Source organism: Microvirga puerhi (genome assembly GCF_020089865.1).
Classification (GTDB): Bacteria; Pseudomonadota; Alphaproteobacteria; order Rhizobiales; family Beijerinckiaceae; genus Microvirga; species Microvirga puerhi.
The window spans coordinates 1-228,877 of record NZ_JAIRBM010000007.1; the positions used below are offsets into that span (position 1 = coordinate 1).

The following is a 228,877-nucleotide window of genomic DNA, read 5'->3' on the forward strand; positions in this document are numbered from 1 at the left end:
CTCGGCGGTCAGCGTCGGCTATGCCCAGGCCCAGCTGGTCGAGAATGCCCTGCTCACCCGCCTGCGCCAGCCGCTGCTCACCTCCTCGCTGCCGCGGCTCGCCCAAGGATCGTATCCTGCCGCCTTCGCCGCCGATCGCCCCGGTCAGGCCGTGGCCCCGGTGGCGGTGGCACCGGTTCCGGTTGCCCCGCGCTATGCCCTGTGGGGCGAAGGCTTTGGCTCCTGGGGCCAGACCCGCTCGAACGGCAATGCCGCGGCCCTCGATGCCGCGACCGGCGGCTTCGTGCTCGGTGCCGATGCGCTGCTCACCGACGGCATCCGCCTGGGTCTGGCTGGCGGTTATCTCTCGACGTCGTTCGATGTCGATGCGCGGCTGTCCTCGGGCTCGACCGACAGCATCTTCGGCGCGCTCTACGGTTCCGGAAGCTGGGGCGCGGTCAACCTGCGCTTGGGCGCGGTAGTTGCGCAGCAGGACGTCGATGTGCGGCGCACGATCAGCTTCCCCGGCTATGCCGATGCGACCCGCTCGTCCTCCGACGGATCGAGCCTGCAGGGCTTTGGCGAACTCGGCTATCGCTTTGGATGGGGCACGGTGGCGCTGGAGCCGTTTGCCGGCGCCGCGGTGCTGCGGCTGTCGACGGAGCGCTTCCAGGAACAGGGCGGGGCTGCTGCCCTGACCGGGGTTGGCCGCACCTATGAGCTTGGCACCACGACGCTGGGGGTCAGGGCCGAGGCCCGGCTGAGTGCCGAGGTGCCTCTGACGTTCAAAGGGTTGCTCGGCTGGCGCCATGCCTATGGTGATGTCGAACCGCAAGCCTTGCTGGCGTTTGCCGGCGGGGCGCTGCCGTTTGCGGTCTCCGGGGTGCCGGTGGACCGGGATGCGCTCCTTGCGGAAGCGGGCTTGGCCTGGCAGGCGTCCGAGGCGATCAGCTTGAGCGTCAACTATGCCGGCCAGATCGGCCAGCGGGCGCAGGAGCACTCCCTCAAAGGCAACCTCACCTGGACCTTCGAAACACGGTGAGCGTGACGGACAACGTCCTGCCTTTAACGGTCCAAGATCTGCTCGACCAGACGCTCGCGGACGATGCCTAACGTTGCCGTGGAAGGTAATTATGCTTGGAACTGAGCCAAGGCGGCACGGATGAATCCAACCAACTGCTGCGCAGCAAGAGACAACGGGCGGCGACTGGACGTCAGCAGCCAAATATCCATGGATGTCTTCGGCAGGAGCGGACGACGGATTAATCGATCCGATGAATAATCCATGCCAACGAAGGGTGGGAGAATCGACACGCCGATGCCGTTGGCGACGAAGCTGCAAGCCGTCTCCGACATCGGCACTTCAATTTGATTACGCTTCTGGACCCCGCGCATTTGAAACGCCCGATCGATCGTCATCAGCGAGCAATCGTCTCTTTCCAAGGAGATGAAGGATTCGTTCCGCAGGTCCTCCACTCCGACCGTTGTCTTCTTCGCGAGTGAATGCTGTGCAGGTAAAAAGCACATAAGATCAAATCGAACGACGGCCTCGGCCGTGACGTCAGGATGATCGAACGGAAGGATGCTGAGGCCGATATCGACCTGCTGCGCCATCACGAGTTCCGCAATACGCGGCGAGCCACGGCTTTGAAGTGTCAGACGGAGATCCGGCTGTTCGGCAAGGAAGGGAGAAAGAGCTTGCGGCAGATAGCGGGAAGCCAGCGCGGGAAGCGCCGCAATCGTCACTTGACCCCATTCGCGATTGCGTACAGCTGCCGCCACGCGCTCGATCCGTTGCGTGCCGGCGATCAGCTTCTCCACCTCCGCTGCTACGAGGCGCGCCTCCAGCGTTGGAACCAGACGCCCGTTGCTGCGCATGAAAAGCTTGAAGCCGCAGCTCTCAGCGAAGCCCTTCAACAGTTTGCTGACGGCAGGCTGTGAAATGCCCAGGCGTTCGCCTGCATGAGTGACCGATCCCGTCTCCATGAACGCATGAAAGGCCTCTATCTGCCTGATATTCATCGCTTTTTCGCGCCCGTGATCCGGTGTTTCATGAGGTTTGGTTATAATGAACAGCAGAAAAGCAATTTGACAATCATATTCTGCGGGCTTCTAGTCCCTCTCCCGAGGCGATGCGCGAAAAACCTCGTCAGGCCTGCAACGTTCGGAACTGCGTGTTTGCAGCAATAATACTCAAAGGGACCAAGTGCGATGAAATCAGCCATTTCCGTGGGGACTTTAGCGATTCTGTTGGCGGGAGCGTCGCCTGCATGGAGCAGCAGCCTCGTCGTTTGCCTTGAAGGGAGCCCGGAGACCTTCAACCCGCAGTTGTCGAGCAACGCGACCACCAGCACCGTGACCGGTCAGATCTATGACCAGCTCGTCTCCGTCAAGGCTGGCAGTTCCGAACTCGAGCCAAGCCTTGCAGAAAGCTGGTCGGTGTCCGCGGACGGCAAGACCTACACGTTCAAGCTGCGGCACGGCGTGAAATGGCAGTCCAGCAAGGCATTCAAGCCGTCGCGCGATTTCAACGCAGACGATGTGCTCTTCAGCTTTGAGCGGATGATGAAGGCCGACAATCCTTACTACAAGATTGGCGGCGGAAATTATATCACGTTCAACACCAAGCTCGCGGACGTCCTGGCCTCGGTCAAGAAAGTCGATGACTATACCGTCGAATTCGCACTCAAAGAGCCATTGGCCCCGTTTACGGGAATCCTGTCTCACCAATCGCTCGTCATCCTCTCGGCTGAGTACGCGGCTCAGTTGCTCAAGGCCGGAACGCCTGAGCTCCTTGATCAGCAGCCGATCGGCACCGGACCGTTCCAATTATCCGTCTATCAGACGAATGCGACGGTGCGGTTCAAGGCGTTCCATGACACTTGGGGCGAGAAGGCAAAGGATCCGGCGCGTACGCCGAAGGTCGACGATCTCATTATGCCGATCTCCTCGGATGCTCCGGTTCGCTTGCAGCGTGCTTTGGCGGGCGAGTGCCATATTGCAATCGGGCCTAATCCCGCCGACCGGGAGGAGATCAAGAAAAGCGCCAAGCTTAATCTGGTCGAGACACCCGTCGCGTCATCTGGATTTCTCGATTTCAATTTCAAGGAGAAGCCTTTCCAGGACAAGCGCGTGCGCCAGGCTCTCGCATACGCAGTCAACATGAAGGGGCTCGTGGATATCGTTTTCGACGGGACGGGCGCGGTGACGGGAGCGCTGATCCCGGCTTCGCTCTGGGGGCATAATCCCGATCTCAAGGGGCATCCCTACGATCCTGAAAAGGCGAAGGCACTGCTAGCCGAAGCCGGATATCCTAATGGCTTCGAGACCCAGATCTGGGCGCTTCCCGTGACGCGTCCGTATATGCCGAACGGCCGCCGTGCAGCGGAGCTGATTCAGGCCGACTGGGCCAAGATCGGCGTCAAAGCCGAAATCGTGACCTATGAATGGGGTGAGTACGTCAAGCGCGCACGGATGGGCGAGGGCAAGACTGCCATGTTCGGAGGCATTTGGGACTTCCCGGATCCGAGCCAGATTCCGAACAACTATTTCACCTGCAATTCGCAGGGTAAGCCGAGCCCGTCTAACATTGGATCCTGGTGTGATGCCAAGTTCAACGATCTGATCGGCCGCGCGGGTCAGATTACGGACCAAAAGCAGCGTACCGAACTCTATAAAGAGGCGCAGGTTGTCTTCAACGACGAGGTGCCTGCCATTCTCTTTGGCAGCTCATCGGCGCTCCTCGCCGTCAACAAGTCCGTCGTAGGCTTCGTTCCGGCCGTCTTCGGAACCAGCCGCTTCTCGGGCGTGACTGTTCGCTAGCGGTACTTATTCCAAAAGATCGAAGGGGGAATTGCACTTCCCCCTTCGATCTTTCGTGACCGCGCGTCACACCTCTCGGTCTGACGCGCAGCTTATTTCCTCGTGTGGAGCTTGAAGATGCGTGTTGTCGTGATTGGCGCGGGAATCCTCGGATCCAGTGTCGCTTATCATCTTGCCATGAACGGCATCGAAGTTGAGATCATCGATGAGGTTCATCAGGGAAAAGCGACCCTGGCGGGAGCAGGCATTGTCTCTCCCTGGGCCACCAAGGTCACTGATCCCGAGTGGTATAAGCTCTATGGTGCGGGCGCGCGGTATTATGCAGAGCTGGTGGAGGGGCTGACGCGGCGTGGGGAGACTGATCTCGGTTACGGCCGTGTCGGTGCGCTCGTCGTCGCAGAGGACCGGAACGAACTCAACGCGGCTGAGCAGAGAATTCAGAGTCGCATCGTCGATGCGCCTGAGGCTGGCGACGTTCGGCGCGTATCGGCCAAGGAGGCGAAGCAACTGTTTCCGCCTCTTCGCGATGATCTCGACGGAATCTATATTCCCGGCGGTGCCCGAGTTGACGGAAGACTTCTCGCCGCCGCCATGACGCGCGCAGCCGTGGCCATGGGAGCGACGCTCCGTCACGATCATGTGTCGCTTGATCTGCAGGATGGTCGGGTGCGTTGCATCGATAGCAACGGCAGCTTGATCGAAGCGGATGAAGTCGTCGTTACCGCAGGCGCTTGGGCATCACAAATTCTTCGGCCCCTCGGACTCGAGCATCCAGTCCGCCCGCAGAGAGGGCAGATTGTGCATCTGCGTCTTGCTGGCGTCGAAACCCGTTCCTGGCCGGTCCTGCTGCCGATGACCAGCCACTACATGCTGGCTTTCGACGATTCCCGTGTCGTGATCGGTGCGACGCGCGAAGACAATACCGGATTTGACTATCGGGTCACGGCGAGCGGCCAGGCCGAGGTGCTCAACGCAGGTCTCGCGATTGCGCCGGGTCTTGCGACTGGAACCATCATTGAGACACGCATCGGTTTCCGGCCGGCCGGCGACAGCTTCAAGCCGATCCTCGGACGCGTCGCGGGACTGGACGGCCTCATTATCGGCAACGGCCTCGGGGCATCCGGCTTGAGCATTGGTCCCTACGCGGGACGCCTCTTGTCTCAGATCTGCATGGGCGAGAAACCGGAGATTGACACTGCTCCCTATGCTCCGGCGTCCGCCTGAGCCAAATTCCATTCAAAAGAAGGACAATATCCAATGACCGAAATCATCCGTCACCGGAAACATAAGATCATGCACGGCGCGGTGGAGCACAACGGAGTGCTCTATTTCGGCGGCCATGCGGCAAACGACATCTCAAAAGGGATGGCCGATCAAACGCGGGAAATCTGCGCGAAACTTGATACGTTTCTCGCCGAGCTCGGTTCCGACAAATCGAAGATTCTTGCTGCGCGCATCTATCTGAGCGACATGTCGCAGAAGGAAGAGATGAACAAAGCCTGGTTGGAATGGATCCCGGAGAATGACCTCCCGTCGCGTGCGACGATCGGCATCGCCAGCCTCGGCGATCCCAATCGCCTGATCGAGGTGATCATCACTGCTGCGCGATAGCAAGATCCGCGGCTAGCGCAGCGATACGAATTGGCTGCCGAGCCGTTTCTTGCCGGCAGCCAATTATCAAGGGGGCAGCTGAAGCCTGCTGCCGTGATCACACTCAGTCCAAAGGACGACATCGATGACGCAGAAGACCGGACGAGTGGATGATCGCTACTCAACCAACGAGAAATACACAACGTTGCGCGGGATCCACCGTGATGCTCAACGGCATCTGTCGGAGACCGAGTGGAATTACCTTTGGTGCGGCACTGGCGACGAAGTCACCCTCAAGGACAACGTTGCGGCGTTCGATCGCTATCGTTTCAACACGCCGATGTTCGCCGGCATCGACAATCCCGATACAAGAACGAAGGTTTTGGGATTCGATCTGAGCTTCCCGGCCTTTGTCGCGCCCTTCGGCGGCGAGGCTGTGTTTCATCCCGAGGGACACCTCGCGCTCGGGCGGGCGGCCCAGGCCGTCGGCATTCAGCAGATGGTGCCCGTTGCGTCGTCGCACTCGCTCGAGGATGTCGCAGCCGCCTCGTCCGTAGCTTCCGTGTTCCAGATGACGTTCGTCGGTGATGAAGACGCCGTCCTGGAGATGATGGAGCGGGCCAAGGCTGCGGGCTATAAGTATATCTGCGTCACCTATTCCCCGATTAGACAATGGCGGGAGCGGATGATGGAGGATCGCTTCTCCATCCGCGGAGAGAAAGGTCCTGCGAATTTCGGAGCAGGGCGGTCCGATCCGGCTGCGCTCGTCGAACTGCTGGATTTCACGCGCCCTCGCTGGAATTGGCAGCAGGCAGCCCGAGCAATTGCCCGCGCACCTCTGCCCTGCATCGTCAAAGGAATTACGAGCGTAAAGGACGCCCAGGCAGCGCTCGATGCAGGTGCCGCCGGGCTCTATGTTTCGAACTATGGCGGTCGCACAGTCGACCGGACGCCTGCTGCACTGGATGTCCTGCCGTCCATCCGCAAGGCGGTGGGAGGAGAGGTTCCGATCATCTTCGACTCAGGGATTCGTCGAGGGAGCGACATTGTGACAGCTCTCGCTCTCGGCGCGGATGCGGTGGCGCTGGGCCGCTTGCTTGCCCTCGGTCTCGCAGCTGATGGTGAGTACGGAGTGCGGCGGACTCTCGAACTTCTTCAGCGCGAATTCTGGACGACCCTTGGCCATTTCGGCTGCTCCCGGGTCGAGGAGTTGAGCGAGGCAAATCTGTATCAGCCGTAGAGCCCGCGTCTTGGGGCAGTGGCCACTGTCCGCCCTCGTTCGAGGTTGCGGCCAATGAAGTTCGGTTCGGACGCTGATGCCGAAGGTGCGTTGACGAGCCAACCACGCAGCCCTAGCGTGACGCGGCCATGACGGATTTCTCCATGACCCGTACCCTTCTTTGCTTCGGCGACAGCAATACTCACGGCACACCGCCGATCGTCACGCGGGGACAGCCCTACCGCCGCTTCGGTGTCGATACACGATGGCCGCGCGTGGTGGCCGCGAGCCTCCCGGATTGGACGGTGGTGGAGGAGGGTCTGCCGGGCCGGACGACACAGTTCCCCGATCCGGTGATGGGGGCCCATATGGACGGGCGCGATGGATTGAAGATCGCGCTTCAAAGCCATGGGCCCATTGATGTCCTGGCGGTCATGCTCGGGACGAACGACACCAAGACGCGTTTCGGGGCGACGCCCGAGAAGATTGTGGCCGGCATCGCCGGGCTCCTCGATATCGCCATGAGCCTTGAGATGCAGGAGCGGCATGGTGGCTTTCGTATTCTGGTGGTCTGCCCTCCACCAGTGCTGGAGCAGGGGCCGATCAGTTCCGAGTTTGTCGGCGCGCGTGACATATCGCTTCGGCTCTCTGCACTCTACGCTGCGCTGGCCAAGGCGCGGGGAGTGGGGTTCCTTGATGCCGGATCGGTCATTGAGGTGAGTCCCGTGGATGGAATCCATTTCGAGGACGAGGCACATCGCAGACTCGGATCGGCGGTGGCGAAGGCGGTCAGTCAGCTCTGACGATTGCGGGTTTCCTGAAGTCGCCCCGCATGAAGCGGCCGTCCAGATCGTCCCAAATTGTCAAGTCGGCGTCCCAGACGATCAAGCACGTTGAGTGAGACTTGGCATCGTGGATGCTGCACCTGTGTGTGCCTGCTTCATGGCAGATGCGCCGGAGACTTCTATGCGAGTCCGCAGCACCATTGCATTCTTGCTCGTGCCGATCGTTGCTATCACACCTGCGTTCGCGACGCCTGGAGTCACGACGACCAGCGTGAATTTTCGCTCGGGGCCTGGAACCAACTTTTCTTCTCTTCAGACCCTGGCCGCTGGAACTCCTGTCGATATCGGTGACTGTGAGTCTTCGGGCAGCTGGTGTGCCGTCACTGCAAAGGGGCGTAACGGCTTCATCAGCGGTCGCTATCTGAAGGAAAGCAAGGAGTCCGAAGGCTGGCCCCGCTCTTACGATGTCGGCAATGGCCGCATGGTTCTCTATCAGCCGCAGTTCACCGAATGGATTGGCTTCAAGACAATCGAGGCATTGGTCGCCGCCGAGTATGTGAAGACGCCCAACGCCAATCCGGTATTCGGCGTGATCGGCGTCAAGGGTGCGACGTCCTATGATGAGGATGCCGGAGAAGTCGTGATCAGCGACATCACGGTCACCGAGTTGAATTTCTCTGGTCTTGGCCGGGACGACCTGACGGCGCTTGCCGTGGAGACGGGCAAGATCCTGCCGACCGGCCCGGTCACCGTATCCGAAGCGCGGGTGGCCGCGAGCCTCGCCGAGCAGAAGCGAATGACGGATGTTACCGGGCTCAAGGCCGATCCGCCCCGGATCTTTGTGTCGACCGAACCGGCAATTCTCGTCCAGAGCGACGGCGAGCCTGCCTTTGCGCCCGTCAAGGGGAAGTCGGGCCTGTCCTTTGTAGTCAATACGAACTGGGATCTCTTCCGGAGCGACGAGAACAAGGCTCTCTATCTTCGCGATGACACGCACTGGCTGACGGCCGGCGCGATGAGCGGGCCCTGGACGCCTGTCACTGAACTGCCCTCGCTGCTGAAAGACCTGCCCGATGACAGCAGTTGGGCCGACGCTCGGGCGGCGATGTCACCAGAGCGCTATCCGGAAGGCAAAGTACCGAAGGTCACGACATCCGATGTGCCGTCCGAGCTTATCCTGTTCGATGGCAAGCCAGCTCTCCAAGATGTTCCGAAGACTTCGCTTCAATGGGTCTCCAATACGGAATCTGACGTCTTCTTCCAAAAGCCCACGAAACAGTGGTACGTGTTGCTCTCGGGTCGCTGGTTCCGCGCGCCGGAACTCACTGGGCCATGGACGTTTGCTACGCCCGATCTGCCGACCGATTTCCAGAACATTCCTGAGGACGCACCGTATTACGCCGTGCGCGCGGCGGTGCCCGGCACGTCGGAGAGTGCAGAGGCACGTTTGAAAGCCAGCATTCCCACTACGGCTCGAGTCACGACGGGTTCGATCACGCCGACGATCACTTATGCGGGCGACCCTCAATTTGCTCCCATCGAGGCCACCGATCTTGCTTATGCAACCAACACCACCGACACCGTGATCCGGGTGGGCGAGCGTTACTTCCTGCTTCAGGATGGAGTCTGGTTCGTAGCGAGCAACCCAAATGGCCCGTGGGAACTCGCCCGCGAGGTGCCTGACGCCATCTATGGGATCCCGACGTCCTCGCCCGTTTACAACGCCACCTATGTGCGCGTGTACGACACCGAACCTGACGCTGTTTGGTACGGCTATACCATGGGCTACCTGTTCAGCTTCCTGGCATGGGGCACGTATGTCTATGGAACCGGTTGGTCCTACCCTGCCTATTGGTACAATTGGCCCGGTTACGCCAATCCGATCTACTATCCGCGGCCGGCCACATGGGGAATTGGCGCCTACTACAATCCGGTTCGCGGCGTCTATGGCCGCTATGGCTATGCCTACGGGCCATACCGGGGTATCGCAGGGGTAAGGACCTGGAATCCAGGTACCGGGACTTATGTTCGCGGCGGAGCCGCATGGGGCCCGCGCGGCACTGCCGGTTTTGTCGGAGCATATAATCCACGCACGGACAGCGCCGGGTATATCGCGGGTGGGCGCAATGTGTATGGCGCCTGGAAGTCCGCCGGGGTCAAGCGCGGATCAGAGTGGGCGCGAGCGACGGCTCGGTCCACGGCGGCCGGTGGCTCTGCTCTGCGCTGGAACACATCCAACGGTCAGGGCTTCATCCGCGAGGGGCGGCGTGGCGACATTTACGCGGGTCGGGACGGCAATGTTTATCGCAATACCGGCGAGGGTTGGCAGCGTTTCGATGGCGGCTGGCAAAACGTCGCACGGCCGGAGCAAGGAGCGCTTCTCCAGCGCGGCGAGGGCCGAGAAGCGCTTTCTCCCGAGGCGCGCGATAGACTTCAGGAACGAGGCGGCGGCGAGGCGTTAAGAAACCTTGCGGGCGCTGGTGCCGCGGGTGCGGCAGGTGCTGCCCTCGGCCAGCGGTTGGCGACAGGTACGGATCAGAACGTCAGGGATCGCGCGGGGGCTGAAGCCGGTCGTCAGCGCGATGCGCAACGTGCAACGGCGCAAACACGCCCATCCGCTTCGGCTCGCCAGCAGGCGACGCAACAACGCGCGACGCCGCGACAGGGGACGTCACAGCAACGCCCCGCCGCAAAGCCGCGTCCCTCGGCGCAGCGGCCAGACGCGGCGCAGCCCCTGCCTCAGAATCTGATGCGGGATGTGCAGACCCGCAATCTCGGAAACCAAAGGCAGATGGCAAGCCAACAATTGTATCGGCCGCCGTCGGCACAGTTCTCTCGTGGGGCATCCTCTTTCTCCGCACAGCGGAGCTTCGCACCCCGGGGTGGGGGCGGATTCGGAGGCGGCCGTGGAGGTTTCGGAGGTCGCGGCGGCCGTCGTTAGACCCATGCACGACGATGGCTTTATGCTGCAACGGCAAGCGGCGGGCGTCCGATGTCGCCGATGTTGATGGAAGCGCGCCGGAAGGCCACGGAACTCCGACATATTGACTCATGAGGGAAACATAGCGTCGAGAGGCCTTTCCATGCATCCTGCTCTGATCCGATCAATCCTTGCGATTGCGCTGAGCTCAGCTGGCGGTTGGGCGATCGCGCAGCAACGGCAGTTCGACGGCCATTGGAATGTGGAAGCCACGCCGGAGAAAGGCGTCTGCAGTAGGGTTCATCATTACGCCGTCGTGATCGAAAACGGGGCCGTGCGCAAAGGCGCTCCAAGCAGAGCTAATATCACGGGCGGACTGGAGCCCGGTGGACGTCTACAGGGGAGCGTCCAGCGCAATAGGACACGGGTTGACGTAACGGGCAGGTTGAGCGGGCAATCTGGGTCTGGCGACTGGGCCGCCGTTGGAAGAGTGAATTGCTCAGGGCGATGGCGTGCCGAGAGACGCTAGAGCATTATTGGCGTAAAGACTGGGCCTCATTTCCACACGACGGGCGAGGTTCGACCGGCGCTTCGCTCAAGAAATCAGCACTGCAGCTCGCCTGCATCCAGACGCAAAACTGATGTTCGCTTGACGGACCGAAACCTAGGAAACTTCTTGGGTTGTGCTGGCAGATGCCAGCACAAGTGTTCAGAAATCGCGCTGGACGCGCAGGCGGCCTTCCCAGAAGTCGCCGAAGCTGCTTGCCTTATAAAAGCCGGTGGCATTGCCAGCCGCGTCGGTCAGTGAAACCGGTACGCGCCCGCGCGGATCAACGCGTGTATAAAGCACCTCGGCGCCGAGATGGAGACCGGTCACCGGCGTCCAGATCGTGTTGGTGCCGATGCGATACTCATTGAAGTCGACGATACCGGTCACGGTGCCAGCGGTGCCCGTAGCGAGGGTCGCGGTTGTTACGGGTATCACGAACTGGGCGCTGCCCGGGGCATCGAAACGCATCCATGAGCCGAACACGTTCGTCTGCCAAGCCGAAGTCCAGTTGTGACTGATGCCGCCCGCAATGCTATAGGCCCTGTTGGTCTTGAACTTACCCGTATAAGGGTCGACGAAGGCATCTGTGAAAGGCAGAGAAAAAGGTCCGGCCGAGATAGAACCGTTCCCGGGCGCGGGTGGACCGATGGGGCCTGCCTGACCTGCATTGAGGAAGCCTACGGCCCCATCCGTATAGGTCATCGAGATCCAGGCATTGTCGCCCGCGCCGAGGAACGGCAGATTGGCGTAGGCATCAAAGGCAAACGCAAAACCGTAATCCGTACCTGCATATGTCGGATTCGGCAGGCCGGTTATCGGGTTGATTACGGGAACCGTCACGCCGCCGGATGTCGTGACTCCAGCGAAGACATCGCGGATCTGATGCAGTGCGCCGGAAAGCTGTACGCCGCCCCAGGGCTGTTCGTAGCGCACGTTCCCGACGATGTTCGGCATGCGCTGACCGCCATACGTGAATGGAATCGGCGCAAAAACAGGCGTCGTTGCACCGGAGCCGAACAGCGGGAACGCTAATGTGTTATTGACGCGCCGCTCGAGGCTATCCTCGATCGATAACGTCGCGGAGAGACCATTTCCGAAAGAATAGGTATAGGCCAGCAGATCCACATCGGCGTTTGTGGGGTCGTCGAAGCGAAGATCGCCGAAGTTCGGTACTGGCAGGTTCGGATTAGTAAAGAACGACACCACGCGACCGGCAGTGAGGCCGCCGAACTGGACGTAGGCCTCCTGGATCTTCGGATTGGTCGTAACTTGCCCGGTATTTGTGAAGACGCCCGAGTTGCGATCGATCTCATAGCGAATATACGCACGCACCATGCCGTATGCTGTCATCGTCCGATAGTCGAGGTTCACGCGGCCGCGGGCGCGGAATCCGTCGATATCCTGAGCACGGGCAAATGGTTCGACGTAGCGATAGTCGGCACGAGCACGGGCTGAGATCCGTAAGCAGCCTTCCGTACCAGGAACGTAGAAGAAGCCCTCGCCGTAAGTTGTACAGACCCGAACGTACTCGACAGGAGCTGTGGCTTTGGCCGGAAGGTCGGCAGCCTGGGCGGTACAAGCCGCTATAAGTCCTGCAACAGAACCGCACACCAGAATTCGGATAGGCGCCATGCAATACGCTCCGAGATCAAGGCCACGCTTGTCATGTTGAATACTTAGGCTGATGGGCTGAGAACCGTCAAGCAGGCACCTTGATCCCCCCGCCGCGGCCAAGCGGATCCCATTTGTTGTTGCTTCTTTGCACCACTCGCCTCGGCCTGGCTATGAGATCAACTTAGGAGAACTTGAACGGCGATGATCTTGATGACCGTCATACTTGGGAAACAAATCGCATAGCCGATATCGGTTCTCTCTGTCGGAGCGAGGCGTCCTGCAGCGGCGACGATGGCGGGATTGCCGGTCGATCCGGCACAGACGCCCAGCAGCTCGTCGAAGGGGATGCGCATCAGATATCCACCAACCAGGACGACGAGGACCAGCGTCAGCAGCACTGCAGCCCCACCGATAAGAATCTGGATGCCGTTTGACGCCACCGTCTGCACGAAGGGGCTACCTGCCCCGATGGCGACCGTGCCGATAAAGACAGACAGGCCAAGATTTCTGACCACGAGGTTCGCGACAACTGGCATTCTCCAGCCAATTGGTCCGGTACGGCCCAGCCAGCCAAGAATGAGCGCCATGACGAGAGGTCCGCCTGCGACGCCTAGGCTGAAAGTGGTGCCGCCGGGCAGGGGGACCGGGACCATGCCAAGCAGGAGGCCAAGCGCAATTCCCACCCCGATCGAGACGAAGGACAATTCAGCATTGCCCTTGATGCTATCGCCAAAGTAGCGCTGAACCTCCGCCTTCTTGTCGGTAGGGACGGCAGCCACGAGCAGATCGCCGAATTCGATGATCAGATCGGGTGTCGCAATGAGCTCCAAATCCCCGCGGCGTATATGCGAAATCACGACCGGAAAGTCGGGAAGGGGTACGTCTCGCAAGGGCCGGCCGACAAAGGTCGGCTTCGAAACGTAAACCCGCACGACGTCGTAATTGGCTCGATCTCGACTGATGCGCCCCGGATCCTCCCGGCCCATCGATGCCTTTGCCTGTTCGATGCTTGCCGGGCTGCCGACAAGCAGGAGGCCGTCGCCCTCGTGCAGCCTTGTCCCTGGCACAGGTGGTGCATTGGCATGATGTTGCCGGACGGCGACGACCTTGACGTCGCTCGGTAATAGGACGGTCATTTCTTCGAGGGTTCGATCCTGGCATTTGGCATCGAGCGTCAGTTCTGCAACTCTGACATTCTGAGCAGGTGGCGCAAACTTGGGTTTGACCAGAGCAGCCATCATTGTCATCAGTATGATTGGACCGACTACGCCGAACGGATACGACACGGAATACCCGATGGTCGGTTCCTGGTTGCCCGCTGCCGCAAGGGCAGCTTGCAATGTCGGCGTGCTGGTCCCCGAACCGGCGAACAGGCCGGCAGCCGTTGCAAGGGAAATGCCGAGGGGCTTGGCGACGAGGAGAGAGACGCCAAGCGAGCAGATGACCGCTGCAGCTGCGAGGGCAATGTATTTCAATCCCGGTCCGCGCAGACTTGCAAAAAATTGCGGTCCGTATTGAATGCCTACGCCATAAACGAACATGACTAGGCCGAGAGTGCCGACGAGGCCGGGAGGCGCAGCCTTCGGAGCAATGGCTCCGATGAGCAGGCCGCTGAACAACACCGCGCCGGCGCCGAACGAAACGCCTGCGAACGAAATCTGACCAATTGCATAACCGACTGCAATTGACAGGAACAGGGCCAGCAATGGCGACGACTCGAGCAAGGTCCGAACGATATCGATCATCGCCATTTCCTATCTTGCGCGGCAGCCGGCATCACGAAATTGCCCTATGACCCGCGCAACCAAATCCGGTGACGGTGTTGGAGTATCCAAAAGCTCGTATTGGAGGCCCATGGTCTTCCACTTGAAGACGCCCATCTGATGGAAGGGAAGGACCTCGACCCACTCGACGTTGCTCATCGGGGCAACGAACCGGGCAATGCCTTCGATATTGGCCGGATCATCGGTAAGGCCCGGCACCAACACGAAGCGGACCCATACCGGCTTTCCAAGGGCAGCCAGGCGCTCAGCGAACCGAAGCGTCGGCTTGACATCCTGACCTGTCGTACGGCGATAGGTGGCCGGATCCCAGGATTTGATGTCGAGCAGGACGAGGTCCACATTGCGAAGATAGTCGTCGTCGGCTCTGGCCCCGAGGAAGCCCGAGGTGTCCAGCGCAGTGTGGAGGCCCATTCCTTTCGCGGACGCAAATAGGCGCTGTGTGAAGTGCAGTTGGACCAACGGCTCGCCGCCCGATATCGTCAATCCGCCTCCCATGGCGCGCAATGGCGCCGCATAGGAGGCCAGCGCGCGCTCCGCACGCTCGAAGGGGACGCTTGTGCCGTCTTTGAGATGCCATGTGTCGGGGTTGTGGCAATAGAGGCATCGCAGCAGGCAGCCGCTCATGAACACCGTGACGCGGATTCCGGGCCCATCCACGGTGGAACCGGTTTCGTAGGAGTGGATCCAGCCGAAGTCGCCCTTTTGATCGTTGAATTCGGCCGTCTCCGGAGCGTCCGGCGATTGAGCCAGACGCAAATCGTATCGGCTGTGTGCCCAGGGCTCATCGGCCATGACGTTAAGCCTCGCCGTGGAAAGTCCGGCTGATCACATCCATCTGCTGCTCCCGCGTGAGGCGAACGAAATTGACCGCATAGCCCGAGACGCGGATCGTCAACTGAGGGTACTTGTCCGGATTCTCCATCGCGTCGAGCAATGTGTCGCGATTGAGAACGTTGAGGTTCATGTGGAACCCGCCTTGGCCGCAATAAGTGTCGAGGACCTTCACGGCCTGTCCGATCTTTTCACTCTGGTCCAAGCGGTTGAAGCTTGGCGTCACCGAGACTGTGTAGCTGATGCCGTCCTGTGCATCGGCATAGGGCAGCTTCGCGACGGACAAGCAGGACGCCAGCCATCCGTGGCTGTCTCGGCCGTGCATCGGATTGGCGCCGGGAGCAAAAGGCTCGCCGGCCTTGCGTCCGTCCGGGGTATTGCCCGTATTCTTGCCGTAGACCACATTGCTCGTGATCGTTAGCACCGACTGTGTGTGGACCGCATTGCGATAAGTCGGGTGCTTGCGGATCTTCTTCATGAAGGTGGAGACGAGGTCGGCGGCGATGCTGTCGACCCGGTCGTCGTTGTTGCCGTACTTCGGAAAATCGCCCTCAATTTCGTATGCGACGACCAACCCGTCATCGCGACGAACGGGTTTGACCTTCGCATACTTGATCGCGGATAAACTGTCCGCCACGACTGAGAGACCGGCAATTCCGAATGCCATCGTCCGCAGGATCTGCTGGTCATGGAGCGCCATTTCGAGGCGTTCATAGTAATACTTGTCGTGCATGTAATGGATGCAGTTCATGGAATGAACGTATGTTCGCGCCAGCCACTCCATCATCCCGTCGAACTTTTCCATCACGTCGTCGTAGTCGAGGACGTCGCCGGCGACCGGCGAGGATGCCGGGCCGATCTGATCGCCGCTGACCTCGTCCCGGCCGCCGTTGATGGCGTATAGAAGGCACTTGCCGAGGTTCACCCGCGCTCCGAAGAACTGCATCTGCCCGCCGATGCGCATCGCCGATACGCAACAGGCAATCCCGTAATCGTCGCCCCAATAGGGCCGCATCAGGTCGTCGTTCTCGTACTGAATGGATGACGTTTCAGCCGAAACCTTGATACAGTACCGCTTGAAGGCGTCGGGAAGCTGCTTGGACCAGAGCACTGTTATGTTCGGCTCCGGGGCAGGGCCGAGATTCGTGAGCGTGTGCAACGTCCGGAAGCTGGTCCGCGTCACAAGTGCGCGACCGTTGAGATCCATGCCGCCTACGCATTCCGTCGCCCAATAGGGGTCACCTGAGAACAGTGCGTCATATTCCGGCGTCCGCAGGAAGCGCACGATACGAAGTTTCTGAACGAGTTGATCGATGAGTTCCTGTGCACCAGCCTCATCGAGGGTGCCACTCTTGAGATCTCGCTCGATATAGATATCCAGGAAGGAGGAGATGCGGCCGATCGACATGGCGGCCCCGTTCGCTTCCTTGACCGCGCCGAGATAGCCGAAATATGTCCACTGCACCGCCTCGCGCGCATTCGTGGCCGGCCGTGTGATGTCGCAACCGTAATTCTTGGCCATCGTGGCCAGGTCGGCCAGAGCGCGCATCTGCTCCGCAAGTTCCTCGCGCTCCCGGATGACATCATCGGTCGGCCACTTCGCGTCGAGCAGCGCCCTGTCGGCACGCTTGGCCGCCAGCAATCGATCCGTTCCGTAAAGGGCGACACGACGGTAGTCGCCGATGATGCGACCCCGCCCATAGGCGTCGGGCAACCCGGTAATGATGTGGCTGCGCCGGCACGCCATGATTTCGGGCGTATAGGCGTCGAAGACGCCGTCATTGTGGGTCTTCCGGTATTTTGTAAAGATTTCATGCACGATGGGGTCCGGTTCGATGCCGGCCGCCTTTAAGCCGGATTCGACCATGCGCAGGCCGCCATAGGGCATGATGGCGCGGCGAAATGGTACGTCGGTCTGCAAACCAACGATCAATTCGTTGTCCCGATCGATGTATCCTGGCTTATGGGCGGTCAGCGACGACGGTGTCTTGGCATCGACATCCAGAACACCCTTGCGAATTTCCTCTTTGAAATAGGGCTGTAGCTTTTCCCAGACAGCCTTCGTCCGCGCACTGGGGGCAGCCAGAAATCCCTCGTCGCCCTCATAGGACGTCACGTTGCGTTGTATGAAGTCGCGGACGTCGATCACATGCTGCCATCGCCCGGGAACGAAGCCCGACCATTCGCTGGCGGAGCCGTTGTCTGCGACATCCGGTGACGACGTCACGGCCGAAGGGGCTTTGGCCTGATGAACTGCTTTCACCTGGTCCGGAGAACCTGTGGGCGTCTGAGCGTCTAGGCCTTCCTGTGACATGGTGGCTTTCTCCCTGCGAAGACTTTGGGTTGCCCATTCGTTGCCTCGCTAGCCATCGGCATGCGGCCCAGCGGGCGTAGATATGCCGAAGGGGCGGGCGCAGTCGCCTCTTCGGTGCCTTAGTCCAGTCGTGAACGAGCATCGCAACCGAGCAAAATGTGCGGAGTGCGCTGCTCTCCGCACAGTCTCAGTGAATCAGCAGAGCGTCAGATTCTGAGCCAAACCTGCCTCGCTGGTTTCCTTGTACTTCGGATTCATGTCCCGGGCCGTATCCGCCAGTGTCTTGATCGTCGTGTCCAGATCGACGCGATGCCGGCTCGCGATCTCATTGGTCGCGATCATGAAGGCTGTCCAGGCCTTCACGGCCCCGAAGGCGCAGCGCTCGATGCAGGGAACCTGCACATAGCCGGCAACCGGGTCGCAGGTCATGCCAAGATGATGTTCGATTGCCGATTCTGCGGCATTTTCAATCACTTGGGGCGAGCTATTCTGCGTCTGCGCGATCAGGGCTGCCGCCATTCCCGAAGCGACGCCAATCTCGGCCTGACAGCCGCCTTCGGCCGCGGCAAGGGTCGCGTTGTGCTTGCACAGGTAGCCGACAGCTGCTCCGGCGAGGAGACCCTGACGGATCTTGTCCATTGGCACCGCGCGAGGACTCTGTGTGAGAGCATACACCACCGCCGGCATGACCCCTGCGGAGCCGCCCGTCGGTGCGGTGATGACTAGGTGCCCGCGGGCGTTTTCTTCGGATGCCGCCAGGGCGCAGGCCGCAACAAGCCCAATCGCGCGATCGCTCTCGTATTTCTCGTCCATCGCCCTTTCCCAGACGGTTGCCGCTTTCGAGTGGAGCTTGATCGGTCCAGGCAGGACATCGTCCTTATAGGAAAGGCCGGTCTTGACGGTGGCGAGCATCGCGTTGGCGATCTTGTCCAGGAAGGCGTTGATCTGGTCCTCGCTTTTTCCGGACACCGCGACTTCGTTCGCCATGACGACGTCGGCAACAGAGAGGTTGTTGTTCTCGGCATGCTGCCGCAACTCCTTCATCGTCGCATAGGGATATTTGGGCGCGCCTTTCTTGGGAGGTTGGTACCCCTTCCATTCGATGAAGCCGCCACCGACGGAATAGTATTCCTGCTCGTAAAGGACCTTGTCTCCCGCCATGAGTTGGCAAGTCATGGTGTTAGGATGCGGGAAGTCGCCCTTGGGTGCGTCATAGATGATGTCGGCCAGCGACAAGTTGAGCGTCTTTCCACCGAGTTGCACCGGATATGTTTGATCCGGCTTGACGATCATTTCGTCCAGGAAACGTGGATCGACGGTCGCCGGCTCCTTGCCTACGAGACCCGCCAGCGCGGCGCGCTCGGTGCCGTGTCCCTTGCCTGTGGCGCTCAGGCTTCCGAACAGATGCACCTTGAGACCTGTGGCCTGCGCCAGTTGGTCCGCCGGCAGCTTCGCGCAACGCTGATAGAAGTCGTATGTGATGCGCATCGGCCCGATCGTGTGCGAGCTCGAGGGACCGGGCCCGACCTTGTAGAACTCGTCCACCAAGGTCATGACCGGGCCCTTGGCTGCCTTGACCACGTCGAGATCGGGCGACAGGGCCGAGCTCATCTTGAGGCCGGCATCGCCTCCTGCGGCGGCCTTGGCTACCTGCTGCGCACCGGCTTCCGTTGCGGCTTGCTGCGCACGCGCCTCAGGAGTCCAAGTCGTTCCCGTCATGACAGCGGCGGCGCCAATTGCGGCGTTGCGCATGAGAAAGGCCCGCCGGTCGATACCCGCGGGAACCGGCGTCTCCGGCGATGCCGGACGAAGATCGTCATTTTTGGTTGAGTCCATCGTGACCGCACTCCTGTCTAGGCGCGGAGTTTTGGCAAAAGTATCGGACGGCCCCGCTGTCATTCGGAGACAAGGATATCGGGGTCGCTTCCAGAACTCCCTACAGCTCTGCTACCGTAACTCGACCCTATCGATATGCTTGACTGAGAGGGACAGCCCTTTGACAGTTTGAGACATGCCGAGACCGAGCCAGGAGCCTGATGGGAAGGTCTTCGTCCGCCCTGTTCCACCCATCATCTGATCAATGTAACTGAGCAGAGCTTCGCTCGGTGACAGCCAGCTCGGAGCGCGTATTCACCTGACTTGAGCAGGTCGAAGGCGTCGTTCATTACGAAATCGTAACTCCCGCGCAATGGAGAGGGCAGTCCGCCAAGCCTACAGTAATTATGCTTCAAGTACCAATCGATTTGCTGTCTTGCTTACCAAGTGGAGGATCCGGCGTGCCTTCAGACCAAGAATTGAATAACGAAAACGCTGAGACATTTTGTCCATCGGAATTACAGCAGATCAGAGACGCTGTGAACGAGTTGCGCGCATTGAATCCGACATGCGTATTAGCCGACGTTGTCGAGGAAAAACTGCGAGCGATCAAGGGTGATGCGCAACCCTTTCTGCCGGAATTTTCCGTTCAGGAACGCAGGTTCGGTTAGAGGAGGCGCGGACGGCGATCAATTCCATACCGACGTTGAAAAGATCACGGAGACGTGCCCTCGACTGACATAGCGAGGTGTAGGGGGAGGGACTTTCCCTCCCCATTATTGAGGCTCAATCGTAGAGGACTGCTGCGATCTTAGGATCGTTCATGTTCGACTTGTCATAATAGAAGAATCCCGTATCGATGACCTTATCGAGCTTCTCCCCTTTGAGCGCCTTCACGGCGGCTTCGACCGTCTTGTAGCCGATGCCGACCGGGTTCTGCGTGATGGCGCCCGCCATGAACCCGTCCTGGATCGCCTGCTTCTGCTGCTTACCGGAGTCGTAGCCAATGATGACGAGCTTTCGGTTCATTTCCTTGGCGCCGTTGACCACACCGATTGCCGAGCCCTCGTTCGCGCCGAAGATACCTTTGAGCTTCGGATTGGCCTGAAGAATCGACTTTGTGATCTCCGTCGACTTGAGATGATCGCCGGAGCCGTATTGAACGCTCACGATGTTGATCTTCGGGTATTTCTCCTTGATCCGGTTGACGAAGCCGTCACGCCGATCGATGCCTGTGCGACTGGTCTGGTCATGAACCACGAGGGCGATATCACCTTCGCCGCCGATGAGTTCGGCCATCTTGTCCGCTGCCAGCGCCGCTGCGGCAAGATTATTCGTCGCTGCGGTTGTGAGCGGGATATCGCTGTCGACGCCGGAATCGAAGGCAATCACCGGAATCTTGGCCGCCTGTGCCTTTCGTAACAGAGGAATAGCTGCTTGACTGTCAAGAGCCGCGAAGCCGATGGCCTTCGGGTTTTTGGCCAGAGCGGCAGAGAGCATGTCGATCTGCTTGTCGACCATGGTTTCGCTGTCAGGACCCTCGAACGTGATCCGCACGTCGTTGTCCTTGGCAGCTTGCTCGGCACCGGCCTTCACGGCCTGCCAGAATTGGTGTTGGAAACCCTTTGAAATAAGGGGAATGTAGGTTTCCTGCGCCGTCGCGGGACTGGCGAGGCCGATAAGAGCGCCGATGCCGATGGCACCGATCAGAGAGCGTCTATTCCACATGTTTTCCTCCTTGGGTCGTTATTTGTTGGTTCCAGTTCGCGAACTGGATAAGCGTCCATAAGAGTCGGTCAGTTGCGTGGCGTTGCCTCCTTCGTAGCCGAGGGGTGCGGTATCCTTAGCCTCTGCGGCGCAGGATGTCGGCATAGACGGCGAGAATGATGATGATCCCCGTCACGACGGTCTGCCATTCCTGCGCGACGGATAGGATTCTCAGCCCGTTCGTGAGCACGCTGATGATGAGCGCGCCGATGATCGTGCCGAGAATGGTGCCGCGCCCACCGCTGAGGGACGTGCCGCCGATGACAACGGCGGCTATGGCGTCGAGTTCATAGCCCTGGCCAAGCGCAGGCTGTGCGGAGTTCAGACGGGACGCAATAATGAGACCGGCGATGCCGCAGATCGAGCCGGAGAGCGTATAGACGATAATCTTCCAGAAATCGGTGTTGACGCCGGACAGACGAACCGCCTCCTCGTTGGATCCGAGGGCGAATGTATATCTGCCGAGCGCGGTCCGGGTCAGGATGATGCTCGAGACGATGGCGACAATGAAGAGGATGAGAACGCCGTTAGGGATCGGAAGAAATGGCAGGATTGCCCCGATGAGCGATTCCTGAGAAATCATGGGAAAGCTGGGCGTATCATTGAAATAGATGGGGCGCGTCCCGGAGATAACGAGCGCCAGTCCCTTCAGAAGCATCATCATGCCGAGTGTCGCAATGAATGGAGGGACCTTCATCTTGGCGATAATCGTGCCTGACACGGAGCCGCACAGGCCGCCGGCCGCAATGGCCGCGATGATGCCCACAGGCAGCGGTAGACCCCAGTAAGTCAGAAAGACGCCCGCAATGACCGCGCAGAAGGTCATCAAGGTGCCAACCGACAGATCGATGCCGCCGGTGATGATCACGAACGTGGCGGCAACGGCGAGGACACCGTTTACGGCTGTGGCCTGCAGGATGCCGATCAGGTTATCTCTTTGGAGAAAATTCTCGGAGGCGATACTGAAGACCGCCATCAGCACGATCAGGCTCGCAAAGGCGAGGATCTTCTGCCACGTGCCCTGACTGAATACGGCGGATTTCGTGATCGTTCCGGCTTCTTGTTCGGCAAGGGTCGTCACGTGGTTGATTCCCTTATCATCGCATCCGCGGCGTCTGTCGTTATGCTTTGTCGTTGCGTGGCGAGCCGCATGATGTCCTCCTGCGTCGCCCCTTCGGCGGGCAATTCACCGGTGAGACGTCCTTCGCACATCACGGCAATTCGGTGGCTCATACGAAGGATCTCGGGAAGCTCGGAGGAAATCATGACAATGGCGCGGCCTTGGGCGGCCAGGGCGTTCAGAAGCTTGTAAATTTCGTTCTTCGCACCGACGTCGATTCCGCGTGTCGGCTCATCGAAAAAGAGGATCTCGCAATCCCGCGCGAGCCATTTCGCGATCACGATTTTCTGCTGATTGCCGCCAGACAGAAACCGGACTTCCTGAGAGTCTGAGGGGGTCTTGATGCGCAACTGCCTGATATAGGCGCGCGCCGTCTCCCGGATTGCCCGGACCTTTAGAAAGACGTGCATGGAGAGGAAGCGGCCCAGGCATGGCATCACGATATTGGTCGCGACGTCCATGCCTGTCGCGAGCCCGAACCGCTTTCTGTCCTCGGAGAGGTAGCCAATGCCTAGCCGCACGGCGTCCTCAGGCGATCCGATTTCAACAGGCTTGCCGCGGACGAGGATTTCACCACCATCGATGGGATCGGCACCAAAGATCGCTCTCGCGACTTCGGTCCGTCCCGCGCCCATCAGGCCGGCAAAGCCAAGGATTTCACCCTTTCGCAAATGAAAGCTGACATCACGAATAGCCGAGCCCCGACTGAGGTTGCGGACCTCCAGCATGACCTCGTGACGCGACAGATCCGGAACTTCCGATTTCGTCTCGGTCAGGCTGCGACCAACCATCATGGAAATGATGGTGTCAATCGTCGTGGAGGCCGTCGGGACCGTTCCGACATACTCGCCGTCGCGCATGACGGTCACGCGATCGGAGATCTCCTTCAGCTCATCCATCTTATGAGAGATATAGACGATGCCCACGCCGTTGGCCTTGAGCTGGCGGATGATGCTGAACAATTCCAGTATCTCCGACCTGTTCAGGGCGGCTGTCGGCTCGTCCATGATCAGGACCCGGGATCTGAATGACAGGGCCTTGGCAATCTCGACCATCTGTTGCTTGGCGACGGTCAATTCGCCAACCTCGACGCGCGGGTCGAGCCTCAGGTTCATGTGTTCGAGAATATCCGCAGTATTCCTGTTGAGGGCGTCCTCATCAAGGAAAAGCCCGAAAGCGCGCCTCGGCTCACGGCCAATAAAGATGTTCTGCGCGGCCGTGAGGTCATTCATCAGGTTGAGTTCCTGATGAATGATGCTGATACCCAGATCTTGCGCAGCACGAGGCGAGGTGATGTCGACCGGAATGCCATCGATGCAGATCTCCCCGGCGTCCTTTTTGTAGATGCCGGCGAGGATCTTCATCAGGGTCGATTTTCCTGCGCCGTTTTCCCCCATGAGAGCATGAACCTCGCCGGGAAGGAGTTCAAACCGCGCCTGCTTGAGCGCCTGTACGCCAGGGAATGCCTTGTCCAGATTCGCGATTGTAACGAGCGGCATCATGGAGCCGCGCTCCTCGGACGGGCGGGCGCGCGACTTCGTGCCGGTGCGGTGATGGGCAGGACATTGCCCCTGATCCGCATATGCTCCTCCCGACCGCCACCCTTCGACGATCCGAGCCTCTTAGGATCCTACCCGACACTCACAGAGTGTGAGGGGACTAAAGATCCTGAGGCTTCCTCTTATGAAAAGATGATATTCATGAAGAACGAAACGAGGCAACTGAAATAAAATTTCATGTCGAGCTGGCGCCCCCAAAACGTGGCGACGGCATTTGCCGAAAGAGGGCCAACCGTAACGGCGATCATGTAATTACGTGTCATCGTCTATCGGGACGGATCCAGCATACTTGTCGCGAGAGGTCGATCTCAGGATTGCGTCGGCCGATTGCCTGCCGGGCGGAAGTGTCGGCGATGTGCCCAAGAGCGGCCCCGGTTCATGTAACTGTGTCTAGACCTGCTGCTCTCTGCGCAGCGTGATGGAATTTATCGCAGACTTTGATGCGTGGAAGGTCTCTTGCAATCTTGCTGACCCTTCAGGGTTGGCTAAGATCCGGTGCCGGTCGATTACCGAGGAGAACAATATGCTTTATCGCACAACAGCCGCCAGCTTCACACTTCTCACCATGATGAGTGTTGCCTCCGCAGAGACGCTCGTCGTCTGCACCGAAGCGAGCCCTGATTACCTTAATCCGCAGTTCTCGACGGCTAACACCTCCTTCGATGTCGCGGGCCAGATCTACAATCGCCTCGTTGAGGTCGAGCGGGGCGGTTCGAAGATCGTCCCTGGTCTGGCGGAGTCATGGACGATCTCGGATGACGGGCTCACTTATACGTTTAAACTCCGCAAGGGTGTCAGCTGGCAGTCCAGTCGCTCATTCAAGCCAACTCGGCAATTTAATGCCGACGACGTCATTTTTACGTTCCATCGCATGATGGATGACAAGCATCCATTCCATGGCGTAGGACGAGGAAGTTACGAGTATTATGCGAGTCTCGCGGCTCCCTTCATAAAGTCGATCGATAAGGTCGACGATTATACTGTCCAGTTCGTACTCAAAGAGCCACAAGCTGCGCTGCTTGGCGTCCTCTCCGTCGAGCCCATGTCCATTTTCTCCGCCGAGTACGCCGATGCCATGCAGAAGGCGGGAACGCCGGATCAGGTCGATCAGGCTCCGGTCGGAACTGGACCCTTCAGCTTCGTTGCTTACCAGAAGGATGCGACGGTTCGTTTCAAGCGTTTCCCGGAGTACTGGGGGGAGGCTGCAGGCTTACCGGATCGCACTGCGCAGGTGAGTGATCTGGTATTCGTCATTACGCCGGATGCCAGCATCCGCTATGCCAAGGTGAGGACCGGTGAGTGCCATATCGCGCGCTATCCAAATCCCGGTGATCTGGCGTCGATGAAGGCCGACGCCAATCTGAATGTTCTGTCCGGCACGATTGCCGATATGAGCTATCTTGCCTTCAATAATCAAAAGAAGCCGTTCGATGATCGTCGGGTTCGCGAGGCGTTGACCTATGCGACCAACATCCCGGCTCTCGTGGAGACGGTCTATCAAGGAACCGGCACGCCGACGGCAGCGCTCATTCCACCCACCCTGTGGGGGCATAGCGATGAGGTCAAGGTTCGCGCATACGATCCCGAGAGAGCCAAGAAGCTTCTCGCGGAAGCTGGCTTTCCGGACGGCTTCAAGACCACTCTCTGGGCTATTCCGGTGGTCAGGGCCTACATGCCGAATGGACGTCGTGCCGCCGAGCTGATTCAGGCTGACTGGGCCAAAGTGGGCGTGCAGGCCGAGATCAAGTCCTATGAATGGGGCGAGTATCTCAAGCGTACACGCCAGGGCGAGCACGACGTCGCCATGAGCGGCAGTACGTGGGATTATCCCGACCCGAGCCAGATCCTGACTTTGAGCTGGAGCTGCGATGCCGTCGCCACCGGAGGAAACCGGGCGCGCTGGTGCAACAAGGACTTCTCGGACAAGCTGGCTCGTGCGAACTCCATCAGCGACCAGGCCGAGCGCACGAAGCTCTACCTTGAGATCCAGAAGATCTTCCAGGACGACTCGGCGTCTCTTCTGTTTGCCAACGCCCAAGCATTCACGCCGGTCCGCAAGGAAGTCTCCGGCTACAAGATGCATTTCTTCGGTGGTCAGCCCTTCTACGGGGTGTCCCTGAAGAAATAGGCCGCGTGATGAAGCCCTATGTCCCGACGTAATTCGGGACATAGGCGCTGCGTGAATCCTAAGGGGTCCCAGGATCCTGGTTATGATGAGATGAAGAGAGCAGAAACGCTATGACGGTTGAAGTGGAATGGGCGCGAATGACGGCGCCTGAGCTCAAGGTTCTGGCAGGGCGCCCCAACGCATTGGCTGTGCTTCCAGTCGGCTCGCTTGAGCAGCATGGGCCGCACCTGCCGGTGATTACTGATACGGCGAGCGCCAGTGCAGCGGCAATCCGAGCGGCACGATCGGTCGCTCACGATATCCCCGTTGCCGTTCTCCCGGGGCTCTGGCTCGGCATGAGCGAACACCATTTCCCCTTCGGTGGCACCATCAGCCTCGACTATGATGCATATCATGGGATTCTCCGCTCCATCGTGCGTTCGCTCAAGGCTCTCGGCTTCAAGCGCCTTTTGATCGTCAACGGTCACGGCGGCAACATCGACCCGTTGGCAGTTGCCGTACGTGAGCTTGCGGTCACTTTCGCGATGCCGATTGTTGCGACGACGCCATGGATGCTGGTCCCGGACGAGATTGCGGCTATCGCAGAAACCGAAACACCCAAGCATGCCTGCGAGGGTGAAGCCTCCGTGATGATGGCGATCGCCGGCGACATCGTGCGGACAGACAAGTTCGACGAGGCGGTGCAGCAGGCGCCCAAACGTGTGGAATCGCCTCGCGGCTTCTCGCGTTTCTATTCCTTCTCCGAGCGGGCTCCGGTCACCGGTACTTGGGGAGATCCGCGGCCTGCAACCGCGCAGAAGGGAGAGCGCTTTCTGAATGCTCAGGCCAAGGTATTGGCGGAGAGCATGCTGGATCCGCATCTATGGTCGGTGCCGGACCCTGTCTGGCAAGAGGATCGCGGCCAGGGAACGACCTCCGGAAGAGCCGATCACGGTTGACTATGGTGAATTGGTTCTGATTTTCCGCAAGGATCTTCATCTGGTCACTGTCCCGCAACGGGCAGTGACCAGGCGGCAACATAGTCGCGAAACTCTCGCATGAATGTCGTGGCCAGTCCGGAGGCAGAGTGCTGAGGCGCGCGCAGAGCGACGAACCCCGCGTCGATGAACGGCGTGAATGGTTTCGCAACAATGCCCTTATCGAGGAACTCCGCTGCGGAGTAAGGATCGACGATACTGATACCGCCGCCTTCCGCGACGAGAAGGCAGGCAATGTGCGATAGGGGTGTTTCGAGCGAGATCCGCCGCGAAGTCCCTGCGAGAGCCGTATCGATCCGGGATCGAAAGAGAGTGCCTCGACCAATTCCCACGAAGCGTTCGTCGTGCAGGTCCTCCGGGGTGACGGACTGATGTCCCGCCAACCGGTGGCCTTTTGGCATGATCGCCACAGCCGCCAGGGGAATGATTTCCACCTCGAGTCCGACCCGGTCCAACGGACTATCGGCATAGCCGAAATCGGCCTGTCCGCCGGCTACGGCGTCCGTCACGAGGTGCGAGGGAATTCCACTGATCGAGATGTGGACATCCGGTCTGCGGATGGAGAAACGGGCCACAAATCGCGTCAGGAGGCTGCCGGCAAGAGCCGGCATTGCGGCGATGCGGAGTGAGCCGGCCGTTTGTGCGCGGAGGGCTTGGGCGAATGTTGCTATCCGCGATAGTCCGACGAACGAGCGCTCCACCTCGGCGAGCAGGGCCGTTGCCTCGGCGGTAGGGATGATATGGTTTCCACGCCTCTCGAAGAGCACAAGCCCCGTGGCATGCTCAAGGCTCTGGACGAGGCGGCTGATAGCCGGCTGGGTTACGAAAAGGGCCTCGGATGCGCTTGTTATACTCCCGGTGAGCATAACCATTCGAAAGGCCTCGATCTGGCGAGGGCTGATATCCACTTGTGGTGCCTAAGCATAATGTCAAAGCATGCTAGAATGAATAAAACTGATTTGACCTTATGGAAAGCTGCGCGTGATTGTTGCCGAGGTGCTTTCGGACGGGTCGGCATCGACCAGCCGTTGGCCGCTGAAACCAAGAGAGGGAGAGAGATTATGAACAGGTTGGGAGTCTTTGGGGCAGCTGCCCTCGGGATGTTGGTTGCCACCAGCGTGGCGGCGCAGGAGAAGACCGTGAAGATCGCCACCGAGGGCGCCTATGCGCCGTGGAACTTCACCGGTGCCGGCGGCAAGCTGGAAGGGTTCGAGATCGACCTCGCCAACGACCTGTGCGCGCGCATGAAGGTGAAGTGCGAGATCGTGGCGCAGGATTGGGACGGCATCATTCCGGCGCTCAATGCCAAGAAGTACGATGCCATCATGGCCGGCATGACCATCACCGACAAGCGTAAGGAAGTGATCGATTTCTCCATTCCCTATGCGGATACGCCAAGCAACTTCCTGGCGGCGAAGGACTCACCGCTCGCCAAGATGCCGGGGACCGGTTCGGCCTATAACCTCGGCACGCAGCAGGCGGATGCCGAGAAGGCGATCGAGGCCCTCAAGCCTCTCCTGAAGGGTAAGACCATCGGCGTGCAAACCGCGACGATCCAGGCCAACTTTGCCGACAAGTACCTGAAGGGCACCGCCGAGATCCGCGAATATAAGACCACCGAGCAGCATGACCTCGACTTGGCAGCCGGCCGCATCGATGGTGTGTTCGCGGGAGCCGCCCAGATCATCGGCACGCTGGAGAAGCCTGAGTTCAAGGATTATGCCGTCGCTGGGCCATCGCTCACGGGCGGCGTGCTTGGTGCAGGCATTGCCGTGGGCCTTCGCAAGGACGAGACAGAGCTGAAGAAGAACTTCGACAATGCGATCCAGGCCGCCATCAAGGACGGTACGATCCAGAAGCTCTCGCTGAAGTGGTTCAAGACCAACATCACACCTCAAAGCTAATGTTGGCCATGCCTAGCGGGCGCTTGCGAGCGCCCGCATCTGCGGGTGATGAGGAATGACAGTCAATCGACGATATCCGGACCCCGACATTGTCATTGTCGGCGGCGGCCTGATGGGCGCGTGCCTGGCCTGGGGGCTTTCGCAGCAAGGGTTGCGGGTATGCGTTCTGGACGAGGGTGATATTGCGCTCCGGGCATCGCGAGCGAACTTCGCCCTTGTCTGGGTGCAAGGAAAAGGAGTCGGGTTTCCAGCCTATACCGCCTGGACGAAAGGCGCGGCAGGGGCGTGGCCTGGGCTCGCTGCGGATCTCAAGTCCGAAACGGGGATAGATGTTGGGCTCGATCAACCTGGCGGCTTCACCCTCTGCCTTTCCGATCGGGAGCTTCAGGCGAGCGTCGATGCGCTGGAACGCCTGCACAATCAGCCCCACGCGGTAGCGCACCCATATGAGGTTCTCGACCATTCCCAGACGAAGTTGCGTTTGCCTGCGATCGGGCCTGAAGTGAGCGGGGCAATCTACTGCCCGCTTGATGGACACGTGAACTCGCTTCGATTTTTCAGGGCCCTGCATGCCGCCCTGAAAGTGCGCGGCGTGGATTATCGTCCAGGGCACGCAGTGGCAGCCGTCGAGCCGAAGGAGGGCGGGTTCCTGCTGAAGGGCCCTTGGGGTGAAGTTCGGGCTCCGAAAGTTGTTCTCGCAGCCGGGCTCGGCAATGCTCATCTCGCTTCCATGGTGGGACTAGAGGCACCGATGAAGCCCAGCCGGGGGCAGATCATCGTCACGGAGAAGGCGTCTCCCTTTCTTCGCTATCCCGTCGTCACGGTCCGCCAGACCGACGAGGGCGGCGTCATGATCGGCGACAGCGAGGAGGCGAACGGCGCGAGCCTGGCGATCGACCATGGAATCTCGTCTGTCATGGCGGACAGAGCCGTCAGAATGTTTCCGATTCTGGCGGACTTGAATGTCGTGAGAACCTGGTCTGCCTTTCGGGTCATGACGCTGGACAGCTATCCCGTCTACGAGCAATCTCAAACCTGTCCCGGCGCCTTCATTGCCATGGCGCATTCAGGGGTCACCCTGGCGCCGCAGCACGCTTACATCCTGGCGCGCGCAATCGCTGCTGGTGCGATCCCTCAGGATGTATCCGTCTTTGGAACAAGGAGGTTTCATGTTCCGGCGCGCGCCTGATCGTATGAGGGACCAAGTGACCTTCACCTTCGACGGAAATCCGATTGTCGCGGCCGCCGGAGATAGCGTCGCCGCTGCGCTCCTCGCAGCCGGTATCCAGGCCTGCCGCACGACACCGGTTTCGGGCGCACCGCGAGGGCCCTATTGCATGATGGGCGTTTGCTTTGAATGTCTTGTCAGGATCGACGGCGTCGGCAATCGGCAGGGATGTCTCGTGCCGGTTCGTGAAGGAATGAAGGTCGAGACGCAGAAGGGCTCGTATGCTCTGCCGGCGGAGGCCGGGCAATGATGGTCGGAGTAGAGAGCGCGCAGATCGGCAGGATCGACGACTTGGCCGGCGACTACGATGTCGTCGTCATTGGCGCAGGGCCGTCAGGGCTCCGTGCGGCGACAACTGCGTCGGAGTTCGGTGCTCAGGTGCTCCTTGTTGACGAGAACCAAACTCCCGGCGGTCAGATCTATCGATCCGTGCTGCGCGCTCAGGAGGCGGATCGTCGGCGGCTCGGAGAGGATTATTGGCGAGGGCGAGCGATTGCCGAAGCGTTTCTTCGCTCAGATGCGCATTATTCTCCTATGACAACGGCGTGGAGCATCGTCCCGTTTCACGGTGAATCCGGCGAGATCATCGGTCACGAAGTCGGAATTTCCGCAGCCGGAAAGACACGCCTGATCCGCACGAAGCAGATCGTGCTCGGCACGGGTGCGCTCGAGCGGCCCTTTCCTGTTCCCGGATGGACGCTTCCAGGCGTGATGACGGCGGGCGCCGCCCAAATTGCGCTGAAAGCATCGGGTTTGATTCCGGAGGGCCGGGTGGTCATCGCCGGAACCGGCCCGCTTCTATATCTCTTGGCTGCCCAGTTGATCGACGCAGGCGCGACGATTTCCGCCGTTCTTGACACGACACCGAAGGCCAACTGGCGGAAGGCCTTGCGCTACCTTCCGGAGTTCCTGGCTTCTCCCTATGCCATCAAGGGGATGAAGCTCCTTTGTAGCGTATTGCGGCGTACGAAGGTCGTGCGATGGGTTTCATCGCTTTCTGCGGAAGGAGAGGGCGCGCTGAAGGAGGTCGTGTGGCGTGCCAACGGGAGAGAGCAGCGTGTGCCAGCTGATATCCTGCTGCTGCACCAGGGCATCGTGCCCAATATCAACTTCTCAAACGCTTTGGGTTGCGAGCACGAATGGGATGAGCGGCAACTCGCCTTCCGACCGCGCGTCGACAAATGGTATAGAACGTCCGTTCCTGGAATTGCGATCACTGGGGACGGGGCGGGAATCCAGGGTGCTGAAGCGGCGGCGCTTCAGGGAGCGCTGGCGGGCCTCGGTTGCGCGGTTCGCCTCGGATTGATCGACATCGAAAGCGGGGAGCGGCGGGCAGCCCCATTAAGATCACAGCTCAGGAAGGCCTCGCGGGGCCGCGCATTCCTTGAGGTTCTGTACCGGCCGGCCGAGAGCTTCAGGATCCCTCAGAACCCGAACACCATCGTGTGCCGTTGCGAGGAGATTTCAGCCGGCCAGATCCGCTCCTCGGTCGATGCCGGTGCCATCGGGCCGAACCAGATGAAAGTATTCCTGCGCACCGGTATGGGGCCCTGCCAAGGACGCCTCTGCGGGCTGACCGTCACTGAGCTCATTGCGAATGAGCGTGGAGTAGGGCCGAACGAGGTCGGCTATTATCGCCTTCGCTTTCCCATCAAGCCCCTGCGGCTGAGTGAGTTGGCCTCCTTGCCGCAATCAGAGGCCGCCAAAGCCGCGGTTCTGGCTGATCTGGCCGACACGCATCCCCCGAAGAATGGTCGAGGTGAGCGTCTATAGGCAAGAACGCGAAGCCCGAGGATCTGCCTTGTTTTGGAAGGCGAATGAAAAAGTATAACGTTAAATTTTCATTGTCTTGCAAGATCCGGCAATTTCGTTGTTGGCCAGTCGTCCCCGCGATATAGTTCGCCTGCTATCTCAGGCGAGCGATGATAAGCAATCCGGCGAAATTCGGATCTGCGGATCCAAAGTTGACGAGTTCTGTCGGAGAACGTCGACAGATAACGGCGTTGTTTTATGACATCGTCGACTCGACCTTGCTCCTCAACACACTCGATCCCGAAGATTTTGGCGAGGCGCAAAGGGCCATTCACACCGCCGTCGCTTCCGTCGTCCGTCGATATGACGGGACCCTGGACCAGATTGTCGGTGATGGCGGATGTGCCTTCTTTGGCTATCCCGTCGCATCCGAAGATGCAGCGGAGTCGGCTGTCAGCGCAGCGCTGGAGATTGTGAAGCGGTGCAAGGCTTTGCAGGCGCAGGGGGAAGGCCCCTCGCTTGGCAGCGTCAGGGTTGGCGTTGCAACCGGTACGGTCGTGGTCAACGATCTGGTCCGCAATGACCTTCCGGGAGGGCATGAGGTCATCGGGTTGTCCGTCAATCTTGCTGCTCGCCTCCAGTCCTATGCGGCTCCCGACACCGTACTCGTCTCTGAGACGACCTACAGACTGACCCAAAGCGCGTTCGAGTACCGCTTCGGTGATACGATCGAGGTCAAGGGTTTCAGCGCGCCCCAACCGGTCTGGCAGCCAGTCGAAAAGCGGCTGGCCGATTCACGGTTTGAGACCAAGCGACGCTCGGATACGCCCTTGGTCGGACGTGCCCAGGAATCCGATATATGTCTGCGCTGCTGGACCGATGCAAAGGAAGGGAGAGGGCGAATCCTTTTTCTGACGGGCGAAGCCGGGATCGGGAAGTCGCGTCTCGTATCCGAGATCTCCCAAAATATCGATGGCGCACGATTCAATCGAAGACTGTTTCAGTGTGAACCTAGAGGGAATAGGCGCCCGTTCCATCCAGTGGTTGATCGCTTCCTTCGCAGCGTCAGGCAGTTTTCAGGAAGTGAGGATCTGACTCAAGGGGCTGCAAGGGCTTATCTCAGAAGGCTGGCGCCGGACGTGGGAGAGGAGGGTCTGGATGTCCTCTCGCTTCTGGCCGAGGGCGATCCCGGCGATACAGGTCTACTCGAGGTTCATGGTCAGGACTTCGGCCGCGCAGCCGTCGGTGCGATGATCGATGTTCTGACAGCGTGGACAAAACACAAACCGCAATTCATCGTTCTCGAAGACTTCCACTGGGCAGATGCTCTGACGCAATCGTTGGTGCGGGAGCTGGCTGACCGGATTGGCAATATCCCGGCGCTTCTGATCGTAACGTCCCGCGACCCGGTCGATCCTGCGCTTGCGGATCACTCCGCCGTCTCGTGGCAGGATCTTTCTCGTCTTTCGCCCAACTCGGTGGTTCAGATCCTCAAGGACATCTGGAAACCGCTGCCGGTGCCGCGAGGTCTGCCTCATTTCATTGAGCAAAGAAGTGAAGGTGTTCCTCTGTTCGTGGAAGAGGTGAGTCATCTCCTCAAGGATCGCCTAGGTCAGGCTCCCAGTACGCGGAAGGACTGGAGCGCGGTTTTGCAGGAGGGCGGCGTTTCAACACTCAAGGATCTTCTTCTCGCTAGGGTCGCAAGGCTTGGCGATGCGCGGCGGGTTGCGCAGATCGCGAGTGTGATCGGCCGTGAGTTCTCACGGCAACATATCCGAGCCATAGCAGGCGGGATATCTACGGACACGATTGATCGGCATCTGGCGGCCCTGAACGCCGGGAACATTATTCATTCCATCGATGGAGGCGGGGGACCATCATTTCGCTTTCGGCACGTGCTTCTGCAGGAGGCTGCTTATGACAGCCTGCTGAAATCCGAGCAGCGCGAGCTCCATCGCCGCGTCGTGGCCGCCACGAATAAGGCCGCCTTCCCGAGGCCGCCAGACGATGTCATGGCTTGGCACTGCGAGCGAGCAGGTCAGTTCATCGAAGCTGCGCAGTATGCGCTCGGCGCAGCTGAAGGTTGTGCCGTTCGTTCCGCCGTCCAGGAAGCTCACAACCTTCTGGCCTCCGCCGATACGTGCCTTTCACGCTTACCAGCCTCCACGCGAAAAGGGGACGTCGCGTTACGTCTGCTGGCCATCAGAGGCCCCATCGAGATGGCCCTCTATGGCAGTGGATCGCGAGAAGCGCGCCAGACCTATGAGGACGCGGTTGCCATTTGCCGAGGAAAAGGTCTAACGGATCGGGAGCAATGGTTTCCTCTTTACTGGGGATGGTGGGTCACGTCGCCGAATGCGGAAGCTGTAGATCGCTCTCGCGTGATCGTTTCCGATCTTGAGAACACGGCGGATTCGGAAATCAAGCTCCAGGCGTTGCACTGTTCCTGGGCAACGCACTTTCATGCAGGAAACCATCAGGAGTGCCTTCATTGCATCGAGCTGGGGCTGCTGCTCTATGATCCTGAACGAGCTGTCGTGAGCAGAACCAAGTATGGTGGCCACGATGCGAAGGTCTGCGCTCTTGCCGAGCGTGGGCAATCGCTCTGGTTTCGCGGAGACCGGGAAGCTGCGGTCGAGAGCGTGGAGGCGGCCTTACGCTGGGCAGAAGAGATCGAACATCTCGGGAGTATCTGCCACGCTCTGGATGTGGCACTACTTTTCCATCATTTCGAACAGAACCTTCCGGGAGTTTTGCGGCACGCCAAGCGAATGCGTGAACTGGCGGATCGGCACAACCTTCCTAACTGCGAGGCGAAGAGCGATATTTTCTCCGGATGGGCGCGCGCCCTGCAAGGAGAGGTGAAGGAAGGGCGTGATATCTTCGAACGCGGTTTGACCCATCAGCTTGCGATCGGGACCGAGGAAGATCTGCCGCTCTATCTCGATATGAGAGCCGCCACGCTCGAGCGAGAAGGCGACGACCAACGCGCCTTGCAAGCGGTCGAGGAGGCTCTCAATCATGCGAGACGGACAAGCAACGTCTTCTGGCTGCCGGAACTCTACCGGCGGCGCGCGATCCTCGGGCAAAGATGCAGTTGGGCCGCCGAGCGCGTACGTGACGATCTGCTGCACGCACTTCAACTCGCGCAAGAGCAGGGGGCCGAATTGATCGCGCAACGCGTGCGAGGCGAACTTCTGCGAATTGACCCTGGCGCGCAGCTCTGATGCGAATTCTTGCACCTCAGGCTTCCGCAGTTCCGGATCTGTTGGCCGTGGAGCAAGAGGCATCCGCCATGCGTGCGGATGGCGAGCCGCTTCGCAGATGGCTGAGCAACCTCCTCCGCCACCGTCATCGTTTTGGCATCACGCGGGTCGGCAGCTTGACTCGGTTGGATCGCGTCGGAGTTCCGGTGGTGCAAGTCGTACGGCCTCTGGCGCTTTCGAATGCCGTCTCCCAGGGCAAGGGCGTCGATATGGTCTCGGCGGCTGTTTCAGGCATCATGGAGACCATAGAGACCTGGGCGGCCGAGCGCATTCCGGAAGCTGCTTCTCATGTCTCCAAACACTCCGCCCTAAGCGCGGATTGGATGAAGTTGTTTTCTCCCTGGGCCGACAGCGTCGTGCATTCCGGCTGGGAGGCCCTCGATCTTCCGATGATCGATGGCTGGGATCTTGTTTCAAATCAGCGTGTGCCTGTGCCGCTGGCTCTTGTCGATACGATCTATACCTATCCATCGCCGCACCCGTCGGTATTTCCGCGTGTTACGACAGGACTCGGTGCGGGAGCGAGTCTGGTGGGAGCGATCGTGCAAGGTGCCCTCGAGGTCCTGGAGCGTCATGCTCTGACCAGAGCGTATCGAACGCCTTACTTCTACGAGAGATTCCAGATCGATCTCTCGACGATCAAAGATGGACCTGTTGCAGCCTTACTTCAGAGCCTGACGCAGTCGGGCCTGCTTGCGGCAGCGTGGCTCGCGAATGCGCCGGATACGCCGCCGGTCTATCGCTGCCATGTCATGGAAGCGGAATGGCCTCTCGAGCTGGCGCCGATGCCCGCGGAGGGATCCGCATGCCGTTTCACGTCCGATGAAGCGCTTCTGGCTGCTCTTCTGGAGGCCTGCCAGGCTAGATCAGCCGTCATTGCCGGAGCACGGGAGGATATGACGCGACGGATCTATCCCTCCGTCTACGAGCGCGAGCGCCTGGCCGAATGGCGCGATCAGATCCGATTGCCAGGTTCGCTGCCGTATGAGGCTGAACGGCAGACGCCACCAAGCCCTTCCACGATGCTCAAAGCCGTTGTCGAGGCCGCCGTGCGGGCAGGAGCTCGCGCAGTCATCGTGGTTCCCTTGTATGCAGATGACGAGCTGGGCATATACGTCGTTCGCGTGCTCGCACCGCCGCTGCACCTCTGGCCGAGCAGTCGACATGGATGAGCGAGTCGTCGTGTTTCTCGGTCCCACCCTGCCGCAGAAACAGGCACGAGATCTGCTCGATGCGCATTATCTGCCTCCCGTCGAACAGGGACATATCATTCAGGTCGTCCAGTCCCTCCAGCCGCGAAAGATCGTCATCGTCGATGGAGCCTTTGGCTCGGTTCCGACCGTTCGGCATAAGGAAATCCTTTGGGCGCTTGGCCGTGGCATTTCCATTTATGGGGCTGGGAGCCTGGGCGCCCTTCGCGCCGCCGAACTGGCCGGTTTCGGCATGAAGGGCCATGGACTCATCTATCGCTGGTACAGGTCAACTCCCTATGCCGAGGATGACGAGGTCGCGGTTGCCATGGCGCCTCCGGAGCTCGGTGCCGCGGCTTTGGGAGACGCCCTTATCGACATGAGGATCACATTCAGACGGGCCGCCCGCGCCGGAATCGTGTCCGAAGAACTTCGAGATCGTCTGGTAGAAATCGCTCGTTCCATCCACTTTCTCGAGCGCAGTTATTCTCAAACACTTTCGTGCGCGATGGTCGGCGTTGACGCGCAAGAGGCCTCGTGCCTGCGTGACTTGGACGAGTGGCTCCATCATCATGCCTTCAGCCAGAAGCGGGCTGATGCTGCCAGCTTGCTGCGTTGTCTGGCAACGGCGACCGATGGCTCGTTGAATGAAACCATCAACGTTCCGACGTTTCGATTGACCGAGGCTCTTGTCCGGGATCTTGAGGAGTCAGGCTTGAACGTCGGCGACTTGGAGGCGCAAAAGGAGTAGCAACCGTGGACCCAGACAGGAAGATGTGCCAAGCTTACATTCCTTCGGATGCAGAACTCTGTCATGGATGCTCCTTCCGCCGGTTGGCATGCCGCTTCCTCGGGAGCCCCGTTGCTGGGAACGCGGTTTCTCGTCTATCCGCAGGCGCCGTTTATTCCAGGTTATGAGGAGCCCGAGGCCGTCTGGATCTCGACGCCAGCCGGTGGCGTAGGGACGGGCCCGGAGGATCGCCGGATGTATGTGGTCGATCCTCTGCTGACCAAAAAGCCATATCAACGGCCGTATGCACCACCTTATGCCGGTGATCTCTATCCTCCGGCAGAGCCGGGACCGGACGGGCATTTCGATCACATTCCTCCTGGCTCCCGCCAGTTTTTGGCGGCCCACGCCTTCGCCTGCGTCAGCCGTGTCATCGATATCGCCGAAAGCTATCTCGACCGCGCGGTGCCGTGGTTCTTCCAGCCGACCTATGAGCGCCTGGAGATCGTACCGCATCTCGCCTGGACCAACGCCCAGTCGGGATATGGCTTTCTGGAGCTTGGAGAAGACGAAAGCCGAGACGATCCCTTTCCCTATGCCCTGAACTTCGACGTGATTGCCCATGAGACCGGGCATCTCATTTTGTTCGGCATTCTCGGCGTTCCAGAGAGGCTAGGGCCAAGCAATGAATACCTTGCCTATCACGAGTTCGCGGCCGACTTCGTCTCATTGATAGGCCTTATGCACTTCGATACGGCGCTGGACAGAATGCTGCGGCGCACGAGAGGCAATCTCTTCATCTCGAATGAACTCGATCGGATTGCCGAGTTGTTCGATGAGCGGCAGATTCGGAAGGCAAGCCATTCCTTGAAGCTGTCGGATGTCGGGACCGAGGTTCACGATCTGTCGCGGCCGTTCACGGGCGCGCTCTTCGATGCCCTTCTGGAAATCTTTCAGCTTATTCTTCTGGAGCGTGGATTGGCGTCCCTCGACACGCGGCAGCTCAGTTCGGTTCGAGAAAGCATGACGCAGTCCGATATCGATCGCGAGCTCATGGTTTCGAAACACGACTACCAGATCCGACATTTCGCCGTGAAATCGGCACTCCAGGAGGCTCGCGACATCATTGGTGACGCTTTGCTCGGCTCCTGGGAAGATCTGGACCCGGACAATTTTTCGTTCCGGCATGCGGCGCTGGCGCTTCTTTGGCGCATGGAACGAGGGCGGGGCCGGCGGTTCGCTGACAGGATCGAGGACAATTTTGTCTGGCGGGAGATCCTGTGACCATGACCTCTTGCACGATGCCACGGAGAGAATGAATGACCTACGGTCCCGACGTGCCGGCCCCCGGCCAAACGGATAAATTCGCCACGGACGAGATCATCCTTTACGGCGTCAAGCTCAATTCTGTCGATTCCTATGCACGCCTCGATTTGACGTGGCGGAGCGATTTTTTGCCGCCGCAGGAAACCGTGGTTCTTCAGCTGCAGATGCTGCATAGGAAAGGCAATGGTTCCTTTGCAGATTTCAAGAACAGTGAAGTCGTCATCGCTGCCATCTATGGCTATGCCTTTGAAGGACATTGCTTCCGGCCCGACAAGATCCGGATCTACGCCTTCTATTACAATGGGCCTGATTTGGGAGCGGTTGGCTGTGGATTTGATGAATCCACTCCTCTCAGCTCCAACAGCTATCGCATGTGGCGCCTGAAAATGCGCGCTCCGCTTATGGAAATCAGCGCAACGCTTGATACAGCCGAAGCTCTGATTTTGGACGCCAGTCTTCCTGGCAAGCGCGCGCCGAACACCTATGATAGTCGTATGCAAATGTCGCACAGGGGTGGGCGGCTCACCAGCTCATGATCGAAGAAGGACATAAGACGCCCTTTGATTGAGGCACTCCATCGTCTTCTCGGTGCGCTTCGGCTTCGATAAATGCGCGGGCTTCTTACGGGGACTTCTTCAGGACGTTGTCCCACTTACACGCGTCCGACTCTGCATCGGCGTCCTTAGCAATCGTGGATGCTAGTACCGCATCGCTCAGTTCGAGGGTGCAGGGACTGTTAAAACTCTCCTGGTGAAATTGGGCTGTCCAAGGGTTCGGGCGCAGACCAGCATAAACAACGACGTTCCCAGGGATGTCGTCGGTAGAGAAAATATCAACCTGTCGCGCATCGCCTGCTTCGATGTAGCCATTCCATTGAATGCCGCGGCCACTCATATCGTCGACCAGGACCCATTTGCGCGTTCCCGTAACCTTGATGGTGAGTTCGACCATCCATTCCTCCCATCCCAGGTTCTGCTGGCGACAAGGCTAAAGAAGTGCAGAGCAAGCCTGCCAACCCATGTGCATCTCAGCGTGACACAAGGTGGCAACAGCGTCGATTCACTCCAAAGAGGAGGCGCTGTCTCGTTAGACTCCATCCCGTGATGAGAAGGAAGGCGCTGGCCGTATCTTTTCTAAGCAGTGACGCGAAGCCCTCACCGGTGAGGGTCAACGTTCTGCGAGGACGCTCCCGCGGCGGGGGAGAATGCGCGAAGGCTGCTGACGATGCTTGCGGTGATGGCCAGGGCGGCGGCGATGGCCAGCGAAAGGCTCGCCGCGTTCTCGGACGCTGCGCTGAAGATCAGGGCGACCAACGCGGCGCCCGTTGTCTGTCCCACAAGCCGTGCCGTGGCCTGCATGCCGTTCGCACCTCCGCTGCGCTCCCGGGGCGCGCTGGTGAAAATCGCCCGATTATTGGGGGCTTGAAACAGACCGAAGCCTAAGCCGCACAAGGCCAATCGCCAGACGATATCGATCGTTGCGGTCTCGGTGGGCAACAGTGCCAGTGTGCCTAAGCCGACCGCCAGAATGCCAAGGCCAATGCCGCCGAGGAGGCCCGCGGAATGGCGGTCGGAAAGCCTTCCCGAGATCGGAGAGATGACGGCGGTAAGGAGCGGCCAGGCGGTCATGAGCGCGCCGATGCTTCCCTGGGACCGGCCCATCACGTTCTGGAAGTAGAATGGGAGCGCCACGTAGGCCATGGTCTGGGCGGCAAACGAGCACATGGACGTCATCACGGAGAGCGAGAAGATCCGGATCCGCAGCAGATCGAGGGGCAACATGGGAACCTTCAGAGAGCGCTGGCGCCGCACGAAAACGAATCCGAGAAGGACCGCCCCTCCAAGTTCAAGGGCGGCGACCGGCCCGTTTTCGAGGAGTGAATCAGCGCCGATGAGCAGAAGCCCGAATGTCAGCGCATTCAGAATGGCGCTGATCGTGTCGAAGGGATGCGTGGATTGTGGAGTGCGCGGCAGGACCTTGAACCCGACCGCAAGAGCCAGAATACCCACCGGAACATTGACCCAGAACAGCCAGGGCCATGATCCCCAGGACAGGATCGAGGCGGCCACCGTGGGGCCGGCGACCGAGGAGATGGCGACCATCAAGGCGTTGTAGCTGATCCCTCGTCCCAGGAGCCGATGAGGATAAATGAAGCGGATGAGCGCATTGTTCACACTCATGATTCCTGCCGCCCCGAGCCCCTGAACCGCGCGGGCGGCTGCCAAGCCGGGTAGAGAGGTCGAGAGCGAACATGCGAGGGATGCCAGCGTGAACAGTGCCAGTCCTGCGCAGAATACGCGCTTGTAGCCGAGAATGTCTCCCAGCGAGGCGATCGGCAGCAAGGCGGCCGTCACGGCGAGCTGATATGCGCTCACGATCCAAATGGCGTCGGCGGGGCGCACTTGAAACTCGGCCGCCAGGGTCGGAAGCGCGATGTTGGCGATTGCGCTGTCCAGTACCGACATCATGATGCCGAGGATTACGGCCGCGTGTGCCCAGGTTCGTTGAGGCTGCGGTATCCCGTCGGCTGCATCCATTGAGTGGTCCGTCCCATAGAAGCCTTGTGTGGAGGATGCGTGCGAGTTCGGCGAGGTCCGCGACGCGCCGGTTCCTCCTAAGGTGTTGTTCAAACTGTGGGAATGACCTTTTTCTACGGGCAGCAATAACGAGAGGGCATGGGTGCCTATTGGTCCCGCCTGAGTGTGAGATCCTAGGGACGAATCTAAGTCATCCGATCAGGTCACGCGCTGAAAAGCTCTGGACGTTCCGCTTCGACACGGGGCAGGGCGCGGAGAATTTCCGTGAGATGGTGGTGCATGGCATCTGCTGCGGCATCCTCGTCGCCAGCATCGATGGCTGCGATGATCGCGCGATGCTGGTCGATCAGGGGCCGCATAGCCTCCGGGCCGGGGAGGGTGAGTTGGCAGACGCGATCCATGTGGGCCTTGATGTCCCGGATCGCCTCCCAGGCCAATGCACAGCCTGCCCCCTCGGCCAGCGCGATGTGAAAGAGTTCATCGAAACGCTGGAATGCATCGTGATCGTCTTGGCGGGCCGCTGTCGCCTGCATTTCGAGCAGGTCGTCGATCCGTTGGCGACTCTGCCGATCGAAAGAGGAGCAGGCTTGGCGCACAATTGCTGTCTCCAAGGCTTCGCGAACGAAGCGGGCCTCCATCATCTTCCGGACCGAGATTTTCACCACCACCGTTCCGCGCTGAGGCTGAATTTCCACCAGGCGCGTGCGGGCAAGGCCGATCAGCGCCTCGCGAACCGGCTGTCGCGACACGCCATGGCGTTCGGCGATGTCATGCTCGGACAACCGGCTGCCGGGGGGGAGTTCGAGCGCAATGATCGAGCGGCGCAATTCGCTTTCGATGCGCTGGGCGGCGGATCCCCGGGTAATCGGAAGAGCGATGCTCAAAGCGTCCAATACCTTTTTTCGAAGTTGCCTTGTATGGAGGTGGATACTACCATACAAGTGTCGACCAGTCAGCCATGGAAAAATAGCGGCTGCAAAATAGCGGCGGCTTGGCCGTGTCCTGCCAAGGAATGCGAAATGACGAACGCCTTTGATCTTGCGGGGAAGACCGCCGTCGTGACGGGTGCCAATACCGGGCTTGGTCAGGCGATTGCCGTGGCGCTTGCACAGGCTGGGTCCGCTATCGTTGCCGTCGGTCGCTCGGGCATGGACGAGACGGAACGCCTGTGCCGCGACGCGGGCGCGCGCTTTCACAGCGTGAAGGCCGACTTGTCCAGTCTCGAACCGATCGAGCAGATCGTGGCGGAGAGTGTGGCGGCGGGAGAGCGCATCGATATCCTGGTCAACAATGCCGGAATCATCCGGCGTGCCGATGCGATCTCTTTCACGGAGAAGGATTGGGACGACGTGATGAACGTCAATCTCAAGACGACATTCTTCCTGACACAGGCCATTGCCCGGCGCATGATCGAGGACGGGCGCGGTGGCAAAATCATCAATATCGCGTCGCTTCTGTCCTTCCAGGGCGGAATTCGGATCCCATCATATACGGCAAGCAAGAGCGGGCTCGCCGGCTTGACCCGGCTGCTGGCCTGCGAATGGGCGGCGAAGGGCATCAACGTGAATGCCATCGCTCCAGGCTATTTCGTGACTAACAACACAGAAGCTCTTCGGGACGATCAGAAGCGCAGTAGTGAAATCCTCGCCAGGATTCCGGTCGGTCGGTGGGGTAATCCGGCAGATCTCGGTGGCGCGGCCGTCTTTCTGGCGTCGTCGGCGTCGGATTATGTTCACGGCGTCGTCCTGCCGGTGGATGGCGGCTGGCTGGCACGATGAAGAAGCTTGGCATGGATCGGAAGAAGAGCGTTTCGCCCTTCGACAGCGATGTTCAGGGAACCTGCAAGCGCCGGCATCCGGCGTAAGGTGGTTACTTGGCGACGTCACGAAGAGTGGCGCAGCGACGCTACTATCGAACACCGTTGCGGAAAATTCTCCTCCCTAGCGACACATGCGACATTCCGGCCTATACTGATAGGATGGGTCGCGGTTCCGCGTGACCGCTTGCTCTGGATGCCGTGGCCTCGACCAGCTGGTTCTCAGTTCTGGAGGAGCGCTTATGGCCAATTTCCATATCGTAGCCGGTGCAGGCGACGTTCCTGCCCATCCGGTTGTGCGCAAGATTTCGCCGGCAGATTTGAAGGACTCGCTGGTACGAGGTTTCGACGATTTCTGGGCCATGCCCTCTCACCTCGTCTTCCTCGGCTTGATCTATCCGATCGTCGGCGCATGCCTGGCCGCTCTTACCTTCACGAACAACGCTCTCCCACTTCTCTATCCACTGGCATCGGGCTTCGCGCTGATCGGTCCCTTCGCTGCCATCGGCCTTTACGAGATCAGCCGCAGGCGCGAACTGGGCCTGCCGACATCTTGGCAGGATGCGTTCGACGTGCTGCGTTCTCCCTCGATCCCTTCAATCATTGGGCTTGGTGTCATTCTGCTCGTGATCTTTCTGGTCTGGTTGAGCACGGCGCGGACGCTCTATGAATCCCTTTTCGGTTACGCTCCGCCGGAATCCTACACGACTTTCCTCAAGCAGGTTCTGACGACGCCCTCAGGCAGGCATCTGATCCTGGCCGGTAATGTTCTGGGGTTGATCTTTGCAGTCGTTGCGCTGAGCATCAGCGTCGTCTCGTTCCCGCTTCTCCTCGACCGGGACGTGGGCTTGGCTGTCGCCATCTACACGTCGGTCAAGGCGGTCGTCATGAATCCCCTGACCATGGCCCTGTGGGGGCTCATCGTGGCGGCGGCGCTGGTGATCGGCTCTATTCCGCTCTTCGTCGGTCTGGCGATCGTCATGCCGGTGCTTGGACATGCGACCTGGCATCTCTACCGGCATGTGGTGGAGCCTCCCTCGGGGGAGGAGGCCCATCCCGCGGTGTGAGCCCAACGTCTCCGATCGGACCTATCGGAGCCAGGGCGGGGCGCGGAAGATCGCGCCCCGTATCCCTCAGGATCCCAGTCCGAAGAACGAGAGCCGGGACAAAAGGGTGTAGTTGGCTTCGAGCACCATGATCGCCACGAACACCAGAACCGCTCCCAATGGCACAAGGATCGCATAGACCAGTGTCAGGCGTTCCCAGGCCATGTGCATGAAGATCGCGACGATCAGGCCCGCCTTCAGGAGCATGAAGAGTAGGATGAGCGAATATCGCAGCGCCCCTTCGAGTTGGAAGTAATCGATCAGATAGGAGCAGGTGCTCAGAACGAACAGCCATGCCCAGACCACGAGGTAGAGTTTGATCGGATGCTGTTGTCCCTGCGGATGTGCTGCTGCCTGTGCCATGTCAGCCTCTCACCAAAGATAGAACAGGGCGAAGATGAAAACCCACACCAGATCCACGAAGTGCCAATAGAGGCCCATGATCTCGACGGATTCATAACGACCTTTGCGGCTGGTGAAGAAACCTCGCCTCTGCGTGTCGAAATCGCCTCGCCAGACCTTGCGTGCAAGAATGAGAAGAAAGATCACGCCGAAGGTCACATGGGTGCCGTGGAAGCCGGTGATCATGAAGAACGTCGAGCCGAATTGGGCCGCTCCCCATGGATTAGTCCAGGGCCGGACGCCTTCGTGAATGAGCTTCGTCCATTCGAAGGCCTGCATGCCGACGAAGGTGGCGCCGAGCAGCGCCGTTGCCAGCATCAGAGCCGCCGTCTTGCGACGATCGTGGCGGTAGCCGAAGTTCACGGCCATGGCCATGGTTCCGCTGCTGCTGATCAGCACGAAGGTCATGATCGCAATCAGAAGGAGCGGCAGCGACGTGCCACCGATCGTCAGAGAGAAGACCTCGCTCGGATTGGGCCACGGCACCGTCGTCGACATCCGCGCCGTCATGTAGGCGATCAGGAAGCAGCTGAATATGAAGGTGTCGCTGAGGAGAAAGATCCACATCATGGCCTTGCCCCACGACACGTTCTTGAAGGCCTTGCGGTCGCTTGCAAGATCGGTCGCGATGGTTCGTAGGCCCGAGACGTTCGCTATGTCCTCTCGTACATCGGTCAGGGCGTGGTCCGCCATGAGCAGGACTCCTTCTATGTCAGAAGCTGACGGCAGATCGCAGCGACTTCGCCGGCCCAGCCGATCAGCACGCTCAGCAGGATGAGCCAGACGAGGAGCAGGAAGTGCCAGTATGTGGCGCAGAGATCCACGCTCAGGAGCAGCCTTTGAGGCGGCGTGCCGCGCCAAGCCTGGCTGCCTGTGCTGGCCAGCGCGATCAGTCCGCCCAGGAGATGAATGCCATGCACGCCGGTCAGGATATAGAAGAACGCATCGGCCGAGTTGGTCGCAAGCCAGTAGCCCTCGGCCATGAGCTGCCGCCAGGCGAGAAGCTGCCCGGAAAGAAAGGCCAAGGCCGCCAGTCCCCCCGCAGCAAGGCCAATCTTGAGTGCGTCCGCATCATCACGACGGGCGGCGGTTCTTGCTCCCTGGAGAGCGACGCTGCTCAGGATCAGCATGATCGTGTTGAGCCAAACGACCTGCGGGATGGGTGGCGCGCGCCAGTCCGGCAGCTGCATGCGCATGGCATAGGCGCTGATGAAAAGAGCAAACAGCGTGCCGACGACTGCCAGGAAAACCCCGAAGCCGATCTTGGCTGGGGAGGGCGCCGGCGAGAATTCTCGTGTGTCGTAAGCGACGCCCTGTTCCATCCAAGGCTTCGAGGCGATGCCCTGTTTCGCTAGCCACCATGCCGCGATGACGGCGAGCAGGCCGAGAAATACCAGGATGCTAAGCATGAGCTAGTCCCATCAGCGGCAATGTGTTCGTCGCGGGCTGATTTTGCGGGATGAAGTCCTGCTCGGCGCCGGGGACGTTGTAGTCGTAGGCCCAGCGATAGACGACAGGCTGTTCCTTTCCCCAGTTTCCGTGCGGCGGCGGCGTCTCGGGCGTCTGCCATTCCAGCGTCGTTGCCCGCCATGGGTTGCCACCGGCGACCCTGCCGTGGCGCAGGCTCCAGATCAGGTTGAAGACGAAGACCATCTGGGTTGCTCCGACCACCAGAGCCACGATGGTGATGAAGGCATTGAGCGTATGGGCCGAAGGTGGAACGAACGACATCTCGCCGATCTCGTAGTACCGACGCGGTACGCCCATGAGACCGAGATAGTGCATGGGGAAGAAGATGGCGTAGGCGCCCAGGAACGTCACCCAGAAATGGAGCTTGCCCAACGTGTCGTTCAGCATGCGTCCCGTCACCTTCGGATACCAGTGGTAGATGGCTCCGAAGATCACCAGGATTGGCGCGACGCCCATCACCATGTGGAAGTGGGCGACCACGAACATCGTGTCCGACAGAGGAACGTCGACGACCACGTTTCCGAGGAAGAGCCCCGTGAGGCCTCCGTTCACGAAGGTGATGATGAAGGCCAGGGCGAAGAGCATCGGCACCGTCAGGTGTATGTCCCCGCGCCAGAGCGTGAGGATCCAGTTGTACACCTTGATGGCTGTCGGAATGGCGATGATCAGCGTCGTGGTGGCGAAGAAGAAGCCGAAGCTGGGATTCATCCCGCTCACATACATATGGTGCGCCCAAACCACGAAGCTCAGCGCCCCGATGGCCAGGAGCGCCCATACCATCATGCGGTAGCCGAAGATGTTCCGGCGCGCATGCGTACTGATCAGGTCGGAGACGATTCCGAAGGCCGGCAGTGCCACGATGTAGACTTCCGGATGACCGAAGAACCAGAACAGATGCTGAAACAGAAGCGGGCTGCCGCCGCTCCGATCGAGGGGCTGCCCCATTTCGACGATGGATGGCACGAAGAAGCTCGTTCCCAGGGCCCGGTCGAACAGCATCATCACGCAGCCGACGAAAAGCGCCGGGAAGGCGAGGAGCGCCATGAAGCTCGCGGTAAAGATCCCCCACACGGTCAGCGGCATGCGCATGAGCGTCATCCCGCGCGTGCGGGCCTGAAGCACGGTCACGACGTAGTTCAACCCGCCCATGGTGAATCCGATGATGAAGATCATCAGGGAGACGAGCATCAGGATGATGCCCCAGTCCTGGCCGCCGGGCGTGCCGGAGAGGATGGCCTGCGGTGGATAAAGGGTCCAACCGGCACCGGTCGGCCCTCCGGGAGCGAAGAAGCTTGCCACCAGAACCAGGACGGCAAGAAAATAGATCCAGAAGCTCAGCATGTTGACGTAGGGAAAGACCATGTCCCTGGCGCCGATCATCAGCGGGATGAGATAGTTGCCGAAGCCGCCGAGGAACAACGCTGTAAGGACATAGACCACCATCATCATGCCGTGCATGGTGATGAACTGGTAATAGGCGTTGGCATCGATGAATGAGAAAACGCCCGGGAAGCCCAGCTGCAGCCGCATCAGCCAGGAGAGAACGAGGGCGACGACGCCGACCGAAAGAGCAACGATGGCATATTGGACGGCGATGACTTTCGCATCTTGGCTGAAGACGTACTTCGTCACCCAGCTCTTGGGATGATAAAGCTCAACGTCCTCGATCTCGGCGGGGATTATCGTTCCTGGACCTAGTGGGACATCAACCATCAGGACGTTCTCCTTGGCCCCTTTCAGGGGCTCTTCGATCGCACCTCTTCATGGCGATCCTGCCGCCCCTTGTCGGACAGGCTCGCTTCCGTTCATTCGGTCGGCGCGAGGCGCGCGAATTTCCGCGCTGTCTGCTCTTGCAGCCAGGCCTGATAGTCACTCTGCTCCTGGACCACGACGGTGCCGCGCATTTGAAAATGGCCCACACCGCAAAGTTCGGCGCAGAGAATGTCGAAGGTTCCCGTCCTGGTCGGCGTAAACCAGACATAGGAAATCTGCCCGGGCACCATATCCATCTTGGTGCGCAGCTCCGGCAGAAAGAAATCGTGAATGACGTCGACGGAGCGCAGGAGTGCTTTGACCGGCTTGCCGATCGGCAGGTGAAGCTCTCCGCCTTCGATGACGATATCGTCCTTCGAATTGGAATCGTCGCGGTTGATTCCGAGAGGATTATCGGGGCCGATGGCACGCGCGTCGGAGGTGCCAAGCTTGCCGTCAGGGCCGGGGAGCCTGAAGCTCCACTGCCATTGCTGGCCGACGATTTCGACGTCCGTCGCATCCTCCGGCACCGTAATGAACTGGTTCCAGACAAAAAGCCCGGGCGCCAGCATCGCGGCGACGCCGACTGCCGTTACGACCGTCAGCCATCCTTCGAGCCTCCTGTTTTCGGGCTCATAGATCGCCTGCTGTCCCGGCCGATGGCGAAAACGGAAGACGCAATATGCCATGAAGACGACGACCGCGACGAAGACGACGCCGGTGATCCAGAATGTGATGATGATGGTGGTGTCGATATAGCGCCAGTTGGAGGCGATCGGCGTCCACCACCACGGGCTGAAAAGGTGGAAGGCCACCGAGCCAATCGCGACCAGAACCAATATGAGCGCTACAGCCATTCTCGATTCATCCTCACCTGGAAAGGCTTAGGGCATGAAGTCGACGGCGATAACTTCTTTATACGCGAGGCATACGGCTAAGAAAAAGCTCGGGCTGCTTTCGATGTGAGCAGCGTCGGGCAGTATTCGCTCTTGCAGTGGATTTTCAATACACTACAGCGGAGAATAAACGGATCTTTCAGCTCGCTCGAAATCTACACCCAACAGCTTAGTTGGTCAACGAGCGCGGCGTTCCACCGCGGCTTGCGGAAGCGAGCCCATGCCTTCCAATCGGGAGGCTCCTGGCGATGCTTGAGAGGTCATCGCCGGCGACGATGCGATTCTCCCGTGTCCGTCAGTGCTGAACCGAATCAACCAGCGGAAAGCGCTGGACGATGCGTCCTGACGCATCGACGACTTCGAGATGCCAGCCGCGCCAATCCTCGGAATAGGACGGGTCGGCCGCGCGCAACTCCTCAATCGCTTCAAGGGCGGACGCCAAGGCGGCCTGGACGTTGGACACCTCCATCCCTTCTTCATCGCGGATGGCTTCCTGGCCATTTGTCAGATTGAAAAAGTAGCGCACAGGCAAGAACCAGTATCGATGAAGCTGACGCTTAAAGACAAGTGACAAGCGTCTGTCAATAAATTGCTGCAATTGATACACTATTGTCTAAATAGTTTGAAATTGTTCGTTAAATTGCCAAGCTCGCTCAGCCTTCGCGCTACGTATCTCCGGCGCTGATGTCCTCGGCATTTGCGAACAGGTTCTTGATGTCGACCCAACCCGTGCAGATCTTCATATCGGGCACGAGATAGGCGCGATCGCCGTCGAGTTGCTCGACGCGGCACTGGTAGAACCTCTTGTCGCCCGGCGGGCGATAGAGAACGGTCGAGCCGACGGCCAGCTCGTCGCCGCGAAGGGGAGCGCTATTCGCGGCGACGGGTGGGAGAGCTTCGATCGCGTCATCCGACGACGAGTAGGGCTTGCCGGCGCGGTAACGATCGAGCGCTGCAATGGCCAAGCGCGCCCGGTCGCGATACCGATCCGCGACGACTTTGAAGGGGCCACGCTCGCGGCCGGGGTACCAGGAATGGCCACCGGCCTTGGCAAGCTCGGCGGCAATGATTTCGACCTCGTCTTCCGTCATGTTTCCTCCGGGGGCCGTCAGCAAGGAGAGCAGGCGTGAGGGCACAAATATGACCGAGGCAAACGCAAGAACATCTCGGTCGTATCTTGGCGGGTTATTTCGACAATGACCATACAATCAAAGTCTTAGCTTTCCTTAAACACGTCGCTGAACTTGTGGGAGAGGCCGTGTCATCTCAGCATCAATTTCGTTGATACGATTGATCAAACAATCGCGCTGAATGCTGTGCCTCGCGTCTCACACGTTCTGTGAAATGGCCGCCGATTGACCGCGCACGCGTGGCGGCGCTTGGTGTTGAACCGTTCATGTCGTCCCTATAGACGCGGCGCGAAGGCAGGCGGAGCCGCAAAATACTTCGTCTGAACGCATCGGATCGTCGCATTTTCTGGTGTCGAGCCGACGTTCACTTCAACGTGATCTCGTGGATCCTCGTGTTCGTTGTCCTGTCGGACACCAACGCTCCACATCTACGGCGGCACGATCGCCATGACCTCCAGAGATGGAAGCGGCTGGCAGATTCCGCGCAGACGCTATTCGCCGGATGCGGTGGCTGGCGTTTCGGCAGGTTGCTGGCAGACATCGACCCAGTCTGCGCCGACGAGATCGGCCATGTGCTGCGGATCGATGCGGACCGCCGTGTGCGTTGCGCCAGCCGCCGGAACGACCTCGTCGAAGACTTTTAGCGAAATATCGCAATAGACGCGCAGGGGCGTCGCGAGGCCGAACGGGCAGACGCCGCCGACTGGGTGGCCCGTCAGCGCCTGGACCTGTTCCGCGTCGAGCATGGAAGCCTTGCCGCCGAACGCCGCCTTGATCTTGCGGTTGTCGAGCCGCACGTCGCCACGGGTCACGAGCAGGAAGCTGCGATCGCCCACGCGCAGGGACAGCGTCTTGGCGATGCGGCCGGGTTCCACCCCGTGGGCCTCGGCGGCCTGCGCGACGGTCGCGGTGCTCGTCGTCTTCTCGATGATGCGGATTTCCGGAGCCTTCTGGGCGAAGAAAGCGCGAACGGACTCAAGGCTCATGGCCGGGGCTCCTGCTCAGGTAAAACGGTGCCGGACGAGAACGGGTTCATGAGGCATAAACGATCCGGCCACGACTAGGGAAGGCCGCCGATCGGCCTCTACCTTGCCGGGGCGGACCGGATGTCCCATGTCCACGGGGCTGCGGGGTTCAACCGGGAGGCGGATATGAGGATCGGCATCATCGGCGCGGGCCATATCGGAGGCACCTTGGCGCGACGTTTCACGGCACTGGGCCACGATGTCTCTGTCGCAAACTCCCGCGGCCCCGAAACGCTCGGCGATCTCGCCCGGGAAACCGGCGCGAAGGCTGTCTCGGCGCGGGAGGCGGTACGCGACAAGGACCTCGTGGTCGTCACGATCCCGGAGAAGAATGTTCCCAACCTGCCGGCTCACCTCTTCGACGAGGCACCGAAGGATCTCGTGATCGTAGACACTTGCAACTACTATCCGCAGCAACGCGATGGGCGCATTGCGGAGATCGAAAACGGCCTCACGGAGAGCGGCTGGGTGTCCAAGCAGCTCGGCCGCTCCGTCATCAAAGCGTTCAACAACATCTACGCCGCGCATTTGCTTACAAAAGGGCAGGCGCCCGGGACGCCGGGCCGCATCGCCCTGCCGGTTTCGGGAGATGATCCGAAGGCGAAAGCGGTCGTCCTGCGGCTTGTCGACGAGCTTGGCTTCGATGGCATCGATGCTGGTGGGCTCGACGGGTCGTGGAGACAACAACCCGGCACGCCGGTCTATGGCACCGATCATGACGCAGAGGGTGTCAGGCGCGCCCTCTCGGAGGCGAAGCCAGAGCGTGCGCCGGAGTGGAAGGCCTGAGAATCGAGGTTAGGTGACCGGCTCCAGCGCCTCCAGCACGTAGCGGGCCACGAGTTCCGAGGATTGCGGATTCTGGCCGGTGATCAGATTACCGTCCTTGACCGCGAAAGCTTTGAAATCCGGTCCGCGCTCGAACCGGCCGCCGAGCTGCTTGAGGCGATCTTCCAGGAGGAAGGGAACCGCTTTCGTCAATCCGACGCTCTCTTCCTCGCTGTCGGTGAAGCACGAGACGCGCCGACCGTCGACCAACGGCTTGCCATCCTCCCGTTTGGCCGAGACAAGGCCCGCCGGTCCGTGGCAAACCGCACCGATGATCTTTCCGGCATCGAACATGGCGCTGACGATGCGAGCGAGGGTTGGATCGCTCGCTGCGTCCCACATCGGCCCGTGGCCGCCGGGCAGGAAGACGGCATCGAAGACGGAGGTGTCGATATCGACGATCGAGGGCGAGTGACGGGCAGCCTGCATCGCTTCCTCATCCGCCAGGAAGCGGGCGACGGATTCGGGAATGTCCTGCTGGCCCCTGGGCTTTTCACCGGATTCCGTCTCGGCCTGACTCGGAAGACTGCGCGGGTCGAACGGGATTTCACCACCCTTGATCGATGCCAACGTCACTTCCGCACCGCCGTCGAGAAGAGCGTAATAGGGAGTGGCGAGTTCCTCGAGCCAGACACCCGTGCGATGTCCCGTATCGCCCATGTGGTCGTGAGATGTGGCAATAACCAAGACTCTCTGACGCGACATCGTCTTCCTCCGGCTCGACACTGTCTCGGAGACAAACTGGCCGCTATGTTTCCGGCAAAGTTCGCGTTCCGACAGCCAGCTTATCTGTGCCGTTACGGCAGATCGGCAAGGCAAGAGGACCCACAAAGCCGTCCCAAAATGTGGCGAAGACGAGTAATGGTGGCTTCTTCATCCGGCTAAGGGCGCGGCAGAGCCCAGCCGAGATTACCCCAGAGTTTCCTCGAAGAACGTGAGGAGCCGCTTCCAATGGCGCTCGGCTCCCTCGGGGTTGTACTCGCCATGGTCGGGAACGGCCCAGCCATGTCCCATCCCGACGTAGTTTTCGATCACGTGATCGATCTCCGCCTCGCGCAGGGCGAGTTCGAGCCGGGCTGATTGATCCGGGGGGAAGCTCTTGTCGATCCCCGCCGAACCCACATACACCCTGGCCCTCATCGTTGCGACGTGACGGTGGGGGCTGTCAGGCGTGTCGGCGGCCAGATTGCCGCCATGAAAGCTCGCGGCGGCGGCGATGCGATCGGGATAGGCGGCAGCACCATTGAGCGCCCGCGCGCCGCCCATGCAATACCCGACCGTACCGATGCGACCCGTGGCGCCTTCTTGTTCCAGAGCCTGGAGAAACGCCCCGGTGTCGCGCTGCGTCATCTCCTGGCTCGTGCCCTTGATCATTCCCATCAAAGCGGTGCGGCTTGCCTCATCGGAAAACGCGGTCTTCGCGTCAAAGGGGCCATAGGCTCCAAACCGATAGAGAAGATCGGGGACGAGCACGATGTAGCCGGCATCGGCAAGGCGCTGTGCCATGCCTTCGAGTGCGGGACGGAGCCCGAAGGCATCCATATAGAGAACGACACCAGGCCGGTTGGCCGCCGGCGCTCGCCGGCTGATATCGGGATGCACGATCAGGGCCGGTGCCGACCCGTCTTGGGTCTCGATTGCAATCTTTCGCGTTGCCACGGCATTCCTCCCACGTGTTCGATATGTCGGGTCGTCACTTAAAGGGCCGGGCTGCTCGCTTCCCGCCGCAGGGCAATCCAGAAGGCGAGCTGGCCCAGAAGGCCGGTTCCGGCCAGCACGACACCGGCGGCCAAGGCCGGATTGCGGCCCAGCCCGGCCAGCGACGTACACATCGCACCGATAACCATCTGTGCAAAACCGTAAAGACCGGCTGCGGATCCGATCATTTTCGGATTCACGCTGACGGCCTTCGTCAATGCAGCAGGACTGGCCATTCCTGCGCCGAGGGTGAAAAGAAACATCAGGGCGAGGGTGGAGAAAACGGTCATCTGACCTGTGAGGACCACTGTCAGGAATGCCAAGGCACCCAGGACGCTGATCACGTTGGCGCCCACCATTAACCGCTCGATCGCCACGCGGCCGATCAGACGTCCGGCCAGAACGCTTCCGAGCGAGACACCGACCACGAGAATCCCGAGATAAAGCCCGATATCGTGCTGCGGTTGATGCAACTGATCGACGAAGATGAACGGGGCCGCCGCGATGAACGCATACATGGACGTGGTGGCGCAGCCGCCGCCGATGGCGAATCCGAGAAAGATCGGGGAGCTCAGCAGACGCTTGTAGTCGGACGCCAGGGAAAGAACGCTGATCGTCCCGCTGGGCCTGCCGGTCTCTGGAAGCAGCCTCCAGGCGAAGATCAGATTGGCAATGCCGAGGGCGCTCAGCACCAGAAAGATCGACCGCCACCCGAGCGACGCAGCCAAGGTGCCGCCGATGAGGGGTGCCAGCCCGGGCCCCACCGTCGCCATCAGGTTCATCAGGGCAAGCCGGCGCGCCGCGTCCTCGGATCCGGCCGTATCGCGCACCATGGCGCGGCCCAGAACCAGGCCCGCGCAGCCGCCAAGAGCCTGAACCAACCGAGCCCCGATCAGGACGCGGATGTCGGGCGCGAGGAGCGCGGCCAGCCCGGCAGCCGTGTAGAGCACGAGCCCTATTATGAGCATCGGCCGCCGCCCGAAGCAGTCGGAGAGGGGACCGTAGACCAACTGCCCGACTGCCAGCCCGATGATGTACAGGCTGATGGTCATCTGCGTGGCCGCGATGCTGGCGTTGAGATCCCGTGCCGCGACCGGCAGGGCTGGCACGAACATGTGCATCGCCAGGGTGCCGCTGAAAGTGATCAGCACCAGGAGCCAGAGCGCCGGACGACCTTGAGGAGATGAGATCACGCCGAGAGGAATCCGGCGAGAGCTTTCGGATCGACGTTGCCGCCGCTGATGATGACGCCGACCCTCTTGCCGCGGCAGGGGACGATGCCGTTGAGAGCGGCTGCGGCCGCGAGGCAGCCTGTTGGCTCGACCACGATCTTCATCCGCTCCACGAAGAAGCGCATCGCATCTACCAGCATGGCGTCGGACACCGTCACGATGTCCTCCGCCAGGGCCTGGATGATCGGGAAGGTCTTCGAGCCGAGATAGGTGGTCTGGGCTCCATCGGCGATCGTGGTCGGAACGGAAATTCGGACGATCGAGCCGGAGCGGAAGGATTGCTGTCCGTCATTGCCCGCCTCCGGCTCGACGCCGAATACACGACATTCCGGGGACAGCGCCTTGGCCGCGAGGGCGCATCCGGCCAGGAGACCACCGCCGCCCAGGCAGACGAGGAGCATGTCGAGGGGGCCGACCTCCTCGATCAATTCCTTCGCGGCGGTGCCTTGGCCCGCGATCACATCCTCATGATCGTAGGGTGGGATCAGGGTGAGACCGCGCTCGGCTGACAACTGCCGCCCAATGGCCTCCCGGTCTTCCTTGTAGCGATCGAACAGCACCACCTCGCCCCCATAGGCCTTGGTGGCCGCCACCTTCATGGCGGGAGCATCGTGAGGCATGATGATAACGCGCGGCACGTCCAGGAGCTGCCCGGCATAGGCGATGGCCTGGGCGTGGTTTCCGGAAGAGAACGCGACGACGCCACGCTTCTTCGCATCCTCCGGAAGGCGGGCGATGGCATTGTAGGCGCCACGGAATTTGAAGGCGCCGGCGCGCTGCAGATTTTCGGCCTTGAAGAACAAGGTCCCACCGGTGCGTGCATCGGCCGTCCGGGACGTCAGGACGGGCGTGCGATGCGCCACGCCCTCGATACGTTGGGCCGCGGCGACGACATCCGCATAGGTCGGCGAGGCGGGGAGAGGAGAGGGGGCATCCTGTCGAAGAGACGTGCTCATGGACCTTTTCTCTGTCTCGGAGGAAAACGATTACACGGCTTCCTCGTCAGGCTCAGGGCCGCGTGAAATCGTTTTCACGCACGCCGCACCGCGAATTCCTACAGCAAAAAATTCGCCGTGGCACTTTAGAAGCCTGCCAGAACCTCTGCATCTGGGGCATGGGAAAAGCGAATGGGCGCATGGCCGTTCGCGTGGGTGGAAGGCCCTTACGCCTTCGTTGCCTCCTCACGGTGGAACATCCGTTCATCCGCACGGTTCACCGAGCACCGCATTTCCGGGGGCGATCCCTTTAATTCTACGAGCAATAAGGTGCGCCATGGCTCAGACGGTCAGCGACTTCTTGGTTCAGCGCTTAGGCGAATGGGGCGTGCGCACCATTTTCGGCTACCCGGGAGACGGGATCAACGGCGTCCTTGGGGCCCTGAACCGGGCCGATGGCGCGTTCGACTTCATTCAAGTCCGCCATGAGGAGATGGCGGCGTTCATGGCGTCGGCCTATGCGAAATTCTCGGGAGAGCTCGGCGTCTGCATGGCGACGTCGGGACCCGGGGCAACCCACCTGATCACCGGGCTTTACGATGCCCTGCTCGACAATCAACCGGTTCTCGCCATCGCGGGCCAGCAGGCGCGGGCGGCCATCGGCGGGCATTATCAGCAGGAGGTCAATCTCGAAGCCGCGTTCCAGGACGTGGCCCGTGCCTTCGTCCATCAGGCCGCGTCGGCTCCGCAAGTCAGGCATCTGGTGGACCGAGCAATCCGCATTGCGATCGCCGAGAGGACCGTGACCGCTCTCATATTGCCCAATGATCTCCAGGAGGAGGCCTATAAGGACCCTCCGCGCAAGCACGGCACGTTGCATTCCGGTATCGGCTATGCGGAACCGAAGGTGGTCCCCTACGAGCAGGATCTAGAAAGAGCCGCCGACGTGCTGAACAGCGGTCAAAAGGTGGCGATCCTGGTCGGGGCTGGCGCGTTGCATGCGACCGATGAAGTCATCGCCATCGCCGACAAGCTTGGCGCTGGCGTCGCCAAGGCTCTCCTCGGCAAAGCGGCGGTTCCGGATGATCTTCCCTTCGTGACCGGGTCCATCGGGCTCCTGGGCACCAAGGCGAGCTGGGACATGATGAATGAATGCGACACGCTGCTGATGGTCGGCTCGAACTTCCCTTACTCGGAGTTCCTGCCGAAGGAGGGGCAGGCGAGGGGCATTCAGATCGATATCAAGCCGGGCTTGCTCAGCCTGCGCTATCCGATGGAGGTCAATCTCGTAGGCGACAGCGCCGAGACGCTCCGCGCGCTGCTGCCGCTGCTCGAGCGCAAGGCGGATCGTTCCTGGCGGGAGCGCATTGAGGCGAACGTCGCCGAGTGGTGGCGCGACCTGGAAGCCCGCGCCATGTCATCCGCCAATCCGGTCAATCCCCAGAGAGTGACCTGGGAACTTTCGCCCCGCCTGCCTGATCGGGTGATCGTGACGAGCGATTCGGGATCCTGTGCCAATTGGTATGCACGCGACCTGAAATTCCGCCGCGGAATGATGGGCTCGCTCTCCGGCGGGCTCGCCTCCATGGGGGCCGCCGTTCCCTATGCGATCGCCGCGAAATTCGCCCACCCGGACAGGCCGGTGGTGGCTCTCGTCGGGGACGGCGCCATGCAGATGAACAACATGGCGGAGCTGATCACGGTGGCGAAATACTGGCAGCGCTGGACCAACCGGACATGGATCTGCTGCGTGTTCAACAACGAGGATTTGAATCAGGTCACGTGGGAGCAGCGGGTGATGGAAGGGGATCCGAAATATGAGGCCTCTCAGAACCTGCCGAACGTGCCCTACCATAAGTTTGCGGAGCTGATCGGGCTCAAGGGCATCTATGTGGACGATCCGGACAAGGTCGGAGCGGGCTGGGACGAAGCCTTCGCCAGCGACAGGCCGGTCGTGATCGAGGTGAAGACCGATCCAAACGTGCCGCCGCTTCCGTCCCACATCAGCCTGGACCAGGCCCGCAAGTTCATGTCGAGCCTTCTCCACGATGATCCCGATCGGCGCGGCGTGATCGTGGAGACGGCCAAGCAGGTGATCGACACCGTCCTTCCCCATAGGGAATGAGAGCGGTCAGCGATCCTTGAATGCGTCGGCGATCTGGTTCATGCCGGCCCGGATCGCTTCCACGGCGGCGTTGGCTCCGGCGCTCAGGGCATGGCGCTGCGCCAGCCAGGCCGGATCGTTGTAGGTCAGCCAGACCCGGCCTTCCTCATCTTCCCAAGCGAGGGCCTTGAAGGGCAGGTCGATGCCGATGGTCTGGCGATCCTGCATCAAGGGCGTTCCCGCCCGAGGATTGCCGAAGATCAGCAGTTCGGTCGGGCGCAGGTCCATTTCGACCCGATCGGCGTTCGCCCCATGGTCGATGCGGGCGAAGATGGTCAGGCCCTTCGATTCCAATAGCGCCACCAGACGGTCCATGGTCTCCCGAACCGAGACGGGGCTGGGAATCGAGATCAGACCGTTTTCCGCCATGGGAGTCTCCAGAACGCGTTGGGTAGGGTATGCTTCCGCTTATCACGAAGGCTGGCCGGTGCCATAGATATCGGACAGCCGACTGCCCGGGGCTTATGGCCGCTACCTTCCGTCCATTTGACTTCCCCCCGGCTTTGAGAGACATGAGCGCGTTTCGGAGGGGTCCGTCCCCTTGCGAAGTTTCCCGATTCAAAGGCAGTGTCGCCGCCGGAGCTTTGAATGGACGGTATGGTCCCCCAGCAGCGCCTTTCCCTGCGCCGATTTTCTCTGGCGCAGGTGGCGAGTGCCTTCGAGCGGAGCCATTTCAGGCTCTGCCTTCTTCTCGTTCTCCTCTCCCTGGTCTGCTTCCTGCCCGGCTTTACGTCCCTCCATCCGATGGACAGGGATGAGCCGCGCTATGCGCAGGCTTCCAAGCAGATGCTCGAAACCCACGAGTTCGTGGACGTCCGCTTCCAGGACGAGGCGCGTTACAAGAAGCCGGTCGGGATCTACTGGCTCCAGAGTGCCAGCGTGGCCGTGGGGGAGGCTCTCGGAGTGTCCGAGGCGCGGACGACCATTGCTCTTTATAGGATTCCGTCCCTCCTCGGCGCCCTCGCGACCGTACTTCTGACCTATTGGGCAGCGCTGGCGTTTCTCGGGCGACGAGGCGCCTTTCTGGTTGCTGCCCTCATGGCCACCTCCATCATTCTCATGGTCGAGGCGCGGCTGGCGAAGACCGATGCGGCGCTCGCGGCCTGCTCCGTGGCAGTCATGGGCGGTCTGGCACGAGCCTATTTCGGGCGAGGGGCGGGCGTTCTGCCGAAGCGGGCTCTCATGATTTTCTGGGCCGGTTTCGCGGCCGGGATCCTGATCAAGGGGCCGCTCGTCCTGATGTTCGCGGGGCTGACGGCCGCGATTCTGTCCTATCGGGAACGGTCGTTCCGCTGGCTGCTGACCTTGCGGCCAGGGCTCGGCGCGGCGTTCACGCTCCTGGTGGTCCTGCCCTGGTTTATTGCGATTGCACTCAAATCGGGCGGCGCCTTCTATTCCGAGGCGGTCGGTCACGACATGCTGGGCAAGGTCGGTACGGCCCAGCGTTATCACTGGGCACCGCCGGGTTTCTATCTTCTGGCCTTCTTCGCTACGTTCTGGCCCGGTGCCATCTTCGCGGCAGCCGCAGTGCCTTTCGCTTGGCGCCATCGGCGCGAGGATGCCATCGCCTTCTGCCTCGCCTGGATCGTTCCCTCCTGGCTCGTCTTCGAGGCTGTTCCAACGAAGTTGCCACATTACGTCATGCCGCTTTACCCGGCGATCGCCATCATCACGGTGATCGCGATCCTGCGCCATTTCGTGGGACCGCACCGCCCTGGGGCCAAGCTTGCGACCGTCCTCATTCCGTTCATTCCCATTGGGCTCATGGTCGGGCTTTCCGTCGTCAACTGGAACTTCGACCACACTCTGCCCTATCGCGGTCTTCCGGCGCTGCTCGCCGCATCGCTGATTGCGCTCTATGCGTGGCGACTCTTCGTGCAAAACGAGGTTCTCAAGAGCCTCGGACTCGGATTCGTCTCCGCGGCATGTCTGTCGGTCGGTGTCTTCGGGTTTACGCAGCTCGATCTGCGCTCGCTGAAACTCTCGCCCCGGCTGGCGGAGGCTGCGCACAGCATGACATGCGATCGTCCCGTCGTTGCTACTCTCGGCTATCGCGAGCCGAGCCTGGTTTTCCTCGTCGGAACCGACCTGGAAATGCTGGAGACGGGAGAGGAGGCGTCAAGCTTCCTCAAGCAGGGCGGTTGCCGGATGGTTTTCGTGGAAAAGCGTTTCGAAGATGCCTTCCGGGCGGAAAACCAGCGCATCGGGCTGCAGCCGGCCCTCTCGACCCGGGTGGCCGGTTTCAATATCAACAGCGGACGGCGGCTCGATATCGGAGCCTACGCGGTCGGCCGGTGAGGTCGCGCCGATGACCAGAGGTGGCCCGATGGCCCTTGAACGATGATGGATCCCGTCCCGGCGCCCCGTATCAGTGTCGTCGTGCCCGTGAAGAACGAGGCGCCGAACGTTCTCCCGCTCGTGGAAGAGATCGAGCGCGCATGCGCGCCGCAAGGGCCATTCGAAGTGATCTACGTGGACGATGGGTCCACGGATGACACGACGGCGACCGTTTTGAAGGCCCGTGCAACGCGACCCTGGCTGCGTCTGGTGACGCATGAGGCGAGCTGCGGCCAGAGCGCCGCCGTGCACACAGGCGTTCATGCCGCACGCGGACCGATCGTCGTCACCCTCGATGGCGATGGTCAGAACGATCCGGCTTTCATCCCGAAGCTTGTCGCAGCCCTGAACGATCCCGTTATTGCCCTCGCCGCCGGTCAGAGGGTCGGCCGGAAAGGGGCCTATAAACGCTGGCAATCCCGCGTCGCCAATGCCGTCCGTGGCCGGGTGCTCAAGGATGGAACGCGGGACACCGGCTGCGGTCTCAAGGCTTTTCGTCGGGACGTCTATCTGCGGCTGCCGTATTTCGATGCTCTTCATCGTTTCATGCCGGCTCTCGTCAAGCGGGAGGGCTATGCCATCGCCCATGTGGACGTAGTGGATCGTCACCGCCATGCGGGCCAGTCCAAATATGGAATGTTCGACCGCCTCTGGGTCGGCATCCTCGATCTGGCGGGCGTCTGGTGGCTGATCCGCCGCCGGCGCCGGGTCCCGGTCACTAAGGAGATTTCCTGATGCTGATGCGCCTGTCGCACGATCTCGGCCTCTACCTCTACGACATCGTCGTGGCGCGCTTCGATGTGTGGGCCGCTTTCGGGGTTATCGCTCAGCTCGTCTTCGGGGCGCGCTTTCTGGTGCAGTGGATCGCGAGCGAAAAGGCCGAACGGAGCGTCATTCCGGTCGGTTTCTGGTTTCTGTCCATCTCCGGCGGCCTGATGACGCTCATCTACGGCTTCGCGCGGCGCGATCTCGTCATCATTCTCGGGCAGCTATTCTCGATCTTCATCTATGTCCGCAACCTGATGCTGATCTCAAAGGAAGCGAAGACCAAGGCCGAGGCGCGGGCGAAGGCCATTGCAGAGGCCGAGACGGAAGCCGAAACGGCGGCGGGATAGCCGAGAAGCCAGCCCGTCGCCGAATTGAAATCAGGCGGCCTTGGCGTCCGTTTCGCGAAGGCGCGCGAAGCCGGCATCGAGGTCGCGCTTGAGATCGTCGAGATCTTCGAGACCGATATGGAAGCGCAAGGCGTGGCCACCCGGCACCCACTTGGTTGCAGTCCGGTAGGTCGCGCAGTCGAATGGGATGACCAGGCTCTCGAAGCCGCCCCACGAATAGCCCATTCCGAAAAGGGCGAGGCCGTCCAGCATAGCTGCCAGGGCGCGGTCGGAGCAGGGCTTCAGGATGATCGAGAACAGGCCCGACGACCCCTTGAAGTCGCGCTTCCAGATGTCATGGCCGGGACAGGTCTCGAGCGCCGGGTGAAGAACCTGCGCCACTTCCGGCCGCGCTGCGAGCCAGCGGGCCATGTCGAGCGCCTGCTTCTCGTGCTCGCGCAACCGCAGCGCCATCGTGCGGAGGCCGCGCAGGCCAAGGAATACGTCCTCCGGACCGGGGCACATGGCGAAGGCATCGTACGTATCCCGCAGCGCGCTAAAGCAGCGCTCGTTGGCGGAGACGAGGCCCAGGAGCAGATCTGAGCCGCCGCTCAGATACTTGGTGCCGGCTTCGATCGCGATGTCGACACCGCGTTCATGAGGGGGGAAGAACAGCGGCGTTGCCCAGGTGTTGTCCATGATGACCACGGCGCCGTGCCGGCGCGCCACCTCGGCAATGGCTGGGATGTCCTGCATCTCGAAGGACTGCGAGCCGGGAGCTTCCGTGAAGACAACTGTCGTGTTCGGCCGGATCAGGGTCTCGATTCCGGCGCCGATCAGAGGGTCGTAATAGGTGGTTTCCACACCAAATTTCTTCAGCATTCCGTCGCAGAAAATCCGGGTCGGACGATAGACCGAATCCGTCATCAGGAGATGGTCGCCGGCCTTAAGGCAGGACATCAGCGCGACCGTGACGGCAGCCAATCCGGAGGGTGCGAGTACCGTACCGGCAGCTCCGGACATTTCGGTCCAGGCTTTTTCGAGCGAATCCGTCGTCGGAGTGCCTTTCGTTCCATAGGAATAGCGGCCCCGCCGGTGTAGGAGATCGTCGGTGGTGGGGTACAGGACCGTCGAGCCGCGGTAGATCGGCGTGTTGACGAATCCATGCTGCTCGGACGGGTCGCGTCCGGCATGAACGAGGCGGGTGCGTTCACCCAGATCGGCGAGGTTCGGTGGGGACTTGGTCATGATTTCGGGCGGTTGATGGAGGGTCTCCGATGTGAAGCTCCGCCCCGCTCGGCGTCAACCCCAACCGAAAGTGTCATCCATCAAGACTTGACCAGTGATCAATCATGGAATGTGATAGTTGCGATACCGTATCGCTCGATGACAGGGCGGACCGGTGTGGCAGGGAACTCGGCTGGGCTGCGAACTTTTCGCCGAGCCAAGTCTAACTTTGGGAGACTATATCGACATGAAAAAGGCTATCGCATCGATTGCCTTCGGCCTTCTGACGGCCGGCCTGATCTCGACGGGTGCTTCGGCCCAGGCGACCCTCGCTAGCGTCAAGCAGAAAGGTTATCTGACCTGCGGCTCGAACACGGGCTTGGCCGGCTTCGGCCTCCCGGACGCGCAGGGCAACTGGACGGGTCTCGACGTCGAGTTCTGCCGCGCCATCGCCGCGGCGATCTTCGACGATCCGACCAAGGTTCGCTTCATTCCGCTCGCCGCCAAGGACCGCTTCACGGCGCTTCAGTCGGGCGAGGTGGATGTCCTGTCCCGTAACTCGACCGTGACGATGTCGCGCGACACGCAGCTCGGCCTCGATTTCCCTGCCGTTAACTACTACGACGGCCAGGGCTTCATGGTCCGCAAGAAGCTTGGCGTGTCCTCTGCCAAGGAGCTGAACGGCGCCTCGATCTGCACCCAGCAGGGCACGACGACCGAGCTGAACCTCGCCGACTACTTCCGCGCCAACAACATGAAGTACGAGGTGGTGGCCTTCGCGACGTCGGACGAGACGTTCAAGGCCTATGACGCCGGCCGCTGCGACGCGTTCACGACGGACGCCTCCGGTCTCTATGCCGAGCGCCTTCGCGCCTCGAACCCGGACGATCATATCGTTCTGCCCGAGATCATCTCAAAGGAGCCGCTTGGCCCAGCTGTTCGCCATGGCGACAATCAGTGGGCTGACATCGTCCGTTGGACCTTCAACGCCATGCTCGATGCCGAGGAACTCGGCGTGACCAAGGCGAACGTGGACCAGATGAAGACCTCCGACAACCCGGAGATCAAGCGTCTGCTCGGCACCGAGGGCAAGTTCGGCGAAGCCGTCGGCCTGTCCAACGACTGGGCCGTGCGCATCATCAAGCACGTCGGCAACTACGGCGAGAGCTTCGAGCGCAACGTCGGCGAAGGCTCCAAGCTGAAGATCAAGCGCGGCCAGAACGCGCTCTGGACCAAGGGCGGCCTGCAGTACGGCCTCCCGATCCGCTAACGAATGCGGGGCATGGTGCCCGGATCGCTCCGGGCACCGCTATCGGTCGCGGCGGCTCGATTCGAGCCGCCTCGGTCGGAGAGGGACGGAGACGACCCAAGAACAACAAGTCATAAAGGATGGGTTCGGTGAATAGCGTTGTCAGCCAGGCGGAGCCGCCGAAGAAGTCATTTCTCTACGACCCGAAGGTGCGTGCGGCCTTCTACCAGATCCTTCTCGTCGTTGTCGTTACATACCTGTTCTATAAGGCTGCAACGAATGCCATCGAGAACCTCCAGAGGGCGAAGATCGCCTCGGGGTTCGGATTTCTCGAAAACACCGCCGGCTTCGATATCAGCCAGAGCCTGATTCCGTTCAGTGCAGCCGGCTCGACCTATGGCGATGCCTTCCTGGTCGGGCTCTTGAACACCCTTGTGGTGGCGGCCATCGGAATCGTGTTCGCTACTATTCTCGGCTTTGCGATCGGCATCGCGCGTCTGTCCACCAACTGGATGGTGGCGAAGGTCGCGATGGTCTACGTGGAGCTTCTGCGCAATATCCCGCTGCTGCTGCAGCTGCTGTTCTGGTACATCGCGGTGCTCGGACCGCTGCCGCAGCCGCGCAATTCCCTTGAGATGGGAGGCGGATTCTTCCTCAATTCCCGCGGCCTCTTCATGCCGCGTCCAATCTTCGCCTCCGACGTCTCGGCCATTCTTATCGCGCTGGCGATCGGTGTCGTGGGGGCGTTCGTATTCCGCCATTGGGCGAAGAAGCAGCAGGCGGCCACCGGACGGCAATATCGCGTCGGCCTCGTCACCCTGGGGCTCGTGCTCGGCCTTCCGATCCTGACCTGGATCGTCCTTGCGTTGACGGCGACCAACCCGATCGGTTTCGATCCACCGCGGAAGGGGACCTTCAATCTTCAGGGCGGCATGCAGATCCTGCCCGAATTCGTGGCCCTGCTCATCGGTCTGACCACCTACACCGCTGCCTTCATTGCCGAGGTGGTGCGTGCCGGCATCCTCGCAGTCTCGAAGGGCCAGTCGGAGGCGGCGGGCTCGCTCGGTCTGAAGCCCGGCCAGATTCTTCGGCTCGTGGTGGTGCCTCAGGCGATGCGGGTCATCGTTCCGCCGCTGACCAGCCAATATCTAAACCTGACGAAAAACTCGTCCCTGGCCGTCGCCATCGGCTACCCGGATCTCGTCCAGGTCTTCATGGGCACGGTTCTCAACCAGACCGGTCAGGCCATCGAAGTGGTGGTGATCACGATGGGCGTTTACCTCACTATCAGCCTCGTGACGTCGCTCGTCATGAATACCTACAATCGCCGCGTGGCGATCGTCGAACGGTAGGAGAGACACATGACCACCGCCGTCGACATGTCCCATTACGTCCGATCCGACAAGATCGAAGCGCTTCCGCCGCCGCGGCTGACGCGCGGGCCCCTGGCCTGGATGCGCGAGAATTTGTTCTCGGGCCCGGTCAATACGATTCTGACGCTTGTCGTCCTGTATCTCCTTTACGTGACGATCCCTCCCGTCATCCGCTTTCTCTTCACCGATGCAGTCTGGACGGGTACGGATCGGGCAGCCTGCCGCGAGGATACGGTCGGCCATCCGGTCGGAGCTTGCTGGGCCTTCGTGATCGAGAAGATCAACTTCTTTACCTACGGCTCCTATCCCGCGCCGGAGCGCTGGCGCGTCAACATCTTCTTCCTCTTGCTCGCCATCGGCGTGGGATGGCTACTGTGGCTGCGGGCGCCGCGTCGCGATCTTGGGGCGGTCTATTTCTTCTGGGTCTTTCCGGTTGCTTCCTACATCCTGCTGACAGGGGGAAATGTCGATTTCGGTGGGGGCTTCTGGCTCACGTTCGCGATCGCAGCCGTTGCCCTCGTCGGACTTCTCGTGGCTGCCGCCTACTTCCTTCAGACCTCAATGCGAACGGCCCTGATCATCGGTCTCGGCATCGTCGCGGTGATCGGGATCACGCTCGCATTTATCGAATGGGACTTCGGCCTCCTGCCGGTACCGACAGCCTTATGGGGCGGTATCCTCGTCACTCTGCTGGTGGCCACGGTCGGCATCGTGTTCTCGCTTCCCTTCGGCATTCTTCTGGCTCTCGGACGGCGATCGAAACTGCCGATCCTGCGTCTGGCCTCGGTGATCTTCATCGAGTTCGTCCGCGGCGTGCCGCTGATCACGGTCCTGATCATGGCGAACACGATGCTTCCGCTGTTCCTGCCGCCGGACACAGGTGTTGACCGGCTGGTACGGCCTCTCGTTGGCACCGCGATCTTCGCGTCGGCCTATATGGCGGAGGTGGTGCGTGGCGGATTGCAGGCCATGCCGAAAGGTCAGTACGAAGGCGCCATGTCCTTGGGCTTGAACTATCCGCAGATGATGATCCTGATCATCCTGCCGCAGGCCCTGCGGATCGTCATTCCGGGCATCGTCAATACCTTCATCGGCCTGTTCAAGGACACATCGCTGGTCTCCGTGGTCGGCATCTTCGACCTCATCAAGACCATCGAAGCATCGCGCATCGATCCGAACTGGGCGGCACCGACCATCAGCTACACGGGTTACGCCTTCGCGGCGCTCTTCTACTTCATCTTCTGCTTCGGCATGTCGCGCTATTCGATCGGCATGGAGCGACGCCTCGCAGCAGGCCAGAAACGGTGACATTCATGGCAAATCCAATGACAGCGCAACAGACCCGCTCCGCAGCTAGCCCGTCGGCGGAAGCCGTCGAGATGGTTGGCGTTCACAAGTGGTACGGCGAGTTTCACGTCCTGCGCGACATCAATCTGAATGTGCGCCGAGGCGAGAAGATCGTGATCTGCGGACCATCAGGGTCCGGCAAGTCGACCATGATCCGGTGCATCAATCGTCTGGAAGAGCACCAGAAGGGCCGTATCATCGTCAACGGCACCGAACTGACCAATGATCTCAAGAAGATCGACGAGGTCCGCCGGGACGTCGGCATGGTGTTCCAGCACTTCAACCTGTTCCCGCATCTGACGATCCTCGAGAACTGCACGCTGGCGCCGATCTGGGTCAAGAAGATGCCCAAGAAGGATGCCGAAGAGATCGCCATGAAGTACCTGACCCGGGTGAAGATTCCGGAACAGGCCAACAAATATCCGGGCCAGCTCTCCGGCGGTCAGCAGCAGCGCGTGGCGATTGCGCGCTCGCTCTGCATGAACCCGAAGATCATGCTGTTCGACGAGCCGACCTCGGCGCTCGATCCGGAAATGGTCAAGGAAGTGCTCGACACCATGGTCAGCCTGGCCGAAGAGGGCATGACGATGCTCTGCGTGACCCACGAGATGGGCTTCGCCCGTCAGGTGGCGGACCGGGTAATCTTCATGGATTACGGGCAGATCGTCGAGATGAACACGCCCAACGAGTTCTTCAAGAACCCGCAGCACGAGCGCACCAAGCAGTTCCTCGCGCAGATCCTGCACTAGGTCCAAGCAGTAGTTGGCTGCTTGTCGCGACGCGAGCGAGGTGAGGGAGAAGATCCATGCCGAACCCTGCCTTATGGGGATTGTTCGTCATAGCGTCGGCCGTGTTGCTGCTGACGCCCGGGCCGGCTGTTCTCTATATCGTCGCGCGCTCGGTGCAGCAGGGGCGCGCCGCCGGGCTCGTCTCCGTGCTCGGTATCCATCTCGGCACGATCGTGCACATCACCGCTGCGGCGGTGGGGCTCTCGGCGCTTGTCGTTTCGTCGGCGCTCGCCTTCGCGATCGTCAAGTATCTCGGAGCCGCCTATCTCATCTGGATGGGCATCCGCACCCTGATGGCGAGGGATGCCGATCCCGGCGCCCCTAAGGTGACGGCGGAGCCTCTGAAGCGGATCTTCCGGGACGGCTTCGTGGTCAATCTCTTCAACCCCAAGACTGCGATCTTCTTCCTTGCCTTCCTGCCGCAATTCGTCGATCCGGCGCGCGGCGCGCTACACTGGCAAATTCTCATCCTCGGCCTAACCTTCATGGGGCTCGGCATCCTGAGCGACGGTATGTTCGCGCTCGTGGCAGGGGCAGCTGGTGGCTTTTTGCGTCGCAACAGCCGCTTCCTGCGCCTGCAGCGCTGGTTCGCCGGAACATCGTTCATCGGCCTGGGCGTGACGGCGGCCCTGGCGACGCGCAAGTAGGCGTTTTCGCGCTCGTTAAGCCCTCCGCTGAAATCGACGCTACCGATACGCATGATGCCCGCATCCGGAAGCAAGTGTGGCTCGGATCCGCCAAGAGATATGACGCAAGGCGCTCGGGAAGGCACGCCCTGACATGATGCTGCGCTCTATCGGGACACGAATCCGACAGGTGGGCCGAAATCAAGCCCTCTTCGCGGGACCGGTCTCTACCGGTAGATCCTCGCGTGCGCCCCATTCTGCCCAGGAGCCGTCGTAAAGTGCCTTGGCAGGATGCCCGATGGTTTCCAGCCCGAGCGCCAGAATGGCGGCGGACACACCTGAGCCGCAGCTCGTGACGACCGGACGATGGGGATCGATACCTGCCTCTTTGAACGCCTGCGCAAGTCCGGCTCTGTCCTTGAGGCGGCCGTTCTCGACGATCTGGCTGAAGGGCAAGTTGAGGCTGCCGGGCATATGACCTGCGCGCAAGCCAGGCCGGGGCTCGGGGGCGTCGCCACGGAAGCGTTCGGCGGGACGACCATCGAGAATCTGAGCCGCGTGCGACTCCAGATCCGCTCTTACCTCGTCGAGGCTGGCGACTGCACCGGGGGCGAATGATGTTCTGAAGACCCGCGGCTCGCGCGGTCGGGCCGGGCCGGCTTCGACGGGGCGCCCTTCCGCCTTCCAGGCCGGAAAGCCGCCATCGAGGATCACCACGTTTTGCGCGCCGAAGGTCCGGAAGGTCCAGCGGACACGGGGCGCCGCAAAAAGACCCGCGCCGTCATAGACCACGGTGGTCATGTCCTCGCTGATTCCCATGGCGCCAACCGCCTTTGCGAAATCCTCGCCACGGGGCAGCATGTGCGGAAGTGGGGACTTGGTGTCCTTGACCGTGTCGATATCGAAGCGGATCGCGCCCGGAATATGGCTCGTCAGATATTCGGCCTGCGGATCGCGATTCTGTGTCGGCAGATACCAGGAGCCGTCGACGATCGCGATGTTCGGATCGTTCAGATGGTCTTGCAGCCAGGCGGTAGAGACGAAAGGTTCGGACATGGCGCAACTCGGCGGTTAGGGGGCAATGGATTCCGTTGGTTCAATCCACGAGCGACAGGCGCACGCGGCGGTTTTGCTTGCCCTTCTTCTCGATATCGGTGACGGCGACGGTTCCGATTTCGCCGGTGCGGCGTACATGCGTGCCGCCGCAGGGCTGAAGATCGATCCCCTCGATCTCCACGAGACGGACGCGGCCCGAGCCGCGAGGTGGCTTCACGGACATGGTTTTCACGAGGCCAGGATTCGCATCGAGTTCCTCGTCGGTGATCCAACGCTCGGTCACCGGTGCGTCGCGGGCGATAAGCGCGTTCAACTTGTCGGTGATCTCCGCCTTGTCGAGACCCGCATCGGGAATGTCGAAGTCGAGCCGGCCGTCGCCGTCGCCGATCGCGCCGCCCGTGACAGGATAGGGAAGGACGACGCTGAGGAGATGCAGGGCGGTGTGAACGCGCATGCGCTTCAGCCGCCGCGGCCAGTCGAGAGAAACGTCTACCGTGTCGCCGGGCTTCAGGCGCGCCGCAGCATCCGTGCCGACCAGGTGCACGATCTGCGTCCGGTCGGAGCTGTAGACGGTATTCGTGATGGCGAGGTCGTCGCTTTCGTGTCGGATCGTGCCAACGTCGCCCGGCTGGCCGCCTCCTTGCGCGTAGCAGATCGTCTGATCGAGAATGACACCGCCTTCCGGCGTGACGCTGACCACCTTCGCCTGACAGGTCTGAGCATAAGCGTCATCGCGGAACAGAAGCGTGGTCATCGAGGACTCCGGAAAAGCACCGATTGTCGGCCGTCGTCGCGGCGGGGTGCGGATGCTGGGACGGATGACCCGTCCGGGTCAAGCCGGAATGCGGTCTACTCGGCCTCGGCGCGCAACATACGGAACGCATGGAGTGCCCGCTCGCGGGCCTGCTCGTGATTCACGATCGGCCGCGGATAGGTGCTGCCGAGTTCGATCCCTGCCGGACCGAGAATCTCCTTGGAAGCCTCCCATGGCCTGTGAATGGCGGATCCTGGCAGGCCGGCGAGTTCCGGGACATAGGCGCGGATATAGGCGCCGTTGGGATCGAATTTTTCTCCCTGCGCGATGGGATTGAAGATTCGATAGAACGGAGCCGCATCGGGGCCTGAACCCGCGACCCATTGCCAGTTGAACGCGTTGTTCGCCGGATCCGCATCGAGCAGGGTGTCCCAGAACCAGGCCTCGCCCTGCCGCCAATCGGTCAGGAGGTGCTTCACCAGGAAGGATCCGACGATCATCCGCACCCGGTTATGCATCCAGCCCGCCTGCCAGAGCTGGCGCATGCCGGCATCGACGATGGGATAGCCGGTCCGGCCCTTCTGCCATGCGGCCAGAGCATCTTTGTCGGCGGCCCAACGGAACCGGCCGAATCGGGAATTGAACGGGGCTGTCGCCAGGTTCGGATTGTGAAACAGCTGTTGATAGCAAAAGTCCCGCCATACGACCTCGCTCAGGAATTTTGCCGTGTCGCTCTCCTGGCCGTCGTTGCGGACAGTCGACGCATGCCAGATCTGCCGAGGACTGGTTTCGCCGAAACGGAGGTGAGGAGAGAGGCGGGAGGTGCTGTCCTTGCCGGGGAAATCCCGCTGCCGTGCGTAGCCGGGCAGTTCCGTATTCAGAAAATCGGCGAGTTTCCTTCGCGCGCTTTGCTCGCCCGGATTCCATTCCGCCGCGAAGCCTTTCGCCCAGTTCGGCCGGCTCGGTTCGAGTGCAAGATCGTCGAGTGCCACGCTCGAATCGAGGAGGTCGGCAGGCCATCGGCCAGCCGTGATCGTGCGCGGGGCAGGCAGGGGAGGCGCCACCGATCGCATGGAGACAGCGCGAAGATACGGGGTGAAGACCTGAAAGGGCTTTCCCGCCTGATTCTTGATCTCCCACGGCTCATGCAGAAGCTTGCCGTTGAAAGTCTGAACCGTGATGCCGCGTTCGACCAAATCTTTCTTGATGCCGGTATCGAGAGCAATCTCGGCCGCTTCGTAGCGGCGATTCCAGAAGATCGAAGACGCATGGGTGACTGCGGCGATCCGGCTGACGATCTCGCTTGCGGAGCCACGGAAAAGAAACAGCTTGCTTCCCAATGCTCGCAGGTCGCTGTCGAGGGCGCTCAGCGACCCATGAAGCCACCATCCGGAGGCTTCCCCAAGCGGACGAATCCCCTGCGACGATTCGTCAAAAATGAAGAAGCAAAGAATCGGCGCGCCCGTCGCAGCCGCCGCCGTCAGGGCCGGGTTGTCGGAAATTCGATAGTCGTCTCGGAACCAGACGAGCGCAGGATCGGCCAAACGGGTCCCCTTGATGTCGGAATCGCGTGACGGCGAAGGATATAAAGGCTTGCCTCGATGGCGAGGTCCAGCTGCGGGAACGGGCAGGGCAGCTCGGCAGAGGCATTCTACGCTTGGGATCGCGGCCCTTCGGCCTTTCAGAGGGCGAGGCCATGTTGGCCCGTTGCGAGCTCTCAAGTCTTTGAATTTATTGAGAAGAAATTGGCTCCGGCGGTAGGATTCGAACCTACGACCAACGGATTAACAGTCCGCTGCGCTACCGCTGCGCCACGCCGGAATAAGCCATACCTTTAGCGAAAGGATCGGTTTTCCCTTTCGTCAGCCGCGGGGTCCGGAGATCCGGACGCCGTGTCGGCCCGAGGTGGGGTCGCATATACCACGGGTTCAGCGGGTTGCAAGCCCTTTGCGTCACTCTCGCGACATAAAACGGACAGTTGCTCTTTGAGGGAAACAGACAGTTGCTCTTTGGGCGCGCGCTCTGCTATGGAGCCCCCGTCGCGTTCGCGGCACGCCCCGGATGGCCTCGTGGCGGAGTGGTTACGCAGAGGACTGCAAATCCTTGCACCCCGGTTCGATTCCGGGCGAGGCCTCCATCTCTTTTCTGAGGCAATCCATGGTCGATTTCTCGCAAGCGCGCCGGACAATGGTCGACAGCCAGCTGCGCACTTTCGATGTGAATGACATTCCGCTTCTGGATGCCATGGGTATCGTGCCTCGGGAGCGTTTCGTGCTCCCCGGTCGTGAAGAGCTTGCCTATATTGACCAGAATGTCCTGGTGAGCGACGGCGCCGAGCCGCGCTTCATGCTGACCCCGATGGTTGTCGCCCGTCTGATTCAGGCTCTCGAAGTCGAGCCCGGCGAAAAGGTGCTCGATGTCGCCTGCGGCCGCGGCTATTCCTCTGCTGTTTTCGCCGAGCTTGGCGCGAAGGTGACGGCTCTGGAATCCGATGAGGCGCTCGCTCAGACCGCCCGGCAATGCCTCGAAGGCGCGGGATTCGGTGCTGTCGACGTCAGAGTCGGCCCGCTCGACAAGGGTAGCCCGCAAGAAGGGGGCTACAAGGCGATCCTCATCAACGGTGCCGTCGACGAACGACCTGAAGGCCTCCTGCATCAGCTCGCGGATCTGGGACGGCTTGTCTGCGTCAAGGGTCGTGGGCGCTCTGCACGAGCGATGATCTACATCCGCTCGGGTGACGCATTCAGCGAGCGCAGCCTCTTCGATGCCGCCGCTCCCAGTCTTCCCGCTTTTGAGGCGAAACCAGGTTTCGTTTTCTGATATACCGAACAGTGTCGCTTTTTTGCGCCACATGCTCATTATTCGCTTCTCCGCCGCCTCGTGCGATTGCGGTGGAGCGCCCCTTCAGTATTGTTTCGCTTTGAGTCGTTTTGGTTAAGAAATTCAATGTTAAGGTAAGCGGGTCAACCGCGATGGACCGATAGGCAGGTGGGCGTGAACGAGAAGCGATTTTTCACAAGGGGCCGAATATTCTTCGGTGCCATGACTTCGGTCCTCGTACTGGTGAGTGCGTCGGGCGCGTCGGCGGAGACGTTGGACAGCGCCTTGGCTCGGGCCTACGGTAACAATCCTTCGCTGAATGCGCAGCGCGCCAGCGTGCGCGCGACCGACGAGAATGTGTCCCGCGCCAAGTCGGGCTATCGGCCGCAGGTCAATGCCTCGGCTGATATCGGCCGCACTTATTCGAACATAAAGCGTCCGGCCACGGCGGGCTCCTCCGGGGGGGAGAGCTTTCTGACGCCGCGTGGCTACGGCATCGAGATCGATCAATCGATCTTCAACGGGTTTAGGACCGTAAACTCGGTGCGCCAGGCCGAATCGCAGGTCCTCGGGGCCCGCGAGACCCTCAGCAACAACGAACAGAACACCCTGTTCGATGGTGTGACCTCCTACATGAACGTCCTTCGGGACACCGCGATTCTCGATCTCCAGCGCAACAACGTCGAGGTTCTCGATGAGCAGTTGCGTCAGACCCGGGACCGGTTCAACGTCGGCGAAGTCACCCGGACCGACGTGGCCCAGGCAGAATCTCGTCTGGCGGCTGCCCGTTCTCAGGTAAGCTTGGCAGAATCCAACCTGCGCACCAGCATCGCCCAATATCGTCAGGTGATCGGTGTCGAGCCTCGCTCCCTGGCGCCCGGCCGCCCCTTGGATCGTCTGCTCCCGAAATCAGTCGAAACGGCCCTCAAGGTCGCGCTGAACGAGCATCCGGCCATCAAGGCGTCGCAGCATGGCGTCGATGTGGCTGAGCTGCAGGTCAAGATCGACCAGGGCGCGCTTGCGCCCCAGCTTGGTGTGCGGGGGCAGGTCGCGCAGCGATATGACAGTCAGATCGGCGGAGACCGGATACTGGACGCATCCGTGACCGCTCAGCTGTCGGTTCCGATCTATGACGGCGGCGTCGCCTATGCGACGACCCGGCAATCCAAGGAGACGGCCGGTCAGCGTCGCCTCGAGGCCGATTCGATTCGCGATCAGGTCCGCGCGGCCGTGGTCTCCTCCTGGGGACAGCTGGAAGCCGCTCGGGCGCAGATCGTCGCGGCTCAGGCCCAGATCGATGCTTCGGAAACCGCTCTTAACGGCGTCCGCGAGGAGGCCCGCGTGGGCCAGCGCACGACCCTCGACGTGCTGAACGCTCAGCAGGAATTGCTCACTGCGCGCGTCAACCTCATCACGGCGCAGCGTGATCGTGTCGTCGCCTCATACGCTGTTGCCCAGGCCATGGGCCGCCTGAATTCACGGGCCCTCGGCTTGTCCGTGAATCATTACAGCCCGACGATCCACTACGATCAGGTCAAGGATCTGTGGGGCGGTCTGACCACGCCTGACGGTCGTTAATCTATTCTTAAAAAAGGCGGGCAGCGTTGATTTCCGAAGCGCTGCCTCGCTTGCTTCTGCTCATGTCCATGAAATACTGAACGCCTCTGAAAGCGTTTGATTCTAACCCTTTGAGCGGATGCGGCGTATGAGTGCAGTCAATCCGAAGGCTCAAGAGCCTTCGATGGAGGAAATCCTGGCTTCGATCCGGCGCATCATCGCCGACGATCAGGAAGGACTGCGGGCCGTCGAGGCGAGCCGCGCTTATCCGGAGCCGGTTCCGTTCCGCACCGCGCGTGATTCCGGAGAGCGTTCTTCTCATCCTCAGGTCATCCCCCTCACGGTTCCTGATCCGCAGGAGCCGGAGGATATGCTCGGCCTTCTCGTCCACGGTGAGGCGGCGGAGGACACGCTCCCGCTCGATATCCCTTCTGCTGAGCCTTTCGAGATGGAGGAGGCAAGGTCCGAGGTCTCCGATCTTTTGGATGTGTATGTTGAGTCTTCTGAGCGGGAGACCCGAGGCGCTGGGATGTCGCAGGGGGCTACCGCTCCGGCGGATGGCGAGGACACGCTTCTGTCCGGCGTGGCCGATGCGGCCGTCGCAGCATCCTTCGGGCGGCTTGGCGCGACGCTGACGGCCAAGACTCCGCAGACGATGGAAGGCTTCGTCGCCGAGATGTTGCGTCCTCTCCTCAAGGATTGGCTCGACGAGAATTTGCCTGCCCTCGTGGAGCGACTCGTTCAGGCCGAAATCGAGCGTATTGTCCGCGCGCGTCGCTGAGTTGCGCGGGCATCGGTTGACTTCGCCCGATCCGTCCGGTTTGTAGCCGACATGATGCGCGCCGTTGCGCGCCAAACTGCCGGTATTCACCATGATGGACAAGACCTTCGATCCCGCTGCCGTCGAGGCGCGTATTTCTTCCCTCTGGGATGAGGCCGAAGCTTTCAAGGCCGGTCGTCCGGATCGCAAGGACGCGGCTCCCTATACGATCGTCATCCCGCCGCCGAACGTGACGGGATCGCTCCACATGGGGCACGCCCTCAACAACACGATCCAGGACATCCTGTGCCGCTTCGAGCGGATGCGGGGCCGGGACGTGCTCTGGCAGCCAGGCATGGACCATGCCGGCATCGCCACGCAGATGGTGGTGGAGCGCCAGCTCATGGAGCGCCAGATCCACCGCCGGGATCTCGGCCGTGAGGCGTTCGTGGAGCGCGTCTGGGAGTGGAAGGCTGAGTCCGGTGGCCGGATCAAGGACCAGCTCAAGCGTCTCGGCGCCTCCTGCGATTGGTCGCGGGAACGCTTCACCATGGACGAGGGCCTTTCCCGCGCCGTGCTGAAGGTCTTCGTTGATCTTTATCGGCAGGGGCTGATCTATAAGGACAAGCGCCTCGTCAACTGGGATCCCAAGTTCCAGACCGCAATCTCGGACATCGAGGTGCAGCAGGTCGAGGTGAAGGGCAACCTCTGGCATATCCGCTATGCCATCGAGGGGCAGCCCGGCCGGTTCATTACCGTCGCCACCACGCGTCCCGAGACCATGCTGGGCGACGTGGCCGTGGCTGTTCACCCGGAAGATGAACGGTATAAGGATCTGATCGGCAAGTTTGCCATCCTGCCGCTCGTGGGACGGCGCATCCCCATCGTGGCGGACGAGTATTCCGATCCGGAGAAGGGAACCGGCGCGGTGAAGATCACTCCCGCGCACGATTTCAACGACTTCGAGGTGGGCAGCCGCCACAAGCTGTCGCTGATCAACATCTTCGGCCCGGAAGCGCAGCTCAATCTCAATGGAAACGAGGATTTCCTCGAAGGTCTTCCTAAGACGGACGATCTCAAAGCAGTGCTCGCCCTCGACGGCCTGGATCGTTTCGAGGCGCGCAAGCGCATCGTCGCCATGCTCGAGGAGCGCGAAGTTCTTGCCCAGATCGAGCCGCATACGCACATGGTACCGCACGGCGATCGCTCGAATGCTGTGATCGAGCCATATCTCACGGATCAATGGTACGTGAACGTGAAGCCGCTCGCCGACCGGGCTCTCGCCGCAGTGCGCAATGGCAAGACCAAATTCGTGCCTGAGAATTGGGAAAAGACGTATTTCCAGTGGCTTGAGAACATCGAGCCGTGGTGTGTCTCACGCCAGCTCTGGTGGGGACACCAGATCCCCGCTTGGTATGACCCTGAAGGCAACGTCTTCGTCGCCTCGAGCGAGGAGGAGGCCAAGGTCGAAGCGCGTGCGAAGCATGGTCGCGACGTTGAACTTCGCCGTGACGAAGATGTGCTCGATACGTGGTTCTCCTCGGCGCTTTGGCCGTTCTCCACCCTCGGGTGGCCGGACAAGACGCCGGAACTGAAGCGCTACTACCCCACCAACGATCTGGTCACCGGCTTCGACATCATCTTTTTCTGGGTTGCCCGGATGATGATGATGGGCCTCCATTTCATGGACGAAGTCCCCTTCGACACGGTCTACATGCACGCCCTCGTCCGCGACGAGAAGGGCGCCAAGATGTCCAAGTCGAAGGGTAACGTCATCGATCCTCTGGAGGCCATCGAGCAATATGGTGCAGACGCCCTGCGCATGACGCTCGCCGCCATGGCGGCCCAGGGGCGCGACATCAAGCTCAGCCTCCAGCGCGTCGAAGGCTATCGCAATTTCTCGACCAAGATCTGGAACGCCGCCCGTTTCGCGGAGATGAACGAGTGCCGCCGTATGGCCGGCTTCGATCCGAAGTCCGTGACCGAAACCCTCAACCGCTGGGCGCTCAGCGAATGCGCCAAGGCGATCAATGAGGTCTCCGCCGGCATCCAGGCCTATAAGTTCAACGAGGCGGCGCTGGCAGCTTATCGCTTCGTCTGGAACGTGTTCTGCGACTGGACGCTGGAGCTCGCCAAGCCTGTGCTCCAGGGTGCGGATTCTTCAGCCAAGGACGAGACCCGCGCCACCATCGCCTTCATTCTCGACGAGATCTGCAAGCTGCTCCACCCCTTCATGCCCTTCCTCACGGAGGAGTTGTGGGAGGTGAAGGGGCAGGAGGGTCCGAAGCGCGAGTCCGTCCTGGCGCTCGCTCTCTGGTCCAACCTCGATCATCTCATCGATCCGAAGGCTGAGGCCGAGATTGGATGGGTGGTCGATCTGGTGACCGAGATTCGCTCCGCGCGCTCGGAAACGAACGTGCCTGCGGGTGCGCAGATTCCGCTCGCTCTAGTGTCGGCATCCGCTGATGTGCAGGGTCGGGTCGGCCGCTGGGGCGATATCGTGAAGCGTCTGGCGCGTCTGTCCGACATCACCTTCGTGGATGCAGCGCCCAAGAGTTCGATCCAGCTTCTCATTCGGGGCGAGGTCGCGGCATTGCCCTTGGAGGGCGTGATCGATCTCGCGGCTGAACGCGCACGCCTCGCCAAGGAGATCCAGAAGACGGAAGTCGACATCGGTAAGATCGACGCGAAGCTCGGAAATGCCGATTTCATCAAGCGGGCGCCGGAAGAGGTGATCGACGAGCAGCGCGAGCGCCGCGACGATGCCGCTGCGCGCAAAGCGAAGATGGAAGAGGCGCTGCGTCGTCTCCAGGATGCGTAAATAAGAACGTCATTCCGGGACGCACCGGAGGTGCGGGCCCGGAACCTATGACCACTAACATTGCAGGATGAGATGCTGCGGTAGGCGAGCATCTTGTTCGTTAGACTCAGTGATTATGGGTTCCGGGTTCCGCTACGCAGCCCCGGAATGACAGGTCTCTCACCCAATCACGAAATCGATCAGCAGCTTCATGTTGAGCGCCACGATCACCGCTGCGATTACCGCGGCGGCAGTCGTGAGCCAGCGCGGCGAGACGAGCGGGCCCATTTTCTGCCGTGACGCGGTGAGCGTCACCAGGGGGATGACTGCGAAGGGCAGTTGAAGGCTCAAGACAACCTGGCTCAGGATCAGGAGCCGCGCGGTGCCGCTCTCGCCGTAAGCGATCGTGACCGCGGCAGCCGGAACGATGGCAAGGCCGCGGGTAATGAGACGCCGAAGCCAGGGCGCCAGGCGGAAGTTGATGAAGCCTTCCATGACGATCTGGCCTGCCATGGTGGCGGTCACCGTCGAGTTCAATCCGCAGCACAGCAGGGCAATGCCGAAGAGCGTCGGCGCGATGGTCGCTCCGAGCAGGGGCGCCAGCAGCGTGTGCGCTTCACCAATCTCCGCGATCTCGGTCCGCCCGGTCTTATGGAACGCAGCAGCCGCGAGGATGAGGAGCGATGCGTTGATGGTAAGTGCGAACATCAGCGCGATGGTGGAATCGAGCGTCGCATAGCGCAGCGCTTCTCGTTTCTCTGGCAGTGAATCGCCATAGGCGCGCGTCTGGACGATGCCGGAATGCAGGTAGAGATTATGCGGCATGACCGTCGCGCCGAGGATGCCGAGCGCGAGATAGAGCATGTCCGGATTGCGCACGATCTCCGTCGTCGGCGCAAAGCCGCGCAGGACCTGCCCCCATTCCGGATCCGCCAGGGCGATCTGGACGCCGAAGCAGACGGCGATGACGCCGAGAAGCGCGATGACGAAGGCCTCGACCCAACGGAATCCTAAATTCTGCAGATAGAGGATGAGGAAGACGTCGAGGGCGGTGACCACCACGCCGATCTCGAGCGGCAGGCCGAACAGCAGGTTGAGGCCGATGGCCGTTCCGATGACCTCGGCTAAGTCCGTCGCGCAGATCGCAAACTCCGCCAGGGCCCATAGAACCCATGACACCGGCTTCGGATAGGCATCCCGGCAGGCCTGGGCGAGGTCCCGTCCCGTCGCAATCGCCAACCGTGCACAGAGGGCCTGGAGCAGGATCGCCATGACGTTGGAAATCAGCGCGACCGAGAGAAGGGCGTAGCCGTATCGTGAGCCTCCGGCCAGGGACGTCGCCCAGTTGCCGGGATCCATGTACCCGACGGCGACAAGATAGCCGGGTCCGAGGAACGCGACGGCGCGGCGCCACTTCGATCCAGGCCGGACTGCGATGGAGCGGCTGACTTCCGGCAGCGATGGCAGACGGCGAGCGTGACGCCAGCCGGCATCGGGAGCAAGGGAAGTGGGGCGCGGCGCGTCCATCGAACGTCTTTCTGCAGTTGCAAGTTATTTGCAACAAAAGGTAGTGGGGAATTCTGGCCGCGACAAGGGGTATTTTCCATCTCGCCTCCAGGCGGGGCCTCGATCCGGACCGGCTGGAGAACAGACACGGCAGCCCGCAAGGGACGGTCTGGGAACAGGGGAAGCGGTCCCGCGTGTGAGAGCCCGGATGAGGCGTGACAATCGACGCCGGTTTTGCTCTAGGTGATGGAGCAACCGGGACATGGTCCCGGGACCTGGGGAGTAGGCCATGCTCGAGAGCGTCCTGATCGCCAACCGTGGCGAGATTGCGTGCCGGATCATCCGCACCGCCAAGCGCCTGGGGCTTCGGACCATCGCGGTCTATTCCGAGGCGGACGCGGATGCGCTGTTCGTCAAGATGGCCGACGAGGCGCATCTGATTGGACCAGCTCCTGCCCGCGAAAGCTACCTGCGCATCGACCGGATCATCGACGTCGCCAAAAGAACTGGCGCGGCATCCGTTCATCCCGGCTACGGGTTTCTCTCAGAGCGAGCGGAATTCGCCGAGGCCTGTGCCCAGAACGGCATCGTGTTCGTTGGCCCGCCGGCCTCGTCGATCAGGGCCATGGGCTTGAAGGATGCAGCGAAGGCGCTCGTCGAGAAGGCGGGCGTGCCCGTGGTGCCGGGCTATCATGGAGCGCGCCAGGAAGCGGACTTCCTGCGCGCCAGAGCGGAAGAGGTTGGCTATCCGGTTCTCATCAAGGCGGTCGCCGGCGGCGGTGGCAAGGGCATGAGGCGGGTCGAAGGATCGGCCGACTTCGATGCCGCGCTCGAGAGCGCCCAGCGCGAGGCAACGGGCGCTTTCGGCGATCCGCGCGTCCTCATCGAGAAGTACATCCTCGCACCGCGCCACATCGAGATGCAGATTTTCGCCGATGCGCACGGCAATGTCGTGCATCTCTTCGAGCGCGATTGCTCCCTGCAGCGCCGCCACCAGAAGGTGATCGAGGAAGCGCCGGCCCCCGGCATGACGCCGGAGATGCGCGCCATCATGGGCAAGGCTGCGGTCGAAGCTGCGCGTGCCGTCGGTTATGTCGGCGCAGGCACGGTCGAATTCATTGCCGACGGTCGCGAAGGGCTGCGTCCCGACCGCTTCTATTTCATGGAAATGAACACACGGCTGCAGGTGGAGCATCCGGTGACCGAGGCGATCACCGGTCTCGACCTCGTGGAGCTCCAGTTCCGTGTCGCATCCGACGAGTCGCTGCCTTTCAGTCAGGACGATCTCACCACTGACGGACATGCGGTTGAAGCGCGCCTCTATGCGGAAGATCCCGAAAAGGAATTCCTGCCGTCCACGGGCAAGCTCTGGGCTTTGGACTTTCCGGAAGGCGAGGGTATCCGCATCGATACCGGCGTGCAGGCGGGAGACGAGGTGACGCCGTTCTACGATCCGATGATCGCGAAAGTCATCGCTCACGCGGAGACGCGGGAAGGTGCGTTGACGAAGCTCGCAGATGCCCTGGGCGAAACGCTCGTTGCCGGGCCGAAGACCAATGTCGCATTCCTGAGGAAACTCTGCGAGGCGGAGGAGTTCAGGGCAGGACGTTTCGACACGGGCTTCATCGACCGGAACCTCGATGCGTTGGAAGCCGTCGAGCAGCCGCATGACGACATTGCCGTCATCGATGGCGCCCTGACGCTGATGGAGCGTCAGGCAAGCGAGTTGCAGGTGTCGGAGTTCGGACGGTCCGACGAGGTTCGTTCGCCCTGGTCGTTCTCCGATGGCTTCCAGATGTTCGGAAGACGCGAGGGAAGCATTCCGCTTCTGGTCGATGGCAAGCGAGTCGACGCGCGCGAGATCTTTAGCCCAGAGAATGTCGGATCAAGTGTTGTCGTGATCGGCGATGCGAGGAAATCAACCGACGATCCAGAGATCTCCATCGATCGCGAAGTCGAAGTACCCGATGGCGTGTATGTCTTCAGGAACGGTCGCCAGACCTTGGTTCAGTTCTTCGATGCGTTTGATGTGGATCTCGAGCACCTGAACGGCGGCGATTCAGTCAGAGCCCCCATGCATGGAAAGCTCGTGGCCGTCTTCGTGAAGCCCGGCGACAGAGTCGAGAAAGGGCAGCGTCTCGCGATTGTCGAGGCCATGAAGATGGAACATGCCCTTGTCGCGCCGGCCGACGGAGAAGTGGCCGAGATCGCGGCGGAGCCTGGAGCGCAGGTGGCCGAGGGCGCGCGCCTGATCGTTCTGAAAACCGAGGAATAGGATGCGGCGCCACGTCCGCTTCTCCGCCTCCTCCTGCTGTGGTTCGATGATCTCATGCCCCTCCACCTGATCAAGCTCTGCGTCGGCTGCGATTCCATCACCGATCTCGAAGCATGGATCGAGGAGAACCGTGCGCATCACCGCCGGCTGGGGCGCGACTACGAGCAGACCCACACGACTCGCATGGTCCCCAAGCGGGCGGAGGAGCTTCTCGACTGCGGTTCGCTCTACTGGGTCATTCGCGGCCAGATTGCCTGCCGGCAGGCGTTGCTCGATGTCCGGCCCTTTACGGATGCGGATGGCATCGGGCGCTGCCGCCTTGTTTTAGAACCGAAGATCGTCCCCGTTGAGCCCAGACCCTATCGGCCATTTCAGGGATGGCGGTACCTCGTGGCCAAGGAGGCACCGCGGGACCTTGACGCGAGGGGCGGTGATCTGGCCATGATGCCGGAAGAAATGCGTCGAGAACTGGCCGAACTGGGGCTTCTATAATGGGACTGGGACGATATCCGCTGGCAACCGGCTCGGCAGCCGTATTGCTCCTGGCGACACTTGTGCCCGCTGCAGCCAAGGATTGTCGGATGCCGAAGGCGCCGGCAGGCATCACCCTTCAAGATTCGAAGGGCTGCCGAACAGAGCATCCGTCGAAGAGCGAGGGAGCGGCCTCTCGCGAGCGTCTTCAGGCGAAAGATGGATTCGTCGATCTCGGCGGCGGGACGCAGGTGCGAATCAGCGGCCGTGTCCGCGCCGAGGCAGGCTTTCGGTATTAGTCCTTCGATCCATCCTCCTTCATGGAACCGCAATGCCGCGATTCGCATTGGCTTTGCAGTACAGTTGAGTGGAGGTTGCGATGCTTCTTACCGCATCCGAAGGCCGGCACTGGCGTTACGAAGTCTGTGAGCATGCGGACGGATATCTCGTCCAGATGCGTGATCTCGAAACCGGCGACCTGGACGAAGAATTCTCCACCATCTTCAGAACGCTTCCCGTCGCATTCGCCTATGCGGAAATGTCCGCGGCATACGAGCGCTACGCCGCGTCCGAACTCGAACATGTCGAGGACGAGCAGATCGAATTCGACGTCGAGGTGACGGAGCGGCACTTCATCGACTTGAGCGATCGCCTTCACGATGTCGGCATCAACGGCGTCGTCGTGCAGGCATGGGAGCGCGAGCAGCAACGAAGCACGGTCCGGCTGCTGCACTAAACCGGATGCCGACTGCGCCACATTGATTCTCTGATGCGCGACTCGTGATGTGACGAAGGGCGCCGGACCGATTGAACTTCGGCGGCGCCTGAATCGTTATGATCTCGACATGGGACGGGCGGCTCCGTCCTCTTGTGCAACCCCAACGGGCGATTGCACCGGCTCGTCCGCGACGCCTCGTGTCTGGTGGCCATCGAGGGACCGCTTTCGTTTCAAATCCCGATCCACGATGCGCAATACACATATGCCCCGGGGCTTGACGGCCCAGGCCGCGCGAGGTTTCCCTTTCCGACCTTTTCAATTGACTTCTCTCCGCCCACATCAGGAGCGGGAACGAATAGATGATGCTTCTTTACGGGATCGCCGCTGCCGCTCTTGTTTGGTGGTTGGCCAAGGTTTTCGTCCGAACCGATGCGGCCGCCGTCGCCAAGGCGATGAAGATCGTCGGTGGCTTGCTGGCGCTGGGGGCTGCCGTCGGGCTCGGAGTTCGAGGACGCCTGGACATGGCGCTCCTGCTTGGCGGTTTCGGCGCGTGGGCTCTTGGATGGGGGGGCATCCGCCTACCCTGGCGTCAATTCGGGACACGGCGGGCCCGGTTTTCCCGAATCCGTTCCGCGATGATCGAGATGGAAGTCGATCATGCCAGCGGTGCGATCGGCGGAAGTGTCTTGGCTGGGACCCATGCTGGTCGCAGCCTTGCCGATCTCGATCAGGCTGCGCTTCGGCATGTTTATGAGGAGTGCCGCTCCTTCGATCCCGAAGGGGCTGCGCTCCTAGAGACTTATCTTGATCGCAGGTTTTCCAGCTGGCGTGAAAACGCTCAGCGCGATGGCGACACGCGGACGCGCACTCATGCGCAGGCGGGCGCGATGTCGAAAGAGGAAGCCTATCAGATCCTGGGGCTTCAACCGGGCGCGAGCGTCGATGAGATCCGACATGCGTATCGGACGCTCATGAAGAAACTCCACCCCGACCAAGGGGGGACGTCGCACCTGGCGGCCCGTGTGAACGAGGCCAGAGAGATCTTGTTGAGCCGACATCGCTGATACTCCACGCGCGATCCGGTAGGCCGGGAAGCGACAGCACGATACATGCGCCGTCGCGTGAGACTCATCGAAGCCGATTGACGCTTAAAATGGTCTTAAGAGCTGCGGGCCGCGAAGCAGGCGAAGCCGCTCTTCTTGAGAACCTTGCATGCCTTCTCGGCCTCTCCGGACTCGTCGAAGCCGGAGAAACGGGCCCGATAGAGCGTTGCGCCCTTTTGACTCACCTTTTCCGTGAAGGGCGAGGCCTTGGCCAGGAGACGGCCGGACTTGGCGCGGGCTGCATCGAGCATGGCCTTGGCCTTGTCTTCGTCGTCCGTCGCGCCGAGCTGGATGACCCATTCCGTGACGGCGGGGCGTGCCGTCTGCTTCGGCTCCGGTGTCTTCGGCGGCTCAACCTTGAGGGCGGCGGTCTTCACAGGCGCTTGTGTCGAGGCGGTCGCTGTCGGGGTGGCCCTCTCGATCTTGGCGAGGAGAGCGGCCTTTTCCTTATCGGTCGGGCCGTCGTCGTTATCGATGGCCGCATAGGCCTGGGTGTTCTGCGGCAGCGGCTGCGGGCCCTTCTGCCAACGAATTGCCGGGCCGGTCGAGGATGGGGTGGTCGTGCCACTCGCTCCGGTCGCGGAGGCTACAACGGGACGCAGGCTGTTCAGATCGAGCGGCTTCTTGGCGGGAGGAGGCGGGGCCGCTGGTTCCGGCGTCGCGTCGACCTTAACGCTCGGCGTCGCAGAAGCATCGGCGACGACGACGGGTTGTGAAGCGGGCTGCTCAGCCACTGCGGCGCTCTCGGAGATAGCGGGAGCCGTCCGCGCGCCGGCATAGGCACGCGGCAGCTGTTCTTCGATCAGCGAAGCCATCTGACGATCGCGGAGCGCGGCGGATTTGCCGCCGAGGACCACCGCGACGATGCTGCGGGACGGCGTGTTCACCGAGGTCAGCAGATTGAAGCCGGACAGGCGAGTGTAGCCCGTCTTGATGCCGTCGACGCCGTCAACTTTGCCCAGAAGGCGATTGTGGCCGCGGATCGTCCGCGAGCCGTACTCGAAGGAGGTCGTCTGGAAGTAAGCAAAATATTTCGGGAAGCGATCCTGGATGGCCCGCCCGAGAATCGAAAGATCGCGCGCTGTCGTGATGTTCGGCGGCGAATGGGGAAGGCCATGGGGGTTATAGAATGACGAGGCGTTCATGCCGAGCTCCCGGGCCTTGCGCGTCATCTGGCGCGCGAAAGCCTCCTCGGAGCCGCCCAGATTCTCGGCGACGACGACGGAGACGTCATTGGCGGAGAGCGTCACCATCGCCATGATCGCATCTTCCACCTCGATGGTGGAACCGGCCCTTACGCCAAGTTTGGTGGGCGGCTGCGATGCGGCGTAGGCCGACACTTCGAGAGGGGTGTCGAGACGAACTTTCCCGCGCTCGAGCTGTTCGAACAGCAGGTAGAGGGTCATGACCTTGGTGATGGAGGCCGGAATGCGGGGAGCGTCGACGTTCTGGCCGTCAAGGACCTTGCCGGTCTTCGTATCGACGACGATGGAGGCGTAGGGAGGGCTATAGCCGCCGCCGTGCGACTTACGGCGAGCGGCTTCGGCGGGGGAACTCAGAGTCAAGGCTATCGAGGCAGCGACGCCGACCACTGCAACCCATTTCCGATGACCGACCCAAACGCGAACCGAATCCATCCTGTAACCGTCCCTGTCTTCGCTGGTCTCAGGCTCCGCACCGGCCGCTCCTTATGGAGATCGTTGCCGGCGCAACACACTCTTGAAAGGTAAGAGGTTGCGGTTACGGGGGGGTTAACGGAGACGGTTACCAGGCGAAAGAATTGTGCACCGCACAATCTTGTTGACAGATTTTTGTGCAGTGCATATATCTATATTTGTCGCATCTGGCGAAGCTTTTCGCCAGCGAAAAGTTAACAGCTGAGGTTTACGATGATCCAGCCTTTCGACCAGTTGCAGAAGTTCAGCCAGGACCATTTCGACGCCACCGTGAAGGTGATGGGCACCCTTTCCCGGGGTGCGCAGGCCCTTGCGGCTGATTCCGCAGAATATGCCAAGACGTCGTTCGAGCACGGCTCGTCCGCTTTGGAGCAGCTCATGGGTGCCCGTACCCTGGACAAGGCCGTCGAGATCCAGGCGGATTTCGTGCGCAAGTCCTATGACGGGCTGGTCAGCCATACGGCCAAGGTCGGGGAGTTCTACTCCGCGCTCGCGACCGAAGCCTTCAAACCCTACGAAGGTCTGGTCCCGAAGGCGATCTGAACGCCGCGAGGCAAGACAGCGAAGAGTTTTGCGATGCCCGGCGAATAGCCGGGCATTTTGCGTTTTTGGCACATGAAAGATCTGTAGAGCGTCAGCCGCGAGAGCTTCTCGGATCGCTAATTGGCGCTAGGGCCAAGATGTCGCTCTTTCGAACAGAACTGCGACGACCCATCTGGTTGATCTAGCGAACCGAACGGAGCGACTATACATTTGGTGATGCGTCGCGGCCGAGACGAAAACCAAGGGCCGCGGTGTTATAGCCATATGAAGAGGGTCGGTCGAACAACCATGCTGCGGATACCACAGGGCGCTTCGGTTCGGTCGAAGATGTTTCCCGTGTCCGGCGCCGGATCACAGTCTCCCGGCGGGGACGACGGCCGAGCCGGCACGGCCATTGTCACAAAAGCCAAGCCCCGCACGAAACGACCCAACCTGTACCGCGTTCTCCTTCTGAACGACGACTACACGCCCATGGAGTTCGTGGTGCATGTCCTTGAACGTTTCTTCAACAAGAACCGCGAAGACGCGACCCGCATCATGCTGCATGTCCATCAGAATGGTGTCGGGGAATGTGGAGTTTTTACCTACGAAGTGGCGGAGACCAAGGTGACGCAGGTGATGGATTTCGCCCGCAAGCACCAGCATCCGCTGCAATGTGTCATGGAAAAGAATTAGCTGAGATCACCATCTCATAAAGGATAAGCCGTTGCCGAGCTTTTCTCGCAGTCTCGAACAAGCCCTTCACCGGGCCCTCGCCCTGGCCGGCGAGCGCCGTCACGAATATGCCACTCTGGAGCATCTGCTCCTCGCCCTGATCGATGATCAGGACGCGGCGGCGGTGATGCGCGCGTGCAACGTCGATATCGAGCTCCTCCGCCGCAACCTCGTGGAATATGTCGACACGGAGCTTGCCAATCTCGTTGCCGACGGACGGCAGGATTCAAAGCCGACGGCCGGCTTCCAGCGGGTCATCCAGCGGGCGGTCATTCATGTGCAGTCCTCCGGGCGCGACGAAGTGACCGGCGCGAACGTGCTGGTTGCCATCTTCGCCGAGCGGGAGAGCCATGCGGCCTACTTCCTGCAGGAGCAGGACATGACCCGCTACGACGCGGTCAACTACATCAGCCATGGCATCGCGAAGCGCCCTGGTCTCACGGAAGGGCGGACGCCCCGAGGCTCCGAGGAGGAGTCGAGCGAGCGGCCAACGTCGGAAGAGTCGGACACGCGAGCCAAGAAAAAGGGTGATGCGCTAGACGCTTATTGCGTCAATTTGAACAAGAAGGCGAAGGACGGAAAGATCGATCCGCTCATCGGCCGGGAGGCCGAAGTGCAGCGCACGATTCAGGTCCTGTGCCGCCGCCAGAAGAATAACCCGCTCCTCGTCGGCGATCCCGGTGTCGGCAAGACCGCGATCGCCGAGGGCCTGGCGCGCAAGATCGTCCGCGGCGAAGTGCCCGAGGTCCTGAAGGACGCGACCGTCTTTGCCCTCGACATGGGCACACTCCTGGCCGGCACTCGCTACCGCGGCGACTTCGAGGAACGCCTCAAGCAGGTGATGAAGGAGATCGAGGCGCATCCTAACGCGATCATGTTCATCGACGAGATCCATACGGTGATCGGCGCCGGCGCCACGTCCGGCGGCGCGATGGACGCGTCGAATCTTCTCAAGCCTGCTCTGGCCCAGGGGACCCTGCGCTGCATCGGCTCGACGACCTACAAGGAATACCGCCAGTATTTCGAGAAGGACCGCGCCCTTGTCCGCCGTTTCCAGAAGATCGACGTGAATGAACCGTCGGTGCCGGATACGATCGAGATCCTGAAGGGGCTCAAGCCGTATTTCGAGGAGTTCCACAAGCTCCGCTACACCAACGAGGCCGTGAAGGCGGCCGTCGAGCTCTCCGCACGCTACATCAACGACCGGAAGCTGCCGGACAAGGCGATCGATGTGATCGACGAGACCGGCGCGTCCCAGATGCTGCTGCCCGAGAACCGCCGCAAGAAGACCATCGGCATCAAGGAGATCGAGGCCACGATCGCCACCATGGCCCGCATTCCGCCCAAGACCGTCTCCAAGGATGATGCTGAGGTTCTGGCGAACCTGCAGGACACCCTCAGGCGCGTCGTGTACGGACAGGACAAGGCCATCGAGTCGCTGACCTCGGCGATCAAGCTGGCCCGGGCCGGCCTGCGCGACCCGGAAAAGCCCATCGGTGCTTATCTCTTTGCGGGACCCACCGGCGTCGGCAAGACCGAGGTCGCCAAGCAGCTCGCCCTGTCTCTCGGCGTAGAACTTCTGCGCTTCGACATGTCCGAGTATATGGAGCGCCATACGGTCAGCCGCCTCATCGGCGCGCCTCCCGGCTATGTGGGATTCGACCAGGGCGGTCTTCTGACCGACGGCATCGATCAGCATCCGCACTGCGTGCTCCTCCTCGACGAGATCGAGAAGGCGCATCCGGACCTGTTCAACATCCTGCTTCAGGTCATGGACCACGGAAAGCTGACGGACCACAACGGCAAGCAGGTCGATTTCCGCAACGTGATCATTATCATGACCACGAACGCGGGCGCCGCCGATATGGCTCGTCCGGCCTATGGGTTCACCCGGACCAAGCGGGAAGGGGACGATACGGAAGCCGTCAACAAGCTCTTCGCGCCGGAATTCCGCAACCGTCTCGATGCGATCATCTCCTTCGGGCATCTTCCGAAGGAAGTGGTGCAGAAGGTCGTCGACAAGTTCGTGCTCCAGCTCGAAGCCCAGCTTGCTGATCGCAATGTCACGATCGAGCTGACCGATGAGGCCCGCGAGTGGCTGACCGAGCACGGCTATGACGAGACCATGGGCGCTCGCCCGATGGCCCGTCTCATCCAGATGACCATCAAGACGCAGCTTGCCGACGACGTCCTCTTCGGACGCCTGAAGGATGGCGGTGCGGTTCGGGTCATCGTGAAGACCGACGACATCGGCCTTCAGACGCTTGGTTTCGAGTATCTCGAAGGGCCGGTGAAGCCCAAGCCCGAGAAAGATGTCGTGAAGCGCAAGCCCCGGGCGAAATCCTCTTCCGGGACGAAGGCGAAAAAAGCCGTGAAGCCGAAAGGGTCCGGTGGTAATGGTGGCGGAGGTATCCGCACTGTTCCCAAGGTTCCCCTGGTCAAGGCATGACGACCGAGCTTCATGAAGGGCCTCTCGAGGCCGCACCGACGATCGCGAAGCCCAAGTCGACCTGGCGCGAACAGCGCCGGGCTCGGCGGCGGCGGCGCGTATGGTTCGAGGAAATCCTGGCCTGGATCCTCGTACCGGTGATCGTCGTCGGCTGCTATTGGGTGCTGGAACTGACTCTGAACGCGCTAGGCACCTCGACCTCGACCATAATCGACGGGGTCCGTACCATCCTCCACGCCCTCTGAGGCTCTCGCCATTCAGAGAGCCGCACGAAATCGTGCGGCTCCTGCTATAATGAACGGCTTCGGCGATCACGAGCCGAACAAATCCACGTCGGTTTCTGTTCTCCGAGCGAAGAGCATTGGAGGGAGGGACATGACGCTGTCGATGACCGATCCAAGGCCGAGCCCGAAGCCCGCCTTTACCCCTCCGACCTTTCCAAGCACAACCTCCGAGTTCATCACGGTTCTGGCGCATTATCACCGGGCCGAAATCGCCCGCATGGCGGGCTGGCGCGACCGGATCGACCGCACGTCCAACTGGGCGATCACGGTGGTGGCGGCCATGCTGTCGGTGTCGCTGTCCACCTCGACGGCGCATCACGGCGTGCTCCTCTTCGCAATGGTGCTGGTGCTGTTGCTTCTGGTGATCGAAGCCCGGCGCTATCGGTTCTTCGACGTCTATCGCAATCGGGTGCGGAGGCTCGAGCGCAACTATTTCGCGCAGATTTTCGCGCCGGAGCCGGATGTCACAAACGAATGGCTTCAGGACCTGGGGACGGACCTGAGGCGGCCGGTCTTCCTGATCAGCCAGAGCCAGGCCGTCTCGCGTCGGCTGCGCCGCAACTATTGCTGGATGTTCCTGATCCTGCTGCTGGCCTGGCTCGTGAAGACCACTTTCATCAGAATGCAGGAGAACGCCTTGGACGCGCATATCGTCGGATCCGTCGGGGAATGGGTCCGGAATGCTGCTGTCGGCCCGATCTCCGGCTGGGTCGTGATCGGAATCGTGGCGCTCTTCTATGCCTGGATCGTGTATGCGTCCTTGCGCAAGACCAAAGGTGAGGGCGAACTCGCCTATGGCAATGTCCATGTTTGACCGACGTCAGACGGAGGAGCTGCCTGATCCGAAGACAGCGTGGCATGCACGCCCTCTCTGCTTGGCTGCATAGAGAGCTATATCGGCGCGGCTGATGAGGAGTTCCGGGCTTGCTGCCATATCGGGGCCGAGACACGCGATCCCGACACTCACCGTGACGCAGCCTCCGATCCCTGACGGATGTGCAATAGCTGCGTCTGCGAGGCTGGCCTGAAATTCCTGCGCGACGGTTTCGGCGCCGACCCGGTCCGTATCGGCGAGGATAAGGGCAAATTCTTCGCCGCCATAACGGGCCGCCACATCGTCCGGCCGCCGCGCCATTTGCCCTAGCAGGCTGCCGAAATGACGCAGAACCTCGTCTCCGGCCGGATGGCCTAGGGTGTCATTGAGTCGCTTGAAGTGATCGAGATCCAAAAGCAGCAGGGACATCGGCTCGCCTGTGCGCTGCATTCGACGCACGGCGCGTTCAAGAGCCGCGTCGAACCCACGGCGGTTGACTAGCTTGGTCAAGGCATCCGTGTCGGCGAGGCGCACCAGTTCTTGATTACGCCGCCACAGCTCGAGTTCATCCATTCCGATGGCGCCCAGATCCGACAGGGCCGAAAGATCGAATTCGGAGGCGTCCTGGGCGTCGCGCTTGAGAATGCAGAGGGATGCAACCGCTGCTCCATCCTCCGTCAGGAGCGGCACGCCGGCATAAAATCGAAAGGGGAGATGAGGAACGACCGGATGACCGGCGAGCCGCGGATCGGTCTTCATATCGCCGATCACCATCGCCTCACCGGACGCGATGACGAGCTGACAGACGCTTCTGTCCCGTTCGATCCATGGCGCCACCTTGTCCGCGCTCATGGACTTCATCCACTGGTATCTGTCGTCCATGAAGCCCAGGAAGGCCACGTCGGCCTCGTAGAACATCGCCGCAAGGCGCGTCAGCCGATCGAAACGTTCGTCCTTCGGCGTATCCAGGATGCCGCAGGAATACAGGAAATCGAGACGCTCGGCCTCGTTCTTTGGCGGTGGAGGCACCACAAACACATCGCGTCCCCTTCGATTCGGATCCTGTTCGGCCAAGGAACATTCGCCATTCGTGGGGATCCGTTCTAGGCCATGTCGACGGACGATTTCAATCGCCCGTGCGGTTCTTCGGCCCAAGGTCAAGCTGTTGGCCGGGACGAAGAATCTCAGTCTTCGTCCTCCGCCCGGTGGCGAAACGGCGTGGCGGTCGACAGTTCCGCGGCCGCGGCGGAAACGTAAGACCGCTCCTGATTAAGGTAGTCCTTCACCGCCTTCCTGAGCGACCGATCGGCGATATCGTGAGCCGACGAGGTGATGACCGGTCGGTATCCGCGCGCCAGCTTATGTTCGCCTTGGGCACCGGCCTCGACCCGGTCGAGCCCGCGGGAGATGGCGAAGTCGATGGCCTGATAGTAGCAGACCTCGAAATGCAGGAAGGGATGGTCCTCGATACAGCCCCAGTTCCGTCCATAAAGCCGCCGATCCCCGATCAGATTGATCGCGCCCGCGATATAGCGCCCGCCACGCTTGGCCATGACCAGCAGGATCCGGTCGGCCAATCGCTCGCCGAGAAGGGAAAAGAAGGTGCGGTTCAGGTAGGGGCGGCCCCATTTGCGTGAGCCCGTATCCATGTAGAAGGAGAAAAATGCGTCCCAATGCGCTTCGGTGATGTCCCGTCCGGTGACCCACTCGACGGAGATGCCATTCGCCATCGCATCCCGCCGCTCGCGGCGGATCGCTTTGCGCTTGCGGGAGGCGAGGGCGCCAAGAAAATCCTCGAAGTTCCCATACTGCTCGTTGAACCAGTGGAACTGCTGGTCGTCCCGGCGCAGGAATCCATGGGCCGCGAAGGCTGCAATGTCCGCTTCCTGGAGAAAAGTGGCATGGATCGACGAGGCGCCGGTCTGATCGCGCAGGGCCCTGAGGCCGGCAATCAGATGGGCGCGGACATGTCCGTCGTCATCCTTGGCAGCGAGAAGACGCGGCCCGTTGACCGGTGTGAACGGCACGGAGACCTGAAGCTTTGGATAATAGCGTCCTCCGGCGCGGGAATAGGCATCCGCCCAGGCATGGTCGAACACATACTCGCCCATGGAATGGGATTTGAGATAGCAGGGCGCTGCGCCGAGCAGGGCTCCCGCTTCGTCCTCCACGAGAAGATGCAGTGGCGCCCAGCCGGTTTTCGCACCGACGCAGCCCGAATCCTCGAGCGCTGAGAGAAAAGCGTGGGTAACAAAGGGATTGAATGGATCTTCGTCACCGGACGCATTGGTTCCGCCGACGGCGCATGCGTCCCACGCCTCAGCCGGAACGGCTTTCAGCCCTTGGGCGATTTTGACCTGAAACGTCACGATGGGGAGGATCTCGCTGATGCCCCTCTAAGCTAGGAGCCCGGCGAGATCCCTGCAATGGGTCAGAAAGCGCGCAGCCTTACGGCAGGAAGCCTTCGAAAACCATCTGATCCGCATACTTCTCGGCGCGTGCGCGATCCTCTGGATTGCGGACGGTCCAGGTCATGACGGGAAGATGTCCGAGAAGCCGGCACAGATAGGGCGGGGCCGATGGCAGATCCTTCACATGCCAGGACAGGAAGTGTGGCTGCGATTCTCCCAGATGCAGGAGATTCGCGAGATAGTGCTTCTTCTCCGGCGTCAGAATATCGTCCGTCTTCGAAGCGTAATGCAGCTCGGCGATGATGCCGCGCGTGACATTCGGCGCGAGGGTCTTGAGGGCCGCAACGATATCCGGATCGAATGACTTGATGACGAACGGACCCGCATAGTCGGACACGATCTCGCAGACGCGCTTGGTCAGGCGCAGATCGCCATCGAACTTGCTCTTGATCTCGATGACGAGCGGCGTGCGGCCTGCGATGTGATTCAGGAATTCCTTGAAAGAGGGAATTTTGTCCCCCTTCACGGAACCCGCGATGTCGATCTTCGTCAGATCATCGAGCTTGCGGTCGATGACAAGGCCCTGCTCGCCGGTGAGGCGGGCGAGATCGAAATCATGGAAGACAACGGCCTCGCCGTCTCCCGTGAGCTGAACGTCCAGCTCGAGCGGGAAGCCGCGCTCGATGGAGGCTTCCGCTGCGGCGATGGTGTTCTCGATGATGCCGTTGGCCTTGTTGTGAAGGCCGCGATGGGCGATCGGCTTCGCGACGAGCCAGCTGGGAGTACTCATTGGACTTCGAACATTCCTTCGACTTCGACACAGGCATCGAGCGGCAGTTCGGCAACGCCGACGGTGGAACGGGCATGACGGCCCTTGTCGCCGAGCGCCTCGACCATCAGGTCCGATGCGCCGTTCATGACGGGGGCGAGGCCCGCGAAGGTCGGGACGGCATTGATGAAGCCGCCGAGGCGCACGCAGCGAACCACCCGATCGAGGTCGCCGACGGCCGCCTTCAACTGCGCTAAGAGGTTGATGGCGCAGAGGCGTGCCGCCTGCTGGCCCACCTCTGGAGTGATCTCCGCTCCGAGCTTGCCCTTGTGCGCATCGGCCAGCTTGCCGTCGAGGCCGAGGCAGAGCTGCCCGGAAATGACGATCAGGTTGCCTGTCCGGACGAACGGCACATAATTGGCTACGGGTGCAGCCGGAGTCGGCAGGGTAATGCCCATGCCTTCGAGTTTCTTTTCAACAGCGCTCATGACAGCCTCGGATGGGATGATCCGGCCGTGTTGTGGCGGATGAGCCAGAGAGACGCAAGCTGGAACATTGCCGTGTCTCCCGGACCCTTCTATCTTTGTAAGAAGAGAGCCAGGAGGAACCATGCGTTCGCTGTTGACGGTATCGAGCCTTTCCCTCGCCCTTCTGTCGCCGGCCATGGCGGAGGGAAACAAGGCCCCCGTTGCGCTGGTCGCTCATCGGGCCATTTACGATCTCTCTCTCGTCCGGTCCGAAGGCTCGCGTGGCGTCGACAGCGCCAGGGGACGTATCGCGATGGACTTCGGCGGCGATGCCTGCGAAGGCTATACGCTGAAATATCGTCAGGTGACCGTTCTCAACAGCAGCGAGACGGGATCGCGTACGCTCGATACCCAAACGGCGACATTCGAGACCGGCGACGGCCTGTCCATGCGCTTCAAGTCCGTCTCCTCCGTCGGCGGGCGCAACAGTGACGGTGTCGATGGAAATGCGAAGCTCCTGCCTGATGGCTCCCTCGACGTGAATCTCAAGCAGCCAAAGCCGGCGGCCTTCTCCGCCGGAGGACGCGCCGTCTTCCCGACCGAACATCTCAAGAGGCTCGTCGAAGCGGGCCGCAACGGTGAGACGACGCTTGCCACCAAGGTCTATGACGGATCCGACGATGGTCGGAAGGTCTATGACACGCTCGCTGTGATCGGTCACAGGATCGACCCGGGAGCCGGCCAGAACCTTGAGGAAGCCGCCCGTCAGGACGTCCTGACGGCAGTTCCACGCTGGCCGGTGACCGTCAGCTATTTTCCCGAGGGATCGGGCGATCAAACGCCAGCCTACCGAGTCTCTTTCGAACTCTACGAGAATGGGGTCAGTCGGGCGTTGAAGCTCGATTACGGGGATTTCACCCTCAAGGGCGACCTTCAGAGTCTTCAAATTCAGGCTTCGCCGAAGCAAAGCACCTGTCAGCGCTGAGGCTTCCTGAGCGCCAGTCCCTTCTGCAGGGCGTCGACACCGAATTTCTCGCGGATCCGGTCGATGGCGGATTCCATGTGAGCCTGCTTGACGACGCTCTGGTCGGCGAGGTCGCCCTTGTCGGCCTCCGTTGCATCGCAGAGATCCGCAGCGCCGATCCCGATGAGCCGGTAAGCCGTGCCGTCGCAGGCGGTCTTCAACATCTGCCGTGCGGGCTCGAAGAGGCGCTGGGCGAGCTGCGTCGGCGGCAGGCCGGAGCGCGTGCGGGTGAGAAGCCTGAATTCCGTGTCCTTGAGCTTGAGCGTGATGCTGCGACCGGCAAGTTCCGCCGCCTTCAGGCGTCGTGAGACCTTTTCCGACAGGCGCCAGAGGGTGGGTTCCAGATCCTCGAAGGAGCGCAGGTCGGTATCGAAGGTGGTTTCCGCCGAGATGCTTTTCGTCTCCCGATCCACCTTCACGGAGCGATCATCCTGCCCCAAAGCCATGCGGGACAGGCGCTGGGCGTCGCGCCCAAGGGCCTCGAACAGCACTTTCAGGGGCACGTCCCGCAGATGCGCCATGGTCGTGATCCCGGCCTTTGCGAGGCGATTCTGAGCAGAGGCGCCGATCCCCGGAATGATCGAGACCGGCTTGTCGGCAAGAAAGGCCGCCGCTTCCTGCCGGCCGATGATTGCGAAGCCGCGAGGCTTCTCGAAGTCCGATGCAATCTTGGCCAGGAATTTGTTGTAGGAGAGGCCGACGGAAACGGTGATGCCGAGCTCGTCCTCCACGCGCTTGGCGAACTTGGCGAGCGTCATGGCCGGGCTGCCGTGGTGCAGGCGCTCCGTGCCGGAGAGATCGAGAAACGCCTCGTCGATGGAAACCGGCTCCACCAGCGGCGTCAGCTCGAACATCATCTCGCGGACGGCGCGCCCGGCGATGCGATATTTGTCGATGTTCGGCTTGATGACGACCGCATGCGGACAGGCTTGGAGAGCCTTGAACATCGGCATGGCGGAGCGAACGCCATAGGTCCTCGCCACGTAGCAGGCGGTCGAGACTACGCCGCGCTTGCCGCCTCCGATGATGACGGGCTTGTCCGCCAGGCTCGGATCGTCGCGCTTCTCCACAGCGGCGAAGAACGCATCGCAATCCACGTGGGCGATCGCGAGCGCGTCCCGCTCGGGATGGCGGAGCAGGCGAGGGGACCCGCAGGCCGCGCAGCGCTCCGCCGCAATCGCGGCGAGCGTCAGGCAATCGCGGCAAAGGAGTCCCTGGGTAGGCATCGGCGTTAATCGAACTCGGATGGCGAGAGGGTACGGTGTGCTTCCATGATGCGTTCCGGCTTCGTCTCCAGTTCCACCGCCAGTGCGATGAGGAGCGGTTCGTCGGCGGCAACATAGTCGAGGATGCCGGCCAGGAAGCCCGGCATGGCGGCGGCGGAGCGGATCGACTGGATCTGCAGGCCGGAAATCGCCAGGAAGCGCCCGAGGCGCTCCTCGTCATGGGCGATGCGGGAAAAAGCCTCCAGCGCCAGACGCTCCGCTTCCTCTACGGAAATTTTCTTCACAGGTGTTTTCATGCGCGGGATTTGCATTTCATCAATAGGTTTCAATCTAGGGTCATCATCGGATGAAGTGGCGAGCCGGAAAAGCCGGTTTGCAGCCTTGGGACAGCGGTAATGAAGAAGACCGTGCTCATTGTTGAGGATAACGAACTCAACATGAAGCTTTTCAACGATCTCCTCGAGGCGCATGGCTACGCCACCCTCAAGACCGGGCATGGCATCGAGGCCATGGAGCTGGCAAGAGCGCATAAGCCGGACCTGATCCTGATGGATATCCAATTGCCGGAGGTGTCAGGGCTCGAAGTGACCCGCTGGCTCAAGGCGGACGACGATCTGAAGTCGATTCCCGTTATCGCCATCACCGCCTTCGCCATGAAGGGCGACGAGGAGCGAATCCGGGAGGGCGGTTGCGAGGCCTATCTTTCGAAGCCGATTTCCGTGGCGAAGTTCCTGGCGACCGTGAAGACCTACCTCGACGCGGACAGCCCCCGGAACTGACGAGAGATCGGTGCTGCATTCGGTCACGGCGATACGGCCGAGTTGTCTCGACTTTTCCGACAAAACGATTCTTGTTTTCCACAGAACTCGTGATAGCCTCCCCGGAAATACCGCATTTGGGCGAGTTCACGCGCTTGCGTCGTCCAATGTTTCCTATATGTTCATGCTCCTAATCTCCACATTTGTGGAGCAGGCATGCCCTACGGATGCTCAGGTCCGCCGCATCTCCTGGGACTTCGTAGGCCCGGCCAGCTGGGGGCGGTTCGTTGCCTCCTCAACACCGTCACCAGCTGGCCACCTCACCCTTTAAATTCAATTCTCTGAAGGTCAGCACGAGGCCAACAATCCCGCTAGGGCTGTCGACCTCGTCTTCCCGCGATATTCCGAACCGCGGCCCTGGATAGATCGGGCTTTAGCGGCAAAAGGCTTGCGTGAAGCTTTCCGCTTCGCTTGCCGGCACATTGAGCGGAAAGGAATCGTTTACTAATTTTCCGGGGCGAATCTCATCAGGAGCCCCGATGCTGTCACCGGCTTTTTCCAGCACCGTTCTTCCGTCGCTCGGTTCCGGCGGTTCGGATATTCGAGTCGAGATGACGATTCCCGAAGAGCTCGGAACCGCCGTCGTGGAAGTCATGCACGGTCAGACGGCAAGTGGCGGACCGATTGGCACGGATCCCGCTCTTCATGATGCCCGGGGCCGGATCGCGGCGATCTCAAGCCTCGCGCCGCAAGAGGTTTTCGTCAGCGCAAGGGCCTGGCAGCTTCCATTCTAGTAGGTCGTATTGCCTGCGCCGACGATGCGTCGCGCTAGGAGGCGGGTGCTGTGATCTGCGGGCAAACCTCCGTTTGTGCTTAAGCAAACCCTAACGAGCCCTCCATTCCCTTGATTCCCGGTGCGTATTCGCCTCGTCCTGGAGCGTCGAGAGCGAGAGGGTCGCCAGTCCTTCCAAAGGAACCGCCCGGTCGGGCAGGCGCCTCTACGAAACTTTTACGATTCCAGAGTCATGGTCTTGCTTCAGTTTGCGTAAACGGAGGATCCTTCCATGACCGGACCATTGAACACGCAGGATACGATCACGGAAGAACGCCTTACCAAGGCGCTCGAAGTTCTATCCTCCGTTGTCGCCGAGCACGGCGACAAGCACCTGCCGCTTCTTCAAATGATCGAGGGGCAGCTGGCCCAGCTCCATGCTCGAAAGACGGCGCGCGACACCAGCCATGCTGTTTCCGGCCTTTTGGAAAAGGTGGCTTGAACCAAGGGGCAGAGTCTCGGAATTCCGACTGACTCATCCGCGCTCATGATGTTCCGGGATTGCGCTCGTTCTGGTTACTCAGCCAGGACCGTTGCACAACCTCGCCGATCGGCGCATCGTGAAGTCGCGGTTGTTTCTGCAGCAACGGTACGCAAAGCCCGGGAGAGGCACGGATGAACTGCCCTCCCGGACTTTTTCGTGCCTAGGCCAAACAAAAAAGCCGCCCCTTTTCAGAGGCGGCTTTTTTGTTTTGGAGAACCTGGAAGAGCCAGATTACTTGATCTTGGTTTCCTTGAACTCGACGTGCTTCTTCGCGACCGGATCGTACTTCTTCATGGAGAGCTTGTCGGTCATCGTGCGCGAGTTCTTCTTCGTCACGTAGAAATAGCCCGTGTCGGCGGTGGAGACGAGCTTCACTTTGATGGTTGCTGCCTTGGCCATGGTCAAACCTCTTGAAATCCGGTGCTTCGGCTGAAGGGTTCGGGCCGAAACGCAAAGGCCGGGCGAACCCGGCCGAAAATCCTGCCGTTCCCATGCCCGATTACGCCCGTTCCGTCAAGGGTTTCTCGGGTCGCGGGCGAGAACCGACGGCTTTTCGGGGGCCTAGAGTTCGTCCCGCATGAAACGACCCCGTCTCTGATAATAGAACGGAACCGGCAGCTCGGGGAAGAAACCCTTGTGGATCCTGGCTTCCAGCTCCTCCAGGATCTTCTGCGTGATCGGCATGAGATCGAGCGCCCTGGCCTTCTCCAGGGATACCCAGGCGGTTTCCACCAGCTCGGAATCGGGGCCGATAACGCCGTCAATCTCTGCCGCGATGGCTGTGCGGTCGATGGCGAAGAATCGGGTGTCGAAACGCCTGACCTGGCGGGGCGGCGTGATCGCCCGCGCGACGACCTGCAGGGCTTCTAGATCCGGGAGGACTCCGTGCTCGCGGAAGGCCGTCCAGGTTCCGTCTGGGGTATGCTCGGGCGGTCCGTATTCCCGCGTGCCGAGCAGAACACCGGTCTCCTCGAAAGTCTCGCGGATCGCTGCAAGAGCCAGGGCACGGCTGCGCAAGGGCGAAGGACGAGGCACCCGCGCCATCAGGGTCTGCTCCGCTCGTGGGTGAAGCGTTCCAGTCACGGACATCGACCGATCGCCGGTCTCGATGCGGCCACCGGGAAACACGAAGACGCCGGGCATGAACCGGTGCGCCATATGGCGACGCCCCATAAGGACCTTCGGGTGGCGGCCCTTGCGATCGACGATGATGAGGGTGGCCGCGTCCTTTGGGGTGACTTTCGCGTAGGCGGGATCACGCGCCTCTGAGGCGCGCCGGTCCATCTGCTCCAGTGTCTCCGTCACGCGTCGTCTCCTCGCTGTCGCTGGCGGTCTTGCGGGCACGGGCGGCCCCGAATCCATGCATGCCTAGCGCGTATTGCAGCCCGACGACAGCGCCTTTGATCGGCTGCATCAGAACGAGACACAGAACCAGAGTAAGCGCCGGCCAGATGGCGAGGTGGACCCACATCGGCCATTCCAGGCGCGTCTCGGTCATCAGGATCCCGTATCCGACGAGATGGCCGACGATGAAGATCGTGATGTAGGGAGGCAGGTCGTCGGCGCGGTGATGATGCATTTCGGCGCCGCAGACATCGCAGGAATCCACGACCTTGAGGAAGCCCTTGAAAAGCCGTCCCTCACCGCAGGCCGGGCAGCGGCAGGCAAAACCGCGCTTCATGGCCGTCATCCGGTTGGGGGGCTCTGTCGGCGCTGTCTCGGCAGTCCAAGGCATCATTCGTCCTTCGTCAGGCGCGATGGCGCCGTTTCACCTTCACCTTGGGCGCCGCACGGCGTCCCGACTTCTCGGTCTTCTTGGACGCCTTGGCGCCGCGTGATTTTACGGAACCGGACGGCCGACGGCTGTAGCGCCCCTCCGAGAGGAGCTCGAACCGCAGGGCTCCGGCGACCGGGGCGGCTTCTACCAGCTTGACCTGAACCTTGTCGCCGAGACGATAGGTCTCGCCGGTGCGTTCTCCGCGAAGCGAGTGGGTCCTCTCGTCGTAGCGATAGTAATCGGCTCCGATGGTCCCGGCAGGAACGAACCCGTCCGCACCGGTCTCGTGGAGCTTGACGAACAGGCCCGCCTTCGTGACGCCGGAAATCTGCCCGTCGAATGTGGCCCCGATCCGATCTGCAAGGAAGTGTGCGATCAGGCGGTCGATTGTCTCACGCTCCGCCGCCATGGCGCGCCGCTCCGCAGCAGAGATCCGCGCGCTGACCTCGATCAGCTCCGCCCGGGTCGTGTCCACCGGCAGCCCGTCCTTGCCGAATTTGAGCGCCCGGATCAGCGCGCGATGGACGATGAGATCCGCGTAGCGGCGGATCGGCGAGGTGAAATGGGCGTAGCGACGGAGATTGAGGCCGAAATGCCCGTAATTCTCCGCAGAGTATTCGGCCTGCGATTGGGAGCGCAGCACGACCTCGTTGATGAAGAGCTGGTGCTCAGTGCCGTCGACGCCACGCAGGATCCGGTTGAACAATTCTGGACGCAGGGCTCCCTGCGAAGAGAACTTCATGCCGATGGAGGCCAGGATCTCGCTCAAGGCCCGCAGCTTCTCCAGCGACGGCTCGTCATGGACGCGGTAGATCAGGTCCGACTGCGCTTTCTCCAAGCTCTCAGCTGCTGCCACATTGGCGAGGATCATGAACTCTTCGATGAGCCGGTGAGCTTCGAGCCGCTCGGGGACGTAGACGCGGTCGACGGTGCCGTCGGGCTTGAGGACGATCTTGCGTTCCGGCAGATCGAGAAAAAGTGGCTCGCGCACATTGCGTGCCTTCTTGGCCGTCTCGTAGGCGGCCCAGAGCGGCTTCAGGATCGGATCGAGGATCGGTCCGGTGATCTCGTCGGGGCGACCATCGATGGCGGCCTGAGCCTGCTGGTAGGAGAGCTTGGCGGCCGAGCGCATCATCACCCGGTGAAAGCTGTGGCTCTTCTTGTGACCGTCGGCGCCGAGCACCATGCGCACGGCGAGAGCCGGACGGGGCTGGTGCGGACGAAGCGAGCAGAGATCGTTCGAAATCCGCTCCGGCAGCATGGGCACGACCCTATCCGGAAAATAGACGGAGTTGCCGCGCTCGAGGGCTTCGCGGTCGAGCGCGGAGCCGGGCCGCACATAGGCGGCTACGTCCGCAATCGCGACCGTCACGATGAAGCCGCCTTCGTTGTGCGGATCCTCGTCCCGAACCGCATGGACCGCATCGTCATGGTCCTTCGCATCCGGCGGATCGATGGTGACGAGGGGAACGTCGCGCCAATCCTCCCGCCCGGCCAGGGTCGCGTGCTCCGCCTTCTCGGCTTCTTCGAGAATGTTCTTCGGAAACTCGCTCGGAATGTTGTGGGCGTGAATGGCGATGAGGCTGACGGCCTTCTCGGACTTCACGGAGCCGAGGCGTTCCTTCACCTTCGCATGAGGAAGGCCGAAGCGACCGTGCTTCACCACGGAAGCGGCGACGAGATCGCCGTCCAGTGCCTCAGCCTCGTCACCGGGACGGATCAGCAATTCCTGATCGCGGGCCTTCTTGTCCACCGGAACCAGCCGTCCGCCGCCTTCGGGCAGAGCGCGGAAGATACCGAGAACCTGCGCCTGCTTCTTGGCCACGATCTTGGTGACACGCCCCGCATAACGGTGAACATCCCCTGCCTTCAGGGGATCGACACGCAGAAGGGCGCGGTCGCCGACGCCGGCCACCGGCATGCCCGGACGCGGCTTGCGCACGGGCATGATGAGGATGGTCGGGATCGGCCCGTATTCTTCCTCGTCCCATTCCGTCGGCTCGGCGATGAGTTCGCCGTCCCGGTCACGGCGCTTGATGTCGGCCAGCACGATGGGCGGAAGCTGACCGGCCTTGTGAACGGTCTTGCCGCGCCGGTCGACGATGCCCTCGATCTCCAGATCTTTCAGGAGCTGCTTGAGCCAGATCCGGTCGCCGCCCTGGACATTGAAGGCACGTGCGATCTCGCGCTTGCCGACCTTGCCCGAGGCATTGGCGATGAAGGCGACGACATCCTCGCGGGAGGGGAGCGTGGGGGAGATCGATTTGGAGCGCTTAGCCAAGGAGATAACTCATCGGGATCATAAGGGCCTTGTCGCATGCAGACAGCGCCGCGACTAGCCTGCATGCGATCCATGACGACGCGCGAAGCGGAGCTTTGGATCCTATCATGCCGTTGGGGAATAAAAAAAAGGCCCCTTGCGGGAGCCTTTGAGGGACCGGCCCGTGGGGGCAGAATGAGCCGGTGATGCCTCTCAACGTAGAGGGGACGAGGAAGGTTCCGCAAGTTTTTAAATTTTTTTCGATTCTTCCTTTGGAGGTAGTCCGGCTCCCAGGGTCACCTTTACGGCCGTGGAACGAGCCTAAGTATAAAGGGGGCAAGTCCGGCGCTGTGCGTCCGACCGGAACCGTCGTCAGGTCCTATCCGCGAAGGAGGCCTTTCATGCTCAGATACATCGCCGTTCCATTGCTTTTCTTTGTGACACCAGCCTTGGCACAGCAGGTCCCCCGGCTCGACATTCAGTCCACCTGCAAGGCGGCCGTGGCTTTGGATGCGACGGACAAGAGCCCGGAGGCCAACTGCATGAGGGATGAAACGGGCGCGCGTGATGAACTCGCCAAACAATGGTCCAGCTTTGCCGAGCCGTTGCGAAAACGCTGCATCGAGGAAACCAGCATCGGCGGCTACCCGAGCTATGTCGAGGTGCTCACCTGCGTGCAGACCGCAAGCGGCAACACCACCGCACCGGCACCGACGACGACCTATCGCCGGCCGCGCAAGTGAAAAGCCGTCAGTCGGCCGACTGCTGAGCCTTCGAATGATCAAAGGTCCGTCCCTTGCGGGGACGGACCTTTGTTTTAGTCTTTGGAATGCGCTGACGGGCGACGTTCTCAGATGTCCAGGGCCGCCTCGTCCGCGAAGGCGGCGCGTTCCTGGATGAAGGTGAAGCGCGCTTCCGGCTTGTTGCCCATCAGGCGTTCTACCGCATCGCCGGTCTCCGGGCGCGCCTCGGCCTCCACCACGACCTTCAGGAGTAGGCGCTTCCTCGGATCCATGGTGGTCTCCTTCAGCTGTGCCGGGAGCATCTCGCCGAGGCCCTTGAACCGGCCGATCTCGACCTTGCCATTGCCCTTGAACACGGTCTTCAGAAGGCGGTCCCGGTCGGCATCGTCCCGGGCATAGGCCGACTTGGTGCCCTGGGTGAGCCGGTAGAGGGGCGGCACCGCCAGATAGAGGTGTCCGCCATCGATGAGGCGTGGCATCTGCCGATAGAAGAAGGTGATCAGCAAGGACGCGATATGAGCTCCGTCCACGTCGGCATCGGTCATGATGACGACCTTCTCGTAGCGCAGATCCGCATCCTTGTAGTGCGAGCCGGTTCCGCAGCCGAGAGCCTGCACCAGATCGGAGATCTGCTGATTTTGATGCAGCTTGTCCCGTCCGGCCGAGGCGACGTTGAGGATTTTTCCGCGAAGCGGCAGTACGGCCTGGGTGGCGCGGTCTCGCGCCTGCTTGGCCGAGCCGCCGGCCGAGTCACCCTCGACGATGAACAGCTCCGAGCCCTTGGCGCCCGCGTTGGTGCAGTCGGCGAGCTTGCCGGGCAGACGCAGCTTGCGGGTCGCGGTCTTGCGGGCGACCTCCTTCTCCTGGCGCCGGCGCAGGCGCTCTTCCGCGCGGTCGATCACCCAATCGAGAAGCTTGTTGGCCTGTTGCGGCGATGCGGCGAGCCAGTGGTCGAAGGTATCGCGGATGGCGCTCTCGACGATGCGGCCCGCTTCCACGGTCGCCAGCTTGTCCTTGGTCTGGCCCTGGAATTCCGGCTCGCGGATGAAGACCGAGAGCATGGAGGCGCAGGTCGCCATCACGTCGTCGGTGGTCACCGCCGCCATGCGCTTCTGCTGCCCGACGCGTTCAGCGTGGTCGCGGAGCGCGCGCAGGAGGGCAATCCTCAGACCGTTCTCGTGCGTGCCGCCCTCCGGGGTCGGCACCGTGTTGCAGTAGGAGATCGAGAATCCATCTTCCTGAGACATCCAGGCGACCGCCCATTCGAGCGATCCATGGCTGCCGGGCTTCGTGATCTTGCCGGAGAAGAGCTGGTCGGTGACCAGCTCCTTTCCTTCGATGTCGTGAAGCAGGTAGTCCTTCAGGCCGTTCGGGAACTTGAAGGTCGCCTCGGCCGGAACGTTGTCTGCGCCTTCGAGGAGGGAGGGCGCGCATTTCCAGCGGATCTCGACACCGCCGAACAGATAGGCCTTGGAGCGCGCCATCTTGAACAGGCGCCGCGGCAGGAAGTGAGCATCCTTGCCGAAGATCTGCGCGTCAGGCTTGAAGCGTACCTTCGTGCCGCGGCGATTGAGAACGCGGCCGACGGTTTCGAGCTTGGTCTTCGGAATGCCGCGCGAAAACACCTGGCGATACAGGGTCTGCCCGCGAGCAACCTCGACCTCAAGGGTCTCGGAGAGCGCGTTTACCACCGATACGCCGACGCCGTGAAGGCCGCCCGAGGTCTCATAGACCTTCGAGTCGAATTTTCCGCCGGCGTGCAGGGTCGTCATGATGACTTCGAGGGCGGATTTCTTCGGGAACTTCGGATGCGGGTCGACCGGAATGCCGCGGCCGTTATCGGTAACGGACAGCCAGCCGCCTTCCTCCAGCTCTACCTCGATGAAGCTCGCATGGCCCGCGACCGCCTCGTCCATGGAGTTGTCGATCACCTCGGCGAAGAGGTGGTGAAGCGCCTTCTCGTCCGTACCGCCGATATACATGCCCGGACGGCGCCGGACCGGCTCCAGCCCCTCGAGCACTTCGATGGTGGAGGCATCGTAGCCGCTCTCGCCCGGCGTGCCTTGAGGAGCGCTGCGGGCGGCGCGGGCGGACGCGGCTCTGCCGGACGCGGCGGCTCGTTTCGCGGGAGCCGAACCCCCGAAGAGATCGTCGTTATCCGTCATGGGGACTTTCGTCCGTGCTGATTCGCGTTTCTTGGCATTGCTTTTCATTCTTCAATTCATAAGAGAACAAAACATAAACGTGAAGTGCGATCATGCAGCAAAAGCCACAAAATCCACCTTGGGGGAAGCCCCCCGGCGCCACACCCTCCCCGAAAGGAGATCTTTGCCCGCGAAGCGGAACGGTTTAGGTGTTATTCACGTTGGCTCGTTACGCTTAGCGGAAGCTTAACGGAGAATCACGGTGACGATGCGGACGACCCTGGGAACGGCACAACAGCTCCACCTGAGCAGGGCTGCACGGACGGCCGGGGAAGCGTTCGCTTTCGACGAGCCGGAGATCCTGGCTCAACCTTCACAAGGTCGCTGGTCGCTCGGCCTCTTTATCGTAGCGCTCGCCATCGTCGCCGTCGCTGCGATCTATGTCACGGTCCGCTGACCGGATCATCGCTGTGAGTCATTGCTCCCATCGCGCCGCATGAACATTCGGTCGAGGAGGTCTTCGACCGGTTTTCCGAAAACCAGAAGCGTGAGGGCGAAGGCGCAGCCGAGAGCCGTGATCAGCCATCCACCGAGGCCTGCAGTGACGCCCAAAGCGGCGGCGAGCCACACCGTTGCCGCGGTCGTCAGGCCCTTGATCTCCTCCTGGCGCCTGCCCCGGAGAATGACACCTCCGCCCAGGAAGCCTAGACCCGTCATGATGCCCTGAATAACCCGGCTCGTGGATGCCTGTTCGAATTGCAGCCCGCCATAGACCGAACCCGATACGATGAGCAGTGCCGAGCTGAGGGAGACAAGCCCCAGCGTTCGCATGCCGACGGGCTTGTCCTTCAGGTCCCGGTTGAACCCCACGATCATGCCCGCCAGCATTGCCACCACGAGGCGGAACACGATCTCGATGGTTCCTGGCGACAGGTGATCCATTCGGGTCCTTGTTAGGGCATCTTGGCGGCCTTCGCGGAAGCTTTGCGGGCTACCGGCTTCTTGGCAACCGCCTTCGTCGCCGTTTTCGCTGCCGTTTTCCTTGCGGCTGTCTTCTTGGCCGGCGCCTTTTTGGCGGGAGCCTTCTTGGCTGCCGACTTGGTCGCCGTCTTGCGCCCACGCGCCGATTTTTTCGAGCCGCCCATGGCACGACGTGCATTGAGCAGTCCGATGGCCTCGTCGAGCGTCACCGCCTCCGCGGCGATCGCCTTGGGCAAGGTAGCGTTCGTCTCGCCGTCGGTCACGTAGGGGCCAAAGCGACCGGCTTTCACCACGATCGGCTTGCCGGATTCTGGATCCGCGCCCAATGGCCGGCCTGGATCTGCCGCTCCGCGACGGAAGCCGCCGCCGGCGCCGCTTTCCTTGGCGATGATAAGATCGATGGCACGGTTGCCCCCGATCTCGAGAACGTCATCGTCCTTGCCGAGATTGGCGTAGGTCTTGCCGTGCTGCACGTAAGGCCCATAGCGGCCGATGCTCGCGAGGATCGGCTCACCGGTTTCCGGATGCATGGCGACCGTGCGCGGCAGCGCGAGGAGCTTCAGGGCCTTGTCGAGATCGACCAGGGCAGGGGACATCCCCTTCGGAATCGACGAGCGTTTCGGCTTTTCACCCTCGCCAAGCTGTACGAAGGGGCCGAAACGGCCGTCCCGCAGGGTCACCTGAAGGCCAGTCTCGGGATCGTCGCCCAGGACCTTCACGCCCGGGGTGCCGCCGTTCTCGGAAGAGCCTTCACCCTCGCCGTCGATGCCGGAGGCCGCGAGCTGACGAGTGTATTTGCACTCAGGATAGTTCGAGCAGCCGATGAAGGCTCCGAACTTGCCGAGCTTCAGGGAGAGCTGGCCCGTGCCGCAGGTCGGGCAGGTGCGCGGGTTCGATCCATCGCCCCGGTCCGGGAAGATGTGAGGCCCCAGCAACTCGTTGAGCGCCTCGAGCACTTCGGCCGTGCGCAGCTCCTTGGTTCCACCGATGGCGGCCGAGAAGTCGCGCCAGAAGTCGCGCAGCACCTGCTTCCAGTCGATCTCGCTGTTGGAGATCCGGTCGAGCTGCTCCTCCAGGTCCGCCGTGAAGTCGTACTCCACATAGCGGCGGAAGAAGCTTTCCAGGAACGCCGTGACGATGCGGCCCTTGTCTTCCGGGACGAGGCGCTTCTTTTCGATACGCACGTATTCGCGGTCGCGGAGGGTCTGCAGAACCGCCGCATAGGTCGAAGGACGGCCGATGCCGAGCTCCTCCATGCGCTTGACGAGGCTCGCCTCCGAATAACGCGGCGGCGGTTCGGTGAAGTGCTGAGTCGCGGCGATGCGGCGGCGCTCCAGAGAATCACCGGCCTTCATCGGGGGCAGGCGACCCTCATCCTCGTCCGGATCGTCGTCCTTGCTCTCGTTGTAGAGCGTGAGGAAGCCGTCGAACTTCACCACCTGCCCGGTGGCGCGGAGATCGAGCTTGCGCGGACCGACCTGGGCGGTGACGTCGACGGTGGTGCGCTCCAGCTCCGCCGATTCCATCTGGCTCGCGAGCGTGCGTGTCCAGATCAGGTCGTAGAGCCTGGCCTGTTCCGGCTCCAGATATTTCGCGACGTGCTTGGGCAGGCGGCTCATATCCGTCGGACGAATGGCTTCGTGCGCTTCCTGGGCGTTCTTGGCCTTCGTCGTATATTTCCGCGGCACGCCGGGAACGTAGCGTTCGCCGTATTCCTTGCCGATGACCCGGCGCGCGGCCTGAACCGCCTCCGGTGCCATGTCGACGCCGTCGGTTCGCATATAGGTGATGAGGCCTACGGTCTCGCCGCCGATATCGACGCCCTCATAAAGCCGCTGGGCGATCCGCATGGTCTGTGCTGGAGCAAGGCCCAGCTTGCGGGATGCCTCCTGCTGCAGGGTCGAGGTCGTGAACGGCGGGTAGGGATGGCGCTTGGCAGGCTTCGCCTCGATATTCGCCACCGCGAAGGTCGCGAGTTCGAGGTCGCGCTTGAAGGCCTCGGCCTGTTCGCCGCTGCCGATGTCGAGGCGCTGGATCTTCTTGCCGTCCGCGCCGACGAGACGCGCATCGAAGATGCCGCCGTCCTTCGTGGCGAGCGTGGCGACGAGCGACCAGTATTCCTGGGTCTTGAAGGTCTCGATCTCCAGCTCGCGGTCGCAGACGAGGCGAAGCGCCACCGATTGGACGCGGCCGGCCGAGCGGGCGCCCGGCAGCTTGCGCCACAGGACCGGAGAGAGAGTGAAGCCGACGAGGTAATCGAGGGCACGGCGCGCCAGGTAGGCGTCGACCAGGGCCTGATCGATCTGCCTCGGCTGACGCAAGGCCGTCTGGACCGCATCCTTCGTGATGGCATTGAAGGTAACGCGCTCGACGGGCAGATCCTTGAGCGCCCGTTTTTCGCGCAGGGCTTCTATCACGTGCCAGGAGATGGCTTCGCCCTCCCGATCCGGGTCGGTGGCGAGAATCAGCTTTTCCGCCCCCTTGATCGCCTTGGCGATCTCGGACACGCGCTTGGAGCCACGGTCCTCCAGGGTCCAGACCATGCGGAAATCGGCCTCCGGGTCGACTGAGCCGTCCTTGGCGGGCAGATCGCGGATATGCCCGAAGGAGGCCAGGACCTCGTAGTCCTTGCCGAGATATTTGTTGATCGTCTTGGCCTTGGCAGGCGACTCGACGACGAGAACTTTCATGTGCGACTTCCCAAAGTAGCCGCGAGCAAAGCGCGAAGATACATGGCGGAACCGACGGTCAGCCCTTAGACCGTCGCGGGGCGCGATAAGTGGTGGATGATTGCAAACAAGTCAAATCCGACCGTTCGCCCTTAAATGTCATATGGTGGCGAAACCTCTGTCCAGCAAGATTTTTGTGGCCGGACCCAGATCGTTCGCCCCGATCATGCGGGAGGGCTGGCGCAGCCGGGTCAGGGCATAGGCCTCCGTAACCTCGGGCGGAGCGGAGCCGGCGAGGGCGGCCGTCGCGGCGAGGGTGAAGAGGCGCTCCGCGATCAGCCGCGCTTTCGCTTCGGCTTCTGGGGAATGGAGGGCGAGCAGGATGTCCCGGGCCGCATCCTTGGCGCCCGGAAGGTCGGCAATATTTGCCATGAGGCCCTCCAGGGCGACGGTTGCGGCCTCGGGTTCCCGTGTCTCCGCCCGGAGGATGTCGAGGGCGATCACATTCCCCGAACCCTCCCAGATGGCGTTCACCGGTGCCTCCCGATAGAGGCGCGGCAGGGGGCTCTCCTCGACGTAGCCGTTGCCGCCTAAGCATTCCATCGCCTCGTAGAGCAGGCGAGGCGCCGCCTTGCAGATCCCGAACTTGGCCGCGGGAGTCACAAGCCGGGCATAACCCGCTTCGCCGTCATTCGTGACGGCGCCGTCGAAGCTCCGGGCCAGACGCAGTGCAAGCGCCGTCATCGCCTCGTTCTCCAGGGCAAGATCGGCCAGCACGGCGCGCATGGCCGGCTGGTCGATGAGCTTCTTCTGAAAAACGCTTCTGTGGCGCGCATGGTGGAGGGCAAGGGCAAGTCCCATCCGCACCAGCCCGGCCGAGGCGACCGCGCAGTCGAGCCGCGTGAGCTGGACCATGTTGATGATGGTGCGAACACCGCGACCCTCGTCGCCGACCCGCCAGGCGAAGGCCCGGTCGAACTCGACCTCCGACGATGCGTTGGAACGGTTGCCGAGCTTGTCCTTGAGGCGCTGCAGGCGCATGGCGTTGAGGGAGCCGTCCGGCCGGAAACGGGGCATCAGGAAGCAGGTGAGGCCCCCCGGCGCCTGGGCCAGGACCAGGAAGGCGTCGCACATGGGCGCTGACATGAACCACTTGTGGCCGGTCAGCTGATACTCGTCCCCGGTCTTGGGCTCGGCGCGCGTTGTGTTCGCGCGGACATCGGTCCCGCCCTGCTTCTCGGTCATGCCCATGCCGAGAGTCACCGCCGTCTTTTCCCAGAACGGGACGAACCGCGCGTCGTAGTCGCGCGAGACGATCCGCGGGAGCCATTCCTCCAGAAGCTTCGGTGCGGCCGCGAGAGCGCCGACCGAGGCGTGCGTCATGGTGATGGGGCAGACATGCCCGCTCTCGACTCCCGCCGCCGTATAGATTCGGGCAGCGCGGGCGACATGCCCCTGGCCTGTCGGATGATCCGGGTCGGCTTCATTCCAGGTCGAGGCATGAAGACCATCCTCCATGCTCGCCCGCATGAGCGCGTGATAGGCCGGGTGAAACTCGACGGCATCGAGCCGGAAGCCGCGCGGATCGAACGCTCTGAGCTTGGGCGGGTTCTCGTTGGCAAGGCGGCCGAGATCGAGCCGCTCCATCGTCCCCCAGACTTCGCCGAAAGTCTTCAAACCCTCGGCATCGATGTCGATGCCATTGGCGCGCAGGGCGCTTAACAGAACCGGATCGGACGCAATCAGATCGACGTCGCCAAAGGGAGGCGTTTGGTTGAGGGCCGTTTGGGAGTCTTGATTCATCTCAGGTTCCCGCTGACACGCACCCTAAGGATATAGGGCGAGTCCAGGGAGAATAGCGACAAGACACTGCTTGGGTTGCAGACGGTTTCAGAGATTAAAGGCCGAGGGCCTTGCGCAATTCCGGAGCGCTTCGTTCGAGTTTCATGGCGATGGCCGGGTCGCGCAGAAGCGCTTCGGCGACCAGACGGCCTGCTTTACGTCCCGCTTCCACATCCGTGGGAAAATGAAAGCCGCACACGACGCGGCTCCAGCCATAATCGAGCCCCCGTTCTTCTAGTTCAGCCTTCCTTTCCGGTGCCACATGGGCGAGCAGGGCCGCAAAAAGGGTCCCGGTGCCCGCATGGGTCGAAGGAAAGGAACTGCTCTGAGGGAGCTTGATCGGGCAGGTCTTGACCTCCGTGCTTTCCTTGAAGGGGCGCGGACGGTCGAAGCGCTCCTTCACGGTGCCGAGAGCGGTTTCCAGGGCGACTGTCGCGTCCTTGAAGAGCTGGCGCGCCTTCTTCAGGGCATGCTTGTCCACAGTGGCGTTCATGCCCTCGAGAAAACGGGTCAGGGTCTGGCGGGCATCTTTGACGGCATTGTCTTCCCGGGTCGGCGTGCGTTCATGCTGCGCCGACAGGACGGCAGCGAGGTCCTTGGATACGGCGTCCGGACCGGGAGGTGTACCGATCTGCGCCGTGTCGATCGTGACCGTAAGATGAGCTTTGTCCTTGGCGACGGCGGGAGCAGTCGGGACCAGCGGGAGCAGCAGCAAACCCGCGACGAGAAAGGCGTGACGATGCATGCCTCATTGATCGGGCGGCATGCTCAAGCTGTCAACGCTCGCCGAGCGGCAACCGTGCAGATCTGTGAAGTTCGCGGACGTAAGGTCAGACTTCGCTTGCCGCCCTCACCGACAGCGCCTATAGCCATCTTTTTAAGATGAATAATCCGCACCCCTCCGTTTTTCCCCATCGACACCTGCTCGGCATCGAGGGGCTTTCCCCGTTGGACATTCAGGCCCTTCTCGATCTCGCGGATGCGCAGGTCGAGGTGAGCCGGCAAATCGAGAAGAAGAAGTCGACCCTTCGGGGCCGGACTCAGATCAACCTCTTCTTCGAGCCGTCCACCCGCACGCAATCCTCCTTCGAGATCGCCGGAAAGCGTCTCGGCGCCGACGTGATGAACATGTCGGTGGCGTCGTCTTCCGTGAAGAAGGGCGAGACCCTGATCGACACGGCCGCGACCCTGAACGCCATGCGGCCGGACCTGATCATCGTCCGGCATCATGCGGCCGGCGCGGTGCACCTCCTGGCGCAGAAGGTCGATTGTTCCGTGGTCAATGCGGGCGACGGCGCGCATGAGCATCCGACGCAGGCACTCCTCGATGCGCTTACGATCCGCCGCAACAAGGGCCGCATCCAGGGCCTGACGGTCGCGATCTGCGGCGACATCCTGCATTCGCGCGTGGCGCGCTCGAACATGATCCTGCTCGCCGCCATGGGTGCGCGGGTGCGGCTCGTTGCGCCCTCGACCCTTCTGCCGCCGGATATCGGGCGCCTCGGCTTCGAAACCTTCACAGACATGCGGAGGGGGCTCGACGGTGCGGATATCGTCATGATGCTCCGTCTGCAGCTCGAGCGCATGAACGGCTCCTTCGTCCCCTCCGTGAAGGAATACTTCCGCTTCTACGGTCTTGATCAGGAGAAGCTCTCTTATGCCAAGCCCGACGCGCTCGTGATGCATCCAGGCCCCATGAACCGTGGCGTCGAGATTTCCTCCGAGGTTGCGGATGGCGCCCAGTCGCTGATCCGCGAACAGGTCGAGATGGGCGTCGCCGTCCGCATGGCCGTGCTCGAGGCTCTCGCGAGCCATCTGCCGAACCGATGAGACACGCCATGAACGACAAACCTACGCTCTTCACGAATGCGCGCCTGATCGATCCGGCCAGTGGGCGCGACGAGCGCGGCGCGCTGTTGGTGCGGGACGGATTGATCGCGGACATAGGTCCACAGGTCGGCGTCGTGGCCGATGCCGAGGTTATCGATTGCAAGAGCCAAGTCCTGGCACCGGGCCTCATCGACATGCGCGCCTTCATCGGCGAGCCGGGTGCTGCCCACCGGGAGACGCTGAAGAGCGCCGGCGAAGCGGCGGCGGCAGGCGGCGTCACGACCATCGTGTCGATGCCGGACACAAGTCCCGTTCTCGACGATCCCGCCATCGTCGATTTCGTGACACGTCGCGCCCGCGACACCTCCATCGTCCATATCCGCCCGGCAGCCGCGCTCACGAAGGGCCTGAAGGGGCAGGAAATGGCCGAGATCGGGCTTCTGCGCGAAGCCGGCGCCATCGCCTTCACCGATGGGTTGCGGTCCGTCACGAATGCCCAGGTGATGCGCCGGGCGCTCACCTATGCCCGCGATTTCGATGCTCTGATCGTCCACCATGTGGAGGATCCGGATCTCGTCGGCACGGGTGTCATGAACGAGGGCGAATTCGCGACGCGGCTCGGCATGCCGGGAATACCTCGCGAGGCCGAGACGGTGATGCTGGAGCGCGATATCCGTCTCGTGCGCCTCACGGGCGGGCGCTATCACGCGGCGATGATCTCCTGTGCCGATTCTGTGGATATCATCCGCGATGCGAAGGTGAGGGGCCTCCCGGTCACCTGCGGCGTCTCCATCAACAACCTTGCATTGAATGAAAACGACATCGGCGATTACCGCACCTTCCTGAAGCTCTCGCCACCGCTCCGGCACGAGGACGACCGTCAGGCGATGATCGAGGCCGTGGCCGATGGCACCATCGATGTGGTCGTCTCCGACCACAATCCACAGGATGTGGAGACGAAGCGCCTGCCCTTCGCCGAGGCGGCAAACGGGGCCGTGGGGCTCGAAACTCTACTCTCCGCCGCACTCCGTCTCGTCCAAGCCGGACAGGTCTCGCTTCCGAATCTACTCCGTTCGATGACGACGCGCCCCGCGGAAATCCTTGGTCTTCCGGGCGGACGGCTCGAACGCGGCGCCCCGGCGGACCTCATCATGTTCGACCCAGATGCGCCGTACGTCCTCGACAAGCGCGACCTGCGATCGCTGTCGAAGAACACGCCTTTCGATGAAGCCCGTCTGGAAGGACAGGTGACGGTGACGATGGTTGCAGGCAGGATCGTGTTCGACCGCCGACCGAACTGAAGAGACGCGTATGTCCGACGATATCCACCTCCTGCATCTGCTGATCGCCCTGGTCTTCGGCTATCTGCTGGGCTCGATCCCCTTCGGGGTGATCTTCACCCGCATGGCGGGCCTCGGCGATATCCGCAAAGTCGGATCCGGCAATATCGGCGCAACCAATGTCCTGCGGACCGGCCGGAAGGGCCTGGCCGCGGCAACGCTCGTCTGCGATGCCTTGAAGGGAACGGTCGCCGTCGTCGTGGCGGGGCGGTGGGGACAGGACCTCGCGACCATCGCGGCGCTGGGCGCCTTCCTCGGACACCTCTTCCCGGTCTGGCTCGGCTTCAAGGGCGGCAAGGGGGTTGCCACCTTCATCGGCGTCCTGATCGGCCTCATGCCGCTCGCCGCACTGATCTTCGCGATCATCTGGCTCAGCCTGGCTTATCTCAAACGCTATTCGTCGCTCGCGGCCCTCGTGGCGACAGCCACGACGCCGCTGGTGCTCTGGGCTCTTGGCGAGCCGAAAATGGCCGGGGTGATCCTGATTCTGGTGGTTCTGCTGTGGTGGAAACACAGTGAGAACATCAGCCGCCTCGTGGCGGGCACCGAAGGCAAGATCGGGCAGAAGGGATGAGCGGCTCCCGTCTGGCGGACGAGCAGCGGCTGGATTGGCTTCGGCTGATCCGCTCGGAGAATGTCGGGCCGCGGACGTTTCGTGCCCTGGTCAATCAGTTCGGTGGGGCTGCCGCCGCGCTGGAGGCCTTGCCGGATCTCGCCCGCCGCGGCGGACGTCTGGTCCTGAAGGTTACGACCCGGGCCGAAGCGGAGAAGGAGATGGCGGCGGCCGTCCGGCTCGGTGTCCGCTTCATCGCCATGGGCGAGCCGGACTATCCAAAGGTCCTTCAAGCGATCGATACGGCGCCGCCGCTGATCGCGGTTCGCGGCTCGAGCGAGATTTTCTCGCGGCCTGCAGTGGCCATGGTCGGCTCTCGCAATGCATCGGCGGCTGGGCTCACCTTCACGGAACGCCTGTCGCGACAGCTCGGCGATGCCGGCTACGTGGTCGTCTCCGGCCTTGCCCGCGGCATCGACACGCGTGCTCACAAGGCGGCACTCGAAACCGGCACGATTGCGGTTCTGGCCGGTGGGCAGGACAGGATCTATCCGTCCGAGAACGAGCCGCTCGTCAAAGCGATCGTGGACAATGGCGGTGCCGTAGTGTCCGAGATGCCTCTCGGCTGGGAGCCGCGCGGCCGGGACTTTCCGCGCCGGAATCGAGTCGTGTCGGGCCTCTCCTATGGCGTCGTGGTGGTTGAGGCGGCCCGCCGTTCGGGCTCCCTCATCACAGCCCGCTTCGCTCTGGAGCAAGGGCGGGAAGTCTTCGCCGTTCCAGGCTCGCCGCTTGATCCGCGCGCTGAGGGCACGAACGATCTCATCCGTGATGGAGCCAATCTCTGTGCCGAGATCGAGCATGTCACGAGCGTGCTCGAACCGCTGGTTGCGTCCGGTCCGCGCTCGGACACCGGAATCGAGGAGCCGCGACATCTTGTAGCGACGGAAGAGCTGTGGGACGAACTCGATCTGCCGGGTGTTCCGCGCGCGCCTGTCGGAGAGGTGGCGCCCGAGGCAGAGGCACTTGGCGAGCCACACAATGGACCTGCAACCGTCGGTTTGATCGACCTCCTGGGACCATCACCGATCTCCGTTGACGACCTCGTGCGCCAATCCGGACTTTCGATCCGTATCGTCCAGATGACATTGCTCGAGCTGGAGATCGCGGGAAGACTGGAGCGTCACGGTGGAAATGCGGTTTCGCTCATTGCCGGCCGTTGACGTTCAACGCTTCTTGCCCGCGCTTTGCATGCTCCGCATCGCCTCAAGGCGTGCCATGTCGAGCAGATAGGCCAGCAGATCGAGGTTCGATCGCCGGGCCAGGAATGACAGCTCCGCCGTGAATTCTGCGATGTATTGCGCTGTCTCTGCAACGGAGGCGTCGTTTTCAAGATCGACAGACGCTCCCTGACCAGCGGGAGGTTTCGGCTTGCCGGCACGGAGCGGATTCTTCGACATGGGGCGCGTTCGCTGACCTGATTGCAAGAGACGCGCTTAAATAGCAGCACAACTCGAAATATTACAAGGTCACGATTTAAATCGAAGGTTGTAGGACTTTAGAGGAAGGCAATCAAAAGGGGCATGGAGACCATGGCGAGCAGAGTTTGGAGCGTCAGAATTTCCGCCATGAGCGCAGCGTTCCCGCCCATCTGCCGCGCCAGTACGTAGGCAGCGCTCGCGGACGGCACGGACGCGGCTACGATCGTCACGACGAGATCGTTCCCGGTGACGCCGGCCGTTCGCGCCAGCGTTACGGCAATGATCGGAAGCAGCAGGAGCTTGAGAGCCGATGCCAGAAAATGCGCAGGACCGGGCTTGGCGAGCCGGCGGATGTCTAGGCCAGCGCCAACGATCAACAGTCCCGATGCAAGAGCGGCACGGCCCGTCATGTCGATGAAGGCGGAGAGGGGCTTCGGCAAAGGTGGGGCGAGAAGGTTCAAAGCCAGTCCTACGGCGCAGGACCAGATGAACGGATTGGTGACGAACGAGCGCAGAATTTCATACGGGCTCTGCCGGGGCCGGCCCGCGTAGCTAATGAACACATAGAACGCCAGGAGGTTGAGCAGGGGCACCATAGCGGCGATGGCGACGGCGATGAGCGCGACGCCGCGTTGCCCAAACAGGCTGCCGGCCACCGCGAGGCCGATGAAAGTGTTCCATCGCGTCGCGCCCTGAAAGATGGAGGTGAAGCTCGGCCCGTCGATGGCGAGGTAGCGTTCCAGAGGCGGCCGAAGCATCAGCATGGCCACTGCCATAAGAAGGATGGCACCAACGAGCGCGCCGCCGACCCCGAGCACCGGCACGGAAGCCAGATCCGCGCGGGAGAGAGTGTCGATGATCAGGGCTGGAAAGAAAATCACATAGGTGATCCGCTCCAATCCGGCCCATTGCTTCTCGTCGACGAAGTTCGTGATCCGGGCAAGCCAGCCCGTCGCGATGATGAGAAAGGTCGGAATCAAACTGGTGAAGACGGGGGACATGGCGAGGGCCGATCGGGAACGATGGACGCGAGAAGGAGAGAATGTTGCGGAACTTCGCGAGGCGCTTCGCACATCGTGCGGAAAAGTGGACCCGGTTTTCCGCACTAACGATGCGCTTTTCAAAGAGTGGAGCATCGGACCCAAAAGTGCACCCACTTTTGGGTCCGATGCTCTAGACCGGATACAGGGTCTCGACAAGCGCCGCTCCCGCTATCATTGATCGAAAGGATTACTGGTCCCTGGCCCTGCTGCGAGTTTCGAGGCGTTCAATGATCCTGGTCACCGATACCATCGCGCTCGATGAATCCGAGATCGAGGAGACATTCATCCGAGGCTCCGGGCCCGGCGGGCAGAACGTGAACAAGGTGGCGACTGCGGTGCAATTGCGCTTCGATGCACGCCGCTCCCGTTCGTTGCCCGACCCCGTCGCCATCCGATTGATGAAGATCGCCGGAAGCCGCCTGACGAACGACGGCATCATCGTCATCACGGCACAGCGCTTCCGCACCCAGGAACGCAACCGGGAGGACGCGCTTCAGCGCCTCGTCGAGATGATCCGCCAAGCGACGGAAGTGCCCAAGCCGCGCCGCAAGACGAAGCCGACCTTGGCATCGAAGCAGCGACGGCTGGAATCGAAGTCGAAGCGCTCGGACATCAAGAAAGGGCGGGGCGCGAAGCCGAGCTTCGAGTAAACCTGCCTTTACAGGTCAGGCGGATAGGCGTGCTCGATCCCCCTGAAATCCGAGACCGCATAGGAACCGCCGCCCTTTTCATGCAAGGCATTCGGCCCAATCACCGCTTTTCCGTGTCCGCCCGGAATGTCGAGGATGTAGGTCGGCTGGCATAGGCCGGAGATCCGCCCGCGCAGACCTGCGACCAGAGACTGGCCCTCGGCGATCGACAGGCGGAAATGGCTCGTCCCGGGGGCGAGATCCGGATGATGCAGGTAGTAGGGCTGGATCCGCGTCTCGACGAAGCCGCGCATGAGTTCGGCCAGAACATCCGGATCGTCGTTGATGCCGCGCAGAAGGACCGACTGGCTCAGGAGAGCGATGCCCGCATCTGCCAGGCGGGAGCACGCGGCGCGGGCCTCGCTCGTCAATTCCCGGGGATGGTTGGCATGCACGGCAAGATACGTCGTCTTGCCGCTGCCCTTGAGCGCGGCAATCAGATCGGCATCGATCCGTTCCGGCGCGACCACGGGGACGCGGGTGTGAAACCGGACGATCTTGACGTGCGCGATGGCCGCGAGCCGCTCCGTGATCTCGGCGAGGCGACGCGGCGACAGAATCAGCGGATCGCCGCCGGTGAGGATGACTTCCCAGATCTCCGAATGCTCGGCGATATAGGCAAAGGCCCTGTCCATGGCTTCGGGAGACAGGGTGCCAAGTCCCTGCGGTCCGACCATCTCGCGCCGAAAGCAGAAGCGGCAATAGACCGGACAGACATGCACGGCCTTCAGGAGCACGCGGTCGGGATAGCGATGGACGATCCCCTCGACGGGACTGTGGGCGAGGTCCCCGATGGGATCCGCTCGTTCTTCCGGTAGCGTGACGAGTTCGGCGGCGTCCGGGACGAATTGCCGGGCAATCGGGTCAGCCGGATCGTTCCTGTCGATAAGATCGGCCATCGCCGGCGTGATCGCCACGGCGTAACGTTCCGAAACCCGCTCGACATCCACCGCCCGACTTTCGGTCACGAGGCCAGCTGCGACCAGGTCGCTGGCCGTCCTTAGAGTCTCCGGCCTGCTCATGGGGCGGTCTCTGCGACAGGTGCCCAGATCACCTGATCGATTCGCGAAGCGCCGGTGGCCAGCATCACGAGGCGATCGAATCCGAGCGCGATCCCGCTTGCCGGCGGCATGGCCGCGAGGGCGGCAAGGAAGTCTTCGTCGAGCGGATAGGCCTCGCCATAGACGCGCATCTTCTCAGTCATTTCGCTCTCGAAACGCCGGCGCTGTTCCGCGGGATCGGTCAGTTCTCCGAAGGCATTGGCGAGTTCGACGCCGCAGGCAAAGAGCTCGAAGCGCTCGGCTACCCGTGGATCGTGGCTCGTCGGACGGGCAAGCGCCGCCTCGGTGACGGGATATTCGTCGAGAATGGTCGGGCGTCCCTGGCCGAGATGGGGCTCGATTTTCTCCACCAGGACCTTGCTGAAGAGATCCGACCAGGTGTCGTCGGGAGCCACGCGCAGCCCGGCGGCCTTGAGCGAAGCCGCCAGATGCTCCCGGTCCATGGCGCCGTCCCGGTCGATGGATGCCAGAAGGTTGATGCCGGCAAAGCGGTGAAAGGCTTCGGCCACGCTCAGCCGCTCCGGCTCCCGGAACGGATCGGACGTGCGACCCTGGTAGGTGAGGGTACGGGTGCGGGCCTGTTCTGCCGCCAGCCCGAGAAGCTCGGCGCAGTCATGCATCAGGCTCTCATAGGGCTCATTCGCCCGGTACCACTCCAGCATCGTGAATTCCGGATGATGGAGGCTCCCTCGTTCCCGATCGCGGTAAACATGGGCGAAGCAGGAAATCTTCGTCTCTCCGGCGGCCAGAAGCTTCTTGCAGGCGAATTCCGGGGAGGTATGGAGAAAGAGCGGTGTCCGCGCCCCGCTCATGCCGAGGGCTTCGGTGGCGAAGGCATGGAGATGGGCCTCATTCCCCGGCGAGACCTGCAGCGTAGCCGTATCGACCTCGACGAAATCGCGCTCCACGAAGAAGCCGCGAAAAGCGGCCTGGATCCGGTTCCGGGCCAAAAGAAACGGCCGCCGGTCCGCATGGACGTGAGCGGTCCACCAGGGGGACGGCGCGGGCGAGGCGTTACTTCGGATCAAGGAAATCACTCGCGGGTTGGCCTGCAGGCTGGCGAATTTCGCAAAGATAGGCTAGTTGCGGCACCGAAAAGGTTTCTGTCGCGCCCCGACCGACCGGATGGTCCGGCTTCCGGGACGCGCCTATCTGTCACAAGGAAAGCTTCCCGTGAAGGTCATCGCCTCAACGCTCCGCAAAGGCAACGTCGTCGACATCGACGGCAGGCTCTATGTGGTCCTCACTGCCCAGAACATCCACCCTGGCAAGGGCACGCCGGTCACCCAGCTCGACATGCGCCGCATCTCAGACGGCGTGAAGGTCTCGGAGCGCTACCGGACCACCGAGCAGGTCGAGCGCGCCTTCGTGGAGGACCGTGAGCACACCTTCCTCTATGAGGATGGCGAGGGCTTCCATTTCATGAACCCCGAGACCTACGACCAGCTTGCCGTTCCGCAAGATATTCTCGGCGACCAGAAGGCCTATCTCCAGGAAGGCATGGCCGTGATGCTTTCGACGCACAACGGCGTGCCGATTGCCATCGAGCTCCCCGCCCGTGTCACGCTGGAAATCGCCGAGACCGAGCCGGTGGTGAAGGGCCAGACGGCCTCGTCGTCCTACAAGCCCGCCATGCTGTCGAACGGCGTCCGCACCCTGGTGCCGCCCCACATTACGGCTGGCACCCGGGTCGTGATCATGACCGAGGACGGCTCCTACGTGGAACGCGCCAAGGACTAGCCGCCCTTCGACATAGACCCGGCATCTCGTCGGGAAACCGTCGCGAAAGGATGGGCCTTTTCGGTGAATCCACGCCGAATCGCCCATCCTTTTCTTTATCCAGGAGCTTCCATGGCGAGCCTCGCTTTCAGTCCCATCAATCCTCTCGTTGCGGATGTCGGAAGCCCGCCTATCCCTGAAGCGCAGGCCTGGACCAAGCGTTACGACGGTGCTCGCGGTCCTCTCATCAATCTGTCGCAGGCAGTGCCGGGCAATGCGCCGCATCAGGGCTTGCTCGAACGTCTCGCCGCCACGGCAGGATCGGCTGCCGGCGCACAATACGGACCCATCAACGGCGACGAGGGGCTGCGAGAGGCTTACGCGGCCGAGCTTTCACAGGTTTATGAGGGAAAGATTGCAGCGGCGGATACGGCCGTGACGGCGGGATGCAACCTGGCCTTCTTCGCCACGATGATGCTGCTTGCCCGCCATGGCGATGCAGTGCTCCTGCCGACGCCCTGGTATTTCAACCACCAGATGAGCCTCGACATGCTCGGCATCGAGCCGCGTCCGCTGCCGTGCCGGGCAGAGGCCGGGTTCGTCCCACGCGTGGAAGATGCGGAGGGCCTGATCGACGAAAAAGTGAAGGCCATCGTCCTCGTCACGCCCAACAATCCTACCGGTGCGGTCTATCCGGCGCATGTCATCGAGGCTTTCGCGAATCTATGCCGCCGTCGGGGAATTTATCTCGTTATCGACGAGACTTATCGGGATTTCCTGCCAAAAGGGGTGAATCGAGCGCACGGGCTCTTTACCGGCGAAAGCTGGCGGGAGAACGTGATCCAGCTTTATTCCTTCTCGAAATCCTACGCGATTCCCGGCCATCGGATGGGCGCCGTCGTCGCCGATGCGAAACTGATCGAACAGGTGGCCAAGATTCTGGACTGCATCCAGATCTGTGCGCCGCGCACGGCGCAGAATGCTCTGTCCTGGGCGATTGACGCCCTGCGCGACTGGCGTGAGGTCAATCGGCACGAGATCAATACCAGAGCACAGGTATTCCGCCGTGCGCTGGAGCCTTTGCCGGAATGGCGCATCGAATCGGTCGGCGCCTATTTTGCCTATCTGCGCCATCCCTTCGACGGGAAATCCGCGCAGGCCGTCGCCGAAAAATTGGCCGTCGAGCGAGGAGTCTTGTGCCTGCCGGGAAGCTATTTCGGTCCCGGCCAGGATCAGCATCTGCGCGTCGCTTTCGCCAATGTCGGCGCGGACGTGCTCGCCGGCCTGACGGACCGGTTCCGCAATCTTTCCCTCTGACACTCTCCCTCTGCGCCGCTCAAAACTTGTCCCCGACCCTTGGCAGAGGGCTGGACGGGTTGTTACTCTCCGGTCCAACAGGCATCCATCCGATGCCAGGGATAGTAGTTTGACTGTTAAGTACGATGCGATTGTCGACGCGGAGGGAGATCGGCCGACTTCGCTAGCGGAGCCCATGAGGGATTCTCCATGGCGCGCGGATCGCAATCATATGCCAGAAGGCCGTCGGAATGGACGCCGGCGCCCGTCGCGCAGCTATGCGGCGCTCGACCTCGGCACGAATAATTGCCGGCTGCTGATCGCGGAGCCTGCACATTTCGGCTTTCGAGTCGTCGATGCGTTTTCGCGAATCGTGCGCCTTGGCGAGGGTTTGGGCTTCGGCAATCATCTGAGCGCGGATGCCATCGAGCGGACCATCGATGCCCTGCGTGTCTGCCGTGACAAGATGGCGGCAAAGGATGTCTTGCGCGCCCGTCTCGTCGCAACGGAAGCCTGCCGCCTCGCATCCAATGGATCGGCCTTTATCGAACGCGTGCGGAGCGATCTCGACCTCGAACTCGAAATCGTCGATCGCAAGACGGAAGCCTATCTGGCCGTGACCGGCTGCGCGTCCCTGGCCGATCCCAAGGCACACTCGGTGATCGTGTTCGACATCGGCGGAGGCTCTACGGAGATCGCGTGGCTCGACGGAGTTGCTCCGCATATGTTCGCCGATCCCTGCAAGCGCATTCGCGCGTGGGATTCGCTCCCAGTCGGCGTCGTCACGCTGGCGGAGCGTCGTGGCGGTATCGATGTGACGCCTGAGACTTTCGAAGGCATGGTCGAGGAGGTCACGGAGCTTCTGATCGATTTTGCGCTCGTGGCGGCGGAAGCGGGGCGGGCACCGAACTTTCACCTTCTCGGCACTTCCGGCACCGTGACCACCGTCGGCGGCATTCACTTAGGCCTCGCTCGGTACGATCGCCGCCGCGTCGACGGCATGTGGATGGACAATGAGGACATCACGGCCGTGATCGAGAGGCTGCTCGCCTCGGATTTTCAGCAGCGCGCGGCAAACCCTTGCATCGGGAAGGATCGTGCCGATCTGGTGCTTGCCGGCTGCGCCATTCTGGAGGCGATCCGGCGGGCTTTTCCCTCTGATCGGTTGCGGATTGCGGATCGCGGTCTGCGCGAAGGAATTTTGATGAATATGATGCGTGAAGACAGTGTCTGGCGGGAGAATCGCCGGTGAATACTCCCAAGTCCGGATCGGGCACCCGGACCCTGAAGCAGCGGGTCAAGACAGCGAACAAGCGCTCCCTTTCCTCACAGAAATGGCTCGAACGTCAGCTCAATGATCCCTATGTGGCGAAGGCCAAGCGCGAGGGCTACCGTTCCCGCGCCGCGTTCAAGCTTCTGGAGATCGACGAGAAGTATCACATCCTCAAGCCGGGGCAGCGCGTCGTCGATCTTGGCGCCGCGCCCGGAGGTTGGGCCCAGATCGCGGCGAAGAGGGTCGGTGCCAAGGGAAAGGTCGTCGGCATCGATCTTCTGCCGATCGATCCGCTTCCCGGGGTGGAGTTCATCCAGCTCGACTTCCTCGACGATACCGCGCCTGCGAAACTGATCGACATGCTCGGCGGCCAGGCGGACATCGTGATGTCGGACATGGCGGCCAACACCACGGGCCACAAGAAGACCGATCACCTGCGCATCATGGGCCTCGCGGAGGCGGCGGTCGAATTCGCCCGCGAGATTCTTGCTCCGGACGGCGTCTTCATCGCGAAGGTGTTTCAGGGCGGGACAGAGAGCCAGCTCCTTGCGGATCTGAAACGGGATTTTGCAGTCGTGCGGCACGTAAAGCCTGCGGCAAGTCGCGCGGATTCGTCTGAGCTCTATGTGATGGCTACCGGTTTTCGCGGCACTGCGAGGTAGGCGGCGTCCACCCGACGCGACCGTTTCTCCAGTGCGAAAACGAAGGGGAAGGGCGCATGGTCTATAAGGTGGGCATCATCGGTTTCGGCAAGATCGCACAGGATCAGCACCTCCCTGCCATCCGCGCGAATCCCAATTTCGAGCTGACGGCAGTCGCGAGTCAGCGCGGCCTGAAGCCCAACGAGGCAAAGCATACTTTCACGGATTACCGCGAGATGCTTCGAGACCTTCGGGATCTCGACGCCGTCGCCATCTGCACACCGCCCCAGGTCCGACATACCATTGCCCGTGAGGCGCTGGAGGCGGGAAAGCATGTGCTGCTCGAGAAGCCGCCTGCCGCGACTTTGAGCGAACTCGAAGATCTCCGGCGCATCGGTCACGACATGCGCAAGGTGGTCTTCACGACATGGCATGCGCAATACAACAAGGGCGTCGACATCGCTCGGGACACGCTCGCCGGGCGAACCGTGAAACGCCTCGTCGTCACCTGGAAGGAGGACGTGCGCCATTGGCATCCGGGCCAGCAGTGGATCTGGCAGGCGGGCGGCTTCGGCGTCTTCGATCCCGGCATCAACGCGCTGTCGATCGTCACCAAGATCATGCCGCAACCGGTTTTCATCAAGCAATCGGATCTCCAGTTCCCGGCGAACCGGGACGCTCCCATCGCGGCGGAGCTTCAGTTCTCGACCGGCGTGGAGGGGGCCGATCTTCGGGCCGTCTTCGACTGGCGCCAGACCGGCCCTCAGACATGGGATATCGAGATCGATTGCGAAGGCGGTCCCCTGATGAAGCTGTCCCTCGGCGGCCGGCGCCTTGAGGTCGACGGGGAAATCGTTGCGGACGAGAGCGACGATGAATATCCCCAGATCTATCGCCGCTTCGAGGAGTTGTTGGCTTCAGGACAGTCGGAAGTGGACGAGGCCCCATTCCGGCTGGTGGGAGATGCCTTCATGATCGGGCGAAGAGTCCAGGTCGAGCCATTCCAGGACTAGAATCGGCCCCTGCGGAACCTATTGCGCCGTATCGGCATAGTTTACGCACTCGCCTGCCGAGGCATGGCGGGAGCGTGGCGGGTGTTCGCCGGCATCGACAGACGGCCCATCGTCCGCGGCGCTGCCCCTCTCGGTAGGGCCTGAGGAGTGCGGACTTGAAATGGGGTCGATCAATCATGAAACGGCATCTTTTCCTTTCCACCCTTCTAACCTGCGCCATCGGAGCCGTCGGGCTGTCGGCGGCGCCGGCATCTGCGCTCACCATGAAGGAATGCAGTGCCAAGTATAAGGAAGCTCAGTCCGCCGGGACTTTGGGGACCATGAAGTGGAACGACTTCCGGAAGACGCAATGCGCTGCGAACGCACCGGGAGCCGCCGCAACGACGACGAGCCCCGCCGCGCCTGCTACCACCGGAGCCGTCGCGGCTCCTCAGAAGCAGCCGAGCGCCGTAACTGCTCAGCCGGCTGCGCCGGCCATGAAAGGGAATGCGGTCTTCCCGTCCGCCGTCTCGACGAAATATTCCTCTGAATCGGCCGGAAAGGCCCGCATGCATACCTGCCTCGACCAATACAAGGCCAACCAGGCCGGTGGCGCCAACGGCAATGGCGGCCTCAAATGGATCGAGAAGGGCGGCGGCTATTACTCTCAGTGCAATGCGCATCTGAAAGGCTAGCGAGCACCGCGCTTTGAGGTCGGTCGCAGGAACAGTCGTTCGCCGCGACCGACCGGTCTGTTCATCAGACCTCGTACTTCTTCAGGAACGCGACTGTCCGGCGCCAGGCGAGATCCGCTGCTTCCTTGTCGTAGCGGGCGGTGTTGGTGTCATTGTTGAAGGCGTGGTTGGCACCCTCGTAGACATAGACCTCATAGGTCTTGCCGGCCTTCTTGAGAGCTTCCTCGTAGGCCGGAATTCCTGCGTTGATGCGGTCATCCAGACCACCGTAGTGCAAAATCAGAGCGGCCTTGATCTTCGGCACATCGTCCGCTTTCGGCTGGGCGCCATAATAGGCAGCCCCTGCCGAGAGATCCGGGTCTGCCACCGCGAGGTTGTTGACCGCGCCACCACCCCAGCAGAAGCCTACGGCGCCGACCTTTCCGTTCCCACCCGACACGTTTTTCAGGTATGCGACCGCCGCCCGGCTGGAGGCGAGGATCTCCGGCTGCTTGAGTTCCGCGATCATGTCGCGACCCTTGTCCTCATCCGCAGGCGTGCCGCCCTTCGGAGACAGGTAGTCGAGCCCCAGCGCGATGAAGCCTTCGGTCGCCAGGCGCCGTGTCACATCCTTGATGTGAGGATTGAGGCCCCTGTTCTCATGGATGACCAGGACGGTGGGGAGCTTGTCGCTGCTGCCCTTGGGGCGGACGAGATAGCCCTTCAGACCCTGTACGCCCGGAATGTCGACCATTTCCGCCGTGATGCGCGGATCGTTCTCCTGGATGGTGTCGGCCTTGGCATAATTGTTCTGAAGGACGGGCAGAATGGCGGTTGCCGCCGCGACGCTGCCCGCGAGACTGGCGAGCCGGTCGAGGAACGTGCGGCGATTCATGCCGCCATGGGTGAAGTTGTCGTAAAGGTCGATGATGCGCTGGTCCAACGGAGCCTCCCAGGTCTTGGCGTCGGGGGCTCAACCTTAAGGCGCTTCGATCCCATCGCCCAAGCCGGTGGCGGGCTGTTGACGCTTCAAAGCTTTGTGACCGGACATCTCGGCTCCGGCATCGTGGGGCAGTCTCATGAAGGCGAAGGTCGACAGGCTTGCGATCGCTGCGACGATCCAGAAGGCCGGGCCGAAATCCTTGGCCACGATCGTCGGCGAGCCGTGGAGCTGGGACGCCGTTTCGAGGGCGAAGGCGCCGAGCGCGACACCCATGCTGAGAGCTAGTTGTTGTGCGACGCCCGACAGGCTCGTCGCCGAGCTCATGTCGCGGTTCGAGACCTCGGCATATGCGATGGCGTTGAGGCTCGTGAACTGCAGGGATCGGAAGCACCCGCCGACGAAAAGGATGATCATGATCAGCCAATGGGGCGTGGTGGGCGTGAAGAAGCCGTTGGCGGCGAGGAAAGCTGCGCCAATGATGGCATTGATCGTGAGAAGGCGCCTGAAGCCCACATGCTCCAGAATCCGCTTGGCCAGGGTCTTCATGAACAGCGCGCCGACGGCGGCGATGAAGGTCAGCGAGCCGGAAGCGAGAGGCGTAAGGCCGAAGCCGACCTGGAACATCAGGGGCAGCAGGAAGGGAATGGCTCCGATGCCGATCCGGAACACGGAGCCGCCGGTGACGCTCGCTCGGAAGGTGGGCAGCTTCAGGAGTCCGAGCTGAAGCACCGGGTGGGGCGTCCGCCGCGCATGCCGGACGAAGAGGACGAGGCTGATGGCGCCGATGATGACGCAGGCTCCCGAGATAATCGGCGGAATCAGGTGGCGTCCGCCCGACGCGAAGCCGAGCATCAGAAGGGCAAAGCCCGCGCCGGCCAGAACAAAGCCCAGAAAATCGAAGGGAGGCGTGTCCTCCTCCTTGATCTCGGGGACGAAGATCGTGGCCAGCACGATGCCGAGAACGCCGATCGGGATGTTGATGAAGAAGATCCAGCGCCAGTCGAAATAGGTGGTGATGAAGCCGCCGAGTGGCGGCCCGGCGATGGGCCCTATGAGCGCCGGTATGGTCAGGGTCGCGAGGGCCTGTACCACCTCGTTGCGCGGGACGCTCCGCAGCAGGACGAGACGCCCGACCGGTACCATCATGGCACCGCCTATGCCCTGAACGAAGCGGGCCAGGACGAATCCTTCAAGCGAACCGGCTGCGGCACAGGAGAGGGAGCCCGCCATGAACACCGCGATGGCAGCGCGGAAAATAGTCTTCGATCCGAACTTGTCCGCCATCCAACCCGAGATCGGGATGAAGATCGCGAGGCCCACAAGATAGGACGTGAGGGCAAGCTTGAGGGCGATTGGGTCCTCACCGATGTCCTGAGCGATCATCGGTAGCGACGTGGCGATCACGGTAGAGTCCGTGTTCTCCATGAACAGCGCAGTCGCGATGATGAGGGGGAGGAGCCGGGATGGGCGCATGACCTCTGGCACTTAGCGCCTTCGCGGCGTCTTGCAAAGAGTTGAGGCTGCACGGCAGATCTTCTTTTCCAACAGGGATTTACCGCTTTGCGAAAAGTTCCGCCCATGCTACGGACCCTCGCCAACTCGTCGCTGCCGACAGCGCGGATCCATTTCTCTCATCAAGGAGTTGGCCATGGCCTCAATCGCCGATCGTCTCATCGAGGGACTGACCTTCGACGATGTGTTGCTGAGGCCCGGACGCTCCGAAGTCCTTCCCGGCGAAGTCGATGTCGGGACGCAGCTCACCCAGTCCATCCGCCTCAATCTTCCGATCATCGCCTCTGCGATGGATACGGTGACGGAAGGGCGCATGGGCATCGCCATGGCGCAGGCCGGCGGCATCGGCGTCCTTCATCGTAACCTGGATCCGGCAGCGCAAGCCGAACAGGTCCGTCTCGTGAAGCGCTACGAGTCGGGCATGGTCATGAACCCGATCACCATTCATCCGGACGAGACTCTGGCCGATGCTCTCGCCATGATGAAGCATCATGGGATCTCGGGCATTCCTGTTGTGGAGCGCGGTCCCAGCGGCTCCAAGGGCAAGCTTGTCGGTATTCTCACCAACCGCGATGTGCGCTTCGCCAACAACCCGTCCCAGCCCGTTTCCGAGCTGATGACCAAGGACCGGCTGATCACCGTCCGTGAGGGCGTGAACCAGGACGAGGCGCGCCGTCTCCTCCATCAGTTCCGCATCGAGAAGCTTCTTGTCGTCGATGACCATTACCGCTGCATCGGGCTGATCACCGTCAAGGACATCGAGAAGCAGGTCGCCCATCCCAATGCCGCCAAAGATGAGCAGGGCCGTCTCCGCGTCGCGGCTGCGACGACCACCGGAGAGCAGGGCTTCGAGCGCTCCGAGCTCCTGATCGACGCCGGCGTGGACGTCATCGTGGTCGATACCGCTCACGGCCATTCCGTCCGCGTGCTGGAGAGCGTGACCCGGGTCAAGAAGCTTTCCAATGCCGTGCAGGTCATTGCCGGAAACGTCGCCACTCGTGAAGGCGCCAAGGCGCTGATCGATGCCGGTGCCGATGCCGTGAAGGTCGGTATCGGTCCTGGCTCCATCTGCACCACCCGCATCGTCGCAGGCGTCGGCGTCCCGCAGCTCACCGCCATCATGGAAGCGGTCGAGGCGGCGTCGGAAGCAGGCATCCCGGTGATCGCCGATGGCGGCATCAAGGTCTCGGGCGATCTCGCCAAGGCCTTGGCAGCGGGCGCATCCACGGTCATGGTCGGCTCGCTCCTGGCCGGGACCGACGAGACGCCCGGCGAGGTGTTCCTCTATCAGGGCCGCTCCTACAAGGCGTATCGCGGCATGGGCTCGGTCGGTGCCATGGCCCGGGGCTCGGCAGATCGCTACTTCCAGGCCGAGGTTCGCGACACCCTCAAGCTGGTGCCGGAAGGAGTCGAAGGGCAGGTGGCCTATAAGGGACCGGTCTCCGCCGTGCTGCACCAGCTCGCCGGCGGCCTCCGCGCCTCGATGGGTTATGTTGGGGCAAAGACCCTGCCTGAATTCCAGGAGAAGGCCCAGTTCATCCGGATCACGGGTGCGGGCCTGCGTGAAAGCCACGTACACGACGTGACGATCACCCGGGAAAGCCCTAATTATCCGACCCGCAGCTAAGCTTGAGCATTAAGGGTCGTCCATGAGCATCACCGCCGTTCTTCTCCCCGTCTTCGTCCAGGTCGGGCTGACCTTCGTCATCCTGTTCTGGATGGGGCGTTCCCGTTACGGAGCGCTTCGCGCGGGCGAGGTGAAGATTCCGGACATCGCCCTCGGCGAGCGCAACTGGCCGGGCGGCGTGCAGAAGATCGCCAACGCTTATCAGAACCAGTTCGAGCTGCCGGTTCTGTTCTATGCCATCGTGGCTCTGGCGCTGATTACCAAGAAGGCGGATCTCATCTTCGTCGTGATGTCCTGGCTCTTCGTGGTCACGCGCCTCGTCCATGCGGGCATCCATGTGACGTCGAACCGGGTTCCACAGCGCTTCAGGGCATTTGTGGCGGGAGTTCTGATCCTGCTGCTGATGTGGATCATCTTCGCCCTGAGGATCTTCGCCGCGGAACTCGGCGTCTGATCTTGGGACCGGCGGGCTTCGATCCGCCTCTGGTCCGTCTTTCGAAGATGTGCGGGATGGGGAGAAAGCCCATCCCGCCATCGCTTTTAGTAACGGCGACCGCTTTCGAGCTGGGTCTTGGCATCTGCGACCTTGCGCGGCGGCGGATTGATATCCGCAACGGGCGGCGGCGTCGTGGCACAGGCCGCAATGGCGAGAGTGAGACCGACGGCAAGAATGCGAGTCAGCTTGATCGACATCAGTAGAGGCTCCAAGTCCGCATGCGACATACATGCGCGTCTCTCCATACGATCCGGATCGCGACCGGACGGAGGTAACATCGTGTCTTTTCCACGGCCAAGCTTAGGTGTTGTATTCCTATGACACCCGCCGCCCGCATCGCCGCCGCCATCGAGGTCCTGACCGATATCGACGCTCGTCGCCGTCCGGCGACGGATGCGTTGAAGGACTGGGGCCTGTCCCACCGTTTCGCTGGCTCGAAGGATCGGGCCGCCATTGCGAGCCTCGTCTATGATGCGTTGCGCCGGAAGGCGTCGGCGGCGTGGATCATGGGGGATAAGTCGCCGCGCGCCGTCACGCTCGGCATGCTTCGTCTCCAGAAAGAATTGGAGCCGGACGCCATCGCTCGCCTGTTTTCCGGCGAGCGCTTCGCCCCTGAACCGTTGACAGATGCCGAGCGCGAAAGGCTCGCGAGTGCTAGCCTCGACGGAGCTTCCGAGGCCGATGCGGGCGATTTCCCGGAATGGATCGCGCCCTCCTTGCATCGCATGTTTGGCGAGGATGTGGTGCCCGAGATGCAGGCGCTGACGGCGCGCGCTCCCCTCGATCTGCGGGTCAACACGCTCAAGGTCGCGTCGCGGGAAGAAGCGCACGATGCGCTGCCGCATCTCGGTGCCATCGAGACGCCGCATTCGCCCCTCGGCCTTAGGATCGCCCCCGGTGAGGACGGCCGCGGTCCCGCGATCCAGGCGGAGCCGGAATTCCTGAAGGGCTGGGTCGAGATCCAGGACGAGGGATCGCAGCTCGCGGCGCTTCTGTCGGCGGTCCAGCCGGGCGAACAGGTCGTCGACCTCTGCGCCGGCGGCGGCGGCAAGACCCTGGCGCTCGCCGCCATGATGGACAATCACGGCCAGATCTATGCGACCGACAATGATGCCCGGCGTCTGGCCCCCATTCACGAGCGCCTGACGCGGGCAGGTGTCCGCAATGTCCAGGTCCGAACGCCGCGCGGCGGAGCCGACGCGATCTCCGATCTCGACGGGCGGATCGATTGCGTCCTGGTGGATGCTCCCTGTACGGGCATCGGGACGTGGAGGCGCAATCCGGACGCCAAATGGCGGCTGCGGCCCGGCAGCCTGGAAGTCCGGCGTAAGGAACAGTCGGCCGTGCTCGATCGGGCGGCCCGGCTGGCGAAGCCAGGCGGGCGTATCGTCTATGTGACCTGCTCCATCCTGCCGGAGGAGAATGACGACTCTCTCGCGGCCTTCCTCGATCGCACTGACGGATTCCAGCCTCTGTCGCATGGGGAAATCCTGGATGCCGCCGGTCTGGGGAAGCTGAAGGAGGTCCTTCGGCAAACCCGTTACGGTTGGCAGATGACCCCGCTGCGCACCAGTACGGACGGCTTCTACGTTGCCGTTCTCGTCAGAAGTTCATAAGTGAGCCGCATGCTCGCCACCGCCGCTTTCGTTCATAGGCCCAAGACTCATCCATGACCCAGTCCCACGACAAGATCCTGATCATCGACTTCGGCTCCCAGGTGACCCAGCTCATCGCGCGCAGGGTGCGCGAGGAGGGGGTCTATTCTGAGGTCGTGCCGTTCCAGAAAGCAGCCGAGGCCTTTAGGGAGATGAAGCCCAAGGGCGTCATCCTGTCCGGCGGTCCAGAATCCGTCACGATGGAGACCTCGCCTCGGGCGCCGCAGGAGCTTTTTGGCGCCGATGTCCCGGTCTTCGGCATCTGCTACGGCCAGCAGACGATGGCGGCGCAGCTCGGCGGTGAGGTCGAGGGCGGTCATCATTCGGAATTCGGCCGCGCCGAGATCGAGATCCTGACCGAGAGCCCGCTCTATCAGGGCGTCTGGCAGGTCGGGAAGAAATATCCGGTCTGGATGAGCCACGGCGACCGCGTCACCAAGTTGCCCGAAGGGTTCGAGCCTCTCGCAGCCTCGCCCAATGCGCCCTATGCCATCACGGCGGACGAAGACCGCAAGTTCTACGCGGTGCAGTTCCATCCGGAAGTGGTGCATACGCCTCAAGGCGAGCAGCTGATCCGCAACTTCGTTCGCGACATCGCCGGCTGTCGCGGTGACTGGACCATGAAGGCGTTCCGCGATGAAGCCATCGAACGGATCCGTGCCCAGGTCGGCAAGGGCAGGGTGATCTGCGGTCTGTCCGGCGGCGTCGATTCCGCCGTGGCGGCGGTGCTGATCCACGAGGCGATCGGCGACCAGCTGACCTGCGTCTTCGTCGACCACGGGTTGCTGCGTGCGGGCGAAGCCGATCAGGTGGTCAGCCTGTTCCGGGATCACTACAACATCCCGCTCGTGCACGTTCAGGCGCAGAACCTGTTCATCGATGCGCTCGAAGGCGTGTCGGATCCGGAGGTCAAGCGCAAGACCATCGGCAAGCTCTTCATCGATGTGTTCGACGAAGAGGCCCGCAAGATCGGCGGGGCGGACTTCCTCGCGCAAGGCACGCTCTATCCGGACGTCATCGAGAGCGTGTCCTTCACCGGCGGTCCCTCCGTGACCATCAAGAGCCATCACAATGTGGGTGGCTTGCCCGAGCGGATGAAGATGAAGCTCGTTGAGCCTCTGCGCGAGCTCTTCAAGGACGAGGTGCGGGTGCTCGGCCGCGAGCTCGGCCTGCCCGAAGCCTTCGTTGGCCGTCATCCGTTCCCCGGTCCGGGTCTCGCCATCCGCGTGCCGGGCACGATCACCCGCGAGAAGCTCGAGATCCTGCGCAAGGCGGATGCGATCTATCTGGACGAGATCCGCAAGGCCGGCCTCTATGACGATATCTGGCAGGCTTTCGCCGTGCTGCTGCCGGTCAAGACCGTCGGCGTCATGGGCGATGGGCGCACCTACGACCACGTTTGCGCCCTACGCGCCGTCACCTCCGTCGACGGCATGACCGCCGACTTCTTCCCCTTCGACATGACCTTCCTCGGCAATGTCGCGACCCGCATCATCAACGAGGTGAAGGGCATCAACCGCGTCACCTACGACATCACCTCCAAGCCACCCGGCACGATTGAATGGGAGTGAGGGAGAGTCGAGTCTGGAGCAGTACGTTGCAATTTTCCAGAGAAAAACGACGATTTGCGGGTAGTTCAATTCACTATCTGTATTGCATTTTCAACCAATGCCTTTGGTATCCTAAGTCATTGCTCTCTAGGATCTTTTCGAACATCGGTAATTTGCTGGACGCAAAAGTGATGGGTCAAGTTGAAGGTACTTTTGACGGTATTGTCCTTGTGGGACCTAACGCCCTAGAAACTTACCGCCACCCCCATTCATGATCTGACGATACTTTAATAGAAACAGAAAACTCCGTTTCGATGCCGTATTTTCAGTACCTTGGCTGAGCTGTCGGCGCCAAAACGGAGTGCAAATGGAGAGCGATCATTATTTCGATAGTGCAAATGAGGCTCTCGCCTTTTGCCGCGAGCTTACGAAAGCCGGGACGGCCGATCTGTTTCGGGGGCAAACGAAGGACTGGCCAAGGATCACGCCGAGCCTCTTTCGCGGGGACGATCTTCAGCGCGAAAAGGCTGTTGCAATCCTGACGCAATTTATCGAATGGGCGAATGCTGTACCACAGATGGGTCGCTATTGGGGGGACGATCAGCAGATTATCGCTATTGCCCAGCACTACGGAATACCCACGCCCTATCTTGATCTTACAACTGATCCCGAAACAGCTGCCATCTTCGCGGCCGTATCGAGCGAGAGTGCCCCTAATGTGCAGGCCGTCATCTATTGCTTCAGACGGGACGACCTCAAGAATCTGCCGGCTTTTGCCCTCCATGAGCTCGACGTTGCGAATTTGTGGCGTCTCAAGGCACAGAAGGGGTTGTTCCTGGAAGTTCTGACAGAATCCGACGTCGACTTGCTCCGCGCTTTCGCGATTCGAGTCCATTTCCCCGCGAGGCTCCTCCGCGAGGACGAACGGCGGACCATATATCCGCCGCGCAAGAGCGCCCTTGAGATCGTGATCGATCAGTGGGTGTATCGCCACATGATCGCTGACATGCTGGGCGGCTTTTCCGACTCAAGTCGCCGCTTCATGATCAGGCGCTACACCTATCCGGGCATTGCGCGATGGCGTGCTATGCCTGAATTCGCCCCTGGATGGATGAATTGGGAGGTCGGCTGGGTTTTCCAAGACGATAACGAGGTGATAAGTCCGGGATCGGACAGCCGCCGTCAGGTAGCGCTGCCGCGGGGGCTATCTATCCACGAGACCTTCAATTGCCTGGAAGCGCGTATTTCTGCCATCCTCGACCGCTACCGGACTGATAAGCAGCCGTTCGACTTCGAGATCGTGATCGATCACTATCCAGTCGAATCCCCAATAGCGACGGAACTTCTCAACCGTTGCTGGGACGGGCTGAGGGTTCATCCTTATCCGGAGCAGAGCATCGTTCGTTGCCTTGCTACAACCGCCGTAGCGCTGCTTTGGCGACTTGAGCATCCCGAAACGGATTGGGAGAAGTTACTGTGGGGTGAAATCAAAACGATAGATGTTGCACCAATCGGAGGTCATTTGGATTCTGCGATGGTTTCGAGAAAGAGCCTGATGGGAGCCTTTCATGACAGCTATCACGGAATCTTGACTGCTTATGCACGAAGAAGGGTCGCGGTAGACCCTCTTTTCCTCACAAACTATGTCGTCGATCCTTGGGTGCTCTTCGATTTCGGCAAATTCGCCCGGATGTTTGTTGAGGAATTCATCCCGTCATGCATCGGCTGGTATTGGAAGTCGTGCCTCGAAGGCGAAGATCGGCAGTTGAGCGATCTTTGGGCGATCTCTTTTAACCCTGCGCTGCTCGGTTTCGTCACCCTGTCGAGCTATCGCTTCCATTCACCAATCGCGACCGAAGTCGATGTCGATCATGTGGTTCTCATTTCGTCCGACATGGATGAGGATGATATTGAGGAGACATTCATCTCGTGCCTTCCTGCCATTCTAAGCGGTAGCAAACCCTTCACTGTGAAGTTTACCGATTATAGTGCCGATGCTCGCGAAATCTGGGAGATCGATGAAGTAATTGAACAGTGCCAGATGATCGTCAGAATTGGAGGCATCTCGGTGCTCGATGTCATTCCTGGGGTGCGTGACTTCGATACGCCCAAAGAGAGGCATCCTAGAGATATCTGGGAAGGTCAAGGGCTGGGTGCCCTTCACATCTGGGCTATTGCCAACAACCGACTGACGGAGATCAATGGTGTCCCCTTTGCCGAGATCCAAGACCTTTTTCAAGTCTTCTGGCGCGAACTCCTTGAAAGCAACGCTGAAATTGAACGTCGCGGACGAAACCAGCCCGACTGGCCCGGATGAGCCGAACATCGTGCGCGCGCCAACGGAATCGCCGAGATGGTTCGTAGCAACGAAGGATAGGCAGAGCCTGCGGCACAGCGGCACTCGTTAATACCGGCATGAGCTGCATGGCGTTTGAGCGTGCGCGGAAAAAATGGTAGCCGAACAAGTGAGTTATCATCGCTCAAAATGATGGAATGGGAGCAAACGACGGTGTCGAAACAGACGGTGACGATCTACGGCATCAAGAACTGTGACACGATGAAGAAGGCACGCGCTTGGCTCGATGCCAACGGTGTCAGCTACAGCTTCCATGATTACAAGGTAGCAGGTATCGATCGGGCGCGCCTTGAGACCTGGGCCCGCAGCGTCGGCTGGGAGACCCTTCTCAACCGGGCCGGAACGACCTTCCGCAAGCTGCCGGAGGCAGATAAGGCTGCTCTCGATGAGCGCAAGGCCATTGCGCTCATGCTCGATCAACCGTCCATGATCAAGCGCCCCGTCCTCGATGTGGGACGCCGTCTCCTCGTCGGCTTCAAGCCGGAGCAGTATGAGGCGGCGGTTCGGTAGCGACGCACCTTCTCATTCCCTTCACGTCATCCCGGGGCCGCGCAGCGGAGCCCGGGATCCATATCAGCTGACCATGCCGAAGGAAGCGAGCGGCTGCGGATGCGCTTTTCCTCGACAGGTCGTGGTGATGGATCCCCGCCTGCGCGGGGATGACAACGGGGAGAGAAAAACAAAAGGCGGGCCGCAAAGCCCGCCTTTGTCATTGTTTGCATCAATCGCTCTTACTGGATCTTCGGCGGTTCGTCGAAGTTCAGGGGCGGGAGGCCCGTATCGCCGCCTCCAGGGCCGATGCCCGGCACCAGAAGCTCGTCGAGCTTCTTCTGAACGGCTGCCGGGTCGACGGTCGTGCCTGCGGATTTGTAGTGCATGACCATCTGCGGGAAGGTCACCACGAGAGCCACCATGATCAGCTGGATGATCACGAACGGGATGGCGCCCCAGTAGATCTGTCCGGTCGTGATCGGCTCCATGCGTTTGCCCGTGACGCGGTCGATGTAAGGCTCTTTTGGAGCGACCGAGCGCAGGAAGAACAGGGAGAAGCCGAAGGGCGGGTGCATGAACGAGGTCTGCATGTTCACGCCGAGGATCACACCGAACCAGATCAGGTCGATTCCGAGCTTTTCCGCGGCGGGCCCGAGTAGCGGGATGATGATGAAGGCCAGCTCGAAGTAATCGAGGAAGAAGGCCAGGAAGAAGACCAGAAGGTTCACGACGATGAGGAAGCCGACCTGCCCGCCGGGCAGCGACGTCAGCAGATGCTCGACCCAGATATGGCCGTTCACGCCGTAGAATGTCAGCGAGAAGACACGCGCACCGATCAGAATGAAGAGCACGAAGGCCGAGAGCTTGGCCGTGGCCTCCGTCGCCTGGCGCATGAGCGTCCAGTTGAAGCGGGCGGGGTTCTTGTCGAGTTTCCGCTTGATCGCGGCGAGGATCACCGAGCCCAGAGCGCCCATGGCGCCGCCTTCCGTCGGCGTGGCGACGCCGATGAAGATCGTGCCCAGCACCAGGAAGATCAGCAGGAGTGGGGGCACCATGACGAAGGTGACCTGCTCTGCCATGCGCGACATGAGCCGCAGGCCCGACATGCGCTCGATCACGCCGACGACCAGTGAATAGATCGCGCCGGCCACGAACATCTCGACGATGAGAGCGTAGTTCTCGTGGCCTCCACGCAGCAGCAGAATATAGACGGAGATGAGGGCCGCCGTGAGGATCGCCGAGGCGACCACATGCTTGGCACCGAGCCAGCGATTGATGATGGCGCAGATCAGCGCGACCACCGTCGACGCGCAGATCGTCAGGATCACGAAGTCGGAGCCGGCGCGAATGCTGGTCTGGGACAGGGCGTAGTAGCCGACCAGGCCCGAGAAGACCACAAGGATGCCGAGCTGCCAGACGCCGCGGGTTCCGTTGGGCTCCCGGTAGCCGATCGCTTCCGGCGGCAGGCCTGGGGCCGACTTCGGATAGAAGATCGACATCAGGAGGACGTAACCGGCATACATCGCCGTGAGCACGAGGCCCGGGATGAACGCGCCCTCGTACATGTCGCCCACCGAGCGGCCGAGCTGGTCGGCCATGACGATGAGAACGAGCGAAGGTGGGATGATCTGGGCGAGCGTGCCGGAGGCCGCGATGACGCCTGAGGCGAGGCGGCGGTCATAGCCGTAGCGCAGCATGATCGGCAGGGAGATCAGGCCCATGGAGATCACCGACGCGGCGACGACGCCTGTCGTTGCGGCAAGAAGCGCGCCGACGAAGATCACCGCATAGGCGAGGCCGCCTCGAACCGGGCCGAAGAGCTGACCGATCGTATCGAGCAGATCCTCGGCCATGCCGGATCGTTCGAGGATCAGCCCCATGAACGTGAAGAAGGGCACTGCAAGCAGCACCTCGTTCGACATGGTGCCGTAGACACGGTCAGGCAGGGCTTGGAGCAGCGGCCAGGACAGCGTGATCGTTTCAGGCGCAAGAGGCGCGAGCTCGACCGCGAGGAAGAAGAACAGCAGGCCGTTGGCGGCCAGCGAGAACGCGACCGGATAGCCAAGCAGCAGGAAGATGATGAGGGCGCCGAACATGATCGGCGCGAGATTCTGGGCAATCAACTCTGCCATGGGAGGAGGGCTCCGAACGCGAAATGCAATGGTTTGAACGGTGACACTAGCTGATGCCGTCGCCCGGAGGGGTTCCGGAGCGAGGATCCTGAGCCGTGCCGAGTTCGGTGAGCAGACGCTCGGCCTCGGCCTCCGCGCTGTGGCCGGCCTCTTCGTCGGCAAGGTCACCGCGCATGATGGCGATCCGTTTGATCAGCTCGCTCAGCCATTGCAGGAAAAGGAAGGTGAATCCGAGAAGGATCAGACCCTTGGCCGGCCAGATCAGCAGGCCGCCGGCATTCGACGAGACCTCGCCCGACTGGAAGGAGCGCGAGAAGTACGGCACGCTGAGGTACAGCATGATGGCCACGAAGGGCATCAGGAAGAACACGTGCCCGAAGAGATCGACCCAGTCCCGTTGCCGTTTCGACAGGGCATTGGAGACGATATCGATCCGGATGTGCTCGTTCACTTTCAGGGTCCAGGGGGCGCAGAGCATGAAGACGGCGCCGAACAGGTACCATTGCAGCTCGAGCCAGGCGTTCGACGAGACGCCGAAGACGCGCCGAATGATGGCATTGACCGCCGATACGACGATGGCCACCACGATGGCCCAGGCCACGGTCTTCCCCAGGCGCTCATTCAAGCTGTCTATTGCCTGGGACAGCTTCAGGAATGCTGTCATCCGCTTCGTCCCCTGATTGCTTGCGTTGTTGGTTTTGTCAGGGTGTAGCTATCGAAGTTGTAACACCTTCGCTAGAGCCTCATCGGCCTGACCGTACTCGACTTAAGGCGAGTATCCCCTATGCGTTCCTGTCACAAGAGGGGAGGTTGTTGAAAGTTCTGGTGTGTCGGCCGCTTTCCTGCGGCAATTAATACATCGAAAGGCGGGTAGGCCCGAGCGGCCCAGAGGCGGGTTGCCGGTGGCAGTAGCCCTTATTGATTGCTATGGTCCGGGCTCCGCATGAAGGAGATGAGCGTGACGCTGCTTGTGCTGGGCCTGATCGTCTTTCTAGGAACTCATGCCTTCAGCATGGCTCGCAAGGCGCGTGCCGATGTCATCGCGAAGATTGGGGAGGGGCCTTACAAGGGGCTCTATTCCCTCCTCTCGCTGATCGGAATCGTGCTGATCGCCATCGGCTTCGGTCGCTACAGGGCTGCCGGCTATATTCCGGTCTGGGACCCGCCGATCTGGACCCGGCATCTGGCCCTGTTGCTCGTCTGGTTGGCCTTCATGGCGGTCGCTGCCGCTTATCTGCCCGGTCGGATCAAGCGCCGCCTGAAGCATCCGATGCTGGCCGGGGTGAAGCTCTGGGCCTTCGCGCACCTTCTCGCCAACGGCGATCTCGGCTCCATTCTCCTGTTCGGGTCGATCCTCGTCTGGGCCGTTCTCGCCCGCATCAGCGCCAAGTACCGGGATGTCGCAGTGGAGCACGGAGCGCCTCGGGATGGGCTTCACGACAATCGCAATGACGCTCTCGCCATCGTGATTGGCACGGTGGCCTATCTGGTGTTCGTGATCTGGCTGCACCCCCTCCTGATCGGTGTTCCGGTGCTTCCAGGACGCGCTTGAGCGCCCTGTGGCGCCGATATCCGCCGCCGAGGTGCGTTCACCTCTCGCCTTCATCGGGGGGCTGTGCTAGGCGACCCACTTCGATTGAGGAGGCGGTCCCGGCCGCAAGAGAGTTATGGCTCCGAACGACGAGTTCATCCGCGAGGTCGACGAGGAATATCGCCGCGACCAGATCGCGCAGATCTGGAAGCGCTACAACGGCATCATCATCGGTGTTGCGATCCTCGTCGTGGCTGCCGTCGGCGGCTGGCGCTACTGGGAATATTACCAGGAGACTCGCTCCCAGGCCGCGGCCCTGCGTTACGAGGACGCCCTGAGGCTGTCCCGGGACGACAAGGGTAAGGATGCCGAGGGCGCCCTCGAGAGCCTCGCCAAGGAAGGCGACACCGGGTACGGCCTGCTCGCACGCTTTCGTCTGGCCGCGGAGCTTGGCCGGGAGAACGCCGAGAACGGCGCTTCGGCTTATGATGCCCTCGCCAAGGACGGAAACCTGAGCCCGCTCTGGCAGGATCTCGCCCGCCTGCGCGCCGCCTGGCTGCGCATCGACAGCGCGGATCCGGCGAAGATCCGGACGGATCTTGAGCGTCTCGCCGTTCCGGAGAATCCGTGGCGCCACTCGGCTCGCGAACTTCTCGGCCTTTCAGGCCTGAAGAGCGGCGACATGGACTATGCAGGCCGCTGGTTCGACCAGATCGCTGCGGACCACGATACGCCGTCGGCGCTCAAGCAGCGACTCGCGATCTATACTGCGCTCGTGGCCGGTGGCCCGGTTCCGGTTACTCAATAAAGGAATGCGAGGCAGGACATGACGCCTACCGTCGCCATTGTCGGGCGGCCGAATGTCGGCAAGTCGACCCTGTTCAATCGTCTGGTCGGTAAGAAGCTTGCGCTCGTCGACGACCGGCCTGGCGTAACTCGCGACCGCCGCGAGGGCGAGGCGCGCTTAGGCGATCTCGAATTCCGGGTCGTCGATACAGCAGGTCTCGAAGAGTCTACGGAGGAATCGCTCCTCGGCCGCATGCGGGCTCAGACCGAGGCTGCCATCGGCGATGCGGACGTGATCCTTTTCGTGGTGGATGCCCGCGTCGGCATCCTGCCCGCCGACCGGCCCTTCGCAGAACTGGCGCGCCGGTCCGGCAAGCCTGTCATCCTGATTGCCAACAAGGCGGAAGGTGGTGCGGGTCTCGCCGGTGCCTATGAGGCGTTCTCTCTCGGCCTCGGCGAGCCGGTGCCGCTCTCGGCCGAACATGGCGAGGGCATGGCCGATCTCTTCGAAGCCCTGATGCCTTACTTCCCCGAACCTCAGGACGAGGCCGAGGAAGAGAAAGAGGACCCTAACAAGCCGTTGCAGGTCGCCATCGTCGGGCGGCCAAATGCCGGCAAGTCGACCCTCATCAACAGGATGGTCGGCGAAGAGCGTCTGCTCACCGGCCCGGAGGCGGGAATTACCCGCGATTCCATCTCCCTCGACTGGACTTGGCGCGGCAAGGCTATCAAGCTGTTCGATACGGCCGGCCTGCGCAAGCGCGCGCGCGTCGAGGACAAGCTCGAGAAGCTCTCCGTCGCCGATGCGCTGCGCGCCGTGCGGTTCGCCGAGGTCGTGGTGGTGCTCCTTGACGCGACGATCCCATTCGAGAAGCAGGACCTCTCCATCGTCGATCTGGTGGAGCAGGAAGGCCGTGCGCTCGTGATCGGTCTCAACAAGTGGGATCTGGTCGCCGACCAGCCGGGCCTTCTGAAGGAACTGAAGGAGAAGGCTTCGCGCCTTCTGCCGCAGGTGAGGGGTGCGCCGGTGGTGCCGCTCTCGGGCCTTGCCGGCAACGGCATCGATGCCCTGATGAAGGCCATCGTCCAGGTCTATGAGACCTGGAACCGACGCATCGCGACGGCACGCCTCAACCAGTGGCTTTCCGAGGCTCTCGAGGCCAATCCGCCGCCCGCGGTGTCCGGGCGACGCATCAAGATTCGCTACATGACGCAGGTCAAGGCGCGGCCGCCACATTTCGCGATCTTCGGCAACCAGCTCGACGCCTTGCCGAAGAGCTATACGCGCTACCTCGTCAACGGAATCCGCGAAGCCTTCGAGCTTCCCGGCGTTCCGATCCGCATGTCGCTGCGTATGGGCCAGAACCCGTTCGACAAGGGACGGAAATAGGCCGTGGTCATTTGCAGGACGCTCGCCTCATGAAGCGTCCCTATCAAAAGCGGGACATCCGCGTCAGATGACCATGAAGTCGAGATAGGTCATCTTGAGACCCTTCTTGAGGGTGGTGATCTCAACCGCCTTGCCCTTACCCGAGCCGTCGGCGTCGTAAGAGAGCACGCCCTTCTTGGTGTCGTAGATCAGATAGTCATTCTTGTCCTTGGCCTTGTCGCCGATGGTGAAGAACGCCTTGTTGAGCTTGCCCGGCTTGGCTTCGCTGCCCTTGCCGAGCTTCTTGAACACCGCGTTGTCGAGCCAGAGCGTGTCGTCCTTGACATTGAAGTCGATGATCTTGTCGAGGTTGGTCTTCTTGTTCAATGCCGTGTTGAACACGAAGATGTCCTTGCCCGCACCCCCGGTGAGAATGTCATTGCCGAGACCGCCAGAGATCGTATCGTCGCCGGCCCCTCCAGCAATCACGTCCTTGCCCGCCCCACCCTTAATCACATTGGCGTCGTCGTTACCGACAGTCTTTCCGCCCGATGATGGCGCCGTCACCTCTGCGGTATGAGACGCTGCCACGATGCTCGTTGTGGTCTTATCCGCTCCGTCGGACACGCTGACTTGGATCTGGCGGTTTGTCGAAGCAGCAGATCCGGAATTGTAATAAATAAGGGCGTGAATGACCTTATTGACAGCATCCGATGTGGCGTTGCCATTGAACACGACATCGAAGGACGAGTTCGTTACGTTGTAGAGGTCGGCGAATACTTTGCTGTTGGCTTTGTCCCTTACTGGGCCACCTTCGACAAGGCCATTTGGTAATTCGACCGAGCCGAAATAGTCGATATCGACCCAGTCGTCGGCGCTCGCATTGAGAACCTTTACGGAGATTTTGCGGATGCCTTCATCATCGGTTGCCACCGCGTTGTTGCCCGCATCGACATAGACGGGATCGAGATTTTTCGCCTCGATCCGGTCTCCGTTGAGTCCGCTCAAGGTTGGTGCCGCGTTGCCCGCGCCATTGTCGCTGTCGTCCCAGACGTAGCTTGCGCTCCGGCGGTATAGGAGCGCGCGTTCCGCATCCGTGAACGTATCGCCGACAAGATGAATACGCGCGCCGCTCCGTAGCGAGAAATTCAACAGCGCGTTCTCGCCCGCGAAAAGCTGGCTTTTGTCGCCAATGACGATGTCGGCGTAGAGGGATGGATCCAGAAAGATATAATTGTTCGCGAAGGTCTTGCCGCGCAGATCGTAGGTCTGCAGGGGGGCGCCCGACAGATAAATCCGTGCCTGATTGGGAGCGTCGCTCCCATAGACGAGATTGATCGTGGCGAGCTGCTGCGCGCTCAAGTAGAGGTCACCGCCCCCGGAATTGAAGTATACTTCCTCAATCCCCGAGAACGACGCAAATTTCCTAAGATCGTAAGTGCCGGTGTCCGTCAGGACGAGCGCATCGTTTCCCGCACCGCCACTGATAGTCACATGGCTCCAGTCGTATTGGAGGAAGTTGCCCTGGGGGGTGATGAAATTGTCGTCGTCGGCTGTGCCAACGGCCGAATAATGTTGAGGATCGAGCGTAATGTCAGCGCCGGTCGCCATGGTGCACCTATCCAAAAGTCATACCAAATCAATTAGATAACGATATGATATAACTATCGGAAGATGTCGAATGTGCCAAGCGGCACACTGAAAGTGCAGGGTAGGGCTTCGAGACGCAGATTAGGCAGGCATCTGCGGCGTCAGCACTTTCCCGTCTTGCGTGAAGTCGTAGATCTTGCCGGTCTCGATCCAATCCGGAAGCGCCAGCTTCACGATATGCGGCGCGAGCTCCTCGGGCGTCTTGAGGGTCATCTGATCCTCGCCCGGCATGGCGGTCCGGCGCATGGCCGTCCGCAGCGGTCCCGGGTTGAGCAGCATCGCCTTCACGGGCGTCGTCACCGTCTCCGCCGCATAGGTCTGTACCAGGGCATTCAATGCCGCCTTGGAGACGGAGTAGACGCCCCAATAGGCCGTGCATTTGGTGGCGGTGCCGGACGTGACGAAGATGGCGCGGCCTGCATCGGAAGCGCGCAGCAGCGGATCCAAGGAGCGGATGAGGCGATAATTCGCCGTCACGTTGATGGCCATCACAGCGTCCCAGACCGGCTGGTCGACATGAGTGATGGGAGCCAGCTCGCCCAAGATGCCCGCATTGCCCAGGAGAATGTCGAGCTTGCCCCAGCGCTCGTAGATCGCTGCGCCGAGCCGGTCGAGGGCATCGAAATCCTTGAGATCCACCGGCACGAGAGTCGCGGAGGAGCCCTTGGCCCGGATCTCGTCGTCGAGGGATTCCAAGGCGCCCTGGGTCCGGGCGAGCGCGATGATGTGCGCCCCTGCTTCGGCAAGGGCAAGCGCTGCGGCGCGGCCGATGCCGCGCGACGCGCCGGTGACGACCGCGACGCGGTTCGCAAGAGGCTTGGTCATGGATCCTCAGTCAGCTTCGGCAAGGAGGGAAAGGCGGCGCGGCGTCGCCACCGTGAGATCGGTCAGCGGCGTCGGGTAATCGCCCGTGAAGCAGTGATCGGTGAACTGCGGCAAGGCGGCATTGCGGCCCGGCTCGCCCATGGCGCGATAGATGCCTTCGATGGACAGGAAGGCCAGGGAATCTGCGCCGATATAGGCGCGCATCTGCTCGAGGTCGTGGGTCGCCGCGAGGAGCTTCTCCTTCTCCGGCGTATCAATGCCGTAAAAATCCGGATGGGTGATCGGCGGGCTGGCGATGCGGAAGTGCACTTCCTTCGCGCCGGCCTCGCGCATCATGCGCACGATCTTCACGGATGTCGTGCCGCGCACCAGGCTGTCGTCGACGAGGACGATTCGCTTCCCCTCGATGGCGGAGCGGTTGGCTGAGTGCTTCATGCGCACGCCGAGTTCGCGCACGGATTGCGTGGGCTGGATGAAGGTCCGGCCGACATAGTGGTTGCGGATGATCCCGAGTTCATAGGGCAGGCCACAGCTCTGGGCGAAGCCGAGGGCGGCGGGCACGCCGGAATCGGGGACCGGAATCACCACATCGGCATTGGCGGGCGACTCCTGAGCGAGTTCCCGGCCCATGCCTTTGCGCACCTCATAGACGCTGCGGCCGTTCACGATGGAATCGGGCCGGGCGAAATAGATGTATTCGAAGATGCAGGGGCGCGGCGGCTGCTTCGGAGCGAAGCGGAAAGACTCGATTCCGTCCTCGGAGATCACGACGCATTCGCCGTTTTCGATGTCGCGCACGAAGCGGGCACCGATGATGTCGAGGGCGCAGGTCTCGGAGGTGAGGATGTAGCGGCCATCGAGTTCGCCGAGGACGAGCGGCCGAATCCCCAAAGGATCCCGGGCGCCGATGAGCTTCTTGTTGGTGAGCGCGACGAGCGAGTAGGCGCCCTCGATCTGCTTGATCGCCTCGAGGAAGCGATCGACCACGCGGCCGTGGCGGCTGCGGGCGACGAGGTGGACGATCACTTCGGTGTCGGTGGTCGACTGGCAAATGGCGCCTTCGCGGATCAGGTTCCGACGAAGGGTGAGGCCATTGGTGAGGTTGCCGTTATGGGCGACCGCCAGACCGCCGCCGTCGAGTTCGGCGAAGAGCGGCTGCACATTCCGAAGAATGGTCTCGCCCGTCGTGGAATAACGAACGTGGCCGATGGCCGAGAGGCCTTCCAGGCGCTCGATAACCGCGCGGTCCGAGAAGCCGTCGCCGACAAGGCCAAGCTTCCGCTCAAGGTGAAAGACATGGCCGTCGAAGGAGACGATGCCCGCAGCTTCCTGGCCGCGATGCTGGAGTGCGTGAAGACCCAGGGCGGTGATCGCAGCAGCATCGGGATGGCCGTAGATGCCGAAGACTCCGCATTCCTCGCGCAACGTATCGCCGTCGAGGTCAAGGTCCACCGTCTTGGGTTGGACCTGCCACGTCTCAGACAGAGAAGACATCGTCATTTCCTTGGGGTGGGCACCACGGGCGGCGCGTAAGGCCCCTATTTAATGAGCGTTCGACCAATCGCCAACGGTTATTGCGGCCGCTCCCCTGCAAAGACGCCGCAGCGCCCGTGCAAACCGCGGCACGGCGGGGCTTCAGCCCCGCGGCTGCGCCGGACGGGCAGGGGGCGCCGCAGGCGTAGCGGGAGCCGGATTGGGGCGCTGCGGATCGGGCTCAGCCGGCTCGCCGGTCTCCGGCTCGGCCGCCGTGCCCTTCTCGCGCAGCTTCTGGATCAGCGCTTCCGCATTCTCGGGCAACATAGCGATGATACTGTCGCGGGTATTTTCCATGGCGGGGCGGGTGCGCGAGGTCGCCGCCCAGTCGGGATTCTTGCCCTGCAGCAGCCAGCCAAGGAACGCCCACCCGATCACGCAGATCAGGAAGCCGCGAGCCGCTCCGAAGAAGAGCCCCAATGTCCGGTCGAGGGCGCCGATGCGCGAATCGAGGATCAGATCCGAGATCTGAACCGTGATGATCGAGACGATGATGAGGGTGACGACGAAGATGCCGCCGATGGCCGCCACCAGGGCGACGGTGTGATTATGGATATATTGCTGCGCCAGCGGCAGCACGGCCGGATGCAGGTACCAGGCGACGGCGGCGGCGGCGACCCAGGCCACGATCGCAAGAACCTCGCGCGTGAAGCCGCGAACGGCCGCCAGGAGACCTGAAATCAACACGACGCCGACGACGACAAGATCCAGAATTGAAAATGGCATGGGCCAAGCCTGACGCAGAAACGGGTGGGGACAGCCTCACGAGGCGGTTAAGGCGTCGGGTGTATAGCCGCAAGAAACGATTTCGTCACCCTTGGAGTATCCAGAGCATGAAGTGGGGTGGACCTCGCCCAGGATTAATGCTGCCGCTTCCGCTGAACGTCGGCTGCTCGGCAAAAGAAATCCCGGCAGTTTCCCGCCGGGATGGCTTATTAATGGACTATTTGCAGCTTAGATGAAGTGAAAATCGTCCGCCGTTAGCTTCAATCCCGGCTTCAGCTTTAGGATCTCAATGCCCTTCTTATGGCCCGAGCCGTCATTATCCAAATAAACGAAGCCGTTCTTTTTGTTATAATAAACGAAATCGTTCTTATCCTTTGCGTGATCGCCGACGATGAAGAACTTCTTGTTGAGCTTGCCTGCCTTCATGGCCTTGTTCTTAAAAGCCTTGATGGAGGACAGGCTGAACTCAAGAGTGTCGTCAGCGGAATTGAAATCCATCACCTGATCGAACTGGCCTTTCTTCAGCGGGCTGTCGAACACGAAGGTGTCTTTGCCCTTGCCGCCGTAAAGCATGTCCTTGCCCTGGCCGCCATTGAGGATGTCGTCTCCGTCCAGGCCGTAGAGCTTGTCGTTGCCGTTCCCGCCCAGGAGAATGTCGGAGCCTGCGGTCCCCGTGAGCTTGTCGTTCTTCGTGCTGCCAGTGAAGGTATCGACCCCATCTGTGACCCCAATGGTCAGGGTTCTCTCGAAAGTCAGACCGCCTGCGTCCTTCACCTCGACCTTGATCTGGTGGGAAGAGGCTGTCTCGTAATCGAGCTTCGAGCCGTCCGCGACCAGAAGCTTCTTGCCCGTGGAATCAAGCTGGAAACGACCGCCGGCATCGTCCTTCAGCTTGAACGTGAAAGTGTCGTTGGCATCGGGATCGAGCGCTGCCAGGGGGCCGATTTCGGTTCCTGCCGCAGCGTTCTCCGCGACCTTAGGTGCCGTGATGCCAAGAATGCCGATATCGGTCGGAGCTTCATTGACGTTCGTGACATTGATCGTAATGGCGCCCTTATCAACGACTGTGCCCATGTCGCCGTTCGCGGAGATCGCGACGTCGAAGTGGTTCAGATCGGCCCTTTCGAAGTCGAATAGATTACCACCTGTTTTGACAACGAGTTCATACTCGCCCGAGGTCGCATTGTGCCGAATCTCGAAGCGGTCGGCGATGCTGTCAGTGAGCGCATAAGTGAAGGTCTCGCCGTTCGCTCCGCCATCGACACTAAGCGTGCCAATAACGGTGTTGTTGTCAGGCATTTCGGCAACCGTCGTTGCCGAGAGGATAACTGTCGCATTCCTGGCCATTCTGGAACCCCGCCATTCTATAATGCGACCTCAGATGGCTGCCCAAGTCATAAATATATGATATATTGTATCATAAAATCAACGGCCCTTGGTATCGCGTACTCTTCAGTTAGACAGGGATGTCCCGTTATGCACTCCGTCGCCGGCTAGCGATTCCAGCTACCAGATCCGTGATATGCCCAATGGACGAAGCGGCGAGAGGAAGACGTTCCTTCTTGGTTTTGTCTACTCGTGCAGCCGGAGCGACAGCTCCTGAAAAACCAAGCTTTGCCGCCTCTTTGAGGCGTGCTTCTGCCTGGGCGACCGGCCGGATGGCGCCGGAGAGGCCCATTTCGCCGAAATAGACCGTATCAGGCGGAAGCGATGAGCCGGACAGGGACGATACCAGGGCCGCAGCGGCGGCAAGGTCCGCGGCGGGCTCGGTGATGCGCAGGCCGCCGGCGACGTTGAGATAGACGTCGTGCATGCCGAGTCTCAAACCCCCGTGAGCCTCCAGAACGGCCAGGATCATCGACAGACGGTTCGGATCCCAACCCACGACGGCACGGCGTGGCGTGCCGAGCGAGGAGGGGGCGACAAGGGCCTGGATCTCCACCAGCAGCGGACGGGTCCCTTCCATGCCGGCGAAGACGGCCGTTCCCGGCGTCGCGAGGTCGCGTCCGGCCAGGAAAAGCTCGGAGGGGTTGGGCACCTCGCGTAAGCCCTGGTCCGACATCTCGAACACGCCGATCTCGTCGGTGGGGCCGAAACGGTTCTTCACGGCGCGAAGAATGCGGAAATGGTGGCCGGTGTCACCCTCGAAGGAGACCACTGCATCCACCATGTGCTCGACGACGCGGGGGCCGGCGATCTGGCCGTCCTTCGTCACGTGTCCGACAAGGATCACCGCCGTGCCGGTGGTCTTCGCGAAGCGGATCAGCGCCTGGGCGCTGCCGCGGACCTGGGTCACGGTGCCGGGAGCCGATTCCACCGTCTCGGTCCACATGGTCTGGATCGAGTCGATGATGGCAAGCGCCGGCGGACGCCCCTGGGACAGGGTCGCGACGATATCCTCCACATTGGTCTCGGAAGCGAGCTCCACGGAGGACTGTCCGAGGCCGAGGCGTTCGGCGCGCAGGCGCACCTGCGCCACGGCCTCTTCGCCCGAGATATAGGCGACGCGCTGCCCGCGATTGGCGAGAGCGGCGGAGGCCTGCATGAGGAGGGTCGACTTGCCGATTCCTGGATCGCCGCCGAGCAGGATGACCGAGCCGTGCACGAAGCCGCCGCCGGTCACACGGTCGAGTTCGGCGATGCCGGATGGCGTGCGCGGGGCTTCCTTCGCCTCGCCCGAAAGGCCCTCGAGCGGAAAGATCCGGCCCTTGGCGCGGGATGGCCGCGTGGCGACGGGCCCGACCATCGGGTTCGCGGAGGCGGTCTCCTCGACGATGGTATTCCAGCCGCCGCAGGCCTCGCACTTGCCCTTCCAGCGGTTATAGACCGCGCCGCAGCTCTGGCATGCGAAGGACGGCTGACGCTTCGCCATCAGTCCTGCGCCTCGCGATAGGTCCGACGATAGCGCGCGCCGAGGCTCGTCAGAATTTCGTAGCCGATCGTGCCGGCCCGGCGGCCGACCTCGTCGATCGTGAGGGCACCGCCGATCAGGGTCACCGGAACGCCTCGCGCAATGTCGCCTTCGGGCACGTCCGTGACATCGACCGCGAGCAGATCCATGGAGATGGTGCCTGCAAAGGGGCAGAGCCGGCTCGCGACGATCGCCATTCCGGACAATGTCGCCTCGCCACTCTGGCCGCGGGCGCTGGCCGACCGCGAATAGCCATCCGCGTAACCGACCGAGACCGTGGCGATGCGGCGCTTGTCCCGGGCCGTCCAGCGGCCGCTATAGCCCACCGTCTCGCCGGCTTCGATCCAGCGTAGCTGCACGATCCTGCCTTCGAGCCCGACAACCGGGCGCATGGGATTCTCTTCGTCCGGCGTCGGATTGCCGCCATAGAGGGCGTAGCCCGGCCGGACGAGATCGAAATGCGGCTTTTCGCGTAAGAAAATGCCCGAGGAATTAGCGAGCGAGGCAGGAACATCGGGCAGCATATTCCGAACGGCGGTGAAAGCCTTGATCTGCTGCCCGTTGACCGGATTGTCCTGCTCCTCCGCGCTCGCAAAATGGCTCATGAGCAGCGAAGGCTCGAAGTCCTTCAGCTCGGAGCGGATCGGCAGCGCCAAGCCTTCCCTCACGGTGAGGCCGAGGCGGTTCATGCCGGTGTCGACGTGGATCGCAGCCGGGAAGCGGCGGCCTTCCGCGCGGCTGAAGGCCGCCCATTCCATGATCTCTTCGAGCGAGCCGAGAACCGGGCGTAGGTTGCTTGTCGCGTAAGCGGCGCAGGAGCCCGGCAGCAGGCCGTTGAGGACATAGATCGTCGCGTCGGGGGCGACTGCCCTCGTGCGAACCGCCTCGCTCACATGGGCTACGAAGAAGGTGCGGCAGCCGGCGCGGGCGAGGGCGGGCACGGCTTTCTCGATGCCGGTCCCGTAGGCATTCGCCTTGACCACGGCGCTTGCCTCCGCGCCGCCGGCAGCGTCGCGTAAGCAGCGCCAGTTGGAGGCGAGGGCGTCGAGATCGATATGGAGAAGTCCTCCGGCAGCGCTTTCGGAAGCGGTCGTCTCGGATGCGTTCTGCGGGATGTGCTTGTTCAATCGCCGATCCGTTCAGGAAGTTTATCTTCGTCCGCGAGATTGGTGAAGCGGGTGATGTCCGCCTGGAAGGCCAGCTGCACCGTGCCGGTGGGGCCGTGACGCTGCTTGCCTATGATCACCTCCGCCTTGCCGTGGACCTGGTCCATCTCGGCCTGCCATTTGAAGTATTCCTCGGTGCCGGGCTTCGGCTCCTTGTTCTTCAGATAATACTCTTCGCGATAAACGAACATCACCACGTCGGCGTCCTGCTCGATCGAGCCCGATTCACGGAGGTCGGAGAGCTGAGGGCGCTTGTCGTCGCGCGATTCCACCTGACGGGAGAGCTGGGACAAGGCGATGATCGGAACCGCAAGCTCCTTGGCGAGCGCCTTGAGGCCGGTGGTGATCTCGGTCAGCTCCTGAACCCGGTTTTCGCCCTTCTTGGCGGAGGCGGAGAGGAGCTGGAGGTAGTCGACCACCAGCACGTCGAGGCCCCGCTGGCGCTTCAGGCGTCGTGCCCGGGCGGCGAGCTGCGCGATGGAGATGCCGCCGGTCTGGTCGATGTAGAACGGGATCGACTGCATTTCCCGCGCGGCTTCCGTGATCTTGTAGAAATCGTCCTCGCGCATGTCGCCGCGGCGGATCTTGTAGGACGCGACGCCAGACTGCTCGGCGATGATACGGGTTGCGAGCTGTTCGGATGACATTTCGAGCGAGAAGAAGCCGACGATGCCGCCGTTGACGGTCTTCATGGTCCCGTCCTGCTGCTTCTCCGCTTGGTAGGCCTTGGCGATGTTGAAGGCGATGTTGGTGACAAGAGAGGTCTTACCCATGGCTGGGCGGCCGGCCAGGATCACGAGGTCCGACGACTGAAGGCCGCCGAGGGTCCGGTCGAGATCGATCAGACCCGTCGAGATGCCCGACAGCTTGCCTTCGCGCTTATAGGCCGCCGCCGCCATGTCGATGGCCTGGGTCAGGGCATCGGAGAAGCGCTGGAAGCCACCGTCATATCGGCCTGTCTCAGCCAGTTCGTAGAGACGGCGCTCGGCCTCCTCGATCTGCTCGCGCGGCGAGGTGTCGACCGGAGCGTCGTAAGCGACGTTCACGAGATCCTCGCCGATGGTGATCAGGTTTCGGCGAACGGCGAGATCATAAATCGTCCGGCCGTAATCCTCCGCGTTGATGACGGTCGTTGCCTCCGCAGCTAGGCGGGCAAGGTATTGCGAAACCGTGACGCCGCCGAGGTCCTGATCGCCGAGGAAGGTCTTCAGAGTGATCGGGGTCGCGACCTTGCCAGCCTTGATCAGGCTCGTGGCGACCTCGTAGACGCGGCGGTGAAGGTCTTCCATGAAATGGGACGCTTCAAGAAAGTCCGATACGCGATAATAGGCGTCATTATTGACCAGGATCGCGCCGAGAAGCGCCTGCTCGGCATCGATGTTGTTCGGTGCGACGCGGAATTGCGGTTCGGCAGCGTCGATGCGGGCAATCAGGGCATTGGCGGTGGCCATCCGGCGCTCCGAAAAACAAATTCAGGGATCGGACATCCATAAACCAGATTCGGGCAATGAAAGGTTGCCGCCCGGACACAGGTCGAGACTCGGCCCGGACCTGTATGGTTTGTCCTCGTTGTCCCCGATTCTCACACTGCACTTGTCCACCGACCGGCGGAGCGTTTTTCGCTTGCCCTTTAACGAAAAGGCGCTCTCCGCCGAATCGACGGAAAGCGCCATTCTGGAACAAAAAGTGAACGAGAGCAAGTGCTCCCGTTCCGCTCGAGACTTAGAGCTCGACGTCTCCGGCTTCCGCGAGAGCCGCACCGACTTCGAGGCCGAGATCGTCGAGGTTGGTCTCTTCACGGGTCGTCACCGACTCGCCGCGAGCCTGACGCTCTGCTTCCTCGGGGCTGCGGGCGACGTTGATGGTCACCTCGACCTCGACTTCCGGATGCAGCGAAACCGGGACCGCGTGCAGGCCCAGCGTCTTGATCGGGGTGTTGAGGACGATCTGGTGACGGTCAACCGAGAAGCCATCCTTGGTCATCGTCTCGGCCAGGTCGCGGGTCGAGACTGATCCGTAGAGGACGCCCGTCTCGCCGGCCTGGCGGATGATGGTGAAGCTCTGACCGTTCAGCTTCTCGCCGACGGCTTCAGCTTCCTTGCGGCGCTCGAGGTTGCGGGCCTCGAGCTGGGCGCGCTGCGTCTCGAAATGCTCTTTGTTGGTCTTGGTGGCGCGCAGAGCCTTGCCGCGGGGCAGGAGGAAGTTGCGCGCATAGCCGTCGCGCACCTTCACGGTCTCGCCCATCTGGCCGAGCTTTGCGACGCGCTCGAGAAGGATCACTTCCATTGGTTTTCTCCTTGAATGTTCGTGATCAGGTGGAAAGGGTAGGAGGAACATTCGGGCCGCGCCCCTTGCCACGGAAGCGGCGGCGTAGCCCGAAAACAGAATCGGCAAGGCCGAACAGCGACAGGGCGACCATCAGGAGGCCCTGAGATACGAACAGCACCACGTAGACGGCGCCGAGAATGAGCCCGCGAACCGGATTGCCGCGGGTGCGATCGTGGACGGCCGCGAGGCCCTGCAAGGCAAAGGCCATGAACAGCGCGCCGGCCAGGGCTGCGAAGAAAACACCTAGAAAATTGTCGAGCTGGAACAGCATGACGAGCACACAGGCTCCCAGCAGCAAACCTGCAGCCCTCGGCATGATCAGGTCCGGCACCGACGGCCAGGGGCGCGGCAGGCGCTTCGAGATCGCGACGACCTTCGCGGCAGCCCACAGATACAGCGCCAGGACAATCGTGAAGCCCTGGGCGGACAGGAACGGCGTCACGCGGGAGAACAGCTCGATCAGTTCCGTGCGGGTCTCGGCATCCAGGCTGTCCGGCTGCCCGGCAGGGAACTGCAGGTTCACGAAGGCCTGAGCGATCTCGCGGGCATTCGCCAGGAACACGTCGTAGTCGCCTCGTGTCGAGATGATTCCGGCGGCAACGACGGTCATGGCGGCGGTTGCTGCGACCCAGGTGAGCAGACGGCCGATCGGGTACCACTCGATGGCACCGTTCTCCGTCGGGCGACCGAGGAGCGCCAGATAGGCCAACCACCATGCAGGCAGTCCCGTCACGGCGGTAAAGCCCAGTCCGCTCAGCGGGGAGATGGCGATGCCGATCGCCAGGCCGCCGACGGCGGCCGCAACGAGGCCGGAGCGATGGTTCCAGCCGAGGGCAACGATCAGGACGGGAATCGGAGACAGGAGATACAGGACGGCGGCCAGCGGAGTCGCTTTCACGATCACCGCGGTCAGAAGGGCCGAAACGAGGCCCGCGCCGATGCCTGGAAGAAGAAAGTTCATGGATCTCGCTGTCCCGCTGCTTTCGTGCAGGGTTAGGGGCCGTTGCCCCAACTGACCCGACGGATTTTCACCGCCGAGCGATTGGTCGAAGGGAGGCTGCGGAAGTGCAGCCTCACCGATCTTAGCGGATCACGTAGGGCAGCAGGCCCATGAAGCGGGCGCGCTTGATCGCCTGGGCGAGTTCACGCTGCTTCTTGGCCGAAACGGCCGTGATGCGCGAAGGCACGATCTTGCCGCGCTCGGAAATGTAGCGCGAGAGAAGCTTCGTGTCCTTGTAGTCGATCTTCGGAGCGTTCGGGCCCGAGAACGGGCAGGTCTTACGCCGACGGAAGAAAGGACGACGGCCACCGCCGCCACCAGCACCCATAGCCATGTTTATGCCTCCTCGCCTTCGGACTCATATCCGCCGCCGTCGCGCTCGCGGCGCTCGCGATCCTTGCGCTCGTCACGGTCGCGCTTCTGCATCATCACGGAGGGCTCGGTCTCGAGCTCTTCCACGCGGATGGTCATGAAGCGAAGGATGTCTTCGTTGATGCGCATCTGACGCTCCATCTCGGCGACCGCCGGAGCGGGAGCGTCGAGGTTGAACATCGTGAAGTGCGCCTTGCGGTTCTTCTTGATGCGGTAGGCGAGGGACTTCACGCCCCACATTTCGGTCTTCTCGACCTTGCCACCGTTCTGCTCGATGACCGCCTTGTACTGGTCGACCATCGCTTCGACCTGCTGGGACGTGACGTCCTGGCGAGCCAAAAAGACATGCTCGTAGAGAGGCATATTGGGCCTTTCTCAGGTTTGAGTTCAAGCCGTCACACTGCTTGTGAGGAAGCGTTTCGGCTGGTTTCGCGCGTCCGATCGGCGCCAAGCCCTTCGAGCCTGCAAGGCCCGAGCGGTTGTCGAAGGCGGAGACACGGGACGACGGGTCCGAAAACCCTGCACGGCCAAGCCGTACCGTCCGTTCAGCCCCCGGCCGGAGCGAACGCGAAGCGCGGTCCATAGAAGATATTCGCCGAGAATGCAAGCGCGGCCGGTCTGCTCCCGGTAGATCTCGGGCCGATCCGTAAGGACGAGGCTCGTCCACCCTAGTCAAAAGCCGCCCTTAGGATAAAACAACCTCATGACAGCTCTTCCCCTTCGCCTCGGCGTCAATATCGATCATGTCGCAACCGTCCGGAATGCCCGCGGCGGTGTTCATCCGGACCCGATCCGCGCTGCCCATCTCGCCGTTCTGGCTGGGGCGGACGGGATAACCGCCCACTTGCGCGAGGACCGGCGCCATATCCGCGACCAGGACATGGAGCGTCTCAAGCGCCAACTCTTCGTGCCTTTGAATTTCGAGATGGCCGCAACCCCCGAGATGGTTGCGCTCGCGACCAAGCTTCGGCCGCATGCTTCCTGCTTGGTGCCGGAGAAGCGCGAGGAGCGTACGACGGAAGGTGGCCTCGACATCATCGGCGGCGCTGCCCATCTGCGTCCTGCGATCCAAGAGCTGAAGGGGGCGGGCATCCGCGTGTCTCTGTTCGTCGAACCCGAGACCGACGTCATGGATGCCGCCCGCGACCTCGGCGCCCCTGTCGTGGAGCTCCACACCGGCACCTATTGCGAGGCGGTTCTGGAGGGCGATACCGCGCAAGTCGCTCACGAATTGGAAAGGTTGCGGAAGGCCGCGGCACATGGCGCGAGGATCGGGCTCGAGATTCACGCCGGCCATGGGCTCGACCTGCAATCCGTGCGGCCGGTCGCGGCGATCCCGCAGATCGCGGAGCTCAACATCGGTCACTTTCTCATCGGCGAGGCGATCTTCCTCGGCCTTGACGAGGCGGTTCGCGGCATGCGGGCGGCTATGGACGAGGGACGTCGGCAGGCCGGGGCCGCCACAGGGTTTGCGGCACCCGGTGAGGGCCGATGATCGTCGGCATCGGGTCCGATCTTTGCGACATCCGCCGGATTGAGCGCTCGCTTCAACGCTTTGGCGATCGATTCACGCACCGGATCTTTACCGAAGGTGAGCGGGCCCGCAGCGACCGCCGGGCAGCGCGGGCGCCTTCCTATGCGCGTCGGTTCGCCGCCAAGGAGGCCTGCGCTAAAGCGCTGGGCACGGGCCTCAGTCACGGTGTATTCTGGCGTGACATGGAGGTGGTGAACCTGAGAAGCGGAAAGCCGACCTTGAGATTGACGGGAGGGGCTCTCGCCCGGTTGCAGACGATGATCCCCGAAGGACACGAAGCAGTTCTTCACGTCTCTTTGACCGACGATCCGCCACTCGCTCAAGCCTTCGTGATCATCGAGGCCGTCCCTATAAAGTAAATCGGCCGCGTTGCGACGCAGCGCGCCATGGGCTAGACCGCCGCGACGACTTGAGAACGGCCCCACGGCCCTTCACTCCTCAAGCATGGATCGACAGACGTGAGCGAAAACGCCAAGAAAATGACCGGCGAGACCGTCAAGAAGGAAGAGAGCGGGATCTGGGAGACCGTCAAGGTCATCCTTCAGGCGCTCCTGATCGCCGTGGTCGTCCGGACCGTTCTGTTCCAGCCGTTCAATATTCCTTCGGGCTCCCTGATCCCGACCCTGCTGATCGGCGACTATCTCTTCGTGTCCAAATACGCCTACGGCTATTCGAAGCATTCGATCCCCTTCAGCCCGCCGGTCTTCTCCGGCCGGATCTTCGGTTCGCAGCCCAAGCGCGGGGACATCGTGGTCTTCAAGCTGCCGAAGGACAACTCGACGGATTACATCAAGCGCGTGGTCGGATTGCCGGGCGACAAGATCCAGGTCATCGGCGGCGTTCTCCAGATCAACGGCAAGCCGATCCAGCGCGAGCGGGTCGAGGATTACAAGACGACCGATCTCTATGGCCGCACGATCGCCGTACCGCAGTACAAGGAGACCTTCCCGGAGGGCACGACTCACTATGTGATCGAGCGGGATGGCGACCGGGGCTACTGGGACAACACGGAAGTTTATACGGTGAAGCCCGGCTATTACTTCATGATGGGTGACAACCGGGACAACTCGACCGATTCCCGCGACGAGGCGAATGTCGGGCAGGTGCCGGCGGAGAACCTCGTCGGCCGTGCCGAGATCATCTTCTTCTCCATCGACGAGGATGCTTCCCTGTGGCGGCCCTGGGAATGGCCGAGCCACATCCGATGGAACCGGATATTCGAGCGGATCCACTAGCCCCGTGACCCGTCGCACGCCCCAGCCGGAGAAACTTCAGGAGACGCTCGGCTACCGCTTCGCGCGTCCGGAGCTCCTTGTGGAGGCGCTGACCCATGTCAGCGCGCCGGGGGCGAGCGGACAGAGCTATCAGCGTCTCGAATTCCTGGGCGACCGGGTTTTGGGCCTTATCGTGGCCGAGATGCTCTATCAGGCCTTTCCCGGATCTCCCGAGGGAGAGCTGTCCCGGCGGCTGGCAGAGCTCGTCCGTCGCGAGAGCTGCGCCGAGGTCGCCATCGCTTGGGACGTCGGGCCTTATATGAAGCTCGGTGCGGGCGAGGCGCAGTCGGGTGAGCGACGGAACCATACGATCCTCGCCGATGTCTGCGAGGCCATCATCGGCGCAGTCTTCCTTGACGGGGGCTACGAGGCCGCCAAGGTGCTGGTGGCGCAGGCGTTCAAGGAGCTTCTGCATGCGCCTCGGCGCCCGTTGCGGGACCCGAAGAGCGCCTTGCAGGAATGGGCGCAAGGGAAGGGGTTCCCTCCGCCCACTTATGCTGTGGTTGAGCAGACGGGCCCCGATCACGCCCCGAAGTTTCGGGTGTCCGTGAAGGTGAAGGATCACAACAGCGACTTCGGCCTCGGTGCATCGAAGCGAGCGGCGGAACAGGAAGCGGCGCGAAGCCTTCTTTTCCGCGAAGGTGTTTGGACACAGGAAGACCAGGGAAATGACTGAGGAGACACTCACGAAGGCAGGATTCGTCGCACTCATCGGTGCACCGAACGCCGGCAAATCGACCCTTCTGAATGCCCTTGTCGGATCGAAGGTCTCCATCGTTTCGCGCAAGGTGCAGACGACCCGCGCGCTCGTCCGCGGCATTGCCATTGAAGGCGAGGCACAGATCGTCTTCGTCGACACGCCCGGCATCTTCAAGCCGAAGCGCCGTCTCGACCGCGCGATGGTGACATCCGCCTGGGGTGGGGCAGGCGACGCGGATGCGGTGGCACTTCTGCTCGATGCGCGCAAGGGCGTGGACGAAGATGCCGATGCGATCCTGGAGAAGCTGCCAGAGCTGAAGCAGCCGAAAGTTCTCATCCTCAACAAGATCGACCTGATCGAGCGCTCGAAGCTCCTCGAGCTTGCGTCCTCGCTCAATGCGCGGGTCAATTTCGCGCACACGTTCATGATCTCGGCGCTCAACGGTGACGGCATCGATCGGCTCAAGACCGAGCTTGCCCGCATGATGCCGGAAGGGCCCTGGCTCTATCCGGAGGACCAGATCTCGGATGCGCCGCTGCGCATGCTCGCAGCCGAAATCACCCGCGAGAAGATCTACGAACGCCTGCACGAGGAATTGCCCTACCAGTCCACGGTCGAGACCGACCAGTGGCAGCAGCGGCCGGACGGCTCGGTGCGCATTGAGCAGACGATCTTCGTGGAGCGCGACAGCCAGCGCAAGATCGTGCTCGGCAAGGGCGGCCAGACCATCAAGGCCATCGGCCAGGCGGCGCGCAAGGAAATCGCCGAGATCGCCGAGGCGCCGGTGCACCTCTTCCTGTTCGTGAAGGTGCGCGAGAACTGGGGCGACGATCCCGAACGCTATCGCGAAATGGGTCTGGAATTCCCGCGCGGTTGAAGGTTCCCGGACGTCCAGCGCGGCGCGTCCTGGGGGCGCACGTGCTGAGTGTTTTCAAAGCCGATAGGCCGTCCTCAACCCGCCCCAGTGACGTCCAAGGATGCGGATCGGGGCGTCCACCTCCTGCATCATCACGATCTTGCCGCCACCCATGTCGCGCGCATAGGCCTGCACCACGAAGGGCCGCGTGGATCTCGCTGCGGTAATTCCGGCTCGGTCGTCGAAGATCCGCTTGTTGCGGGCATGGGCCGCATTCCAGACCGGATCATCGGGCCGCTGCGGCTGCGAATAGATTGTGTTGTGAACTGGAATATAGCCATTGCGATCGATGGCGAGACAGAATGCCATCTTGGGATCGGAGGCGAGGGCGGGCTCGATCACCTGAGGGAGAAGACGCTCGAAGACCGGTAGATAGGTCGTCGCATATTGAACCGGATTGGTGGCCGCAATGGCGCGATAGTCGGTGTCGAACACCGCCTCCCGCGAGAGGGTGCCGTCGGTCATCGCATTCGCGATGAGATCCTCGACCCGTCGCGCGGTTTCCTGGGCGAGAAAAATGCGAGCGCGATAGCTTGCCTCGACATCCGCGACGAAGCTCTCGATCTTCATGCGACTCTCGTCTCCGAGTGCGATGAAAGTGCAGTGGTGTCCCATCGCGCTCGACGCCACCACGCGCACAGCAGCGCGTCCGAGGCCGCGGATCTCGAGATCCGCTTCGCTGCCTGGAGCAAGGTGCGCATCGGGCACATTTGCCAAAAGCACGCCGCCGACGCTGATGTCGACGGTGCGCGATGTGAGGCGGCGGCCCCCGACCGTGAGCATCGCCTCGCGGTCGACCGGAAACCGGTCGCTTTGTCGACGGTCGCCGATTTCGCTCTGTCGGACCACGGTCACGAACCGCTCTCCCAACGCCTTGGCGAGTCCGTCGGCCGCTTTCGTCGCTTTGTCTGCGCGATGCGCCAATTCGCCGGCATCCAGGACGATACGGTCCACCTGCGCGGCTCTTTCGCTGACTTGGCCGACGCTCGACGATGCTGCGCTCGCCAGTCGTGCGACCTCGCCGATAGCTGCGTCCTGTTCTCCGACGGCTTGGCGCACTGTGTCGAAAACGGGCTGGACGTCCTGGACGACACTGGCAATTTCCATCACCGCGTCCGTCGATGCGCCGGCGGTATCGCGCAGACGGGCAATCCGTTGCCGGATGTCGTCTGCCGCATTGGTCGTCTCGACGGACAGGGCCTTGACCTCTCCGGCGACGACCGCAAATCCGCGCCCCGCTTCCCCGGCCCGCGCCGCCTCGATCGTGGCGTTGAGAGCGAGGAGATTCGTCTGCCGAGCCACAGCCGAGATCGTGTCGACGATGCCGACGATTTCTGCCGTGGCGGAGGAGAGCTGCGCGATCAGATCGCTTGCTTTCCGCGCTGCATTCACGGCATCGCCGATGCGGCCGCTCGCCCGGTCCATGGCGCGGCCGATCTCGACCGATGTCGTGGCGAGCTGCTCGGTGGAAGAAGCAAGCGACAGCGTTTCTCCGGAGGCCGATTGTCCTGAGGCAGCAAGCTCACCCAGATGGGTCCGGACGGATGCCAGATCCTGCTCGACGGCGGTCACATCCGAAGCGGCTTCCGCAATGGCTTGCGTCACGCCTGCGATGGCTTTGAGAACGTCACCCTCCAAGGCATCGACCGCCTCTGTGTCGAGCTGTGCCTTCGGTATTTCGAGGTTGACTGGCGCTTCCGGCGTTTCCTTCTGGGGAGCTTCCGACATGACCGGTTGCGGCGCGCGTCGCAGGAGGCCAAGCATCGTCTTTTCTCTTGGTTAATGGCGTTAACCTAAGGTCATGTCAAAAAGTTAATTAATGAAGAATGTCTGATTTCGCGTGCTTGCCATGCGGGAATACTCAGGCCAGGAATGCTTTCGCCCGGTCTTGCCTGCGCAAGACCGGGCGAAAACTTTAAGCAATCAGCTAAGTGGACTTAGCGTTGCGCCTGATTTTGCCCCTGGAGCAGAGGTGTGATCCGACGGATGGTGACGCGACGGTTCTGCCGCTCCGGACCCTGCGTGTTCACCTTCAAGTACTGCTCGCCGTACCCTTGAGTCGTGAGGTTTTCGGCGGGAATGTTGAAGCGCTGGGTCAGGATCGTCGCCGCTGTCTCGGCGCGCCGGTCCGACAAGGTCAGGTTGTCCTCGTCGGAACCCACGGCATCCGTGTGACCCTCTACGAGGAAGATCTCATTCGGATTCCGGGAAAGGGCACGCTGGATCGCCTGCGCGATCCCCGTCATGGCGCCGATCTGATACTCGGGCAGTGACCAGGAGCCGGTGTCGAAGGTCACCGTGTCGAGATCGACGCGGCGCATCCTCTCGCGCAGCGGCTCGCTTTGCCTGATCTCGTCGAGCGTATAGGCCCGCTCGATCCGGTCCACCGGCGGCGCCGTGAACGCCTCGATCAGATCGTCCTCGGAGGCATCCTCTACGTCGACGATGTACTGCTCGCGCGGGATGCGCACCACCGGAGGCGGAAGGCGCACGACGTCCTCGACGAAGTAACCGCCCGGCTGACGGCCGCGCTGATTGTCGATCAGCACCACCTCTCGACCGGCGGGTTCACGCCGCACGCGGCGCAGCAGATTGCCGTTCTGGTCGCGGACGGTGATGATCTCGGAACCGTCCGGCCGCCGAATGATCGTGACGTCTTCCGCGCCACGGCGCTCCTGACGAATATCGGCATCACGATAGGTCCGCCGAAACCGGTCGGTCTCGTCGTGACGGATGATGACCCGATCGCCTTCGCGGATGATGGTCCGGTCGCCGGGCTCCTCAATGATGACGCGGCGGCCGCCTTCCTCCGTCCGCTCGCGCCGCTGCTGGCGCAACTGGTCGATTCGGCCCTGCTGAAAGGCTTCGAAGCTCTGCGTGTCCTGGTTCAGAGGCCGGCGCGCCTCGATCGGGGCGCCGGGGGGCGGGGCCTGGAGGGCAGGTTGCGATGGCGCCGTCTGACCGGGTGCAGGGGCCTGGGGGCGAACACCCTGCTGGGTAGGAACCGGCGAAGGAGCGGCGGTCGGAGCCTGGGGCGGCACCGGGGCGGGCGCGCGTTGCGGCGAAGCGGTTCCCGCAGCAGGCGGCGTTGCGGGGCGCGGCGCCGGGCTGGTCTCGATGGCCTGTCCCGGAGCCGTCGGTGACGGACGTGCGGTTGGCCGCTGCTCCGGAGCTGCGGTAGGAGCAGCCCTTGTCGCTGGCGGTGTGGGCTGCTCGGCGGTCGGCGCGGTGCGGCGCTGACCCTCTGCGGGAGGGGTCGGGGCAGGCGGTGTCGGAGACGGCGCGGCTCCACGCTCCGCCGCTGGGGCCTGAGGCCGTTGCGGCTGATCCGGACGTCGCTCCTCCTGCCGTTGCGGTCCGGCCTGGCGCGGGGCGGCACCCGGTGCAGTGCGCTCGCCCGGCTGGGGCGGCTGGCGCTCAGGAGCCGAAGGCCTCTCCTCCGATGCGGCCGGCCGATTGGGTTGCGGCATCGGCGCAATGGCAGGCGGTGCCGGACGTCCCGCAGGCGGTTCGGCGTTATCGCCTGGTCCAGCGGCGCGAGGCGGCCGCGGTCCCCCACGCTCCTGAGGCGGACGTTCTTCTCCTGCGGCACCATGGCCCCGCTCTCGTCCGGGAGGGCCGCGGCGCTGGGGCGCGGCTTCGCCGGAATCGGTTTTGTCGTCTCCGGGGCGGACTCGCGGCGGCATCTCGCCTGGCGATGCCTGGGCCAGGGTAAGCGCCGGTGGCTGTGGCTGCTCTGCAGCGGCGACAGGGAAGGCAAGGAGGGGCAGGGCGGTGCCCGCGAGAAGCAATGTTGTTAACTTCATGATCCCGTTTCAAAATTATTATGGGTTGAGGGAGCTGAAACCTGAAGCATACGATTCTGTTCCAATTTTGAGCGGCCAAGGTTGCTGCCAAATTCGCGAAAAAGGCTGGCGATGTTCTTGAAAAATCTGGCAGATCGGCCGTTCAATCACTACATTAGATGCTCTTGAAACCCCTGATTTCGGAAACGGTTTGGCTCCATGCAATGGACCGATGAGGGCATCGTGCTCGGTGCACGGAAGCACGGCGAAACGAGCGTTATCCTCGAATTGATGACCCGCGAGCACGGCCGCCATCTCGGCCTCGTCCATGGCGGCCGATCCAAGTCCCTGCAGCCGGTGCTCCAACCAGGCAATAGCGTCCATGCCACCTGGCGGGCGCGCCTCGACGAGCATCTCGGAAACTTCCAGGTGGAGGGGCTGGACATGCGGGCGGCGCACCTCATGGGCTCGCCGCTCGCCCTCTACGGCTTGGCGACCATGGCTCACCTGGTCCGCTGCCTGCCGGAGCGTGATCCTCACGAAGCGCTCTATGAAACCTTGGCAGTTCTGGTCGATCACCTCGACGACCCGGATCTCGCGCCGGCCCTGTTCGTCCGTTTCGAACTCGCCATGCTGGCGGAACTCGGCTTCGGGCTCGACCTGTCGTCCTGCGCGGCCACGGGCGCACGGAACGATCTCATTTACGTCTCGCCAAAAAGCGGCCGGGCCGTCAGCGCGGCGGCCGGCGAGGCCTATAAGGACCGTCTGCTCCGGCTGCCGGGTTTCCTGATCGGCCAGAGCCGGTCCAACCGGCCTGCGGAAGCCGACATCAGGGATGGATTTGCACTCACGGATTTCTTCCTGCATCAGAACGTGTTCGATCCTCGGGGCCAGTCGGCGCCCGAGGAGCGGGCCCGTTTCGTGGCCCTTGCCACGGCAGAGGATCTTTGAGTTTGTTTCTGTTATGTTCTCATTTAAACCAGAAGATTGATTCGCTTCAGGGGACTGTGACACATGGGTAAGGTCGTCAATCCGCCGACCGGCGGCGAGATTGAAAACATTCAGCTGAAGGACGCGCTTGAGGAGCGGTATCTCGCCTACGCGCTGTCCACCATCATGCACCGGGCGCTTCCGGATGCGCGGGACGGGTTGAAGCCTGTCCATCGCCGCATCCTGCACGCCATGCGCCTGCTGCGGCTCGATCCACGCAATGCGCCCAAGAAATGCGCCCGCATCGTCGGCGACGTGATGGGTCAGTATCACCCGCACGGCGACCAATCGATCTATGATGCTCTCGTGCGCATGGCCCAGGATTTCGCCCAGCGCTATCCGCTCGCGGAGGGGCAGGGCAATTTCGGAAACATCGATGGTGATAACGCTGCGGCCATGCGCTACACCGAGGCGCGGCTGACAGAGGTCGCTCGTCTCCTCCTCGAAGGAATCGACGAGGACGCGGTGGATTTCCGCGAGACCTACGACCAGGCGAACGAGGAGCCGGTTGTGCTCCCGGCAGCCTTCCCCAACCTTCTCGCCAACGGCTCGCAGGGCATCGCGGTCGGCATGGCGACCTCGATCCCGCCGCACAATGCGGCGGAACTGTGCGACGCGGCGCTTCATCTCATCGTCCGCCCCAAGACGACATCCGAGGAGTTGGTTCAGCAATTCGTGCAGGGGCCCGATTTTCCGACCGGCGGCATTGTCGTCGACACGCCGGAATCGATCGCCGAGACTTATCGTACCGGGCGCGGCTCCTTCCGCGTGCGAGCTCGCTGGACGAAGGAAGACCTTGGCCGCGGCAACTGGCAGATCGTTGTCACCGAGATCCCCTATTCGGTGCCGAAATCGCGCCTGATCGAAAAGATCGCCGAACTCCTGCAGGAAAAGAAGCTGCCGCTGCTGGCCGACGTCCGCGACGAATCCGCCGAGGATATCCGCGTCGTGCTAGAGCCGCGGGCCAAGACGGTCGATCCGATCATTCTCATGGAGTCGCTATTCAAGCTCACCGAGCTTGAGAGCCGCATCCCCATGAACGTGAACGTGCTCGCCGGCGGCAAGGTGCCGAAGGTGCTGGGGCTGGCGGAGTGCCTGCGCGAATGGCTCGACCATCGCCGCGAAGTGCTGATCCGCCGTTCGAGCTTCCGGCTCGCCGCCATCGACAAGCGCTTGGAGATCTTGGGCGGCCTGCTCATCGTCTATCTCGACCTCGACCGGGTAATCAAAATCATCCGCGAGGAGGACGAGCCGAAGCAGGAGCTGATGCGTGTCTTCAAGCTCACGGAGATCCAGGCCAACGCCATTCTCGACACGCGCCTGCGCTCTTTGCGCAAGCTTGAGGAGATGGAGCTCAAGCGCGAGCAGAAGACACTCCAGGAAGAGAAGGCCAAGATCGAGAATCTACTGGGCTCCGAAAAGGTGCAGTGGAAGACCGTGACGGCGGAGATCAAGGAAGTTCGTAAGACCTTCGGGCCGGACACGGCTCTGGGCAAGCGTCGCACGACTTTCGACCAAGCGCCGGACACCTCGGACATCGATTTCGCGGAGGCGATGGTCGAGCGCGAGCCGATCACCGTCATCGTATCCGAGAAGGGCTGGATTCGCGCGATGAAGGGCCATGTGGCCGATTTGTCGGGCGTGCAGTTCAAGGGCGACGATGCCCTCAAGACGGCATTTTTCGCCGAGACGACCTCGAAGATCATCGTCGTGGCCACGAACGGCCGCTTCTTCACGCTGGAGGCTTCGAAACTTCCAGGTGGCCGCGGCTTCGGGGATCCCATTCGTCTGATGGTCGATCTGGAGGAGGGCGCCGATTTCATCGCCGCCTTCCCGTACCGGGCTGGTTCGAAGCTTCTTGTCGTCAGTGCGGATGGGCGCGGCTTCATCGCTCCGACCGACGACGTCACCGCGAATACCCGCAAGGGCAAGCAGATTCTCAATCTCGATGCTCCGGCTCAGGCGGTGGTCTGCACGGACGGCGAGGGCGATCACGTCGCCATCGTCGGCGAGAATCGCAAGCTCCTGATCTTCCCGGTGAAACAGATGCCGGAGATGAGCCGCGGCAAGGGCGTGCGCCTCCAGCGCTACAAGGATGGCGGTGTTTCCGACGCCAAGGTCTTCAGGCTGAAGGAAGGCCTGACGTGGAAGGACACGGCCGGAAGGACCTGGACCGTGGCCAAGGAGGACCTCCGCGACTGGATCGCCAACCGCGCCGAGGCTGGCCGCTTGCCGCCAAAGGGCTTCCCGAAGAGCAACAAGTTCGGGGACTAGCTCAGACCCCTCCGGCCGCCCTTGTTGCGCCACGGCCGGCTATGCTCGAAGGGCGGCTGAAGCCGTTCTTCCGGCTTGCATTTTGGCGCTTCACCCCCTATATGCGCGATTATTCCACACGCGGAGCCTGCTTCATGAGCCATGAAGCGTCCCGGTGGCCGGTTGGTCCGGTCCACTGCTCCGCGGAGGCTTAACCGGAGAAAAACTATGGCGCTTCCTGATTTCTCGATGCGTCAGCTGCTGGAAGCTGGCGCTCACTTTGGCCACCAGGCCCACCGCTGGAACCCGAAGATGGGTCAATACATCTTCGGCACCCGCAACAACATCCATATCATCGATCTGGCCCAGACGGTCCCGATGCTGCACCGCGCTCTCCAGGCCGTCAGCGACACGGTGGCCAAGGGCGGTCGCGTGCTGTTCGTCGGCACAAAGCGTCAGGCTTCCGACTCGGTCGCCGACGCGGCCAAGCGCTCGGCTCAGTACTACGTGAATTCCCGCTGGCTCGGCGGCATGCTGACCAACTGGAAGACGATTTCGGGCTCGATCCAGCGTCTGCGCAAAGTCGACGAGATCCTCGCCGGCGGCGGCCAGGGTCTCACCAAGAAAGAGCGTCTCATGCTCGCCCGCGAGAAGGAGAAGCTCGAGCGCGCTCTGGGCGGCATCAAGGATATGGGTGGCACGCCCGACCTGATCTTCGTGATCGACACCAACAAGGAGCAGCTGGCGATCCAGGAGGCGAAGCGCCTCGGCATCCCGGTGGCTGCGATCGTCGATACGAACTGCGACCCGGACGGCATCACCTTCCCGGTTCCGGCCAATGACGACGCTGGTCGCGCGATCTCGCTTTACTGCGATCTCGTTTCCCGCGCCGCTCTCGACGGCATCTCCCGCAGCGCGGGCGCCATGGGTATCGATATCGGTGCATCCGAAAACCCGATGGCCGAGGAGCTTCCGGCTGGCGATGCCGGCGCTGCTGCCGACCAGGAAGAGCAGTTCGAGCGCCTGGCGGCTCCGCGCGGCGCCCCGGACGATCTCACCAAGCTCACGGGCGTCGGCCCGCAGCTTGAGAAGAAGCTCAACGAGGCTGGTATCTTCCACTATTGGCAGCTCTCCGCCGCAAAGCCTGCGGATGTCGAGCAGCTCGATAAGGACCTGAAGCTGAACGGTCGTGTCGACCGTGACGGCTGGATCAATCAGGCCCGTTCGCTGATCGAGGCGGCGTAAGCTGTCCTGGCGTCGATGACTCTGGCGCTCATGACGGCGCCTCGCGACTGAAAGTGATCAGCCCGGCGTTCTCTGGACGCCGGGCTCCCCATATGTACGAACCTGCGAAAGGACGAGCCATGGCGAACATTCCCGCTGCGATGGTGAAGGAGCTGCGCGATAAGACCAGCGCCGGCATGATGGACTGTAAGACGGCCCTCAACGAGACCAACGGCGATATCGAGGCGGCTGTCGACTGGCTCCGTAAGAAGGGTCTCTCCAAGGCCGCCAAGAAGGCTGGCCGCGTCGCTGCCGAAGGCCTCGTGGCCGTCGAGTCTTCCGGCCACACGGCTGCGATCCTCGAGGTCAACTCCGAGACGGACTTCGTCGCCCGCAACGACAGCTTCCAGGCTTTCGCCCGCGAGGCGGCCAAGATCGCCCTCATGGGCGACGGCACCATCGAGTCGCTCGAGGCTGCTCACTTCCCGGGTTCGCAGACCACTATTAAGGACCGTCTGCAGGAGCTGATCGCCACCATCGGCGAGAACATGACCCTGCGCCGCGTCGCCAAGCTGACGGTCTCGAACGGCGTCATCGCGACCTATGTGCACAACGCGGTCAGCGACGGACTGGGCAAGATCGGCGTCCTCGTGGCGCTGGAATCGGAAGGCGACGTGGATGCGCTGAGCGCCCTTGGCCGGCAGATCGCCATGCACGTGGCGGCTACCAATCCGATTGCGGTCGATGCGTCCGGCATCGATGCGGCCACGGTCGAGCGTGAGAGCGCGATTCTTCGCGAGAAGAATGCCGGCAAGCCCGATCACGTTCTGCAGAAGATCGTCGAGAGCGGTCTGAAGAGCTACTATAAGGAAGTCACCCTCCTTGAGCAGTCCTTCGTCCACGACCCGTCCAAGACCGTAACGCAGGTTCTTAAAGAGGCCGAGTCCAAGGCCGGTAAGCCGGTCGCTCTCAAGGGCTTTGTTCGCTACGCCCTCGGCGAGGGCATTGAGAAGGAGGAGGCTCCGGACTTCGCGGCCGAGGTGGCCGCAGCAGCCGGGGGCAAGGCCTAAGACCTCGTTATCCCTTCGAAACGGCGGCTCTTCAGCCGCCGTTTTCATGAGAGCCGGAGAATGCTTCACTTAACGTAAGGGGCAGCCGGCTCGGGCGGGCATATCATCCACAACAACGAGAGGTCTGGCAGTGACGACATTCCGGCGCATCCTGGTGAAGCTTTCCGGTGAAGCTCTGATGGCTCCCGACGGCTACTGGCTCGATCCTCAGACCTTATCGGGCCTTGCCGATGATCTCGCCAATGCGACCCGCGCCGGGTTCGAGATCGCCGTGGTGATCGGGGGTGGCAACATCATTCGGGGTGCTCGCATGAGCGCAGCCGGCTGGATCGACCGTCCCACAGCCGATTCCATGGGCATGTTGGGCACGGTGATGAATTCCCTCGCCATCGAGACCGCGTTGAACGCCGCCGGCGTCTCGGCGCGCACCATGGCAGCGGTCTCGATGCCGACGATTTGCGAGACCTACGCCCGTCAGCCCGCTCTGCATCATCTGGACAAGGGCCAGGTCGTCGTTCTCGCAGGCGGGACCGGCAATCCGTTCTTCACGACCGATACGGCGGCGGTATTGCGCGCCGCGGAGCTGCGCTGCGACGCGGTTCTCAAGGCGACGCAGGTCGACGGAGTCTATTCGGCCGATCCGAAGAAGGATCCGAAAGCCATTCGTTTCGACCGCCTGACCCACGACGAAGCCATCGCCAAGGACCTGAAAGTCATGGACACGGCAGCTTTTGCCCTGGCGCGCGAGAGCCGGCTGCCGATCATCGTCGGTTCCGTCCATGCGCCGAGCTCCGTGACGGCAATCCTCAAGGGCGATGTGCGCTCGACCGTCGTCGCCCCTTGATGCAACCCTCAGGGAAGCGTAAGCCCGTTGGAATAGTTCGAGTTGGGATGAGACAAGATGGCAACGACTTTTGACCTAGAAGACGTGAAGCGCCGCATGCAGGGCGCCATCAACGCGTTCAAGCACGACCTCGGCAGCCTTCGGACCGGCCGCGCCGCGCCGAGCCTTCTCGACCCGATTCAGGTCGACGCCTATGGCTCCATGCTGCCGATCACCCAGGTTGCGACCGTCAGCGTTCCGGAGCCGCGTCTCCTCAGCGTCCAGGTCTGGGATCGGGGCATGGTGAATGCCGTCGAAAAGGCGATCCGCGAATCGGATCTCGGCCTCAATCCGCAGACGGAAGGTCAGGTCATTCGCCTGCGCATTCCCGAGATGAACGAGCAGCGCCGCAAGGAGATGGTGAAGGTCGCCCATAAATACGCGGAAGAAGCCCGCGTTGCGATCCGCCACGTCCGCCGCGACGGCCTCGATCTCCTCAAGAAGCTCGAGAAGGACGGCACCGTCGGTGAGGATGATGCCAAGCGGCAAAGCGAGCAGGTTCAGAAGGCAACCGATCATTTCGTGGCCGAGGTCGAGACGCATCTGACCTCCAAGGAAAAGGAAATCATGCAGGTCTGAACCCCAGGCCGCGTGAAAACATGCCCATGAATGGAGAAGCGAAGCGTTCGGTTGCGGCCCTTCCCGGCGGAGATGCGGGGGAGGGAATGCCTGCGCACGTCGCCATCATCATGGACGGCAATGGGCGCTGGGCCGCCAAGCGCGGCCTGCCCCGGTTCGAAGGGCACCGCCGTGGCGTCGAGGCGATCCGGCGCGCTGTCCGGACGGCGCGCGAGCTCGGCATCCGTTACCTCACCGTCTATAGCTTCTCGGCGGAGAACTGGCGCCGACCGGCGCAGGAGGTCTCCGATCTGATGGGCCTCCTGAAGCTTTTCGTGAGACACGATCTCGCCGACCTTCATGCGCACAACGTCCGCGTCCGGATCATCGGTGAACGGGAAGGGCTGTCGTCCGATATTCGCCCGCTTCTCGATGAAGCGGAGCAGCTCACCCGGCACAACACGGGTCTGACTCTCGTTATCGCCTTCAACTACGGCGGCCGGCAGGAGATCGTGAGCGCCATGCGGGCCCTGGCTCGCAAGGTGCAGGACGGGCTTCTGGATCCCGAGGCGATCGATACGGGCCTGATCGAGGCTCATCTCGACACGGCGGGCATTCCGGACCCGGATCTCGTGATCCGGACCTCCGGAGAGCAGCGGGTCTCCAACTTTCTGACTTGGCAGACAGCCTATTCGGAATTCGTCTTCGTCCCGGACTACTGGCCCGATTTCGACGAAACTACATTCCGCGCCGCCCTCGAAGAGTATTTCAAGCGTGACCGCCGTTTCGGCGGTCTGAGCGCCAGGGCGGTGTGATCATGGCGGCGGATGAGGGCGCGTCCCTTCCCCCTGGTACTGTCAAGAGGCCCCCAAGCGAGCTCGCGAAGCGGGTCGTTTCCGCGATCGTTCTGATTCCTCTTGCGCTGTATACCGCCTATCAGGGCGGCTGGGCTTTCGCTCTGTTCTGGCTCGCGGCCGGCATCGCCATGATGGTCGAGTGGACGAACATGACCCGCGTGGAGCCGCGCTATCCTGTCCAGATCGTTCAGGGTCTCGGTCTCGTTGCTCTGACCGTCGTGCTTCTTCGGGACATGTCGCTTGCGACGGGTTTCGCCATTGCCGTCGTGACGGCGCTGCTCGGAGGCCTGATTGCCCGTGGCACGCAAGGCCGGCTCTGGGCCGTCAGCGGCTTCGCCTATGGCGCGATCATTGTTCTTGTCCCGCCGCTCGTGAGGGCTCACCCGTTCCTCGGCCTCGTCGGGCTCCTGTGGATGTTCGCCGTCGTCTGGGCGACCGACATCGCCGCCTATTTCACGGGCCGGACCTTCGGCGGACCGAAATTGTGGCCGCGCGTCAGTCCGAAGAAGACCTGGTCGGGATTCTTCGGCGGCTTGGCGGCCGGTACGCTCGGCGGATTCCTGGTCGTCTGGGGATCTCAACACCTCGGCTGGATCCAGCCCTTCAGTCTCCGCAACACGGTGCTTTTGTCGATTGTCGCGTCGATCGCGAGCCAGCTCGGCGATCTTGGAGAATCGGCGCTGAAACGGCACTGCGACGTCAAGGATTCTAGCCATCTGATACCCGGCCACGGAGGAGTGATGGACCGCCTCGATGGTTTCTGGGCGGTCTCTCTTATTCTCGGCGCGGTTCTCCTGGTCGCCCGACTGGCAGCATAGGACGCATGACACGGACTCTGACTATTCTCGGGGCCACCGGATCCATCGGCCGCTCCACGGCGGATGTGGTGCTAGCGCACAGGGACGAGCTTCGCGTGGAGGCGGTGGTCGGCGGCCATGATGCGGAAGCCCTGGCGCAAACAGCCCGGAAGCTTGGGGCCCGTTTCGCAGCTCTCGCAGACGAAAAGGGTGGGGCGGCCCTCAAGGAGGCGCTCTCCGGGTCCGGTATCGGGTCCGGCGCCGGCGCGGCCGCCGTCAGCGAGGCGGCTGAGCGGGATGCGGACGTGGTTCTCGCCGCCATCAGTGGAACGGCCGGCCTGCGCCCGACCGAGGCAGCCCTAAAGCCCGGGCGGCGGATCGCACTCGCCAACAAGGAAAGTCTCGTTTGTGCCGGAGAGGCCTTCATGGCCGAGACCCGGCGTCTCGGCGTCGAGATTCTGCCCGTCGATTCGGAGCACAACGCTCTGGACCAAGCCCTCGCGGCTGGCCGCAACGGCGACGTGGAGAAGGCGATCATCACAGCCACGGGAGGGCCTTTCCGGACCTGGAGCCGCGAGCGGATCGCCGCGGCGAGCCCGGCCGAGGCCTCTGCGCACCCGGTCTGGTCCATGGGATCGAAGATCAACATCGATTCCGCAACCCTCATGAACAAGGGGCTCGAGCTGATCGAAGCCCATCACCTCTTCGGTCTCGAGGCTGAGCGGCTCGACGTGCTCGTCCATCCGGAGGCGATTGTCCACGGGCTCGTACAATGGTCGGACGGCGCCGTTACGGCTGGGCTGGCCCTTCCCGATATGAGAGTTCCCATTGCCAACGCCCTGCGGCATCATGAGCGTCTTGTGATGCCGCTGCCCCGTCTCGATCTTGCCTCTATTGGCCGTTTAAGCTTCGAGGAGGCCGACGAGGCCCGCTTTCCGTGCCTTGCCTTGGCCAGGGCTGCGCTTCGGGCGGGAGGTGCGATGCCGACGATCCTCAATGCCGCCAATGAGATCGCCGTCGCGGCGTTCATGGCAGGTAAGATCGGATTTTATGCTATTTCTGAAAAGGTTGAGTTCGTGTGCTCAAGCTTTTCCGGAAGACGTCTGGCGGCACCGGCGACGATCTCGGATGCTTTGGCAATCGATGAGGAGGCTCGGGACGCGGCGCGGCAACTCATTCCGAAGTGAAGCGAGAATGGACGCGGCACGACCGGCGCGAAAGGAACGATGATGGATTGGCTTGCGACGATTACGGGAGCGACCGGCTCCTTTCTGCTGACGATCATTTCCTTTCTCGTCGTCCTGACGGTGGTCGTCTTCGTCCATGAGTTCGGACATTTCTGGGTCGGCCGCCGCTGTGGCGTCGGCGTCACCGCGTTTTCGGTCGGTTTCGGCCGGGAGCTTTTCGGTTGGACCGACCGTTACGGCACGCGCTGGAAGATCTCGGCGATTCCCTTAGGGGGGTACGTAAAGTTCGTGGGTGACCTGAACGCCGCCAGCGTTCCGAACCAGGATCAGCTTGCTCATATGAGCGCGGCTGAGCGCGCCGTCAGTTTTCCCCACCAAAATGTGCTTAAGCGGGCCGCCATCGTCGCGGCAGGGCCGATCGCCAATTTCATCCTGGCCATCGCGATTTTCGCCAGCTTCAACTACATCAGCGGCCGGCAGGTCCTGGAGCCGCGCATTGAGGCGGTCCAGTCGGGCAGCGCTGCGGAAAAGGCCGGCTTCCGGCCCCACGACCTCATTCTCTCCATCGACGGTCGGCAGATCGAGACCTTCGCCGATATGCAGCTCCTGGTCAGCTCCAGTGCCGGTGAAGCCCTGACATTCATGGTCGATCGGGACGGCAAGACGGTCACCTTGAGTGCCACACCGAACTTCGTCGAACGGCCGACCCCGTTCGGCAAGCAGCGGATCGGGCTGTTGGGCGTCGAGGCGTCCCGGGATCCGAGCGCCATCAAGCGACTCTCTTATTCTCCGTTGGGTGCCCTAAAGGCAGGTGCCGCCGAAACCTGGAATCTGGTGGATCGGACCCTGAACTTCATGCGCCGCCTGGTTCTGGGATGGGAATCCGCCGATCAGCTCTCCGGTCCCATCGGAATCGCCCGGGCTTCGGGCACCGCCTTCGATGTCGGCGGGGTATCGAGCCTTATCAGCCTGATCGCCTTCATGTCGGTTTCGATCGGACTCATTAACCTTTTTCCGATTCCGTTGCTCGACGGCGGTCATCTGCTTTTTTACGCCATCGAGGCCGTTCGAGGCCGTCCTTTGAGCGAAAAAGCCCAGGAAATCGGCTTCCGGATCGGTTTTGCCATCGTTGCGATGCTCATGTTGTTCGCAACCTGGAATGATATCGTTCACCTTGGCACAAGTTTTCTGGCTCGCGGAACGTGACAAGGACGCCACGCAGGATAAAAATGCTACTGTGTTGGGGAAAGCGCCGTTTGCAATAGCGGCGAAAGTTTGTACAAGCGGATCACACCGATAAGGTTGGGGGCCCCGACGTTCCCAGCCCGCGGAGCGATCCGTGCAGGACAAAAATTAAAGAGACGGGCCAGTTGATGATGTCGACGACCACGCCACGCCGGAAAAAGCCGGCCGCTACCGCCATGATTGCCGTCAGTGCAGTGATCGCGGGAATCACAGGAGCCGACAGTGCGTTTGCTCAGCAGGCTAGCCGCCGTGCTTCGGTAGCGCAGGGGCCGATCGTCAACCGCGTCGTGATCGAGGGCAATAAGCGCGTCGAGAAGGGCATGATCGAGGGCCAGCTTCAGGCCCGGGTCCGTGCCCCCTACGACCAGCGGACCGTCGATGCTGACGTTCAGCGTATCCTTGAAGTCTATCGCCAGCAGGGCCGTGGCCTGGCGCAGGTGACGCCGCGTATCGTCGATCTGCCCAATGGGACGGTCGATATCGTTTATACGATCGTCGAAGGCGACAAGACGGGCGTGAAGGAAATCCGCTTCGTCGGCAACAACCAGATTTCGTCGGGCCGCCTGCGCGGCGTCATGTCGACCACCGAATCGAACATCCTGAGCTTCCTCAAGAGCACGGACGTTTACGATCCGGCCCGCATTGCCAACGACCTGGAGCTGATCCGCCGCTACTACCTGAAGAACGGCTACGCGGATTTCCGCCTCCTTTCGAGCGACGTGCAGTTCGATCCCAATGCCGGCGGTTACATCGTGACCATCTCGGTAGAGGAGGGACCGCAGTACCGTCTCGGCAGCGTCAACGTTGATTCCCGTATCCCCGAAGTTCCGGCGGATGCTGTCCGTGGCGACCTGTCGACCTCGGCGGGCTCGACCTACAATGCTGATCTGGTGCAGCGCTCCCTGCAGGACATGACCACGGATATCGCCCGTCGCGGCTATCCCTTCGCTCAGGTCCGTCCCGTGGCGACCCGCGATCCTGCGACTCAGACGATCAATCTCGGCTACGTGATTGAAGAGGGGCCGCGGGTCTACATCGAGCGGATCAACGTCCGCGGCAATACCCGCACCCGTGACTACGTCATCCGGCGCGAGTTCGATGTCGGCGAAGGCGACCCCTACAACCGCGTCCTGATGGATCGGGCGGAGCGCCGCCTGAACAATCTCGGCTACTTCAAGACTGTTCGCATCTCCAACGAGCCGGGCTCTGCCCCCGACCGCGTGGTCGTGAACGTGGATGTCGAGGACCAGTCGACCGGTGCCTTCTCGATCTCCGGTGGTTACTCCACGCAGGACGGCCTCATCGGCGAAGTGGCTGTCACCGAGACGAACTTCCTGGGCCGTGGCCAGTACGTCCGCGTCGCCGGCCAGCTCGGCCAGCGCAGCAACGGCGTCGACTTCTCGTTCACGGAGCCGTATTTCCTCGGCTACCGCATGTCGGCGGGTATCGACCTGTTCTCGAAGTTCAGCGATCAGACCCGGTATTCGCGTTATGAGAACCGCGTCACCGGTGGTCAGTTGCGCTTGGGCCTGCCCTTTACGGAAGAGTTCACGCTCACCCTGCGCTACTCGCTGTATCAGCAGGATCTGAAGATCCCGAACGACTTCAAGCAGCCCTATAACGACTGCTCGCAGCCGATCCCGGGTTACACCCAGCTGAACCCCAATGGGACGCCGAACCGCTTCTTCTGCGAAGGCAACGGCGAAGCCTCGCTCGCGATCAAGGAATCGCAGGGCAAGACGCTGACCTCGCTCGCGGGTCTGACCTTCAACTACAACACACTCGACAACAACAAGGACCCGCGCAACGGCTTCTTCGGCGAGGTCAAGACCGACTTTGCCGGCCTTGGCGGCGATTCCCGTTACTTCCGCGCCACTGGCGATCTCCGCTACTACAAGGAGATCTGGGAAGACATCGTCGGTATCGCCCGCCTCCAGGGCGGTCACATTGTCGGCTGGGGCAACGAGAACAGGAATGGCGCCGGCGCAGGCGCTCAGGGCGGCGATCTGCGTATCGTCGACCAGTTCTTCCTCGGCCCGACACTCGTCCGTGGTTTCGCCACCAACGGCATCGGCCCGCGCGACATCTCGACCTTGGACACCAATTCGAACGCCATCGGCGGTACCACCTATTTCGGTGGATCGCTCGAAATGCAGTTCCCGATCTTCGGCGTTCCGCGGGAGCTCGGGCTCAAGGGTGCCGTCTTCGCCGATGCGGGTACGCTGTTCGGCTACAAGGGTCCGACGACCTTCGATACCAATGGCAACAGCATCATCGACGGCTTCAGCCCGACCGCCGGCTGCACTCCGTCGGCACTGGTCTCGCAGGAATGCATCGTGGTCCGCGACAGCCACAAGATCCGCTCCTCGGTGGGCGCCTCCATCCTGTGGAGCTCACCGCTCGGCCCGATCCGCTTCGACTACGCCATTGCCTTGTCCAAGGACGAGGGTCTCCCGGCGGCGAACGGAGCGAGGATCGGTGGCGACCGGACTCAGGCCTTCCGTTTCTCGGGTGGTACACGCTTCTAATCAAACGGAGAGGGCGCCGATGGGCGCCCTCGCTTCTTTTTCATGACAGATTTGAGTTTCTTTCCGCAAAACCAGACGCTTCTTTTGCGTCAGGTGGCGGAGATGGCCCGTGCAACGCTCCCCGACGGTGTCGACGGGGAGCTTTTGCTTCATGGGGCCGCCCCGCTCGAAACGGCAGGTCCTCTCGATATCGCTTATATGGACAATGCCGCTTATGGGGAGGCCCTGAGCCAGACCCAAGCAGGCGTTTGTCTCGTGACGCCCCGCTTCGCCGCCAAGGTCCCCAGCCAGACGGTCGCGATCGTCACGCCGCAGGCCTATCGCGTTTTCGCCCAGGTCCTGGCGCTGCTCTTCCCGAGTGCCATGCGGCCGGAATCGTCCTTTGCCGCCACCGGAATCTCGCCGGGCTCCTTCGTACATCCGACGGCTCGGCTCGAACACGGCGTGAAAGTCGATCCTGGCGCGGTGATCGGCCCTCATGCGGAGGTCGGCGCCGGGACCCTGGTCGGAGCCCATGCGGTTATCGGCGCGCATGTGAAGATCGGGCGAGACTGCTCCATCGCGCCGCATGTGAGCATTTCCCATGCCTATATCGGCAACCGCGTCATCCTGCATTCCGGTGTCCGAATCGGGCAGGACGGGTTCGGTTTCGCCATGGGGCCGCAAGGCCATCTGAAGGTGCCACAGGTCGGGCGGGTCATCATTCAGGATGATGTGGAGATCGGAGCCAATACCACGGTCGATCGGGGCGCAAGCCGCGATACGGTGATCGGGGAGGGCACGAAGATCGACAACCTGGTCCAGATCGCCCACAACGTGGTGATCGGGCGCCATTGCGTGATCGTGGCCCAGGTCGGCATTGCCGGCTCGACCACCATCGAGGATTATGTGGCGCTGGGTGGTCAGGTTGCGGTCAAGGGCCATTTGCGGATCGGCCAGGGCGCGCAGATCGCGGCCACCAGCGCCGTCAACGGCGATGTTCCGGCCGGGGCCCGTTGGGGCGGTATTCCGGCTCGCCCCGTCCGAGAGTGGTTCCGAGAGATCACCGCCCTGAAAAAACTTGCATCCAAGTCGGATTCCAGCGATTCCGCCACCAACGACGGTCCGTCTTCGTAACACTGAAGACGTCTTGAGCTCCGGAGTGAAAGACATGAGCGAGGCGCCCACGACGCTTCAGACAGCCGATATCATGCGGATCCTGGATCTGCTGCCGCATCGCTATCCGTTCCTTCTGGTCGATAAGATCATCGAAATCGACGGCGACAATTCCTGCATCGGCATCAAGAACGTCACGTTCAACGAACCGCAGTTCACGGGCCATTTTCCGACGCGGCCGATCTTCCCGGGAGTCTATCTGATCGAGGGCATGGCCCAAACCGCGGGCGCCATCTGCGTGGCGTCGCGGATCGCTCAGCAGGAGAAGCCCAAGCAGGTCTTCTTCATGACCATCGACAAGGTGAAGTTCAGAAAGCCCGTCGAGCCGGGTGACCGAGTCGAGTTTCATATGAAAAAGCTCAACAACCGTCGTAACATGTGGTGGTACCGCGGCGAGGCGAAGGTTGACGGCGCTATCGTCTGCGAGGCGGAAGTCAGCGCCATGCTGGTGATGGACTGATGGAATCCGTTATCCATCCCACTGCCGTCATCGAGGACGGCGCGAAGATCGGTCCGGGCGTCAAGATCGGACCGTTCTGCATGGTCGGCCCCGAGGTCGAGCTCGGAGAAGGCTGCCAGCTCCTCAGCCATGTGGCTGTTGCCGGACGCACCACGATCGGAGCACGGACCCGGATCTTTCCGTTCGCCTCCATCGGTCACATTCCCCAGGACTTGAAATATCGCGGCGAGCCTTCGACCCTGACGATAGGGGCCGATTGCATGATCCGCGAAGGGGTCACCATAAATCCCGGCACTGAGGGCGGCGGCATGCAGACCGTCATCGGCGACCGCTGCGCCTTCCTGGCCAATTCCCATGTCGGCCACGATACGAAGGTCGGCAGCGACGTGATCCTGTCCAACAACGTCATGCTCGCGGGCCATGTGACGGTGGGGGATTTCGTGATTTTCGGCGGCGGCTCCGCGGTCATCCAGTTCACGCGGGTCGGTTCCCATGCCTTCGTGGGCGGCATGTCGGGTCTCGAAAACGACCTGATTCCCTACGGCATGGCCATCGGCAACCGAGCCCATCTGGCAGGGCTGAACATCATCGGCCTGCGCCGCCGTGGCTTCACGCGTGAGCAGATCCACGAGATCCGGCGCGCCTATCGCCTCCTTTTCGCCGATGAGGGCACTCTGTCCGAGCGGGTGGAGGATGTGGCGGCCGAGTTCGACAGCCACCCCTTCGTCCACGAGATCCTCGATTTCATCCGCGCGGGCAAGGACAGGGCGATCTGTACGCCCCGGGACCCGATCGGGTCGGCCGGATGACCGGGGACGGCCCGATTGCGATCCTCGCAGGGTCAGGGCAACTCCCCATCCAGCTGGTCGAGCACCTCGAACGAAAAGGCGAGGATTGCCGCGTTCTGGCCTTCCGCGGCTTCGCGGCGCCCGAGCTGCGTCGTCGCGCCCAAGCGAGCGTCGATCTTCTCGACCTGAAATCCATCATGGCGACCCTCGAGGGTTGGCAGCCTAAGGCCGTCGCCCTGGTGGGTGCCGTGCGCCGGCCGGGCTTCTCCGCTCTGCTCGGAGCGTATTCCCTCTTGCGGAATCGCCAGGAAGTGAAGGAGGTCATTGCCCGCGGCGACGATCAGGTTCTGCGCGGTGCTGTGATGCTGCTGGAAGAGCGCGGCTATCGGGTCGTCGGCGCCCATGAGCTTGCTCCGGACCTCGTTGCTCCCTTGTCCCTGCACGGTCGCCATTTGCCCAGCGAGGATGACCGACAGGCGGTGGCGTTCGGGATCGAACTCCTTTCGTCGGTTTCCGCTTTCGATATTGGTCAGGCGGCGGTGGTGGCGCGGCGGCATGTCCTTGCCGTCGAAGGGCCGGAAGGTACGGATCGCATGCTGCACCGGGTTGCCGGCTTTCGCAGGTCCTGGTTCGGTCTGCGCCGACGCCGCGAGGGCGGCGTTCTGATCAAGGCGGCCAAGCGCGGGCAGGACCTGAGGGTCGACATGCCGGCCATCGGGCCGCGGACGATCGTCGAGTCCGCGCGGGCCGGGTTGTCCGGCGTCGCCATCGGAGCCGGTTCGACCTTGATCGTCGAGCAGGACAGAACCTTGAAGCTCGCTGACGATCTCGGCCTTTTCCTCATGGCGGTCGATCTGCCCTGGATGGAGAACGGCCATGGCGAATGAGGCATCGTCGCTCCGGATCTGGATCGTCGCGGGCGAGGAATCCGGTGATCAGCTCGGCATGAAGCTCATGCGGTCCCTCAAGGCGCGCCTCGGGGCCGATCGACTGCAATTCGAAGGCGTGGGTGGCCATGCCATGGAGCGAGAGGGGCTGAAGAGCCTTTTTCCCCTGACCGACATTGCCGTTATGGGGTTCTCCGCGGTCATCGCGCGCTTGCCGACGATCCTGCAGCGGATTCGCCAGACGGCAGATGCTGTCGTGGCGGCGAAGCCCGACCTTCTGGTGATCATCGACAGCCCAGACTTCACGCATCGGGTCGCGAAGGCGGTGAGGGCGCAAGCTCCCGGCATCCCGATCATCGATTACGTCAGCCCGTCGGTCTGGGCATGGCGCCCGGGACGGGCTGCGAAGATGCGCGCCTATGTCGATCACCTTCTGGCGCTGCTGCCGTTCGAGCCGGAAGCCCACCGGCGTCTGGGCGGCCCGCCGACATCTTATGTCGGGCATCCCCTGATCGAACGGCTCACCGAGATTCGTCCCGCACCGGGCGAGCGTGGAGCGAAGGCCGCAGAGCCTCTGAAGCTTCTCGTGCTTCCCGGCAGCCGGCGCTCCGAGGTGAGCCGCCTGATGGAGCCGTTCGGGCAGGCACTCGCGCTTCTGAAAGAATGCGCTCCGCGTCCGTTCGAGGTCACGATCCCGGCTGTGCCGCACCTTGCCGCCGAGATCCGCGAGCGGGCGCGTGAGTGGCCCGTGGTTCCCACCATCGTTGAGGGCGAGAGTGCGAAATGGACTGCCTTTCGCCAGGCGGATGCCGCACTCGCCGCCTCCGGCACCGTGACCCTGGAGCTCGGGCTCTCGGGCGTGCCCATGGTGGTCGCCTATCGCGTCTCGAAGATCGAGGAAGTGCTGAAGTATCTCATCAAGGCACATTCCATCGTCCTCACCAATCTGGTGCTGGGCGAGAACGTCATCCCCGAGTTGATCCAGTGGGACTGCACGCCGGAGAAGCTTGTCGATGCGCTTCTTCCACTTCTTTCGGATACGCCGGAGCGTCGTCGGCAGGAGGATGCGTTTCGGCGGCTGGACGATCTCATGCGGATCGGCGACGAGGCTCCGAGCGAGCGGGCGGCAAGGATCGTCGCTGAGGTGCTGTCGTCCAGACAGCGTGCGTAACCTGTCGCCTCGATCGTCATTCCGGGGCCGCGCAGCGGAGCCCGGAACCCATAGCCGCCGCGCTTTGCGGATAAGGTGCAGCGGCAGCCGCAACTCCTCATCCTGAACAGATAGGGTTTATGGGTTCCGGACTTGCCTGACGGCAATCCAGAATGACGGCACACATGAAAAAGGGGCCGAAAGGCCCCTTTTCTGTATCCATTTTCGAGCGATCTCACCCGCGCTGGGCGACCGTCACGTAGTCGCGCTTGGGCGAGCCGATATAGAGCTGACGCGGACGGCCAATGCGCTGGGACGGATCCTCGATCATCTCGCTCCACTGGGCGATCCAACCGACCGTGCGGGCGAGCGCGAAGAGCACCGTGAACATGGAGGTGGGGAAGCCCATCGCCTTGAGCGTGATGCCCGAATAGAAATCGATGTTCGGATAGAGCTTCTTCTCGAGGAAGTACTCGTCCTTGAGAGCGATCTGCTCGAGTTCTACCGCGACGTCGAGAAGCGGATCGTCCTTGATGCCCAGTTCGTTCAGCACCTCATGCGTGGTCTTCTGCATGATGCGGGCGCGCGGGTCGTAGTTCTTGTAGACCCGGTGGCCGAAGCCCATGAGACGGAACGGATCGTTCTTGTCCTTCGCCTTGGCGATGTATTGCGGAATGCGGTCGGGCGTGCCGATCTCTTCCAGCATCTTCAACGCGGCCTCGTTCGCGCCGCCATGGGCAGGCCCCCACAGACAGGCGATGCCCGCGGCGATGCAGGCGAACGGATTGGCGCCGGAGGAACCGGCGAGGCGCACCGTCGAGGTCGAGGCGTTCTGCTCGTGATCTGCGTGCAGGATGAAGATCCGGTCGAGCGCCCGCGAGAGCACCGGATTGACTTTGTATTCCTCGCACGGCACCGCAAAGCACATGCGCAGGAAGTTCGACGTATAGTCGAGATCGTTTTGCGGATACACGAAGGGCTGGCCGACGGAGTACTTGTAGGCCATCGCAGCGAGCGTCGGCATCTTCGCGATCATGCGCATGGAGGCGATCATGCGCTGCTGCGGATCCGAAATGTCGGTCGAGTCGTGATAGAAGGCCGAGAGCGCGCCGACCGAGGCCACCATGATCGCCATCGGGTGAGCGTCGCGCCGGAAGCCCTGGAAGAAGCGGTTCATCTGGTCATGAACCATGGTGTGGCGCGTGACGCGGTAATCGAAATCGGCCTTCTGGGCTGCGGTCGGCAGCTCTCCGTAAAGAAGCAGATAGCAGGTCTCGAGGAAGTCCCCGTGTTCGGCCAGCTGCTCGATGGGATAGCCGCGATAGAGCAGGACGCCCGCATCGCCATCGATATAGGTGATCTTCGACTCGCAGCTTGCCGTCGAGGTGAAGCCCGGGTCATAGGTGAAGGCACCGGTCTGACCGTAGAGCTTGGAAATATCGACGACACTGGGACCGATCGTGCCGTTCTTTACCGGCAACTCGACCGACCTGCCGTCAAAATTGAGCGTGCTGGAATTGGTGCTCATACGTCTTCGCCCTTTCAACAAGAGGCCGGGCAGAACCTAGGGCAGCCCTGGGTCAGGAGAAGGTCTTCTCTTCACAGGCTGCCGAACCGAGGTCGCCGGTCGGTAGGAGGATGGCGTTGGGTAGCTTATCCGTGGGGGAGGGGCAAGCACGTCTAAAGGAGAGTGCGCCTGCTATGCAGCAGGCGCAGCACTGAGCTGGTCGCGCAAGCGAGACAAGGTTTCGTCCTTGCCGAGCACGGCCATCACGTCGAAGAGACCCGGTGACGTCGCGCGGCCGGTCAGGGCAGCACGCAGCGGCTGCGCGACCTGACCGAGCTTTGCACCGATCGCCTCGGCATGTTCGCGGACCACCGCCTCCACGCTTGCCGCAGACCAATCCTGCAGCGCTTCCAGTTTGACGTCGATGCCGGCAAGGCGCGACACGCCGTCGGCGAGCAGGCTCTTTGCCTTTTCGTCGAGATGAAGCGGCCGCGCGGCATAGAGATAGTAGGCGCTGTCGAGGAGTTCGACGAGCGTCTTGGCGCGCTCCTTCAGGCCCGGCATGGCTGCAACGAGCTTCGACCGCAGGGCTGGAGTGAACTTGCGCCCGAGATGATGCTCGTCACCATCGAGTTCCGGCAGAAGCTGTTCCAGGGCATCGACGAGCTCCACATCGCTGCTCTGGCGCATGTAGTGGCCATTCAGATTCTCGAGCTTGGCGAAATCGAAGCGGGCCGGCGAGCGGCCGATATTCTTGAGATCGAAGGCGTCGATCATCTCCTGCGTCGAGAAGATCTCCTGATCGCCATGGCTCCAGCCGAGGCGGACGAGATAGTTGCGGAGCGCGACCGGCAGATAGCCCATGCTGCGATAGGCTTCGACACCGAGCGCGCCATGACGCTTCGAGAGCTTGGCGCCGTCGGGACCGAGGATCATCGGCACGTGGGCCATGTTGGGGACGCTCCAGCCCAAGGCCTGATAGATCTGCGTCTGGCGGGCGGCATTGGTGAGATGGTCGTCGCCGCGGATCACATGGGTGACATCCATGTCATGGTCGTCGACCACCACCGCGAGCATGTAGGTGGGCGTCCCGTCGGAGCGCAGCAGGACCAGATCGTCGAGGTCCTTGTTCTGCCATACGACGCGTCCCTGAACCTCGTCCTCGACGACGGTCTCACCCTCGGTCGGGGCCTTCAAACGGATCACCGGCTTGACGCCTGCTGGCGCCTCAGATGGGTCGCGGTCGCGCCAGCGCCCGTCATAACGAAGCGGGCGGCCCTCGCGGCGGGCCGTCTCGCGCATCTCTTCGAGCTCCTGCGGGCTTGCATAGCAGTAATAGGCGCGGCCCTGGGCAAGGAGCGACTCGGCGATCTCACGATGCCGTCCCGCACGGGCGAACTGATAAACGACATCCCCGTCCCAGGAGAGCCCGAGCCAACTCAGGCCGTCGATAATGGCCTGAATGGCCGCCTCGGTTGACCGTTCGCGATCCGTATCCTCGATGCGCAGGAGCATTTTGCCGCCATGCCGCTTGGCATAGAGCCAATTGAACAGGGCCGTGCGCGCTCCGCCGATGTGCAGGAAACCGGTGGGAGAGGGGGCAAAGCGGGTGACGACGGTCATCGGCGTAAGAAACCTTGGCAAGAAGCGGGGCGGGCCGGAGCGGACACCGCGGGAGTTATCGACTCACATCCACAGGGTGGACTTGGCCGAAACGTGGCGTCGTCTAACATGTAATCCACCCTGACGTTAAGCCGCAGCGATGGCCGAGACCGAGACAAGTGAGCTAAACCGCCTTCTGCGCTCCAGAGCGCGGGCGGTTGCTCTTTCTCCCAGGCGGGCCTTGACGGCTTCCTGGCCAGTTCCAATCAATTTCCCGGATGTGCCGGCCTGGATCGGGCGGGAATTCGCGATCGACGTGGCGCAGCGGCGGTTGTTCCCCTGGATCGCCGTGTCCTTCGGCCTCGGCATCGTTCTGTTCTTCCAGGCGGAGGAGCCTGCGCTCTGGGCGCCTCTCGTTTGTTTCGTTCTGAGTTTGATGGCTGCGTGGTTCGCGCGTCGCAGCCTACCGGCTCTGGCTCTGCTGATCGGACTCGCCGCCCTCTCAGCGGGGTTTGCCGCTGGCGTTGTCCGAACCCGGTCGGTCGCGGGACCGGTTCTGACACGGATCACGATCGCAGCCGTCTCAGGCTTCGTCGAGACTGTCGAGGATCGCGGCCAGGATCGGAGGATCCTCCTGCGGCTGGTCTCGCTTCAGGGGATGGCTGCGTCCGACCTGCCGAAATTCGTCCGGGTCAATGCCCGCAAGGGCGAGGGGCTGGCTCCGGGCCAGTTCATCGAGGCCAAGGCGCGGCTTTTGCCGCCGCCTCAACCGGCCTGGCCGGGAGGCTATGATTTCGCGCGGGACGCAAGGTTTCGGGAAGTCGGCGCTGTCGGATCGCTCCTTGGGGCGCCGAAGATCATTGCACCGCCGCAGGGCACGCCATGGTTTCTTGCCGTTACGGCAGGAATCGATGCGGCGCGCAATGCCCTGACACAGCGGATCGCGTCGGCGATCGGCGGCCCAGCGGGGGGCGTCAGTGCGGCCCTGGTCACTGGCAAGCGCGGCCTCATCGGCGAGCCGACAAACGACGTGCTCCGCGCGGCGGGAATCTATCACATCGTGTCGATCTCGGGCCTTCATATGGTGTTGGCCGCCGGCACGTTCTTTTGGCTCATCCGCGCTTTTCTGGCGCTCTTTCCCATCGTCGCACTGCGCTGGCCGGTGAAGAAGATCGCGGCTGTCGCGGCGATGTTCGGTGCGACCGCCTATGGCCTGTTTACCGGCTCCGATGTAGCGACTGAGCGCTCGCTGATCATGACGCTAGTCATGTTCGGTGCCGTTCTTGCCGACCGGCCCGCACTGAGTATCCGCAACCTTTCGGTTTCCGCTCTGCTCGTTCTCGCGCGGGAGCCGGAGGCGCTGCTGGGGCCGAGTTTTCAGATGTCGTTCGGGGCGGTCGCGGCACTGACGGCATTCGCCCCACTGCTGACGTTGAAGCCATCACAAGGCCAACCCGTGACGGCGCTGGGCCGCGCCCTTCATTGGAGCTTCCATCAGATCTGGGGCCTCTTCGCTACGACGCTGATTGCAAGTTTGGCGACCGCTCCGTTCTCGGCCTACCACTTCCAGACGATCAATCCCTATGGGCTGATCGGCAATGCCCTGGCACTGCCTCTGGTCTCGGTGGTGGTTATGCCGGCGGCGGTGCTCGGCGTCCTGACATATCCGTTCGGCCTCGATCGGCCCATATGGCAGGTGATGGGCCTCGCCGTGAACCAGGTGCTCGATGTCTCCGCCTGGGTCGGGAGCTTCAGCGGCGCCACGATGGTCATGCCGGCCTTGAGCATCCTGGCCTTCGGATTCTTGAGCGCCGCGCTTCTCATATTAACCGTGCCTGCATCGTCGTTCCGTTGGCTCGCGGTTCTGCCGATAGGAGCAGGCTTGGCCACCGCTGCTCCGATCCGCTACGACGTCTTCATCGATCGGGAGGCGGCAGGAGCGGCCATCCGCGATGCAAGCGGCACTTTGACTGTGGTCGGCAAGCCGTCCGCCTTCGTGACCGAGCAATGGCTCAGGGCCGATGGCGACGGGCGCAACGCAGATGACGGGGGCTTGAGGCGGCAAGCTCGATGTGACAGGAGCGGCTGCGTCGTCGAGGGACCGGAGCAGCGCTCCATCGCCTTCGTTCAGGACGTTTCAGCCTTCGAGGAGGATTGCCGCCGCGCCGTCGTGATTCTCACACGGCTCAAGGCGCCGACTCGTTGCGAGGCCGGTCTTGTGCTGGATCGTGATGCGTTGGCTTCACGGGGAGCAACAGTTCTTCGCTTCCGCGACCGGGATACGATCGAAGTCCGGTCCGTGCGCAAGGGGAGCGAAGTCATCGCGCTACGCCGCGCATCAACGGATGATGCTGCCGCAACCATACTTCCGAACCGGCCGATGGAGAAACGGCCAGTTCCGGAGCAGGATCTTCCCGACGAGGAGATCAGTAGCGACGAACGAGACTGACGAGCTTGCCCTGGATCTTCACCCGATCCGGGCCGAGCACGCGGGTCTCATAAGCCTGATTGGCAGCCTCCAGCGCAATCGACGAGCCGCGGCGACGGAAGCGCTTGAGGGTTGCTTCCTCATCGTCGATGAGCGCCACGATGATGTCGCCCGTATTGGCCGTGTCCTGCCTGCGGATCACCACCAGGTCGCCGTCGAGGATGCCGGCTTCCACCATCGAGTCGCCACGGACTTCGAGGGCGTAATGCTCGCCCTGGGCAAGGAAGTCGTGTGACAGCGTGATGGAGTGGCTGCGGTTCTGGATGGCCGAGATCGGCGTACCAGCCGCGATCCGGCCCATGACCGGAATGGAGATGTCGCGGGTCTTTTCCTCCACCGGAGCCGGTGCCGCCTTCGCCTTGCCGGCAAGGCCGCCCTCGACCACGCTCGGGGTGAAACGCTTCTGGGTGGCTGCGCCGCCCACGGTCTCGGGAAGACGAAGCACTTCGAGGGCACGCGCCCGATTCGGCAGGCGGCGGATGAAACCGCGCTCCTCCAGGGCAGTGATCAGACGGTGGATGCCGGACTTGGATTTGAGGTCGAGGGCGTCCTTCATTTCGTCGAAGGACGGCGGAACACCGGATTCCCGCAGCCGCTCATGAATGAAGCGGAGCAATTCGTGCTGTTTACGCGTCAGCATGGCTGGCCCTTACTGCTCCGCAGAGGAGCGATTCTGAAAACAAAGCAGGAACAGGTTAGCTGTTCTTGCTGTGTTCTGCAAGTCTATGGCTACGCTCCGATAACCAAGTTCAGCAAAAGCGCGTGAGGCGAATGATGCGGCAAGGCTCGCCAGCACGGGCAGGCGGAGCGTGCGGAGATCGCACAAGGAGCGCGTCGGAGCGTTCGAGAATGCCGAGCATGGATGAGTCCTGCCGGGAATGCGGTGTCGCCGCAGGTACCGTCAGCCGCCCAGCGCCGATTTCGATCTCGCAGCCGGAGAGGCTTGCCCTCATATAGTCCTGTCTGTCGCCGTTGGCTGGGAGGTCAGCACCGAGTATGGCGCCTTCGGTCGGATCATCGCTGGCGCTTTGATCCCCGCAAAGGGCGCGAATCGCCGGCACCAGGAACAGGACGCTGCACACGAGGGTCGAGACGGGATTTCCTGGCAGCCCGAGGAGCAGCATCGGACCGAGGCGACCATGCATCAGCGGCTTTCCAGGCTTCAGCGCGACACGCCAGAAGCCGAGATCCATGCCGTGTCGGGAAAGGGCCTTCTGCACCAGATCGTGATCACCGACCGAGGCGCCGCCAAGGGTAACGAGGATGTCGGCCTTGGCTGCACGCGCCGCTTCGATTCGCTCATCGAGCGACGCGAGCGTGTCGCGGGCGATCCCGAGATCGATCGGCTCGCCGCCGGCTTTCTCCACGATGGCGGCAGTCGAGGGCAGGCTGGATGCGACGATCTGATCGGGGCCGACCGGTTCGCCTGCGCGCACGAGCTCATCGCCTGTGGCGAGGATCGCCACACGAGGTCTGCGCCTGACGGCGAGGGTGGCCTGCCCCATGGCAGCCGCGAGAGCGATGTGACGCGCATCCACGCGTCTTCCAGCCGATAGCAGGACGTCACCGGATTTGAAGTCCAGGCCCGCCGGACGGATGTGGCGCTGCGCTTGCGGCGCTTCCTTGATCGTCACCTGGCCGTCCTGCGCTTCCGTATCCTCCTGCAGGACGACGGCGTCGGCACCCTGAGGCAGGGGCGCGCCGGTGAAGATCCGCACCGCTTCGCCGGAGCCGGGCGATCCATCGAACCGCCGGCCGGCCGCGCTGGTGCCGATGACCCGCAGCAGGGCAGGGACGGCAGTGACATCGCCGCTGCGCAACGCATAGCCGTCCATGGCGGAGGCGGGGAAAGGCGGCTGATCGCGCTGCGCGGTCACGTTCTCTGCCAATGTGCGTCCGGCACACGAGGCGAGCGGCAGCCTTTCAATGTCGACAGGTGTTTCGTTGCTTGCCAGGACCCGACGCAGGGCCTCGTCAACGGAGATCAGGCTCATGGCGATGCCCTCACGGTGCTTCGAACAGTCCGGATCGTCCGCCGCTCTTCCGTCGCAGCCGAATATCATCGATGCGCATGGTGCGGTCGGCCGCCTTCACCATATCGTAGATCGTCAGACACGCCACGGACACGGCCGTAAGGGCCTCCATTTCGACGCCGGTCTGACCTGATACCTTCACCTCCGCCGTCACGCGCACGCCGGGCAGCGTTTCGTCGAGGATGCAATCGACTTTCACCTTCGAGATCAGCAGCGGATGGCAGAGGGGGATCAGCTCGTGCGTCCGCTTCGACGCCATGATGCCGGCGAGACGGGCCGTTCCGAGCACGTCGCCCTTCTTCGCGTCTCCCTGGCGGATCAGGGCCAGGGTCTCGGGCTGCATCACGACGCATCCTTCGGCGATCGCGGTCCGGCTGGTGATGCCCTTCTCGGAAACATCGACCATGTTCGCTTCGCCGCTCGCGTCGAGATGCGTGAGTTTTGTCATGCCGCTTCGCCGAACAGGAGCCGCTTCGTCGCTGCCGTCACATCCGGTTGCCGCATCAGGCTCTCGCCGACCAGGAAGGTTTCGATCTTCACCTTCTTCAGACGCTCGATGTCCTCAAGAGTGAAGATGCCGCTTTCGCCGACGATGATGCGATCCGACGGGATGAGCGGTGCCAATTCTTCGCTGACGGAAAGCGAGACGTCGAAAGTGCGAAGATTGCGGTTGTTGATGCCGATGAGCTTGGTTCCGAGCGGAATGGCGCGCTCGAGCTCCGCGCGGTCATGGACTTCGACGAGTGCATCCATGCCGAGATCATGCGCCGTGTCGATCAGTGCGCGCGCCTCATCGTCGGAGACGCTCGCCATGATGACGAGGATGCAATCCGCGCCCCAGGCGCGCGCTTCATAGACCTGATAGGGCTCGAAGAGAAAATCCTTCCGCAGCGCTGGGAGTCCGGAAGCTTCGCGCGCCTGTGGGAGATATTCCGGTCGGCCCTGGAAGGACGGCGTGTCGGTGAGAACCGACAGGCAGGTCGCGCCGCCCTGAGCATAGGCTCTCGCGAGGGATGGCGGATCGAAATCGGCGCGGATCAGGCCCTTCGACGGGCTCGCCTTCTTCACCTCGGCGATCAGCGCCGGACGTCCCTCGGCGAGATGCCGTTCGATGGCGGCGGCGAAGCCGCGCGGGGTGGAGGCGTCTCGTGCGCGCCGTTCGATCTCGGCAGGGGAGACGGCCGCTTTCGCAGCGGCGATCTCCTCACGCTTGTAGGCTTCGATGCGGGCGAGAACGTCGCTCATGGGCGGCCCTCCGGTTCAGGCGTTCGAAGTCTGGATCAGGCGTACCAGTGTGGCCTTCGCTGCGCCGCTGTCCAGAGCGCGGGTGGCACGGTCGAGACCGTCGCGCAGGTCGGAGGCTGCATCAGCGATAACGAGGGAGGCCGCTGCGTTCAGGAGAGCGACATCCCGGTACGGGATACGAGCGCCCTCCAGAACGGCGCGCAATTGCGCGGCGTTGTGCTCGGGATCGCCGCCCTTCAGGTCCTCCAGCCGCGCGATGGGCAGGCCCACCTCTTCCGGCGTGACGGAGAAGCGACGCACTGTTCCGTTCTCCAGCGCCACCACATGCGTCGGACCGGTCGTGGTCATCTCGTCGAGGCCGTCCGAGCCGTTCACGGCCCACAGCCTTTTGGTGCCAAGCTCCTTCATGACCTGCGCCAGCGGTTCGAGCCAAGCCTCGGAGAAGACGCCGAGGAGCTGTCGCGACACGGAGGCCGGATTGGCGAGAGGACCCAGCAGATTGAAGATCGTCCGGGTGCCGAGCTCGACCCGCACGGGCGCCACATGACGCATGGCGGCATGATGGGTCTGCGCGAACATGAAGCAAAGGCCTGCATCCTTCAGGCAGCGCTCCAGACCCTCGGGCTCGAGGCCGAGTTTCACGCCCAGCGCCGAGAGCACGTCCGCCGTTCCGGATTTCGACGAGGCCGCGCGATTACCGTGCTTGGCAACCTTCACGCCGGCGCCTGCGACGATGATCGCCGCGAGGGTCGAGATGTTGTAGCTGCCGGAATGGTCGCCGCCCGTACCGACGATGTCGACGGCACCCTCCGGGGCGTTCACACGCAGCATGCGGCCGCGCATCGCGGAGACGGCACCGACGATCTCCTCGAGCGCTTCGCCACGGACTCGCAGGGCCATCAGAAAGGCGCCGCTCTGGGCGGGCGTCACTTCGCCGGACAGGATGTCGTCGAATGCCGAACGGGCCTCCTCGCGCGTCAGTGACGCGCCGGTGGCGACCTTGGCGAGATAGGATTTGAAGGATTCCATCAGTTCAATGTCCGGCTGCAGGAGCGTATGTCGGCTCCTGGCGATGTGCGGCGTTCCATGCCGCGGCGAGGTCGAAGAAGTTGCGCATGATCGTGGCGCCATGCTCCGAGAGAATGCTCTCGGGATGAAACTGTACGCCGTGGACCGGGAGCGAGCGGTGCGACAGACCCATGACCAGTCCGTCGGCAGTCTCCGCCGTCACCGCGAGATCGGCAGGGCAGGTCTCCCGGTCGACGATGAGAGAGTGATAGCGCGTCGCCTTGAACGACCCGTTGATGCCGCGGAAGATCGTCTGCCCGCTGTGCTCCACATCCGAGACCTTGCCGTGCATCGGCAGCGGCGCGCGGCTGACCGTGCCGCCATAGACCTGGCCGATGGCCTGCAGGCCGAGACAGACTCCGAAGGTCGGGATCTTGGCTCCCGCCCGCTCCACCAGATCGAGACAGATTCCCGCCTCGTTCGGCGTGCAGGGCCCCGGAGAGAGCACGATGGCATCGGGCGGCGAGGCCAGGACCTCGTCCGTGGTGACGGCATCGTTGCGCACCACATCCACCCGGGACACGAGCGGTGCGATGAGATGCACCAGGTTCCAGGTGAAGCTGTCGTAGTTGTCGATGACGAGAACGCGGGTCATGGCGTCACGACGTTTGCGCATGGGCGGAGCCCGGTCAAGGGAAGCCTTGCCGCTTTGCTCATTGGCCGATCCTCGCGCGGCTTGCGAACCGGACCGCTTCCTCAGCAGCGCGGAAGAGCGCCTTCGCCTTGTTGATGCATTCCTGCTGCTCGGAATCGGGGTCGGAATCGTAGACGATTCCCGCGCCCGCCTGCACGGCCATCCGGCCGTCCTTCACGAGCGCCGTGCGCAGCACGATGCAGGTATCCATCTGGCCGTCGGCGCCGAAATAGCCGATGCAGCCTGCGTAGGGACCGCGCTTGTGCTTTTCGAGTTCGTCGATGATCTCCATGGCGCGCACCTTGGGTGCACCGGAGACCGTTCCGGCCGGAAATCCGGCCACCAGCGCATCGAGGGCGTCGAACTTCGAGTCGAGGCGGCCCTCGACGTTCGACACGATGTGCATCACCTGGCTGTAGAACTCGAGGAAGAAGGAATCGGTCACCTCGACCGATCCCATCGCCGAGACCCGCCCCACGTCGTTGCGGCCGAGATCGAGCAGCATCAGGTGCTCGGCCCGTTCCTTCTGATCGGCCAGGAGGCTTTCCGCATGCGCCCGGTCTTCCGCCGCGGTGGCGCCTCGCGGACGCGTTCCGGCGATCGGCCGGATCGTGACCTTGCCGTCCCGGACCCGAACCAGGATCTCGGGCGAGGAGCAGACGATCTGAAAATCCTCGAAGTCGAGATAGCAGAGAAACGGTGCCGGATTCACCCGACGCAAGGAGCGATAAAGGGCGAAGGCGGGGAGGGGGAAATCCGTCTCGAAACGCTGGGAGAGCACGACCTGGAAGATGTCGCCTGCCCGGATGTATTCCTTCGCCGTGGCCACCATGGCCTTGAACTCGTCCGGCGTCGTGTTCGACACCGGAGGCTCGAAATGGATGCTCGTGGGATCTGTCCGGTCCTCGATCGGCAGTGGCCGGTCGAGGGCAAGCCCCACCTCGTCGAGGCGGGTCAGCGCCGTCTCATAGGCGGCTTTAGCCGAGACGCCTGCCTGGGGACGCACGGGCGTGATCAGCGAAATCTCGTCCTTCACGGCATCGAACACGACCATGACGGTCGGACGGATCAGGATCGCGTCGGGGACCTTCAGGACGTCCGGATTCACCCCCGGCAGACGTTCCATGAGCCGAACCATGTCGTAGCCGAGATAGCCGAAGAGACCGGCGGCCATGGGCGGCAGGTCATCGCCCAAAGGCAGAGCGCTTTCGGCGATGAGCGCGCGGAGGCTCTCCAGTGCATGGCGGCCGTCCGGCTCGAAGGCTCCGGTATGGCCGAGGGCCTTGCGGTCGATGGACGCCACACCGTCCTGGCAGCGCCAGACGAGATCGGGATCGAGACCGATCATCGAGAAGCGGCCACGGACAGCACCGCCCTCGACCGATTCCAGGAGAAAGGCGGATCCCTTGCGCCCCTGCCGCAGCTTCAGGAAAGCCGCGACCGGGGTCAGAAGATCACCGACGAGGCTCGTGCGCAGAACGCCCGCCCGCCCGGCCTCATAGGCCTCGGAGAAGGTGTCGTAGTCCGGTGTGATGACCATCGGCTTAGAGTTCGCCGCCCGTTGCCTGGCGCAGCGCCTGCTGGTTGATGGTGACGCCGAGATCCTTGCGGATCTGGGCAATGTACTGGTTCACGAGATCGTCACCCATGCCGTTGCGCAGTTGCGTCTCGACACGCTGGGCCTCTTGCGCCGTGGCGACGAGGGGAGGCACGGTTGCCGACGTGACCTTGAACACGGCGCGAGTGTCGGTGCCCGTCGCCGTATTGCCGGCCTTTCCGACCGGCACCGAGAAGATGCGGGTCACCGCATCCGCGGAGAGGTCGTCCTTGGCCGTGTTGCGCGCGAGGTCCGCAGCATTCTTCGCTTCAGCGCCGGCGCTTTGCGCGACGGCCTCCAGGGCTTCGCCCTTCTCGATGCGATCGGTCAGCTCGCGCGCCTTGTCCGCGAGCCGCCGGGAAATCTCGTCCTCGCGCCACTGGGTGGTAACCTGATCCTTGACCTCGTCGAGGGTCTTTTCACGGCTGGGTTCGATTCCCGTCACGTCAAACCAGACATAACCTCCATCTGTGGTCCGAAGCGGCTCGTTGTCGACGCCGATATCCGAGGCAAAAACGGCCTTCACGACGGCATCCCGGTTGGGGATGTCGACCGGATTGCCGGCCTTGTCGCGGCCCTGGCTGTCGATGGCCGGGACCTGGACCAGCTTAAGGCCCTTCTCCTTGGCGATGTCGGCGAGGGGCTTCGCGCTGGCGCGCTGATCCTCGATGGCATCGTGGATGTCCTCGATCTGCTCGCGGCCCTTGGTCTGAGCGATCTCGGCCCGGATCTCGCCGGCGACCTCTTCGAAGGACCGCACCGCCTCGGGCTCGATCTTCGTCACATGGACGAGAACGGGACCGAACCGCCCGGCGACCGGACCGCTCGTGGCGCCCTGCTCAAGAGAGAAAGCAGCATCGGCCACGGCCGGATCGAGCATTTCACTCTTGGTGAAGGTGCCGAGTTCCAGGTCCTGAGGGGAAACATTACGCTCCTGGGCGATGCTGTCGAAGGTTGCGCCGTCCTTGATCTTGTTGAAGGCGGCTTCGGCCTCTTGCTGGTTCGGGAAGGCGATCTGCTGGATCGTGCGCTTCTCGGGCGTCCCGAACTTCGCCTTTTCCTGCTCGTAGCGTTGACGAGCCTCGTCGTCGCTTACCGTGTCGGGCTTCGCGGCGGAGGCCGCGTCGAGGGCCATGAAGGATATGGCCCGGTATTCGGGCGCCTGGAACGACGCCTTGCGCTCATTGAAGAAGCTCTGGAGCTGCTCCGTCGTCGGCACCGGAACGTCGCCGGCCATGGCAGGCGTCAGGACGAAATACGAGGCTGCCCGGCGCTCGGTGGCATAGCGGTGCATGGCGTCGCGGGCCGCTGCCGGCACGGTCAGATCGCCCGCAATGGCTTCCGCCAGATGGATTCGGGCAACGGCGCCGCGCTGCTCACGCACGAAACCGGCCTCGCTCAAGGATGCATTGCGAAGGGCCTGGTCGAAGAGGGCGCGGTTGAACTGGCCGTCAGCGCCTCTGAAGGTCGGATCGTCCATGATGGAGCGGGCCACGAGCTGATCCGAAACGGAAAGGCCGAGCTTGTGGGCTTCCTCCGAAAGCACAGCCTCGTTGACGAGGTTGGACAGCACTTGCTGGTCGATTCCGAAGAGGCGGGCCTGCTCTGGGCTGATCACGGTCCGGAACTGACGTCCCAGCCGCTGCAGCTCGTTGTTGTAGGCGTTCCTGACCGCTTCGACCGGAATATCGGTCTTGCCCACCCGGGCCACGGTGGAGGGCGGGGTGGCCCGGAAGATGTCGCCGATGCCCCAGATTGCGAAACTGACGATGAGAAGACCGAAAAAGATGGCGATGATCGTCCTGCCGATCAGACCCTGTCCGGCCTTGCGCATTCCTCGAAGCATAGCGAACCTGTTGTTTCGAAACTCGTTAGTGACGGCGATAGCCGATCATTAGCCCGGGGAAAAGGGCGAGTCTGGTTGAAAGAGTCTTCAAGTCTCTGATACTGCCACCGGATCATGCGTCACAGGAGTGCCTGAATGAGCGTCGATCGGCCGCGCCCGCTGGTAGCGGGCAACTGGAAGATGAATGGTCTGAAATCCTCCGCCAAGGTCTTGGGCGAGATCCAGGCAGGTTATACCCCTGGCTTGAAGGCCAAGGTGGATCTGGCCGTCTGTCCCCCTGCGACACTGCTCGGCATGTTCGCCTTGATGGCGGTCGGCTCCCGGATCGCCGTGGGCGGACAGGACTGCCACGCCAAGGAGCTGGGCGCCTATACGGGCGACCTCTCTGCCGAGATGCTTGCGGATGCGGGCGCGACTTACGTCCTGGTCGGCCATTCCGAGCGGCGCCAGTATCATGGCGAGAAGGACAAGGACGTCTGTGACAAGGCTCTCGCAGCCCATCGCGCCGGGCTGACCGCGATCGTCTGCATCGGCGAGACCCGGGAGGAGCGCGAGGCGGGCCGGACGCTCGCCGTGGTCAAGAAGCAGCTCCGCGGCTCCGTGCCGGCCGACTCGACCGCACAAAACCTCGTCATCGCCTACGAGCCCGTCTGGGCCATCGGGACCGGCCTCACGCCGACCACAGCCGACGTGGCCGAGGTTCACGGGGTGATCCGTGAGGAGCTGCGCCGTCTCGTCGGCAAGGCCGAGTATGCCAAGGTCCGGATCCTCTATGGCGGTTCCGTGAAGCCCTCCAATGCGGCCGAGCTGATGGCTGTGGAGAACGTCGACGGAGCCCTGGTGGGCGGAGCAAGCCTCGTCGCTTCGGACTTCCTGGCCATCGCCGGCGGCTATCTCGGCTGACGTTTCGGTAAAAGGGGTGCTTGCAGGTCTTTGATCCCGTGCACACCTATGCTACAGCCCGGCCAACACAGAGATGAAAGCGAGCGGCTGACGCCCTTCGGCGCGGCCGCTTGAGGTTTTTGGAACGATGCAAACAGTTCTCATCATTGTCCACCTGATCATTGTCCTGGCGCTGATCGGCGTGGTTCTCCTGCAACGCTCCGAGGGCGGCGGCATGGGACTGGGCGGTGGCGGCGGTGGCGGCGTATCGGGCTTCATGACCGGGCGCGGTCAGGCCAACGCCCTGACCCGCACCACGGCGATTCTGGGAGGGCTTTTCTTCCTCACCAGTCTGGCGCTGACGATCATGGCCGGCTACCACGGCGCGCCCCGTTCGATCATCGACGGCGCGTCGCCTGTTGCTCCGGCCGGCCAGCAGGCTCCGGCCGGCGGGCAGGGCGGCAATGTCCTCGAGCAGCTCCAGAGAATGCAGGGCGACCAGCCGGCGAACCCGGCACCCGCTCCGGCGCCCGCGCCGACAGCGCCTCAGGTGCCTCAGTCGCAGTAAGCTGACGATCAGGGCCGGAGCTTCCGGCCCTCTCTTTTTGTGGATGGCAAACGAGCAAACCGATTCGTGGTTGCGAATCGGCGCTCTTTATTGATGGATAGGGGTCCATGACGCGGTACGTATTCATCACCGGCGGCGTGGTGTCTTCGCTCGGCAAGGGCTTGGCTTCAGCAGCCCTGGGCGCACTTCTCCAAGCACGCGGTTATAAGGTCCGGCTTCGGAAGCTCGATCCTTATCTGAACGTCGATCCAGGGACGATGAGTCCCTATCAGCACGGCGAGGTCTTCGTCACCGACGACGGTGCCGAAACCGATCTCGACCTCGGGCATTACGAGCGCTTCACCGGCGTTCCGGCCACGAAGGCCGACAACATCACCACGGGCCGGATCTATCTCGACATCATCACCAAGGAGCGGCGGGGCGACTATCTCGGCGCCACGATCCAGGTGATCCCGCACGTCACCAATGCCATCAAGGATTTCGTCCTGACCGGGAACGAAGGTTTCGATTTCGTCCTGGTGGAGATCGGTGGCACGGTCGGCGACATCGAGGGTCTGCCGTTCTTCGAGGCGATCCGCCAGCTCGGCAACGATCTCGATCGTGGCCAGGCCATCTACACGCACCTGACGCTCCTGCCGTTCATCCCGTCTGCCGGCGAGCTGAAGACCAAGCCGACCCAGCACTCCGTCGCGGAGCTGCGCTCCATCGGCATTCAGCCGGATATCCTTCTCTGCCGAACGGACCGGGAGATTCCCCGAGACGAGCGCCGCAAGCTTGCCCTGTTCTGCAACGTCCGCGAGACGGCGGTGATCGAGGCGCGCGATGCGCCGTCCATCTACGACGTGCCGCTGGCCTATCACGAGGCCGGACTCGACAGCGAAATTCTCGCGGCCTTCGGCATCGAGAACGCTCCCGCGCCCGACCTGAGCCGCTGGACCCGCATCTCCGGCCGGGTTCACAACCCGGAAGGCGAGGTCAACATCGCGGTCGTGGGCAAGTACACGGGCCTCAAGGACGCCTACAAGTCGCTCATCGAGGCGCTCCATCACGGCGGCATCGCCAATCAGGTGAAGGTCAACCTCAACTGGATCGAGAGCGAGGTTTTTGAGCGCGAGGACCCGGCTCCGTTCCTGGAAGGCATTCACGGCATCATGGTGCCGGGCGGCTTCGGCCAGCGCGGCGCCGAGGGCAAGATCCGCGCCGCCCGTTTCGCCCGCGAGCGAAAGGTGCCCTATTTCGGCATCTGCTTCGGGATGCAAATGGCCGTGATCGAAGCGGCCCGGTCTCTGGCAGGCGTCGAGTCGGCAAGTTCCACGGAGTTCGGCCCAACGACGGAGCCGGTCGTTGGCCTCCTCACGGAATGGCTGCGCGGCAACGAACTCGAAAAGCGCGCTGCCGGCGGCGATCTCGGTGGTACCATGCGTCTCGGCGCCTATCAGGCGAGCCTGAAGCCGGGGAGCAAGATTGCGGAGATTTACGGCGGGACGGAGATTTCCGAGCGCCACCGTCACCGCTACGAGGTCAACATGGGTTACAGGGAGCGCCTGGAGCAGAAGGGCCTGCGTTTCTCCGGCGTCTCGCCGGATGGCATTCTGCCTGAGACCGTCGAGTATGAGGACCATCCCTGGTTCATCGGCGTGCAGTATCATCCGGAACTGAAGTCTCGCCCGTTCGAGCCGCACCCGCTCTTCAAGAGCTTCATTCACGCGGCCGTGGAACAGAGTCGACTGGTGTAAGCAAAGCAGGATCGCGGCACCGTTCAGCGCCGCGTCATACGGAAGCGACACATGAGCCGCCGCATCGACCATCTCGTGGTTGCCGTCCGCGATCTCGACCAGGCCGCGGCGTTCTACAAGCGCCTCGGCTTCCAGGTCGGCGCGCGCAATCGCCATCCCTGGGGGACTGAGAACCGGATCGTCCAGTTCCGGTCCTCCTTCATCGAGCTGATCACGGTCGGCGAGGGGGCGGACATCGCTCCCCAGACAGATCGGGTCTTCAGCTTCGGCGCGTTCGTCCGCGATTATCTGGAGGAGCGGGAGGGCCTGGCGATGCTGGTGCTCGACAGCCGCGATGCGAAGGCAGACGCCGAAACTTTCGCTGAGGCGGATATCGGCACCTTCGATCCATTCCATTTTGAGCGCAAAGGCACGCGTCCGGACGGCTCGGAGGTCCATGTCGCGTTCAGCCTCGCCTTCGCGGCGCTGCCCGGATCGACCAAGGCCGGCTTCTTCGTGTGCCAGCAACACTACCCGGAGAATTTCTGGAACCCGGCTTTCCAAAGTCACGACAACAAGGCCGAGGACATTGCGGTCGTGGCGCTGTCCGCTCCCGATCCGGACCGCTGCCAGAGCTTCTTGACGGTCTTCACCGGCGTGACGCCGAGCAGTCCGTCGCTGCACGATCTGTCGTACCGCCTGGCCGGGGGGCATCTCGACGTGATGACGCCGGACGATGCCGGCGAAGTCTATGGCTCCGTCGAAGCCGAGATGGACCAGCCATCCTTCGTCGCGTTCACGGTTCGGATCGATGATATCTCCCGGCAAGCCAAGTGGCTGGACGCGGCGGAAATCCCGTTCGTCCATATCGGATCGCGGCTGATCGTGCCGGCGAGCGCCGCCATGGGCGTCGCGATCGCGTTTGAAGCAACGTAGTATAAGCCGCGATTCGGCCCGTCGGCGGGCCCCATACAAACATGATCCAAGGGGGACAGATCATGGCTTCTTCTCTGGCGGGCTTGCCCGATTTCCTGATTTTCTTCGTGATCGCCACGGTGCTGGTGGCGCTCTATCTCACGATCTACACGCTCGCGACCATGCACAACGAATTTGCCCTTATCCGGCAGAACGTGATTTCCGCAGCAACTTCTTTGGGCTTCAGCCTCGTCGGCTTCGCCCTGCCGCTCGCCAGCGCGATCGTGCATGCCCAGACCATCGTCGACTGCCTGGTCTGGGGCCTTGTCGCCCTGGCCGTGCAGATCGTCGTTTATTGGCTGGTACGCATCGTCATGCCGAACCTTTCCCAGCGGATTGCCTCCGGTGAAATGGCAGCAGCGCTGTTTCTCGGCGCGGCCTCCCTGTCGGCCGGCATCATCAACGCAGCGGCGATGACGTTCTGAAGCCGAAAGCGTTCTGGGCTTGCTTGCCGCCCGGGCCGTCGATGTGCGGCCTTTGCCACCTGTCCCAAAACAGGATAGGGACGGGGCATGAACGCACCGACACCTCTCGCCCCAATGGCGCACACCGTCGTCGCAGCGGGTTCCGTCCGCTTCGGTAACCATCTGCCGCTCAGCATCATGGCCGGGCCCTGCGCCATGGAAAGCCGCGAGCATGCGCTCGAGATGGCCTCCGCCCTGAAGGAGATCACGACGAAGCTCGGCATCGGGCTCGTCTACAAATCGTCCTTTGACAAGGCGAACAGGACCTCGATCGCGAGCGCCCGCGGCATTGGTCTCGACAAGGCGCTGTCGGTCTTCGCGGAGGTGAAGGAAAAGTTCGGGCTGCCCGTTGTCACGGACGTGCATGAAATCGAGCAATGTGCTCTCGTGGCCGAGGTGGTGGACGTGCTCCAGATCCCGGCCTTCCTCTGCCGCCAGACCGATCTGGTGGTCGCGGCGGCGAAGACCGGTCGGGTGGTCAATGTCAAGAAGGGCCAGTTCCTGGCGCCCTGGGACATGGCGAACGTGGCCGCGAAGGTGACGGCGGCCGGCAACCCGAACGTGATGCTCACGGAGCGGGGCGCGTCGTTCGGCTACAACACCCTCGTGTCCGACATGAGGTCCCTGCCGATCATGGCTCAGACGGGCGCACCGGTGATCTTCGACGCCACCCATTCGGTACAGCAGCCGGGTGGCCAGGGGGCTACATCCGGCGGGCAGCGGGAATTCGTGCCGGTCCTCGCCCGCGCAGCCGTGGCGGTGGGCGTTGCAGGCCTCTTCATCGAGACGCATCAAGACCCCGACAAGGCACCCTCCGACGGTCCGAACATGGTGCCGTTGAAGGAGCTGGAGGCCCTCCTGTCCCAGCTGAAGGCCTTCGACGCCCTGGCGAAGGGACTGTAGGCCTGATCACATTCATGCTTTTTGCCGAGGGGAGATGCGCGTCGAAGACCCTCTTCCTCTCGGGATCTCCATGCTAAGGAGCCGGGTCAATCCTCTCGCCTGAAGCTCCCAAGATCATGTCGTCCCGCAATCTAATTCGGATTCTCGCCGTCAGCGGCTTCGCCGGGACGTTCTCGTCTCGCGCCGTCGAGCCGATGGTTGGGATCATATCGCGGGACCTGACATCGGATCCTCAGACCATCGCGCTGCTGTCGGCCGCCTTCGCCCTTCCTTACGCCTTCATCCAGCCGATCCTCGGGCCGATCGGCGATGCGCTCGGAAAAGAGCGGGTCATGAAGGTGGCGCTGGCGTTGCTTTTCGCCGCCCTGGCCGGCTCGGTCGTCGCGCCGAATCTCACGATTTTGTTTCTGCTGCGCATCGTCGCCGGCACCGCCGCCGGCGGCGCCGTTCCGGTGTCCATCGCCCTGATCGGCGACCGGGTCGAGATGGCACAGCGCCAGGTCGCCCTCAGCCGGTATTTGGTCGCTGTGATTCTGGGGCAGTTGGCAGGCTCATCATTTGCTGGACTGATTGCGGAATTCGTCGGCTGGCGTGGCGTTTTCGTTCTCTCGACCGCGATGATGGCCGCAGCTCTTGCCGCTACGGTCCTCGGCTTCCGGAATGCCCCGCCCGGCGGTCGGTTCGATATGGGGGCGGCGCTGCAGCGCTACCGTGACATCCTCGCTAATCCGCGGGCGCTGGCGCTTTTCAGCTTCGTGTTCGTGGAGGCCATCGCCCTGTTCGGGATATTCCCTTACGTCGCGCCGCTTCTGGAGCAGAGCGGTGGCGGTGGCGCCGCACAGGCCGGTTTCGCCATTGGCGGCTTTGCCGTCGGCGGGTTGATCTATTCCGTTCTGGTCACGTGGCTCCTCAGAACGCTCGGGATTCAGAAAATCCTCGTCGTCGGCGGAATTTCCGCCTCCATCGCTCTCGTGGCGATCGGCCTCACGACGGACTGGACCTCCTACGGCCTTGCCCTGATGCTGATGGGGCTCGGCTTCTATATGCTCCACAACACCTTCCAGGCGCAGGTGACCGAGGTCGCTCCGTCCGCCCGCGCCTCGGCCGTGGCCCTCCACGCCTTCTCGTTCTTCGTCGGTCAGGCGCTCGGCGTGGTGTTCATGGGGTTCGGGCTGCGCCATATCGGGCTGACGGCGTCGACCGGCATCGCCGCCGCTATCATCCTCGGTGTTGGCGTCACGGCCTCGATCGTGCTGATGCTGCCCCGGTTTCAGACGCGCGGACGGTAAGGCGCGACGCCCTGGTCGGGCAACCAGAGGTTCTTCGGAAGCTCGCCGGTCTGCCAAAACACGTCGATGGGGATGCCGCCGCGCGGATACCAGTAGCCGCCGATGCGCAGATAGCGAGGCTCCAGAAGGTCCGCTAGCCGTTTGCCGATGGCGACCGTGCAATCCTCATGGAAGGCGCCGTGGTTGCGGAAGCTGTGCATGTAGAGCTTCAGCGATTTCGATTCGACGAGCCAGGGACCGGGCACGTAGTCGATGACCAGAATCGCGAAATCCGGCTGCCCGGTGACCGGGCAGAGGGAGGTGAATTCCGGGATCGTGAAGCGCGCCAGGTAATCGGTGTCCTGGTGGGGGTTGGGGACTCGGTCGAGCTTCGCCTCCTCGGGAGAGCCGGGCAGGGCGGTCGCATGACCGAGCTGGAGATGGGTATCCGTCATCACCGCAATTGACCTTGGATGGTTGTGTTGAAATCCGCCGTTGTCCTTGCCCACCTGCGCGTTTCGGTCAATAAGCCCTTAACTGACGCGAGGCCGCACCTTCCCCCTTTTCAGGAGCTTGTTCATGACCGCAATCATCGACGTCCATGCCCGCGAAATCCTCGATAGCCGTGGCAATCCCACGGTCGAGGTGGATGTGACCCTCGAAGACGGCTCCATGGGCCGGGCGGCGGTTCCTTCCGGCGCGTCAACGGGCGCCCATGAGGCGGTCGAACTCCGCGACGGCGACAAGAAGCGCTATCTCGGCAAGGGCGTCACCAAGGCTGTGGACTCCGTGAACAACGAGATTCTGGATGCCATCGGCGGTCTCGATGCTGAAGAGCAGGTGCTCATCGACGAGACGATGATCGAACTCGACGGCACTCCCAACAAGTCGCGTCTCGGCGCCAATGCGATTCTCGGCGTGTCCCTCGCGGTCGCGAAAGCTGCTGCCGATGCGGTGACGCTGCCACTCTACCGCTATGTTGGCGGAACGCAGGCCCGTGTCCTGCCGGTCCCGATGATGAACATCATCAATGGCGGCGCGCACGCGGACAACCCGATCGATTTCCAGGAATTCATGATCCTGCCCGTCGGCGCGCCGACGTTCTCGGAAGCGGTCCGCATGGGTGCCGAGGTGTTCCACACCCTCAAGAAGGCTCTGAAGGACGCCGGCCACAACACCAATGTCGGCGACGAGGGCGGATTTGCTCCCAACCTGCCGAGCGCCGAGGCGGCGCTCGACTTCGTCATGACCTCCATCGAGAAGGCCGGTTACAAGCCGGGCCAGGATCTTGTGATCGGACTCGATTGCGCTTCGACCGAATTCTTCAAGAGCGGCGCTTATGTCTATGAGGGCGAAGGCAAAAAGCGGAGCCCGCAGGAGCAGGCCGAGTATCTGGCGAAGCTCGTGAGCGCCTATCCCATCGCGTCGATCGAGGACGGCATGTCCGAGGACGACTGGGAGGGCTGGAAGATCGTGACCGATCTCATCGGCAAGAAGTGCCAGCTCGTCGGAGACGATCTCTTCGTGACGAACGTGAAGCGTCTCGGCGAGGGCATCAAAAAAGGCGTCGGCAATTCGCTGCTCGTGAAGGTCAATCAAATCGGCACGCTGACCGAGACATTGGCCGCCGTCGATATGGCGCAGCGCGCCGGCTACACCGCCGTCATGTCTCACCGCTCCGGCGAGACGGAGGATTCCACGATCGCCGATCTCGCGGTGGCGACCAATTGCGGGCAGATCAAGACCGGTTCGCTCGCCCGCTCCGACAGACTGGCCAAGTACAACCAGCTCATCCGCATCGAAGAGGAGCTCGGCGAGCAGGCACGCTATGCCGGCCGCGCGGCCCTGAAGGCGTTCGCCTGAGGCCTGCCGATGAAGCCGCTCGTCAATATCGACGACGTCGAAACTTTCGCAGCCGGTAACGGCGAGCGCTTCGAGGCCACTCACGGACTTCTGTCCGCCCCGCTCGGCGGACAGAAGATCGGCGCTAGCGTCACGCGCGTGGCGCCGGGCAAGGCAGCCTTTCCGTTCCATCATCATTATGGAAGCGAAGAACACTTCTTCATCGTCAGCGGGACCGGCACCTTGCGCTACGGCAACGAGGTCTTTCCGGTAAGGGCCGGGGACTACATCGTTCATCCGCCCGGTGGGCCGGACACGGCGCATCAACTCATCAACACCGGATCGGAGGCCCTGGTCTACCTCGCCATCGGAGCCATGGGCACACCCGACGTCATGGGCTACCCGGATTCCGGCAAGACCTCGGTCATGACCGCTCCCTTCGGCCAGAATGGTCTGCGCTTCATCGTCAATGACCAGACTCGTGATCAGGCGGGTTATTGGGATGGTGAAGATGGCGCGAAGGTCGACGCGATCTTGAAATCGCACGGCTGAAGAACCGGTTCGCTTCGTCTCGAACCTTTCCTTTCTCAACAAAAAGCGCGCTTCGCAGCGATTCCTCAACGCCTCCTTAACCATGGTGACGTAAGGATTCGTCATGGTCATCCGCAGGCGCGCAAGACGAATTCTCATTCCGCTGGTGCTCTACAGCATCTCGGCGGCCGTCGCGGCGTACTTTGTGCACCACGCCCATAGCGGCGCCCGCGGCTTTGAGGCGCGCGATCAGTACGAGGCGCAGGCCGCCGATCTCAATAAGGAGCTCGAGGCCGTCAAGACCGAGCGCGGTGATTGGGAGCGGCGCATCGCCCTTTTGCGGAGCGATCAGATTGACCGCGATCTGCTGGAGGAGAGGGCACGCATCATGCTCGGACGTGTGCACCGCAACGATCTCGTGATCATTCTCGGAAATGAGGAGTCCAAGCCGTAATTTCCGCTTAACTTAATTTGAGTTAATTGGAAATATGCAAGCTGTGCCAATAGGTTGCGGCATTCACTGTAGTATTGATACTCCTGTCCCGGCCTCTCGCTTTCCCCTTCCGACTGCGCTAGAACTTTAGTCGAGGAAACCCTTCGGAGGACCCGATGGCTGTTGCAGCCCGCAAGGCGGGTCGCGCTGGTTCCGGCGCGGCCAAGTCCACTCCCAAGAGCGCAACGAAGCAGGCTCTTAACTCTCCACAATTCGACAAGGACCAGGATCTCAACGCCTATCGTGAGATGCTCCTGATCCGCCGCTTCGAGGAAAAGTCCGGCCAGATGTACGGCATGGGCCTCATCGGCGGTTTTTGCCACCTCTATATCGGTCAGGAAGCAGTCGTCGTCGGCATGCAGATGGCGACGAAAGAAGGCGACCAGGTGATCACCGGGTATCGGGATCACGGTCACATGCTCGCCTGCGGCATGGATGCGAAAGGCGTCATGGCCGAACTGACGGGCCGCCGCGGCGGCCTGTCCAAGGGTAAGGGCGGCTCCATGCACATGTTCTCCAAGGAGAAACATTTCTATGGCGGCCACGGCATCGTCGGTGCGCAGGTGTCTCTCGGCACCGGTATCGCATTCGCCAACCGTTATCGTGAAAACGACAATGTCTGCCTGACCTATTTCGGTGATGGCGCTGCCAACCAGGGCCAGGTCTACGAGAGCTTCAACATGGCGGAGCTATGGAAGCTTCCCGTCGTGTACGTGATCGAGAACAATCGCTATGCCATGGGCACAGCGGTGACCCGCGCGTCGGCACAGACCGACTTCTCCAAGCGCGGCGTGTCGTTCAACATCCCGGGCGAACAGGTCGACGGCATGGATGTCCGCGCCGTCTACGCGGCCGGCCAGCGGGCCGTCGAGCACGCACGTTCGGGCAAGGGGCCGTACATCCTCGAGATGCAGACCTACCGCTACCGCGGCCACTCCATGTCCGATCCGGCGAAGTACCGCACGAAGGACGAGGTGACTCGCATGCGCGAGGAGCACGATCCCATCGAGCAGGTGCGCCGCCGTCTTCTCGAGAGCTGGAAGCTGTCCGAGGACGAACTGAAGTCCATCGACAGCCGAGTCCGCGAGATCGTGAACGAGGCGGCCGAGTTCGCCACGCACGATCCCGAGCCGGATCCGTCCGAGCTCTATACCGACATCCTTCTCGAGCCGGCGCAGTAAGGCGCCCTCGAGCTTCGCCGCAGCGATAATCACCTAAGAGTCTTCCATGGCGATTGATATTCTCATGCCGGCCCTTTCTCCCACGATGGAGCAGGGCAAATTGGCCAAGTGGCTGAAGAAAGAAGGCGACCCGGTAAAGCCGGGCGACGTTCTCGCAGAGATCGAAACCGACAAGGCGACCATGGAGGTCGAAGCGATCGACGAGGGCGTGCTCGCCAAGATCCTGGTGTCTGACGGCACCGACAATGTGGCGGTGAACACGCCGATCGCGGTCCTGGCGTCAGAAGGGGAGGACGTTGCGTCAGCAGCTTCCCACGCCAAGATGCCTGATCTCGTGTCCGCGCCCGCACAGCCGGCACCGACACCGGATGCCCATGCGGAAGGCTTGGCGGACCGACCCGCTCCGGTCGCACGCGAAGAGCAGGCTCCCATCTCGACACCTGCCGCGCCGGCAGTCATCTCGACCCGTGGCGGCTACGACGCGACGGCGGAGGTGCCGGAAGGTACCGAGATGGTGACGATGACCGTCCGCGAGGCCTTGCGCGACGCCATGGCCGAGGAAATGCGTCGTGACGAGAAGGTGTTCGTCATGGGCGAGGAGGTGGCCGAATATCAGGGCGCCTACAAGGTCACGCAGGGGCTGCTCCAGGAGTTCGGGGCGCGTCGCGTGATCGACACGCCGATCACCGAGCACGGTTTCGCCGGCGTCGGCGTCGGAGCGGCGTTCACGGGGCTGCGCCCCATCGTCGAGTTCATGACCTTCAACTTCGCCATGCAGGCGATCGACCAGATCGTCAATTCGGCGGCGAAGACCCTCTACATGTCCGGCGGGCAGCTCGGCGCTCCCATCGTATTCCGCGGCCCGAACGGGGCGGCGGCGCGCGTGGGGGCTCAGCACAGCCAGGATTATGCTGCATGGTACTCGGCGATCCCGGGCCTCAAGGTCGTGGCGCCCTACACGGCGGCCGATGCGAAAGGCCTCCTGAAGAGCGCCATCCGTGACCCGAACCCGGTGATCTTCCTGGAGAACGAGATCCTCTACGGACAATCGTTCCCGGTTCCGAAGCTCGACGACTTCACGATCCCGATCGGCAAGGCCCGTATCCACCGCGAAGGCAAGGACGTGACCATCGTCTCCTTCGGTATCGGAATGACCTACGCCCTCAAGGCGGCGCAGGAACTGGAAGCCGAAGGCATCCAGGCCGAGGTGGTGGACCTGCGTACCATCCGTCCGATGGATACGGACACGATCGTCGCCTCGGTGATGAAGACCGGCCGCTGCATAACGGTGGAAGAGGGCTATCCGCAATCCGGTGTCGGCGCGGAGATCGCCGCACGGATCATGGAGAAGGCCTTCGACTATCTCGATGCGCCTGTCATTCGCATCACCGGGAAGGACGTGCCGATGCCGTATGCGGCAAACCTCGAAAAGCTGGCGCTCCCGTCGGTGGCCGAGGTCGTGCAGGCGGCAAAGGCAGTCTGCTATCGGTAAGGCGCGATGCTGACGGACCAGGAAACCAGCTTACGGTCCTTCCAGAAGTATTCGGACGTCGAATACACTGAAGAGGAATGGGCTGTCGCTTGGATCGGAGTGTGGTCTTTCCTTTGCAACTCCAAGCGAGGAGCAAAGGAAGCGCTACAGTTCGATCCAACGAGATCGGTCCTGTACGCTGACTATCCCGACCTTCTAAGGCACGCTTGTGATACTCAGGTGCCGATCATTTATGATCCAAGTATCCGAGAGTTTGGCGTGTCAGTGCTGGATGGAGGTCTCTCCCAAATGAGCCTCAGATTTGATCCTTGGTCTGGAAAGCCTCTACCTAATTCCTTGAGAGACGAATGGCTTAAGGCAGTTGAGGCGCTTGGAATCGACCCGTGGAACGAGAGGGACAAGATGCCCTCTCGGCTCACCGATGAAACGTGGTGGAAGGACCGCTACGTTTCGGAGGAAGTGCATGACCGATAAAAAATTCGAAGCCCTCAATGTTCCACCCGATGCCCTTGAGAAAGGCGGCATCGAGATCCTGAGGGCTTCGGTGTCAGAGGGGGCGGTGAGCATTGCGCTGCGCCGCGCTTTCGACGACCCGTTCACTTGGGGCGTGCTGCTGGTGGACCTCGCCCGCCATGCTGCACGCATCTACGCCATGGAGACGGAGCTCTCGGAGGAGGAGGCCTTCCAAGAGATCGTTACCGGAATTCAGGCCGAGCTGGACGATCCGTCCGATCCTGGCTCGACCCAAGCCCTCAACTGACCTGTGCCGGGGGAACGTTCTCTCCCGACATTATAACGCTGTTTTAACAACCCCATCTCGATCAGGATCCTCAAACGCCATGCCCATCAATGTCCTGATGCCCGCGCTTTCCCCCACGATGGAAAAGGGCAACCTTGCCAAGTGGTTGAAGAAGGAAGGCGACACGGTGAAGTCCGGCGACGTGATCGCCGAAATCGAAACCGACAAAGCCACCATGGAGGTGGAGGCCGTGGACGAGGGTGTCCTCGCCAAGATTCTGGTGGCCGAAGGGACCGCCGACGTCCCCGTCAACCAGCCGATCGCGCTGATTGCCGGCGAAGGTGAGGACCCGAAGAGTGTCACCGCGCCCGCTGCCGGTGCACCAGCTCCTGCCGCCAAGGCCGAGGCTGCATCAGCTCCAGCGCCCAAGGCGGAAGCGCCAGCCACTCCAGTTCCGCAGGTCGCGCCCGCGCCGGCTCCGGCAGCAAAGCCGAACGGCCCTGTGGCCGGGCAGGGCGATCGTATCTTTGCCTCGCCGCTCGCCAAGCGTATCGCCAAGGAAGGCGGCATCGACATCGCTTCCATCCAGGGCTCCGGCCCGCATGGTCGCATCGTCGAGAAGGACGTGCGCACGGCTCTGTCCGGCGGTACGGCCAGGCCCGCCGCGGCACCCGCTGCCGTCCAGGCGCCGGCGGCGAAGCCCTCCGCCCCACAGCTCGCCCCGAGCATGGGAGCCGATCAGATCAAGGCCATGTTCGAGGCCGGCACCTACGAGGAAATCCCCCTCGACGGCATGCGCAAGACGATCGCCAAGCGCCTCGTCGAGTCGAAACAGACCGTGCCGCATTTCTACCTGTCGCTCGATTGTGAGCTCGATGCGCTCATGGCGCTTCGCGAGCAGATCAATACGGCCGCGACGAAGGACAAGGACGGCAAGCCGGCCTACAAGCTCTCCGTCAACGACTTCGTCATCAAGGCTCTCGCCATCGCGCTCCAGCGCGTGCCGAATGCCAACGCCGTGTGGGCGGAAGATCGCATCCTGAAGATGAAGCACTCGGATGTGGGTGTCGCCGTCGCCATCGAGGGCGGGCTCTTCACGCCGGTGATCCGCAAGGCCGAACAGAAGACGCTGACCGCCATCTCCGCGGAGATGAAGGATCTGGCGGCGCGTGCCCGCAACCGCCGCCTGAAGCCGGAAGAGTATTCCGGCGGCTCCACGGCGGTGTCCAATCTCGGTATGTTCGGCATCAAGAACTTCCAGGCCGTCATCAACCCGCCCCAGGGCACCATCCTCGCGGTCGGCGCGGGCGAACAGCGGGTCGTGGTGAAGAACGGCGCCCCGGCCGTCGTGCAGGCCATGACCGTGACGCTCTCCTGCGACCACCGCGTGGTCGACGGAGCGTTGGGCGCGGAGCTACTTGCAGCGTTCAAGGTGCTGATCGAGAGCCCGATGGGAATGCTGGTTTAAGGAAGCGCCGCACACTCCTCCCTCCCCCTTGCGGGGAGGGCAGGGGTGGGGGTCGTGACGTATGCTCACCCTCACAGAACACTCCATGTCCTGGAATCAATCTCCCGCACGGTCCAGTACTTCGAAAGCCATACGGCATGCGCGGGAGATGCGCCGGGAACTGACGGAGCCTGAGAAGCGCCTGTGGTGGCATCTGCGAAAGCGTCTTCCTCTCGAAGGAACGCATTTCCGGAGGCAGGTGCCGATTGGTTCCTTCATCGCGGATTTTTGCAGTCTTGGTGCCAAGCTCGTTGTTGAAGTCGATGGCGGTCAGCATTCGACTGACCAAGCCATTGCCTATGATCAGCGACGGACGGATTTTCTCGCAGCGCAGGGCTTTCAAGTGCTGCGCTTCGCCAACGCTGATGTGATGCACGACATCGATGTCGTGCTCGACACCATCCATGCGGCCCTTGTCCGCTCTACCCCCACCCCTAACCCCTCCCCGCAAGGGGGAGGGGAACCGGAGGCGTAAATGGCAAACCAATACGACATCATCGTCATCGGCGGCGGGCCGGGCGGCTATGTGGCCGCGATCCGCGCGGCGCAGCTCGGGTTCAAGACCGCGGTCGTCGAACGCGAGCACCTCGGCGGCATCTGCCTCAACTGGGGCTGCATTCCGACCAAGGCGCTGCTGCGCTCGGCCGAGATCTACCACTACTTCCAGCATGCGAAGGATTACGGCCTCTCGGCTGAGAAGGTCGGGTTCGATGCCGGAGCCGTGGTGCAGCGCTCTCGCGGCGTGTCGGGTCGGCTCAACGGCGGCGTCGGCATGCTGCTCAAGAAGAACAAGGTCGATGTGATCTGGGGCGAGGCGTCTCTCTCGAAGCCCGGCGAAGTCGTCGTGACGGCGACCAAGAAACCCGCCATGCAGCCGCAAGCGCCGGCTCCGAAAGGAATCCTGGAGCCCGGCACCTATCAGGCGAAGCACATCATCATCGCAACCGGCGCTCGCCCGCGCGTGCTGCCCGGGATCGAGCCCGACGGCAAGCTGATCTGGACCTATTTCGAGGCCATGGTCCCGAAGGAAATGCCGAAATCACTCCTCGTCATGGGGTCGGGCGCTATCGGCATCGAGTTCGCCTCCTTCTATCGCACCATGGGCGTGGACGTGACCGTGGTCGAGGTGCTGCCGCAGATCCTGCCCGTTGAGGATGCAGAGATTGCTGCCCATGCGCGCAAGCGCTTCGAGAAGCAGGGCATCAAGATCATTACCGGTGCCAAGGTCACGAAGGTCGAGAAGGCATCGAACAGCCTCAAGGCGGTCATCGATGACGGCAAGACTGTCCAGACGATTTTCGCCGACCGGATGATCTCCGCCGTGGGCGTGGTCGGCAACATCGAGAATCTCGGGCTCGAAAAGCTCGGCGTGAAGGTCGAGCGTGGGACGATCGTGACCGACGGTCTCGGCCGCACCAATGTGCCCGGCATCTACGCGATCGGTGATGTCGCAGGTCCGCCGATGCTGGCTCACAAGGCAGAGCACGAGGGCGTGATCTGCGTCGAGACCATCAAGGGCCTGCACACGCATGCCATGGACAAGAACAAGATCCCTGGCTGCACCTATTGCAACCCGCAGGTCGCCTCCGTCGGCCTCACGGAAGCCAAGGCGAAGGAGCAGGGTTATGAGACCCGCGTCGGCCGCTTCCCCTTCGTCGGCAACGGCAAGGCGATCGCGCTCGGCGAGCCGGAAGGTCTCGTGAAGACGATCTTCGACAAGAAGACCGGCCAGCTGCTTGGCGCTCACATGGTTGGTGCGGAAGTCACCGAGCTGATCCAGGGCTTCGTGATCGCCATGAATCTCGAGACGACCGAGGAAGAGCTGATTCATGCGGTGTTCCCGCATCCGACGCTCTCCGAGACCATGCACGAGAGCGTGCTCGACGCCTATGGGCGTGTGATCCACATCTGACGATTCACCTTACCCGTCATGGCCGGGCTCTTCCCGGCCACCCACGTTTTCCTTCCCGCGAAATATCGCAAAAGGCGTAGATCCCCGGGATAAGCCCGGGGATGACGGCTAGACCGCCACGCCGTGCAGGTCGTACTCGTCCGAGCGCTCGATCTTCACGCTGATGATGTCGCCGGCCCGCAAGGGGCGGCGTGAAGCGACATAGACCGTGCCGTCGATCTCCGGCGCATCGTATTTCGTGCGCCCCTTCGCAACGGTAGCACCGGACTCGTCGATGATGACGGGGAGGCGTTTTCCCACTTTGGCTTTGAGAAGGCGGGCGCTGACGTCGCGCTGCGTCTTCATGAAACGATGCCAGCGTGCGTCCTTGACCTCGGATGGGACCGGTGCGCCGAGCTCGTTGGCGGGCGCGCCCTGGACCGGCTCGTAGCGGAAGCAACCCACCCGGTCGAGCTTGGCTTCCTTCAGCCAGTCGAGCAGGAAGTCCACATCCTCCTCCGTCTCGCCCGGGAAACCGACGATGAAGGTGGAGCGGATGGCGAGGTCGGGACAGATCTCGCGCCATTTGCGGATGCGATCGAGCGTCTTTTCCTGATGGGCCGGACGACGCATCGCCTTCAAAACCGTGGGGGAGGCGTGCTGGAACGGGATGTCGAGATAGGGAAGGATCTTGCCCTCCGCCATCAGCGGGATCACCTCGTCCACGTGCGGATAGGGATAGACGTAGTGCATGCGAACCCAGAGTCCGAGCTCGCCGAGTTCCCGGGCGAGATCGAGAAAACGCGTGCGAACCTCGCGGTCCTTCCACAGGCTTGGCTGGTACTTGATATCGAGGCCGTAGGCGCTCGTATCCTGTGAGATCACGAGCAGTTCCTTGACGCCCGCGTTCGCCAGCTTCTCCGCCTCGCGCATGACGTCGCCGAGGGGCCTGCTCACTAGGTCACCGCGCAGCTTCGGGATGATGCAGAAGGAGCAGCGATTGTTGCAGCCCTCGGAAATCTTCAGATAGGCATAGTGCCGTGGCGTGAGCTTGACGCCCTGCGGCGGCACGAGATCCACGAAGGGGTCATGAGCGGGCGGGGCTGCCTGGTGAACGGCGCCTACCACGGATTCGTATTGCTGCGGTCCGGTAATGGCGAGCACGTTGGGGAAGCGGTCCCGGATCTGCTCCGGCTCGGCGCCCATGCAGCCCGTGACGATGACCTTGCCGTTCTCGGCCATGGCAGCGCCGATGGCATCGAGGGATTCCGCCTTGGCGCTGTCGAGGAAGCCACAGGTATTGACGATCACGACATCGGCACCGTCGTTCTTCTTGGTCAGCTCGTAGCCCTGTGCGCGGAGCTGGGTGATGATGCGCTCGGAATCGACGAGCGCCTTAGGGCACCCGAGGGAGACGAACGAGACTTTCGGCGCGGGAGCATTCATCCGCAGGATCCACTCTATGAAGCTGTATGGGCGTCGGCGGGCGCCCGAGGGGGCGGCATCGGCGCAAAATCATGGCGGGGCAGGCCAGAGCTACCCCTTTCGCCCGGGCGAATACCACAATAGGGCCCAACAACGCCAGCGTGGCCGAAAGTCCCTTTATCCCTATGTCTTTAGGATAACGCTCCCTCTGGGTGCTTGAGTCGGGACGTTCAAAATGGTCCAACGCCTTAACCTGGCGTTAACCATTTTCCCGGGCATTCATATGGCATCTGTCGGATCGTGGCCTCCCGCTCCCAAGAAGCTCGAATTGCGCACGGCCAAGCGTCGCCGTGTTGCACTGCTGGCGAAGATTGTAACGGGTACTGAGACGATGGTGCATTGCGAGGTGCAGGATCTCTCGACAGAGGGAGCCAAGATCGCGGTCCGTGAACATGTAGCACTCCCCGAGACCTTCCAGATCTATGTCGCAGCGCATACCCTCCAGGTCTTCTCGGCCAGGCTCTGTTGGAGGAAAGGCGACTTCGCCGGTCTTGCCTTCGGCAGCAACGAGGAGCGACCCTCCCAAGGATCGAGCGAAGCTCGCCCAGAGCCTGCACTGCCCAAACCGAGCGTTCTGATGCTCACCCACCGGAAGGTGCCGGCCGAGGATGTGCGCTACGGCACTTCGACGGTCGCTCGGGAAGTTGCGAAGTCACTCCTCGTCGATCGGGCCGCATCGGTCGCGATCGGGCGCTATGGGCATGAACGGCGGCGCAGGGCTGTCCGCTAGCACGTAGTGGTTCTTCAGCCCGTATCTCCTCACGCGTTCGAATAAATCGTCGATATCCCGTGTTCCTTGCCCGTGGATCACTCCACGGGAGGACATCATGACGCGCCGCAGCGATACCAAACACCGTCTCGCTCTGCTGACAGGGGCTCTCATCCTGTCGCTCAGCACCGCCCTTGCTCCCGTGCCGGCATTCGCTGCCGGCGGTGGTGGCGGTGGGGGAGGCAATGCCGGGGGTGGAAGCGGTGGAGGGGCAGGAGGTGGTGCAGCCGGTGGAGGCGGCAACGCGGGCGCGGGCGGCAATGCCGGCAACGGCGAGGGAGGGCGCAGCGGAGATGCGAGTACCCTCATGGCAACCTGCCCACGCGGCCAGATGTACAGCCAGAGATCACGCCGCTGCGTTCAGGTCCGCAGCGAGATTTTTACCGATGATGCCGTCCTGGACTATGCTTTCGCGCTCGCCAAGGCGGAGCGGTTCGACGAGGCGCTCGACACGCTCAGCCTCGTGCAGAATCCTGAGACGCCCAAGGCGCTCAATTATCGCGGCTACATCACGCGCAAGCTAGGACGTACGGACGAGGGCATCGGCTACTATCTCAGATCGGTCGCTCTCGATCCGCAATACGCTCAGGTTCGTGAATATCTGGGTGAAGCCTATGTGACGCAAGGCAAGCTCGATCTTGCCAATGAGCAGCTGCAGGTCATCCAGACTCTCTGCGGCAAGGAATGCGAGGAATACGAAGATCTGGCGGCCGCCATCGGATCCGCAGCGAAGTGAAATGCCTTCTTCATGATCATCGACGCGGCGGCCAACCGTCGCGTCTTCTATCGGAGGGTCACATGTTCACAAGATTTCAAGCGCCCGTCGCCTTGTTGGCACGGCTGATGCTCGCCTACATCTTCGTTGCGGAGGGCTGGAGCAAGATCGTCCATTACGGGCCGACGCTTCAATATATGGAACGCTATGGCGTGCCCGGCACTCTCCTGCCGTTGGTCATCCTGACCGAGCTCGGGGGCGGCTTGCTGGTTGCGTTCGGCTACCGGTCGCGTTGGGCGGCGTTCGCGCTCGCGGGCTTCTGCGTGCTCACGGCTCTTCTCTTCCACGCCCCGCGGATGGCAGACGTAAATGAATATATCCATCTCACGAAGGACATCGCCATCGCTGGAGGCTTCCTGCTCCTGGTCGCGTTCGGACCCGGCGAGTGGTCCCTCGACCATCTTCAGAAGCACCGTCCGTCGCTGCTGTCGGCCGCGCCGAGCGCGACCGGGCAACAGGGCTGAAGGGGCCGCGCGGTCATGTTCAATTGTTCCACGAGGCTGTCTCTGCTACCCAGAGAGAAGTCTCGTGATGGCATGTCCGAACCGCGCATGATCGGGAATGGTCCGGAAGAGGTGAAGGCGGGTCTCGCCGGGCATTTGTCTCGGCTTTGGCGCTATGGGCTCGTGCTGACGGGTCGACGAGACACCGCCGAGGATCTGGTGCAGGCGACATGCGTACGGGCTCTCGAACGTGCCCATCAGTTCGAGCCGGGGACAAGACTCGACCGTTGGCTCTTCACGATCCTCCGCTCCATCTGGCTCAACGAAGTCCGCTCCCGCCGCATCAGGACCGGCGAAGGGATCGTTGATGCCGAGACTTTCCTGACCTTCAATGGCGCCGAGCAGATCGAAGAAGGCGTCCTGCTGCAACAGGTTCTGCGAGAGATGCAGTCGTTGCCCGAAACACAGAGGGAGGCGATCTTTCTCGTTTATGTAGAGGGTCTTGCCTATCGAGAGGCGGCGGCCGTTCTCGACATTCCGATCGGGACAATCATGAGCCGCCTCGCTGCGGCACGCACCACGCTTGGTCGACTGAACGCGGACGCCGCGCCACTATCCCATTGGCCGGAGGCGAAGCATCCATGACCGATGCCCCCCATCATGATCGCCCCTCGGATGAGGACCTCGTCGCCTATCTCGACGGCGAACTCTCGTCGGATGCAAGGTTCCGAATTGCCAGGGCAGTGGCCGAAGATCATGAGCTGCAGCGGCGACTTATTCTTCTCTCCGGTGGTCAGCGACCCTTCCGGGACGCATTCGCGCCGCTTCTTGCCCAGGCTCCCGAAGACAAGCTGAAGGCCATGCTCGACGGATTGCCCGGTCCTGTCACGCCTGAGGAGGCCGCGCAGCCGACACGCCATAGCAGCAATCGCTGGAAGGCCCTGGCCGCTGGCCTCGCCCTCTTTCTTGCCGGCGCCGGCGCCGGATGGATGGGCTCGTCGATTGTTCGGCCCGCCTTGGAGCAACCAAAGGTCGCGACGGAATCAGATGATGACGATTGGCGCCAGTCTGTCGCCGCGTATATCTCCCTTTATACGTCCGAAACATTGGCCAGCATTCCGGACGATGCACGAGCACAGGAACTGGAGATCGCATCGGTCAGAGCCAAAACCGGCCTCGCCCTTTCACCCCAGAAGCTCGCACTCCCCGACCTCACTCTGAAACGAGCCCAAGTGCTTGAATACGATCAGAAGCCTCTCGGGCAGATCGCCTACCTCGATCCTGAGAGCGGACCGCTCGCACTATGCATCATCACGGGTGGCGGACCGGATGCCGACAAAAGCACGGAGCAGAGGCTGGGCCTTAACGTCGTCTATTGGACGAAGGCCGGGCGGAGCTTCATGTTGATCGGACGTGCCGCCATGCCTCGTCTCCAAAATTGGGCGGACGAGGTCTCGGGACGTCTGTCGGGGTGAGGTTTTCTCATCGACTAGCATGCGGTTTGGCCGCGACCAGAAGACCATATCGCATCGACCCGGTCGTATAGGCCAGCCAGATCCGCGGCAGGCTCAAGGCGAATATGCGGTGCCGGGCGCGGGCATCGCGCAGATAGCTTCGATATCGTCGATCAAGAAGGATCATCCGGACAACACGGGCGGCACAGATCGCCCAGGTGCGGCGGACCTGCATGCTCAGATCGAAGAAGTCGCGAACTTCGAAACCTGCTTGAGTCGCCCATGAGCGATACTCGGCCTCGGTTCCCATGCTTGGGAGACGTCCTTCGCGGCAGATGGGCTCGAGAAGAAAACGCTCCTCCCAAGGCTTGGCATCGTCCTTCGCAAGCCAAGCGCAGACGGCGAGCCGCCCGCCGTCGCGCAAAGTTCGATAGGCCTCGTCGAAGAAGTGTTGTTTGTCCGTCATATGCTCCGAGCTCTCGACGGCAATGAGTGCATCGAATGTCGCCCCGTCGAAGCCGTTTTCCAGCCAATCCTGCTGCAGAAAGCGCAATCGCCCGTCCATGTCGCTTCGCAGGCGTGCCCGTGCCATCTGTGCGGATGACACGGTTACGCCCGTCGTGTGAACGTCAAAGCTTTTAGTCAGCCATTCGGCCGTGGCGCCATAGCCGCATCCGATGTCGCAGATCTTGTCCCCAGGGTGCAATGCCAGTTCTTCCGCAATACGTGCGATCAGAGCGATGACGGCCTCCGCCGGGTCTTCGAGACCGGTGGTCCAAAGCCCGTGGTGGACATGATCACCCCAGATCTCCCGATAGAAGGGATCGAGCTCGTCGTAGTGGTCTGCAACCGACGCCAGGGTTTGGGGCGTCCTGGGCGTGATCATGACTGTCTCAAAACACGTTGAATGACCGCATCACTGAGCCGGGTGCGCCCGGCCACATGCTGCATGGCGGCTGGCCATGCCTGGAAGAGGCGAACGAAGCAGGATTGTGCCATTGGTCGGCCACTCGCCCCGTGGATCAGGCTGGCGATCCGAAACTGCCGGTGAATATCGACACGAAGCTGTCGATGAAAGACATCGCTCCTGCGGCCATATTGGAGGTAGGACGTTGCCGCAGCGAGGCCGGTATGCAGCGCGATCGCCATTCCATCGCCCGTGAACGAAGGGATGACCGCGAACTGATCACCAAGCCTGAACAACCCTTCGGGCTCCGAGCAAGGGGCATAAACAAAACCATATGGGAGATGAGAGATCGCGAGTGGCTTAGAGAACGCCATCACGGCTCCCTCCAGTCGCATGGCAAGATGAGGGCAGTGCTCGAAAAGGTATTCTCGTAGTCCGCTCCAGCTCCTGCCGGCGGCATCGAACGATTGCCGGCTGATGAGAAGGCACAGGTTTGCAAGCCCGCCCTCGATCATCTGCAATCCGGCATAGCCCCCGGGAAAGAGCAAAATCTCCACGGTGCCTTGGAGGGCGTCCTGCTGACGCTCAAGAAGGGTGGCGTGCATCTTGAAACCGATCAGATCATCGCGAAACCCTTCGATCGGGCGCTTCGCACCACGAAGATCGTGCTTTCCGGTTGCAAGAAAGACCGTCCGGGCCCTCAGTTGCGAGCTGTCGCCTGAAAGACAGCAGCTTCGGTCCCGGAAATCGATGCTGCGTATCGTCATGCCGCGGCTGAGTGTTGCGCCGGCAGCGGCAGCTTGGGCCAGCAGCGCTTCGTCCAGGATCTTGCGCGAAAGGCCTCTTGCGCGAAACGGCAGATCCGCCTCTGCGATCGAATGGCCGCGAACGACCCGGACAGATGAGATTTCGCTGGCACCAAGGAGGTCCAGGTCGATTCCGAGGCGCGTGAGATATCTCTGTGCCTCGATGCTGAGAAATTCGCCGCAGACCTTATGGTGCGCCTCGCTCGTTCGCTCGACGAGGAGAACCTGACGACATCCTGCTTCGGCAAAGCGGCAGGCGGCGGCGGCACCCGCCGGCCCTCCGCCGACGATCACCACATCGTTTACGGATTCGGCGGAGGTCACTTTAATCTGCTCACGCATAGTCGAAAGGGAACGTGCCAGGAGATTTCGACGACCGAGGGATCGATCCCGGCCTCATCGATGATCTCTTCCCAATCGTTCCGCCGAAAGCTGCGGGCAATCGACACGGGTCCGTCGTGCTGCACGAAGCGATGCCAGTGGGCGAGGCGCGAGAGCAGGCGAAATGCATGGATCGGGATGGCGTGGCGATGAAGATCGGCGATGAACCAGCCTCGGGTCGCCGTATCTTCCATCCAGCGGACGAAGGCGACAAGTTCCTGCTCAGTCATATGGTGTGCTGTCTGAGAGCAGAGCACGATATCAATCGGGTCCTCTGGGACGAAATTGAAGACGTTCCCCGTCAGATAGGTGATCGGCATGCCGGGAGGCGTCGCAGCCCGAGCGATGGTTTCGCTGAAGGGGTTGAGATCGATGCCTACGAGATTTACGGCGCGGCCGTGGCGCATGCTCCAGCGATGAATATGCCGCAGCAGATCGCCGTAGCCGTAGCCGACATCGAGGATCGTCAGCGGCTGTCCAGGCGGTTGCCGGCGGAACACGTGATCAAGCCATGCGAGGACGGGACGATGGGTGAGGGTGACGATGTTCACCTGCGACAGGTCTTTCAAGCAACCGTGGTAATCCTCGATGGATACGGCTTCGGTATCCATGAGCTCCGTCTCTCGGCTGCGTCGGGATAGATCAAGGCTCGTCATAGCTCAGCGCATCAGCTCGAAGCGGAAGGTTTCCGCGACCAAGCCGGGCCCGAAGGCCATTCCGAAGCCCCGTGCGGTCCCAGTCCACGATTGCATCATGCGACCGAGGACGAACATGAGAGTCGCCGACGACATGTTTCCGAAATCCCGCAAGACGCTCCTCGACCAGCGCAAGGCATCCGGTGCGAGATCCAAGCCCTGCTCAACCGCATCGAGAACTGTTCGTCCTCCGGCGTGTACCGCCCAGAGATCGAAATCATCCTTGCCTTCCCCACGGAAGATCCCCTGGTCATCATTGCGCTCGGCCTCGCGACGAAGCGCATGTGAGATCTGTGCCGGAACTTCACCGGACAATGTCATCTCGAACCCGGCATTGCCGATGCGCCAAGTGATCAAATCCCGCGTGTCCGGAATGGTCGCGACGCGGAAGTCCTTGAGGGCTATTCCCTCAGGTCGGGACGTCACGAGACTTGCCGCGCAGCCATCACCGAAGAGGAGGGCGCTCAGCAGAACCTCGATGTTCGACGTTTCTTGGAGATGCAACGTGCAGAGCTCGATATTGACCACCAGCACCTTTGCCAATGGTTCCGAGCGCACGATGTGATGTGCGAGCTTCAGCGCGTTGACGGCGGCGGCGCATCCCATGAAACCGACCATCGTGCGCTCGACTGACGGATCGAGAACGAGTGCGTCCATCAGCTGCTGATCGAGGCCAGGCGCCGTGAAACCTGTGCAGGAGGCGACGATCAGGTGCGTGATCGATCCTAGTTCATCGTCAAGTTGAAGTCCCGCGACGGCCTCTTCCGCGAGCTTGACCGCGTGAGTTTCAAAATGAGCCATGCGTGGGCCGGTCCCTGCAAAAAGACCCGGCCGGTAGAATCCTTGGCGGTCGGCCCCGACTTCAGGCTGTTCGGCGGGCTGAAGGGTGGAGTAGCGATGCTCGATGTCGGACCGCTGAACCATTCGCTTGAACAGGATCTTGGTTTTCCGGTCAGGCAGAAACTGGTCGACGAAATCGATGAAGGTTCCGTGCACATCGTGCGTCGGAACGGCCGTCCCGATACGGTTGATATAGGCGCCTGTCATGCTTCACCCGTGCGATGAGCCCCCACTCGTCAAGCAAAACACATTGGCATGGCTGAAAATTCACGATCTCCCCGCGACGTGCAGTCACAAGCCCGTGAGACCCCCGACCGGAAGTGATGATCCCGGGTCCGCAATGCCCCGGAAACCGAATGAACCACTCCCCGCGCGGTGAGTTGATGGCCCATGCCCTCTGGAGGAAAGCGAACATGAAGCCGAGCGACGATGGACTGGTGTCACGGCGCGTCCTGGTTGGCAGTGCCGCGGCTGGGGTAGCCGCGGCTGCGGTTCCTGCCGCCGCTCAGGGAGGAGGGGCCAGCACAGGGGGTAGCGTCGCCAAGAATGATCCCAGGACGAGATATCCCAAACCGCCTTTTCCCTCGCAGTCGCAACCTTGGCCCGGACTTGCCGGAAAGATGGATCCGCGCCCGGATCACGGCGAGACGAGCTATAGGGGTTCCGGACGTCTTCAGGGCCGTAAGGCTCTGATCACGGGCGGAGACTCCGGCATGGGCCGCGCGGCTGCAATCGCCTTCGCGCGGGAGGGAGCCGACGTTGCCATCAGCTATCACGCAGATGAAGAGCCCGATGCCCGAGAAGTCATCGCGCTGATCCAGAAGGAGGGGCGAACGGCAGTGGCGCTGCCTGGCGATGTCCGCGATGAAGCCTGGTGTCAGCGTTTGGTCGCAGAGGCGGTGCGCCAGCTCGGCGGTCTCGATATTCTCGTCAACAATGCCGGTCGGCAGCAGCAGCGTGCTTCGCTGCTCGATATCTCCTCCGATGATTTCGATGCGACCATCAAGACGAATATCTATGCCATGTTCTGGCTGACGAAGGCGGCGTTGCCGCATATGAGTGCAGGCTCTGCGATCATCCAGACCACATCCGAGCAGGCCTACGACCCTTCCGCAAACCTCGTGGACTACGCCATGACGAAGGCGGCCATGATGAACTTTACCAAGTCGCTGGCGAAGCAGCTCGGTCCCCAAGGGATCCGCGTGAACGGCGTTGCTCCAGGGCCGATCTGGACGCCTCTCCAGGTGAGCGGCGGTGCGACGCAGGAAAAGCTTCAACAGTTCGGCGGCGACACGCCCCTCGGTCGTCCCGGGCAGCCGGCCGAGCTGGCGTCGATCTATGTGCAGCTCGCCGCAGCCGACGCAAGTTATGCAACCGGCCAGGTTTATGGTGCGGCAGGCGGAGGTGGGCAGCCTTAGAAGGATTTGGGCTTTTCGTCGAAATGCACGGCGTGGCCATACGGCCGTTCAGAGACCGGCTCGCAGGTTGGGCGCATTGCTCCGCAAGCGCGAAGTCGGCTTTGCGCGAGCGCTTGCCGTCATGCCTGGCAGTGAAGTTTCTGGGTTGATGGCGGAGGGGGTGGGATTCGAACCCACGGTGGGCTTGCACCCACGGCGGTTTTCAAGACCGCTGCCTTAAACCACTCGGCCACCCCTCCGGACGCACGGAACTCTCCTAAACGAAGAGCCGTCCCGCTGCTGGCTGTCTAAGGCCGTCGCCCGGGAGACGTCAACTCATCGGCTCGTTTTTGTCGACCATTCGAGTCGCCTAAAGAGGCGTCAATGTAGCTCGATCACCTGTCGCGTCGCTCCAGCAAGGTGCCTTTTGCATGATCGCCGAGACGGCGCTCAAGCTTGCTCTTGACCGATGCGACAGTGTTTGTGAATTGTGGCTAAACATTGCGTTTCTCATGAAATGACGATCGTAAGCAATTGATAAACAGGCAATATTTTCCGTCGTTAACAATGTTCTCACTGTGGCGCCTTGGCTATTGACAGCCAGGCCGTTTAACTCTTTTTTAGCAGGTCAAAATGCACTTACTCGATGTTCGGGACCTACCGGACCGCCGCAAACCAATGCGGGCAAGGGGATGCGAGGCGATATGGCTTGTGATCGCGCTGAGTCGAAGACGGGGGCGAAGGGGCAGGATGCATCCTTCAACCATCAGACCATCCTCCGCGCTGCGGGGGTAGTCGCCATCGCGCTGACTGCTGCGAACTGCTCCAACAACAGAAGCGCCATCGATCCCAAATACGGCGTTGCGCCGAGCCCGCGTGTCGTTGCAGACGGAGAGCCCGTGCCAAAGGGTGGCGGACGGGAACTCGTCGGCAAGCCTTACGTAATTGCTGGCCGAACCTATGTGCCGCGGGAGAATCCCGTCGGCTATTCGGGCGTCGGCCTCGCGTCCTGGTACGGCTCGAACTTCCACGGCCGTCGGACCGCGAATGGCGAGGTCTTCGACAGGGTGTCGGTGGCTGCTGCCCATACGACGATGCCGCTGCCAAGCTATGCGCGCGTCACCAATCTCCAGAACGGTCATTCCATGATCGTTCGCGTGAATGATCGCGGCCCGTTCCATGGCAACCGGATCATCGACGTTTCCGAACGCGCCGCTCTCGCTCTGGGATTCAAGCAGGCCGGGACGGCCCGGGTGAAGGTCGATTACGTCGGTCCGGCCTCTACCAATGGCAGCGATGATCGGATCCTGTTGGCCAGCTTGAAAACGGACGGAACTGCCGCTTCGCTGAACAAGCTTGGCCCGGCTCCGACGATGATTGCTTCTGCCACGCCACGGCCGGCCAGCCCGGTCGAGGCTGTGGCACTCCGGACGGCCCCGCCGTCCGATGGCGTTGCCAGCGCCTTCGCTTCGGCGACCGAGGAGCCTCGGGTGGTGGCCTCGGCCGGTCGTATTCCTCTTCCGCCGGAACGCCCGTTCGATCTCGGGACGATCCCCGGAGCCGTTACGCCGGTTACGGTCAGTTCACTCTCGCCGAGCGTCCTGCCGCCCTCTCGCCCTGTGGTCGCTGGGCTTTACTATGCTCCGGAGACGGCGAAGGCCGGGTTCCAGAAGAGCGAGGCGTTCAAGCCGCTCGACCAGAGCCGCTTCCTGCGCTGATAGAGCCTCCAAGCGTCGGCGTTGACACGCCGAAACCGTGCTACAGATTCCAGTTCTCCTAGGGGAAGGGCTGGATGATGATTCGTGGTTGCCACTGCCTTTACGAAGCTCGCGCCTACGTTGCGCTTGTTTTCAGCCTCTTTGCGGCGCTTTTTCTGGCGCCTCAGGAGGCGAGGGCGGATTCCTTTCAGACGACCGCCCCGACTGCGATTCTCGTCGACGCCGATAGCAAGGCCGTTCTCTTCGAGAAGAACGCCGACGAATTGGTCGCCCCGGCGAGCATGGCAAAGATCATGACTGCCGAAATCGTCTTCAATGAATTGAAGAGCGGTCGGCTGACCATGGATACGGAGTTCGGGATTTCCGAACATGCGTGGCGTGCAGGTGGCGCCGGTTCCGGCGGCTCGTCGATGTTCGCAAAGGTGAACACGAATGTCCGCCTGGAGGATCTGCTACGCGGGCTAATTGTTCAATCGGGGAATGATGCCGCTATTGCGATCGCCGAGGGCATTTCGGGAACCGAGGACAATTTTGCGCGTCGCATGACCGACCGGGCACGCGAGCTCGGCTTGACCAAATCCACGTTTCGCAATCCGACCGGCTATGGCGATCCCGCTCAGAAAGTGACCGTACGTGAGCTGTCGAAGCTCGCGCTTTACATCATCGAGACTTATCCCGATCTCTACAAGATGTTCGGAGAACGTGAATTCACCTGGAACAAGATCCGCCAGCTGAACCGAAACCCATTGTTCGCCTTCAATATCGGGGCTGACGGCCTGAAGACCGGATACATTGAGGAGTCGGGCTATGGACTCGTTGGTTCCGCCGTTCAGAACGGGCAGCGCCTTGTCGTGGTGGTCAACGGCCTCAAGACCGCCAAGGACCGCGCGGCGGAGTCCCGCAAGCTCTTGGACTGGGGGTTCCGCGCCTTCGAAGCCCGCCAGCTCTTCCAGGAGGGTCAAGTGGTCGGCGAGGCCCAGGTCTTCGGTGGGGACCAGCGATCGCTCCCGCTTGTCTCCAAGCGCCCTGTTCGTGTACTCGTGCCTCGCGGCGAGACGGAGCGGGTAACTGCCCGTGTGGTCTATGTCGGCCCGCTCAAGGCGCCGATCCAGAAGGGAACCGAGGTGGCCAAGCTTCAGGTGAACAGGGGCGATATGAAGGCCGTCGAGGTTCCTCTCTACGCCGATGAGGACGTGCAGGTCGGAACGTTGAGCCAGCGTGCCCTGGACGGTTTGATGGAATTCAGCACCGGCTGGGCGCGCCGGGCCTTTTCGAGCCTGCTCGAACGTATTTGATGACCGGACGCTTCATTACATTCGAGGGGGGAGAGGGGGCTGGCAAGTCGACCCAGATCGAGCGGCTCAAGCGCCGCTTGTCCGAGGCTTCGCAGAAGGTCATCGCCACTCGAGAGCCCGGAGGCTCACCACGCGCGGAGGAAATCCGATCCTTCATCTTGAGCGGGAGAGCAAAGCCCCTGGGATCTTTCGCGGAGGCGCTGCTCTTTTCGGCTGCCCGCATCAATCACATCGACAAGACAATCGTCCCCGCCTTGTCGAGCGGCACACATGTACTGTGCGATCGATTCGCCGATTCCACGAAGGCCTATCAGGGGGCTGTAGGGCAGGTGGACAGCGGGCTTATCGACAGCCTGGCACGCATTGCACTCAAAGGGCTGCGGCCTGATGTGACCTTCATTCTCGATTTGCCGGCAGAGATCGGCCTCTCTCGAGCTGGACAGCGGCAAGCGGGTAAGGGCGAGCGAGCGGACCGGTTCGAGCAGGAGGATTTCGCTTTTCACCATGCCCTACGAGATGCCTTTCTGGCCATTGCCAGGGGAGCGCCGGAGCGTTGCGTAGTCATCGATGCCAGCGAAGATCCTGATCGGGTCGAGGGCGCGATCTGGAGCGCCCTCAGCACGAGACTGCCGGATCTGACGCAATCCGAGACGAGAGCCGCCGATGTCGCGTGACATGATCGGTTCGGACGAACCCGACCGGGTTGACGGTGCGCCGCACCCCCGTGAGCAGTTCGCTTTTTTCGGTCATGAGGAAGGAGCGGCGGCCTTTATCGAAGGGCTGCGGAGCGGCCGGCTTCATCATGCTTGGCTGATCGGAGGGCCACAAGGGATTGGCAAGGCGACCCTGGCCTATCGCGTGGCCCGCGCCGTCCTTGGTATCAGCCCGGCCGGCAGTCCGCCTGCGAACCTCGATGTGCCGCCGGAAGCCAGCGTGTCACGCCAGATTGCAGCCTTGTCCCACCCCAATCTCGCGGTTCTCCGGCGCGCCCCGGGAACGGACAAGAAAGCCGCATCGGCCACGATCCCCGTCGATGCCGTCCGACGAGCGCTCGCGACATTTGCATCCACGGCAGCGGATGGCGGCTATCGCGTCTGCATCGTCGACAGCGCCGAGGATCTGACCATCGCCAGCGCCAATGCGCTCCTGAAGGTCATCGAAGAGCCGCCGCCGCGCTCGCTCTTCCTGATCGTCAGCCACGCCCCCCAGCGGCTCCTGCCCACGATCCGGTCCCGATGCCGGCGGCTGCAACTGCGTCCACTTGACAGCACCAGTGTCCGCGCCGTGCTCGAATCCCTTGGCCCACCCTGGGGAGAGATGCCGCCGGATGTCGTCGATCAGGCCCTCCAGCTCGGCGAAGGATCTGTCCGGCGGACCTTGGAATTGCTGGATACGGACAAGGTGGCGCTCATCGGCCAAGTGACCCGGCTGCTGGATCTTCTTCCGCGGGCGGAGACCCGACAAATTCTGCCGCTTGCCGAGGCTCTCGCCCGAAAGGATGCAGAGGACGATTACGAGCTCATGCTCGAAACGGTGCAGCGGTGGGTCTCGGAGCGCCTCCACGCCCAGGCTGGCCTGGGTGCGCAGCGCCTTGCGCCTTTGGTGGAGGTATGTGAGAAGATCGGCCGCTCGGCGCGAGAGATCGACGTCTTCAACCTCGACCGCCGGCCCTTCATCCTGACGCTGTTCGACGACCTTGCCGACGCGGTTCGGCGGGCGGCCTAGAGAGTCGTCGGGACGCATCGTTCGAGCAAGGATCTACCATGGCCGAGAAAGAAAAATACTACATCACGACGGCCATCTCGTATCCGAATGGGGCTCCCCATATCGGTCATGCCTACGAGATCGTCGCCTCCGACGCGATCGCGCGCTTTAAGCGTATCGACGGCTTCGACGTGTTTTTCATGACGGGCACGGACGAGCATGGCCTCAAGATCCAGCAGACGGCCGATCGGAGCGGTACGACGCCGAAAGCGTTCGTCGACGAGATGGCCGGCAAGTTCAAGGCCATGGCCGACCGTCTGGACTGCTCCTACGACCGGTTCATCCGTACGACCGACGCAGACCATCTGCCATCGACGCACGAACTCTGGCGGCGCATGCAGGAGAGGGGCGACATCTATCTGTCCAAATATGCCGGCTGGTATTCGGTCCGAGACGAGGCGTATTACGACGAGAGCGAGCTGACCAAGCAGCCCGACGGCAGTTGGCGCGCGCCGACCGGAACTCCCGTGGAATGGATTGAGGAAGAGAGTTACTTCTTCCGTCTCTCAGCCTACCAGGACCGGCTTCTCTCGCATTACGAAGCCAATCCGGATTTCATCAGCCCCGACACCCGACGGAATGAGATCGTCAGCTTCGTCCGCTCGGGTCTGCAGGATCTGTCCATCAGCCGGACGACGTTCAATTGGGGCCTACCGGTCCCGGGTGATCCGAAGCACGTCATGTATGTGTGGATCGACGCCCTCAACAATTACCTCACGGGTTGCGGCTTCCCGGACGAGAACAATCCCCGCTGGCATTATTGGCCCGCCGATGTCCACATCATCGGCAAGGACATCGTGCGCTTTCACACGGTCTATTGGCCGGCCTTCCTGATGTCGGCGGGAATCCCCTTGCCGAAGCGCGTTTTTGGCCACGGGTTTCTGTTCAACCGCGGCGAGAAGATGTCGAAGTCGGTCGGCAACGTCATCGACCCGTTCGATCTCGCGGACACTTATGGTGTCGATCAGCTGCGCTATTTCTTCCTAAGGGAAGTTCCGTTCGGCCAGGACGGCAATTACTCGCATGAGGCCATCGTCAATCGCATCAATGCGGACCTTGCGAACGACCTCGGCAATCTGGCTCAGCGGTCTCTGTCGATGATCGCCAAGAACTGCGCGAGCTCTGTCCCGGTGCCGGGTGAGTTCACCCAGGCGGATCAGGACATGCTCTGGCAGGCGGATGCGCTGCCGGGAAAGGTGAGGGCGGCTTTCAAGGACTTCGCCCTTCATACTGCCCTGGGCGAAATCTGGGCCGTGGTTGCTGAGGCGAACCGGTACTTTGCGTCGCAGGAGCCTTGGGTCCTGCGTAAACAGGATCCGGCCCGCATGGCTACCGTCCTTTACGTCACGGCTGAGGTCCTGAGGGCAGTCGGTATCCTGGCCCAGCCTTTCGTGCCGTCTGCGGCGGACAAGCTGCTGAATTTGCTGGCGATTTCCGACAGCGAGAGAGTGTTGGCGCGCGTTGGTTCGTCTTATCGTCTGGAGCCCGGTCGATCGCTGCCGCAACCTGAGCCGATCTTCCCGCGTTATGTGGAGGCGGAGGCCGTCTGACGCTTCCGCTTCAGATGGCCTAAGGGCCCTCAGCGGAAGCCAAGATGTTCACGACCTTCATGTTCGCTACCGGGATCGAGAACAGTATCCCGACGATCAACAATGGCCGCACCCGCATCGACGAGATGGAGAAGTGCGGTCATTATAAGCACTGGAGGACGGATTTCGATCTCCTGCGCGAGCTGGATATCAACGTTCTCCGGTATGGCCCGCCTCTCCACAAGACCTTCATCGGGCCCGGGCGTTACGACTGGTCCTTCGCGGACGTGACCTTCGGCGAAATTCTACGCCGCGACATTATCCCGATCGTGGACCTGTGTCATTTCGGCGTGCCGGATTGGATCGGGAATTTCCAGAATCCTGATTTTCCAGAGCTTTTTGCTTCCTACGCTCGGGATTTCGCCAGGCGCTTCCCGTGGGTCCAGCTATATACGCCGATCAATGAGATGTTCATTTGCGCCCAGTTCTCGGCGCTTTATGGATGGTGGAACGAGCAGCTCACGACCGACGCGAGTTTCGTCACTGCCCTCAAACACATCGTCAAGGCCAATATCCTGGCGATGGAACAGATCCTGAAAATCAGACCGGAAGCCATCTTCGTTCAAAGCGAGTCGACAGAGTACTTCCACGCGGAGAACCCGGCGGCCATCAGGCCCGCGGAAATGATGAATTCCAAGCGGTTTCTATCTCTGGACCTCAATTATGGACGGCGGGTCGACTCGGAGATGTACGAGTTCTTGCTGGATAATGGGATGACCCGAGACGAGTATCACTTCTTCCTTGATCGCTCGGCTCTGCGGCACCACTGCATTATGGGCAATGACTATTACATCACCAACGAACACCGTGTTCAGGCGAACGGAATCACGAGATCGGCTGGCGACGTCTTCGGATATGACGAGATCACGCGGCAATACTATGACCGCTACAGGCTTCCCGTGATGCATACGGAAACCAATCTCATGCAGGGTCCTGCGGGCGATGAGGCCGTCAATTGGCTCTGGAAGCAATGGGCCAATGTTCTGCGCATCCGCAACACTGGCGTCCCGGTCGTTGGGTTCACCTGGTATTCGCTGACTGACCAGGTCGACTGGGATACGGCCCTGCGTTATGAGAACAATTATGTCTGCCCGCTCGGGCTCTATGACCTCGATCGCAATATCCGGCCGGTCGGACGTGCCTATCGCCAACTCATTCGAGACTGGCGTGACGTGCTGCCGGCGCAAAGTGTCTGTCTCGTGGTTCCGGTATCGCTACCAAGCGAATGCGACGAAGGGCCCGTGCGCCGTCGCCGGGAGGTAGCGAGAGAACTGCGCGAGAGCGAGGAGGAGGCGGAATTGCACCAATCCACATTGCACGAGGCCGCGCGCTGAACAGCCATGGAGGCTTCTGGACGAACGCGCTTCTATCGGCTTTATGAGAGCGCTGGCCGAGGAGAGGAGGCCTCCACCATATGTTGATTGACAGTCATTGCCATTTAGACTTCCCGGATCTGCAGAGCCGCCTTGGTGAGGTGCTGGCCGCGGCGCAGGCCGCTGGTGTCGGCCGTATGGTGACGATCTCAACCCATGTTGAGTGCTTCGATACCTATCGCGTCATCGCGGAGAACCACGACTCGGTCTTCTTTACGACCGGCACGCACCCTCACAACGCTGCCGTCGAGCCGGATGTGCCGATGGAACGGCTCGTCCAGCTTTCTGAGCACCGGCGGTGCATTGCCATTGGCGAGGCAGGCCTCGACTACTTTTACGACAAGAGCCCGCGCGATGTGCAGCAGCGTGTTTTCCGCACGCATATCGCCGCTGCGCGAGAAAGCGGTCTTCCTCTTGTCATCCATGCTCGCGATGCGGACGAGGACATGATCTCCATCCTGACGGAGGAGATGAGGCAGGGCGCATTCGGCGCCGTCCTCCACTGCTTCTCGTCGGGGGAGAAACTTGCGTCTGCGGGTGTGGAGCTCGGCTTTTTCGTCTCATTCTCCGGAATCCTGACCTTCCGGAACTCGGAGGAGATCCGCAGGATCGCGAGCACGATCCCACGAGACCGGCTATTGGTGGAGACGGATGCCCCTTATCTGGCTCCGGTTCCGCATCGGGGAAAGACCAACGAGCCATCCTATGTCAGCCACACGGCACGAGTGCTCGCGGATGTCGTCGGCGTCACGGAGAGCGAGATAGCCGAGATAACGACGGCCAATTTCTATCGCCTGTTCACGAAGGCGGCCTCTGCCGATGGCATCTCTAAGGGAACGCCTGACGTATGACGCTGGCTCTCACGATTCTCGGATGCGGATCCTCCGGCGGCGTTCCGCGCGTCGCAGTCGGCTGGGGGGCGTGCAATCCTGATAACCCAAAAAATCGGCGGCGTCGCTGTTCGGTGCTGGTCGAACGCACGGGAGAGGATGGGGTGACAAGCGTGCTCGTCGATACGTCACCCGATCTTCGAGACCAG

Annotated in this window: 209 protein-coding genes and 3 tRNA genes (1 of these 212 cut by a window edge); 124 read left to right on the forward strand and 88 right to left on the reverse strand. The window is 62.1% G+C overall.

Annotation, left to right across the window (positions count from 1 at the left end; genetic code table 11):
- Positions 1-1,021: autotransporter outer membrane beta-barrel domain-containing protein (locus tag K9B37_RS10810; RefSeq protein WP_224313094.1), on the forward strand; the 1,021-nt coding region annotated here is incomplete at its 5' end.
- Between the two features lie 89 nt (positions 1,022-1,110).
- Here K9B37_RS10810 and K9B37_RS10815 read toward each other — a convergent pair.
- Entirely contained in the window at positions 1,111-2,001 is an 891-nt protein-coding gene (locus K9B37_RS10815) for a LysR substrate-binding domain-containing protein (protein WP_224313095.1), read from the reverse strand.
- A gap of 189 nt (positions 2,002-2,190) precedes the next feature.
- Here K9B37_RS10815 and K9B37_RS10820 point away from each other — a divergent pair, with 189 nt between their 5' ends.
- From K9B37_RS10820 to K9B37_RS10845, 6 genes are all read left to right on the forward strand, one after another.
- On the forward strand, positions 2,191-3,801 hold the full coding sequence (locus tag K9B37_RS10820; protein ID WP_224313096.1) for an ABC transporter substrate-binding protein: 1,611 nt from the start codon (positions 2,191-2,193) through the stop codon (positions 3,799-3,801).
- Positions 3,802-3,918: 117 nt separating this feature from the next.
- Complete coding sequence (locus tag K9B37_RS10825) at positions 3,919-5,025, forward strand: NAD(P)/FAD-dependent oxidoreductase (protein WP_224313097.1); 1,107 nt, start codon at positions 3,919-3,921, stop codon at positions 5,023-5,025.
- Positions 5,026-5,058: 33 nt separating this feature from the next.
- Positions 5,059-5,412: a RidA family protein gene (locus tag K9B37_RS10830; protein ID WP_224313098.1), complete on the forward strand. Its 354-nt coding sequence runs from the start codon at positions 5,059-5,061 to the stop codon at positions 5,410-5,412.
- 124 nt (positions 5,413-5,536) lie between these two features.
- A complete protein-coding gene (locus tag K9B37_RS10835) occupies positions 5,537-6,631 on the forward strand; it encodes an alpha-hydroxy acid oxidase (RefSeq protein ID WP_224313099.1) in 1,095 nt (364 codons plus the stop codon).
- Between the two features lie 143 nt (positions 6,632-6,774).
- On the forward strand, positions 6,775-7,413 hold the full coding sequence (locus K9B37_RS10840) for an SGNH/GDSL hydrolase family protein (protein WP_224313100.1): 639 nt from the start codon (positions 6,775-6,777) through the stop codon (positions 7,411-7,413).
- Between the two features lie 163 nt (positions 7,414-7,576).
- Entirely contained in the window at positions 7,577-10,336 is a 2,760-nt protein-coding gene (locus K9B37_RS10845) for an SH3 domain-containing protein (protein ID WP_224313101.1), read from the forward strand.
- A gap of 688 nt (positions 10,337-11,024) precedes the next feature.
- Here K9B37_RS10845 and K9B37_RS10850 read toward each other — a convergent pair.
- From K9B37_RS10850 to K9B37_RS10885, 8 genes are all read right to left on the reverse strand, one after another.
- Positions 11,025-12,497, reverse strand: a complete 1,473-nt coding sequence (locus K9B37_RS10850; protein ID WP_224313102.1) for a porin — start codon at positions 12,495-12,497, stop codon at positions 11,025-11,027.
- Between the two features lie 158 nt (positions 12,498-12,655).
- Positions 12,656-14,224 (reverse strand): aspartate:alanine exchanger family transporter, encoded by a 1,569-nt coding sequence (locus K9B37_RS10855; RefSeq protein WP_224313103.1) that lies wholly within the window; start codon positions 14,222-14,224, stop codon positions 12,656-12,658.
- Positions 14,225-14,233: 9 nt separating this feature from the next.
- A complete protein-coding gene (gene pflA, locus K9B37_RS10860) occupies positions 14,234-15,055 on the reverse strand; it encodes a pyruvate formate-lyase-activating protein (RefSeq protein ID WP_224313104.1) in 822 nt (273 codons plus the stop codon).
- 4 nt (positions 15,056-15,059) lie between these two features.
- A complete protein-coding gene (gene pflB / locus K9B37_RS10865; protein ID WP_224313105.1) occupies positions 15,060-17,408 on the reverse strand; it encodes a formate C-acetyltransferase in 2,349 nt (782 codons plus the stop codon).
- Positions 17,409-17,603: 195 nt separating this feature from the next.
- A complete protein-coding gene (locus tag K9B37_RS10870) occupies positions 17,604-19,244 on the reverse strand; it encodes an L-serine ammonia-lyase (protein WP_224313106.1) in 1,641 nt (546 codons plus the stop codon).
- 765 nt (positions 19,245-20,009) lie between these two features.
- Entirely contained in the window at positions 20,010-20,951 is a 942-nt protein-coding gene (locus K9B37_RS10875; protein ID WP_224313107.1) for an ABC transporter substrate-binding protein, read from the reverse strand.
- Positions 20,952-21,066: 115 nt separating this feature from the next.
- Complete coding sequence (locus K9B37_RS10880; RefSeq protein ID WP_224313309.1) at positions 21,067-22,038, reverse strand: ABC transporter permease; 972 nt, start codon at positions 22,036-22,038, stop codon at positions 21,067-21,069.
- A gap of 29 nt (positions 22,039-22,067) precedes the next feature.
- Positions 22,068-23,612 carry a sugar ABC transporter ATP-binding protein gene (locus K9B37_RS10885; protein WP_224313108.1) on the reverse strand — a complete coding sequence of 515 codons (1,545 nt, stop codon included), beginning with the start codon at positions 23,610-23,612 and terminating at the stop codon, positions 22,068-22,070.
- Between the two features lie 580 nt (positions 23,613-24,192).
- Between K9B37_RS10885 and K9B37_RS10890 the strand changes: the two genes are divergently transcribed.
- Positions 24,193-25,797, forward strand: a complete 1,605-nt coding sequence (locus K9B37_RS10890; RefSeq protein WP_224313109.1) for an ABC transporter substrate-binding protein — start codon at positions 24,193-24,195, stop codon at positions 25,795-25,797.
- A 110-nt stretch (positions 25,798-25,907) separates the two neighbouring features.
- On the forward strand, positions 25,908-26,735 hold the full coding sequence (locus tag K9B37_RS10895; protein WP_224313110.1) for a creatininase family protein: 828 nt from the start codon (positions 25,908-25,910) through the stop codon (positions 26,733-26,735).
- A 44-nt stretch (positions 26,736-26,779) separates the two neighbouring features.
- Here K9B37_RS10895 and K9B37_RS10900 read toward each other — a convergent pair whose 3' ends face one another.
- Entirely contained in the window at positions 26,780-27,682 is a 903-nt protein-coding gene (locus K9B37_RS10900; protein ID WP_224313111.1) for a LysR substrate-binding domain-containing protein, read from the reverse strand.
- A 153-nt stretch (positions 27,683-27,835) separates the two neighbouring features.
- Here K9B37_RS10900 and K9B37_RS10905 point away from each other — a divergent pair, with 153 nt between their 5' ends.
- From K9B37_RS10905 to K9B37_RS10945, 9 genes are all read left to right on the forward strand, one after another.
- A complete protein-coding gene (locus tag K9B37_RS10905) occupies positions 27,836-28,678 on the forward strand; it encodes a lysine/arginine/ornithine ABC transporter substrate-binding protein (protein ID WP_224313112.1) in 843 nt (280 codons plus the stop codon).
- 55 nt (positions 28,679-28,733) lie between these two features.
- Positions 28,734-29,867, forward strand: coding sequence for an NAD(P)/FAD-dependent oxidoreductase (locus K9B37_RS10910; RefSeq protein WP_224313113.1), 1,134 nt, complete (start codon positions 28,734-28,736; stop codon positions 29,865-29,867).
- Positions 29,848-30,156: a (2Fe-2S)-binding protein gene (locus K9B37_RS10915; RefSeq protein WP_224313114.1), complete on the forward strand. Its 309-nt coding sequence runs from the start codon at positions 29,848-29,850 to the stop codon at positions 30,154-30,156. Before K9B37_RS10910 ends, K9B37_RS10915 begins: the two co-directional genes overlap by 20 nt.
- Positions 30,153-31,679, forward strand: a complete 1,527-nt coding sequence (locus K9B37_RS10920; RefSeq protein WP_305072152.1) for an NAD(P)/FAD-dependent oxidoreductase — start codon at positions 30,153-30,155, stop codon at positions 31,677-31,679. Before K9B37_RS10915 ends, K9B37_RS10920 begins: the two co-directional genes overlap by 4 nt.
- Before the next feature lie 149 nt (positions 31,680-31,828).
- Positions 31,829-34,885: an ATP-binding protein gene (locus K9B37_RS10925; RefSeq protein WP_224313115.1), complete on the forward strand. Its 3,057-nt coding sequence runs from the start codon at positions 31,829-31,831 to the stop codon at positions 34,883-34,885.
- Positions 34,886-34,953: 68 nt separating this feature from the next.
- Positions 34,954-36,096 (forward strand): YcaO-like family protein, encoded by a 1,143-nt coding sequence (locus tag K9B37_RS10930; protein WP_224313116.1) that lies wholly within the window; start codon positions 34,954-34,956, stop codon positions 36,094-36,096.
- Positions 36,089-36,865, forward strand: coding sequence for a TfuA-like protein (locus K9B37_RS10935; protein ID WP_224313117.1), 777 nt, complete (start codon positions 36,089-36,091; stop codon positions 36,863-36,865). Before K9B37_RS10930 ends, K9B37_RS10935 begins: the two co-directional genes overlap by 8 nt.
- Positions 36,866-36,928: 63 nt before the next feature.
- Positions 36,929-38,128 (forward strand): gluzincin family metallopeptidase, encoded by a 1,200-nt coding sequence (locus K9B37_RS10940; RefSeq protein WP_224313118.1) that lies wholly within the window; start codon positions 36,929-36,931, stop codon positions 38,126-38,128.
- A gap of 35 nt (positions 38,129-38,163) precedes the next feature.
- A complete protein-coding gene (locus K9B37_RS10945; RefSeq protein ID WP_224313119.1) occupies positions 38,164-38,706 on the forward strand; it encodes a hypothetical protein in 543 nt (180 codons plus the stop codon).
- A gap of 85 nt (positions 38,707-38,791) precedes the next feature.
- On the opposite strand, the gene K9B37_RS10950 is transcribed toward K9B37_RS10945, so the two are convergent.
- From K9B37_RS10950 to K9B37_RS10960, 3 genes are all read right to left on the reverse strand, one after another.
- A complete protein-coding gene (locus K9B37_RS10950) occupies positions 38,792-39,121 on the reverse strand; it encodes a hypothetical protein (RefSeq protein ID WP_224313120.1) in 330 nt (109 codons plus the stop codon).
- Positions 39,122-39,324: 203 nt separating this feature from the next.
- Positions 39,325-40,707 (reverse strand): MFS transporter, encoded by a 1,383-nt coding sequence (locus K9B37_RS10955; protein ID WP_224313121.1) that lies wholly within the window; start codon positions 40,705-40,707, stop codon positions 39,325-39,327.
- 203 nt (positions 40,708-40,910) lie between these two features.
- Positions 40,911-41,591, reverse strand: coding sequence for a GntR family transcriptional regulator (locus K9B37_RS10960; RefSeq protein WP_224313122.1), 681 nt, complete (start codon positions 41,589-41,591; stop codon positions 40,911-40,913).
- A gap of 135 nt (positions 41,592-41,726) precedes the next feature.
- Between K9B37_RS10960 and kduD the strand changes: the two genes are divergently transcribed.
- Together kduD and K9B37_RS10970 are read left to right on the forward strand one after the other, a co-directional pair.
- Positions 41,727-42,485, forward strand: coding sequence for a 2-dehydro-3-deoxy-D-gluconate 5-dehydrogenase KduD (gene kduD, locus K9B37_RS10965; RefSeq protein ID WP_224313123.1), 759 nt, complete (start codon positions 41,727-41,729; stop codon positions 42,483-42,485).
- Between the two features lie 280 nt (positions 42,486-42,765).
- Positions 42,766-43,590 (forward strand): DUF2189 domain-containing protein, encoded by an 825-nt coding sequence (locus K9B37_RS10970; protein WP_224313124.1) that lies wholly within the window; start codon positions 42,766-42,768, stop codon positions 43,588-43,590.
- Between the two features lie 66 nt (positions 43,591-43,656).
- On the opposite strand, the gene K9B37_RS10975 is transcribed toward K9B37_RS10970, so the two are convergent.
- The 8 genes from K9B37_RS10975 to K9B37_RS11010 all read right to left on the reverse strand — a co-directional run bounded on the left by K9B37_RS10975 (position 43,657) and on the right by K9B37_RS11010 (position 50,265).
- Positions 43,657-43,992 carry a cytochrome C oxidase subunit IV family protein gene (locus tag K9B37_RS10975; protein ID WP_224313125.1) on the reverse strand — a complete coding sequence of 112 codons (336 nt, stop codon included), beginning with the start codon at positions 43,990-43,992 and terminating at the stop codon, positions 43,657-43,659.
- A 9-nt stretch (positions 43,993-44,001) separates the two neighbouring features.
- On the reverse strand, positions 44,002-44,724 hold the full coding sequence (locus K9B37_RS10980; RefSeq protein WP_224313126.1) for a heme-copper oxidase subunit III family protein: 723 nt from the start codon (positions 44,722-44,724) through the stop codon (positions 44,002-44,004).
- A gap of 14 nt (positions 44,725-44,738) precedes the next feature.
- Positions 44,739-45,440, reverse strand: a complete 702-nt coding sequence (locus K9B37_RS10985) for a cytochrome c oxidase subunit 3 (protein ID WP_224313127.1) — start codon at positions 45,438-45,440, stop codon at positions 44,739-44,741.
- Positions 45,433-47,214, reverse strand: a complete 1,782-nt coding sequence (gene ctaD, locus K9B37_RS10990) for a cytochrome c oxidase subunit I (RefSeq protein WP_224313128.1) — start codon at positions 47,212-47,214, stop codon at positions 45,433-45,435. The genes K9B37_RS10985 and ctaD overlap by 8 nt, the downstream gene beginning before the upstream one ends.
- A 92-nt stretch (positions 47,215-47,306) precedes the next feature.
- Entirely contained in the window at positions 47,307-48,110 is an 804-nt protein-coding gene (locus K9B37_RS10995; protein ID WP_224313129.1) for a cytochrome c oxidase subunit II, read from the reverse strand.
- A 334-nt stretch (positions 48,111-48,444) separates the two neighbouring features.
- Positions 48,445-48,747 carry a DUF6894 family protein gene (locus tag K9B37_RS11000; RefSeq protein ID WP_224313130.1) on the reverse strand — a complete coding sequence of 101 codons (303 nt, stop codon included), beginning with the start codon at positions 48,745-48,747 and terminating at the stop codon, positions 48,445-48,447.
- A gap of 67 nt (positions 48,748-48,814) precedes the next feature.
- Positions 48,815-49,240, reverse strand: a complete 426-nt coding sequence (locus K9B37_RS11005; RefSeq protein WP_224313131.1) for a hypothetical protein — start codon at positions 49,238-49,240, stop codon at positions 48,815-48,817.
- A gap of 530 nt (positions 49,241-49,770) precedes the next feature.
- Positions 49,771-50,265: a YbaK/EbsC family protein gene (locus K9B37_RS11010; protein WP_224313132.1), complete on the reverse strand. Its 495-nt coding sequence runs from the start codon at positions 50,263-50,265 to the stop codon at positions 49,771-49,773.
- A gap of 165 nt (positions 50,266-50,430) precedes the next feature.
- Here K9B37_RS11010 and K9B37_RS11015 point away from each other — a divergent pair, with 165 nt between their 5' ends.
- Positions 50,431-51,090, forward strand: a complete 660-nt coding sequence (locus K9B37_RS11015; protein WP_224313133.1) for an NADPH-dependent F420 reductase — start codon at positions 50,431-50,433, stop codon at positions 51,088-51,090.
- Positions 51,091-51,099: 9 nt separating this feature from the next.
- On the opposite strand, the gene K9B37_RS11020 is transcribed toward K9B37_RS11015, so the two are convergent.
- The 4 genes from K9B37_RS11020 to K9B37_RS11035 all read right to left on the reverse strand — a co-directional run bounded on the left by K9B37_RS11020 (position 51,100) and on the right by K9B37_RS11035 (position 55,015).
- Positions 51,100-51,834, reverse strand: a complete 735-nt coding sequence (locus K9B37_RS11020) for a type 1 glutamine amidotransferase domain-containing protein (protein ID WP_224313134.1) — start codon at positions 51,832-51,834, stop codon at positions 51,100-51,102.
- 204 nt (positions 51,835-52,038) lie between these two features.
- Positions 52,039-52,788 carry a dienelactone hydrolase family protein gene (locus K9B37_RS11025; RefSeq protein ID WP_224313135.1) on the reverse strand — a complete coding sequence of 250 codons (750 nt, stop codon included), beginning with the start codon at positions 52,786-52,788 and terminating at the stop codon, positions 52,039-52,041.
- 38 nt (positions 52,789-52,826) lie between these two features.
- Positions 52,827-54,020: a multidrug effflux MFS transporter gene (locus K9B37_RS11030; RefSeq protein ID WP_224313136.1), complete on the reverse strand. Its 1,194-nt coding sequence runs from the start codon at positions 54,018-54,020 to the stop codon at positions 52,827-52,829.
- The gene (locus K9B37_RS11035; protein ID WP_224313137.1) at positions 54,017-55,015 is read right to left on the reverse strand and encodes a threo-3-hydroxy-L-aspartate ammonia-lyase; all 999 of its coding nucleotides are present in this window, start codon (positions 55,013-55,015) and stop codon (positions 54,017-54,019) included. The genes K9B37_RS11030 and K9B37_RS11035 overlap by 4 nt, the downstream gene beginning before the upstream one ends.
- A 316-nt stretch (positions 55,016-55,331) precedes the next feature.
- Between K9B37_RS11035 and K9B37_RS11040 the strand changes: the two genes are divergently transcribed.
- A complete protein-coding gene (locus K9B37_RS11040) occupies positions 55,332-57,119 on the forward strand; it encodes a thiamine pyrophosphate-requiring protein (protein WP_224313138.1) in 1,788 nt (595 codons plus the stop codon).
- Between the two features lie 6 nt (positions 57,120-57,125).
- Here K9B37_RS11040 and K9B37_RS11045 read toward each other — a convergent pair whose 3' ends face one another.
- Complete coding sequence (locus tag K9B37_RS11045; protein WP_224313139.1) at positions 57,126-57,527, reverse strand: DUF302 domain-containing protein; 402 nt, start codon at positions 57,525-57,527, stop codon at positions 57,126-57,128.
- A gap of 219 nt (positions 57,528-57,746) precedes the next feature.
- Between K9B37_RS11045 and K9B37_RS11050 the strand changes: the two genes are divergently transcribed.
- Genes K9B37_RS11050 through K9B37_RS11060 form a run of 3 tightly spaced genes read left to right on the forward strand, consistent with a single transcriptional unit; the run spans position 57,747 to position 60,610 of the window.
- Entirely contained in the window at positions 57,747-59,456 is a 1,710-nt protein-coding gene (locus tag K9B37_RS11050; protein WP_224313140.1) for an ArnT family glycosyltransferase, read from the forward strand.
- 42 nt (positions 59,457-59,498) lie between these two features.
- Positions 59,499-60,230, forward strand: a complete 732-nt coding sequence (locus tag K9B37_RS11055) for a glycosyltransferase family 2 protein (protein WP_224313141.1) — start codon at positions 59,499-59,501, stop codon at positions 60,228-60,230.
- Positions 60,230-60,610, forward strand: a complete 381-nt coding sequence (locus K9B37_RS11060; RefSeq protein ID WP_224313142.1) for a lipid-A-disaccharide synthase N-terminal domain-containing protein — start codon at positions 60,230-60,232, stop codon at positions 60,608-60,610. The genes K9B37_RS11055 and K9B37_RS11060 overlap by 1 nt, the downstream gene beginning before the upstream one ends.
- Before the next feature lie 30 nt (positions 60,611-60,640).
- On the opposite strand, the gene metC is transcribed toward K9B37_RS11060, so the two are convergent.
- Positions 60,641-61,837 (reverse strand): cystathionine beta-lyase, encoded by a 1,197-nt coding sequence (gene metC, locus K9B37_RS11065; RefSeq protein WP_224313143.1) that lies wholly within the window; start codon positions 61,835-61,837, stop codon positions 60,641-60,643.
- A 226-nt stretch (positions 61,838-62,063) separates the two neighbouring features.
- Here metC and K9B37_RS11070 point away from each other — a divergent pair, with 226 nt between their 5' ends.
- The 5 genes from K9B37_RS11070 to K9B37_RS11090 all read left to right on the forward strand — a co-directional run bounded on the left by K9B37_RS11070 (position 62,064) and on the right by K9B37_RS11090 (position 67,220).
- Positions 62,064-63,086, forward strand: coding sequence for an amino acid ABC transporter substrate-binding protein (locus K9B37_RS11070; protein WP_224313144.1), 1,023 nt, complete (start codon positions 62,064-62,066; stop codon positions 63,084-63,086).
- A 119-nt stretch (positions 63,087-63,205) separates the two neighbouring features.
- Entirely contained in the window at positions 63,206-64,417 is a 1,212-nt protein-coding gene (locus K9B37_RS11075; RefSeq protein ID WP_224313145.1) for an amino acid ABC transporter permease, read from the forward strand.
- A gap of 9 nt (positions 64,418-64,426) precedes the next feature.
- Positions 64,427-65,746, forward strand: a complete 1,320-nt coding sequence (locus K9B37_RS11080) for an amino acid ABC transporter permease (RefSeq protein WP_224313146.1) — start codon at positions 64,427-64,429, stop codon at positions 65,744-65,746.
- 71 nt (positions 65,747-65,817) lie between these two features.
- Positions 65,818-66,534 (forward strand): amino acid ABC transporter ATP-binding protein, encoded by a 717-nt coding sequence (locus K9B37_RS11085; protein WP_224313311.1) that lies wholly within the window; start codon positions 65,818-65,820, stop codon positions 66,532-66,534.
- Between the two features lie 56 nt (positions 66,535-66,590).
- Positions 66,591-67,220, forward strand: coding sequence for a LysE family translocator (locus K9B37_RS11090; protein ID WP_224313147.1), 630 nt, complete (start codon positions 66,591-66,593; stop codon positions 67,218-67,220).
- 180 nt (positions 67,221-67,400) lie between these two features.
- Here K9B37_RS11090 and sseA read toward each other — a convergent pair whose 3' ends face one another.
- From sseA to K9B37_RS11110, 4 genes are all read right to left on the reverse strand, one after another.
- On the reverse strand, positions 67,401-68,255 hold the full coding sequence (gene sseA, locus K9B37_RS11095; RefSeq protein ID WP_224313148.1) for a 3-mercaptopyruvate sulfurtransferase: 855 nt from the start codon (positions 68,253-68,255) through the stop codon (positions 67,401-67,403).
- Positions 68,256-68,295: 40 nt separating this feature from the next.
- Positions 68,296-69,009 (reverse strand): alanyl-tRNA editing protein, encoded by a 714-nt coding sequence (locus K9B37_RS11100; protein WP_224313149.1) that lies wholly within the window; start codon positions 69,007-69,009, stop codon positions 68,296-68,298.
- Between the two features lie 95 nt (positions 69,010-69,104).
- Positions 69,105-70,553, reverse strand: coding sequence for a cryptochrome/photolyase family protein (locus tag K9B37_RS11105; protein ID WP_224313150.1), 1,449 nt, complete (start codon positions 70,551-70,553; stop codon positions 69,105-69,107).
- Between the two features lie 202 nt (positions 70,554-70,755).
- Positions 70,756-70,830: transfer RNA gene (locus K9B37_RS11110), tRNA-Asn, on the reverse strand.
- 242 nt (positions 70,831-71,072) lie between these two features.
- On the opposite strand from K9B37_RS11110, the gene K9B37_RS11115 reads away from it, so the two are divergent.
- The 5 genes from K9B37_RS11115 (at position 71,073) to K9B37_RS11135 (ending at position 76,967) form a co-directional block, all read left to right on the forward strand.
- Positions 71,073-71,146: transfer RNA gene (locus K9B37_RS11115), tRNA-Cys, on the forward strand.
- 20 nt (positions 71,147-71,166) lie between these two features.
- Entirely contained in the window at positions 71,167-71,829 is a 663-nt protein-coding gene (locus K9B37_RS11120) for a protein-L-isoaspartate O-methyltransferase family protein (RefSeq protein WP_224313151.1), read from the forward strand.
- 222 nt (positions 71,830-72,051) lie between these two features.
- Entirely contained in the window at positions 72,052-73,407 is a 1,356-nt protein-coding gene (locus K9B37_RS11125) for a TolC family outer membrane protein (protein ID WP_224313152.1), read from the forward strand.
- A gap of 127 nt (positions 73,408-73,534) precedes the next feature.
- Entirely contained in the window at positions 73,535-74,167 is a 633-nt protein-coding gene (locus K9B37_RS11130) for a PopZ family protein (protein WP_224313153.1), read from the forward strand.
- Between the two features lie 91 nt (positions 74,168-74,258).
- Positions 74,259-76,967 (forward strand): valine--tRNA ligase, encoded by a 2,709-nt coding sequence (locus tag K9B37_RS11135; protein ID WP_224313312.1) that lies wholly within the window; start codon positions 74,259-74,261, stop codon positions 76,965-76,967.
- Between the two features lie 159 nt (positions 76,968-77,126).
- Here K9B37_RS11135 and K9B37_RS11140 read toward each other — a convergent pair whose 3' ends face one another.
- A complete protein-coding gene (locus tag K9B37_RS11140) occupies positions 77,127-78,473 on the reverse strand; it encodes an Nramp family divalent metal transporter (protein WP_224313154.1) in 1,347 nt (448 codons plus the stop codon).
- A 268-nt stretch (positions 78,474-78,741) separates the two neighbouring features.
- Here K9B37_RS11140 and K9B37_RS11145 point away from each other — a divergent pair, with 268 nt between their 5' ends.
- The 5 genes from K9B37_RS11145 (at position 78,742) to K9B37_RS24810 (ending at position 82,980) form a co-directional block, all read left to right on the forward strand.
- A complete protein-coding gene (locus K9B37_RS11145; protein ID WP_224313155.1) occupies positions 78,742-80,727 on the forward strand; it encodes an acetyl/propionyl/methylcrotonyl-CoA carboxylase subunit alpha in 1,986 nt (661 codons plus the stop codon).
- A gap of 54 nt (positions 80,728-80,781) precedes the next feature.
- Positions 80,782-81,219 carry a DUF1489 family protein gene (locus K9B37_RS11150; protein ID WP_224313156.1) on the forward strand — a complete coding sequence of 146 codons (438 nt, stop codon included), beginning with the start codon at positions 80,782-80,784 and terminating at the stop codon, positions 81,217-81,219.
- Positions 81,219-81,497 carry a hypothetical protein gene (locus K9B37_RS11155; RefSeq protein WP_224313157.1) on the forward strand — a complete coding sequence of 93 codons (279 nt, stop codon included), beginning with the start codon at positions 81,219-81,221 and terminating at the stop codon, positions 81,495-81,497. Before K9B37_RS11150 ends, K9B37_RS11155 begins: the two co-directional genes overlap by 1 nt.
- A gap of 80 nt (positions 81,498-81,577) precedes the next feature.
- The gene (locus K9B37_RS11160) at positions 81,578-81,934 is read left to right on the forward strand and encodes a hypothetical protein (RefSeq protein WP_224313158.1); all 357 of its coding nucleotides are present in this window, start codon (positions 81,578-81,580) and stop codon (positions 81,932-81,934) included.
- A 341-nt stretch (positions 81,935-82,275) separates the two neighbouring features.
- Entirely contained in the window at positions 82,276-82,980 is a 705-nt protein-coding gene (locus K9B37_RS24810; RefSeq protein ID WP_305072153.1) for a DnaJ domain-containing protein, read from the forward strand.
- A 95-nt stretch (positions 82,981-83,075) separates the two neighbouring features.
- Here K9B37_RS24810 and K9B37_RS11170 read toward each other — a convergent pair whose 3' ends face one another.
- Entirely contained in the window at positions 83,076-84,656 is a 1,581-nt protein-coding gene (locus tag K9B37_RS11170; protein WP_224313159.1) for a D-alanyl-D-alanine carboxypeptidase, read from the reverse strand.
- Positions 84,657-84,908: 252 nt separating this feature from the next.
- Here K9B37_RS11170 and K9B37_RS11175 point away from each other — a divergent pair, with 252 nt between their 5' ends.
- From K9B37_RS11175 to K9B37_RS11195, 5 genes are all read left to right on the forward strand, one after another.
- Positions 84,909-85,238 (forward strand): phasin family protein, encoded by a 330-nt coding sequence (locus K9B37_RS11175; RefSeq protein WP_224313160.1) that lies wholly within the window; start codon positions 84,909-84,911, stop codon positions 85,236-85,238.
- Positions 85,239-85,565: 327 nt separating this feature from the next.
- Positions 85,566-85,913, forward strand: a complete 348-nt coding sequence (clpS, locus tag K9B37_RS11180; protein WP_224313314.1) for an ATP-dependent Clp protease adapter ClpS — start codon at positions 85,566-85,568, stop codon at positions 85,911-85,913.
- A gap of 31 nt (positions 85,914-85,944) precedes the next feature.
- Positions 85,945-88,401: an ATP-dependent Clp protease ATP-binding subunit ClpA gene (gene clpA / locus K9B37_RS11185; RefSeq protein ID WP_224313161.1), complete on the forward strand. Its 2,457-nt coding sequence runs from the start codon at positions 85,945-85,947 to the stop codon at positions 88,399-88,401.
- Complete coding sequence (locus K9B37_RS11190) at positions 88,398-88,646, forward strand: hypothetical protein (protein ID WP_224313162.1); 249 nt, start codon at positions 88,398-88,400, stop codon at positions 88,644-88,646. The genes clpA and K9B37_RS11190 overlap by 4 nt, the downstream gene beginning before the upstream one ends.
- Positions 88,647-88,776: 130 nt before the next feature.
- Entirely contained in the window at positions 88,777-89,499 is a 723-nt protein-coding gene (locus K9B37_RS11195) for a DUF2270 domain-containing protein (RefSeq protein WP_224313163.1), read from the forward strand.
- A 6-nt stretch (positions 89,500-89,505) separates the two neighbouring features.
- Here the strand turns inward: K9B37_RS11195 and K9B37_RS11200 are convergent, their stop codons facing one another.
- The 4 genes from K9B37_RS11200 to K9B37_RS11215 all read right to left on the reverse strand — a co-directional run bounded on the left by K9B37_RS11200 (position 89,506) and on the right by K9B37_RS11215 (position 93,167).
- Positions 89,506-90,537: a sensor domain-containing diguanylate cyclase gene (locus K9B37_RS11200; protein WP_224313164.1), complete on the reverse strand. Its 1,032-nt coding sequence runs from the start codon at positions 90,535-90,537 to the stop codon at positions 89,506-89,508.
- A 146-nt stretch (positions 90,538-90,683) separates the two neighbouring features.
- Positions 90,684-91,868: a GNAT family N-acetyltransferase gene (locus K9B37_RS11205; protein WP_224313165.1), complete on the reverse strand. Its 1,185-nt coding sequence runs from the start codon at positions 91,866-91,868 to the stop codon at positions 90,684-90,686.
- A 79-nt stretch (positions 91,869-91,947) separates the two neighbouring features.
- A complete protein-coding gene (locus tag K9B37_RS11210) occupies positions 91,948-92,700 on the reverse strand; it encodes a glycerophosphodiester phosphodiesterase family protein (protein WP_224313166.1) in 753 nt (250 codons plus the stop codon).
- On the reverse strand, positions 92,697-93,167 hold the full coding sequence (locus K9B37_RS11215; RefSeq protein WP_224313167.1) for a RidA family protein: 471 nt from the start codon (positions 93,165-93,167) through the stop codon (positions 92,697-92,699). Before K9B37_RS11215 ends, K9B37_RS11210 begins: the two co-directional genes overlap by 4 nt.
- Positions 93,168-93,288: 121 nt before the next feature.
- Here K9B37_RS11215 and K9B37_RS11220 point away from each other — a divergent pair, with 121 nt between their 5' ends.
- Positions 93,289-94,131 carry a cell envelope integrity EipB family protein gene (locus K9B37_RS11220; protein WP_224313168.1) on the forward strand — a complete coding sequence of 281 codons (843 nt, stop codon included), beginning with the start codon at positions 93,289-93,291 and terminating at the stop codon, positions 94,129-94,131.
- Here the strand turns inward: K9B37_RS11220 and K9B37_RS11225 are convergent.
- Positions 94,122-95,396: a DNA polymerase IV gene (locus tag K9B37_RS11225; RefSeq protein ID WP_224313169.1), complete on the reverse strand. Its 1,275-nt coding sequence runs from the start codon at positions 95,394-95,396 to the stop codon at positions 94,122-94,124. The two genes, K9B37_RS11220 and K9B37_RS11225, sit on opposite strands and share 10 nt — an antisense overlap.
- 5 nt (positions 95,397-95,401) lie before the next feature.
- Positions 95,402-95,866, reverse strand: coding sequence for a DUF3572 domain-containing protein (locus K9B37_RS11230; RefSeq protein ID WP_224313170.1), 465 nt, complete (start codon positions 95,864-95,866; stop codon positions 95,402-95,404).
- On the opposite strand from K9B37_RS11230, the gene K9B37_RS11235 reads away from it, so the two are divergent.
- The 3 genes from K9B37_RS11235 (at position 95,792) to K9B37_RS11245 (ending at position 97,428) form a co-directional block, all read left to right on the forward strand.
- Positions 95,792-96,175: a response regulator gene (locus tag K9B37_RS11235; RefSeq protein ID WP_224313171.1), complete on the forward strand. Its 384-nt coding sequence runs from the start codon at positions 95,792-95,794 to the stop codon at positions 96,173-96,175. The two genes, K9B37_RS11230 and K9B37_RS11235, sit on opposite strands and share 75 nt — an antisense overlap.
- 518 nt (positions 96,176-96,693) lie before the next feature.
- Positions 96,694-96,948, forward strand: a complete 255-nt coding sequence (locus K9B37_RS11240; protein ID WP_224313172.1) for a hypothetical protein — start codon at positions 96,694-96,696, stop codon at positions 96,946-96,948.
- Positions 96,949-97,218: 270 nt separating this feature from the next.
- Positions 97,219-97,428: a hypothetical protein gene (locus K9B37_RS11245; protein WP_224313173.1), complete on the forward strand. Its 210-nt coding sequence runs from the start codon at positions 97,219-97,221 to the stop codon at positions 97,426-97,428.
- A gap of 273 nt (positions 97,429-97,701) precedes the next feature.
- On the opposite strand, the gene rpmG is transcribed toward K9B37_RS11245, so the two are convergent.
- From rpmG to rnr, 4 genes are all read right to left on the reverse strand, one after another.
- The gene (rpmG, locus tag K9B37_RS11250; protein WP_224313174.1) at positions 97,702-97,869 is read right to left on the reverse strand and encodes a 50S ribosomal protein L33; all 168 of its coding nucleotides are present in this window, start codon (positions 97,867-97,869) and stop codon (positions 97,702-97,704) included.
- Between the two features lie 162 nt (positions 97,870-98,031).
- On the reverse strand, positions 98,032-98,754 hold the full coding sequence (locus K9B37_RS11255; protein WP_224313315.1) for an NUDIX hydrolase: 723 nt from the start codon (positions 98,752-98,754) through the stop codon (positions 98,032-98,034).
- Positions 98,726-99,208 (reverse strand): DUF983 domain-containing protein, encoded by a 483-nt coding sequence (locus K9B37_RS11260; RefSeq protein ID WP_224313175.1) that lies wholly within the window; start codon positions 99,206-99,208, stop codon positions 98,726-98,728. Before K9B37_RS11260 ends, K9B37_RS11255 begins: the two co-directional genes overlap by 29 nt.
- Before the next feature lie 10 nt (positions 99,209-99,218).
- Positions 99,219-101,528 carry a ribonuclease R gene (gene rnr, locus K9B37_RS11265; RefSeq protein WP_224313176.1) on the reverse strand — a complete coding sequence of 770 codons (2,310 nt, stop codon included), beginning with the start codon at positions 101,526-101,528 and terminating at the stop codon, positions 99,219-99,221.
- Positions 101,529-101,908: 380 nt separating this feature from the next.
- On the opposite strand from rnr, the gene K9B37_RS11270 reads away from it, so the two are divergent.
- A complete protein-coding gene (locus K9B37_RS11270) occupies positions 101,909-102,250 on the forward strand; it encodes a hypothetical protein (RefSeq protein ID WP_224313177.1) in 342 nt (113 codons plus the stop codon).
- 107 nt (positions 102,251-102,357) lie between these two features.
- Here K9B37_RS11270 and parE read toward each other — a convergent pair whose 3' ends face one another.
- Positions 102,358-104,415, reverse strand: coding sequence for a DNA topoisomerase IV subunit B (gene parE / locus K9B37_RS11275; protein ID WP_224313178.1), 2,058 nt, complete (start codon positions 104,413-104,415; stop codon positions 102,358-102,360).
- Positions 104,416-104,656: 241 nt separating this feature from the next.
- On the opposite strand from parE, the gene K9B37_RS11280 reads away from it, so the two are divergent.
- Positions 104,657-104,851, forward strand: coding sequence for a hypothetical protein (locus K9B37_RS11280; RefSeq protein ID WP_224313179.1), 195 nt, complete (start codon positions 104,657-104,659; stop codon positions 104,849-104,851).
- 5 nt (positions 104,852-104,856) lie between these two features.
- On the opposite strand, the gene K9B37_RS11285 is transcribed toward K9B37_RS11280, so the two are convergent.
- The 4 genes from K9B37_RS11285 to K9B37_RS11300 form a co-directional block, all read right to left on the reverse strand.
- Entirely contained in the window at positions 104,857-105,336 is a 480-nt protein-coding gene (locus K9B37_RS11285; protein ID WP_224313180.1) for an MgtC/SapB family protein, read from the reverse strand.
- A gap of 11 nt (positions 105,337-105,347) precedes the next feature.
- The gene (gene topA, locus K9B37_RS11290; RefSeq protein ID WP_224313181.1) at positions 105,348-108,065 is read right to left on the reverse strand and encodes a type I DNA topoisomerase; all 2,718 of its coding nucleotides are present in this window, start codon (positions 108,063-108,065) and stop codon (positions 105,348-105,350) included.
- Between the two features lie 138 nt (positions 108,066-108,203).
- Positions 108,204-109,847 (reverse strand): isovaleryl-CoA dehydrogenase, encoded by a 1,644-nt coding sequence (locus tag K9B37_RS11295; protein WP_224313182.1) that lies wholly within the window; start codon positions 109,845-109,847, stop codon positions 108,204-108,206.
- Between the two features lie 94 nt (positions 109,848-109,941).
- Positions 109,942-110,631, reverse strand: a complete 690-nt coding sequence (locus K9B37_RS11300) for a phosphatase PAP2 family protein (RefSeq protein ID WP_224313183.1) — start codon at positions 110,629-110,631, stop codon at positions 109,942-109,944.
- Positions 110,632-110,768: 137 nt separating this feature from the next.
- On the opposite strand from K9B37_RS11300, the gene K9B37_RS11305 reads away from it, so the two are divergent.
- The 4 genes from K9B37_RS11305 to dprA are packed head-to-tail and all read left to right on the forward strand — an operon-like array spanning position 110,769 to position 114,829.
- Positions 110,769-111,716 carry an aspartate carbamoyltransferase catalytic subunit gene (locus K9B37_RS11305; RefSeq protein WP_224313184.1) on the forward strand — a complete coding sequence of 316 codons (948 nt, stop codon included), beginning with the start codon at positions 110,769-110,771 and terminating at the stop codon, positions 111,714-111,716.
- Between the two features lie 8 nt (positions 111,717-111,724).
- Entirely contained in the window at positions 111,725-113,017 is a 1,293-nt protein-coding gene (locus K9B37_RS11310) for a dihydroorotase (protein WP_224313185.1), read from the forward strand.
- A 10-nt stretch (positions 113,018-113,027) separates the two neighbouring features.
- A complete protein-coding gene (gene plsY, locus K9B37_RS11315; protein ID WP_224313186.1) occupies positions 113,028-113,630 on the forward strand; it encodes a glycerol-3-phosphate 1-O-acyltransferase PlsY in 603 nt (200 codons plus the stop codon).
- Positions 113,627-114,829, forward strand: coding sequence for a DNA-processing protein DprA (gene dprA / locus K9B37_RS11320; RefSeq protein ID WP_224313187.1), 1,203 nt, complete (start codon positions 113,627-113,629; stop codon positions 114,827-114,829). The genes plsY and dprA overlap by 4 nt, the downstream gene beginning before the upstream one ends.
- A 3-nt stretch (positions 114,830-114,832) precedes the next feature.
- Here the strand turns inward: dprA and K9B37_RS11325 are convergent, their stop codons facing one another.
- Entirely contained in the window at positions 114,833-115,066 is a 234-nt protein-coding gene (locus tag K9B37_RS11325) for a hypothetical protein (protein WP_224313188.1), read from the reverse strand.
- A gap of 98 nt (positions 115,067-115,164) precedes the next feature.
- On the reverse strand, positions 115,165-116,088 hold the full coding sequence (locus tag K9B37_RS11330) for an AEC family transporter (RefSeq protein WP_224313189.1): 924 nt from the start codon (positions 116,086-116,088) through the stop codon (positions 115,165-115,167).
- A gap of 269 nt (positions 116,089-116,357) precedes the next feature.
- Here K9B37_RS11330 and arfB point away from each other — a divergent pair, with 269 nt between their 5' ends.
- On the forward strand, positions 116,358-116,780 hold the full coding sequence (gene arfB / locus K9B37_RS11335; protein WP_224313190.1) for an alternative ribosome rescue aminoacyl-tRNA hydrolase ArfB: 423 nt from the start codon (positions 116,358-116,360) through the stop codon (positions 116,778-116,780).
- An 8-nt stretch (positions 116,781-116,788) separates the two neighbouring features.
- Here the strand turns inward: arfB and K9B37_RS11340 are convergent, their stop codons facing one another.
- Positions 116,789-117,841, reverse strand: coding sequence for a lysine-2,3-aminomutase-like protein (locus K9B37_RS11340; protein ID WP_224313191.1), 1,053 nt, complete (start codon positions 117,839-117,841; stop codon positions 116,789-116,791).
- On the reverse strand, positions 117,838-118,905 hold the full coding sequence (gene epmA / locus K9B37_RS11345) for an EF-P lysine aminoacylase EpmA (protein WP_224313316.1): 1,068 nt from the start codon (positions 118,903-118,905) through the stop codon (positions 117,838-117,840). Before epmA ends, K9B37_RS11340 begins: the two co-directional genes overlap by 4 nt.
- Positions 118,906-119,005: 100 nt before the next feature.
- On the opposite strand from epmA, the gene efp reads away from it, so the two are divergent.
- The 6 genes from efp (at position 119,006) to K9B37_RS11375 (ending at position 124,496) form a co-directional block, all read left to right on the forward strand.
- A complete protein-coding gene (efp, locus tag K9B37_RS11350; RefSeq protein WP_224313317.1) occupies positions 119,006-119,620 on the forward strand; it encodes an elongation factor P in 615 nt (204 codons plus the stop codon).
- Positions 119,621-119,731: 111 nt separating this feature from the next.
- Positions 119,732-120,916 (forward strand): aminotransferase, encoded by a 1,185-nt coding sequence (locus K9B37_RS11355; RefSeq protein ID WP_224313192.1) that lies wholly within the window; start codon positions 119,732-119,734, stop codon positions 120,914-120,916.
- A 175-nt stretch (positions 120,917-121,091) separates the two neighbouring features.
- Positions 121,092-122,147, forward strand: a complete 1,056-nt coding sequence (locus K9B37_RS11360; protein ID WP_439651713.1) for a Ppx/GppA phosphatase family protein — start codon at positions 121,092-121,094, stop codon at positions 122,145-122,147.
- Entirely contained in the window at positions 122,144-122,830 is a 687-nt protein-coding gene (locus tag K9B37_RS11365; RefSeq protein ID WP_224313194.1) for an RlmE family RNA methyltransferase, read from the forward strand. The genes K9B37_RS11360 and K9B37_RS11365 overlap by 4 nt, the downstream gene beginning before the upstream one ends.
- Positions 122,831-122,886: 56 nt before the next feature.
- Positions 122,887-123,822 (forward strand): Gfo/Idh/MocA family protein, encoded by a 936-nt coding sequence (locus tag K9B37_RS11370; protein WP_224313195.1) that lies wholly within the window; start codon positions 122,887-122,889, stop codon positions 123,820-123,822.
- Positions 123,823-123,998: 176 nt separating this feature from the next.
- A complete protein-coding gene (locus K9B37_RS11375; protein ID WP_224313196.1) occupies positions 123,999-124,496 on the forward strand; it encodes a hypothetical protein in 498 nt (165 codons plus the stop codon).
- A 64-nt stretch (positions 124,497-124,560) separates the two neighbouring features.
- On the opposite strand, the gene K9B37_RS11380 is transcribed toward K9B37_RS11375, so the two are convergent.
- Together K9B37_RS11380 and K9B37_RS11385 are read right to left on the reverse strand one after the other, a co-directional pair.
- Positions 124,561-125,418, reverse strand: a complete 858-nt coding sequence (locus K9B37_RS11380) for a dienelactone hydrolase family protein (protein WP_439651714.1) — start codon at positions 125,416-125,418, stop codon at positions 124,561-124,563.
- A gap of 36 nt (positions 125,419-125,454) precedes the next feature.
- Positions 125,455-126,891 carry a DHA2 family efflux MFS transporter permease subunit gene (locus K9B37_RS11385; RefSeq protein ID WP_224313197.1) on the reverse strand — a complete coding sequence of 479 codons (1,437 nt, stop codon included), beginning with the start codon at positions 126,889-126,891 and terminating at the stop codon, positions 125,455-125,457.
- A 175-nt stretch (positions 126,892-127,066) separates the two neighbouring features.
- Here K9B37_RS11385 and guaB point away from each other — a divergent pair, with 175 nt between their 5' ends.
- Both guaB and K9B37_RS11395 read left to right on the forward strand, forming a co-directional pair.
- Complete coding sequence (guaB, locus tag K9B37_RS11390; RefSeq protein WP_224313198.1) at positions 127,067-128,557, forward strand: IMP dehydrogenase; 1,491 nt, start codon at positions 127,067-127,069, stop codon at positions 128,555-128,557.
- A gap of 22 nt (positions 128,558-128,579) precedes the next feature.
- Positions 128,580-129,011 (forward strand): MAPEG family protein, encoded by a 432-nt coding sequence (locus K9B37_RS11395; protein WP_224313199.1) that lies wholly within the window; start codon positions 128,580-128,582, stop codon positions 129,009-129,011.
- Positions 129,012-129,097: 86 nt separating this feature from the next.
- Here the strand turns inward: K9B37_RS11395 and K9B37_RS11400 are convergent, their stop codons facing one another.
- Positions 129,098-129,250 carry a hypothetical protein gene (locus K9B37_RS11400; RefSeq protein ID WP_224313200.1) on the reverse strand — a complete coding sequence of 51 codons (153 nt, stop codon included), beginning with the start codon at positions 129,248-129,250 and terminating at the stop codon, positions 129,098-129,100.
- 120 nt (positions 129,251-129,370) lie between these two features.
- On the opposite strand from K9B37_RS11400, the gene K9B37_RS11405 reads away from it, so the two are divergent.
- The 4 genes from K9B37_RS11405 (at position 129,371) to K9B37_RS11420 (ending at position 135,124) form a co-directional block, all read left to right on the forward strand.
- The gene (locus K9B37_RS11405) at positions 129,371-130,669 is read left to right on the forward strand and encodes an RsmB/NOP family class I SAM-dependent RNA methyltransferase (RefSeq protein WP_224313201.1); all 1,299 of its coding nucleotides are present in this window, start codon (positions 129,371-129,373) and stop codon (positions 130,667-130,669) included.
- A gap of 53 nt (positions 130,670-130,722) precedes the next feature.
- Positions 130,723-132,279, forward strand: coding sequence for a glutamine-hydrolyzing GMP synthase (gene guaA / locus K9B37_RS11410; protein ID WP_224313202.1), 1,557 nt, complete (start codon positions 130,723-130,725; stop codon positions 132,277-132,279).
- Between the two features lie 346 nt (positions 132,280-132,625).
- Complete coding sequence (locus tag K9B37_RS11415) at positions 132,626-134,575, forward strand: FRG domain-containing protein (RefSeq protein ID WP_224313203.1); 1,950 nt, start codon at positions 132,626-132,628, stop codon at positions 134,573-134,575.
- A gap of 192 nt (positions 134,576-134,767) precedes the next feature.
- A complete protein-coding gene (locus K9B37_RS11420) occupies positions 134,768-135,124 on the forward strand; it encodes an ArsC family reductase (RefSeq protein WP_224313204.1) in 357 nt (118 codons plus the stop codon).
- A 221-nt stretch (positions 135,125-135,345) separates the two neighbouring features.
- On the opposite strand, the gene K9B37_RS11425 is transcribed toward K9B37_RS11420, so the two are convergent.
- Both K9B37_RS11425 and K9B37_RS11430 read right to left on the reverse strand, forming a co-directional pair.
- Positions 135,346-137,238 carry a TRAP transporter large permease gene (locus K9B37_RS11425; protein WP_224313205.1) on the reverse strand — a complete coding sequence of 631 codons (1,893 nt, stop codon included), beginning with the start codon at positions 137,236-137,238 and terminating at the stop codon, positions 135,346-135,348.
- A 46-nt stretch (positions 137,239-137,284) separates the two neighbouring features.
- Complete coding sequence (locus tag K9B37_RS11430; RefSeq protein ID WP_224313206.1) at positions 137,285-137,902, reverse strand: TRAP transporter small permease subunit; 618 nt, start codon at positions 137,900-137,902, stop codon at positions 137,285-137,287.
- Positions 137,903-138,196: 294 nt separating this feature from the next.
- Between K9B37_RS11430 and K9B37_RS11435 the strand changes: the two genes are divergently transcribed.
- The 3 genes from K9B37_RS11435 (at position 138,197) to der (ending at position 140,945) form a co-directional block, all read left to right on the forward strand.
- Entirely contained in the window at positions 138,197-138,790 is a 594-nt protein-coding gene (locus K9B37_RS11435; RefSeq protein ID WP_224313207.1) for an NnrU family protein, read from the forward strand.
- A 115-nt stretch (positions 138,791-138,905) separates the two neighbouring features.
- Positions 138,906-139,577, forward strand: a complete 672-nt coding sequence (locus tag K9B37_RS11440) for a tetratricopeptide repeat protein (protein ID WP_224313208.1) — start codon at positions 138,906-138,908, stop codon at positions 139,575-139,577.
- Between the two features lie 18 nt (positions 139,578-139,595).
- The gene (gene der / locus K9B37_RS11445) at positions 139,596-140,945 is read left to right on the forward strand and encodes a ribosome biogenesis GTPase Der (protein WP_224313209.1); all 1,350 of its coding nucleotides are present in this window, start codon (positions 139,596-139,598) and stop codon (positions 140,943-140,945) included.
- A gap of 63 nt (positions 140,946-141,008) precedes the next feature.
- Here the strand turns inward: der and K9B37_RS11450 are convergent, their stop codons facing one another.
- The 12 genes from K9B37_RS11450 to rpsF all read right to left on the reverse strand — a co-directional run bounded on the left by K9B37_RS11450 (position 141,009) and on the right by rpsF (position 153,798).
- Positions 141,009-142,535, reverse strand: coding sequence for a calcium-binding protein (locus K9B37_RS11450; RefSeq protein ID WP_224313210.1), 1,527 nt, complete (start codon positions 142,533-142,535; stop codon positions 141,009-141,011).
- A 120-nt stretch (positions 142,536-142,655) separates the two neighbouring features.
- Entirely contained in the window at positions 142,656-143,399 is a 744-nt protein-coding gene (locus K9B37_RS11455; RefSeq protein ID WP_224313211.1) for an SDR family NAD(P)-dependent oxidoreductase, read from the reverse strand.
- A 6-nt stretch (positions 143,400-143,405) separates the two neighbouring features.
- Positions 143,406-144,893: an amidophosphoribosyltransferase gene (gene purF, locus K9B37_RS11460; protein ID WP_224313212.1), complete on the reverse strand. Its 1,488-nt coding sequence runs from the start codon at positions 144,891-144,893 to the stop codon at positions 143,406-143,408.
- Between the two features lie 141 nt (positions 144,894-145,034).
- Positions 145,035-145,658, reverse strand: coding sequence for a CvpA family protein (locus tag K9B37_RS11465; RefSeq protein WP_224313213.1), 624 nt, complete (start codon positions 145,656-145,658; stop codon positions 145,035-145,037).
- A 228-nt stretch (positions 145,659-145,886) separates the two neighbouring features.
- Entirely contained in the window at positions 145,887-147,005 is a 1,119-nt protein-coding gene (locus K9B37_RS11470; protein WP_224313214.1) for a cadherin domain-containing protein, read from the reverse strand.
- Between the two features lie 127 nt (positions 147,006-147,132).
- A complete protein-coding gene (gene radA / locus K9B37_RS11475; protein ID WP_224313215.1) occupies positions 147,133-148,530 on the reverse strand; it encodes a DNA repair protein RadA in 1,398 nt (465 codons plus the stop codon).
- A complete protein-coding gene (alr, locus tag K9B37_RS11480) occupies positions 148,530-149,696 on the reverse strand; it encodes an alanine racemase (RefSeq protein WP_224313216.1) in 1,167 nt (388 codons plus the stop codon). Before alr ends, radA begins: the two co-directional genes overlap by 1 nt.
- Positions 149,693-151,186 carry a replicative DNA helicase gene (locus tag K9B37_RS11485; protein ID WP_224313217.1) on the reverse strand — a complete coding sequence of 498 codons (1,494 nt, stop codon included), beginning with the start codon at positions 151,184-151,186 and terminating at the stop codon, positions 149,693-149,695. Before K9B37_RS11485 ends, alr begins: the two co-directional genes overlap by 4 nt.
- A gap of 271 nt (positions 151,187-151,457) precedes the next feature.
- On the reverse strand, positions 151,458-152,021 hold the full coding sequence (gene rplI, locus K9B37_RS11490) for a 50S ribosomal protein L9 (RefSeq protein ID WP_224313218.1): 564 nt from the start codon (positions 152,019-152,021) through the stop codon (positions 151,458-151,460).
- A 25-nt stretch (positions 152,022-152,046) separates the two neighbouring features.
- Positions 152,047-153,024, reverse strand: a complete 978-nt coding sequence (locus tag K9B37_RS11495; RefSeq protein WP_224313219.1) for a DUF2232 domain-containing protein — start codon at positions 153,022-153,024, stop codon at positions 152,047-152,049.
- Between the two features lie 121 nt (positions 153,025-153,145).
- Positions 153,146-153,397 (reverse strand): 30S ribosomal protein S18, encoded by a 252-nt coding sequence (gene rpsR, locus K9B37_RS11500; protein WP_224313220.1) that lies wholly within the window; start codon positions 153,395-153,397, stop codon positions 153,146-153,148.
- A gap of 2 nt (positions 153,398-153,399) precedes the next feature.
- The gene (rpsF, locus tag K9B37_RS11505; protein WP_224313221.1) at positions 153,400-153,798 is read right to left on the reverse strand and encodes a 30S ribosomal protein S6; all 399 of its coding nucleotides are present in this window, start codon (positions 153,796-153,798) and stop codon (positions 153,400-153,402) included.
- A 340-nt stretch (positions 153,799-154,138) separates the two neighbouring features.
- Between rpsF and K9B37_RS11510 the strand changes: the two genes are divergently transcribed.
- The 5 genes from K9B37_RS11510 to era all read left to right on the forward strand — a co-directional run bounded on the left by K9B37_RS11510 (position 154,139) and on the right by era (position 157,820).
- Positions 154,139-154,930 carry a pyridoxine 5'-phosphate synthase gene (locus tag K9B37_RS11510; protein ID WP_224313222.1) on the forward strand — a complete coding sequence of 264 codons (792 nt, stop codon included), beginning with the start codon at positions 154,139-154,141 and terminating at the stop codon, positions 154,928-154,930.
- The gene (gene acpS / locus K9B37_RS11515) at positions 154,927-155,328 is read left to right on the forward strand and encodes a holo-ACP synthase (RefSeq protein WP_224313223.1); all 402 of its coding nucleotides are present in this window, start codon (positions 154,927-154,929) and stop codon (positions 155,326-155,328) included. Before K9B37_RS11510 ends, acpS begins: the two co-directional genes overlap by 4 nt.
- 120 nt (positions 155,329-155,448) lie before the next feature.
- Positions 155,449-156,204: a signal peptidase I gene (gene lepB / locus K9B37_RS11520; RefSeq protein WP_224313319.1), complete on the forward strand. Its 756-nt coding sequence runs from the start codon at positions 155,449-155,451 to the stop codon at positions 156,202-156,204.
- Entirely contained in the window at positions 156,131-156,919 is a 789-nt protein-coding gene (gene rnc / locus K9B37_RS11525) for a ribonuclease III (protein WP_439651715.1), read from the forward strand. The genes lepB and rnc overlap by 74 nt, the downstream gene beginning before the upstream one ends.
- The gene (era, locus tag K9B37_RS11530; protein ID WP_224313225.1) at positions 156,912-157,820 is read left to right on the forward strand and encodes a GTPase Era; all 909 of its coding nucleotides are present in this window, start codon (positions 156,912-156,914) and stop codon (positions 157,818-157,820) included. Before rnc ends, era begins: the two co-directional genes overlap by 8 nt.
- 54 nt (positions 157,821-157,874) lie before the next feature.
- On the opposite strand, the gene K9B37_RS11535 is transcribed toward era, so the two are convergent.
- Together K9B37_RS11535 and K9B37_RS11540 are read right to left on the reverse strand one after the other, a co-directional pair.
- Positions 157,875-159,623 (reverse strand): methyl-accepting chemotaxis protein, encoded by a 1,749-nt coding sequence (locus tag K9B37_RS11535; RefSeq protein ID WP_224313226.1) that lies wholly within the window; start codon positions 159,621-159,623, stop codon positions 157,875-157,877.
- A 173-nt stretch (positions 159,624-159,796) separates the two neighbouring features.
- Positions 159,797-161,665 (reverse strand): OmpA family protein, encoded by a 1,869-nt coding sequence (locus K9B37_RS11540; RefSeq protein WP_224313227.1) that lies wholly within the window; start codon positions 161,663-161,665, stop codon positions 159,797-159,799.
- A gap of 198 nt (positions 161,666-161,863) precedes the next feature.
- On the opposite strand from K9B37_RS11540, the gene recO reads away from it, so the two are divergent.
- From recO to lpxB, 16 genes are all read left to right on the forward strand, one after another.
- Positions 161,864-162,595: a DNA repair protein RecO gene (gene recO / locus K9B37_RS11545; RefSeq protein WP_224313228.1), complete on the forward strand. Its 732-nt coding sequence runs from the start codon at positions 161,864-161,866 to the stop codon at positions 162,593-162,595.
- Between the two features lie 63 nt (positions 162,596-162,658).
- Positions 162,659-164,908, forward strand: coding sequence for a DNA topoisomerase IV subunit A (parC, locus tag K9B37_RS11550; RefSeq protein WP_224313229.1), 2,250 nt, complete (start codon positions 162,659-162,661; stop codon positions 164,906-164,908).
- A gap of 207 nt (positions 164,909-165,115) precedes the next feature.
- Complete coding sequence (locus K9B37_RS11555; RefSeq protein ID WP_224313230.1) at positions 165,116-166,132, forward strand: 30S ribosomal protein S2; 1,017 nt, start codon at positions 165,116-165,118, stop codon at positions 166,130-166,132.
- Between the two features lie 119 nt (positions 166,133-166,251).
- Positions 166,252-167,181, forward strand: coding sequence for a translation elongation factor Ts (tsf, locus tag K9B37_RS11560; RefSeq protein WP_224313231.1), 930 nt, complete (start codon positions 166,252-166,254; stop codon positions 167,179-167,181).
- Between the two features lie 130 nt (positions 167,182-167,311).
- Positions 167,312-168,025, forward strand: coding sequence for a UMP kinase (gene pyrH, locus K9B37_RS11565; protein WP_439651716.1), 714 nt, complete (start codon positions 167,312-167,314; stop codon positions 168,023-168,025).
- Between the two features lie 57 nt (positions 168,026-168,082).
- Complete coding sequence (gene frr / locus K9B37_RS11570; protein WP_224313232.1) at positions 168,083-168,643, forward strand: ribosome recycling factor; 561 nt, start codon at positions 168,083-168,085, stop codon at positions 168,641-168,643.
- 86 nt (positions 168,644-168,729) lie between these two features.
- Positions 168,730-169,437 (forward strand): isoprenyl transferase, encoded by a 708-nt coding sequence (locus tag K9B37_RS11575; RefSeq protein WP_224313233.1) that lies wholly within the window; start codon positions 168,730-168,732, stop codon positions 169,435-169,437.
- A gap of 2 nt (positions 169,438-169,439) precedes the next feature.
- On the forward strand, positions 169,440-170,297 hold the full coding sequence (locus K9B37_RS11580; RefSeq protein WP_224313234.1) for a phosphatidate cytidylyltransferase: 858 nt from the start codon (positions 169,440-169,442) through the stop codon (positions 170,295-170,297).
- 5 nt (positions 170,298-170,302) lie between these two features.
- The gene (gene dxr, locus K9B37_RS11585) at positions 170,303-171,463 is read left to right on the forward strand and encodes a 1-deoxy-D-xylulose-5-phosphate reductoisomerase (protein WP_224313235.1); all 1,161 of its coding nucleotides are present in this window, start codon (positions 170,303-170,305) and stop codon (positions 171,461-171,463) included.
- A gap of 42 nt (positions 171,464-171,505) precedes the next feature.
- On the forward strand, positions 171,506-172,669 hold the full coding sequence (rseP, locus tag K9B37_RS11590; RefSeq protein ID WP_224313321.1) for an RIP metalloprotease RseP: 1,164 nt from the start codon (positions 171,506-171,508) through the stop codon (positions 172,667-172,669).
- A gap of 167 nt (positions 172,670-172,836) precedes the next feature.
- Positions 172,837-175,236: an outer membrane protein assembly factor BamA gene (bamA, locus tag K9B37_RS11595; protein WP_224313236.1), complete on the forward strand. Its 2,400-nt coding sequence runs from the start codon at positions 172,837-172,839 to the stop codon at positions 175,234-175,236.
- A 42-nt stretch (positions 175,237-175,278) separates the two neighbouring features.
- Positions 175,279-176,352, forward strand: a complete 1,074-nt coding sequence (gene lpxD, locus K9B37_RS11600; RefSeq protein ID WP_224313237.1) for a UDP-3-O-(3-hydroxymyristoyl)glucosamine N-acyltransferase — start codon at positions 175,279-175,281, stop codon at positions 176,350-176,352.
- Positions 176,353-176,386: 34 nt separating this feature from the next.
- The gene (gene fabZ, locus K9B37_RS11605) at positions 176,387-176,851 is read left to right on the forward strand and encodes a 3-hydroxyacyl-ACP dehydratase FabZ (protein ID WP_224313238.1); all 465 of its coding nucleotides are present in this window, start codon (positions 176,387-176,389) and stop codon (positions 176,849-176,851) included.
- The gene (lpxA, locus tag K9B37_RS11610; protein WP_224313239.1) at positions 176,851-177,660 is read left to right on the forward strand and encodes an acyl-ACP--UDP-N-acetylglucosamine O-acyltransferase; all 810 of its coding nucleotides are present in this window, start codon (positions 176,851-176,853) and stop codon (positions 177,658-177,660) included. The genes fabZ and lpxA overlap by 1 nt, the downstream gene beginning before the upstream one ends.
- Positions 177,657-178,526: an LpxI family protein gene (locus K9B37_RS11615; protein ID WP_224313240.1), complete on the forward strand. Its 870-nt coding sequence runs from the start codon at positions 177,657-177,659 to the stop codon at positions 178,524-178,526. Before lpxA ends, K9B37_RS11615 begins: the two co-directional genes overlap by 4 nt.
- Positions 178,516-179,697: a lipid-A-disaccharide synthase gene (gene lpxB, locus K9B37_RS11620; protein WP_224313241.1), complete on the forward strand. Its 1,182-nt coding sequence runs from the start codon at positions 178,516-178,518 to the stop codon at positions 179,695-179,697. Before K9B37_RS11615 ends, lpxB begins: the two co-directional genes overlap by 11 nt.
- Before the next feature lie 214 nt (positions 179,698-179,911).
- On the opposite strand, the gene gltA is transcribed toward lpxB, so the two are convergent.
- Positions 179,912-181,204: a citrate synthase gene (gltA, locus tag K9B37_RS11625; protein WP_224313242.1), complete on the reverse strand. Its 1,293-nt coding sequence runs from the start codon at positions 181,202-181,204 to the stop codon at positions 179,912-179,914.
- A gap of 171 nt (positions 181,205-181,375) precedes the next feature.
- Entirely contained in the window at positions 181,376-182,806 is a 1,431-nt protein-coding gene (gltX, locus tag K9B37_RS11630) for a glutamate--tRNA ligase (protein ID WP_224313243.1), read from the reverse strand.
- A gap of 220 nt (positions 182,807-183,026) precedes the next feature.
- Between gltX and K9B37_RS11635 the strand changes: the two genes are divergently transcribed.
- On the forward strand, positions 183,027-185,234 hold the full coding sequence (locus tag K9B37_RS11635; protein WP_224313244.1) for a ComEC/Rec2 family competence protein: 2,208 nt from the start codon (positions 183,027-183,029) through the stop codon (positions 185,232-185,234).
- Here K9B37_RS11635 and lexA read toward each other — a convergent pair.
- From lexA to K9B37_RS11675, 8 genes are all read right to left on the reverse strand, one after another.
- Positions 185,212-185,913: a transcriptional repressor LexA gene (gene lexA, locus K9B37_RS11640; protein WP_224313245.1), complete on the reverse strand. Its 702-nt coding sequence runs from the start codon at positions 185,911-185,913 to the stop codon at positions 185,212-185,214. The two genes, K9B37_RS11635 and lexA, sit on opposite strands and share 23 nt — an antisense overlap.
- A gap of 109 nt (positions 185,914-186,022) precedes the next feature.
- Positions 186,023-187,267, reverse strand: a complete 1,245-nt coding sequence (locus tag K9B37_RS11645) for a molybdopterin molybdotransferase MoeA (protein ID WP_224313246.1) — start codon at positions 187,265-187,267, stop codon at positions 186,023-186,025.
- A gap of 10 nt (positions 187,268-187,277) precedes the next feature.
- Positions 187,278-187,754, reverse strand: coding sequence for a cyclic pyranopterin monophosphate synthase MoaC (gene moaC, locus K9B37_RS11650; RefSeq protein ID WP_224313247.1), 477 nt, complete (start codon positions 187,752-187,754; stop codon positions 187,278-187,280).
- Entirely contained in the window at positions 187,751-188,551 is an 801-nt protein-coding gene (gene trpC, locus K9B37_RS11655) for an indole-3-glycerol phosphate synthase TrpC (protein WP_224313248.1), read from the reverse strand. Before trpC ends, moaC begins: the two co-directional genes overlap by 4 nt.
- Positions 188,552-188,566: 15 nt before the next feature.
- Positions 188,567-189,580 carry an anthranilate phosphoribosyltransferase gene (gene trpD, locus K9B37_RS11660; RefSeq protein ID WP_224313249.1) on the reverse strand — a complete coding sequence of 338 codons (1,014 nt, stop codon included), beginning with the start codon at positions 189,578-189,580 and terminating at the stop codon, positions 188,567-188,569.
- A gap of 4 nt (positions 189,581-189,584) precedes the next feature.
- Positions 189,585-190,214 (reverse strand): anthranilate synthase component II, encoded by a 630-nt coding sequence (locus tag K9B37_RS11665; RefSeq protein ID WP_224313322.1) that lies wholly within the window; start codon positions 190,212-190,214, stop codon positions 189,585-189,587.
- A 58-nt stretch (positions 190,215-190,272) separates the two neighbouring features.
- Positions 190,273-191,793 carry an anthranilate synthase component I gene (gene trpE / locus K9B37_RS11670; protein WP_224313250.1) on the reverse strand — a complete coding sequence of 507 codons (1,521 nt, stop codon included), beginning with the start codon at positions 191,791-191,793 and terminating at the stop codon, positions 190,273-190,275.
- A gap of 4 nt (positions 191,794-191,797) precedes the next feature.
- Positions 191,798-193,684, reverse strand: a complete 1,887-nt coding sequence (locus K9B37_RS11675) for a SurA N-terminal domain-containing protein (protein WP_255616549.1) — start codon at positions 193,682-193,684, stop codon at positions 191,798-191,800.
- A gap of 147 nt (positions 193,685-193,831) precedes the next feature.
- Between K9B37_RS11675 and tpiA the strand changes: the two genes are divergently transcribed.
- The 7 genes from tpiA (at position 193,832) to K9B37_RS11710 (ending at position 200,492) form a co-directional block, all read left to right on the forward strand.
- Positions 193,832-194,599, forward strand: a complete 768-nt coding sequence (gene tpiA / locus K9B37_RS11680) for a triose-phosphate isomerase (RefSeq protein ID WP_224313252.1) — start codon at positions 193,832-193,834, stop codon at positions 194,597-194,599.
- Positions 194,600-194,726: 127 nt separating this feature from the next.
- On the forward strand, positions 194,727-195,146 hold the full coding sequence (gene secG / locus K9B37_RS11685) for a preprotein translocase subunit SecG (RefSeq protein ID WP_224313253.1): 420 nt from the start codon (positions 194,727-194,729) through the stop codon (positions 195,144-195,146).
- A 107-nt stretch (positions 195,147-195,253) separates the two neighbouring features.
- On the forward strand, positions 195,254-196,882 hold the full coding sequence (gene pyrG, locus K9B37_RS11690) for a CTP synthase (RefSeq protein ID WP_224313254.1): 1,629 nt from the start codon (positions 195,254-195,256) through the stop codon (positions 196,880-196,882).
- A gap of 51 nt (positions 196,883-196,933) precedes the next feature.
- Positions 196,934-197,797, forward strand: coding sequence for a VOC family protein (locus K9B37_RS11695; protein ID WP_224313255.1), 864 nt, complete (start codon positions 196,934-196,936; stop codon positions 197,795-197,797).
- A 62-nt stretch (positions 197,798-197,859) separates the two neighbouring features.
- Positions 197,860-198,261, forward strand: coding sequence for a DUF350 domain-containing protein (locus tag K9B37_RS11700; protein ID WP_224313256.1), 402 nt, complete (start codon positions 197,860-197,862; stop codon positions 198,259-198,261).
- Positions 198,262-198,348: 87 nt separating this feature from the next.
- Positions 198,349-199,203, forward strand: coding sequence for a 3-deoxy-8-phosphooctulonate synthase (gene kdsA, locus K9B37_RS11705; RefSeq protein WP_224313257.1), 855 nt, complete (start codon positions 198,349-198,351; stop codon positions 199,201-199,203).
- A gap of 116 nt (positions 199,204-199,319) precedes the next feature.
- On the forward strand, positions 199,320-200,492 hold the full coding sequence (locus K9B37_RS11710) for an MFS transporter (protein ID WP_224313258.1): 1,173 nt from the start codon (positions 199,320-199,322) through the stop codon (positions 200,490-200,492).
- Here the strand turns inward: K9B37_RS11710 and queF are convergent.
- Positions 200,474-200,926 carry a preQ(1) synthase gene (gene queF / locus K9B37_RS11715; protein WP_224313259.1) on the reverse strand — a complete coding sequence of 151 codons (453 nt, stop codon included), beginning with the start codon at positions 200,924-200,926 and terminating at the stop codon, positions 200,474-200,476. The genes K9B37_RS11710 and queF overlap by 19 nt on opposite strands.
- 124 nt (positions 200,927-201,050) lie before the next feature.
- Here queF and eno point away from each other — a divergent pair, with 124 nt between their 5' ends.
- From eno to lpdA, 10 genes are all read left to right on the forward strand, one after another.
- Positions 201,051-202,334, forward strand: coding sequence for a phosphopyruvate hydratase (gene eno / locus K9B37_RS11720; RefSeq protein WP_224313260.1), 1,284 nt, complete (start codon positions 201,051-201,053; stop codon positions 202,332-202,334).
- A 9-nt stretch (positions 202,335-202,343) separates the two neighbouring features.
- The gene (locus K9B37_RS11725; RefSeq protein WP_224313261.1) at positions 202,344-202,865 is read left to right on the forward strand and encodes a cupin domain-containing protein; all 522 of its coding nucleotides are present in this window, start codon (positions 202,344-202,346) and stop codon (positions 202,863-202,865) included.
- Between the two features lie 103 nt (positions 202,866-202,968).
- Positions 202,969-203,298 carry an FtsB family cell division protein gene (locus K9B37_RS11730; RefSeq protein WP_224313262.1) on the forward strand — a complete coding sequence of 110 codons (330 nt, stop codon included), beginning with the start codon at positions 202,969-202,971 and terminating at the stop codon, positions 203,296-203,298.
- A gap of 155 nt (positions 203,299-203,453) precedes the next feature.
- A complete protein-coding gene (pdhA, locus tag K9B37_RS11735) occupies positions 203,454-204,518 on the forward strand; it encodes a pyruvate dehydrogenase (acetyl-transferring) E1 component subunit alpha (RefSeq protein ID WP_224313263.1) in 1,065 nt (354 codons plus the stop codon).
- A 46-nt stretch (positions 204,519-204,564) separates the two neighbouring features.
- The gene (locus tag K9B37_RS11740; RefSeq protein ID WP_224313264.1) at positions 204,565-206,010 is read left to right on the forward strand and encodes a pyruvate dehydrogenase complex E1 component subunit beta; all 1,446 of its coding nucleotides are present in this window, start codon (positions 204,565-204,567) and stop codon (positions 206,008-206,010) included.
- A 6-nt stretch (positions 206,011-206,016) separates the two neighbouring features.
- Complete coding sequence (locus K9B37_RS25055; protein WP_439651717.1) at positions 206,017-206,484, forward strand: DUF6980 family protein; 468 nt, start codon at positions 206,017-206,019, stop codon at positions 206,482-206,484.
- Positions 206,474-206,770 carry a DUF5076 domain-containing protein gene (locus K9B37_RS11745; protein ID WP_224313265.1) on the forward strand — a complete coding sequence of 99 codons (297 nt, stop codon included), beginning with the start codon at positions 206,474-206,476 and terminating at the stop codon, positions 206,768-206,770. The genes K9B37_RS25055 and K9B37_RS11745 overlap by 11 nt, the downstream gene beginning before the upstream one ends.
- A gap of 79 nt (positions 206,771-206,849) precedes the next feature.
- Positions 206,850-208,217, forward strand: coding sequence for a pyruvate dehydrogenase complex dihydrolipoamide acetyltransferase (locus K9B37_RS11750; protein WP_224313266.1), 1,368 nt, complete (start codon positions 206,850-206,852; stop codon positions 208,215-208,217).
- An 85-nt stretch (positions 208,218-208,302) separates the two neighbouring features.
- Positions 208,303-208,731 (forward strand): endonuclease domain-containing protein, encoded by a 429-nt coding sequence (locus K9B37_RS11755; protein WP_224313267.1) that lies wholly within the window; start codon positions 208,303-208,305, stop codon positions 208,729-208,731.
- Positions 208,732-210,168: a dihydrolipoyl dehydrogenase gene (lpdA, locus tag K9B37_RS11760; protein ID WP_224313268.1), complete on the forward strand. Its 1,437-nt coding sequence runs from the start codon at positions 208,732-208,734 to the stop codon at positions 210,166-210,168.
- A gap of 108 nt (positions 210,169-210,276) precedes the next feature.
- On the opposite strand, the gene rimO is transcribed toward lpdA, so the two are convergent.
- Positions 210,277-211,593: a 30S ribosomal protein S12 methylthiotransferase RimO gene (gene rimO / locus K9B37_RS11765; protein WP_224313269.1), complete on the reverse strand. Its 1,317-nt coding sequence runs from the start codon at positions 211,591-211,593 to the stop codon at positions 210,277-210,279.
- Positions 211,594-211,855: 262 nt separating this feature from the next.
- Between rimO and K9B37_RS11770 the strand changes: the two genes are divergently transcribed.
- From K9B37_RS11770 to K9B37_RS11790, 5 genes are all read left to right on the forward strand, one after another.
- Complete coding sequence (locus K9B37_RS11770) at positions 211,856-212,362, forward strand: PilZ domain-containing protein (protein ID WP_224313270.1); 507 nt, start codon at positions 211,856-211,858, stop codon at positions 212,360-212,362.
- 97 nt (positions 212,363-212,459) lie between these two features.
- Positions 212,460-213,137 carry a tetratricopeptide repeat protein gene (locus K9B37_RS11775; protein WP_224313271.1) on the forward strand — a complete coding sequence of 226 codons (678 nt, stop codon included), beginning with the start codon at positions 212,460-212,462 and terminating at the stop codon, positions 213,135-213,137.
- A gap of 62 nt (positions 213,138-213,199) precedes the next feature.
- Positions 213,200-213,640, forward strand: a complete 441-nt coding sequence (locus tag K9B37_RS11780) for a DoxX family protein (RefSeq protein ID WP_224313272.1) — start codon at positions 213,200-213,202, stop codon at positions 213,638-213,640.
- A 72-nt stretch (positions 213,641-213,712) separates the two neighbouring features.
- Positions 213,713-214,264, forward strand: coding sequence for an RNA polymerase sigma factor (locus K9B37_RS11785; protein WP_224313273.1), 552 nt, complete (start codon positions 213,713-213,715; stop codon positions 214,262-214,264).
- A complete protein-coding gene (locus K9B37_RS11790; protein ID WP_224313274.1) occupies positions 214,261-215,094 on the forward strand; it encodes an anti-sigma factor family protein in 834 nt (277 codons plus the stop codon). Before K9B37_RS11785 ends, K9B37_RS11790 begins: the two co-directional genes overlap by 4 nt.
- Positions 215,095-215,101: 7 nt before the next feature.
- Here the strand turns inward: K9B37_RS11790 and K9B37_RS11795 are convergent, their stop codons facing one another.
- The 4 genes from K9B37_RS11795 to K9B37_RS11810 are packed head-to-tail and all read right to left on the reverse strand — an operon-like array spanning position 215,102 to position 218,909.
- Positions 215,102-215,959, reverse strand: coding sequence for an SAM-dependent methyltransferase (locus K9B37_RS11795; protein ID WP_224313275.1), 858 nt, complete (start codon positions 215,957-215,959; stop codon positions 215,102-215,104).
- Positions 215,956-217,110 carry an NAD(P)/FAD-dependent oxidoreductase gene (locus K9B37_RS11800; RefSeq protein ID WP_224313276.1) on the reverse strand — a complete coding sequence of 385 codons (1,155 nt, stop codon included), beginning with the start codon at positions 217,108-217,110 and terminating at the stop codon, positions 215,956-215,958. The genes K9B37_RS11795 and K9B37_RS11800 overlap by 4 nt, the downstream gene beginning before the upstream one ends.
- The gene (locus K9B37_RS11805) at positions 217,107-217,778 is read right to left on the reverse strand and encodes a methyltransferase domain-containing protein (RefSeq protein ID WP_224313277.1); all 672 of its coding nucleotides are present in this window, start codon (positions 217,776-217,778) and stop codon (positions 217,107-217,109) included. The genes K9B37_RS11800 and K9B37_RS11805 overlap by 4 nt, the downstream gene beginning before the upstream one ends.
- A gap of 48 nt (positions 217,779-217,826) precedes the next feature.
- Positions 217,827-218,909, reverse strand: a complete 1,083-nt coding sequence (locus K9B37_RS11810; protein WP_224313278.1) for a type III polyketide synthase — start codon at positions 218,907-218,909, stop codon at positions 217,827-217,829.
- Positions 218,910-219,115: 206 nt separating this feature from the next.
- On the opposite strand from K9B37_RS11810, the gene K9B37_RS11815 reads away from it, so the two are divergent.
- Positions 219,116-220,120, forward strand: coding sequence for an SDR family oxidoreductase (locus tag K9B37_RS11815; protein ID WP_224313279.1), 1,005 nt, complete (start codon positions 219,116-219,118; stop codon positions 220,118-220,120).
- A 149-nt stretch (positions 220,121-220,269) separates the two neighbouring features.
- Here K9B37_RS11815 and K9B37_RS11820 read toward each other — a convergent pair.
- Positions 220,270-220,359 (reverse strand) — tRNA-Ser (locus tag K9B37_RS11820).
- A 444-nt stretch (positions 220,360-220,803) separates the two neighbouring features.
- On the opposite strand from K9B37_RS11820, the gene K9B37_RS24905 reads away from it, so the two are divergent.
- The 8 genes from K9B37_RS24905 to K9B37_RS11860 all read left to right on the forward strand — a co-directional run.
- Positions 220,804-221,817 (forward strand): septal ring lytic transglycosylase RlpA family protein, encoded by a 1,014-nt coding sequence (locus K9B37_RS24905; protein ID WP_369414281.1) that lies wholly within the window; start codon positions 220,804-220,806, stop codon positions 221,815-221,817.
- Positions 221,818-221,891: 74 nt separating this feature from the next.
- A complete protein-coding gene (locus K9B37_RS11830; protein WP_224313280.1) occupies positions 221,892-223,112 on the forward strand; it encodes a D-alanyl-D-alanine carboxypeptidase family protein in 1,221 nt (406 codons plus the stop codon).
- Positions 223,112-223,786, forward strand: coding sequence for a dTMP kinase (gene tmk, locus K9B37_RS11835; RefSeq protein WP_224313281.1), 675 nt, complete (start codon positions 223,112-223,114; stop codon positions 223,784-223,786). Before K9B37_RS11830 ends, tmk begins: the two co-directional genes overlap by 1 nt.
- On the forward strand, positions 223,776-224,837 hold the full coding sequence (locus K9B37_RS11840; protein ID WP_224313282.1) for a DNA polymerase III subunit delta': 1,062 nt from the start codon (positions 223,776-223,778) through the stop codon (positions 224,835-224,837). Before tmk ends, K9B37_RS11840 begins: the two co-directional genes overlap by 11 nt.
- Before the next feature lie 38 nt (positions 224,838-224,875).
- Positions 224,876-226,426, forward strand: coding sequence for a methionine--tRNA ligase (metG, locus tag K9B37_RS11845; RefSeq protein ID WP_224313283.1), 1,551 nt, complete (start codon positions 224,876-224,878; stop codon positions 226,424-226,426).
- A gap of 44 nt (positions 226,427-226,470) precedes the next feature.
- Positions 226,471-227,799 carry a family 1 glycosylhydrolase gene (locus K9B37_RS11850; RefSeq protein ID WP_224313284.1) on the forward strand — a complete coding sequence of 443 codons (1,329 nt, stop codon included), beginning with the start codon at positions 226,471-226,473 and terminating at the stop codon, positions 227,797-227,799.
- Between the two features lie 80 nt (positions 227,800-227,879).
- Positions 227,880-228,689 carry a TatD family hydrolase gene (locus K9B37_RS11855; protein ID WP_224313285.1) on the forward strand — a complete coding sequence of 270 codons (810 nt, stop codon included), beginning with the start codon at positions 227,880-227,882 and terminating at the stop codon, positions 228,687-228,689.
- A protein-coding gene (locus K9B37_RS11860) for an MBL fold metallo-hydrolase (RefSeq protein ID WP_224313286.1) crosses the window boundary here: on the forward strand, positions 228,686-228,877 show its 5' portion. It continues 606 nt past the right edge of the window; only the first 192 of its 798 coding nucleotides appear in the window; the start codon lies at positions 228,686-228,688; its stop codon lies off the right edge, out of view. Before K9B37_RS11855 ends, K9B37_RS11860 begins: the two co-directional genes overlap by 4 nt.

Excerpts from the sequence above, each read along its gene's own strand:
- K9B37_RS10815 (WP_224313095.1), bottom strand. The coding sequence starts at position 2,001 with ATGAATATCAGGCAGATAGAGGCCTTTCATGCGTTCATGGAGACGGGA.
- K9B37_RS10820 (WP_224313096.1), top strand. The coding sequence starts at position 2,191 with ATGAAATCAGCCATTTCCGTGGGGACTTTAGCGATTCTGTTGGCGGGA.
- K9B37_RS10825 (WP_224313097.1), top strand. The coding sequence starts at position 3,919 with ATGCGTGTTGTCGTGATTGGCGCGGGAATCCTCGGATCCAGTGTCGCT.
- K9B37_RS10830 (WP_224313098.1), top strand. The coding sequence starts at position 5,059 with ATGACCGAAATCATCCGTCACCGGAAACATAAGATCATGCACGGCGCG.
- K9B37_RS10835 (WP_224313099.1), top strand. The coding sequence starts at position 5,537 with ATGACGCAGAAGACCGGACGAGTGGATGATCGCTACTCAACCAACGAG.
- K9B37_RS10840 (WP_224313100.1), top strand. The coding sequence starts at position 6,775 with ATGACCCGTACCCTTCTTTGCTTCGGCGACAGCAATACTCACGGCACA.
- K9B37_RS10845 (WP_224313101.1), top strand. The coding sequence starts at position 7,577 with ATGCGAGTCCGCAGCACCATTGCATTCTTGCTCGTGCCGATCGTTGCT.
- K9B37_RS10850 (WP_224313102.1), bottom strand. The coding sequence starts at position 12,497 with ATGGCGCCTATCCGAATTCTGGTGTGCGGTTCTGTTGCAGGACTTATA.
- K9B37_RS10855 (WP_224313103.1), bottom strand. The coding sequence starts at position 14,224 with ATGATCGATATCGTTCGGACCTTGCTCGAGTCGTCGCCATTGCTGGCC.
- pflA (WP_224313104.1), bottom strand. The coding sequence starts at position 15,055 with ATGGCCGATGAGCCCTGGGCACACAGCCGATACGATTTGCGTCTGGCT.
- pflB (WP_224313105.1), bottom strand. The coding sequence starts at position 17,408 with ATGTCACAGGAAGGCCTAGACGCTCAGACGCCCACAGGTTCTCCGGAC.
- K9B37_RS10870 (WP_224313106.1), bottom strand. The coding sequence starts at position 19,244 with ATGGACTCAACCAAAAATGACGATCTTCGTCCGGCATCGCCGGAGACG.
- K9B37_RS10875 (WP_224313107.1), bottom strand. The coding sequence starts at position 20,951 with ATGTGGAATAGACGCTCTCTGATCGGTGCCATCGGCATCGGCGCTCTT.
- K9B37_RS10885 (WP_224313108.1), bottom strand. The coding sequence starts at position 23,612 with ATGATGCCGCTCGTTACAATCGCGAATCTGGACAAGGCATTCCCTGGC.
- K9B37_RS10890 (WP_224313109.1), top strand. The coding sequence starts at position 24,193 with ATGCTTTATCGCACAACAGCCGCCAGCTTCACACTTCTCACCATGATG.
- K9B37_RS10895 (WP_224313110.1), top strand. The coding sequence starts at position 25,908 with ATGACGGTTGAAGTGGAATGGGCGCGAATGACGGCGCCTGAGCTCAAG.
- K9B37_RS10905 (WP_224313112.1), top strand. The coding sequence starts at position 27,836 with ATGAACAGGTTGGGAGTCTTTGGGGCAGCTGCCCTCGGGATGTTGGTT.
- K9B37_RS10910 (WP_224313113.1), top strand. The coding sequence starts at position 28,734 with ATGACAGTCAATCGACGATATCCGGACCCCGACATTGTCATTGTCGGC.
- K9B37_RS10915 (WP_224313114.1), top strand. The coding sequence starts at position 29,848 with ATGTTCCGGCGCGCGCCTGATCGTATGAGGGACCAAGTGACCTTCACC.
- K9B37_RS10920 (WP_305072152.1), top strand. The coding sequence starts at position 30,153 with ATGATGGTCGGAGTAGAGAGCGCGCAGATCGGCAGGATCGACGACTTG.
- K9B37_RS10925 (WP_224313115.1), top strand. The coding sequence starts at position 31,829 with ATGATAAGCAATCCGGCGAAATTCGGATCTGCGGATCCAAAGTTGACG.
- K9B37_RS10930 (WP_224313116.1), top strand. The coding sequence starts at position 34,954 with ATGCGTGCGGATGGCGAGCCGCTTCGCAGATGGCTGAGCAACCTCCTC.
- K9B37_RS10935 (WP_224313117.1), top strand. The coding sequence starts at position 36,089 with ATGGATGAGCGAGTCGTCGTGTTTCTCGGTCCCACCCTGCCGCAGAAA.
- K9B37_RS10940 (WP_224313118.1), top strand. The coding sequence starts at position 36,929 with ATGGATGCTCCTTCCGCCGGTTGGCATGCCGCTTCCTCGGGAGCCCCG.
- K9B37_RS10945 (WP_224313119.1), top strand. The coding sequence starts at position 38,164 with ATGACCTACGGTCCCGACGTGCCGGCCCCCGGCCAAACGGATAAATTC.
- K9B37_RS10950 (WP_224313120.1), bottom strand. The coding sequence starts at position 39,121 with ATGGTCGAACTCACCATCAAGGTTACGGGAACGCGCAAATGGGTCCTG.
- K9B37_RS10955 (WP_224313121.1), bottom strand. The coding sequence starts at position 40,707 with ATGGATGCAGCCGACGGGATACCGCAGCCTCAACGAACCTGGGCACAC.
- kduD (WP_224313123.1), top strand. The coding sequence starts at position 41,727 with ATGACGAACGCCTTTGATCTTGCGGGGAAGACCGCCGTCGTGACGGGT.
- K9B37_RS10970 (WP_224313124.1), top strand. The coding sequence starts at position 42,766 with ATGGCCAATTTCCATATCGTAGCCGGTGCAGGCGACGTTCCTGCCCAT.
- K9B37_RS10975 (WP_224313125.1), bottom strand. The coding sequence starts at position 43,992 with ATGGCACAGGCAGCAGCACATCCGCAGGGACAACAGCATCCGATCAAA.
- K9B37_RS10980 (WP_224313126.1), bottom strand. The coding sequence starts at position 44,724 with ATGGCGGACCACGCCCTGACCGATGTACGAGAGGACATAGCGAACGTC.
- K9B37_RS10985 (WP_224313127.1), bottom strand. The coding sequence starts at position 45,440 with ATGCTTAGCATCCTGGTATTTCTCGGCCTGCTCGCCGTCATCGCGGCA.
- ctaD (WP_224313128.1), bottom strand. The coding sequence starts at position 47,214 with ATGGTTGATGTCCCACTAGGTCCAGGAACGATAATCCCCGCCGAGATC.
- K9B37_RS10995 (WP_224313129.1), bottom strand. The coding sequence starts at position 48,110 with ATGGCTGTAGCGCTCATATTGGTTCTGGTCGCGATTGGCTCGGTGGCC.
- K9B37_RS11005 (WP_224313131.1), bottom strand. The coding sequence starts at position 49,240 with ATGACGGAAGACGAGGTCGAAATCATTGCCGCCGAGCTTGCCAAGGCC.
- K9B37_RS11010 (WP_224313132.1), bottom strand. The coding sequence starts at position 50,265 with ATGAGCCTTGAGTCCGTTCGCGCTTTCTTCGCCCAGAAGGCTCCGGAA.
- K9B37_RS11015 (WP_224313133.1), top strand. The coding sequence starts at position 50,431 with ATGAGGATCGGCATCATCGGCGCGGGCCATATCGGAGGCACCTTGGCG.
- K9B37_RS11020 (WP_224313134.1), bottom strand. The coding sequence starts at position 51,834 with ATGTCGCGTCAGAGAGTCTTGGTTATTGCCACATCTCACGACCACATG.
- K9B37_RS11035 (WP_224313137.1), bottom strand. The coding sequence starts at position 55,015 with ATGAGCACGTCTCTTCGACAGGATGCCCCCTCTCCTCTCCCCGCCTCG.
- K9B37_RS11040 (WP_224313138.1), top strand. The coding sequence starts at position 55,332 with ATGGCTCAGACGGTCAGCGACTTCTTGGTTCAGCGCTTAGGCGAATGG.
- K9B37_RS11045 (WP_224313139.1), bottom strand. The coding sequence starts at position 57,527 with ATGGCGGAAAACGGTCTGATCTCGATTCCCAGCCCCGTCTCGGTTCGG.
- K9B37_RS11050 (WP_224313140.1), top strand. The coding sequence starts at position 57,747 with ATGGACGGTATGGTCCCCCAGCAGCGCCTTTCCCTGCGCCGATTTTCT.
- K9B37_RS11055 (WP_224313141.1), top strand. The coding sequence starts at position 59,499 with ATGATGGATCCCGTCCCGGCGCCCCGTATCAGTGTCGTCGTGCCCGTG.
- K9B37_RS11060 (WP_224313142.1), top strand. The coding sequence starts at position 60,230 with ATGCTGATGCGCCTGTCGCACGATCTCGGCCTCTACCTCTACGACATC.
- metC (WP_224313143.1), bottom strand. The coding sequence starts at position 61,837 with ATGACCAAGTCCCCACCGAACCTCGCCGATCTGGGTGAACGCACCCGC.
- K9B37_RS11070 (WP_224313144.1), top strand. The coding sequence starts at position 62,064 with ATGAAAAAGGCTATCGCATCGATTGCCTTCGGCCTTCTGACGGCCGGC.
- K9B37_RS11075 (WP_224313145.1), top strand. The coding sequence starts at position 63,206 with ATGGGTTCGGTGAATAGCGTTGTCAGCCAGGCGGAGCCGCCGAAGAAG.
- K9B37_RS11080 (WP_224313146.1), top strand. The coding sequence starts at position 64,427 with ATGACCACCGCCGTCGACATGTCCCATTACGTCCGATCCGACAAGATC.
- K9B37_RS11085 (WP_224313311.1), top strand. The coding sequence starts at position 65,818 with ATGGTTGGCGTTCACAAGTGGTACGGCGAGTTTCACGTCCTGCGCGAC.
- K9B37_RS11090 (WP_224313147.1), top strand. The coding sequence starts at position 66,591 with ATGCCGAACCCTGCCTTATGGGGATTGTTCGTCATAGCGTCGGCCGTG.
- sseA (WP_224313148.1), bottom strand. The coding sequence starts at position 68,255 with ATGTCCGAACCTTTCGTCTCTACCGCCTGGCTGCAAGACCATCTGAAC.
- K9B37_RS11100 (WP_224313149.1), bottom strand. The coding sequence starts at position 69,009 with ATGACCACGCTTCTGTTCCGCGATGACGCTTATGCTCAGACCTGTCAG.
- K9B37_RS11120 (WP_224313151.1), top strand. The coding sequence starts at position 71,167 with ATGGTCGATTTCTCGCAAGCGCGCCGGACAATGGTCGACAGCCAGCTG.
- K9B37_RS11125 (WP_224313152.1), top strand. The coding sequence starts at position 72,052 with ATGACTTCGGTCCTCGTACTGGTGAGTGCGTCGGGCGCGTCGGCGGAG.
- K9B37_RS11130 (WP_224313153.1), top strand. The coding sequence starts at position 73,535 with ATGAGTGCAGTCAATCCGAAGGCTCAAGAGCCTTCGATGGAGGAAATC.
- K9B37_RS11135 (WP_224313312.1), top strand. The coding sequence starts at position 74,259 with ATGATGGACAAGACCTTCGATCCCGCTGCCGTCGAGGCGCGTATTTCT.
- K9B37_RS11140 (WP_224313154.1), bottom strand. The coding sequence starts at position 78,473 with ATGGACGCGCCGCGCCCCACTTCCCTTGCTCCCGATGCCGGCTGGCGT.
- K9B37_RS11145 (WP_224313155.1), top strand. The coding sequence starts at position 78,742 with ATGCTCGAGAGCGTCCTGATCGCCAACCGTGGCGAGATTGCGTGCCGG.
- K9B37_RS11150 (WP_224313156.1), top strand. The coding sequence starts at position 80,782 with ATGCCCCTCCACCTGATCAAGCTCTGCGTCGGCTGCGATTCCATCACC.
- K9B37_RS11155 (WP_224313157.1), top strand. The coding sequence starts at position 81,219 with ATGGGACTGGGACGATATCCGCTGGCAACCGGCTCGGCAGCCGTATTG.
- K9B37_RS11160 (WP_224313158.1), top strand. The coding sequence starts at position 81,578 with ATGCTTCTTACCGCATCCGAAGGCCGGCACTGGCGTTACGAAGTCTGT.
- K9B37_RS24810 (WP_305072153.1), top strand. The coding sequence starts at position 82,276 with ATGATGCTTCTTTACGGGATCGCCGCTGCCGCTCTTGTTTGGTGGTTG.
- K9B37_RS11170 (WP_224313159.1), bottom strand. The coding sequence starts at position 84,656 with ATGGATTCGGTTCGCGTTTGGGTCGGTCATCGGAAATGGGTTGCAGTG.
- K9B37_RS11175 (WP_224313160.1), top strand. The coding sequence starts at position 84,909 with ATGATCCAGCCTTTCGACCAGTTGCAGAAGTTCAGCCAGGACCATTTC.
- clpS (WP_224313314.1), top strand. The coding sequence starts at position 85,566 with ATGTTTCCCGTGTCCGGCGCCGGATCACAGTCTCCCGGCGGGGACGAC.
- K9B37_RS11190 (WP_224313162.1), top strand. The coding sequence starts at position 88,398 with ATGACGACCGAGCTTCATGAAGGGCCTCTCGAGGCCGCACCGACGATC.
- K9B37_RS11195 (WP_224313163.1), top strand. The coding sequence starts at position 88,777 with ATGACGCTGTCGATGACCGATCCAAGGCCGAGCCCGAAGCCCGCCTTT.
- K9B37_RS11210 (WP_224313166.1), bottom strand. The coding sequence starts at position 92,700 with ATGAGTACTCCCAGCTGGCTCGTCGCGAAGCCGATCGCCCATCGCGGC.
- K9B37_RS11215 (WP_224313167.1), bottom strand. The coding sequence starts at position 93,167 with ATGAGCGCTGTTGAAAAGAAACTCGAAGGCATGGGCATTACCCTGCCG.
- K9B37_RS11220 (WP_224313168.1), top strand. The coding sequence starts at position 93,289 with ATGCGTTCGCTGTTGACGGTATCGAGCCTTTCCCTCGCCCTTCTGTCG.
- K9B37_RS11225 (WP_224313169.1), bottom strand. The coding sequence starts at position 95,396 with ATGCCTACCCAGGGACTCCTTTGCCGCGATTGCCTGACGCTCGCCGCG.
- K9B37_RS11235 (WP_224313171.1), top strand. The coding sequence starts at position 95,792 with ATGAAGAAGACCGTGCTCATTGTTGAGGATAACGAACTCAACATGAAG.
- K9B37_RS11230 (WP_224313170.1), bottom strand. The coding sequence starts at position 95,866 with ATGCGCCTCGAGGAGATCGTTGAAAAGCTTCATGTTGAGTTCGTTATC.
- K9B37_RS11240 (WP_224313172.1), top strand. The coding sequence starts at position 96,694 with ATGCTGTCACCGGCTTTTTCCAGCACCGTTCTTCCGTCGCTCGGTTCC.
- K9B37_RS11245 (WP_224313173.1), top strand. The coding sequence starts at position 97,219 with ATGACCGGACCATTGAACACGCAGGATACGATCACGGAAGAACGCCTT.
- rpmG (WP_224313174.1), bottom strand. The coding sequence starts at position 97,869 with ATGGCCAAGGCAGCAACCATCAAAGTGAAGCTCGTCTCCACCGCCGAC.
- K9B37_RS11255 (WP_224313315.1), bottom strand. The coding sequence starts at position 98,754 with ATGGACCGGCGCGCCTCAGAGGCGCGTGATCCCGCCTACGCGAAAGTC.
- K9B37_RS11260 (WP_224313175.1), bottom strand. The coding sequence starts at position 99,208 with ATGATGCCTTGGACTGCCGAGACAGCGCCGACAGAGCCCCCCAACCGG.
- K9B37_RS11270 (WP_224313177.1), top strand. The coding sequence starts at position 101,909 with ATGCTCAGATACATCGCCGTTCCATTGCTTTTCTTTGTGACACCAGCC.
- parE (WP_224313178.1), bottom strand. The coding sequence starts at position 104,415 with ATGACGGATAACGACGATCTCTTCGGGGGTTCGGCTCCCGCGAAACGA.
- K9B37_RS11285 (WP_224313180.1), bottom strand. The coding sequence starts at position 105,336 with ATGGATCACCTGTCGCCAGGAACCATCGAGATCGTGTTCCGCCTCGTG.
- topA (WP_224313181.1), bottom strand. The coding sequence starts at position 108,065 with ATGAAAGTTCTCGTCGTCGAGTCGCCTGCCAAGGCCAAGACGATCAAC.
- K9B37_RS11295 (WP_224313182.1), bottom strand. The coding sequence starts at position 109,847 with ATGAATCAAGACTCCCAAACGGCCCTCAACCAAACGCCTCCCTTTGGC.
- K9B37_RS11300 (WP_224313183.1), bottom strand. The coding sequence starts at position 110,631 with ATGCATCGTCACGCCTTTCTCGTCGCGGGTTTGCTGCTGCTCCCGCTG.
- K9B37_RS11305 (WP_224313184.1), top strand. The coding sequence starts at position 110,769 with ATGAATAATCCGCACCCCTCCGTTTTTCCCCATCGACACCTGCTCGGC.
- K9B37_RS11310 (WP_224313185.1), top strand. The coding sequence starts at position 111,725 with ATGAACGACAAACCTACGCTCTTCACGAATGCGCGCCTGATCGATCCG.
- plsY (WP_224313186.1), top strand. The coding sequence starts at position 113,028 with ATGTCCGACGATATCCACCTCCTGCATCTGCTGATCGCCCTGGTCTTC.
- dprA (WP_224313187.1), top strand. The coding sequence starts at position 113,627 with ATGAGCGGCTCCCGTCTGGCGGACGAGCAGCGGCTGGATTGGCTTCGG.
- K9B37_RS11325 (WP_224313188.1), bottom strand. The coding sequence starts at position 115,066 with ATGTCGAAGAATCCGCTCCGTGCCGGCAAGCCGAAACCTCCCGCTGGT.
- K9B37_RS11330 (WP_224313189.1), bottom strand. The coding sequence starts at position 116,088 with ATGTCCCCCGTCTTCACCAGTTTGATTCCGACCTTTCTCATCATCGCG.
- arfB (WP_224313190.1), top strand. The coding sequence starts at position 116,358 with ATGATCCTGGTCACCGATACCATCGCGCTCGATGAATCCGAGATCGAG.
- K9B37_RS11340 (WP_224313191.1), bottom strand. The coding sequence starts at position 117,841 with ATGAGCAGGCCGGAGACTCTAAGGACGGCCAGCGACCTGGTCGCAGCT.
- efp (WP_224313317.1), top strand. The coding sequence starts at position 119,006 with ATGGTCCGGCTTCCGGGACGCGCCTATCTGTCACAAGGAAAGCTTCCC.
- K9B37_RS11355 (WP_224313192.1), top strand. The coding sequence starts at position 119,732 with ATGGCGAGCCTCGCTTTCAGTCCCATCAATCCTCTCGTTGCGGATGTC.
- K9B37_RS11360 (WP_439651713.1), top strand. The coding sequence starts at position 121,092 with ATGAGGGATTCTCCATGGCGCGCGGATCGCAATCATATGCCAGAAGGC.
- K9B37_RS11370 (WP_224313195.1), top strand. The coding sequence starts at position 122,887 with ATGGTCTATAAGGTGGGCATCATCGGTTTCGGCAAGATCGCACAGGAT.
- K9B37_RS11375 (WP_224313196.1), top strand. The coding sequence starts at position 123,999 with ATGAAACGGCATCTTTTCCTTTCCACCCTTCTAACCTGCGCCATCGGA.
- K9B37_RS11385 (WP_224313197.1), bottom strand. The coding sequence starts at position 126,891 with ATGCGCCCATCCCGGCTCCTCCCCCTCATCATCGCGACTGCGCTGTTC.
- guaB (WP_224313198.1), top strand. The coding sequence starts at position 127,067 with ATGGCCTCAATCGCCGATCGTCTCATCGAGGGACTGACCTTCGACGAT.
- K9B37_RS11395 (WP_224313199.1), top strand. The coding sequence starts at position 128,580 with ATGAGCATCACCGCCGTTCTTCTCCCCGTCTTCGTCCAGGTCGGGCTG.
- K9B37_RS11400 (WP_224313200.1), bottom strand. The coding sequence starts at position 129,250 with ATGTCGATCAAGCTGACTCGCATTCTTGCCGTCGGTCTCACTCTCGCC.
- K9B37_RS11405 (WP_224313201.1), top strand. The coding sequence starts at position 129,371 with ATGACACCCGCCGCCCGCATCGCCGCCGCCATCGAGGTCCTGACCGAT.
- guaA (WP_224313202.1), top strand. The coding sequence starts at position 130,723 with ATGACCCAGTCCCACGACAAGATCCTGATCATCGACTTCGGCTCCCAG.
- K9B37_RS11415 (WP_224313203.1), top strand. The coding sequence starts at position 132,626 with ATGGAGAGCGATCATTATTTCGATAGTGCAAATGAGGCTCTCGCCTTT.
- K9B37_RS11425 (WP_224313205.1), bottom strand. The coding sequence starts at position 137,238 with ATGGCAGAGTTGATTGCCCAGAATCTCGCGCCGATCATGTTCGGCGCC.
- K9B37_RS11430 (WP_224313206.1), bottom strand. The coding sequence starts at position 137,902 with ATGACAGCATTCCTGAAGCTGTCCCAGGCAATAGACAGCTTGAATGAG.
- K9B37_RS11440 (WP_224313208.1), top strand. The coding sequence starts at position 138,906 with ATGGCTCCGAACGACGAGTTCATCCGCGAGGTCGACGAGGAATATCGC.
- der (WP_224313209.1), top strand. The coding sequence starts at position 139,596 with ATGACGCCTACCGTCGCCATTGTCGGGCGGCCGAATGTCGGCAAGTCG.
- K9B37_RS11450 (WP_224313210.1), bottom strand. The coding sequence starts at position 142,535 with ATGGCGACCGGCGCTGACATTACGCTCGATCCTCAACATTATTCGGCC.
- K9B37_RS11455 (WP_224313211.1), bottom strand. The coding sequence starts at position 143,399 with ATGACCAAGCCTCTTGCGAACCGCGTCGCGGTCGTCACCGGCGCGTCG.
- purF (WP_224313212.1), bottom strand. The coding sequence starts at position 144,893 with ATGTCTTCTCTGTCTGAGACGTGGCAGGTCCAACCCAAGACGGTGGAC.
- K9B37_RS11465 (WP_224313213.1), bottom strand. The coding sequence starts at position 145,658 with ATGCCATTTTCAATTCTGGATCTTGTCGTCGTCGGCGTCGTGTTGATT.
- K9B37_RS11470 (WP_224313214.1), bottom strand. The coding sequence starts at position 147,005 with ATGGCCAGGAATGCGACAGTTATCCTCTCGGCAACGACGGTTGCCGAA.
- radA (WP_224313215.1), bottom strand. The coding sequence starts at position 148,530 with ATGGCGAAGCGTCAGCCGTCCTTCGCATGCCAGAGCTGCGGCGCGGTC.
- K9B37_RS11485 (WP_224313217.1), bottom strand. The coding sequence starts at position 151,186 with ATGGCCACCGCCAATGCCCTGATTGCCCGCATCGACGCTGCCGAACCG.
- rplI (WP_224313218.1), bottom strand. The coding sequence starts at position 152,021 with ATGGAAGTGATCCTTCTCGAGCGCGTCGCAAAGCTCGGCCAGATGGGC.
- K9B37_RS11495 (WP_224313219.1), bottom strand. The coding sequence starts at position 153,024 with ATGAACTTTCTTCTTCCAGGCATCGGCGCGGGCCTCGTTTCGGCCCTT.
- rpsR (WP_224313220.1), bottom strand. The coding sequence starts at position 153,397 with ATGGCTATGGGTGCTGGTGGCGGCGGTGGCCGTCGTCCTTTCTTCCGT.
- rpsF (WP_224313221.1), bottom strand. The coding sequence starts at position 153,798 with ATGCCTCTCTACGAGCATGTCTTTTTGGCTCGCCAGGACGTCACGTCC.
- K9B37_RS11510 (WP_224313222.1), top strand. The coding sequence starts at position 154,139 with ATGACAGCTCTTCCCCTTCGCCTCGGCGTCAATATCGATCATGTCGCA.
- acpS (WP_224313223.1), top strand. The coding sequence starts at position 154,927 with ATGATCGTCGGCATCGGGTCCGATCTTTGCGACATCCGCCGGATTGAG.
- lepB (WP_224313319.1), top strand. The coding sequence starts at position 155,449 with ATGACCGGCGAGACCGTCAAGAAGGAAGAGAGCGGGATCTGGGAGACC.
- rnc (WP_439651715.1), top strand. The coding sequence starts at position 156,131 with ATGCTTCCCTGTGGCGGCCCTGGGAATGGCCGAGCCACATCCGATGGA.
- era (WP_224313225.1), top strand. The coding sequence starts at position 156,912 with ATGACTGAGGAGACACTCACGAAGGCAGGATTCGTCGCACTCATCGGT.
- K9B37_RS11535 (WP_224313226.1), bottom strand. The coding sequence starts at position 159,623 with ATGCTTGGCCTCCTGCGACGCGCGCCGCAACCGGTCATGTCGGAAGCT.
- K9B37_RS11540 (WP_224313227.1), bottom strand. The coding sequence starts at position 161,665 with ATGAAGTTAACAACATTGCTTCTCGCGGGCACCGCCCTGCCCCTCCTT.
- recO (WP_224313228.1), top strand. The coding sequence starts at position 161,864 with ATGCAATGGACCGATGAGGGCATCGTGCTCGGTGCACGGAAGCACGGC.
- parC (WP_224313229.1), top strand. The coding sequence starts at position 162,659 with ATGGGTAAGGTCGTCAATCCGCCGACCGGCGGCGAGATTGAAAACATT.
- K9B37_RS11555 (WP_224313230.1), top strand. The coding sequence starts at position 165,116 with ATGGCGCTTCCTGATTTCTCGATGCGTCAGCTGCTGGAAGCTGGCGCT.
- tsf (WP_224313231.1), top strand. The coding sequence starts at position 166,252 with ATGGCGAACATTCCCGCTGCGATGGTGAAGGAGCTGCGCGATAAGACC.
- frr (WP_224313232.1), top strand. The coding sequence starts at position 168,083 with ATGGCAACGACTTTTGACCTAGAAGACGTGAAGCGCCGCATGCAGGGC.
- K9B37_RS11575 (WP_224313233.1), top strand. The coding sequence starts at position 168,730 with ATGCCTGCGCACGTCGCCATCATCATGGACGGCAATGGGCGCTGGGCC.
- K9B37_RS11580 (WP_224313234.1), top strand. The coding sequence starts at position 169,440 with ATGGCGGCGGATGAGGGCGCGTCCCTTCCCCCTGGTACTGTCAAGAGG.
- dxr (WP_224313235.1), top strand. The coding sequence starts at position 170,303 with ATGACACGGACTCTGACTATTCTCGGGGCCACCGGATCCATCGGCCGC.
- rseP (WP_224313321.1), top strand. The coding sequence starts at position 171,506 with ATGGATTGGCTTGCGACGATTACGGGAGCGACCGGCTCCTTTCTGCTG.
- bamA (WP_224313236.1), top strand. The coding sequence starts at position 172,837 with ATGATGTCGACGACCACGCCACGCCGGAAAAAGCCGGCCGCTACCGCC.
- lpxD (WP_224313237.1), top strand. The coding sequence starts at position 175,279 with ATGACAGATTTGAGTTTCTTTCCGCAAAACCAGACGCTTCTTTTGCGT.
- fabZ (WP_224313238.1), top strand. The coding sequence starts at position 176,387 with ATGAGCGAGGCGCCCACGACGCTTCAGACAGCCGATATCATGCGGATC.
- lpxA (WP_224313239.1), top strand. The coding sequence starts at position 176,851 with ATGGAATCCGTTATCCATCCCACTGCCGTCATCGAGGACGGCGCGAAG.
- K9B37_RS11615 (WP_224313240.1), top strand. The coding sequence starts at position 177,657 with ATGACCGGGGACGGCCCGATTGCGATCCTCGCAGGGTCAGGGCAACTC.
- lpxB (WP_224313241.1), top strand. The coding sequence starts at position 178,516 with ATGGCGAATGAGGCATCGTCGCTCCGGATCTGGATCGTCGCGGGCGAG.
- gltA (WP_224313242.1), bottom strand. The coding sequence starts at position 181,204 with ATGAGCACCAATTCCAGCACGCTCAATTTTGACGGCAGGTCGGTCGAG.
- gltX (WP_224313243.1), bottom strand. The coding sequence starts at position 182,806 with ATGACCGTCGTCACCCGCTTTGCCCCCTCTCCCACCGGTTTCCTGCAC.
- lexA (WP_224313245.1), bottom strand. The coding sequence starts at position 185,913 with ATGCTGACGCGTAAACAGCACGAATTGCTCCGCTTCATTCATGAGCGG.
- K9B37_RS11645 (WP_224313246.1), bottom strand. The coding sequence starts at position 187,267 with ATGAGCCTGATCTCCGTTGACGAGGCCCTGCGTCGGGTCCTGGCAAGC.
- moaC (WP_224313247.1), bottom strand. The coding sequence starts at position 187,754 with ATGACAAAACTCACGCATCTCGACGCGAGCGGCGAAGCGAACATGGTC.
- trpC (WP_224313248.1), bottom strand. The coding sequence starts at position 188,551 with ATGAGCGACGTTCTCGCCCGCATCGAAGCCTACAAGCGTGAGGAGATC.
- trpD (WP_224313249.1), bottom strand. The coding sequence starts at position 189,580 with ATGGAATCCTTCAAATCCTATCTCGCCAAGGTCGCCACCGGCGCGTCA.
- K9B37_RS11665 (WP_224313322.1), bottom strand. The coding sequence starts at position 190,214 with ATGACCCGCGTTCTCGTCATCGACAACTACGACAGCTTCACCTGGAAC.
- trpE (WP_224313250.1), bottom strand. The coding sequence starts at position 191,793 with ATGGTCATCACACCGGACTACGACACCTTCTCCGAGGCCTATGAGGCC.
- K9B37_RS11675 (WP_255616549.1), bottom strand. The coding sequence starts at position 193,684 with ATGCGCAAGGCCGGACAGGGTCTGATCGGCAGGACGATCATCGCCATC.
- tpiA (WP_224313252.1), top strand. The coding sequence starts at position 193,832 with ATGAGCGTCGATCGGCCGCGCCCGCTGGTAGCGGGCAACTGGAAGATG.
- secG (WP_224313253.1), top strand. The coding sequence starts at position 194,727 with ATGCAAACAGTTCTCATCATTGTCCACCTGATCATTGTCCTGGCGCTG.
- pyrG (WP_224313254.1), top strand. The coding sequence starts at position 195,254 with ATGACGCGGTACGTATTCATCACCGGCGGCGTGGTGTCTTCGCTCGGC.
- K9B37_RS11695 (WP_224313255.1), top strand. The coding sequence starts at position 196,934 with ATGAGCCGCCGCATCGACCATCTCGTGGTTGCCGTCCGCGATCTCGAC.
- K9B37_RS11700 (WP_224313256.1), top strand. The coding sequence starts at position 197,860 with ATGGCTTCTTCTCTGGCGGGCTTGCCCGATTTCCTGATTTTCTTCGTG.
- kdsA (WP_224313257.1), top strand. The coding sequence starts at position 198,349 with ATGAACGCACCGACACCTCTCGCCCCAATGGCGCACACCGTCGTCGCA.
- K9B37_RS11710 (WP_224313258.1), top strand. The coding sequence starts at position 199,320 with ATGTCGTCCCGCAATCTAATTCGGATTCTCGCCGTCAGCGGCTTCGCC.
- queF (WP_224313259.1), bottom strand. The coding sequence starts at position 200,926 with ATGACGGATACCCATCTCCAGCTCGGTCATGCGACCGCCCTGCCCGGC.
- eno (WP_224313260.1), top strand. The coding sequence starts at position 201,051 with ATGACCGCAATCATCGACGTCCATGCCCGCGAAATCCTCGATAGCCGT.
- K9B37_RS11725 (WP_224313261.1), top strand. The coding sequence starts at position 202,344 with ATGAAGCCGCTCGTCAATATCGACGACGTCGAAACTTTCGCAGCCGGT.
- K9B37_RS11730 (WP_224313262.1), top strand. The coding sequence starts at position 202,969 with ATGGTCATCCGCAGGCGCGCAAGACGAATTCTCATTCCGCTGGTGCTC.
- pdhA (WP_224313263.1), top strand. The coding sequence starts at position 203,454 with ATGGCTGTTGCAGCCCGCAAGGCGGGTCGCGCTGGTTCCGGCGCGGCC.
- K9B37_RS11740 (WP_224313264.1), top strand. The coding sequence starts at position 204,565 with ATGGCGATTGATATTCTCATGCCGGCCCTTTCTCCCACGATGGAGCAG.
- K9B37_RS25055 (WP_439651717.1), top strand. The coding sequence starts at position 206,017 with ATGCTGACGGACCAGGAAACCAGCTTACGGTCCTTCCAGAAGTATTCG.
- K9B37_RS11745 (WP_224313265.1), top strand. The coding sequence starts at position 206,474 with ATGACCGATAAAAAATTCGAAGCCCTCAATGTTCCACCCGATGCCCTT.
- K9B37_RS11750 (WP_224313266.1), top strand. The coding sequence starts at position 206,850 with ATGCCCATCAATGTCCTGATGCCCGCGCTTTCCCCCACGATGGAAAAG.
- K9B37_RS11755 (WP_224313267.1), top strand. The coding sequence starts at position 208,303 with ATGTCCTGGAATCAATCTCCCGCACGGTCCAGTACTTCGAAAGCCATA.
- lpdA (WP_224313268.1), top strand. The coding sequence starts at position 208,732 with ATGGCAAACCAATACGACATCATCGTCATCGGCGGCGGGCCGGGCGGC.
- rimO (WP_224313269.1), bottom strand. The coding sequence starts at position 211,593 with ATGAATGCTCCCGCGCCGAAAGTCTCGTTCGTCTCCCTCGGGTGCCCT.
- K9B37_RS11770 (WP_224313270.1), top strand. The coding sequence starts at position 211,856 with ATGGCATCTGTCGGATCGTGGCCTCCCGCTCCCAAGAAGCTCGAATTG.
- K9B37_RS11775 (WP_224313271.1), top strand. The coding sequence starts at position 212,460 with ATGACGCGCCGCAGCGATACCAAACACCGTCTCGCTCTGCTGACAGGG.
- K9B37_RS11780 (WP_224313272.1), top strand. The coding sequence starts at position 213,200 with ATGTTCACAAGATTTCAAGCGCCCGTCGCCTTGTTGGCACGGCTGATG.
- K9B37_RS11785 (WP_224313273.1), top strand. The coding sequence starts at position 213,713 with ATGTCCGAACCGCGCATGATCGGGAATGGTCCGGAAGAGGTGAAGGCG.
- K9B37_RS11790 (WP_224313274.1), top strand. The coding sequence starts at position 214,261 with ATGACCGATGCCCCCCATCATGATCGCCCCTCGGATGAGGACCTCGTC.
- K9B37_RS11795 (WP_224313275.1), bottom strand. The coding sequence starts at position 215,959 with ATGATCACGCCCAGGACGCCCCAAACCCTGGCGTCGGTTGCAGACCAC.
- K9B37_RS11805 (WP_224313277.1), bottom strand. The coding sequence starts at position 217,778 with ATGGATACCGAAGCCGTATCCATCGAGGATTACCACGGTTGCTTGAAA.
- K9B37_RS11810 (WP_224313278.1), bottom strand. The coding sequence starts at position 218,909 with ATGACAGGCGCCTATATCAACCGTATCGGGACGGCCGTTCCGACGCAC.
- K9B37_RS11815 (WP_224313279.1), top strand. The coding sequence starts at position 219,116 with ATGAAGCCGAGCGACGATGGACTGGTGTCACGGCGCGTCCTGGTTGGC.
- K9B37_RS24905 (WP_369414281.1), top strand. The coding sequence starts at position 220,804 with ATGGCTTGTGATCGCGCTGAGTCGAAGACGGGGGCGAAGGGGCAGGAT.
- K9B37_RS11830 (WP_224313280.1), top strand. The coding sequence starts at position 221,892 with ATGATGATTCGTGGTTGCCACTGCCTTTACGAAGCTCGCGCCTACGTT.
- tmk (WP_224313281.1), top strand. The coding sequence starts at position 223,112 with ATGACCGGACGCTTCATTACATTCGAGGGGGGAGAGGGGGCTGGCAAG.
- K9B37_RS11840 (WP_224313282.1), top strand. The coding sequence starts at position 223,776 with ATGTCGCGTGACATGATCGGTTCGGACGAACCCGACCGGGTTGACGGT.
- metG (WP_224313283.1), top strand. The coding sequence starts at position 224,876 with ATGGCCGAGAAAGAAAAATACTACATCACGACGGCCATCTCGTATCCG.
- K9B37_RS11850 (WP_224313284.1), top strand. The coding sequence starts at position 226,471 with ATGTTCACGACCTTCATGTTCGCTACCGGGATCGAGAACAGTATCCCG.
- K9B37_RS11855 (WP_224313285.1), top strand. The coding sequence starts at position 227,880 with ATGTTGATTGACAGTCATTGCCATTTAGACTTCCCGGATCTGCAGAGC.